This is a genomic window from Agromyces sp. CCNWLW203 (genome assembly GCF_036576125.1).
In the GTDB taxonomy this organism is placed as follows: domain Bacteria; phylum Actinomycetota; class Actinomycetes; order Actinomycetales; family Microbacteriaceae; genus Agromyces.
This window is the reverse complement of the sequence record NZ_JAZHYX010000003.1, coordinates 138,144-368,102: the sequence shown is the minus strand read 5'-3', so window position 1 is coordinate 368,102 and position 229,959 is coordinate 138,144. Positions and strand designations below refer to the sequence as shown.

Below are 229,959 nucleotides of genomic sequence, written 5' to 3'. Positions count from 1 at the left end.
GGGATGGAGAGACAACGTGGCCGAGTTCTACAAGCTGTGCGAGGAAGTCGGGCGGTTCTGCGGTGAGCACGTCAGCGACATCGAGTTCTACGACCTCGTGTCGTGGATCGCGAGGGAGCGCGGCATCCCGACGCCATGAGGCCAGCCCGGGAGTGGACCTAACACCCCCGGGCTGACAAGCCCCACGATAGTGCGACGAGGGTCCGGCGCGCGGGTGGAAGCGGCGCTCAAGACCGTGGGCGCCGCTACGGTTGGCGCATGATGATGGGCTGGTGGGATTTGGCAGGATGGCCGACGGCTGAACAGTGGTCCGCGCTCTGGGCTCTCGGGGCGATGCTGGCGACGTTCGGCACGGTGCTCGTGGGGCTCGGCACGCTGATCGTTGCCGGGGTCGCGGCGTGGGCCGCGCTACGCCAGTTGCGCGCATACATTGCCGAGCAAGAGGAACAGGCGCGACCCTATCTCGTAGTCGACTTTTGGTTCAAGTCGAACACGATGATCTTCGTCAGCGTCGAGAACATCTCGAGCACACCGGCCACCGACGTGACACTCAGGGCCGACCCAATGGTGCGGAGCACGAGGACAACAGATGGTCGGAACGAGGCACTCGCGGAGGTGTTCGGCGGCCGGTTTGTCATCCCACAGATAGCACCCGGGCGGGTGATGCGATGGTACGTCGACTCCAACTTGAACATGTTCAACATCACGTCGGTCCCGCACCGGTTCGAGGTCACAGCCTCGTACAACGACCCGAGAGGCCGCGTGACGCGCTCCGGTGAGCTGAGGCGCTACTCGGATGTGTTCGTGTTGGACCTTGATGCGTTCGGGGAAGCCTCGGCCGAGGAGAACTACGAGCACAAGATGTGGCAGCTCGCCGACGCGAACGAACGCCGACTCGAGGTCATGGCTGGCTCCCTCGCGTCCGTTGCATCGACACTCGACACGCTCTTAGGCATCGACGAGGCAGCAAAGGCCGCGCGACGCCGGGAGCCGATGCTTGCCCGGCGCCGCCGTCGGCAGGAGGGGCGCGCGTAGCACGGCCAGCCAAGGGCGGGAACGCCGAAAGGCCCCCGACTCGAGTGATGAACTCGGGCCGGGGGCCTTGTTGTTGGAAGCTACGCGGGAGGCGGGAGGTAGAGCGCGACGATGCTCGCGACGGTGCCAAGCGCCAAGCCCGCTGCCACCAGCCAAGCGCTGCGAGAGTTACCATCCGACACCAACTGAAATGCGCGCGCCACGATGTCGTCGGAGGTCTCCTTGCCGACGTTCTCGTAGTTCGGAGTGACGAGGCCCTCGGACTTGAACTTCGCGTCGTACTCGGCATTTACGCGGTTGGTCGCGTCGCTCAGCTCGGCGCCGTGGATGCCTGTAGTGCGAAGTTCAGCGGTGGCGGCGTGCCAGTCATCGCGCAACCGGTTGAAGATTGCCGACTTGCGCACTTGCGTCGCGATAGTCGCCTTGGCGTGTCGAAAGACCAACCACGCGCCGGAAAGCGGCAGCACGAGGCCGAGGGCGTAGAGCACGATGACGATGAGGCGGGGCCAGTCCATGGGGACATCGTGGCAGAACCCGTCGCCGCAACCACGAAAAGGCCCCCGACTCGAGCGTGAACTCGGGCAGGTTTAGTTGTGCGGTGCGATGTGCTCCAACACGTACCTGATGCCCTTGCCCGCGTCTTCCTCGGCGAATGGGATGACGGCGTTGATCGAGGCAGACACGAAACTCGTATCTCCGACCGTGAGCCCGTTTGCCTCCTCGGTGGCTGTGTCGGTCATGCTGCCTTTGTAGGTGTCGCCTGTGGCGAGGTCCACAAGTTCAAAGCGTTGAGTGCGCAAGACGAGGCCGGTGAGGATGCCGCGAGTGACGCTCACCGGGTGCTCCTCGGGTAGGACGGCCTCGATGGCGTCGACGGCCCCGCGGACGTGATCGGCGCTGGCTGACGCGCGAGTGGTCGAGCCCCGGAACGCCAAAGCGGTGGTGATCGTGAGACCGCTGTCGACCGCGGCGAGCGGCTTGAGCATGTCGAGGAAACGAGCGCGCGCCCTGCGGTCGTGCTTACGCATCGCGGCGAGGAACGTGGCCTCGTCGCCGCTGGCGACAGCCTCGACCATGTCGAGGAGCCGTTCGAACAGGACGTCGGTGACGTCAACAGGCTCTTGGATCCACGAATGGGTCTCGACGGCGAACACCATGACGAACGATGCCGCCTGCAAGTCGAGGACGGAGGCGAATAGTTCCTTGGCGACTGATCCGCTGGCGACCTCGCGCGCGAGCGCCTCGAACTCGCCAGCGAGCGCTACTTGGAACTGGCCGGATGTCTTGGCAGGGAGCGACGTGATGTTGGAGCGCGACGACGCGACCTCGACGGCGAACACAGTTCGGTCCTGAGCCGCCGACAGGTCGACAAGGTTCCGGTCGCTGTAAGGCGTGACAGTCTCGGTGGGCAGGTTGAGGCGGGCTTCGCGGGCGGGGAGCCAGTACGCCGGAATCTCACGCGCGTCGAGCACGGCGATATTGGTCAAGGTGGCGACGGCGGCGGGGCCGCTGTCCTCTGCCTCACCGATCCCTTCGTCGTAGGACCAATCAATCCGCAAGAGACTGCCCAACGGTGCGCCGGTGAAGGCATCGCGGAAGGAGATGGTGCCCGACCGGACCGCAAGGAACCGCTGCTCGGTCATGGCAACCGCGAGCGTGATGGTCTCACCGGTGTACTCATCCTCTTCGACGGTGTTGATGAGGTAGACGAGCGGATAGATGGACGAGCGTAGGGCGAGAGCCTTGGGCCCGTCGTAGTAGATGTACGTCTCGACGTGCTCAAGCGGGGCGCCGAACAGTTGGAGAGAGGTGAAATCGATCATTCGGGCTCCCTCCCTGGCTTGACGACTCTGGCTTGTGGGATGAGGTCATGGGGAGTAGTCCACCAGTCATGGTGAGTCTCGCCATGGGTTGTGACATTCGGGAGAGGCCTGTGGGCTAGCGTGCCATCGTTGAGCGTGATGACCACCTCGGCGATTGGCTTGGTACCGAGGCTCGGGACAAAGATGCGGGCGCGCTCGATGTCGTCCTCTGAGGCATAGATGGAGAGCCCGTGCGCATCGCACTCCTCCTGCCGCTTGTAGTAGCCGTTCCCGTGCGTGGCGTAGGGGCGCAGCCACGAGTCCTCCTCGGTGATGTCGCCGACGGCGTGGCGACGGGCGGCGAGCCGGTAGAACGTCCCTTCCATCGGGACGGCATCGGGCGGCGGGCAACCCTCTGGGACTGGTGCGGTCATCACGCGTAGTCAATCAGCGCCGCGACATGGGGCGCTACCCCCGCGCCGAGACGAGTCGCCGAGGACGCCGCTGACGTCGGCGCCGAGGGAGGCCGAACCGACTTGGGCGAGCGTCGAGAAGGCGACGTCGGTGGACATGGGGCCTCCTCGAGGCGCACGGAAGAAACCCCACGGCGCGTGCCGTGGGGTTCTGGGTAGGTAGGTGCCGCTACGGTTGCGGCATGTCGATGGGTGTGGATGTCGTGGGGGAGGCCGTCCCCAGTTGGATCGCCGCGGTAGCGACAGTGGGCGCGCTAATCGCCGCGGTCTACGCCGGGGTGTGGGCGAAGAGGGCAGCGACATGGACGGAGTCTCAAGCCCGCTCGGCGGCGCGTCAGGTGGCCGTCCAGAAGCAAGAACTTGCTCACGCGCAGGCTGAGGCAGTCTCCGCACGACAGGACGCCGAGCGCGAGCGAGCAGAGCGCACTCAGTCGATGGAAATCGAGCAGGCGGAGCGCGCTCGCGATGCCCGCCAACGAGAGGAGCGGCGACTCGACGCACTTGCGCCGAGCGTTTTCATGGATGCGCGACCCGCCGTCGGTGACGTATCCCATGGCTTCCCGCTCGAAATACGGGGCGACAACGACAGATGGGGGATTCTCGGCGCACCACGGGAGTTCAAGCGCGGGGATCACGCCGTGTTCCGCGAGTCGCTGAACATCATCGTGGAAAACGTGTCCGCCGTGCCCGCGCGAATAGACATGATCGACCCGGATGGGGGCGTTCTGGATGAACTCCCGGAGGGTCACGCGGGCCCTCTGTGGGTGATGCCGGGTGGGCGCCTAGTCATGACGTGGCGTCGCAAGTTCGTGTTGGCCGACGTACTGGACCAGGAAGGCATCCAGCGACCCGAGGTGTTGGTCTTTCGAGTCAAGTTGATGGTGCGCGATGTCGGCATGAACGTTGGTGACGTCTATGCGTTCAGCGGTGCCGTCGCTTACGCGGAGGTCGACGGTTCGCGAATCATCATGCAAGGAGTACCGCCAGAGGGATGGACGGACCGCGTCGCCGTGCCCATCGCGCCGCGACGCTACGAACGCCTCGAGGTCGCTGATGCAACCAGCGCGGCGGGTTCGTCCAACTAGAACGGCGGACGCTCGACGATGACGGTCTGACGCGACCGTCCGAGCCGGGCCGCGACGCGGTCCCCTGCGGCCTCCGCGGCGGGCGCATGACCGGAGACCGTGCCGTCCATCCGTGCGCGGAACCTCCCGTTGCCGCCGCGAGAGCCCTGAGCGGGTCGAGGTGGGGCCAGCTTGCCGAGTAGCGCGCCCGCAGCAGTGCGGTGGAGGCGCGCCTCCACGATGAGAGGCGATGCGATGAGTTGGCCCTTTGAACCAGTCGCGGTCATGCTCGTCGACCGCGCCTCACGCATGAGGTCGTCAGCGGCGGTGATGAGTTCCGCGACCTCGACGAGCATGGAGGACTCGGCGCCAGCGAGGTCGGGTCGTGCTTTGAGGACCGTGTCGACGGCGTCGCGTGCGGATTGCGTCCAGTGCTCCTCGTGGTTGATGCGCGGAGAGGCGGGAGTGTCGGTCATGTGAGTCCAATCGGGTCGAGGGGCGCGAAGGATGGTCGGCGAAAAACTGGGAGGCGCCACGGTACGGACAGAGAGGCGCTATGCCTCTTCGGGGGAGAAGCGACGGGGGTACTTGGGGCCCCTCCCCACCCCCTCGGCGGAAGATGGGCCTGCCGTCGGACGTACCGCACGTCATACGCGGGCCGTACAGTTGGCATCGTGCTCGAGGACCTCATGACATGGGAGTGGCAGAACATCGCGTCGGGTGTGGCGTTTGTCGTTTCGCTCGCCGCTCTACTCGTGAGTTGGCTCGCGTACAGGCAGCGCGTGCGCTACCACCCGCAACCCAAGCTCGTGCTCGAGTGGGGCAAGGAGATGAGGCCGCGCGACGGCCTGTTCACTCGAGACCTCGCGATCGTGAACCACGGCGACGCGGCAGCGCGGGACGTTCGCGTGGACTTCGAGGACACTGAGAGTGACGACAAGCCATGGGACGGCAAAGACGTCCTCGAGCCGGGGGCGAGGATGCTCATTGACGCACCACTCGTGGACCGGATGAGTTGGGGTGAGGGTGGCATGGGCATCACCTGGACACGTTCGGGCGACCCGAGCGACTACAAGTACGTCACGCCGAGAGCGACGGTGAAATGGCGACAGGCGCCGTTCGGCGGGCGACAACATCGCCTCGTTGAGCGCGGCCCCACGACGCCGGACCTGCGGGCCGGGACGACCAAGGGAGCACGCTGAGCGTCGATGCCTAGAAGCGAGCGGAGCCCGTTGAGCGGAATACTCCCGCGAATCCGTCCCGCTGCCGCCCGCTCAGTGCCCTCTAGAGGTCGCGGTGATGTTGGGTCACGAGGACCGCGAGGAGACACACGCGCCGAGCCGAGGGCGAGAGTGATTGCCACTCGCGAGCGGAGTACCCGGGCCGGAGCCCCTCGGGACACGTCCCGGCGTCCTCCTCGGTGAAGCGCCGCAGACTGGCAGCACGTCGGCGCAGTCGGTCTTTAGCGCGGCGCGGGAGGTTGCCAGCGCCGGGGATGTCGTTGAACGCGTCACGTGCAGACATAGGTGTGGGCCCGGTCATGTCGTTCCTTGGCTTGAAGTTGGTGGGACACGAGAGGCACCCGGCGCGGGGACGGGCGCCTCTCGGCGGTAGATCAGCGGAGGCCGATGTCCCGTAGCGAAAACATCGGGATGGGCTTGGCGTCGGCGCTTGGGCCGCTAACCGGGACATGGGCCGTCCCGTCGCCGTTGCGCTCCTCGATCGTGTACGGGCCCGGGTCTTGCGGGCCGAGGTCGACGGCGTCGAGGCGGTAGGTGACGACCGGCTCAGCCATTGGTCACCCCGTAGGCCGTGTAAACGCGGCCAGTCTCGACGCGGTGGGCGTAGCCCGGGCCCGCCTCAGCGGCAACGCGACCCGCCGTGTCCAGTGCGGTCACCTTGCCACCGAGGGCGAGGACGCGGAGGGAACCCGGTGCGGTGATGAGCGCGTAGGTTGCCGCCATGACGCGGTCGGCCTCCAGGGCGCGGCGCTGTGTGCCAGTGTGGGAGCCGTTCTCGAGGTCGGCGTCGATGGACTCGACGGTGGCCTCCGCGGCAGCGCGGCGAGCCTCCACCGCCTCGCCGTCGAGAGCGGCGCCGTAGAGGAGCCCCTCGAACCGCTCGACCGCGCGGTCGAGGACGCGCTCGGCGGCGCTGCGGTCGTGGTCGTAGGTCTCCCACGCGACGCGGACCGCGTCAAAGTCGGCGCTCGAGACCCGCGGGGCGGGCTTCCACTCGGTCGACGATGTGCGGATGCCGACCTCGTTGAGGGTCTTGCCCTCGGGACGCTTGACGGCGGCGAGCGCGGCGCGTGCGGCGTCGAGGGCGACGCGGGCGGCGCCGAGTCCGGGCGTGACCGCTGCGAGCCACTCAGGGACGGTCGGGGTCTCGATGGCGGTGGGCTTGATGCTGGCGGGGATGGTCATGAGTGTCCTATCGGTGGGTGGGGGCTAGTTGGCAGGGCGACGAACGACGGACGGCGCCGGAATCGTCGGCGACGCCGACGGGGTCGACGTGCGAGTGAGGGCGCCCGCGAGGCGCTCGGCGCTGGCGAGGACCGTTGCCTCGTCATCGCCGACGAGGAGGTCATCGAGGTCATCGAACAACGGGACGAGCACCGGGAACCGGCGAGCCGCGCGGTGGAAGGCGGCGCGGCGAAGGTACGGGATGAGGGCCTCAGCGTGCTCCGCCTCGGCCTTGACGCGCGCCTCCTGTAGTTCGGCGATGCTGGCCTTGGCAGCTTCGATGCTCGACTCGGCGTCGGCGGTCTCCGCCCTCAGCGCGACGATGCGCGCCTTGAGTTCGCGGGACTCGCCGCGGAGGGCGGTGATTTCCGCCCACGCGGCGGCGCCATCGAGGTCCTCAGGAAGGGGCGTCGCGTCGTCGGCGTCGCTCGTCGGCGGCGCGATGAACTCGAGAGGAGCGGCGGGCGGGGTGGGCTTGGGGATCGTCATGAGGTCTCCGTTAGGGGGTGGGGTCAGTGATGGGCGCCGAGGAGTGCCTCGAGTCGACGTGCGGCCTCGGCGACGTCCTCGAGGTCGTCGGGTGTCGGTTGCTGAGCGCGGCGGAGGGAGCCCGATGCATGCCGGAGAGCCGACATGTGGAGCACTCGCCACGCGTCCGCGGGAGGGACCGCGCGAGCATGCGCCCACACGGTGACGTTCGCGCGGGTTGGCTCGTCGACGAGGCGGAACTCGCGGGGGAGCACCTCGCGCGAGCGGAGGCGACAGACGAGCGGCGCGACGATGTCAGGCCCGGACGGGGCGAGGTCAGTCGAGAGCATGTTGGTGCCTTTCGGTTGGGTCAGATGCGGGCGCCGTGGTCCGTCGTCGAGCGAGGAACGCCGCGAGGTAGTCCCGTTGCTCGTCGAACGTCGGGACCTCGCCACGAGAGCGCCGAGAGAGGATGGCGGCGGCAGCGTCCGCGACGCGCTCGGCGATGGTTGCGGCGGCGACCTCAACGGCGTCGGCGATTCGTTCGGTCACGGTGCGGGGCTCCTCGTACGGGTCGCGGTTGGGCTCGGCGGGGATGACGTAGAACCGTGCGCGGGCGGTGCGCTGGCGGGCACCGAGGACGTGGTCGGCAACGGCGTAGAACGCGCGCCGTGATGGGACCCGCCATCCGATGCCGTCCTCGCTGGGGATGAGTTCGTCGGCGCCCCACCTGAGTTCGATGGCGTCGACCGCTTGAGCGTGGAGGCCCTCAGATGCGACGCGTCGACCGACGGCGGTGGAGCCGACCGCCTTGAGGCGCTCGAGGAGCCACGCGCGGGCGGAGGCGACCTCGGCGGCGTGCTCGCGGGCTCGCTGAGCGGCCTTGCGCTCGCTGGCGCTCATCGCGGGGCCTCGGTCGGCTCGAGGGGCGCGAGGGGTGCGGTACGTCGGGAGCGAGGCACGGAGGGCGTCGTGGACGAGCCGAACGTACTCGGCTCGGAACGCCGAGCCGGTCGCCATGAGGGTCCGGATGTCGCGGTAGGGCTCGCGGGCGTCGGCGACATGTGGGAGCGCGTCGAGCATCGCGTGGATGCGGTCGAGGAGTTCCCCGGTCGGCGCGACCGGGTCGCCTGTCTCGGTGAGGATGAGGGCGCCGCGACGGTAGAGAATGCGTCCGGTAGCGACCGCCGCGAGGGCCAGGTCGACGAGGAGGACAGGGGCCGGGCAGGCGACCGCGATGCCGAGGCCGTCGTCGTCCAGCTTGCGCTCGTAGGCGCGGGCGTAGCGGCCCGATGAGCGTGCATCGGCGCGAGGGTTGCGGGCGAGTGCCTCGAGGGGTGATGAGGTCGTCATGAGTGTCCTGGGTGGTGGGGGTGGATGCTGGCGCCTTGGCGGACGCAGCGGGTCGGTGGAACAGGAGTGGCCCCCGGTCTCGTACTCGCGCCGGGGCCAGCCGGTGCGATGGCTTGTGTACGAGCCCGAGGGCCGCGATGTGTCCCACCTATGGACGCCCCGGTCGAGCCGGGGACATCGGAGGAGTCCGCCACTACGGCGGCGGGTGCTCAGGGTCAGGCGCCGACGAGCGTTTCGAGTTCGGCGCCGATGGCGTCGAGTTCCGGGCGCACGGCATCCATGTTGAGCAGAGCCATGCCCTCGCGGATGGTCGCCGAGTGCAGCGCGAGGAGCGTGGCGGCGCGGGTGCGACGTGCGGCGGTCTCAGCCTCGAGGCGGTCGTGGCGGCGCCGCGTGTACCGGCGTTGTCGGCAGCGTCCGCTACAGGTCTCGGCGGGTCTCGTGGCGTCGAACGCATCGCCACACTCGGGGCAGACGTGATGGAGCACGGGCGCCTCCTCTCTGATGTCAGGTGACGCATAGAGCGCACGAAAAGGGCCCACCACGATTGGGCGGGCAAGAGGGTCTTTTCCCTCACAGGAGTAGTGCGCCAGTGTGCCCACGGTGTGGGCGCGCATGCGCGTGCGATGCGGGCCGTGCAGGCTGGTGACAGAACGTGTCACGGTGACGTTCTTGGCTCTATCTCCCTTTCCTGGCTATTACGACAACAACCTCGAGCAAGTAATAGAGATAGACGCGTGAAACACCACCGTGACGCGTTCGGTCATCGGTTGGCACCTCGCCCGGAGTTGGGGCGACGCCCTCACCCGGCGAGGGCGTGTAAACCGACGAGGCCCCCGTCGCTATGGACGAGGGCCTCGTGGAGGTGAGGCTAGGAGGAGGCGCGGAGCGCTCGCGGCACCTTGCGGAGCGCCGCGTCGGGTCGCGGCCCCGAGTTGCCCTCGCCGGGGTCGACGGCATCCGGGTTGAGGTGTGTGGCGATCTTGTGCCAGATGTGGATCCGTTGACCACGGTTCGCCTGTCGGCGTCCGTCGGCGTCCGTCGTGTAGAACGGGTCGACCTGCACCTCGAGAAGCGAGCGGACCGTGTCTCTTTGCTGCTCCATGGGGAGCGCCGTGAACCGCTCGATGAGGTCCTCCATCGCCGCGTGGGCATCCGCCATCGGGAGCGCCTCGGCGTCTGTCTCGAGGAGTTCGTTGACCACCGCCACGAGCGGCGTGAGAGCGCCAGAAGCGAGGCGCGCTCGCTCGAGGTCTGCCTCGATGGCGACGCGCTCAACCTTGAGTCGCGCGAGTTCCCCACGGGCCACGGTCGGCGTAATGAGTTGCTCGTTGCGGTCCGCGATGGTTGCCGCCACCGCCTGCTCGTTGCGCGAGTGGGCCTCGACGAGGTGGGCGATGGTGGCCCGTTCAGGCGCCGGGATGAGGTTGCGGCCCATCGTGAGGAAGGCCAGGGCTACTGCCTCGAGTACACGAGGCTCGACGACGTGCTTGGCGATCTGCGCGTGTGCGGTGTCGCGTGTGCAGACGTAGGACCGCATGTAGACCATGCGGGCCTCGCACCCCTCGGACCCGCACGCGGCGATGTTCGAGAGGAGGTGTCGGGGCGCGGTCCCCGGGGACGTGCGCCGGGTCGGGTCGGCGAGGATGGCCCGGACCTCCTCGGCGAGCTCGGAGTCCACGATTGGCTTGATGTGCGCTGACGGGATGACCTCGCCCTTGTAACGCATGGCCCCGGCGTAGTGCGGATTTGCGCCGATTTCTCGGATGCGCGCGGGGCGCCAGTTCTTGGCGGTGCCGGGGGCGACGCCCTCGCGCTCGAGGTCGAGTGCGATGCCCCGCACGGACCCACCCGAGGCGATGTGCTCGAAGATGCGTCGGACGACCGCGGCCTCGGGCTCGCGTGGCGTCATGCCGTCGCGCTCGTAGCCGTAGCGGCGTCGGCCCGGGTTCGGCTCGCCTCGGGCCGCTCGGTCGGCGTTCGCGGCACGCTGGCGGGATGCCTTGCGCCGGGACTCCATGCGGCCCATTGCGGCGCGCATGGTTGAGAAGAACTCTCCCGCCTCGGTCGCCGGGTCGACGAAACCGTCCCGATCGGTCTCCCAAACGACGCCCGCTTCCATGCACGCCGCCTGCAACTCGGCTTTCTCGGGCACGTTGCGGGCGAGTCGTTCCTCCTCGGTGGCGAGGATGATGTCGAACTCGCCGCGGAGCGCGGCATCGAGTAGCGCCTCGAAACGCGGGCGCGTCTTGTCGCCGAGTGCGCCGATACCGTCGTCGGCGAACTCGGCGATGACCATGTAGCCTCGACGGTCGGCGAGGCGGCGGCACTGCTCGAGTTGGTCGGCGACCTTGTCGCGGTGGGCAACGGTCTCGCTGATGCGAGCGTAGATGGCGGCGCGGCGCGAGCTCGTTTCGGTGGTCACGCATAGATCGTAGCTTTCGCCAGCGCAACCGTTTAATTGCGGCGGCGAGCGAGGGCACCGTCGTGCTCGAAGCAGGGTTCCGCTCGGGCTCGCTCAACACGGCAGGGCACGCCGCGGCCCTCGGCCGGCCGCTCGGGGCGGTGCCCGGCCCGGTCACGAGCCCGGCCTCCGCGGGATGCCATCGGCTCCTGCGCGAGTACGACGCCGTGTGCGTGACCGATGCCGAGCATATGGCGGAACTCGTCGGGGGAGCGCGGGGTGGCACGCCCGTCGACGGCAACGGGCCGGGCTCGGCTCCGGGCGCCGATCAGCGCCGACAGCACGGCACGGCGAGATCTCCTGAGGCGGTGCGCGTGCTCGACGCGCTCAGCACGCGCAGCCCTCGTGAGCTCGCCGAAGTGGCTCGGCGGTGCGGAATGACGCCGTCGGCGGTGATGGGTGCGCTCGGCGGGCTCGAGGCGGTCGGCGAGATCACGCGGCATCCGCTCGGCTGGCTGCGGGCCCGGAGGGCCTGACGAACGGCCGGGTCGGTGCCCGCTGCCGAGTGCCGTCTCGTCATGCCGCCATCCGCGTGTTCGGCCGTGCGCTCCCGCCCGTCGTCGGGGGCACGGCCTAGGCTGACGGCGGAAGGAGGGCCCCCGATGCAGCACCCGCAACTCGGCCAGTACCCCGCAGCCCGACACGTAATCGCCCAGGTGAGCGACACGCACCTCCTGCACGGCGGCGAACCGCTCGGCGGCGTCGCCGACACCGTCCAAGCGCTCGCGCAGGTCTCCGCACAGCTCGAACGACTCGGCGGGGGCATCGATGCGATCGTCGTCACCGGAGACGTGGCCGACCTCGGTGAGCCCGACGCCTACCGGCTCGCGCGCTTCGCACTCGAACCGCTCGCCGCGCGCATGGGCTCCCGGCTCGTCTGGGTGATGGGCAACCACGACGAGCGGGCCGCGTTCCGCAGCGGGTTGCTCGATGAGCCCGCGAGTGACGAACCGGTTCACGGCATCGTCGAGGTCGACGGCCTCCGCATCATCGCGCTCGACTCCACGGTGCCCGGATTCCACCACGGCGAACTCGACGACGCCTCGATCGAGTGGCTCGACGCCGCGCTCGAGCAGCCCGCCGTGCACGGCACGGTCATCGCGCTGCATCACGCGCCCATCGCCACGCCGATCGCCTTGATGGACGTGCTCGAGCTCCGCGACCAGGATCGCCTCGCCGAGGTCGTTCGCGGCCGAGATGTGCGGCTCATCCTCGGGGGGCACCTCCACTACGCGACGAACGGCAGCTTCGCCGGCATCCCCGTCTCCGTCGCGGGAGCCACCGCGTACACGATGGATCTCTCGGCGTCGCCGCGAGCGCTCGTCGGCGTCAACGGGGGCCGCAGCTTCTCCCTCGTGCATCTCTATCCCGACGGCATCGTGACGTCGGTCGTGCCGGTGGGCCCGTACCCGGCGGTCACGACGCTCGACGAGGCGTTCCTCGCCGAGGTCGAGTCGCTGTCGCCTGAGGCCCGTCTCGAGCGCTTCTCGCGCAAGCTCGGCACGGCGTGAGAACCGCCCTAGACCTCGTCCCGGGCGCCGGGCGCGCCGCGTGCCGCCTCGGCCTGACGGGGAGCAAGCTGGAGTGGTGAACCTCGACCAGCTGCTCGACGACTACCTGTCGCACGTGGCGATCGAGCGCGGGTACTCGCCGCACACCGTCGCCGCCTATCGGAGCGACCTCGTCGAACTCATCTCGTTCACCGAGGCGCGGGGCCCGGCGGTGGCCGCGGCGATCGACCTGCCGCTCCTGCGCGACTGGCTCTGGGCGGCCACCGAGCGAGGGCTCGCCCGAACGAGCATCGCGCGGCGCGCGGCATCCGCTCGGGGATTCACCGCCTGGCTCACCCGCCGCGGACTGCTCGAAGCCGATCCCGGAGCGAGGCTGAAGGCGCCGCGGGCGCAGCGCACGCTGCCGCGCGTCATCACCGAGCAGGCGGTCACCGACGCCCTCGCGGCGCTCTCGGACCGGGCTGCCGGCGGCTCGCCCGCCGAGGTGCGCGACCTCGCGATCATCGAGCTGCTCTACGCCTCGGCGCTCCGCGTCTCGGAGCTCGTCGGGCTCGACCTCGACGATGTCGATCGACGGCGGCGCATCGTGCGCGTGCTCGGCAAGGGCTCCAAGGAGCGGATGGTTCCCTACGGGGCCCCGGCGGCCCGCGCGATCGACCGGTATCTCGACGAGGCTCGGCCGGCGATCGTCGCGAGTGCGAGTGCGAGTGCGAGTGCGAGTGCGAGCGCTCCGACCACGCCTGTCACGAGAGCCGTGTTCCTCGGCGCACGCGGAGCCCGCCTCGGGGTGCGGAGCGTCTACCGGCTCGTCGCCGCCATCCTCGCCGAGATCCCTGGCACGGGGCCGAGCGGCCCGCACGCCTTCCGCCACACTGCGGCCACGCACCTGCTCGACGGCGGCGCCGACCTGCGTGCCGTGCAGGAGTTCCTCGGGCACGCGAGCCTCGGCACCACCCAGATCTACACGCACGTCTCGTCGGAGCGGCTCAAGCAGAGCTATCGCACGGCCCACCCGCGGGCCTGACTCAGGTCGAGGGCAGCAGCACCGATCGCGGCAGCCCGCCGAGGAACAGATACGGCGAGACGTACTTGCCATCGATCCGCACCCCGAAGTGCACGCACCCCGAGTCGCAGTGGCCGCCCGTCGAGACCGTGCCGATCGCGTCGCCCGCCGCTACCGGCGTGCCGGCCGTGACCGACCCCGAGACCGGCTCGATCGCGCTCACGACGCCGCCACCGTGGTCGATCGCGACGACCGGTCGCCCGGCGACCCTCCCGCTGAAGCTGACGACCCCGCCAGCGGGAGCGGTCACGGCGGCGGTGGACGACGCGGCGATGTCGATGCCGCGATGGCCGGCGGTGTAGGGCGTGGGCGGGGCGCGGAACGGGGCGACGACACGGATCGGTGCCGGCACCGGCCATCGCCACGGCTCCGACGGTTCGTCTTGTGCCGCTGTGCCGGCAGGGGAGACTGGCGCGACCGTCGCTGCCGGGAACGGAGGCGCCGCCGCCAACGCCGCAGACTCTGTCAGCGCCCATGCCAGCACGGCGATCGCCGAGATCGATGATGCGAGGGTCGCGGCCCGTCGGCGGCGTGTTCGAGCGTTCATCCTCCGATGCTCGGCTCGCCCGAGGCATCCGCTCGCGCCGAAGTCGGAGCGGTGGAGGCATCCGTGCCGACCGCGGTTGGGGAGGGGGAGTGCCGATGGTAGAGTATCGGGAGCACCCCGGTCTTCCGGGGTGACTACGCGCGCCATTTCGGCCGACGACTCCACTCAGTCCAGTTCCTGCCTCGCGGCAGATACCGGCGGAGCCGTGCCGGGCGCCAGGGCTCCAGCCGCCGGCCGGAGCGACAACTGAGAACAAAGGAGTACGGCTCATGGCCGTCGTCACCATTCGCCAGCTGCTCGACAGCGGCGTTCACTTCGGGCACCAGACCCGCCGTTGGAACCCGAAGATGAAGCGCTTCATCCTCACGGAGCGTTCGGGCAGCTACATCATCGACCTGCAGCAGTCGCTCGCCTACATCGACAAGACGTACGACTTCGTGCGCGAGACGGTCGCCCACGGCGGCACCATCCTCTTCGTCGGCACGAAGAAGCAGGCGCAGAACGCGATCGCCGAGCAGGCGACCCGCGTCGGCCAGCCCTACGTGAACCAGCGCTGGCTGGGCGGCCTCCTCACCAACTTCCAGACGGTCTCCAAGCGCCTCGCGCGCATGAAGGAGCTCGAGGAGCTCGACTTCGAAGGCACCACGAGTGGCTTCACCAAGAAGGAACTCCTCATCAAGAAGCGCGAGCTCGACAAGCTGCACAAGTCGCTTGGCGGTATCCGCAACCTGACGAAGACGCCGTCGGCGCTCTGGGTTGTCGACACCAAGAAGGAGCACCTCGCGATCGACGAGGCCAAGAAGCTCGGCATCCCCGTCATCGGCATCCTCGACACCAACTGCGACCCCGACGAGGTCCAGTACCCGATCCCGGGCAACGACGACGCCATCCGCTCGGTGAGCCTGCTCACCCGCATCGTCGCCGACGCTGCTGCCGAGGGCCTCATCGAGCGCCACCAGAAGCCCGAGGCCGAGGGCAACGTCTCCGCCGTCGAGCCGCTCGCCGAGTGGGAGCAGGAGCTCCTCCAGGCCGGCACGCCCGAGCAGTCCTCGCCCGAGACCGCCAAGGTCGACGGCGCAACGGCTGAGGCCGAAGAGGTCGCCGAGGTCGTCGAGGCGGTTTCCGCCGACGAGACCGCCGAGGCTGCGACCGAGTCCGCCGCCGACGCCGAGGCAGCAGCCGAGGCCGTCGTCGAGGTCGAGGTCGACGCCGCCGAGTCCAAGTAAGACCACGAGTTCAGGAGACTTCAGAGATATGGCCAACTTCACTCTCGAAGACGTCAAGAACCTGCGCGAGCGCCTCGGCACCGGCATGGTCGACACCAAGAACGCACTCGTCGAAGCCGACGGCGACATGGAGAAGGCGGTCGAGATCCTCCGCCTGAAGGGCGCGAAGGGCAATGCCAAGCGCGCCGACCGCTCCACCGCCGAGGGCCTCGTCGCCGCCGTCGACAACGGCGACGGCACCGCGACCATGATCGAGCTCGCCTGCGAGACGGACTTCGTGGCCAAGGGCGACAAGTTCGTCGGCCTCGCCGACCGCGTGCTCGCTGCTGTCGCAGCGGCCCGCGCCGACAACGTCGAAGCTGCACTCGCCGCTCCGGCCGACGGCAAGACCGTCGCGACCGTGATCGACGAAGAGGCTGCGATTCTCGGCGAGAAGGTCGAGCTCCGCCGCATCCGTCTCGTCAAGGGCGAGCAGTTCTCGATCTACCTGCACAAGACGTCGAAGGACCTCCCGCCGCAGGTCGGCGTCGTGCTCGGCTACGCCGGTACCGACGTTGAGACCGCCCGTTCGGTCGCCCAGCACATCTCGTTCGCCGCGCCCGAGTACCTCACTCGTGACGAAGTCCCCGCCGAGGCGGTCGACAAGGAGCGTGCGATCGTCGAGCAGATCACACGCGAGGAGGGCAAGCCCGAGGCCGCCCTCCCGAAGATCGTCGAGGGTCGCATCGGTGCCTACTTCAAGCAGGTCGCACTGCTCGAGCAGGATTACGCGAAGGACAACAAGCTGTCCGTCGCGAAGGTGCTCTCGGATGCAGGCCTCACGGTGAGCGACTTCGCTCGCTTCAAGGTCGGCGCGTAAGTGCCCCGAAGGAGTCCGGATCGCTCGCGATCCGGACTCCTTTGCTGTGTCCGGAGCGATTCCGGATGCCTGGCGGGTGGTGCCCGCCGAAAACACCCCGGTACCGGCACTGCGCCCGGCCCGGTGAACCAGTAGCTTTGACCCCAGACGGGAAGGATCGGTCGGGATGACGGAACGCAAGCGCAGGGTCCTGCTGAAACTGTCGGGGGAGGCGTTCGGCGCCGGTGCCCTCGGCGTGAACCCCGATGTGATCAGCGCACTCGCACGTGAGATCGCCGATGCCGCGCGCACGGTCGAGGTCGCGATCGTCGTCGGCGGCGGCAACTTCTTCCGTGGCGCCGAGCTCTCCCAGCGCGGCATGGACCGCGGCAGGGCCGACTACATGGGCATGCTCGGCACCGTGATGAACGCCCTCGCCCTCCAGGACTTCCTCGAGCAGGCCGGTGCTGAGACCCGCGTGCAGTCCGCGATCTCCATGACACAGGTCGCCGAGCCCTACATTCCGCGTCGTGCCGAGCGGCACCTCGAGAAGGGCCGGGTCGTCATCTTCGGTGCCGGAGCAGGCCTGCCCTATTTCTCCACCGACACCGTGGCCGCGCAGCGGGCCCTCGAGATCGATGCCGAGGTCGTGCTCGTCGCGAAGAACGGCGTCGACGGCGTCTACTCCGATGACCCGCGCACGAACCCCGACGCGCACAAGATCGATCGCATCAGCTACCAGGAGGCCCTGCAGCGCGGGCTCAAGGTCGTCGACTCGACGGCGTTCAGCCTCTGCATGGACAACGGGATGCCGATGCAGGTGTTCGGCATGGCCCCGCACGGCAACGTCACCGCTGCGATCCTCGGCGCCGAACTCGGCACGATCGTCAGCAACGGCGAGCCCGCCACCAGTCGATAGACTGACCCGAGTAGCGAACCCAGAAGGAGCCCCCGTGATCGCGGACGTACTTTCCGATGCCACCACTCGCATGCAGAAGGCCGTGGAGGTCGCCAAAGACGACTTCTCCAGCGTTCGCACAGGCCGGGCGAACCCCCAGCTCTTCCAGAAGATCATGGTGAGCTACTACGGCACGCCGACCCCGCTCGCGCAGCTCGCGTCGATGCAGAACCCCGAGGCGCGCACGCTCGTGGTCACGCCCTACGACAAGGGCGCCCTCAAAGACATCGAGCAGGCCATTCGCGACACCCCGAACCTCGGGGCGAACCCGTCGAACGACGGCAACATCATCCGCGTGACGCTCCCCGAGCTGACCGAGGAGCGCCGCCGCGAGTTCGTCAAGATCGTGCGCGGCAAGGCCGAAGACGCACGCGTCTCGGTGCGCAACATCCGCCGCAAGGCGAAGGACGACCTCGACGCCCTCAAGGGCGACGTCGGCGATGACGAGGTTTCGCGCGCGGAGAAGGAACTCGAGCAGATCACGAAGTCCAATGTGGACGCGATCGACGACGCCCTGAAGCGCAAGGAAGCCGAACTCCTCGAGGTCTGAGGCAGACGATGTCGGGCGTCCCAGAAGAGGATCAGTCGGACGCCGGGGGAGCAGAACGAACCTCGCGCGAGGAGTTCCGAGCGCAGGTGCACGCCCGAAAGGCCGACCTCGAGCGGCAGTTCGAGGTCGGCAGGGCGCAGTTCGATCAGGCGCAGGAGAAGATCAAGGCCCGCACCGGGCGCAACCTGATCCTCGCGACCCTCATCGGGCTCGGGTTCGGGGCGGTGCTCCTTCTCAGCCTCCTCGTGATCAAAGAGCTCTTCATGCTCTTCGCGGTCTTCATCGCCGCGTTCGCGAGCTATGAACTCGCGCAGGCCCTCCGGAAGGGCGGCCATCACGTGCCGCGCATCCCGACGGTCGTCGTCGCGGTGGCGGCCGTGCCGCTCGCGTATTACGGGGGCGCCGGCGGGCAGCTCATCGCGGTGCTCGGCGGCATCCTGATCGTCACCCTCTGGCGCGTGGGCGAACAGGCGGTGCCGTCGCTGCGACGATCGGGCCGCGACCTCGGCCGCGATGTCGCCGCCGGTGCGTTCGTGCAGGGGTACGTGACCTTCCTCGCGACGTTCGCGGTGGTGCTCACCGCTGCGGAGGGCGGCGAGCTGTGGACGCTCGCGTTCATCGCCGTGGCCGTCGCGGCCGACACGGGTGCTTACGCGTTCGGCCTCATGCTCGGCAAGCACAAGATGGCGCCGGTCATCAGCCCGAAGAAGACCTGGGAGGGCTTCGCAGGCGGCGGCGCGGTGAGCCTCGTCGCGGGTGTGCTGCTCTCGACCCTCATGCTCGGCAACACCTGGTGGTTCGGCCTCATCTTCGGCGCAGCGATCTTCCTGACCGCGACACTCGGCGACCTCGTCGAGTCCCTGATCAAGCGAGACATCGGCATCAAGGACATGAGTTCGTGGCTGCCCGGGCACGGCGGATTCCTCGACCGACTCGACTCGATCCTCCCCTCGGCCGCCGTCGCCTTCGTGGCATTCCGGATCTTCGGGTGAGCGCCTCGGTGCCGACCCTCCGCAATAATGGAGCGGTGGACTCCACCTTCCCTCGCGCTCGCAAGCCCAAGCTCGGTTACAACACGGCTCAGGTCGAGTCGTTCCTGCAGGTGGCGCGTCGCGCCTACGACGGTACGGCCCTTCCGGGCGATGAGCCGCTGACCTCGGATCGCATCCGGCTGACCGCGTTCGCGATGCAGAAGGGCGGCTACTCCACGACGCACGTCGACCAGGCCCTCGAGCGCCTCGAAGACGCCTTCGCCGCACAGGAGCGCCAGGTCGCCGCCCGGCTGCACGGCGGCGAGGCGTGGCTCAGCGAGGCGCGTGCGACGGCCCAGGTGGTCTCGAATCGCCTTGCACGGCCCGAGGGCCATCGGTTCGACCGGGTCGGCCCCCTCGTTCGCGGCTACAGCACGAAAGACGTCGATCGCTTCGCCGACAAGCTGACGAGGTACTTCAGCGACGGATGGCCGATCTCGATCGACGACGTGCGCGGAGTCGTGTTCAAGACCCAGCGCGGCGGCTATCGCGAGGCCCAGGTCGACCTCGTGCTCGACGCCGTCGTCGACGTCATGCTTGCGGTTCGCTGAGGTGCGCGTCGAGATGGAATCCGTCGCCGCTCTTTCGATACACTCGTCGAATCGTGGGTAGACATGCGGGAGGTGACGAGGCCGTGGGGCCTCGTCGTCAGACGACTTCGAATCCGCCCGCGGGCGAATCGACGCCGTTCGCTGCCGGGCCGGTCGCAGGCCGCACGGCAGCCGCCAAGGCCCCGCGCGTCGGCCGCGTCAAGCAGGCCGCGACCGTGGTCTTCGCCTTCGCGGCATCCGTCAGCTTCCTCCTCGTGAACATCGTCGACCCGTTCTCGGGCGCGACCGCATCGTCGAACCTCGCCGGCCAGACCGACCGTTTCGGCGGTGAGCGGGTGCAGGCGATCGACGTCGCCGGCGAGTACTCGATCGCGGTCGGCCAAGAGGCCTATGACGTCGAGAAGAAGCCCGAGGTCAAGCTCGCGCCCGCCTCGACGAGTGCGGGCAGCGGCTGGGCTCCTCCGGCCGTGACACCCGACCCGGGTTCGGCCCAGGCGTACGCCGCCGGTGCCGTCGCGGCTCGCGGATGGTCGTCGGCTGAGTTCGACTGCCTCGTCGCACTCTGGAGCAAGGAGTCCGGCTGGCGTGTCAACGCCTACAACGCCGGCAGCGGTGCGTACGGCATCCCGCAGGCGCTGCCCGGATCGAAGATGGCCACCGCGGGCGCCGACTGGGAGACCAACGCGGCCACGCAGATCGAATGGGGTCTCGGGTACGTCTCGGGTCGCTACGGCACGCCCTGCGGCGCGTGGGCGCACTCGCAAGACGTCGGCTGGTACTGACCCCTCCGCTGGGCTCGGCCGGCGGACCCGCCTCCATGCTCGGCCTAGACTGGATTCCATGGCGCGTTCGAACCGATCCCGGAGCCGGGCGGCTCGTGCCCGCGAGGAGCACCCCGAACTCGACGTCGAGCGTCTCACCTCCGGTTGGCGGCGCACCGAGGTGCGCGGCGGCCGAGAGTGGAACGTGCAGCCCGTCTCCGAGACGCAGGCTGCGAAGGCGTACCTCTGCCCGGGGTGCGGCCAAGACGTCGTGCCGGGCACTGCGCACCTCGTGGCGTGGCGCGCCGACGGCGTTCTCGGCGATGCGGCCGACCTGGCCTCTCGCCGACATTGGCACACCCACTGCTGGAGGATCGGCGCGGTATGAGTGACACGACCATCGAGATCCGCGCGAGCGTCGAGCTGCCGGCCCGCCGCGAAGAGATCGAACTGCACACCGCCGACGGGCTGACGCTCGTCGGCGAGCTCGCCACGCCGCTCGAGCGGCCGCCCGTCGCGACCCTCGTCACGCTGCATCCGCTGCCGACCGCCGGCGGCTTCATGGACTCGCACATCATCAGGAAGGCGGCCGCCCGCCTGCCGGCGCTCGCCGACCTCGCAGTACTGCGATTCAACACTCGCGGCACCGTCTCGCCGCGCGGCACGAGCGAGGGCTCCTTCGGTGAGGGCGTCGCAGAGCGAGCGGATGTCGCTGCGGCGATGTCGTTCGTGACGGAGCGCGGCCTGCCGCACCCGTGGCTCGTCGGCTGGTCGTTCGGCACGGAGCTCGCACTGAAGTACGGGCTCGACCACGGCATCGACGGCGCGATCCTGCTCTCACCTCCGCTGCATCGCACGAGCGCGGCCGAGCTCGCGCGCTGGCAGCACGCCGCTCCCGAACTGGTCGCCCTCATCCCCGAGTTCGACGACTACCTCCGGCCGGCTGAGGCTGCCGAGCGCTTCGCGAGCGTGCCGAAGATCACGCGCATCGACGTGACGGGCGGCAAGCACCTGTGGGTGGGGGAGTCGCAGACCCGGCGGGTGCTCGACGAGATCGTCGGCGTCGTCAATCCCGCTGCGCTGCCGCTGCCGACGATGTGGCCCGCCGACGCAAGCTGAACCATACCGAACGCGCGGGCTCAGCGCTCGTTCTGGTGGGGCACGACGACCTGCTTGATGATGAGCAGGATTGCTGCGGCCACCGGGATCGCGACGAGGGCGCCGAGCACGCCGCCGAGCGAACCGCCCGCGAGCGCGGCGATGACCACGAGTGCTCCGGGCACCTTCACGGCGCGATTCATGATGCGCGGGCTCAGCACGTATGCCTCGACCTGCATGTAGATCACGTAGTAGATGGCTGCGACGAGCGCGGTCAGCGGCGAACCGAGACCGGGGATGAGGCAGACGAGCACGATGATCACCGAGCCGCTCAGCGTGCCGACGAGGGGCACGAGGGAGAACAGGAACGCCAGGAAGGCGAGCACTGCCGGGAACGGCGCCTGGATGATCGACAGGAAGACGAAGCTCGCCACGCCGTTGACCGCCGCGAGCGAGACCTGGCCGAGCACGTAGCGACCGACCGATTGCGTGATCTGCTCGGTCAGGTCTGCGAACCGGTCTCGCTTCGAAGCCGGCACGAGCTGATAGGTCGCGCGCTTCATCGTGCCGAGCGATGACACGAAGTAGAGCGTCAGGATGAAGACGATGAACACGCCGAACACGCCGGCGCCGATTGCGACGGCGACCTGGAGCACGCCGCCGGCGAGTTCGCTGAGCTTGTCGGGATTCGTGAAGAAGTCGGTGAGCCCGGTCGTGACCTGATCGCTGATCTCGTCGACCGGAACCTGCGGGAACTGCTCCTGGAGGTATTCGATCCAGTCCTGTGCACTCGTCTGCTGGACGATCCGGGGGATCTCGTCGACGAGTTGGCTCACCTGCTCGACGATGATCGGCACGACCGCGATCACGAGGGCGGCCACGAGCAGGCCGACCCCGCTCATGACGATCACGATGGCCGCCCAACGCGGAAGCCCCCGGCGCTCGAGCCAGCTGGTTGCCGGGTCGAGGCCGAGGGCCAGGAACAGTGCGATGCCGACGTACGCGATGATCGTCGACAGCGTTGCGATCGAGCTGAGGATGAGGAGGCCGACACCCACGCCGAGGGTGCCGACCAACCCGATGCGGAACGCGTTCTGGATCTTCATCGAACGCCCCGCACCCCTCTTCTCGGCTCGACTACTTGGTCTTCGCCGCGATCTGCTCCGCCTGCGTCAGCACGCCGCGGAGGCTCTCGAAGTAGCCGGCGACGGCGTCGCGCTCGATCTTGATCTGCGAGAGGCGGTCTTCAGCGTCGGCGACGAGGGCGCGGGTGCGCTCCTCGGCGTCGGCGATGAGCTTGCGCGCCTGCTCGTGCGCGGCCGCGATGCGCTCGCGCGCCTCGTCGTCGGCCTTGTCGCGCACGACCGCGATCTCGGACCGCACCTCGGTCTCGAGGCGATCGGCCTCTGCCCGGCTCTCGGCCGTGCGTGCGACGGCCTCGGCGAGTTCGGCGTTGGCGTCCTCGAGGAACTTCTGCGTCTGCGCGACGGCCTCCTGGTGAGCGGCGAGCAGTTCCTGCTCGGCCTCGTCGCGCTTCGTCGACAGCTCGGATTCGAGGTCGAGGTGGGCCTTCTCGATCTCGCGGCGCATGCGGTTGACCTCGTGGGTCGTCTTCTTGCGCATCGCGGTGAGCTGGTTGTCGAGGTCGATGCGGCCCTGCTCGGACTCGGCGTCGAAGTCGGCGCGCGCCTGCTCCTGCTCGAGGGCGAGGTCGGCACGCATCTGCTCGAGGTCGGCGGCGTGCTTGGCGCGGATGCGCTCGAGCTCGTGCTGGAGCTTCAGGCGGGCCGCCTCGGCCTCGCGCTCGAGGTCGACCTTCGACTGCTCGCGCTGCTGGACCAGTTCGGCCCGGCTGCCTTCGAGTTCGCGGTCGAGGTCGCTGCGGGCCTGCTCGAGCTCGTGCACGAGGGCCGCGCGGCGCTCGGCGATCTCGGCGTCGATGGCTGCGCGTGCCTCGGCGGACTCGCGCTCGAGGTCGAGGCGGGACTGTTCGGTCTCAGCGGCGAGGTCGATGCGCGCCTGCTCGCTCTCGCGCGCGAGCTCGGCGCGGGCGCGGTCGAGTTCGATCGCGACCTCGGCGCGGGTCTGCTCGGTCTCCTGCGTGAGCCCGGCGGCGGTGGCCCGTGCCTCGGTGGCCTCGGCGTTCGCGGCCAGAAGGATCTCGGCGGACTTGCGCTCGGCCGCGGCGGTCATCGCGGCGGATTCGCGCTTGGCGCTCGTGCGGATCTCTGCGGTCTCGGTGGCGACTGCGCCGCGGATCGCCGCAGCGTCGCGCGCGGCATCCTGACGGAGCTGCTCGCTCGCCTCGTGGGAGCGCGAGACCATGTCGTCGGCTTCGGAGCGGGCGTTCTCGAGAATGCGGTTGGCCTGAGCTCGAGCCTCGGTGAGCGTGCGCTCCGCGAGTTCGTGCGCATCCGAGCGCATGAGGTGCGCTTCGTCTTCGGCGGCGCGGCGCAGCTTCTCCGCGTCGATGTCGGCCTGGGCGATGAGGCGGGTGGACTGCTCCTCTGCGACGCGCAGGGTGTTCTCGAGCTTCGTGCCGAGACCGGAGAACGTGGGGCTTCCGACCTCTTCGAGTTCGGCCGTCAGCTCCTCGATGCGCGCGAGGAGACGCTTGTTCTCCTTGACGCTGTCGGTGCTCTGGTTGTTCGCAGCGATGATGTCGCGACGCAGACCATTGATCGCCTTGTCGACCTCGTCCTTGTCATATCCGCGGAACACCTGCGTGAACTCGGTCTCTTCGACGGCCATTCTTCCTCCGGGCTCTGTCCCGCGTTCGTGGGGGCGCATGCGGGATGGTTCGTCCGATTGTACGGGGTCTCACGGGGACGGCGGAGACACCGGACTTCCAGCCATCGGTTAGGGATCTCCCAGAAATCGTCGGTAGTCTGGAATGTCTGTGTCAGAGGCCGCCGCTGGCGGCAATGGAGGTTCTGTTCGTGCGCTTCGTCTTCGCAATCGTGGCGTTCATCGCCGCGGCCGTGATGATCGGGCTCGGCATCGCCCAGCGCACGGTCTTCCTGGAGCCCGACCGCGTCTCGATGTCCGTCGAACTCGCAGGCGGTGAGGCCGACTTCATCGTGATCGAGCCCGAGGCGCTCGCGGCCCACCCCGGCAAGCAGACGATCACCGTGTCGGGATCCCCGAAGGTGTTCCTCTCCTACGGCCGCACCTCCGACGTCGAGGCATGGCTCGGCGAGACCCCGTACGTCTCGGTCGGCCACGAGGCCGGCTCCGAAGAGTTCACGAACGAGATCATCATCACGAAGCCGGTCGACGACTCGACTCCCGTCGTTCCCGAGACGACGCCGCCGACGGCCGGGGCAGAGACCGAGGCCGCGGCCGCACCCTCGCCGGCGGGCTCCGACCTCTGGCTCGACGAGATCACCGACGACCTCGTGCTCACCACCACGATCGACGTTCCAGAAGACATCGCGGTACTGGTCAGCGCGAACGGCGGCGACGAGCTGCCCGCCCGGGTGAAGATCGACTGGCCGCTCGACAACGCGACGCCGTGGGCCGGTCCGCTGATCGTCGGCGGCGCGCTCGTCTTCCTCGTCGGCATCGCGCTCGTGATCGCGGGCTTCATGAACCACCGACGCATGCGAGGCCCTCGCCGAAACCTGCCGAAGGGGCCCCGAGGCAAGCTGCCGAGTGCACCGAAGCCCGGTCGCACCCAGATCGGTGGCGGCCGCCGCTCGATCGGCCGTGCGAAGCGCGTCGCCGTCGTCCCGTTCCTCGTCATCCCGGCGCTCGCGCTCTCCGCGTGCTCGGCCGACTACTGGCCGAACTTCGATCAGCAGGCCGCCCCCGCGACCACGGCTCCCGCGACGCCGCTCGCGACGCCCATGCCGACCGAGGAGCCCGACGACGACGCCCCCGTCACCCAGCCCGCGGTGACCGTGCCCCAGATGGAGCGCATCATGCGCCGGGTCGCCGTCTTCGCCACCGACGTCGACGCCTCGCGCGACGCCACGGTCGCCGCCGAGCGGTTCACTGGCCCTGCGCTCGAGGCACGCACCGCCAACTACGCCATCCGCGGCTCCCTCGCCGAGCACCCGCTGCCGACCCCGATCCCCGCGTCGCCGCTCACGCTGACGCTGCCGCAGCAGGCGACGGGCTGGCCGCGCACGGTGCTCACGATCGCCAAGAACTCGGATGACCCGACGATCGCTCCGAGCGCCCTCACGCTGGTGCAGCAGTCGCCGCGCGAGAACTACAAGATCCTCTACGCCATCTCCCTCGCGCCCGACGCCGAGGTTCCCGAGGTCGCACCGGCCTCGATCGGTGCGGCCCCGATCTCGCCCGAGTTCAAGGGCCTCGTGATGCCGACCGGTCAGGTCGCCGCGGCCTACGCCGACGTGCTGCTGAAGGGCGAGGCCTCCGAGTTCTTCCCGATGTTCGACGCCGAGGGCGACACGCTCATGCAGCAGCTCGGCCCGACCGGGCAGCAGGCGATCAACGACGGGCTCCCGGCGACGGTCGACGCGAGCTACTCGAACGTCGTCGGCGACAGCCCCACGATCGCCCTGGCCACGAACGACGCGGGCGCACTCGTGTCCGTCTCGATCGAGCAGACCGAGAACGTCATCCCCAACGACGGCGGTACGATCGGATTCCAGCCGGGTCCTGCCGCAGCCCTCTCCGGCTTCACCGGGAAGAGCGCGAAGGGCGTGCAGCGCGTCATCGGCATCCAATTGCTGTTCTACGTTCCGGGCGTCGGCAACGAATCTGAAGATCAGATCCGTCTGCTCGGCTGGTCGGAGAGTCTCATCGGAGCTTCGGAGGTACCGTGACCAACCCGATTCCCCCTTCCGGCGCAGCGCTTCGCGGTGCGGTCGACCTCTCGGCGCTCGTGCAGCGCGAGTCGCAGGGTCAGTCAGGCGGCCAGGGTGCGCACGCGGCATCCGGCCCGAGCGACCAGATCGTCTTCGAGACGGATGACGCCGGCTTCGGCTCCACGCTCGAACTCTCGCGCACGGTGCCGGTCATCGTGGCGCTCTGGGCGACGTGGAGCGAGCCGTCCAAGGCGCTGCTCGCGACGCTCGAGCGACTCGTGCGTGCTCGTGCAGGCCGCCTCGTGCTCGCGGCCGCCGATGCCGACCGCAGCCCGCAGCTCGTGCAGGCGTTCCAGGCGCAGTCGATCCCCACGGTCGTCGCGGTCGTCGCGGGTCAGCCGGTGCCGCTCTTCGCGGGCGAGCAGCCCGACGAGGTCATCGACCAGGTGTTCGACCAGTTGCTCGAGCTCGCCGGTCAGCATGGCGTGACGGGCAGCATCGAGGCCGGCGAGCCCGGTGCCGCCGACGACAGCGCGCCTGCGGAGCCCGTCGAGCCGCCGTTGCCGCCGTTGCACCAGGAGGCGTACGACGCGATCGAACGGGGCGACTTCGCCGCCGCGTCATCCGCGTACCGCACGGCGATCGCGCAGGACCCTCGAGACTCGCTCGCCGTCGCGGGTCTCGCCCAGGCGAACCTGCTCGGCCGGCTGCACGGTAAGACGCTCGACGAGATCCGCAACACTGCCGCCGCCGCGCCGAAGGACCTCGATGCGCAGCTCGCCGTCGCCGACCTCGATCTCTCGGGCGGGCACGTCGATGACGCGTTCGACCGGCTGCTGACGCTGTTCCCCGAACTCGACGCCGACGGCAAGAAGCTCGTGCGCGAGCGGCTCGTCGAGCTCTTCGAGGTCGTCGGCACCGACGACCCGCGGGTCGCGGTTGCGCGGCGACGCCTCACGACCCTGCTCTACTGACGGGTACGCCGGGCGGGGTCTCGATACGGCGCCGGCGCGTCTGCTCGACCGGCAGCTGCGGCGCTGGCGCGCCTACTCGACAGGCTGAGTCTCGAGCGCGAACCACACGGCGCCGAGCGGGGGCAGCGTGAACGACGCCGACGCAGGCCGCCCTGGCCACGGCGCCTCGATCGCGTCGACCCCGCCGAGGTTGCCGACCCCTGAGCCGCCGAACTCCGCGGCATCCGAGTTCAAGACCTCGCGCCAGCGCCCGGCGCCCGGAAGCCCGAGCCGGAAGCCCTCGTGCGGCACGCCCGCGAAGTTCACGATGCAGAGGAGCGGGCGTCGTTCGCGGTCGTACCTGAGGAACGCGATGACGTTCTCGGCGGCCGCGCCGCCCTCGATCCACTCGAATCCGGCGGCGTCGTCGTCGAGCTGCCAGAGCGCGGGCGTCGCACGATAGCCGCGATTCAGCGCTCCGACGAACTCGGCGAGCTGCCGGTGGCTCGGCTGGTCGAGGATCCACCAGTCGAGGCCCCGCTCCTCGCTCCACTCGGAGAGCTGGCCGAACTCCTGCCCCATGAAGAGCAGCTGCTTGCCCGGGTGCGCCCACATGAAGGCGAGGTAGGCGCGAACGTTCGCGAGCTGCTGCCAGTGGTCGCCCGGCATCTTGCGCACGAGCGAGCCCTTGCCGTGCACGACCTCGTCGTGGCTGATGGGCAGCACGAAGTGCTCGCTGAACGCGTAGAGGAACGAGAACGTGAGGTCGTGATGGTGGTGCGAACGGTACATCGGGTCGTTCTGGATGTACTGCAGCGAGTCGTGCATCCACCCCATGTTCCACTTGTAGCCGAAGCCGAGGCCGCCGCTGCTTGTCGGGGCGGTGACGCCCGGCCAGCTCGTGGACTCCTCGGCGATCATGACGATGCCGGGGTTGCGCTTGTAGGCGGTCGCGGTCGTCTCCTGCAGGAACGAGATCGCCTCGAGGTGCTCGCGACCGCCGTGCACGTTCGGCAGCCATTCGCCCTCTTCGCGCGAGTAGTCGAGGTAGAGCATCGAGGCGACCGCGTCGACTCGCAGCCCGTCGACGTGCATCTCCTCGAACCAGAAGAGAGCGTTGGCGACGAGGAAGTTGCGCACCCGAGGGTTGCCGTAGTCGAAGACGTAGGTGCCCCAATCGAGCTGCTCGCCGCGGCGAGGGTCAGCGTGCTCGTAGAGCGGCTGCCCGTCGAACCGCGCGAGCGCCCACTCGTCTTTCGGGAAGTGCCCGGGCACCCAGTCCATGATCACGCCGATGCCGGCCTGGTGCAGTCGATCGATGAGGTACTTCAGGTCGTCGGGGGAGCCGAACCGCGAGGTGGCGGCATAGTAGCCCGTCACCTGGTAGCCCCATGAGCCGCCGAACGGATGCTCCGCGAGCGGCATGAACTCGACGTGCGTGTAGCCCAGCCACTCGAGGTACTCGATGAGCTCGTCGGCGACGTCGCGGTAGCCCTTGCCGGGTCGCCACGAGCCGAGGTGCAGCTCGTAGATGCTCATGGGGAGCGCGTGCAGGTCGGCGGCGGCGCGCCGCGACATCCATTCGCCGTCGGCCCACTGGTGGGAGCTCAGCGAGACGACCGAGCCCGTTGCGGGTGCGACCTCGGCCTGCCGGGCCATGGGGTCGGACTTCATGACCCAGGCGCCGGCTGCGGTGAGCAGCTCGAACTTGTAGACGGCGCCGGGCTCGACGTCGGGGATGAAGAGCTCCCAGATGCCGGTCGGGCCCATGCTGCGCATCGCGTGTCCGGTGCCGTCCCAGCGGTTGAATGCGCCCACGACGCGTGCCGCGGTCGCGCGCGGTGCCCACACGGTGAAGGCGGTGCCGCTCACGCTGCCGGCGATGCCCCAGTGCTCGCGGTAGTGCGCGCCGAGCACTCGCCAGAGTTCTTCGTGCCGGCCCTCGCCGATGAGGTGCAGGTCGAGTTCGCCGACGGTCGGGGCGAAGCGATACGGGTCGTCGCTCGTCCAGTCCGAGCCGTCGGCATAACGAGCCTTCACCCGGTAGTCCCTCGGTCCGAAAGCGCCCGCGCCCGCCCAGATGCCGTGACCGACGTGCTCGAGCGCGAGCTCCGCTCCGTCGGGGAAGACCGCCGCGACCGATTCGGCGAGCGGGCGTCGGGTGCGGATCGCTGTGAGCGGCCCCGCGAGGTGGGGCGCTTCGAAACCGTGCTGGCCGAGCACCGAGTGCGGGTCGTGGTGGCGTCCTTCTGCGACGGCGGCGAGCACCTCGTCGACGATGACAGGTGCGGCGAGCGGTTCAGGCATCCGTGGCCCTTCTCACGTGCAGGATGTGCGCAGGCCGCGCGAAGGCGTCGAGCCGCACGTAGTTGTCGGCGCCCCACTCCCACCGTTCACCGGTGACGAGTTCGTCGACCTCGAAGCGGGCGCCGGGCTCGAGGCCGAGCGCCTCGAGGTCGAGGTGAATGGTGGTCTCCCGCACCGAATGCGGGTCGACATTGGCCACGACGATGATCGTGTCGTCGGCGCCCGCGCCCGTGAAGCGGCCCTCGAGGTGCTTCGAGTAGACGAGCACCGAGTCGTCGTCGCTCGCATGGAAGCGGATGTTGCGGAGCTGGCCGAGCGCCGGGTGCTCGGCGCGGATGCGGTTGAGGATGCCGAGGTAGAGCGCGAGCGAACGCCCCTCGCGCTCGGCGGCCGCGAAGTCGCGCGGCTTGTACTCGTACTTCTCGTTGTCGATCGCCTCTTCGGCGCCGGGGCGGGCGACCGACTCGAAGTGCTCGAATCCCGCGTACACGCCCCAGAGCGGCGCGGCCGTCGCGGCGATGGTCGCGCGAACGGTGAACGCGGCAGGCCCGCCGAACTGCAGGTACTCGGTGAGGATGTCGGGGGTGTTGACGAAGAGGTTCGGCCGCATGAAGTCGGCGGTCTCCTGCGACACGCTCGTCAGGAACTCCTCGAGTTCAGCCTTGGTGTTCCGCCACGTGAAGTACGAGTACGACTGCTGGAAGCCGACCATGGCGAGGGCCTGCATCATCGCCGGGCGCGTGAAGGCCTCGGCGAGGAACACGACGCCCGGGTCATCCGCGTTCACCGCCGCGATCAGCCGCTCCCAGAACACGAGCGGCTTCGTGTGCGGGTTGTCGACGCGGAAGATGCGCACGCCCTGCTTCATCCAGTGCCGGACGACCCGCAGCACCTCGGCGAAGATGCCCTCGGGGTCGTCGTCGAAGTTCACCGGGTAGATGTCTTGATACTTCTTCGGCGGGTTTTCGGCGTAGCGGATCGTGCCGTCGGGCAGCTGCGTGAACCAGTCGGGATGCTCCGTCACCCACGGGTGATCGGGCGCGGCCTGCAGGGCGAGGTCGAGCGCGACCTCGATGCCGAGCGCGGCGGCACGCCGCACGAACGCGCGGAAGTCGGCGAGCGTGCCGAGGTCGGGGTGCACGGCGTCGTGGCCGCCGGGGGAGCCGTCGGCGAGCGGTCCGCCGATGGCCCAGGGGGAGCCGGGGTCGTGCGGGCCCGGGTCGAGCGTGTTGTTGCGTCCCTTGCGGTTCGTGACCCCGATCGGATGGATCGGCGGCAGGTAGACGACGTCGAAGCCCATTGCCGCAACCCCGTCGAGGCGCTTGGCCGCGGTGCGGAAGGTGCCCGACTTCCATGAGCCGTCCTTCAGCTGCTTCGCGCCTTCGGAGCGCGGGAAGAACTCGTACCAGGCGCCGACTCCGGCATGTCGGCGTTCGACGAGGATCGTGTGCTCGGGGGAGTCCGTCGAGAGCCGCGCGAGCGGTCGCACTTCGAATTCGGCGAGGGCCGGGTCGTCGATGAGCGGGCGGCGAAGGGCGACGGATGCCGCGTCGTCGCGCAGCCCGGAGGCGAGCGTCGTGAGCCGCTTGCGGGCGGCGACGGGCCGGGACTTCTCGGCGACCGCCCGGTCGATGAGCCGCGCGCCGATCTCGAACATGAGCTCGGCGTCGACCCCGGCGTCGACCTTGAGCGCGGCGTCGTGCCGCCAGGTCGCGACCTCGTCGTCGAATCCCGTGACGTGCCAGTGCCACTCGCCGATCTCGTCGAGGAGCACCTGGGCCTCCCAGCGGTCGGTGCCGGCCGCCAGCGGAGACATCCGCTCTCGACGAACCTCGCCCGATGGGTTCGTGATGACGAGCATCGCGCCCACCTGATCGTGGCCCTCGCGGAACACGGTCGCCCGGAACGGCACCACCTCGCCCTCGAATGCCTTGGGGCGCCAGCGCGCATCGGGCACAGCGGGGGTCAGCCGGGTCACTGGGATCCGGCCGGCGAGCACGGGGGCGGTCGTCACGTTTCGACCGTAGCGCGTCTGCGCCGCATGTCGTCGGTTGTCACACGGATGGATCCCAGGCCGCGAGCTGATCGAAGACGCGACGGTCGCCGTCGAAGGTGAGCGAATCCAAGTCTCTGCGGCCGTAGAAGAACAGGACCAGGTCACTGGCCGTGCCCCAGGCGGCGACGTCGGCCGTGTCGGGGTCCTGGCCGGCAGTGGTGGTGAGTCGGGTGACCAGTGCGCCGTCGTGGGACAGCCGGAGGCGCCAGGAGCGGCCTTCGGCGGCGTGGTAATCGACGACGGCGGGTTCGTGCGGCCAGGCGACTGTCGTCGCGCAGAGGGTGAACTGGCAGTCGTCGAAACCGTCGACGGCGATCTTCTCCGGTATCGGCTGCGGGGCACCTGCAGTGAGTTGGAGGTCGTAAGTGTGCACCGCGATCTCGTGGAGCTGGCGCCGCGCCCATGCGCCGGAGGTCTGCGGTGACGGGGAGTCTCCCCACCAGGTCCAGCAGGGGCGATCCGGGCCTGCCCCGCGCAGCACACTCGCCAGGTGCTCGACGGACTCGACCCACCAGGCCAGGAGGGCCTCGCGCTCCCGAGGCGCGCCGGTGCCGCCTCCCCAAGCGGACTCCGACGGCGGAGCGTCCGCGGGCCCCGCCGCGACGATGGCGGCTGCCTTGCGGCGACCCATGCCGACGTGCTGCACGTGATCGAACAGCGTTCGATCGGGATGGGTCTGCATCTGCACGTCGAGGCTGGGGGCCGCGGCGACTGCAGCGCGGAAGGCGGCCGACCGTTCGTCGATCAGGCGCAGCTGATCAGCGAACGTGAGAATCTGCTGCATCCCGCAGTTCTACCACCATTCGCAGCGGCAGCGGCAGCGGCAGCCGATCGCGGACGGCCACCTCGCGACTCACGTTCACGCAACCGACATCTGCGGCTCCTAGGGTGGAGCCGTGAAGCCGATTCGCAAGTTCACGGTCCGCGCGGTCATCCCTGCCGAGCTCGGTGCGCTCGAAGAGCTCGCCGCGAACCTCCGCTGGGCGTGGCACGAACCGACCCGTCGTCTGTTCCAGCACGTCGATCCCGGGCTCTGGCAGGCCTCCGATCACGACCCGGTCGCCTTCCTCGGCGAGGTCGCCCCGGCGAGGCTGGCCGAACTGGCGAGCGACGGCGGCTACGTCGAGTGGGCAGAGCGCGAGCGAGCCGCGCTGCGGGAATACCTCGCCGAGCCCCGCTGGTTCCAGTCGCTCGGCGCCGAGACGCCGCGCACGATCGCGTACTTCTCGCCCGAGTTCGGCATCACCGCCGCGCTGCCGCAGTACTCCGGCGGACTCGGCATCCTCGCGGGCGATCACCTGAAGGCGGCATCCGACCTCGGCGTGCCGATCGTGGGCGTCGGGCTCTTCTACAAGGCCGGGTACTTCGCGCAGTCGATCTCGCCAGACGGCTGGCAGCAGGAGCGCTACCCGGTGCTCGACCCCGACGGCCTGCCGCTCACGCTGCTGCGCGCACCCGACGGCGCCCCGGTGCAGGTGACCCTGGCGCTGCCCGATGACCGCGCGCTGCATGCGCGCGTGTGGAAGGCCGCGGTCGGGCGCATTCCGCTGCTGCTCCTCGACACCGACATCCCGACCAACTCCGATGAACTGCGCTCGGTGACTGATCGCCTCTACGGTGGCGGCGGCGAGCACCGCCTGCTGCAGGAGCTGCTGCTCGGCATCGGCGGCGCCCGTGCGATTCGCGCGTGGACGGAACTGAGCGGATGCCCCGCGCCCGACGTCTTCCACATGAACGAGGGTCACGCGGGCTTCCTCGGCCTCGAGCGCATCGCGACCTACATCGGCGAGGGCCTCACGTTCGCCGCTGCGCTGCAGCTCGTGCGGGCGGGCACCGTCTTCACGACGCATACACCCGTGCCCGCGGGCATCGACCGCTTCGACCGCGCCCTCGTCGAGCGGTACCTGTCGAGCTCGCTGCTGCCCGGCGTCGACCCGGCCGACGCACTCGCGCTCGGCGTCGAGCCCGGCGCCGACCCCGCGACGAGCGCGTTCAACATGGCCGTCATGGGGCTGCGGCTCGCCCAGCACGCGAACGGCGTCTCGAAGCTGCACGGCGAGGTGAGCCGGCGCATGTTCGGCGACCTCTGGCCGGGCTTCGACGCCGAGGAGGTGCCGATCACCTCGATCACGAACGGCGTGCACGCCCCCACGTGGACCGACCCCGCCCTGCTCGGCCTCGCCGAGACGCGGCTCGGCACCGGCGACACCGAGCATGCCGACTGGCGCAGCCCCGCGCTCGCCGACGGCGAGTTCTGGTCGGTCAAACGCGGCATGCGCCAGCAGCTCGTCGATGACGCACGGCGCCGGCTCGCGGCATCCTGGCGCGAACAGCATTCGGGCGCCGAACCGCCGAAGTGGGTGTCGCAGGTGCTCGACCCCGACACCCTCACCGTCGGGTTCGCGCGTCGAGTGCCGACCTACAAGCGCCTCACGCTCATGCTGCAAGACCCCGAGCGGTTGAAGGCGATCCTCACGAACCCCGAGCGCCCGGTGCAGTTCGTGATCGCGGGCAAGTCGCACCCTGCCGATGACGAGGGCAAGCGACTGATCCAGCAGCTCGTGCAGTTCGCGCAGCAGCCCGAGCTGCGGGGGCGCATCGTGTTCCTGCCCGACTACGACATGAGCATGGCCGAGAAGCTCTACCCCGGCTGCGACGTATGGCTGAACAACCCGCTGCGGCCGCTCGAGGCGTGCGGCACCTCGGGCATGAAGGCGGCGATGAACGGCGCCCTGAACCTCTCGATCCTCGACGGCTGGTGGGCGGAGTTCGCGGGCGACGATTATGGATGGGTCATTCCCTCCGCCGATGCGGCGGGCGACGCTGGGGAGCGCGATGCCCTTGAGGCGGCTGCCCTCTACGACCTGCTCGAGCACCGGGTCGCGCCGCGCTACTACGAGCGCGACGGCGACGGCGTGCCAGTCGAATGGGTGCGCCGCGTGAGAGAGACCCTCGCCGTGCTCGCGCCCGACCTCGGCGCCGATCGCATGGTGCGCGAGTACGTCGAGCGCCTGTACCGCCCGGCGGCCGAGCACTTCGCCAGCGTCGCGGCCGAGAGCGCGCGGGGAGCCCGCGAACTCTCGAGCTGGGGTGCTCGGGTGCGGTCAGCCTGGCCGGGGGTGCAGGTCGCGCACGTCGAGTCGGGCGGCATCGACGCGCCGCACGTCGGCGACGAGCTGCAGCTGCGCGCGGTCGTGCGGCTCGGCGAGCTCTCGCCCGACGACGTGCGGGTCGAAGTCGTCTACGGGAAGAGCCGCGCCGACGAGACGATCGACGCCGCGCAGCGCGCCGAACTCGAGGTCGCGGATGCCGCGGCGCCGCTGTCCCCGAGTGAGCACCTCTACACGGGGTCGCTCGTGCTCGACCGCGCAGGCGCGTTCGGCTACACGGTGCGCGTGGTGCCGCGGCATCCGCTGCTGCTGTCGACCGCGGAGCTGGGGCTCGTGGCCGTCGCCGACTGATCGCTCCGAAAACAGGAATCGGACACGCGAATACGTGTCTGGCGCCTGTATTCGTCGCCAAGGCGGCCGGCCGACCTGTTCTCGTGCAGGTGCAGGTGCAGGTGCAGGTGCAGGTGTCGGTGAGGGTGCGGCTCAGCGGGTGCGGGAGATCGGCGCATAGCGACCCTCGGTGACGGCGAGCAGGTCGTCGGGCGCGAGTTCGAGGTCGAGGCCGCGTCGACCGCCCGAGACGTAGATCGTCTCGTGCAGGATCGCCGACTCGTCGAGCACCGTCGGCAGCGCCGTCTTCTGGCCGATGGGGCTGATGCCGCCGACGACGTAGCCGGTCTTGCGCTCGGCGACGGCGGGGTCGGCCATCTCGGCGCGCTTGCCCCCGAGTGCGGCAGCGAGCGCCTTCAGGTCGAGCTGCAGCGCCACGGGCACGATGCCGACCGCGAGCGCGCCGTCGACGCTCGCGAGCAGGGTCTTGAAGACCCGATCGGGGTCGAGGCCGAGCTTCTCGGCGGCCTCGAGGCCGTAGGCCGCGGCGCGCGGGTCATGGTCGTAGCCGAGGGCGGTGAAGGCGATGCCGGTGCGGGTGAGGGCGACGGTCGCGGGCGTGCCCGCGGAGGCATCCGTTCGCTTGGCCATCAGGCTGCGCCCTCGGCACGGAACAGTCGCATCGACTGGGCGCCGACGGTGATCGTGCTGCCGGGGGCGAAGGCGGCGGCAGACGGCGCCGACGGCGCCTCGTCGGCGGAATCCCACAGCAGGGTGTACCCGCTGACGTCGTCATGCCGCGGGAGCACGACCTCGGCGTCGGACTCGTGGGCATGCACGACGAGGAGGATGCGGTTCGGCGCCTCGGTCTCGGGGGTCGACGCGGCGAGGAACTGCAGGGTGCGCTCGGCAGGGGAGTTCCAGTCGTCGATGCCCATGGTCTCGCCGTCGGCGTTGAACCAGTCCATCTGCGAGGCACTCGGCACGGTCTCGCCCAGGCGCCCGAAGCGGATGGGGCGCAGCGCGGGGTTCTCGGCGCGCAGCCGCATCAGGTGGCGGGCGGTCTCGAGCAGCTCGGGGGCGAACCGGGGGCGGTCGGCCGCATCCCATGCGAGCCAGGTGAGCGGCGAGTCATGGCAGTACGCGTTGTTGTTGCCGCGCTGACTGCGACCGAACTCGTCGCCCGCCGTGATCATCGGCACGCCCGCCGACAGCAGCAGCGTGCCGAGCAGGTTCCGGATGCTGCGCCGCCGCGCCGCCCGCACGACCGGGTCGGCCGCCTCGCCCTCGACGCCGTGGTTGTACGAGTTGTTGGAGTCCGTGCCGTCGCGGTTGCCCTCGCCGTTGCCCTGGTTGTGCTTGACGTCGTAGGCGGTGAGGTCGGCGAGTGTGAAGCCGTCGTGCGCGGTCACGAAGTTGAGGCTCGCGAGCGGCCCGCGCTCGCCGGAGAAGGTGTTCGACGAGCCCGCGAGCCGTGTGGCGAACCGGCCGATGCCGCTGCCGGCCGAGCCGGTCTCGCGCTCGCGGCGCAGGTCGCCGAGCCAGAAGTCGCGCATTCGGTCGCGGTAGCGGTCGTTCCACTCGGTGAATCCCGCCGGGAAGTTGCCGGTCTGCCAGCCGCCGGGCCCGACGTCCCACGGCTCGGCGATGAGCTTCGACGCGCCGATCACCGGGTCGTCGAGCATTGCGCGCAGCAGCGGATGCTCGGGCGTGAACGTCTCGCGCTCGTCGCGGCCGAGCGTGGCGGCGAGGTCGAGGCGGAACCCGTCGACCTGCAGCTCGTCGGCGAAGTAGCGCATCGAGTCGAGCACGAGTCGCTGCGGCGCCTCACCGGCGAAGTCGAGGCTGTTGCCGCAGCCCGTGGTGTCGACGTAGCGTCCGTGCGCGTCGTGCCGGTAGTACGCGGCGTTGTCGATGCCGCGGAACGAGGACGTCGGCCCCTCGCGCCCCTCTTCGGCGGTGTGGTTGTAGACGACGTCGAGCACGACCTCGAGACCGGCCTCGTGCAGGCGCCGCACCATGCCGGCGAACTCGCGTCGTACAGCAGCGGCACCTTCGGCTCGAGCCGTAGCGCTGGCGTACGGCGAGTGGGCGGCGAAGAACGCGAGCGTGTTGTAACCCCAGTAGTTGACCTTGCCCTGGCGCACGAGGCGATCCTCCGACACGAAGGCGTGCACCGGCAGCAGTTCGACGGTCGTGATGCCGAGGTTCACGAGATACTCGAGCGAGGCATCGTGCGCGAGACCGGCGTAGGTGCCGCGCAGGGGTTCGGGCACGGCGGGGTTCAGTTTCGAGACGCCGCGCACGTGCGCCTCGTAGACGACCGTGCGGTCGAGCGGCACACGGGGCTTGGCCGAGTCGCCCCACTCGAAGCCCGTCGCGGTGAGCGGTTCGAGCGCGACGCCCCGCCACGACCCGTCATCGGCGCGTGCGAGTCCGCGGGCGTAGGGGTCGAGCAGGGTGTGCACCGGGTTGAACGCGTGCGGGGCGCCGGTAGGCCCGTCGACCCGCAGGCCGTAGTGGGCGCCGGGGCGGAGCTCGGCCGACTCGCCCTGCCAGACGCCGTGCTCATCGCGCACGAGGGGGGTGCGGGCGATCGCCCAGTCGAGGTCGTCATCATCGAACACGACGAGGTCGACGGATGTCGCGTGCTGCGACCAGACCCGCGCGACCCCGCCGTCGGCGCCCGCACGAACACCGAGGTCGTGCAGGGGATCGTGCTCAGGCATGCGATCTACAGTAGTTCGTGGAGGCGAGACGCCTGCAAGCGCATGCACCCGCGTCGGGTGCTCCCGAACCCGTTCCAGATCGGAGGTCGGCCATGGTCTACCTCGACCACGCCGCGACCACGCCGATGCTGCCCGAGGCCATCGACGCGCTCACCGCCGCGCTCGCCGTGGTGGGCAATCCCTCGTCGATCCACAGCGCGGGCCAGCAGGCGAAGCGCCTGCTCGAGGAGTCCCGCGAGCGCATCGCCGCGACGCTCGGGGCCGACGGCATCGAGGTCGTGTTCACGGGCAACGGCACCGAGGCGGTGAACCTCGCGATCAAGGGCCTCTGGTGGCAGCGGCGCACGGATGCCCCCACCGGAGCGGCGCGTCGCCGCATCCTCATGCCTGCGGGGGAGCACCACGCCACGATCGACACCGTCGAGTGGCTCGTCGCGCACGAGGGCGCCGAGGTGGTCGAGCTGCCGCTCGACGAAGTCGGGCGCCTTCGCCTCGACGTGCTCGCCGACGAGCTCGAGCGGGGCGCTGCATCCGTCGCCCTCGTCACGATGCTCTGGGCCAATAACGAGGTCGGCACGATCGAGCCCGTCGACGCGGTCGCTCGCCTGACCGCGCGGGCCGGCGTGCCGCTGCACGTCGACGCGGTCGCCGCCTACGGGCAGCTGCCGATCGACTTCCACGGCATTCGCAGGGCAACGGATGCCCCGCGCGGCGCGGGTCTCGTCGCCCTCAGCGTCTCGGCGCACAAGATCGGCGGCCCCGCGGGCATCGGAGCGCTCGTGCTCGACCGCTCGGCGGCCGTCGAGCCGCTCATCCACGGCGGCGGGCAGCAGCGCAAGGTGCGGTCGGGCACGCAGGATGTCGCGGCCGCGGCGTCCTTCGCGGCGGCCGCCGAGATCGTGGCCGACCGGCTCGACGCCGACACGGCCCGCATGTCGGCGCTCCGCGATCGGCTCATCGCGGGCGTCGTGGAGGCCGTGCCCGAGGCGCGTCTCTCTGGCGACGCGGGCCCCGGGGCATCCGTTCGCCTGCCCGGCAACGCGCACTTCTCGTTCCCCGGCTGCGAGGGCGACTCGCTCCTCTTCCTGCTCGACGCGGCCGGCGTCGCGGTGTCGACGGGCTCGGCCTGCCAGGCCGGGGTGCCCGAGCCCTCGCACGTGCTGATGGCCATGGGGCGTTCGGAGGCCGACGCCCGCGGGGCGCTCCGCATCACGATCGGCCACGCGTCGACCGACGCCGATGTCGACGCGCTCCTCGCGGCGCTGCCCGCCGCTCACGCGCAGGCCGCCCGGGCCGGGCTCGCCGCCCGCGCCACCTCGTTCGACCGCTGACGCGACGCGCACCGCCCGCGGCAGAACGCGGCGCGGGCCCGGTTGCGGAGGCCCGCCGGAACACAACTCCGGAGATTCGCCGCGACACGCCGATGCCGCGACGGGAATCACGGCGTGTCGTCGAGAAGTTCCGAAGTTGTGCACGGGCGACGTCGGTCGGCGCGCAAGGCCGGGCGCGGGGCATCCGCTCAGGAGGCCTGCCTACACTGGAGGGGTGAAGGTTCTTGCAGCGATGAGCGGCGGCGTCGACAGCGCCGTTGCGGCCGCGCGCGCCGTCGAGGCGGGCCACGAGGTCGTCGGCGTGCACCTGGCGCTCAGCCGCAACGCCGGCACGCTGCGCACCGGCAGCCGCGGCTGCTGCACGATCGAAGACTCGATGGACGCGCAACGGGCGGCCAATATGCTCGGCATCCCGTACTACGTGTGGGACTTCTCCGAGCGGTTCAAGGCCGACGTCGTCGACGACTTCATCGCCGAGTACTCCGCCGGGCGCACGCCGAACCCCTGCATGCGCTGCAACGAGCGCATCAAGTTCGCCGCCCTGCTCGAGAAGGCGATCGCGCTCGGATTCGACGCCGTCGCCACCGGCCACTACGCCAAGATCGTGACGGATGCCGCGGGCAACCGCGAACTCCACCGCGCGAGCGCCGAGGCCAAAGACCAGAGCTACGTGCTCGGCGTGCTGACGGCCGAGCAGCTCGCACACGCGTACTTCCCACTCGGCGACACTCCGTCGAAGACGCTCGTGCGCGCGGAGGCCGCCGAGCGCGGGCTCTCCGTCGCGCAGAAGCCCGACTCCTACGACATCTGCTTCATTCCCGACGGCGACACCAGGGGCTGGCTCGCCGACAAGGTCGGCACCGAGACGGGCGACATCGTCGACCGCACGGGCGCGGTCGTCGGCTCGCACGAGGGAGCGCATTCGTTCACCGTGGGTCAGCGCCGCGGCATGCGGCTCGGCACGCCGGCCGCCGACGGCAAGCCCCGCTTCGTGCTCGAGGTTCGGCCCAAGGAGAACACCGTCGTCGTCGGGCCGAAGGAGGCGCTCGCGATCGGCGTCATCGCCGGGTCGCGCTTCTCGTGGGCAGGGCTCGCTCCCGAGCAGCCCGAGACGGCGTTCGACTGCGAGGTGCAGATCCGTGCGCACGCCGACCCCGTGCCGGCCGTCGCGCAACTCGTCGACGGCGAGCTCGTCGTCACGCCGGAGCATCCGCTCGATGGTGTCGCGCCCGGCCAGACCGCCGTGATCTACGTCGGCACGCGGGTGCTCGGACAGTTCACGATCGACCGCACGGTCAGCGCGGTTCCGGTCGACGCCTAGCCGCGCCGAGGCTCGCCTCGATGACTCGCATCGCGTAGATTCGCGCTGGCGCTACCCCCGGCGCCGCGTGAATGACGAGGAGTCGTTGTGTCCTACCCACAAATTCCCGCCGATCCGAACCGCGACCCGGCCGAGCCGTTCAGAAACCTCGACCCGGCACCCACGACGGGTCGCATCACGATCGTCGCGCCGCCCGCCGACGAGTGGGAACCGATCGTCGAGGTCGCTCCGATCACCGCCGACGAGGTCGTCGAGCGTCAGCGCCAGGCATTCGGCGGCATGAAGATCGGCTCGGCCCTCTTCGGGTGGATCATCGTCGCGGGCCTGACGTCCATCCTCACCGGGGTGCTCGTGGCCGCCGGTGTCGCTCTCGGCGTCGGGCCTGTGCAAGAGTCGGGCACGTCGAACACCGACGCACTGCTCGGTGCCGATGCCGTCGGCTGGATCGGCGTCAGCACGTTGCTCGTCATCGCACTGGTCTCGTTCTACAGCGGCGGCTACGTCGCCGGCCGGATGGCGCGATTCAGCGGCGTGCTGCAGGGTCTCGCGGTCTGGCTCTGGGCGGTCGTCATCGCGATCGCGGTCGCGGTGACCAGCATGCTGCTCGGCCTTCAGGGCGACCTGCTGGGCGCCCTGAACACCTTTCCGCGGATCTCTGTGCCCGAGAGCGCGCTCACGATCGCTGGCATCACCATCGCGGCCGTGGCGGCTCTCGTGACCGTCGGCGGCGCCCTCCTCGGCGGCGTCGTCGGCGTGCGCTACCACCGCCGCATCGATCTCGTCGGGTTCGATCGATAGCCCGAAAGGCGCGTCGGGCGCCGTGTGGGCGTCGGTGCCGCCTCGTACTATGGGCGTGTGAGCGACATCTCCGGTGACAGCGGCGGCCTTCCGACCGATTTCGACGCGGCACGTGCGGAGGCGACCGAGCTCGCCGATCGCATCGAGGGCGCGCGGCTCGCGTACTACGGCGACGGGGATTCGACGCTCTCCGACGCCGAGTACGACGAGGCCTTCCATCGTCTCGAGGCCCTCGAGCGCGCGTTCCCCGAGCTCGCGGGCCAAGACAGCCCGACGCAGCAGGTCGGCGCTGCCATCGTCTCGGCCGGTTTTCCCGAGCACGAGCACGCCGAGCGCATGCTCAGCCTCGACAACGTCTTCTCGATCGACGAGTTCCGCGACTGGGCGACGAAGACCGCCGCAGCCGCGGGGCGGCCGGTGCATTGGCTCTCCGAGTTGAAGATCGATGGCCTCGCGATCAGCCTCGCCTACCGCGACGGCGTGCTCGAGACCGCGACCACGCGCGGCGACGGCCGGGTCGGGGAGAACATCACCGAGAACGTCGACCTGATCCCGGTGATTCCGCAACGACTCGAGGGCGAGGGATATCCGGCCTTCTTCGAGGTGCGCGGCGAGGTGTTCCTGCGCACGAGCGACTTCGAGGCGCTCAATGAGCGCCAGCACGAGCTGCAGGCCGCGTTCGAGGCCGAGCAGCTCGCGAAGGGGCGCGCGCTGGAAGACATCCCGACGAAGTACCCCGAGTTCGCCAACGCCCGCAACACGGCCGCGGGCAGCCTCCGACAGCGCCGCGAGAAGAAGAGCGCGTTCGACCTCACGCTCATGCGCGAGCGGCTGGGTCGCCTCGACCTCTACCTGCACGGCATCGGCGCCTGGCGCAATTCCGCATCCTCCGGGCCTGCAGTTCGCAACCAGTCCGAGATCTACGCGCTGCTGGCGAGCTGGGGCCTTCCGGTCTCCCCGCACTCGCGCGTGTTCGACTCGGTCGACGACGTCGCCGGCTACATCGCCGAACGCGGTGAGCACCGGCACGATGTCGAACACGAGATCGACGGCATCGTCGTCAAGGTCGACGAACTCGAACTGCACGACGAGCTCGGCGCGACGAGCCGCGCTCCGCGCTGGGCCATCGCCTACAAGTACCCGCCCGAAGAAGTGCACACGAAGCTCCTCGACATCGTCGTCGGCGTCGGCCGCACGGGCCGTGCGACTCCCTACGCGGTCATGCAGCCCGTCAAGGTGGCCGGTTCGACCGTGCGCCAGGCGACGCTGCACAACCAGCAGGTCGTGAAGGCCAAGGGCGTGCGGGTCGGCGACACCGTCGTGCTCCGCAAGGCGGGGGATGTCATTCCCGAGATCCTCGGGGCGGTCGAGCAGCTTCGCGACGGCACCGAGGTCGAGTGGCACATGCCCGAGCTCTGCCCCGAGTGCGGCACCCCGCTCCGGGCCATGAAAGAGGGCGACATCGACCTGCGCTGCCCGAACGCGAAGTCGTGCCCGGCGCAGGTGCGCGGCCGCGTCGAGCACATCGGGTCGCGCGGGGGCCTCGACATCGAGGCGCTCGGCGAGGTCACCGCCGCAGCGCTCACCCAGCCCTCGGTGCCCGCCGAACCGCCGCTCGCGACCGAGGCGCGGCTCTTCGACCTCACCCTCGACGAGCTCGTGCCGATCGAGGTCGTGGTGCGCGATTCCGAGACGGGCGAGCCGAGGGTCGACGAAGCTACGGGCGAGCCGATCCGGCGCGCGCCGTTCCAGAAGCTCAGTGCTGCGAGCTACCCGCCCGGCACCGAGACGATGACTCCGGCAGAGCGGCGGGCAGCGGGGGTCAAGAAGGACTACCGGGTCGTCGGGCCGTCCGAGGCCGCGACGAAGCTGCTCTCCGAACTCGAGAAGGCGAAGACGAAGCCGCTGTGGCGACTGCTCGTCTCGCTCAACATCCGCCACGTCGGCCCGGTCGCCGCGCGGGCGCTGGCTGACTGGTTCGGATCCCTCGACGCGATTCGCGCGGCGACCCGCGAACAGCTCGCCGAGGTCGAGGGTGTGGGCGGCATCATCGCCGATTCGCTCATCGAGTGGTTCGGCGTCGACTGGCACCTCGACATCGTCGACCGGTGGACGGCGGCGGGCGTGCAGTTCGCCACTCCGGGGCATCCGGGGCCGGGTGCCGCCGCCGATGCCGGGGGAGTGCTCGCGGGCCTCACCATCGTCGCGACCGGTTCGCTCGACGGCTTCAGTCGCGAGGGCGCGCAAGAGGCGATCATCGCCGCGGGCGGCAAGGCGGCGTCGAGCGTCTCGAAGAAGACCGACTTCGTCGCCGCCGGCCCAGGTGCTGGCTCGAAGCTCGCGAAGGCCGAAGAACTCGGCATTCGGGTGCTCGACGCAGCGCAGTTCGCGCTGCTCGTGACCGAAGGGCCGGACGCGCTCGACTGAACGCAGTCGCGGCAGCGAGGCACTGAGCGATGTTGGAGGGGACATGGCAGGTGACGACACTGCGCACGAGCCCGTCGATCAGGCGGAGGCGAACGGAACCGGCGGCTCGAGCCGTCGCGACTTCCTGAAGCTCGGCGGGGTTGCGGCCGCCGGCGCCGTCGTGGGCGGGGGAGTCGGCGCCGCCGTCGGCGCGTGGGTCGGACACGCCCTCGGCTATGCGGCAGGAGCCGACGACTTCGCGGCTTTCAGCCCTCGCGAGAAGGCCGGATTCGACCACCTCGTCGTCGTCATGGGCGAGAACCGCTCCTTCGACAACCTGCTCGGCTGGCTCTACACACCCGACGACCTGCCCGATCGCCAGCAGTTCGACGGGCTCGCGTTCGGCGACTACTCGAACGCCGCGCCCGATGGCACGACGATCGCCGCTCACGTCTACGAGGGGCCGACCGATGTGATCATGGGGCGGCCGAACCCCGATCCGGGCGAGGAGTACCCGCACGTCAACACCCAGATCTTCAACACGATCGATCCGCCGACGAACGCCCAGCTCTTCGTGGAGCACATGACGGCGCCGTATAACGCGCCTGCAACGAACGTCGAGCCCGCCATGAGCGGCTTCGTGACCGACTACCTCGTCAACTACGAGCGCCTCAAGAAGGGCACTCCGCCCGGTGCGGCGGAGCTCGCCCAGATCATGGGCTCGTTCTCGACCGAGATGCTGCCGGTGCTCTCGACGCTGGCGAAGAACTTCGCGGTCTTCGACGCGTGGCATGCGGGCGTGCCGTCGCAGACCTTCTGCAACCGCTCGTTCTTCCACGCCTCGACCTCGCACGGCTTCGTGACGAACAAGCACGGCGGCGGGTACACGAAGTGGCTCGAGGCCCCTGCGGCGCCCACGATCTTCAATCGCCTCGAAGACGCCGGCATCTCGTGGCGCATCTACTTCGACGAACTCCAGCTCGTCTCGTTCACGGGCGTGCTCCATGCGCCGGTGCTCGAGCAGTACTGGCGCACCGACCATTTCGCGACGATGGAGCAGTTCCACGACGACGTGAAGAACGGCGAACTGCCGGCGTACGCGTTCATCGAGCCGCGCATGACCTACAACCACAACGACTTCCACCCGCCGTTCGGCAAACTTCGTGCGAGCGAGGTCGACGGCACCGAGGTCGTCGACAGCGCGATCTCCGATGTCAGGGCGGGCGAGGCGCTCATCCACGAGATCTACTCGTCCATCAAGGCGAGCGCCTCCGCCGACGGCTCGAACGCGCTGAACACGATGCTCCTGATCACCTTCGACGAGCACGGCGGATGCTACGACCACGTGCCCCCGCCGTCGGCCACGCCGCCGGAGGTCGACGAGCCCGCCGGCGAGATGGGCTTCCGCTTCGATCGACTCGGATGCCGCGTGCCCGCGATCGCCGTGTCGGCGTACACGCGAGCGGGCACCGTGATCAACGACGAGATGCATCATGGCGCCGTCATCGCGACGCTCTCGAAACTGCACGGGCTGAAGCCGTTGACTCGTCGTGACGCCGAGGCGAACGACATGTTCAACGCGGTGAACCTCGACGCCCCGCGGCATCCGCTGACCTGGCCGGCGACGACGCCGCAGTACATCCCGCCGAACCCGCAGTCGAAGTCGCCGCATCCGGGGCACGCGCACAAGGACAAGCCCTTGAGCCCGCCCGCCCGTGGGCTCCTCGGGCTGCTCCTCGCGAAGTACGGGCGCCCCGACGACGAAGAGCCCGAGACCTACGCCGACGCGTACGAGCTGCTGCACCAGTACGGCATCGGGCTGTTCGGCGCGCCCCGATAGAATCGATGCATCCCCATCCCGAGACGACGGAGCAGCATGTCCGAAATCACTGCGGAGCAGGTCGCGCATCTCGCGAACCTCGCCCGCATCGCGCTCACCGATGAAGAGATCGGCCACCTCACGACGGAGCTCGGCCAGATCATGCACGCGGTCGAGAAGGTGAGCGAGGTCGCCACGCCCGACGTGCCGCCGACGAGCCACCCGATCCCGATGCAGAACGTGTTCCGCGACGACGTCGTGGGCACGACGGTGCTGACCGCAGACGAGGCGCTCGCGGGCGCCCCCGAGTCCGACGACTCGCGGTTCAAGGTCTCGGCGATCCTGGGAGAAGAGCAGTGAGCGGCGAACTGATCCGGCTGTCCGCAGCAGAACTCGGCGCGAAGCTCGCCGCCGGCGAGGTCTCCTCGGTCGAGGCGACCCGTGCGCACCTCGACCGCATCGCGGCCGTCGACGGCGCCGTGCACGCCTTCCTGCACGTCGAGGGCGAGCGCGCCATCGAGACGGCCGCCGAGATCGACCGCCAGCGCGCCGCCGGCGCACCGCTCGGGCCGCTCGCGGGTGTGCCGATCGCGATCAAGGACGTGCTGGTCACGAAGGGCATGCCCTCGACCTCGGGTTCGCGCATCCTCGAGGGCTGGATCCCGCCGTACGACGCGACCCCGGTGACGAAGGTGCGCGAGGCGGGCATGATCCCCCTCGGCAAGACCAACATGGACGAGTTCGCCATGGGCTCCTCGACCGAGCACTCGGCCTACGGCCCGACCCACAACCCGTGGGACCTCGACCGCATCCCCGGTGGCTCCGGCGGCGGTTCCGCGGCATCCGTCGCAGCCTTCGAAGCCCCGCTCGCGCTCGGCTCCGACACCGGCGGCTCGATCCGCCAGCCGGCGCACGTCACCGGCACGGTCGGCGTGAAGCCGACCTACGGCGCGGTCAGCCGCTACGGCTCGATCGCCCTGGCCTCCTCGCTCGACCAGATCGGCCCGGTCACACGCAACGTGCTCGACGCCGCACTCCTCCACGACGTGATCGCCGGGCACGACCCGCTCGACTCCACGTCGATCCCCGAGCAGTGGCCGTCGATGGCCGAGGCGGTGCGCCGAGCGGATGTCTCCGGCCTCCGCATCGGCGTCATCAAGGAGCTCGACGGCGAGGGATTCCAGGCCGGCGTGCGTCAGCGCTTCCACGAGTCGCTCGAACTGCTCGAGAAGCAGGGCGCCGAGATCGTCGAGGTCTCCGCTCCCCACTTCGAGTACGCCATCGCCGCGTACTACCTGATCCTCCCGGCAGAGGCGTCGTCGAACCTCGCGAAGTTCGACTCGGTGCGCTTCGGCCTGCGCGTCACGCCCGAGGGCGGCGGCACGGTCGAGCAGGTCATGTCGGCCACGCGCGAGGCGGGTTTCGGCCCCGAGGTGAAGCGTCGCATCATCCTCGGCACCTATGCGCTCTCGGCGGGCTACTACGACGCGTACTACGGCTCGGCGCAGAAGGTGCGCACGCTCGTGCAGCGTGACTTCGACGCCGCGTTCGCGAACGTCGACGTGCTCGCCTCGCCGACCGCGCCGACGACCGCGTTCAAGTTCGGCGAGAAGATGGCCGACCCCGTGTCGATGTACCTGAACGACATCGCGACGATCCCGGCCAACCTCGCGGGCGTGCCCGGCATCTCGCTGCCCTCGGGTCTCGCTCCCGAAGACGGCCTGCCCGTCGGCATCCAGTTCCTGGCACCGGCTCGTGAAGACGCCCGTCTCTACAACGTCGGCGCCGCGCTCGAGCAGCTGCTCGAGGCGCAGTGGGGCGGCCCGCTGCTCGCTCAGGCACCCGACCTCTCCACCCATGAGCTCACCGCGACCGAGGAAGGCGCACTCTGATGGCCCGCGCTGAACTGATGGACTTCGACAAGGCCCTCGAGCTCTTCGAGCCGGTCATCGGCCTCGAGGTGCACGTCGAGCTGAACACCACGACGAAGATGTTCTCGTCGGCTCCGAACCCCGCGAACTCGCAGTTCCACGGTGCAGAGCCGAACACGCTCATCACGCCCGTGTGCCTCGGCCTGCCGGGCTCGCTGCCCGTCGTCAACGGCGACGCCGTGAAGTACTCGATCAGCCTCGGCCTCGCGCTCGGCTGCGAGATCGCGCCGTCGAGCCGCTTCGCGCGCAAGAACTACTTCTACCCCGACCTCGCGAAGAACTACCAGATCTCGCAGTACGACGAGCCGATCGCCTTCGACGGCGAGGTCGAGGTCGAGCTCGAGAACGGTCGCACCTTCACGGTGCCGATCGAGCGCGCGCACATGGAGGAGGACGCCGGCAAGCTCACGCACGTGGGCGGTTCGACGGGCCGCATCCAGGGCGCCGAGTACTCGCTCGTCGACTACAACCGCGCAGGCGTGCCGCTCGTCGAGATCGTCACGCGCCCGATCTTCGGCGGCGAGGCCGACACTCCGGCGCTCGCGAAGGCGTACGTCGCGACGATCCGCGACATCGTGCTCTCGCTCGGCATCTCCGAGGCGCGCATGGAGCGCGGCAACCTGCGCTGCGACGCGAACGTGTCGCTGCGCCCCCGTGGCCAGGAGAAGCTCGGCACGCGCACCGAGACGAAGAACGTCAACTCGATGCGCTCGGTCGAGCGGGCCGTGCGGTACGAGATCCAGCGCCAGGCGGCGATCCTCGCCGGCGGCGGCACAATCATTCAAGAGACGCGTCACTGGCACGAAGACACCGGTGCCACGAGCGCCGGTCGTCCGAAGTCCGACGCCGACGACTACCGGTACTTCCCCGAGCCCGACCTGCTGCCCGTCGTGCCCTCGGCCGAGCTGATCGAGGAATTGCGTGCCGCGCTGCCCGAGGCGCCCGCCGCTCGCCGCCGGCGCCTGAAGGCCGAGTGGGGCTTCAGCGACGACGAGTTCCAGATCGTGGCGAACTCCGGCATGCTCAACGAATTGGCCGCGACCGTCGCGGCCGGCGCCACTCCCACCGCCGCCCGCAAGTGGTGGACGGGTGAGATCGCGCGTCTCGCGAACGCCGCCGACCGGGATGCCACTGACCTCGTGTCGCCCGAGCACGTCGCCGAGCTCGCACAGCTCGTCGACTCCGGCACGCTCACCGACCGCCTGGCCCGCCAGGTGCTCGAGGGTGTCATCGCGGGCGAGGGTTCGCCGCAGCAGGTCGTCGAAGCTCGCGGTCTCGCGGTCGTCTCCGACGACGGTGCGCTGATCGCCGCCATCGACGAGGCCCTCGCGTCGCAGCCCGACGTGCTCGCGAAGATCCGCGACGGCAAGGTGCAGGCCGCAGGTGCCGTCATCGGTGCCGTCATGAAGGCGATGCAGGGCAAGGCCGACGCCGCCCGCGTGCGCGAGCTCGTGCTCGAGCGCGCAGCGCAGACCGTGTAGGCAGTTTCATCGGGCTGAGAGCCGGGCGGTGACATCCGCTCGGCTCTCAGCCGGTTCAATGCTCGCGACCGTACAGTGGTCGTCCCCTGAACGATTGACGAGGACAACATGGGATTCCTTGACCGACTCTTCGGAGCAGTTCCCGCCGAGCCGCAGCGCCCTCAGGCTCAGCCCAGTCGCAGGCTGAGCGACGACGAGCTCGCGGTCGAACGCTACCGGTACCTGTTGCGCACGGCCCCGCCCGAGTCCGTCGAGGCGGTGCACGCCGAGGCGTTCGCGAAGCTCACTCCCGAGCAGCGCCAGGCCGTCTTCGCCTCGCTGAGCGCAGATGCGCCCGCCGGTGAGCGGCTCGTCTCCGACGAGCCGAGCGCGCTGGCCCGCGCCGCGACCCGCGCAGAGCTCCGTTCACCCGGCAGTGTCGAGCGCGCCTTCAACCGAGCGGATGCCGCGGGCGGACGGCCTCAGCAGAACGGTCCGTCGTTCGGCGGAATGTTCGCGGGCTCGCTGCTCGGCTCCGTCGCCGGTGTGGTCGTCGGCTCGGCCATCGCGCAGGCGTTCCTGCCCGATCCCGCAGCGTTCGAGGCGGGCGGCGAGGGCGGCGACGGTGGCGATCCAGGTGCAGGAGACTCCGGCGGTGACGCTGCGGCGTCCGACGGCTACGATGCGTCCGGCGGCGACTCCGGTGGCGGCTTCGGCGACTTCGGCGGCGGCGACTTCGGTGGCGGCGGAGACTTCGGGTTCTGATCTCCTCACGCCGGCTCGCCGGCGGTCGCGGTCAGCAACTGCGATGACGGCGGCAGCGGATAGGGTCGCACCATGAGCAAGCAGGACGGCTCGTCGCGCCAAGTGACCACCGGTCCGGTCGACGACTCGGCGACGCCGATCCTGCACGTCGACATGGATGCGTTCTTCGTCTCCGTCGAGCTGCTGAAGCGGCCCGACCTGCGAGGCAAGCCCGTGCTGGTCGGCGGCACGGCGGGGCGCGGCGTGGTGTCGGCGGCCAGTTACGAGGCGCGTCGCTACGGCGTCAACTCGGCGATGCCCATGTCGCTCGCGCTGCAGCGCTGCCCGAACGCCGTCGTGCTGCGCGGCGACTACGCGAGCTACACCGAGTACTCGCGGCGGGTCATGCAGATCTTCGAAGAGGTCACGCCGCTCGTCGAGAAGCTCTCGATCGACGAGGCGTTCCTCGACGTCTCGGGCGCCCGCCGGCTCCACGGCAGCCCTGCCGAAATCGCCTGGGGCCTGCGTCGTCGCGTGCACGACGAGACCGGCCTCACCTGCTCGGTCGGCGTCGCGGCCACGAAGTTCGTCGCGAAGGTCGCGTCGAGCCGGGCGAAACCCGACGGCATGCTCGTCGTTCCGGCCGACCGCACGCTCGAGTTCCTGCATCCGCTGCCGGTCTCCGCGCTCTGGGGCGTCGGCAAGGTCACCGAGGAGTCGCTGACACGCATCGGGCTCCGCACGGTCGGCGATGTGGCGGCGATGCCCGCCGACGCGCTGGCACGAGCGCTCGGACCGGCCCTCGCCGCGAAGCTCGCTCATCTCTCCATGGGCGTCGACGCTCGAGACGTCGTCACGGGGCGCGAAGAGAAGAGCATCGGGCACGAGGTCACCTTCGGATACGACCTCACCGACCTCGAGCAGTTGCGACGCGAGCTGCTGCGCCTCTCCGACGACGTCGCGGTGCGACTCCGCCGCGCGGGTGTGGTCGGGCGCACGGTCGTGCTGAAGCTGAGATACGGCGACTTCCGCACCGTCACGCGGTCGCGCACCCTGGGCGAGCCGACGGATGTCGCGAGGCGCATCTACGACGAGGCGTCCGCTGCGCTCGGTGAACTCGCTGGCGACGGCGCCCGCATCCGCCTCATCGGCGTGCGGGCCGAGCAGCTGCGGCCCTCGGGCAGCGGCGCCATGCTGTGGGACCCCGACGAGGAGTGGCGCGAGGCCGAGCGCACGATCGACGAGGTGACGGCGCGGTTCGGGCGTGGTGCGGTGCGGCCCGCCTCACTCGTCAAGCGCGCAGCAGATCGGGTCGAGTCGACGCGTCGCAAAGATCCAGATGGCGGTGGCCTCCGCTGAATCCGCGTTCGGCGAATCCCGCAAGGGGTGGTTCACGGACGCACGCGCAGGTAGCGTTGGCACATGGCTGAACTCGTTCTGGAACTTGCCGAGACCGTCGCGGGCGTCGGCGTGAAGACCTCGTACGGCGATGCCGTCGACATCGACGGCACGACGGTCGTGCCTGTTGCGCTCGGGTACTACGGCTTCGGCGCGGGAAGTGGCTCGGATGGCGCCGGCGACCAGGCGGGCGGCGGTGGCGGCGGGGGTCTCTCCATTCCGCTCGGCGCATACGTCGGCCGCGCGGGCGATGTGCGCTTCGAACCGAACCTCATCGGGCTGCTGCTCGTCGCCACGCCGCTCGTCTGGGTCACCGGCAAGGCCCTTCGAATGGTGATCCGCGCACTCAAGCGCTGACGCCGTCCTTCGGTCGCGGCAGAGGCCGTCGCCGTCGTGGACCGCGCCATCGGCGTATACTCGTGCTCGAACACGGGAGTCCGGTGAGCCGGGCTGAGAGGAAGGTTCTCAACCTTCGACCGTCGAACCTGATCTGGGTCATGCCAGCGCAGGGAGGCTGAACACATCTCAATTTCCCGTGCCTCTTTCCACGAATCGAAAGGGCACGACAGTGCACACTGCAGCATCAGAAACCAGCAGCCCCTCCACACCCCGCAAGTCCCGCGACCTGCGCTGGCGGGTCGTCGACATCGTCGTCGCCAGCGTCATCGGCGTCGCGACCGGGCTCCTGTTCCTCTTCTGGAACAACGTCGGCTACGCCTGGTTCAGCGCGGCCGACGCGCTCACACCGGGACTCGGCGGCGTCGCCGTCGGCATCTGGCTCATCGGCGGTGTGCTCGGCGGGCTCATCATCCGCAAGCCGGGCGCCGCGCTCTTCGTCGAACTGCTCGCCGCGATCGTCTCGGCCCTCATCGGCAATCAGTGGGGCATCGAGACGATCTACTCGGGGCTCGCGCAGGGACTCGGCGCCGAACTGGTGTTCGCGATCTTCGCCTACCGTCGCTTCGGCCTGATGCCCGCGATGCTCGCTGGTGCCGCCGCAGGCGCCGCGGCGTGGACGCTCGAACTCTTCACCTCGGGCAACCTCGCGAAGTCGGCCGAGTTCCTCGGGCTCTACTTCACGACCGTCGTCATCTCGGGTGCGGTGCTCGCCGGACTCCTCGGCTGGCTCATCGTGCGCGGTCTCGCCGCTACGGGTGCGCTCAGCCGCTTCGCGGCAGGTCAAGACGTGGCACAGCGGGTCTGATCGTGGCAAACGATTCCGGTGCCATCTCACCCGCGCGCGTGGAGGCGCGCGGGTGGGGGTGGCGGCACGCCGGTCGTCTGCGATCGGCGCTCGACGGCATCGACCTCATCGTCTCACCGGGGGAGCGGGTGTTGCTGCTCGGCCCCTCGGGTTCGGGCAAGTCGACGCTCCTGCACGCACTCGCCGGTGTTCACGGTGGTGCCGAAGAGGGTGAAGAGACCGGCACGCTGCTGCTCGACGGCGAGTGGCCCGGCGCCGTGCGCGGTCGAGCGAGCCTCGTGCTGCAGGACCCCGACTCGCAGGTGATCCTCGCGAGGGTCGGCGACGACGTCGCGTTCGGGTGCGAGAACCTCGGCATCCCCCGCGACGAGATCTGGCCGCGCGTGCGCCGCGCGCTCGACGAGGTCGGTCTCGACGTGCCCCTCGACCACTCGACGAGTGCGCTGTCGGGCGGCCAGAAGCAGCGCCTCGCCCTCGCGGGTGCGCTCGCCATGCGCCCCGGGCTCTTGCTGCTCGACGAGCCGACGGCGAACCTCGACCCCGCGGGCGTCCACGAGGTGCGGCAGGCGGTCGCCCGCACGCTCGATCGCACCGGCGCGACGTTCGTCGTCGTCGAGCACCGCGTCGACGTCTGGATCGACCTCGTCACCCGCGTGGTCGTGCTCGGCCGCGACGGGCGACTGATCGCCGACGGCGAGCCGCATGCGGTCATCTCGGCGCAGCGCGACGAACTGCTGGCGGCCGGGGTGTGGGTGCCAGGGGCGCCACCGGCCGTTGCGGCCGCACGGCCCGCGCCCGCGGCATCCGTCGTCGATCTCGAAGCCTTCGATCTCGCGATCGGCCGTCGAAGCGACGCCGTCGTGCGCAGCGGGCTCTCGCTCGCCCTGCCGCGCGCCGCCTCGACGGTGCTCACGGGGCCGAACGGTGCGGGCAAATCGACGCTCGCGCTCACGATGGGCGGGCTCCTCTCGCCGCTCGGCGGCACGGTGCGCGCTTCGGCCGAGCTCGCCGACGGGCTCAGGGCGGAACCGATCCGCTGGCGGTCGCGCGAACTGCTCACCCGCATCGGCACGGTCTTCCAGGAGCCCGAGCACCAGTTCGTCGCGTCGACCGTGCAGCGCGAGCTCGAGGTGGCGCCGCGCGCCCTCGGCCTCGACGCCGTGACCACGGCTCGGCGTACCGGTGAGGTGCTCGAACGACTCGGGCTCGACCGACTCGCCCAGGCGAACCCGTTCACCCTCTCGGGCGGCGAGCAGCGACGACTCACCGTCGGGTGCGCCATTGTCGCGCAACCCGGCGTCGTGATCCTCGACGAACCGACGTTCGGGCAGGATCGACTGACCTGGATCGAGCTCGTGACGCTGTTGCGCGGCCTCGTCGACGGCGGCACGACGCTGCTCTCAGTCAGTCACGATGCCGCCTACCGCGACGCGCTCGGCGACCAGCACCTCGATCTCGGCAGCGACGCGCTGCGCATGGAGGCGGCGGCATGATCACGGTCGCGCATCCTCGACTGCACCTCGTCGATCGGGTGAACCCGGTGAGCAGGCTCGCTGCGGCGATGCTGCTGACGACGCCCCTGCTCCTCACCGTCGACTGGGTGAGCGCCGCCGTCGCCCTCTGCGTGCAGCTCGTGCTCTTCGCAATCGCGGGGGTCACGCCGAAGGTGCTCATCGCGCGCGGGTGGCCGATCCTCATCGCGGCACCCATCGCGGGCCTCAGCATGCTGCTCTACGGTCAACCCGAGGGCACCGAGTACTGGTCGTTCTGGCTCGCGCGCATCACCGACGGGTCGATCGAGCTCGCCGTCGCCGTCACCGTGCGCGTGCTCGCGATCGGCCTGCCGGCGGTGCTGCTCTTCATGAACGTCGACCCGACCGAGCTCGCCGACGGTCTCGCGCAGGTCGCGAAGCTCCCGAGCCGGTTCGTGCTCGGGGCGCTCGCGGGTGCGCGTCTCGTCGGCCTGTTCATGGAAGATTGGCGGGCGATGGCACTCTCGCGACGTGCCCGCGGCATCGGCGACCACGGCGTGATCCGCCGGTTCGCGACCATGGCGTTCGCGCTGCTCGTGCTCGCCATCCGTCGCGGCAGCAAGCTCGCCACGTCGATGGAGGCCCGCGGGTTCGGTTCCGAGCACCCGCGCACCTGGGCGCGTGAGTCACGAGTCGGCTGGCCGGATGCCGCCCTGCTCTGCATCGCCGCGGGCATCGCCGTGCTCGCGCTCGGCTGCGCGGTCTGGGCGGGCACGTACCACCCGGTGTGGGCGTGAGCGCGGGTGCTTCGGCGGATGCGGTCGTGACCGCCCCCGCGGCATCCGCGGTGCGACTCGTGTTCGAACGCTGCCGGGCCGCGGGTGCGCGGGTCGTGGCGATCGACGGCCCGAGCGGCTCCGGTAAGAGCACGCTCGCCGATGCGCTCGTGCGGTCCTGGCCAGGCCCTGCCCCCGAGCTCGTACGCCTCGACGACGCCTACCCGGGCTGGAACGGCCTGGAACCTGCCGGTGCGGCCCTCGCGCACGAGCTCGTCGCCCGCCACGCTCGCGGCGCAGTCGGGCACTGGCGGCGATGGGACTGGGCCGGCGACCGGGTCGGGGCGATCGAACGGATCCGACCCGGCGGGGCGCTCATCGTCGAGGGCTGCGGCGCCTTCGCGGCGACCGCGCCGGTCGATGCCGTCAGCGTGTGGGTCGAGGCGTCTCCGCGTGTGCGCAAGCGCCGGGCGCTCGAGCGCGATGCCGGTGCGTTCGACCCGTACTGGGATCTGTGGGAGCGCCAGTGGCGTCGCTACGTCGCGCGCGCTGCTCCCGCGATCCGCGCCGACGTGCGCGTGCGGGTCGCCGACGCCTGAGTCGCGGCGAGGAGCCGCCGTCATGCCCCGCCGATGCGGGACCTGCCGCATCGGCAGCCCGGGGTCTACGGTAGTGACATGAGCACAGACACCGCAGCCCAGTACGTCGCGGAGTTCCTCGACGGCCCGCTCGAGGGGGAGTTCGAGCATCGCGTCCTCGTGAACGGCAAGGCCGAGCAACGGGTCGGCATGATGGCCGCCGTCGACGGCCTCGAGTCCCTGTTCTGGTACGACGCGGTCGGTGAGCGCGAGGTCAACGGCCAGGTGCGCGTGCAGTTCCGGTTCGACGCCGACGACTCCGACCCGGTCGAGTCCGACGACGAGAACGACTGAAGCGCGGCTCGGCGACCGGTCAGTCCTGCTGGTCGGCGACGAACGCGCCGATCAGCGCGGCCGGGTTCGTGAGGCGCCAGATCGGGCCCGGATCACGGATCGCGCTCGTCAGTTCGAGCGGTGACGCGACGTCTCCACTCGCGGTCGCGTAGGTGATGCGCCCGACATCGCTGCCCGAGGCTGCGGTCGTGAAGTTCTCGACGGTGACGGATGCCTCTGCGCCGCCGCCGCCCCACGAGGCATCCGTTCTGCTGACCGAGGCGATCAGCTCGGCCCGGTCGCCCCACGCCGCCTCGACGCTCGCGTAGGGCGTGCCGGCGGTGATGACCTCGACCGGCACGGCCGATGCGGCGGCCGAGGCGACGGCCGTGCCCACCCCCGCGTCGAGCGTCTCGTAGTCGGGCATCAGCGAAGCGGCGCCGATGAGGCGGTACGGCGGCTGGTCGTCGAGCCCGGGCACTGTCGTCGTGTAGATGAAGCTCACGCCGGCCTGGTCGGTGTAGCTGCGTGCAAGTGCGCGGACGCCGGCGCCGGCCGGGTGGTCGACGACATCGGGGATGTCGCGTTCACCGGCCACTGCCGGTGCGTCGCCGATGCCGAACATGCCCGCAAGGCTCGGGTCTGCGAGCACGAGCGCGGCGAGGCGGGTGAGCTCTTCGGCGGTGCCGACGTTGTCGCCCGAGAGTCCGGTCGCGTCGGCGACCGTGGTCGCGGTGAAGCCGTTCTCGGCGAGCCAGGCGTTGGCCGCCTCGACGTAGGGGTCGACGCCGCCGAACGCCCACCGAGCGAGCGTGTCGGCGTGGTTGTTGCTCGAGGCGAGCAGCGTGGCCCGCACGACGTCGCGTTCGGTCCACTTCTGCCCCGGCAGCACGGGAAGGGTGCGCGTGTCTTCGGCGACGTAGCGGAGGTAGTCGGTGTAGTCGTCGGGCCCGATCGTGATCTCGGGGCCGGCGCCATCGGGCGGCAACGGCAGCGAGTCGAGGGTGGCCAGCACGGTGACGAGCTTCACCGCGCCGCCGATCGGCACGGGCTCCGCATCGCCGGCGACGGCCAGTGTCGTGGCGGCGCCGTCCTCGGCGAGCAGGGCCATCGCGCTGGCACCGTCGGCGGGCAGTGACACCGTCGCCGAGCCGTCGTCGGGCGCCGCGCCGGCGGAATCGGCGACCGTCACGCTGACCGCCGGAAGCGGACCGAGGAGCATCGCAGGACCGTAGACCCCGATGCCGAGGATCGCGATCGCGCCGACGGCGATGCCGACGATGCGGCCGGGGGACAGGCTCATGGAATCAGCGTAACCCGGCGCGGATCATGCCCAGCCCAGCTCGTGGAGCCGGTCGTCGTCGATGCCGTAGAAGTGCGCGATCTCATGCACGAGCGTGACGTGGATCTCTTCGCGGAGCTCGTCTTCGTCGGCGCAGATCGCGAGCAGCGGCTCGCGGTAGAGGATGATGCGATCGGGCATCTCGCCGAACCCGTAGCGATCGCGTTCGGTCAACGCATAGCCGTCATAGAGGCCGAGCAGGTCGAGCGATCCGTCTTCGGGGCGGTCTTCGACGACGAACACGACGTTCTCGAGACCGTCGACCATGTCATCGGGCAGCTGATCGAGCTCGTCGACGACGATCGCCTCGAAGGCTTCGGCGTCGAGTTCCACGAGCGGCTCCGATCGGAGGCGGTGAAGAAGTATTGGGGTGAGTAACGGGGCTTGAACCCGCGACCTCCTGGACCACAACCAGGCGCTCTACCAACTGAGCTATACCCACCATGTGTCGACCGCCGAAGCGATCTGGCAACTCGACGAGCTTACTACACCTTGGAGGCGAACTCGTTCACGACGGTCGCCGAGAGCGACTGAAGTTCTGCCGTCGAGGGGCCGGGCTCGACCACGAAGACCGCGCGGCGGTAGTAGTGCAGCTCGCGAATCGACTCGAGGATGTCGGCGAGGGCACGGTGCCCGCCGTTCTTCTGGGGTGAGTTGAAGTACGCGCGCGGGAACCAGCGCTTGGCGAGCTCCTTGATCGAGGAGACGTCGACGCTGCGGTAGTGCAGGTGCGCGTCGAGGCGCGGCATGTACTTCGCGAGGAACGCGCGGTCGGTGCCGATGGAGTTGCCCGCGAGCGGCGCCTTCTGCTCTTCGGGCACATGCTGCAGCACGTACTCGAGCACCTGGTACTCGGCGTCGGCGACGCTCACGCCGTTGGGGATCTCTTCGATCAGGCCCGATGTCGTGTGCATTCCGCGAACGAAGTCGCCCATGTTCTCGAGCGCGCTGGCGTCGGGCTTGATCACGATGCTGAGACCGGCGTCGACGGGGTTGAGGTCGTAGTCGGTGATGACGACGGCGATCTCGACGAGCTCGTCGACCGCGAGGTCGAGTCCGGTCATCTCGCAGTCGATCCAGACCAGGCGGTCGCTCGAAGAAGGCATGCCGAGAGTCTATCCGGGTGCTCCGACGTCGCTGGTCCGGTGCTAGCGACGGACTCTCGGGGGCGCCACCGAGCCCTCATCGGCGCAGCGACCTGGGCGGTCGAAACCAAGGGTGCCCCCGGCAGGAATTGAACCTGCGACCAAGAGATTAGAAGGCTCCTGCTCTATCCGCTGAGCTACGGGGGCGGCGATGCCAGCATACCGGGACGAGTCGAGTCAGCCCTCGATGGGCACGAAGGGATCGTCCGCTGCGGCGCGAGCCGGGTCATCCGATCGGCCCTTGCGGATCGCGAGGGCGATGACGGGGAACAGCAGCACCGAGAGCATGCCGGCACCGACCAGCGCGGCCGCCGTGCCGCTCGGGAGATCGCCGTTGTCGACGCCGATCGCGGTGACGGCGACGATGATCGGCAGCCCCGTCGCTCCGAACAGCGCCGTCGCCACGAGATCGCGGCGACTCGAGCCCTTGGGTGCCGAGAGAAGCGACGGCAGGCCGCGCACGACGAGGAGCAGCACGAGGAAGACGGGCAGGAGCACCGTCGTGCGCACATCCGAGAAGAGCGACTCGAGGTCGAAGGTGACTCCGGTGTTGATGAAGAAGACCGGCACCAGGAATCCGTAGCCGACCGCTTCGAGCTTCGTCTCGACCACCTCGACGTCGCGTTCCGGGGCGCCGGTGAGCAGCAGTCGGTACAGGACGCCGGCCGTGAACGCCCCGAGCAGCATGTCGAGGTCGAGCACGATGCTGAGCGCGACGAGTGCGAGCAGCACGAAGATCACGAGCCGAACTGCGAACTGCCCGCTCGTGTGCAGCGTCGCCGTGATCACCCGGTGCATGCGCTTGCCGACGCCCTTCGCGGCCATCCAGATGGCGATGCCGGCGATCACGGCGAACGAGAGCAGCACGACGGCGGCGATCAGGGGGCTGCGACCGCTCAGGAAGATGGAGATCGCGAGCAGCGGTCCGAACTCGCCGATGGCGCCGAGTGCGATCACCGCGACGCCGAACGGGGTGGCGAGGTCGCCGGAGTCCCGCAGCACGGGCATGATCGTGCCGAGCGCCGTCGACGTCAGCGCGATGCCGATGAACGCCGCGGCCGGCAGATCGGCCGCCAGCAGCGTCGCGAGTCCGATGCCGGCCGCGAGCGAGATGATCCAGCCGATCGCAGCACGGTTGAGCGGCCGACCGCGGATGGCGCGGAAGTTGATCTCGTTGCCCGCGAGGAAGAAGAGCATCGCCAGTCCGAAGTCGGCGAGCAGGGTCATGAAGTCGTCGGGCACGATCCAGCCGAGCATGGCGGGGCCGAGGGCGAGGCCCAGCACGATCTCGAAGACGACGAGCGGGATGGCCACCCATCTGCCGATCGCGCGCACGAGCAGGGGTGCTGCGACGGCGATCGCAGGCACGAGCACCATGGTGCCGATCGAGATGTCCATGGGCGCTCCGTTTCAGGCCGGCAGGTTCGTCTGTCGTGATGCTAGCGGAGCGAGTGCGCGGGGCCGTGGCGGCGGACCGGCTCATCCGGTCGCCTGCCCGAAACATGTCAGCGGTATCGTCGTGTCATGCGAGAGCTGCAGTCGCGAATCATCGCCGAACTCAACGTCACCCCGATCATCGACCCCGCCGAAGAGGTGCGAGCCCGCATCGACTTCCTGAAGGCCTATGTGCGCGCCACCGGGGCGAAGGGCCTCGTGCTCGGCATCAGCGGCGGTCAGGACTCCACGCTCGCGGGTCGAATGTGCCGGCTCGCGGTCGAGGAACTCGGCGCGGAGGGCGTCGCCGCGCGATTCATCGCCGTGCGCCTGCCCTACGGCGTGCAGCGTGATGAGGACGACGCTCAACTGGCCCTGAACTTCATCGAGCCGCAGGAGACCGTGGTGTTCAACGTCAAGGACGGTGTCGACGGGCTCACCGAGGATTTCGCCGAGGCGACCGGGGTACCGCTCAGCGACTTCGGCAAGGGCAACGTCAAGGCGCGCATGCGGATGGTGGCCCAGTACGCCCTGGCCGGAGAGGGCGGCATGCTCGTCGTCGGCACCGATCACGCCGCCGAGGCGATCACCGGATTCTTCACCAAGTTCGGTGATGGGGGAGCCGACGTGCTTCCCCTCACGGGGCTCACGAAGCGGCAGGGACGTTCACTGCTCGAACACCTCGGGGCGCCCGAGCGCTTGTATCTCAAGGTGCCGACGGCCGATCTGCTCGACACGAACCCCGGTCAGTCCGACGAGGCGAACCTCGGCCTGAGCTACGCCGACCTCGACGCCTATCTCGAGGGGCACGAGATCGACGAGGCCGTCGCCGAACGCATCGAGGCGCGCTTCCTGCAGACCAGGCACAAGCGCACGGTTCCGGTCTCGATGTTCGACGACTGGTGGCGCTGACCGCTCGCAGCCTGACTCAGCGCGCAGGTCGGCTCAGCGCTGCTGCTCGCCCTGCAGCGCGACCGGCGCGGTGGTGGCGGTCGTCGCGGCGTCCGTGCTCTCGTCGGCGATGGTGACGCTGCCCTGGTAGCGCTGCTGGTGCTGGTCGGCGACCCAGGTGTCCTGTTGCTCGACGGCGACCTGCTCGGGATCCTGACGCTGGGTGCGCCAACGCGCGAGGTCGTTCTGGAACTGGCGGCGCGTGCGCCCCGGATGGCGCTGCCACTCGAGCAGGCGATCGCGGAACTCCACCACGGCGGGGTCGAGCTGGTACCCGAACGTCGCCGATGCCCGCTTGAGCTCGTGCAACTGGTGGGCGGCCCAGTTCGCCGCGACATCCGATCCGCGGATCGGCAGGAGTCGCACGACGATGTCGGCTTGGCCGACGGCGCGATCGGCGAGCACCTGCTCTTGGGGCGTCAACGAGTTCCACACGGAGGCCTCGGTGGCGGCATCGACGAGTGCGGCGATCGCAGCGGCCTTCGACTCACGATCGCGCTGCGCGACGAGTCGCTTGATCGCGAGACCCGAGATCCACGCGGCGAGGAGCCCGGCGGCGAGCACCGCGATGAACAGCACCACGGCCGAGAAGACCGTGGGCTGCGAGGCGCTCGAGTCGAGCCATGAGATGAGATCGTTCCACCACTGCATGGCCGCAGATTACCCCCGGCTCGCGTCGCGGTCTTCGAGCGACGGCGGCGTGCCCGAATACACGTCGTGCGACCTCAGCGGAACAGCTCGGCGGCGGCACGCGACGACCAGAATTCGCCGAGCTCGATCGAGCGGATGCCGCCCGCGACGAGTCGTTTCGCTCGGAAGCGCACCTCGTCGCCGAAGCCGTGCTGCTCGATGTGCCCGAGCACGGCCCCCTGCGGGCGGGTGACCCGCCACAGGCCGGGCGCTGCGGGTGAGATCTGCAGGCCGGGCACGACGTCGGGGAAGGGTTCGCGAGTGCGCGTTGCGAACGAGGCGATGGCGGACATGTCGACTCCTCTCGTGTGCAGCCGGCCCTGCGGTGTGTCACGAGAGTACGGCGGGCCACCGACATCCGCTCGGGGTATCGAAGGAGGCCGGGGTGGCTGCGTCGGCCGCCGAGACGGAGAGTGCCCGGCCAACCCCGGCCGGGCACTCCAAAGCGACGCTGCTGAACGACTCAGCCGAGCACGGTGCCGTGCGCGGCGAAGGGCTCGATGCCTTCGATCTCCTCCTGGGTGAGCGGTGCCGCGTCGAGCGCGGCGATGTTCTGCTCGAGCTGAGCGACGCTCGAGGCCCCGATCAGCGCGCTCGCGACGAGCGGCTGGCGCAGCACCCAGGTGAGGGCGAGCTGGGCGAGCGACTGGCCGCGCTCCTTCGCGATGGCGTCGAGAGCACGGGCGCGCTCGAGGTACTCGCCGCTGATGCGGTCGGGGGAGAGGAACCGGCTGGTCGCCGCTCGCGACCCCGCGGGCACGTCGCCGCCGAGATAGCGATCGGTCAGGAGCCCCTGCGCGAGCGGCGAGAAGACGATGCTCGCGGCGCCGACCTCTTCGAGCGCCGGGAACAGGCCGTCTTCGATGTGACGGTCGAACATCGAGTAGCGCGGCTGGTGGATGAGGAGAGGAACGCCCTCGGCCTCGAGCGCGGCGGCCGCGGCTCGCGTCTGGTCGGGGTCGTAGTTCGAGATGCCGACGTAGAGCGCCTTGCCCTGGCGCACGGCGCTCGCGAGGGCGCCCATCGTCTCCTCGATCGGCGTCTCGGGGTCGGGCCGGTGCGAATAGAAGATGTCGACGTAGTCGAGGCCGAGGCGCCCGAGGCTCTGGTCGAGCGAGGAGAGCAGGTACTTGCGCGAGCCGAAGTCGCCGTACGGGCCGGGCCACATGTCGTACCCGGCCTTCGACGAGATGATGAGCTCGTCGCGGTAGGGGCGGAGGTCGTCGGCGAGGATGCGGCCGAAGTTGACCTCGGCGCTGCCGGGAGGCGGCCCGTAGTTGTTGGCGAGGTCGAAGTGCGTGACTCCGAGGTCGAAGGCACGGCGCACGATCGCGCGCTGGGTGTCGTAGGCGCGTTCGTGGCCGAAGTTGTGCCAGAGGCCGAGGGAGAGCGCTGGCAGCTTCAGGCCGCTGCGGCCGACTCGGTTGTAGCGCATGCTGTCGTAGCGTTCGGGAAGGGCGACATAGCTCATGGAGCAACTCTAGGGTCGCCGACTCGTCCTCCACATTCGCGTGACGGCGGGCTTCGTGCACGGCTTTCGCATGCGACATCCGGATGCCTCGGCGCGCCGTGATGCTGACGGAACGCGGCTCCGGGGTTTGATCCGGCACGAGCGCTCTCCGGAGCCGCGTGCCGTCGACTCGCGGCGGCATCCGATTGAGGAGTGCAGCACATGACCGACATCATCACCGTGACCGGCGTCGTGGGAACCGATCCCAAGCACCACGTCACCAGCGGCGGACTCGCCATCACCTCGTTCCGGCTCGCATCGACGCGCCGCGTCTTCGACCGGGAGAAGGGCGCGTGGGAAGACGGTGAGACCAACTGGTACACGGTCTCCACGTTCCGCCAGCTCGCCCTGAACGCGAGCCTCTCGATCCGCAAGGGCGAGCGTCTCATCATCCGCGGCCGACTCCGGCTGCGAGCGTGGGAGACGGGCGAGCGGTCGGGCACGGCCGTCGAGATCGAGGCCGACTCCATCGGGCACGACCTCGCCTGGTGCGTGAGCACCTACTCCAAGGTGCGAACGGCACGCCCAGCGGATGCCGCGGCAGCGGGCTCCTCGCAGGGCGACGGTGTCGAAGGATTCGGGGCATCGGTGGGCGGCTCCGAGTCGACGACCGACGGCGCGTCCCCCTGGCCCGGCACCTCGGCGTTGCCACCGCTCGGATTCGACTCCGAGGCCGGTGACGAGGCCGCCGACGGTGACGAGGCCGCCGACGGTGACGCCGATGCCGACGACCTCGTGCTTCCCGAGCTCGAATCGACGTTCGCTCGCTGACGGGGGGTGTCCGAGGCATCCGCCGGCCCGCCCGAGCCGCCCTCGCGGGCGTACCGCCTAGAATCGGCTCGGGCGGTCGCCACCGCCGGTGAGGGGAACGATGAGACGGCGGTTCGGCACCAGCGTGGCCCTTGCATTCGCGGGGGTCGCGATGCTCATCGGCCTGACGGCCTGCACGTTCGACGACCAGCAGCCGACCGCTCCGGCGACGGCGCGGCCCACGCCGTCGATGCCCGGCACCGCGTCGCCGACCGCGCCGGAGTTCCGGCCCGAACTCTCGGCGAGCGAGAACCTGCCCTACTTCGACTGGGTGAACGGCGGCGTCATCGCCGCGAACGCCTCGGCCGGCGGGCGCGACTTCATCGATGCGCTCGTGGCAGCGGGATTCGACAAAGCGCAGATGCAGGTCACCGCCGACCGCACGACCGTCGACCTCGCGGCCGACTCCGTGCAGTTCTCGGTGCTCTTCCAGGGCGAATGCCTCGTCGGGCAATACGGACCGGCATCGGGCGGATACCACGGCGCGGTCCGCCCGCCGCTGGGCACCGGCACCTGTCTCGTCGGTCAGACTCGCCCCATAGACTGGTAGGCGACATGGCTGATTACATTTACTCGATGGTTCGCGCCCGCAAGGCGGTCGGCGACAAGGTCATCCTCGATGACGTGACGATGGCGTTCCTGCCCGGAGCGAAGATCGGCGTGGTCGGCCCGAACGGTGCCGGCAAGTCGACGATCCTCAAGATCATGGCCGGCCTCGACCAGCCCTCCAATGGCGAGGCGCGCCTCAGCCCCGGGTTCTCCGTGGGCATCCTCATGCAGGAGCCCGTGCTCGACGAGACCAAGACGGTGCTCGAGAACGTGCAAGAGGGGGTCGGCCCCATCAAGGCGAAGCTCGACCGCTTCAACGAGATCTCGCTGGCCATGGCCGAGCCCGACGCCGACTTCGATGCGCTCCTCGCCGAGATGGGCGTGCTGCAGGAGGCCATCGACGCCGCCGACGCGTGGGACCTCGACTCCCAGCTCGAGCAGGCGATGGACGCCCTGCGCTGCCCGCCGGGCGACGAGCAGGTCTCCGTGCTCTCGGGCGGTGAGAAGCGCCGTGTCGCGCTCTGCAAGCTCCTGCTCCAGAAGCCCGACCTGCTGCTCCTCGACGAGCCCACCAACCACCTCGACGCCGAGAGCGTGCTCTGGCTCGAGCAGCACCTCGCCAAGTACCCCGGCGCAGTGCTCGCTGTCACGCACGACCGGTACTTCCTCGACCATGTCGCCGAATGGATCTGCGAGGTCGACCGCGGTCGCCTCTACCCCTACGAGGGCAACTACTCGACCTACCTCGAGAAGAAGCAGGAACGCCTGCAGGTGCAGGGCAAGAAAGACCAGAAGCTCGCGAAGCGCCTCGCCGAAGAGCTCGAGTGGGTGCGGTCCAACGCGAAGGGCCGCCAGGCGAAGTCGAAGGCGCGTCTGGCTCGCTATGAAGAGATGGCGACCGAGGCCGAGCGCACGCGCAAGCTCGACTTCGAAGAGATCGTGATCCCTGTGGGCCCGCGCCTCGGCGCGCAGGTGATCGAGGCCAAGAAGCTCCGCAAGGGCTTCGGCGAACGCATCCTCATCGAAGACCTGAGCTTCAGCCTGCCGCGCAACGGCATCGTCGGCATCATCGGCCCCAACGGCGTCGGCAAGACGACGCTGTTCAAGACCATCGTGGGGCTCGAACCCCTCGACGGCGGCGAGCTGAAGATCGGCGAGACGGTCGACATCTCCTACGTCGACCAGAGCCGCGGCGGCATCGACCCGAACAAGAACCTGTGGGAGGTCGTCTCCGACGGCCTCGACTACATCATCGTGGGCAAGACCGAGATCCCGTCGCGCGCCTACGTCTCGCAGTTCGGCTTCAAGGGGCCCGACCAGCAGAAGAAGGCCGGCGTGCTCTCGGGCGGTGAGCGCAACCGACTGAACCTCGCGCTCACGCTGAAGCAGGGCGGCAACCTGCTGCTGCTCGACGAACCGACCAACGACCTCGACGTCGAGACCCTGTCGAGCCTCGAGAACGCCCTGCTCGAGTTCCCCGGCTGCGCCGTGGTCATCACGCACGACCGGTGGTTCCTCGACCGCATCGCGACGCACATCCTCGCCTACGAGGGCACCGAAGAAGACCCGGCGAACTGGTACTGGTTCGAGGGCAACTTCGAGTCGTACGAGCAGAACAAGATCGAGCGGCTCGGCCCCGACGCGGCGAAGCCGCATCGTTCCGCTTACCGCAAGCTCACCAGGGACTGACATGCGCCTGCACGTGCCCACTCCACTGCGGTGGGGCGACCTCGACGCCTACGGGCACGTGAACAACGCCCGGATGCTGAGCCTCCTCGAAGAGGCTCGCATCCAGGCGTTCTGGGTGAGCGACGACACGTCCGAACATGCCGTGGGGGCATCGACCGCGGTGCTCGACGCGACCCCGGGCGCGACGACGATCACGCTGATCGCACGCCAGGAGGTCGAATACCTCGCGCCGATCCCGTACCAGCGGCAACCTGTTGACATCGAACTCTGGATCGGTCACATGGGCGGGGCCAGCCTCGACGTCTGCTACGAGGTCTATTCGCCGGTCGGCGTCGAGCCGCGAGTGCTCTACACGCGAGCGGTCACGACGATCGTGCTGGTCGATGCGCAGACCGAGCGGCCGAGGCGCATCAGCCAAGCCGAGCGTGCAGCGTGGGAGCCGTACCTCGGCGAACCGCTCGCCTTCCGCCGACGCTGAACCGTCGGCCGGCCGGCCGATCGAAGTCACGGCGGTGCAGCTGCCTGTCGGTTCAGTCCTCGAGCGGCTCGTCGCTGAACGAGCCCTCCCAGACGGCACGGCTGCCCGCCTCCGCAATCTGCACGAGCGTCCACGTCGAGCCTGCGGTGATCGCGAGCGCGGCGACGGTGAGCACGGCGCCGACGGCGAAGCGGATGCCGCGGCTCGGCGCAGGCCCGTTCAAAGCGTCGCCATCGGCCGCACCGTGACGACGACGTGCTGAGCGTTCGACGAGTGCCCACGCGGCGATGACGACGGCCAGCACGAGCAGCGCGACGATCCACGGCACGATGTCTTCACCCTGCGCTGTGTGCTCCTGGATGAGCGGCGCGGGTGGCACGCGCTCCTCGAGCCATTTGCCCGCCTCGATCGTGACGAGTCCGAGGGGGAGCAGCAGGGCTGCGCCGATCAGCGCAGGCAGCCACAGCACGCGGCGTGCGCCGGGCCACGCCGAGATGACGATGAGGACGAGCCCGAGGAGTGGTGTCAGCACGACGACGGCGTGCACGAGCAGCACGTGCAGCGGCAGCCCCGCGACGGTGTAGTCCATCGTCAGGAGGCGGCGACGATGCGGTCGCCCGAGACGGCGACCTGGATGGGCGCCAAGCCCTCGAGCGCAGGGCCCTGGATCACGTCGCCGGTCGCCGCGTCGAACATCGAACCGTGGCAGGGGCAGTGGAACTCGTCACCGGCGGCGGCCACGACGCACTGCTGATGGGTGCAGATCGCGCTGAACGCGACGACCTGGCCTGCGGTGGGCTGCGCGATGAGCGCCGGCTCCCCGTTGATCGTCGCGTCGATGCTGCCGCCGACGGGGACGTCGGCGACGGCGGCGATGTCTTCACCGACAGCCGGTGCGTCGGGGGCGGCCGTCGGCTCGGTCGGCGGATCCTCGACGACGCTCGGCGGAGCCGTCGTCGCCGAGCCGCTCGGGCTCGGGTCATCCGCTGCGCAACCGGCGAGAGCGAGCGCGCCGCCGATGGCGCCTGCGGAACCCAGGGTGAGGATGGTGCGTCGGGTGGGATCGGTCATCGCCAGAACTCCTTCGTCCGCGTCGCCCGCAAACGCGAGCGCCCATGGCACCATTCTGGGTCACCGTCAGCGAGGGGCGACGGATTCCACAGGATCTATTCAGTCGGCTCCGACGAGCGGGCGGCCTCGGGCACCCGGACCATGCCCTCTTGGGCGACGCTCGCGATCAGCAGGCCGTCGCGAGTGTAGATGCGCCCGAGCGAGAGGCCGCGGCCGCCGCTGGCCGACGGGGAATCCTGCGTGTAGAGCAGCCATTCGTCGACGCGGGCGTCGCGGTGCCACCACATCGCGTGGTCGAGGCTCGCGACCTTCAAGCCGGGTGTCGCCCACGCGACGCCGTGCGCACGCAGGATGGGTTCGAGGATCGAGTAGTCGCTCGCGTAGGCGAGCGCGGCCCGGTGCATGTTGAGGTCGTCGGGCAGGCGGCCGAAGGCCTTCATCCACACCGCCTGGCGCGGCACCCGCTCACCGTCGACCCTGAGGTAGACGGGTGAGGGCACGTGCCGCACGTCGAAGGCGCGTTCGTTCGACCAGTACCGGGCGATGTCGTGGTCGAAGGCGCCGAGCACGTCGGCGGTCGACGGCAGCGTCTCGGGATCGGGGAGGTCGGCCGGCATCTCCACCTGGTGCGAGACTCCCTCGTCTTCGGTCTGGAAGGAGGCGATGAGCGAGAGGATCGGCACGCCGTTCTGGTACGCGTGCGTGCGGCGGGTCGAGAACGAGCGGCCGTCGTGCAGTCGATCGACGCTGAACGTGATGGGGTGAGCCACGTCACCGGGTCGCAGGAAGTAGCCGTGCATCGAGTGGATCGTGCGGTCGTCGTCGACGGTACGCATCGCGGCGATGAGCGACTGGGCGAGCACCTGCCCGCCGAAGACACGCCCGAGCGGCATCCACTGCGACGGCCCGGTGAAGATGTCTTCAGTCGTGCGAGCGCCGGTGTCGGTGAGGTGCAGGGTGCTCAGCAGGCCGTCGATCGGACCGTTCATCGTTCCTCCGTGTCGGTGGTCGGTGACCGCTCGTGACCCTCTGAGCGTGTGACCGCCGGGGCGGCGGCGCTCTGTTGGTAGTTTAGACAGGAGATGGCTCAACAACTCACGCTCGCCGACAGCCTGTCGCTCGGAGACCTGCATACCTACCTGCAGCGCGCAGGACGCGTCGAAGACGGTTCCGTGCGCCTCATCGCGGGCTCCGGCATCCTCGCCGTGTACACCGCGATCCTGTACCCACGTGGCATCCTCGACGAGAGCCCCACCGTGCTCGGCCTCCGCACCTTCGCGCTCGCCGACGACGAGGAGTTCGACTCGGTCGTGCCGATGCGCTCGCTCGTCGAGCGCATCGTGCGGGCGCGGGGCGAACTGGGCGAAGACGACGACTCGCGCCCCGTCTCGATGTCGCGGCCACCCGAGGTCAACACCGTCACCTGGGCGGGCATCTCACCGCCTCGGGGCGGCTGGCGACCGCTCGGCACGACGGATGCCGCGACGCTCGAGGCTGCGGCCAGAGCGGGTATCGACGAGGTCGCCGAGGCGATCCCGGCCGGCACGGGGGAGCAGCTCGTACAGCGGGTGCGTTCAGAGGTGTGGGGGCGCGGCGTCGACGGTGCCGAGTACATCCCGACCGGCGCAGCATTCGCCGCCTACAGTCTCGGCTTCCTCGGCGACGACGAGGTGAAGCTCTTCGAGACGGGCCCGTGGACCCGCCTCTCGTCGCGTCGCGGGCACGTGCTCGTGCGCCGCAAGCCCTGGACCCTGAAGGCGTAGGGCTCGCGGCGCCGGGTCGCAGCGGCGTCAGAGCTTCGCGATCGCCCGCCCGGCGGCCCGCCCCGTGAAGAGGCATCCGCCGAGGAACGTGCCCTCGAGCGCGCGGTAGCCGTGTACGCCGCCGCCGCCGAAGCCGGAAGCCTCGCCGACCGCGTAGAGGCCCGGTACCGGCGACCCGTCGGCGCCGAGTGCGCGCGAGTCCAGATCGGTCTGGATGCCCCCGAGACTCTTGCGCGTGAGGATGTGCAGCTTCACCGCGATCAGCGGTCCGGCCTTGGGGTCGAGGATCCGGTGCGGGGTCGCCACGCGGATGAGCTTGTCGCCGAGGTAGTTGCGAGCACCGCGAACGGCCGTGAGCTGCAGGTCCTTCGTGAACTCGTTGTCGACCTCGCGGTCGCGGGCGACGATCTCGCGCTCAATGTTGGAAGTGTCGAGCTCGGCATCCGGTGAGAGCGCGCGCATGCCGTCGAACAGCTCGTCGAGGGTGTCGGCGACCACGAAGTCGACGCCGTTCTGCTTGAACGCCTCGACCGGGCCGGGCGCGCCGGAGCGGATCCGCTGAGCCAGGAGCTTCACGTCTTTGCCGGTGAGGTCGGGGTTCTGCTCGCTGCCCGAGAGCGCGAACTCCTTCTCGATGATCTTCTGCGTGAGCACGAACCACGAGTGGTCGTGACCGGTCGCGGCGATGTGCTCGAGCGTGCCGAGGGTGTCGAAGCCCGGGAAGAGCGGCACGGGCAGCCGCTTGCCGGTCGCATCGAACCACAGCGACGACGGGCCGGGCAGGATCCGGATGCCGTGCATCGGCCAGATCGGGTCCCAGTTGGTGATGCCCTCGGTGTAGTGCCACATGCGGTCGCCGTTGACGAGCCGCGCGCCGGCGCGCTCGGTGATCGGCAGCATCCGGCCGTCGACGTGGGCGGGCACGCCCGAGATCATCGACTTCGGCGGTGTGCCCATACGCTTCGGCCAGAACTGGCGCACGAGCTCGTGGTTGCCGCCGATGCCGCCGGAGGCGACGACGACGGCCGGCGCGCGCAATTCGAACTCCCCGATCTCGTCGCGATTCGAGGGCTCGCCGCGGCCCGCAGTGTCGGGTGCGAGCACGGCGCCGCGGATGCCGACGACGGCGCCGCCCTCGACGACGAGTTCGTCGACGCGGTGGCGGTGGCGGAACTCGACGAGCCCGGCGGCCTCGCCGGCCTTCACCTTCGCGATGAACGGCGCGAGCACCCCGGGCCCGGTGCCCCAGGTGATGTGGAACCGAGGCACGGAGTTGCCGTGGCCGATGGCGTTGTAGCCGCCGCGCTCGGCCCAGCCCACGATCGGGAAGAAGCGCACGCCCTTCTCGTGCAGCCACGCTCGCTTCTCGCCGGCAGCGAACTCGACGTAGGCGTCGGCCCAGCGCCGTCCCCATTCGTCTTCGTCGCGGTCGAATCCGGCGGTGCCGTCCCAGTCCTGCTTCGCGAGCTCGAGCGAGTCCTTCACGCCCATCCGGCGCTGCTCGGGCGAGTCGACGAGGAAGATCCCGCCGAACGACCAGTGCGCCTGGCCGCCGAGGCTCGCCTCGGGCTCCTGATCGACGATCATGACGTGCTTGCCGGCGTCGACGAGCTCGGCGGCGGCGACGAGACCGGAGAGTCCGGCGCCGACGACGATGGCGTCGGCCGGCTTCTGCGTGCGCTCGGTCGCGTCAGGGGTGGGGGAGGCGGCCACAAGGACTCCTTCGTCTCGGGTGGTGAGGGGCGGTGCAGGGGATCGTGCAGGGGTTCGGGCGGGGTCGTGCGGGTGCTGCTACTCGTCGAACGTGTTGACCATCGCGTAGGCGGCTCGCTGGAGATAGTCCCACAGGGTCTCCTCCGCGAGCGGCGGCAGGTCGAGCGAGTCGATCGCGTTCCGCATGTGCAGGAGCCAACGGTCGCGGGCATCGGGGTTCACCTTGAACGGCTGGTGCCGCAGGCGCAGACGTGGGTGGCCGCGCTGTTCGCTGTAGGTGCCCGGTCCGCCCCAGTACTGCTCGAGGAACATCGTGAGGCGTTCGGCGGCCGGGCCGAGATCCTCTTCGGGATACATCGGCTTCAGCACCGGGTCGTCGGCGACGCCGCGGTAGAACTCCGCCACGAGCCGCTCGAAGGTCGGGCGACCGCCGACGGTCTCGTAGAACGAGGGGCCGAGCGCCGAACCGTGCTCGGTGCCGCGCAGCGGCACGTTCGCAGGTTGCGGTGCGCCGGATGCCTCGGTCGGCAGTTGCTCGCTCATGATGCTCCTCCGGCCGGCGGTGCCGGCGGCTTCGGTGCCCGGGGGGCGCGCGGCTTCTTGACGGCCGCGCGGGCAGCGGCAGCTCCCGTGTCGCCCGCGGCGACGACGGCGTTGGGGGTGGTCTTCGGCGGCTTCGCGCCCTTGACCCGGGTCGCGCCCTCGAATCCGGCCAGCACGACGCTGTTCAGGCTCGGGAGCTTCACGCCCATCTCGTCGAGCGCGTGCTTCAGGCGCATGCGCAGCTCGCGCGCCACGTCGTCCTTCGCGGAGGAGCGCACCTTCATGACCACGCGGATGACCAGGGCCTCGGCCGTCACCGACTCCAGGCCCCAGACCTCGGGCTTCTCGAGCACGCGCGAGCGCCACTTGGGGGAGTGCGCCATCTCGGTGGCGGTGCGCAGCAGCGTCGCCTCGACCTCGTCGACATGGACGTCGTACGGAACCGCGAGATCGACGATGACTCGGGCCCAGCCCTGCGACATGTTGCCGACGCGCAGCACCTCGCCGTTGCGCACGAACCAGAGCGTGCCGTTCACGTCGCGGATCTTCGTGACGCGGATGCGCACCTCTTCGACGATGCCGGTCGCCGGGCCGAGGTCGACGACGTCTCCGACGCCGAGCTGGTCCTCCACGACCATGAAGATGCCGTTCAGCGCGTCCTTCACGATGTTCTGCGCCCCGAAGCCGAGTCCCGCCCCGAGGGCCGCGGTGAGCAGCGCGAAGGAACTCAGAATCGTGGGATTGATCGTGTTGACGATGAGCAAGACGACCACGATGAACAGCGTGACGTTGACGATGTTCGTGAGCACGGAGCCGAGCGTCCTCGTGCGCTGCACGAGACGCACGGCGGCGAGCGGCGACGCCTGCAGCGCCTGGGTGTCGGTGACGTCCTGCTTCTTCTTGACGCCCGTGACGACCTGCTTGACGATCCGCTCGATGACGAAGTGCAGTACCCACCGGATCAGCAGGGCGAAGACGACGATGAAGATGATCGAGATGAGGTTCCCGAGCACGACATCCCAGTTGCCGACCCAGTAGTCGACGATGCCCGCCCAGAAGTCGCCGCTGACCGGCGTGGGATCTGGATCTTGGAAACCGAACATGGTGTGAAAGTCTAGTGAGCCGCGCCCGAGAGCTCGCTGGCATCCCGCGCTTGTGCGGCGAGCGCCCGCTCGAGCTCGTCGAGCTGTTCAGAGACGAGCCGATGCAGCGGCGCAGGCGTCGGATTCGCCTCGAGCCACTCGCGGGTCATCACCGCGAGCTCCGGCGAGACGAGCGGTGCCGGGTACAGCCGCTTCACGATGAGGGAGGCCATCGTGAAGCTCCGGCTCGCCCAGACGCCCTGCAGCATGGCGAAGTACTCGGTCGCGGTCGTCGCGAGCAGTTCGGGCTGGGCGGTGCGCTGCCAGCCGTCGGCGATCGCGCGGGCGAGGTCGTTCGACAGCGAGGCGTCCGTCGCGACCCGGCGCCACGCGGCATCCTTGACCGCCTGGTCGGGGCGGGCGGCCTTGGCGGTCTCGGCCAGGAGCCGACCCTTCGCCGTGTCGTCGCGCGCGAGGGCTCCGTCGATCTCCTCGTCGGATGCAGCGCCCAGCGTGGCGCGCGCGACCACGAGCTCCCAGTGCAGGTCGAGGTCGATGTCGAGCCTCGGGAGCTTGATCGATCCGTCGAGGAGGCTCCCGAGCACGTCGGCGTGCGCCGCGGTGGAAGCGATGCGGGTGAACCCCTTGACGAACTGCAGCTGCGTGTCGGAGCCCGGCTCGGCGAGCTCGGCGAGCGCCCAGACGGCGTCACCGGCCTCGGCGGCGACCTGTGCGCGGTGCTCATCGGCGAGGTAGCGGCCGATCGCCAGTTCGAGCCGTGCGAGGGCGAGCCCGCGCGCCGCGGACTGGGTCTCGTGCCCGATGCTGCCGATGACGAGGCGCACGAAGTCGATCGTCGGCACCTCGGCATCGCGCAGCGCGTCCCATGCGGAGCCGAGCACGACGGCTCGCGAGACGGGGTCGGTGAGCTCGGGGAGGTGATCGATCGCGACACTGAACGAGCCGGGATCGAGCCGCACCTTCGCGTAGGTGAGGTCGTCGTCGTTCACGAGCAGCAGGTCGGGCCGCGAGAGCCCCACGAGCTCGGGCACCTCGGTCACGGCGCCGTCGATGTCGAGTTCGATGCGGTTCGTGCGCACCAGACCGCCGTCGCGGAGCTCGTAGCATCCGAGGGCGAGGCGATGCGGGCGCAGCGTCGGATGCCCCGGAGCCGCGCTCTGCTCGACACGCGCTGCGGTGACCGTGCCCGATGCATCAGTCTCGACCACAGCACGCAGCGTGTTGACGCCCGCGGTCTCGAGCCAGAGCGACGACCACCGCGTGAGGTCGCGGCCGCTCGCCGTCTCGAGCTCGTCGAGCAGGTCGCGGAGCGTGGCGTTGCCGCCCGCATGGGCGGTGAGGTAGGCGCCGACGCCCTGCTGGAAGGCGTCGAGGCCGACCCAGGCGACGAGTTGCTTCAGCACCGAGGCGCCCTTGTCGTAGGTGATCGCGTCGAAGTTGACCTCGACGTCGCCCAGATTCTCGATCGGCGCCACGATCGGGTGGGTCGAGGGCAGTTGGTCCTGCTCGGCGGCGTGCGTCTTCTCATCGCTCGCGAAGGTGGCCCAGACGCCCGTGAACTCGGTGACCGCCGCGGTCGCGAGGGTCGAGGCCCACGTCGCGAACGACTCGTTCAGCCAGAGGTCGTTCCACCACTTCATCGTGACGGAGTTGCCGAACCACATGTGCGAGAGCTCGTGCAGCACGACGATCGCGCGCTGCTCGCGCCGCGCGTCGGAGACCCGCGAACGGAACAGGTACGACTCGTTGAACGTGACCGCCCCGACGTTCTCCATGGCGCCCCAGTTGTACTCGGGCACGAAGATCTGGTCGTACTTGCCATAGGGGTAGGGCACGCCGAACGCCGTCTCGTAGAACGCAAGACCCGCCTGCACGAGTTCGAACATGACCTCGGGCTCGGCGTGCTGCGCGAGCGAGGCTCGCGTCAGCACACCCAGCGGGATATCGCGACCGTCGACGCTGCGTGCGCTGCCGTGCCACGCGGCGTAGGGGCCCGCGATGATCGCGACGATGTAGCTCGAGATGACGGGGCCGGGTTCGAACGACCACGTCGAGACGGCGTCGGCTGAGCTCCCGACGACCTGCGTGGCGGGAGCCGGCTCGGGCGTCGCAGCGTTGCTCAGCACCGTCCAGTCCGCGGGAGCGATGATCGTGAACGTGAACGAGGCCTTCAGGTCGGGCTGGTCGAAGACGGCGAAGACGCGGTTCGCCTCGGCGACCGCGAACTCGGTGTACAGGTAGGTCGCGCCGTCGACGGGGTCGACGAAGCGGTGCAGGCCCTCGCCGGTGTTCGTGTACGCCGCCGTCGAGACGACGCGCAGCTCGTTCCCGGCGGCAAGGCCGTCGAGGCTGATGCGCGTGCCGTCGCTGACGGCAGCCGGGTCGAGCGGCTTGCCGTTCAGGGAGATCTCGTGCACTTCGGTCGTGCATGCCTCGATGAAGGTCGAGGCGCCCGGCTCGGCGTCGAACGAGACGAGCGTCTCGCTGCGGAACGTGTCGCCCGCTCCCGACAGGTCGAGGCGGATCTCGTAGCGCGGTGAACGCACGACCTGTGCGCGCTGTTCGGCTTCGATTCGGGTCAGATCGGCAGCGGGCATGCAGGGGCCTCCGTGGGGTTCGTTGCCCCGTCAGCCTACTGACTCAGGGCGAACCGGGCATGGGAAGCAGCCCGTGCTCGTAGGCGTAGATCACGAGCTGCACGCGGTCGCGCGCGTCGAGCTTCTGCAGTACCCGGCCGACGTGGGTCTTCACGGTCGACTCCGAGAGGAAGAACTGCTCGGCGATCTCTGGGTTGCTGCGCCCCTCGGCGATGGCGACGAGGATCTCGTGTTCGCGGGGCGTGAGGGAGTCGAGCCCGGGTGCCTGGCTCGGAGCGGCCGTGCCGGGCAGTTCGCCCGCGAAGAGCTCGATCATGCGGCGGGTGACGCGCGGCGAGAGCGCGGCTTCTCCGGCGTGCACGGTTCGGATCGCGCCGACCAGCTCGGCGGGCCGGGTGTCCTTCAGCAGGAACCCGCTCGCCCCTGCACGGATCGCGGCGAAGGCGTACTCGTCGAGGTCGAAGGTCGTCAGCACGAGGATCCGGGTCGGTTTCCCGCTCGCCACGATCGCCTGGGTCGCGGCGATGCCGTCGACCTCGGGCATGCGAACATCCATCAGCATGACGTCGACTTCGAGCGAGTCGACGAGCGTGAGGGCACCGCGTCCGTCGCCGGCCTCGCCGACGACGACGAGGTCGGGCTCGGCCTCGAGCACCATGCGGAGCCCGATGCGCACGAGCGACTGGTCGTCGGCGATGGCGACGCGAATGGGCCGGTCGTTGCTCATGCGTGGTCCTCCGTGTCGTCGGAATTCAAGGTGGCGGCGTCGGCTGGTGGCGAGTTCTCGTCGGCACGGAGTTCGGCGCGCACGCGCCAGCCCCGCTGCTGGCCCGGCCCGGCCTCGAGGGTGCCGCCGTAGAGGGCGACCCGTTCGCGCATGCCGACGAGGCCCTTGCCGCCGCTCGTGAGCTCGGACGTCGAGGCGACGTCGGCGTCGTCGATCACGTCCACGCGCACCATGTCGTCGGCATGCTCGACGGTCACGTCGACGCGGTGCGCGGTCGCGGCATATCGCAGCGCATTGGTGAGCCCCTCCTGCACGATGCGGTAGACGGTCAGCTGCAGGTTCGAGTCGGCGATCGGCGGCCCCACCGTCGTCAGCTGCACCGGCAGCCCGGCGGCGCGGAATCGATCCACGAGCACGGGTAGTGCCGCCGTGCCCGGTTGCGGGGCGAGCTCTTCGGGGTGCTCCGACGTCGCGTCGGGCTCGGCGAGCACCCCGAGCATGCGTCGCATGTCGACGAGGGCGGCGCGGCCGGTGTCTGCCACGTGCTGCATCGCCTCGGCGGCGCGCTCGGGGTCGCGGCCGGCGGTCGCCGCCGACCCGTCGGCGAGCGTCACCATGACGGTGAGGCTGTGCGAGACGATGTCGTGCATCTCGCGGGCGATGCGCGAGCGCTCGACCGCGGTGGCGAGTTGCGCCTGCTGGTCGCGCTCCCGGGCGAGGTCGTGGGCCCTGGCGATGAGGGCGTTCAGGTAGCGGCGACGGTTGCCGACGGTCACTCCGATGAGGGTCGCGATCAGCAGGAGCACGGTGAACTGCGAAGCGGATGCCGGTGCGTTCGCGCCGAACGGAGCCACCGTGTCATCGGCGTGCGCCCAGACGGAGATGTACGAGGAGGCTGTCGTCACGACGACCGAGCCGGCGAACCCGATCCAGGCCGCGCGCGTCGAGCCGTACACCGCGAGTGCGTAGAGGGCGAGCAGCAACGGGAACACGTCGGTGGATCCGAACGGGTACACGACGAGGCAGACGAGCCAGGCGATGGCCACGAGCAGCCAGGGTTCCCTGCGACGGAAGAGCAAGATCGCAGCGGCCGCCACGACGATGGCGAGGAGTTGCGCGACCGTGACCCAGGGTGGCGGAGGCGTGGAGGCGAAGAGCGTCGCGATGGAGCCGAAGAAGGTCGGCACGAAGTACAGCGCCGTGATCAGCGAGTCGGTGAGCCACGGATGCCGCGCCCAGAATTGACGCACGACGCCGGGCGGCTTCGGCAGACGAAGTTCTCCCCCGACTACCGAAGCCGGGTAGCCGGGGGAGATGGGTGCTTCCGTCATGGACTGGACTCTACGCGTCCCGTCGCTTCAGAAGCACTGCGGCGCCGGCGATGGATGCCCCCACCCATGCCAGCACGATCAGGAGGTTCAGCCAGGCGCCGAACGCGTCGGCGGTGGGCTCCGCCGTCGTCGAGGTGAAGATGCCGAGGCCTGCACTCGGGAGGAGGTACGGGATGAGATCGTGAGCCCACTCGGCGGGGATCATCTGCAGCACCGTCGGAACGAGCAGGATGAGACCGAGGACCGCGGCGATACCACCCGCGCTGCTGCGGAGCATGGTGCCGACACCGAGCGCGAACACCGCGACGAGTGCGAGGTAGAGCGCCCCGCCGAGGATCGGCAGGTACACGGCCGGGTCGGTGAGGCTCGCCGAGACGTCGATGCCCGCGAACACGATCGAGGAGACGATGTACGCCCCGAGGTTGGCGAGGAGACCCACGACGAACGTCGCGACGAAGAGCACGACCGCCTTGGCCGCGAGGGCGGGCAGTCGCTTCGGCACGGCCGTGAGCGTCGAACGGATCATGCCCGTCGAGTACTCGCCGCTGATGACGAGCACGCCGAGCACGCCGGCGACGAGCTGACCGAAGAAGACGCCGAACACCGAGGACTGCACGATGAGGGAGTCCTGCTCGGCGGCGGGCACCCCCGAGGCGCCTGCACCGCCGTTCATGTCGCCCATGCTGAGCGACATGATGAGCGCCATGCCGAGCGAGATCGCGATGACGATGAGGTACGACCACGTGGTCGAGCGGAGGCTGCGGAGCTTGATCCACTCGGAGCGGAGCACACCGCCGAACGACAGCGAGGTGGAGTGTGCGCGCTGCGAGGGGTGCGCCAACTGCGGGGTGGTCGTGGTCATCGGACTGCCTCCGTGCGGTATTCGACGGCGTCGGCGGTCAGTGCCATGTAGGCATCCTCGAGCGACGCGCTGAGCGGGGTGAGTTCGTGGATCGCGAGTCCGTTCCGGGCGGCGAGGTCGCCGATGCCGGATGCCACGACTCCCGTCACCTCGAGCACGCCTGCCTCGGAGCGGATCACCGCGACTTCGGGGGCGGCGAGCAGGTCGGCCAGCTGCGACGCGTGCGGCGAACGCACGAGCACGCGGGGACGCGTGCCGCCGGCGATGATGTCGGCGACGGGTGCGTCGGCGATGATCTCGCCGCGACCGAGCACGATGAGGTGGTCGGCGGTGAGGGCCATCTCGCTCATCAGGTGCGAGGAGAGGAAGATCGTGCGGCCCTCGGACGCGAGGTGGCGCACGAACTGTCGCACCCACAGCACGCCCTCGGGGTCGAGGCCGTTGACCGGCTCGTCGAGGATGAGCGTCGACGGGTCGCCGAGCATCGCAGCGGCGATGCCGAGTCGCTGGCCCATGCCGAGCGAGAAGCCGCCGACACGCTTGCGGGCAACCGACTCGAGGCCGGTGAGCTCGATGACCTCGCGCACGCGGCTCGCGCCGATGCCGTGCGTGGCGGCCATCGCGAGCAGGTGGTTGTAGGCGGTGCGACCCGTGTGCACGGCCTTCGCGTCGAGCAGGGCGCCGACCTCGTGCAGCGGAGCGCGGTGGGCCGCGTACGCCTTGCCGTTGACCGTGACGCGACCGTCGCTCGGGCGGTCGAGCCCGACGATCATGCGCATCGTGGTCGACTTGCCCGCGCCGTTCGGTCCGAGGAACCCCGTGACCTGCCCGGGGCGGACGGTGAAGCTGATGTCGTTGACGGCGGTCTTCGCGCCGTAGCGCTTGACGAGCCCTTCTGCCGTGATCATGCTTCAACGCTACGGATCGGGCGTGCCCGGGACATCCGTCTGAAGAATGGTTCAGGGCGGGCCGACGTGGTACCGGGGTACCACGGCGACCCGCCCTGAGCGGTCGTGCCGGGTGCTACTGCGCGTCGCGCGCCTGCGCGGCGAGTGCGCGCTCGACGCCGGCGACGTTCTCGACGACGAGGCGGCGCAGTGCGGGTGCCGCGTCGGTGTTGGCTGCGAGCCAGGCGTGGCTGGCCTCGACGAGTGCACGGCTCGCGAGCGGCGCCGGGTAGAGCAGGTCGACGAGCTTCTCGGCGATCGCGTAGCTGCGGCTCTTCCAGATGCCGTCGAGCATGCCGAAGTACCGCTCGATGAACGGGGTCAGCAGCGCCTGGTCGTCGGCGCGCACGAAGCCGGTCGCGGTCGTGCGCACGACCGAGTTCGTCGCCGTGTCGACATCGATGACCGATGCCCACGCGCGCTGCTTGCCCTCGGCGGTCGGGGTCGCCGCACGTGCGTGCGCGGCCGACTCCTGGCCCGTGGCGGTCTTGTCCGACTCCAGGCGCGCGTCGATCTCGGCGTCGCCGGCGCGGCCCGCGGCGACGAGCGCGATGAGCAGCTCCCAGCCGAGGTCGGTGTCGACGTCGAGGCCGTCGAGCGTGATCGAGCCCTCGAACAGGCCGGCGAGGTCGTCGACGTGCGAGCCGGCCTCGGCGATCGAGGCGAAGGCCTTCACGAACTGGAACTGGGCGTCGCTGCCGGCCGCGGCCTCGCGCGCGAGCTTCCAGAAGCCGTCGGCGAGGGTGCGGCGGGCCTCGGCCCGGTGCTCGGGGGCGACGTACGAGCTCGCGGCGAGCTGCGCGTTCGCGAGGATGATGCGCAGCGTCGTCGACTCGGTCTCGCTCGCGATGTTGCCGAGCACGAGCTCGAGGTAGTCGCTCGCGCTCGTCTCGGCGTCGCGCACGGCGTCCCAGACGGAGCTCCAGACGAGGGCGCGGGCGAGCGGATCCTCGATCTTCGACAGGTTCGCGATCGCCACCTGCTGCGACGCCTCGTCGAGACGGATCTTCGCGTAGGCGAGGTCGTCGTCGTTCAGCAGCACGAGGTCGGGACGTGCGAGCCCGACGAGCTCCGCGACATCCGTGCGCTCGCCGTCGATGTCGAGCTCGACGCGGTGCTCGCGAACGAGCGCGCCGTCGACGAGGTTGTAGAAGCCGATCGCGGCGCGGTGCGGGCGGATCGTCGGGTAGTCGGGGTGCGCCGACTGCAGCACGGTGAAAGCGGTGATCGTGCCCGCGTCATCCGTGGCGATCTCGGGCCGCAGGGTGTTGACACCCGCGGTCTCGAGCCAGAGCTTCGACCAGGCCGACAGGTCGCGGCCGCTGGCGACCTCGAGTTCGCCGAGCAGGTCGGCGAGGGTCGTGTTGCCCCAGGCGTGCTTCTTGAAGTACGCCGAGACGCCCGTGAAGAACGCCTCGATGCCGACCCAGGCGGCGAGCTGCTTCAGCACCGATCCGCCCTTGGCGTACGTGATGCCGTCGAAGTTGACGAGCACGTCTTCGAGGTCGCGGATCTCGGCGACGATCGGGTGCGTCGAGGGAAGCTGATCTTGACGGTACGCCCAGCTCTTCTCCATCGAGTTGAAGGTCGTCCACGCGTGGTGCCACTCGGTGGCCTCCGCGGTGGCGATCGTCGACGCCCACTCGGCGAACGACTCGTTCAGCCACAGGTCGTTCCACCACTTCATGGTGACGAGGTCGCCGAACCACATGTGCGCGAGCTCGTGCAGGATCGTGACGACCCGGCGCTCCTTGATCGCGTCGGTGACCTTCGAGCGGAACACGTAGACCTCGGTGAAGGTCACCGCGCCCGCGTTCTCCATCGCGCCGGCGTTGTACTCGGGCACGAAGAGCTGGTCGTACTTCGTGAACGGGTAGGGCACGTCGAACTTCGCCTCGAAGTACTCGAAGCCCTGCTTCGTCTTCTCGAAGATGTAGTCGGCGTCGAGGTACTGCGACAGGCTCTTGCGGCTGAACACGCCGAGGGGGATGACCCGGCCGTCGGAGCTCGTGAGCTCGTCGCGCACGACGTCGTAGGGGCCCGCGATGAGTGCGGTGATGTAGCTCGACATGCGCGGGGTCGGCTCGAACGCCCACGTGGCCGTGGAGACGTCGTCGGCGCGGCGGCCCGAGGGGTGCAGCTCGGGCTCGGGCGTCGGCTGGTTCGAGATGACCTGCCAGTGCGACGGCGCGGTGACCGTGAACTTGAACTCGGCCTTCAGGTCGGGCTGCTCGAACACGGCGAACATGCGGCGCGAGTCGGGCACCTCGAACTGCGTGTAGAGGTAGACCTCGCCGTCGGCGGGGTCGACGAAGCGGTGCAGGCCCTCGCCCGTGTTCATGTAGCGGCCGTCGGCGACGACGACGAGCTCGTTCTCGGCAGCGAGGTTCGGCAGCTGGATGCGCACGCCGTCGCTCACCTCTGCGGGGTCGAGCTCGACGCCGTTCAGGGTGACCGAGTGCACGGCCGCCGTGATGGCGTCGATGAACGTCGACGCACCCGCGGTGGCCGTGAACCGCACGGTCGTCTGGCTGCGGAACACCTCCGGACCGGTGGTGACATCGAGCACGACGTCGTAGTCGCGCACCGAGACGAGCGCAGCACGCTCCTCGGCTTCGATTCGGGTGAGGTTCTCTCCGGGCACGTCTGCTCCTTCGGCAGTCATCGACGCGGCTCGTGGCCGCAGGCAACGTGCATCAGCCTAGCTCTCGGGCGGGTCGCGGTCACGGTCGTGCGGCGATGAGCAGGCGAGCGGATGCCGCGGGGCCGGCCGGTCTCACCAGTCGGCGCGCGAGTAGTCCTTCAGGAAGACCCCGGTGACGTCTTCGCCGGCCTCGCCGCGCACGATCGGGTCGTAGACGCGGGCGGCGCCGTCGACGAGGTCGAGCGGGGCGTGGAAGCCCTCCTCGGCGAGCCGGACCTTCGTGGGGTGCGGGCGCTCGTCGGTGATCCAGCCCGTGTCGACGCTCGTCATGAGGATGCCGTCGGAGAGCATCTCCTTCGCGCTCGTGCGCGTGAGCATGTTCATCGCGGCCTTCGCCATGTTGGTGTGCGGATGCCCCGGTCCCTTGTAGCCGCGACCGAACTGGCCCTCCATCGCCGAGACGTTCACGATGTACGTGCGGCGGGCGGTCGATGCGGCGAGCGACGTGCGCAGGCGGCTCACGAGGATGAACGGCGCCGTCGTGTTGCAGAGCTGCACCTCGAGCATCTCGAGCGGGTCGACGTCTTGCACGACGGCGCTCCAGCTGTTCTCGTGGTGCAGGTCGGGCACGAGCCCGCCGGCGTCGATCGCGGTGCGGTCGGCGAGCTTCGCGAGCGAGCTCGAGCCGGGTGCGAGGGCGAGCGCCGTGAGGTCGTCGGCGGTCATCGTGCCGGCGAAGAGGCCCGACGTGAGGACCGGGTGGCTCGACACCGAGTCGGCGAGCGCGAGAGGGTGCGCGTCGTTCGTGTGGCCGAAGCTCACGAGCTCGGGCATCGGGCCGTCGGGCAGCGGCGACGACTCGGCCTCGACGAGCGGCGAGTACGAGCCGGGAGAGCGTCGCACGGTCTGCGCCGCGTTGTTGATGAGGATGTCGAGCGAACCCTGCGCCGCGACGTCGTCGGCGAGCGCGATGACCTGGGCGGGGTCGCGCAGGTCGATGCCCACGATCTTCAGGCGGTGCAGCCAGTCGCCGGCGTCGGGCATCGCCGCGAACCGGCGTGCGGCGTCGCGCGGGAAGCGCGTCGTGATCGTGGTGTGCGCGCCATCGCGCAGCAGTCGCAGCGCGATGTACATGCCGATCTTCGCGCGGCCACCGGTGAGCAGGGCGCGCTTGCCGGTGAGGTCGGTGCGCGCATCGCGCTTGGCGTGGCTCATCGCCGCGCAGCTCGGGCAGAGCTGGTGGTAGAACGCGTCGACGAGGGTGTAGCGCTGCTTGCAGATGTAGCAGGGGCGGGCGACCTGCAGTTCACCCGCGGTACGTGCGTCGGTGCCGCTCACGAGGTCGGCGCCCCGGGTCTCGTCGTCGATGCGCGTCGGCGCACCGGTCGCGGTCGCCGCGATGACGGCGCGATCGGCGTCCTGGATGACGCGCCGCTTCGCGAGCCGGCGGGCGACCTTGACGGCCTTGAACATCTTCGCGGTCGCGTGGCGGACGGTCTCGAAGTCGGGGTCGTCCTGGTCGAGCTCGCTGAGCGTGGCGAGCACCCGCAGCGTCGTCTCGAGATCGCGCGCGTCGATCGTGGGCGCGCTGGAGGCGGGTGGGACTTCGGAGGGCATACTGGAACTCTACGGGTCGCCACCCGGTGAACACCTGTGCGGCCGCACGCGGGAGTAGCGTTTGCCATGAGCACCAGCACGGATGCGTCGGCGTCGACCGCCGACCGGTACCGCGCCTTCGCCGAGGTCGAGGCGCGCGGCATGTCCGCCACCTACGAGGCCTGGGCGGCGGGCGTGGCGACGGATGCCGCGGTGCTGGCACTCATCGACGAGCTGCCGCCGCAGAAGCGGCAGCCGAACCTCGTCTTCTCGGCAGCGCGCCTGCTCGGCGCCCCGACCGGTGCCTACCCGGCGTTCGCGGAGTGGCTCGCCGTACACTGGAAGGATGTGCGCGAGATCGCGCTCACCCATGCGACCCAGACCAACGAGGCCGCCCGGTGCGCCCTGCACCTGCCCGTGCTGGGCGGCATCGAGGGGCCGATCGCATTGCTCGAGGTCGGGGCATCCGCTGGGCTCTGCCTCTACCCCGACCGGTACAGCTACCGGTACTCGGGGCGCCTGCAGCTGGACCCGGTCGACGGGCCGAGCGCCGTCGTGCTCGACTGCACCCTCCGGGGTGACGTGCCGGCGCCCGTGCCGGACGTCATGCCCGAGGTGGTGTGGCGGGCGGGTATCGACCTGCACCCGCTCGACGTGCGGTCGCCGGCCGACGTCGACTGGCTCGACGCCCTGGTATGGCCCGAGCACGACGACCGCCGCGCCCGGTTGCGTGCCGCCGCCGAGATCGCCGCCCGCACGCCGCCGCTCCTCGTCAGCGGCGACCTCAACGAGGAGCTCGCCGCGCTCGCCGCATCCGCTCCCGCCGACGCCACCCTCGTCGTCTTCCACACCGCGGTGCTCATGTATCTCGACGGGGCCGGTCGTGATGCGTTCGTGCAGCAGGTGAACGGCCTTCCCGGGCACTGGCTCTCGGTCGAGGGCCGGAACGTGGTGCCCGGCATCCGTGTGCGCGACGACGTGCCGAACGAGAGCAGCGATCTCGTGCTCGCCGTCGACGGCGTGCAACGCGCCTGGGCGCAACCCCACGGGCGTGCGCTCACGTGGGCCCCGAATCCCTAGACTTGGCGCATGCGCATCCACATCGCGACCGACCACGCCGGCCTCGAATTCAGCCGCACGCTCGTCGATCACCTGACGAACGGCGGTCACGAGGTCGTCGACCACGGCCCGACGGAGTACGACGCCCTCGACGACTACCCGGCGTTCTGCATCAACGCGGCGCTCGGCGTCGCCCGCGACCAGGCCGCCGGCGTTCGCGCGCTCGGCGTGGTGTTCGGTGGCTCGGGCAACGGCGAGCAGATCGCGGCCAACAAGGTCCGGGGCATCCGTGCCGCCCTCGTCTGGAGCATGGACACCGCGATCCTGGCCCGCGAGCACAACGATGCCAACGTCATCTCGATCGGTGCGCGTCAGCACACCGTCGAAGAGGCGATCCGCTACATCGACGCCTTCATCGCCGAGCCGTTCTCAGGCGACGAGCGCCACGTGCGCCGCATCGCCCAGCTGGCCGAGTACGAGACGACGGGCGACATCGCGGGCAAGGGCGTCGATACCTCGACGGGCTCAGCACAGCGCGTCGAGGCACCGGCGGAGTAGTCGGGTGCCCGAGGGTCACTCCGTCCACCGCATCACCCGCCAGTTCGAGCGCAACTTCGTCGGGCACGTCGTGCGGGCCTCGAGCCCGCAGGGACGGTTCGCCGCAGGGGCCGCCGAGATCGACGGGCGGCGCATGACCGATGCCCGGGCCGTGGGCAAGCAGATGTTCCTCGGCTTCGAGGGCGACGTCTGGCTGCGCGTGCACCTCGGCATGTACGGCGCGTGGGATTTCGCCGGCGAGATCCTGATGGACGCGACGATCGCCTCGGCGAACGGGCGCATGGGGCATACGAACCAGCGCGGTACCTTCCTCGAAGCCCCGAACCCCGATGCCGTGGTCTTCGACGCGGCCGGTGAGAACTCGCTGCGCTCGATCGGTGCGCCGCGGAAGACCCGCCTGCGCATGTCGGAATCCGAGAAGGAGAAGGACCCCGACGGCCTCGAGACCTTCCCGCCCGAGCCGATCGGACAGGTGCGCGTGCGCCTCCTCACCGAGACGATCTGCGCCGACCTCCGCGGCCCGACCGCCTGCGAGGTACTCGACCCGGCACAGGTCGAAGCCGTCGTCAACCGGCTCGGTCCCGACCCGCTGCTCGACGACGGGCCCGAGGCCGAAGAACGCTTCACCCGGAGGATCCTGAAGACGGCCACCCCGATCGGCCTGCTGCTCATGGACCAGAACGTCGTCGCGGGCATCGGCAACGTGTACCGCGCAGAGCTCCTCTTCCGCGCCAGGCAGAATCCGCACACGCCGGGCAAGCTCGTGCCCGAGGAGCACGTGCGCCACCTGTGGCGCGACTGGGCGAAGCTGCTGCGCATCGGCGTCGAAACCGGCCAGATGATGACCATGGACGACCTCGACCCCGAGGCCTACCGCGCAGCCATGGCCAGCCGTGACGACCGCCACTGGGTGTACAAGCGCGAGGGCCTGCCCTGCCGGGTCTGCGGCACCAACATCGCGCTCGAAGAGATGGGCGCCCGCAAGCTCTATTGGTGCCCCTACTGCCAGGCATGAACCGTCCTTCGCCAGCCGAGTAGCGAAGCGTATCGAGACCGAGGAAGCGCATGCGCCAGAACCCCAGCTTCACCCTTGCGAGCGTGGAGGGCGTGAAGCGCCTCGTGCGCGAGAATCCGTGGGTGACGATCGTCAGCATGACGGATGCCTCTGGCCTCGTCGCCTCGCACTACCCCGTGCTGCTCGACGAGACCGCCGACGGCATCGCATTGCTCACCCATGTCGGTCGCCCCGACGAGATCGTGCACGAGCTCGGCCGTCATGAGGTCATGGTGATCGCGCAGGGACCCCATGGCTACATCTCGCCCGGCTGGTACGACGCGAAGCCGGCCGTGCCGACCTGGAACTTCGTCTCCGCCCACCTGTACGGCACACCCGAGCTGCTCTCCGACGCCGAGAACCTGCCAGTGCTCGAAGCGCTCGTCGACCATTTCGAAGACGCGATGCCCGAGCCCCGGCGCATGCGCGGTACCGCGGAGAACGCCGAGTACGCCGATCGAATCGCCGCGGGCACGGTCGGCCTCCGAATCCCGATCACGCGCTTCGTCGCGAAGAACAAGATGAGCCAGAACAAGCCGGTCGAAACGGTCGAGCGCATCATCGGCGAGCTCGAGGGCGAGGGGCCGTACGCCAGCCCCGCGCTCGCCGCGGAGATGCGCCGTACGCACGACGAGATGCGGGAGGCCGGGGCGTGAGTGGTGAGATCGTTCCCTCCGAGCCCGTTCACCGAGCGGATGCCGCAGAGCCCCTGATCCTCGCGGGTGCGCGACTGCCCGGCGCCGACGGGGTCGTCGACCTGCACCTCGCCGACGGCCGCGTCGTCGCGGTGACCCCGAACGGCGAGACGCCCGGGGCGACGCCGCCGAGCGCCATCCGTCGCCTCGAACTCGACGGCCGCTTCGTCGTGCCGGGGCTGCACGACCGGCATGTGCACTTCTCGCAGTGGGCCATGGTCTCGCGCCGGCTCGATCTCGCCGGTGCGGAGTCGGCGGCGGCCGTGGCGGCGCTCGTCGCGGCATCCGTCGACCGCGGCGACCGCGAGGTGATCGGCTTCGGCTACCGCGACGGCCTGTGGGCCGACGCTCCGACCCGCGCCGTGCTCGACGCCGTGTCGGGTGATGTGCCGGTCGTGCTCGTCGCGGCCGACCTGCATGCCTGCTGGCTGAACTCGGCGGCGCTACGTCGCCACGGCCTGAGCGATCTCGCCGGCTCGAGCGGCGTGCTCCGCGAAGACGACTGCTTCCGGCTCGTGCGCGAGATCGACGACATCGCCGACGAGGTGCTCGACGGCTGGGGCGCCGATGCCGCACGTCACGCGTCGCGCCGGGGCGTGGTGGGAGTCACCGAGTACGAGATGAAGTGGAACCGCGACGACTGGGCGCGCCGGGTCGCCGGGGGAGTCGACGCGCTGCGCGTGTCGTTCGGCATCTACACGCAGCACCTCGACCGTGCCATCGACGAGGGGCTCCGCACGGGTGATGCGGTGCCCGGCACCTCGGGCCTCGTCACCGTCGGCGGCTACAAGGTGATCACCGACGGCTCGCTCAACACGCGCACCGCGTGGTGCTTCGACCCGTACCCCGGGCTCACGGCCGACGAGCACCCGTGCGGGCTCGCGACCGTGCCCTACGACGAGCTCGTGCCGCTCATGCGCCGCGCCCACGAATCGGGCCTCACCCCGGCCGTGCACGCGATCGGCGACCAGGCGAACACCCGCGTGCTCGACGCCTTCGATGCGGTCGGCTGCAGCGGCTCGATCGAGCACGCGCAACTGCTGCGCCGAGACGACGTCGCCCGCTTCGCCCGGCTCGGCATCGTCGCGAGCGTGCAGCCCGAGCACGCCATGGACGACCGCGACGTCGCCGACCGCTATTGGGCAGGCCGCACCGACCGGGCGTTCATGCTCGCCGACCTCGCGGCAGCGGGCGTCGAACTCGCGCTGGGCTCCGACGCGCCCGTGGCGCCGCTCGACCCGTGGGTCGCGATCGCCGCAGCGGTGGGGCGCAGCCGTGATGGGCGTGAGCCGTGGCATCCCGAGCAGGCGATCGAGGTGCGCGCCGCGCTCGCCGCGTCGACCGGCGGGCACGGCGCAGAGGTGCGGGTCGGCGGCCGAGCCGACCTCACGGTGATCGAGTTCGACCCCTACGCGGCATCCGTCGACGAACTGCGTCGGATGCCGGTCGCGGCGACGCTGCTCGGCGGGCGCTTCACTCACCAGGACCTCTGACCCGACGGACCGGGGGAAAACCCCCGCCCCGATTCGGCTGTGCACCGGCTGTGCCCGGTTCGCGCCGATCGCGAGGCTTGAACCATGCCTGGAACACGCCTTCGACCTCCACCACTCCGTCGCCCGCGCGCCGTGCTCGGCACCGCGCTCAGCGCGGTCGCAGCGGGCGGACTCGTGGCGATCGCCTTCGCCGGCTGCGGCGTCGTCGGACCCGGACCGCTCTCGACGGTCGGAAAGGTCGACTTCGACACTCCGCTCGCGATCCCGCCGCTCGCTGAATCCACCGTCGACGCCGACGGCACCCGCGTGTTCTCGCTCGACGCCCAGGCAGGCACGACCGAGTTCACGCCGGGGGAGCCGAGCACCACGTGGGGCTTCAACGGCGCCTACCTCGGCCCCACCCTCGTCGCCGAGCGCGGCCAGCGCGTGCGCGTCGACATCGAGAACTCCCTCGAGGAGCCGACGACCGTGCACTGGCACGGCATGCACCTGCCGGCAGAGATGGACGGCGGCCCGCACCAGATGGTGGCACCGGAAGCCTCCTGGTCGCCCGAGTGGGACATCGACCAGCCGGCCGCGACCCTCTGGTACCACCCGCACCCGCACGGCGAGACCGAGGACCACGTCGCGAAGGGCCTCGCGGGCATGTTCATCCTGCACGACGAGCACGAGCGCTCCTTGGGCCTGCCGTCGGAGTACGGCGTCGACGACGTGCCCGTCATCGTGCAGGACTCGGGCTTCTCCGCCGACGGCGAGCAGGAGTCGAAGCAGCGCGGCTACGCGGGCGGCCTCGGCGACGAGCTCATCGTCAACGGCACCCGCGGCCCCTACCTCGACGTCTCCGACGAGCTCGTGCGACTGCGGCTGCTGAACGCCTCGACCGCGCGCACCTACGCCTTCACGTGGAGCGATGCGCGCCCCATGGAACTGATCGCGACCGACGGCGGGCTGCTCGAGGCATCCGTCTCGCTCGACCACGTGCGCCTGTCGCCCGGCGAACGCGCCGAGGTGCTGCTGCGCGTGACGCCCGGCGAGCGAGTCGTGCTGCAGTCCAAGATGACCGCTGAGATCGCGGGGCTCGTCGGACCGGTCGCCGACACCAACGGCGGCAGCGACGCGTTCGACGTGCTCGAGGTGCGCGCCGCGGCGGCCCTCGACCCGGCGCGGCCGGTACCCGCCGCACTCGGCACGATCGACGACTTCGACCCGGCGGAGGTCGCCACCACCCGGCAGTTCGAACTCGGCGACAGCTTCGAGATCAACGGCGAGGCGATGGACATGGGCCGCATCGACGAGACCGTCACCGTGGACACGCTCGAGCGGTGGATCGTCGAGAATCCGAACGCCGTGCCGCACAGCTTCCACGTGCACGACGTGCAGTTCCGCATCGCGTCGATCGACGGCGCGGCGCCGCCGCCCGAGCTCGCGGGCTGGAAGGACACGATCTTCACCGAGCCCGAGACGAAGTACGAACTGCTCATGCGCTTCGAGGACTACGCCGACACCGACACGCCGTACATGTACCACTGCCACCTGCTGTGGCACGAGGATCAGGGGATGATGGGCCAGTTCGCCGTCGTCGAGCCCGGTCAGCGTGCGACGATGACTGAAGGAACCCACCATGAGCACTGACACCGACATCGCCGCCACGCCGCCGACACCTGCGCCGGCCGCGACGACCACGGATGCCGCGCCGAAACGCCGCAGCTACTGGTCGCTGTGGGCGAAGGTGCCGCGCGAGTTCGCCTTCCTCATCCTCACGATGCCGATCGCGATCACGAGCCTCGTCGTGCTCGCAACGCTGTTCTTCACCGGCCTCGGCCTGATCGCACTGGTCTTCGGCATCTTCATCCTCGTCGCGTCGCTCTTCATCGCCCGCGGCTTCGGCACGCTCGAGCTCGTGCGCCTGCGCTGGGCAGGACGCAGCGAGATCACCCGACCGGTCTGGGACCGTGAGCAGCGTGAGCAGGGCTTCTGGCGCGCGACGTTCGCACCCTTCATCGACGGCCACTACTGGCTCTACCTGCTGCACGGCATGGTGATCAACCCCATCATCAGTGTCATCTCGTGGAGCCTGACCGTCGCGTGGACGTCGGCGGCACTCGGCGGCACCACCGGGTGGATCTGGCAGGGCTACATCCCCGACGGCCGCGGCGACCAGGACTTCTGGCTCTACGACATCGTCATCGACTGGCTGTTCCCGGGCAACACGCTGAATGTCGACCCGCGCGTCGGCGAAGCGGCTTTCGAGTTCGTCATCGGCCTGGTCTTCCTCGCCACGCTGCCGTTCGTGTTCCGCGGCCTCACTCTGCTGCACGACGTCATCGCGCGCGGCGTGCTCGGCTCCTGGCGTTCAGAGGCCCTCGAGCGCGAGGTCGCACAGCTCGACGCGTCACGCGGTGCTGCAGTGCAAGCCGAAGACGCGTCGCTCCGGCGACTCGAGCGCGACATCCACGACGGCCCGCAGCAGCGGCTCGTGCGCCTGCAGATGGATCTCGCCGCGATCGAACGCAAGCTCGAGCGCGACCCCGATTCGGCGCGCGAACTGCTCGGCGAGGCTCGCGAACAAGCGCGTGAAACGCTCGACGAGCTGCGTGCGCTCTCGCGCGGCTTCGCTCCGCCGATCCTGCAGGACCGCGGTCTCGCCGTCGCCCTGCAGTCGCTCGCGGCTCGAAGCCCGATTCCGGTCACGGTCGAGATCGAACTGCCGGCGGATGCCACGCTGCCCGCGTCGATCGAGCGCAACGTCTACTTCGTCGCCGCCGAACTGCTCACCAACGCCGTGAAGCACGCAGAGGCGAGCGGCATCCGCCTCGCGGTCTCGACGCGCGACACGGGCGCGACGGGGCATTGGATCGATCTCTGGGTGACCGACAACGGCAGCGGCGGAGCAGCGCTCACCGCCGGGCACGGCCTGGCCGGCCTCGAGGAGCGCGTGCAGGGCCTCCGCGGCATGTTCGTCGTCGACAGCCCCGTCGGCGGCCCGACGACCATCGGCGCGCACATCCCGTTCGCGCCGCTCGGTACCGCCGTGGGTTGAGGAGCGCCCGCCGATAGTGTGGAGGAATGACCGATCGCGCCCCGCTCCGCATCGTGCTCGCCGAAGATTCGGTGCTGCTCCGCGAGGGGCTCGTTCGGCTCTTCGACGAGGCCGGCTTCGAGACGGTGGCCGCGTACGGCGAGGCCGATTCGCTGCTCGCAGCGCTCGACGAGACGCGCCCCGACCTCGCGATCCTCGACGTGCGCATGCCGCCGACCTTCCGTGACGAGGGCGTGCGCGCGGCGATCGAGCTGCGGCGCCGCATGCCGAAGGTCGGGGTGCTCCTGCTCAGCCAGTACGTCGAGGGCACGTACGCCCACGAGCTGCTCTCGTCGGGCGAGGGCGGCATGGGCTACCTGCTGAAAGACCGCGTCGCCTCGCTCGACGAACTCGAAGACGCCGTCGAGCGGGTGAGCCAGGGCGGCACCGTGCTCGACCCGCAGGTCGTGCGCGAACTGCTCGCCCGCCGCAGCGACCCGCTCGAGACGCTGACACCTCGCGAGCGCGAAGTCATGACGCTCATGGCCGAGGGCCGCACGAACGCCGGCATCGCCAAGGAGCTCTTCATCGGCGTCGGCGCCGTGGAGAAGAACGTCACCTCGATCTTCCAGAAACTCGGCCTCGAGGATTCGGGCACCGACCACCGCCGCGTGCTCGCGGTGCTCACCTGGTTGCAGCGCTGACGTGGTGGGCCGGCCCGGTCAGGTGCCAGGCTTGCGCCGAAGCGGCACGTGGGTGCGCAGCACCTCGAGGTAACTGCGGTAGCCGTGGAACATCCAGAACAGGAACGAGACCACCGCGACGACCGCGCCGGTGGCGACCGACCATCCCACCGACGCGGTGAACGCGTAGACCAGCGCACCGGTGAGGAGGCCGACGAGTGCGGTGTTCACGACGAGCATCACCATCGCCGAACTCGCGAAGACCTGCGTGCGGTCGCGAGCGGCGAACGGGTAGTAGGTCTGGCCGATGCCCGCCTCATCGTCGGTCGTGCCCATGAGGAAGTACCGTTCGATGCCCGGGTCGAGATCGAGGTAGGCGCCGCGCAGCCGATTCATGGCGAGCACGTACGCGAGGTCTTCGGTCGCGGTGTTGAACACGCGGAACTGCGTGATGACCCCGAGCAGCACGAGCAGTACCAGTACGCCGAGCGCGGCGATGCCGAACCATCCGCGGAACTCGGTGGCGTTGCCGAGCACCCCGAGGGTCACGAGCCCCGCCGAGACGAGCGTGAGGAAGATCGCGATGCGGGTGAGCACCTCGCTCTGCGTCGTCGACCGTGAGGCGAGCAGGCTCCAGTGCTCGGTGGCCAGCATCTGCGCGCGCAGCGACTTCTGCGCGTCGGTCAGGGGCGGGTCGGATGTCGCGCTCGAACTCGCGCCCGCGCCCGAACTCGCGCCCGCGGCATCCGCCGAAGACGAAACGGGCCCGGGTGCATCCGCCGTCATACCGGCATTCTGCACCCGGGCCCGTCAGCCCGCCATTGCGCGTTACTTGACGGCGACGTGGGAGAAGAGGAACCAGCGGTCCTTGTCGAGGCCGCGGCGGATCTCGATCACGACGTCTTGGCTCACCGGGTCGAGCTCGTCGAGACCCTCGATCGCCTCGGCGAGCTTCTCGGCCGTGAGGTCGATCTGGGCCACGATGTCGGCGATGGCCTCGTCGTAGGGCTGGAAGCCGAGCTTCGGGTTCGCGGCGCCGGTCTTGTCGGCGACGGACTTCAGGCGACCGTCGACAGGGAGTCCGAGTGCAACGACCCGCTCAGCGGCGAGGTCCGCCCACTCCTGCGCGTGCGCCACGACGACATCGAGCAGCTCGTGCACGGCGATGAAGTTCACGCCGCGCACGTGCCAGTGCGCCTGCTTGCCGTTGACGGCGAGGGCGACGAGCTCCTGCACCACGGGAGTCAGGAACTGGGCGACGCCCGATGCCACGTCGGCGTTCGCGCCGGCCTTGGGGGTCTTGGGAGCAGTCTTCGTGTCGGTCATGTGGTCCACCTTCCCTGAACGTATGTCGAGTTCAACGCTACGCGGGTGCCCACATATTTCAAGGAAGGGAAGGCTCGGCTGATCCGAGCTCGGCGACCGGCTCGTCGTGTCGGTCTCCGCCGATGTCGATGATCGTCGAGTCTGTCGCGTCCTGCTGCCGGATGCAGTCCGGGCCGGCCCGGTGCGGAGCCAGTGTGCGGAGTGCACGGCGGAGGAGCGGTATGGCTCTGTGGAGGGGATGACGGGAATCGAACCCGCGTGATCAGTTTGGAAGATAAGTCTTCTGCCTCACATCGACGCCCGGAATGCCGCAGAACCGCGCGATTTGCGGGAGTCGTTCATCCGGTCGCGTGGGGTGCAGTTAGGGGCACGTGAGGCCCCTAATGGCACGCGCAGGGCACGGCTGGACTGCCGAGGGCAACGGCGAGACTCCCGCTAAGTCCTCGGCGCGGATATGGTCGCACGAGGGGGTGCGCGTGAACGGCAATGCTTGGAGAGACACGGGCTGGTACTTTGCGCCAACGAGCGCGTCCGAACTCATGACCGCAATTGCGCGCGTCGGTACCCACGGCACCAACCACCGCTTCGCATGGCGTGGGCACGCCGATGCCGACTATGTCTGGGCTTCCTCCCTCCATCGCAGGCTCACTTTCGAGGGCGTCACGGTTACGGAAGAGGCCCTGGTTGAGCGGGAAGTGCACATCCTCGATGAGGCACGTCGATGGGGCCTCGGTGTCGAGGGAGGGCAACTCGTTGACGATCTGCAACTGCTCGCAGACCTCCAACACTTCGGAGTTCCGACCCGGCTCGTCGATGTGACGAGCAATCCGATGACCGCGCTGTGGTTCGCGACAGCCTCGGCGTCATTTCAAGTGGGCGGGGGGACCACTATGCGGTCCAAACCTGGCCTGCTTATCGCGATGAACATGCCGTGGTACAACGAGGGCCGCGCGGTGGGAAAACCGCAGACCGTATTCAAGACCGTCGGAAGCCCTCCGAGAACTCTTCGCGACCTCGGGGGTCTCAGCGTCAAGCGCGAGCAGGGCCTCGAACTTAGTACGCCGTTCGTAGTCAGTTCGAGCATGCCGAACGATCGCCTTCGTGCGCAGGAGGGCTACTTCATCGCGAGCGCGCACCCCGAGAATTCGAAGCCGCCCCTAACGAGTCTCAGCATCGCCGTACCTCAGGGCGACGCGGCGGATGTGCGGCGCCTGCTTATGAAGTCACGGACGGTTGGCCTGCCGAAGCACATGCCGTTCGTCGCTATCCTCGTGCCCTCCGGGGTGAAGAAGCAGTTGCGTGACTATCTCCGTTTAACCTACAGCCGCACCGCGAAGGGGCTCTTTCCCGACTACACGGGCTTCCGCGACTTCGGCAAGTGGCGAACCGCGGATGAGTAGAGCGAGCGCGTTGGGCGACGTAGGCGGGGCGACCTTGCCCGCGCCGGGCTGTTGCAGCACGGGGCACCTTGGCCGCTTTCAGGGACTGACCGTCGGTCGTGCTCGATAGCCTTCCCACGTGGATGAGGCAGAGTGGGCGAACGCCATAGCGACTTGGTGGGGCGTGGGCGCGGCGGCGCTGTTCGGCGCGGGCGGTCTAGTCGTCGGGATGGTGGGGCTTGCCCAGGCGGGGAAAGCGCGTCAGGAGGCAAAGGCGGCGAATGACCTCGCAGCAGAGGCGAACCGGATAGCGGAGGACGCCAACCGGATCGCAAAGGGCCAGGTCGAGCGCGCTGCCGAACTCCACCGGATCGACTGGGAGGGCTGGTGGGAACGCCCAGGCTTCTACCGCGTCAAGAACCTTGGCCCTGATCTTGCGGAGGATGTGCGGGCCCAAGTCACCGTCGATGAAGAGACGATGGTCGGTACGGCTACGCAATTGGAGGGCGGAGAGTCGATCCTTCTTGAATTTCCTATCGCGCTCGCGACGTGGGAGCGCGAAGAGCGCGAGAGGGCGGCGGAACGGGCGCGAGCGCGTTCTCAAGGCCCGGGGATTCACATCGCGTTCCTGAGCGCCATGCATGGGCAGGATCACTCGATCAGGGACCTGATCACGTGGCGCACGCCGAAGGGCAATCCCCAGAAATATGAGGAGTCGAGCAACTTTTGCTCGCTCGCGTGACGCCGCGTGGAGCGCGTTGGCCGAGTTGGGTGTGCAGTGGAGTAGCGGGCGGCAGCGCCTCGAAGCAATCATCCGCCTGGAGATGCCCGGCACCTGAGACGCGACGGCTGGCCTACGCCGTGATCTTGAGTGTTCTCCGGACAGCCAGAACGAACGCCTCCTTGGCCTGCGCCGCGGCGTCGGCGTCCTCACCCGCCATAGTGTCGGTGAATCCATTGAGCGCATCGAGCAAGTCGTTCGGCCCGAGGATTTCGAGCGCCGCCACCACGTCAGTGAGTTCGTCCTGGATGGGCCGTACCTGTTCGAGGTTGCTCGCGATGCTCTCGCTGAGGTCATGGCGCTCCTCGGCGACGGACGCATCACCCGCGGCCACCGCCGCCTCAAGCTCCGCCACTCGCGCCATCATCACCACGCCAGCCGCTCGATGGCGAGCGAATCGATCGGCGAGGGCGACTACGCGCGTGAAACCGTCATAGCGACGCTCACGAAGCCAGCGCGCGTGATCGCGCTTCGATTGCCATCCGGCCAGTGCGATCGAAACGATCGCGCTTACGATGACTGCGCCGAAGATGGATACGAGAAACGTGGGGTCGATGGCGGCGGGCTGATCGGCGGCGTTGGCGAGGATCACGAGGCGAGCCTATCGATGGCTGAAGGATGCCACGGGAGGACTCTCAGAGTGCCAATCGAGAGCGATAAGGGCACGGGGAGGGCACGAACGGGCCTCGAAGTGGCCCTGAGGGTCGGAATACCAGGGGAGCGATTCCCCGTCTCATCTGGGGCTAACAGAGGGGATGACGGGAATCGAACCCGCGTGATCAGTTTGGAAGACTGAGGCTCTACCATTGAGCTACATCCCCGCGTACCCGCTCGCGGGCACTGGATCATCGTAGTACACGATGACCCCCGTCTTGTGACGCGAGCCGGGCTCGCCGCCTACCGCAGGGCCGCGATCGAGCGGATGGTGCCGCGCGCGAGCCGCAGCTGGCGCTCGTACGTCGCCGCGAGCACGACGAGCAGCACGCCCGCGATGCCCAGCCACAGCCACCACCACACGGCCTCGTAGAGGTCGGTGATCCACGGCCAGAGCTGCACGAGCGCATGCACGAGCAACACCGCACCGCCGAGCAGCAGAGGCGCCTGCAGGCGGCGCACGGCGCCGATGACGAGCACGACGACCGCGACGACGCCCAGCGTCACGATGCGCCAGAGCTGGGGATCGGTGAAGTCGGCGAAGAGGGGCGGCACGAGGAGCACCGCGAGCCCCGGGCCGAGCGCCGGCCAGCTGCCGACCTCGGGGGAGCGGCGCATGCGGAACCATCCGGCACCGATGAGCGCTACGCCGAGCGATGCAGTGACGAGATCGAACGGGTTGAGCTCACCGGAGAGGAGCACGATCGTGCCTCCGAGGGTCAACGAGCCGAGCATCGTCCAGACGGGCACCGACCCGGCGAGGGGTCTGATGCTCGTCGCGGCCGATGCGATGCAGACGAGCGCGAGCACTGGGAACAGCACGGCCGAACGCACGAGCGCCGAGTCGCCGCCGACGATCTCCAGCACGGTCGGCACTGCTGCCAGGACGACGGATGCTGCGAGCAGCACCTCTGCCAGCCAGAGCGGCCGAGATGCGGTGCGCGCCCACATGACCGCGATGGTGACACCGGCCGCCAGCGCGATGAGCGGCCAGAACTCGGCGATGAGCACGCTGTCGGCGCCATCCGTGGCGACGGTGGCCCCGCGCACGAGACCGGCACCGGTGAAGGCGACCCAGCCCGTGAGCACGCCGAGGAGCCGGACCGGCACGCCGCGTGCGAGCTCGGGGAGGAACATCGCGGCGATCGCCACGACGAGGCCGATCGAGACGAGCAGGAGCGCCCGCAATTCAGCCTCGCCGGCCGTGCCGATGCTCGGCAGCACCGCGATCGCCGCGGCGGTCGCGAACAGTGCCGTGCGCCCCTGCGAGGGGGCGCTGCCGCTGGTGCGTCGCCAGGTGATCAACCCGCCCGCTAGGGCGAGGGCGGCCGCGAGCGGGAGCGTGTAGGCCTCGACACCGATCGGGTCGCGGGCAGGGTCACCCGAGAGCCACGCCCACACCGTCGCGACGCCGAGTGCGAGGCTCAGCCAGCTGAGATGACGGCTCGGCGCTTCACCGCCGATCGGATCGCCCTCGAGCGCGGCGAGCAGGATCGGGACCGGGGTCAGCAGCAGGAGCACGACCCAGAGTTCGCCGACGCCGAACGAGGCGGTGGCGCCCGCCATAAGCGCGAACGCGCCGACGGCGCCGGTCGCGACCGCCCAGACGAGGCGCGTGCGGCCCGTGCGCGGTGGCACGACGTGGGCGAGCCCGGCGGCGAGCACGGCGGAACCCGCGACGCCGACCCCGATGAACTCCGCGCCGAACGTCTCGTCGACGACGACCGCGGAGACGAAGCCGAGTGCGAGCGGGGTTACCGCAGCGAACGCGACCCGCAGCGCCTCGGGTGCCCCGAGGCGCACCCACAGCACTCCGGCGATCACGAGGGCGGCGGCGGGCACCCAGCGCCACGAGGCATCCGTCTCGAATGCCAGGGCCCAGACCGAGATGACGGATGCCGCGAACAGCGGTGTCACCATGCACACGCGATCGATCGTGCTGCCGAAGCGCACGAGCGCCGCGAAGCCGAGGAGCACCGAGGAGACGATGGCGAGCCACATCCACGGCTCGGCCGCCTGCAGGTCGCCGGCCGCCAGCCAGAACGGGATCGAGAACACGGCGAAGACGAAGAGCGTCGAGGCGGTCGCGAGATGCGCCGCGCCGACTACGGGCGCAGCCGTGACGGGCCAGACCCGAGGCGCGAGCACGCGGCCCGTGATGACGAGCACGATCACGAGCGCCGTGACCCAGGGCCAGATCGCGGCACTCGAGTACCCCACCCACCAGGCGAACCCGGCGCTGGCCACGCCGCCGACGGCGAGGGTCGCGAGCAGGGCGGGAACGTCGAGCCGGCGCCGGAATGCAGCGAGCGCGAGCGCACCGCCGGCGAGCACGAGGAGCAGCGCAGCAGCGATCGCGGGGCCGGGAACGACGCAGGCGACGGCGATGCCGCTCGCGAACACCGCCGCGGTCGGGATCGCGGCCAGCTCGCGACCGCGGCGCAGCAGCACGGAGATGACGAGTGCGCCGACGCCGACGACCACGGGCACGAGCACCGTGGTGAGGTCGTGGCCGGGAGTGGCGGGCGGCAGTGGCTCCGCGACCTCGAGATTCCACGGAGGCAGGCTTCCGGCGAGCCGCGTCCAGACGGCGCCGAGCGCGAGGAACACGCCTGGCAGCACGGAGCATGCGGCGACGGCGAGCGCCGTGACGCACGCCGCGAACGAATCCCGGGCGATCGCGCCAGTGAGGCGCGTGCCGGCGGCGAACACGGCGGCGACGAGACCGGCTGCCGCCGGTCCGAGCCAGAGCCCGACCTCGCTCGGCAGCTCGCCGAGGATCGCCAAGGTCGGGGCGAGGGCGAGGCTGAGGCCGAAGGCGGGTGCCCCGACGCGGCCCCAGACCGCCGAGACCCCGGGTCGCAGCCGTACCGCGACGAGTGCGACGAGCCACGCGGCCGCCACCGCGAGGTACCACCACAGACGGCTCCACGGCACCTCGGGCAGCGCCCAGTAGGCGGGAAGCAGGGCGAGCGCCCCGGCGATGAAGCCCGCCGTCATCACGATCGTGCGCTCGATCATGGCAGGCAGCAGCACCGCGAGCGAGCCAAGGAGCGAGACGGCGAGGAACCCGACCCAGAACGGGGTGCTGAGCTGGTCGTCGGGTGCCGCTTCGATGGCGAGGAGGAACACGCCGACCGGAGAGAACGCCGCCGCCGCGAACCCGGCGACGCGGATGCCGCTCGCGGCGCGCACGCCCGCGAGCACTGCGGCGACGACGAGCAGGGCACCGCCGAGGTACGCCGACGTGCCGGTGGTCTCGGTGCCGAACAGCATGTTGGCCCGAACGATCCACACGTCGAGCAGCAGCAGCACGATGGCGACGGATGCCACGCCCTCGGCGGTGCCCGGCAGACGCCGGGCCCGGAGCAGCCAAGCGACGCCGAGCACCGCGACGCTCGCGACGGCGATGATGATCGACCGCACTTCGAGTGACGCGACGAGGTATGCGACGAAGAGGAACACGATCGCCGTGATCGAGATGAGCACGACGCCGAGCGTGAGGAGCAGCACCTGCACGCCTGAGCGGCCGGATCGGGCGGGGGCAGGAGCTAGGGGAGTCGCAGCGGCCGCCGTGGTCGCCGGTGCGGCCGGAGCGGCGGTGATCGGAGCGTTCACGGGCGTCTGCGGGGCGACCGGCGTCGACGCCGGATCGGGCACGGCGACCGAGAGAGCTGACGCCGCAGGGATCGCCGCTGGCGCGACCGCCGCCGGAGCGGCGTGCGCCGCGGCATCCGTCACGCTCGACGCCGCCGCCGCCTGACGGACGCGAGCCGCCTGCGACGCGCGCATCGTCGTGATGAGCTTCTGCCGGTCGACCTCCCGATCGTGCACCGCGCGACCTGCGTTCAGCAGTTCGGCCGCGGCGGGCACCGAGAGGTCGAGCCCGCAGGTGCCGCACACCGCGCCCTGCAGCGTCGTGAAGCACGAGGGGCAGAGCGTGGTGTCGATCAGTTGCAGTGGGCCGGACGGCCAGCGTCGGACGTCGCGGGCATCGGCGGGGTGCTCGGGCATGGCCACACTCTGCCACGGTCGGGGCGGCTCGCGGCGGATCATCCACAACTCCGTTTCGCGTGCCGGAAACGGGCATGCACCACGGGTGCCTCATGCTGTGCAGTAGACTTTCCGGGGTCCATCCGTCTGACGCATGCTTTCGCATGCCCGCGCGGCTGAATCGACGAGTTGAGTCGCGACTCGGGGCGTAGCTCAGCTTGGTAGAGCGCCCGCTTTGGGAGCGGGAGGTCGCAGGTTCGAATCCTGTCGCCCCGACGAGTTCCCCGACTCGACACGAACTTCCACACAACAGGAGAACTTCCACATGCCGACCACTTCGGTTGAGAAGCTGAGCCCCACTCGCGCCAAGCTCACCATCTCGGTGACGCCCGAGGAGCTGAAGCCCAGCATCGCCCACGCGTACGAGCACATCGCCGAGCAGATCAACGTGCCCGGTTTCCGCAAGGGCAAGGTGCCGCCGCCCATCGTCGACCAGCGCGTCGGCAAGGGCGCCGTGCTCGAGCACGCCGTCAACGAGGGCCTCGACGGGTTCTACCGTGCCGCCGTCGCCGAGCACGAGCTGCGCCCCCTCGGCCGGCCCGAGGCCGACATCGTCGAGTGGCCCAGCGACAAGGACTTCACGGGCGATCTGCTGCTCGCGATCGAGGTCGACGTGCGCCCCGAGATCGAGCTGCCCGCCTACGACGGCATCGAGCTCACGGTCGACTCCGTCGAGGTCGCCGATGACGAGGTCGCCGAAGAGCTCGACCGTCTGCGCAGCCGTTTCGGCACGCTCATCACGGTCGACCGCCCCGCCAAGACCGGCGACTTCGTGACCCTCGACCTCGTCGCCAAGATCGAAGAGGCCGAGGTCGACACGGCCAGCGGCATCTCGTACGAGCTCGGCTCCGGCGACCTCATCGAGGGCATCGACGAGGCCCTCGACACGCTCTCCGCCGGCGAGACCACCACCTTCGCGTCGAAGCTCCTGGGCGGCGACCACGAGGGCGAGACCGCGGAGATCACCGTCACCGTCTCCGCCGTGAAGGAGCGCGAGCTCCCCGCAGCCGACGACGACTTCGCGCAGATCGCGAGCGAGTTCGACACGCTCGCCGAGCTGACCGACAGCCTCAAGGAGCAGGTCGCCCGCAACAAGTCGTTCGGTCAGGGCAGCCAGGCCCGCGACCTCCTCGTCGACAAGCTCCTCGAGCTCGTCGAGGTTCCCGTCGCGCAGGCCGTCATCGACGACGAGGTGCACCGTCACCTCGAGAACGAGAACCGCCTCGAAGACGACGAGCACCGCGCAGAGGTCGCCGTGTCGAGCGAGAAGGCGTTCAAGACGCAGATCCTGCTCGACACGATCGCCGAGGCCGAGAAGGTCCAGGTCAGCCAGGACGAGCTGACCCAGTACCTCGTGCAGGGCGCAGCCCAGTACGGCATGGACCCGAACGAGTTCGTGCAGATCCTCAGCCAGAACAACCAGATCCCCGCCATGGTCGGCGAGGTCGCGCGCAACAAGGCGCTCGCGATCGCGCTCGGCAAGGCGAAGGTGTCGGATGCCGCGGGCAAGCCCGTCGACCTCTCCGAGTTCACCGCCGTCGCCGGCGCCGAGGCTGAAGCCGAGGCAGAGATCGTCGACGAGGCAGAAGAGATCGTCGAAGAGGCCGAGGCCGCCGAGAAGCCCGCGCCGAAGAAGCGCGCGCCGAAGAAGGCAGCAGCGACCGACGAGGCCGCAGCCGACGCAGCCGAGAAGCCCGCGCCGAAGAAGCGTGCGGCCAAGAAGGCCGACGCCGAGTAATCGAGCATCGTTTCGACAGGAGGGGCCGGGCGTTTCGCCCGGCCCCTCCTGCATTCACGAGAGATACGCGCATGAGCGACTGGCAGGACCGCGTCGACGCCGTCTGGGCGTCGGCTGACGAACTCGGTGACGCCGAGGTGATCCGCCGCATCGACGCCCTCGCGGTCGAGCGGCCGGCGGGCGATCCGCTCGCGCTGTTCGAGCGAGCGGGCGCCCGAGACTCGGCCGGTCTCGAGGCCGAAGCGGAGCCGCTGTACCGGCAGGCCATCGCGGGCGGGCTCACCGGCTCCGAACGCGTGCAGGCTCACGTGCAGCTCGCCTCGACGATCCGCAACCTCGGGCGGCCGCTCGAGTCCATCGCGCTGCTCGACGCGATCGAGCCAGAGGCCGGTGAGCTGCACGACGCCGTCGTCGCCTTCCGCGCGCTCGCGAGGGTCGATGCGGGCGACGCGCGGCTCGCGGCATCCGAGGCCCTCGCCGCCCTCGCACCGCACCTGCCGCGGTACCGGGTGTCGCTCGCCGCATACGCTGCGGAGCTCGCGGCATCCGCCTAGGGCGAACAGCCCCGTTCACGCGCGTTGCACCGGATAGATTCGAGTGAACGCGACAACGGAAACGGAGCGACACATGGCCGAACCGACACCAGGCACCGGTGTTTTCGATCGACTGCTGAAGGACCGCATCATCTGGCTTGGCTCCGAGGTGCGCGACGACAACGCGAACGAGATCGCAGCGAAGCTGCTGCTGCTCGCCGCTGAAGATGCCAAGAAAGACATCTACCTCTACGTGAACTCGCCCGGCGGGTCGATCACGGCGGGCATGGCGATCTACGACACCATGCAGTTCGTGCCCAACGACATCGTCACCGTCGGCATCGGCATGGCCGCCTCCATGGGCCAGCTGCTCCTGACGGCCGGCACGAAGGGCAAGCGGTACATCACCCCGAACGCCCGCGTGCTGCTGCACCAGCCGCACGGCGGCTTCGGCGGCACCGCGAGCGACATCCAGACGCAGGCGCAGCTCATCCTCGACATGAAGAAGCGACTCGCCGAGATCACCGCGGCGCAGACGGGCAAGACCGTCGAGCAGATCAACGCCGACGGCGACCGCGACCGCTGGTTCAACGCGCAGGAGGCCCTCGAGTACGGCTTCGTCGACCACATCCGCGAATCGGCACTCGACGTCGCCGGCGGCGGCGGAACCCAGGCGTAGGCACTCGAGAGAAGAGAGAACGAGCGAATGAACATCCCCGCTTTCGGTGGCACCGCCTTCAACGGCGTGCAGGCACCGGGCTCGCGCTACATCCTGCCGAGCTTCGAAGAGCGCACGGCCTACGGCTACAAGCGTCAAGACCCCTACGCCAAGCTCTTCGAGGACCGCATCATCTTCCTCGGCGTGCAGGTCGACGACGCGTCGGCCGACGACATCATGGCGCAGCTGCTCGTGCTGGAGTCGATGGACCCCGACCGCGACATCATCCTCTACATCAACTCGCCCGGCGGCTCCTTCACGGCCATGACGGCGATCTACGACACGATGCAGTACATCCGTCCGCAGATCCAGACGGTCGTGCTCGGCCAGGCGGCCTCGGCCGCTGCGGTCATCGCCGCGGCCGGCACGCCCGGCAAGCGCCTCGCGCTGCCGAACGCCCGCGTGCTGATCCACCAGCCCGCCATGGGCGAAGCGGGTCACGGCCAGGCGTCCGACATCGAGATCCAGGCCGCCGAGATCATGCGCATGCGCTCGTGGCTCGAAGAGACGCTCTCGCGTCACTCGAACCGCACGCCCGAACAGGTGCACACCGACATCGACCGCGACAAGATCCTGTCGGCGGCCGAGGCGCTCGAGTACGGTCTCATCGACCAGGTGCTCAGCTCCCGCAAGAGCCTCCCGGCGATCGCGCGATAGCTCGCTGCACCGTGAACGCGGCGGATGACCGGCTGAACGACAGCCGCGCCATCCGCCGCGTTTCGCTGTCTCCGGCTGCCGCGATCGATCGTGTCGCCTGGCCGGCGAGCATTCCGGCGATCGACCAGCTGATCGGCGACGGCGGCCTCGAGTTCGCTCCCGGGCTGACGTTCCTCGTGGGCGAGAACGGCAGCGGCAAGTCGACGCTGCTCGAGGGCATCGCGACGGCCTACGGGCTGCCGCCCGAGGGCGGCAGCAGCAACGGGGGCACGACGACCCGGCCGAGCGAGTCGCCGCTCGCCGAGTGGTTGCGCATCGAGCGCAGCCCATCGGCGCCGCGGTGGGGGTTCTTCCTCCGTTCCGAGACGATGCACGGCTACTACAGCTACCTCGAGGCCCTGCCCGACAGCCCCGATCGGCACCTGCACTCGCTCAGTCACGGCGAATCGTTCAACGACCTCCTCGACAACAAGCTGAACCACCCGCGCTACCGTGCCGGCCTCGTGTGCCTCGACGAGCCCGAGGCCGCGCTCTCGTTCTCGTCGATCCTCGGATGGATCTCCGGCCTCGACCGCATGGTCGCCCGTGGCACGCAGATCATCTGCGCGACGCACTCGCCGGTGCTCGCGTCCGTGCCAGGTGCGACGATCCTCGAACTGGGGGAGTGGGGCATCCGCGAGACCGCCTGGGACGACCTCGAGCTCGTCTCGCACTGGCGCGGGTACCTCGACGATCCGCGGCGCTACCTCCGCCACCTCCTCGACTGAGGTCCCGGTTCGCGGCCCGCGAACGGCCGAGCGTGTCGAATCCCGCGCGCTACCCTCGATCGGCCCGATCTCGGGCTAGGCTCGGAACAGACTCGTCGACAGGGAGGGTTTCGATGGCACGCATCGGAGAGAGCGCCGACCTGCTCAAGTGCTCGTTCTGCGGAAAGAGCCAGAAGCAGGTGCAGCAGCTCATCGCCGGACCCGGCGTCTACATCTGCGACGAGTGCGTGGAGCTCTGCAACGAGATCATCGAGGAGCGTCTCGCCGAGGCCGGCGAGACCGAGGCCGGCGAGTTCGAGCTGCCCAAGCCGAAGGAGATCTTCGGCTACCTCGAGGAGTACGTGATCGGCCAGGAGGCCGCGAAGAAGGCGCTCGCCGTCGCGGTCTACAACCACTACAAGCGCGTGCGCGCCCGCACCGCCCTGACCTCGGCCGACGCCCGCGACGATGTCGAGCTCTCGAAGTCCAACATCCTGCTGATCGGCCCCACCGGCTGCGGCAAGACCTACCTCGCACAGACGCTCGCGAAGCAGCTGAACGTGCCGTTCGCCGTCGCCGACGCCACCGCGTTGACCGAGGCCGGCTACGTCGGCGAAGACGTCGAGAACATCCTGCTGAAGCTCATCCAGGCGGCCGACTTCGACGTGAAGCGCGCCGAGACGGGCATCATCTACATCGACGAGATCGATAAGATCGCGCGCAAGGCCGAGAACCCGTCGATCACGAGGGATGTCTCCGGCGAAGGCGTGCAGCAGGCGCTGCTGAAGATCCTCGAGGGCACGGTCGCGTCGGTGCCGCCGCAGGGCGGCCGCAAGCACCCGCATCAGGAATTCATCCAGATCGACACGACGAACGTGCTGTTCATCGTCGCCGGCGCCTTCGCCGGCCTCGAGGACATCATCTCCTCGCGAGCAGGCAAGCGTGGAATCGGCTTCGGTGCGCCGCTGCACAACAAGGAAGAGGAAGCCGACATCTTCAGCGAGGTCCTCCCTGAAGACCTCCACAAGTTCGGTCTCATCCCCGAGTTCATCGGTCGGCTCCCGGTCGTCGCGACGGTCATGCCGCTCGACCGGGATGCGCTCATGGAGATCCTCACCGTGCCGCGCAACGCGCTCGTCCGTCAGTACCAGCGAATGTTCGAGCTCGACGGGGTGGAGCTCGACTTCGAGGAGGAGGCGCTGCAGGCGATCGCCGACCTCGCGGTGCTGCGCCAGACGGGTGCCCGTGGGCTCCGCGCCATCATGGAGGAGGTGCTCGGACCGATCATGTTCGAGGTGCCCTCCTCGACGGGCGTCGCGCGTGTGGTCGTCACGAAGGCAGCGGTGCTCGACAACGCCGCGCCGACGATCGTGCCGCACACGAAGCAGCGTCGCACCGAGAAGTCGGCGTAACCGGGCCCCGAGAGCGAGCGCCGCCCATCTTCCACACCGTTGTCGCGGGCGTCATCGCGGCCATCACCGGGTTCGCGAGCTCGTTCGCGCTCGTGATCGCGGGCCTCGTCGCCGTCGGCGCGACCGAGACGCAGGCGGCTTCCGGGCTCTTCGCGCTCTGCATCGCCACCGGCCTCCTCTGCATCGTGCTCCCGCTCGCGACGCGCATGCCGGTCTCGTTCGCCTGGTCGACGCCGGGCGCGGCGCTGCTCGTGGCGGCGGCTGCAACGACGCAGCAGTTCGCTGCTGCAATCGGCGCGTTCATCGTGTGCGGCGTGCTCATCGTGCTCGCGGGCCTCTGGCCGGCCCTCGGCCGGGCGATCACGAGCATCCCGAAGCCGATCGCGAGTGCGATGCTCGCCGGCATCCTGTTCCCGATCTGCGTGGCGCCGGTGTTCGCCGCGGTCGAGCAGCCGGCGATCGCCGTGCCCATGGTGCTCGTCTGGCTGCTGCTCGCGCGTCTCGCGCCGCGCTGGGCCGTGCCCGCGGCGATGCTCGTCGCAGTGATCGGCATCGCCGTGCTGGCGGGGCCCGCGGTGCTTGCGAGCGAGGCGGTCCGGCCGCAGCTCCAGTTCGTCGCTCCGGTCTTCGACCCGTTCGTGATCGTGAGCCTCGGCCTCCCGCTCTTCATCGTGACGATGGCGGGGCAGAACGTGCCCGGCTTCGCCGTGATGTCGACGTTCGGCTACCGCCTCGCGCCGCGGCCCGTGCTGGTCGCCTCGGGCGTGGCCTCGGTGGGCGCGGCGTTCGCCGGTGGGCATGCGTTGAACCTCGCGGCGATCACGGCGGCGATCATGGCAAGCCCCGAGTCGAACGCCGATCCGCGACGACGCTGGGTGGCGACCTTCACCTCGGGCATCGTCTACCTCGTGCTGGGCGCCGGCGCAGGTCTCGCGGCCGCCGTCGTGCAGGCGTCGCCGCCGATCATCATCACCGCGGTCGCCGGGCTGGCATTGCTCGGAGCCATGGTCACCTCGCTGACGGGCGCGCTCGAAGACCCTCGTCAGCGCATCACGGCGATCGGCACGTTCCTCGTCACCGCGTCGGGGGTCGCCGTGATCGGCATCGGCTCCGCATTCTGGGGCCTCGTCGTCGGCGGGGTGCTCATGCTCTGGCTCGGCCGAAGCACACCGGCACCTGGCGGGCAGGCGCCCTCCCAAGCGCCCTCTCCCGAGCCCTCAGCACCCCACGTGGGCGACGACGAGCATGATCGCGACCCCGAGCCCGCCTGATCAGTCGTAGACCCGCAGGAGCTGCCAGCGGTCGTCGCGTCGTTGCACGTCGAACACGTGGGTCTCGCCGTCGTCGGCACTCGCCTGGAACCGCCATCCACTGATCTGCAGGGGCGGGCGCCCGGGCGACACGTCGTAGTGCGCGACCGGCGCCCACCAGTCGCACGGGCCGACGAGGGTGGTGGGCGTATCGCTCACACGGAAACGGCGGGCCCGCCACACGAGTCGCTCGGGGCGGCCGTCGTCGCTCGTCCACAGCTCGACGTACTCCTGCACGAGCGACATGGGCACCTCACCGATTCGAATGTATGTTCGAATCGTAGCATCGAGTTCCCGCATGCGAAACGCCGCCGTGCATGGAGCACGGCGGCGTTCGACGGTTGCGTTCGGCTCAGGCCAGATCGTCGTCGGTGCGGGCGCCGAAGACGATCTCGTCCCAGCTCGGCATCGACGCGCGGCCCTTCTTCGAGCTGCCACGGGCATTGGTGGTGCTCGAGACGCCCTTGCCACCCCAGATACTGCGCGCGGCGGTGCCGGGCTTCTCGTCGGGCTGCTCGAGCTCCGGGGTCTCTTGCACGGGCGCCGGAGTGGGAGTCGCCGGCTGGCGCTCGGGCTCGCCGACCGCGGCCTCGCGTTCGCCGCGCCGGCGGCGCAGGGCCTCGAGCAGGTCGGCGGTCTCTCCGAGCGTCTGCTTCGGCTCATCCGCTCGCTTGATCGCCGCGCGTGCCACCGCCGGGCTCGATGCCTGGGGGGTGCGTGCGTACGGAAGCGGCTCCAGGTGAGGCGCCGTGTCGAAGTCGCCGTGCTCGGGCTCTTCGAAGGTGAAGGCACCGCTGTCGAAACGGGACTCCTCGGACTCGGGACCGACGGCGCGGAGGCGGGGGATGAGCCCGCCCTTCATCTCGCCCTGCTGCGAGAGCGTGATCGCCTCGGAGTTCAGCGGCTGCAGCGCCTGCTTGCGGGGCTCGAAGCTCCAGCGGGCATCGTGGTCGATGGTCTCGGCGGTGAACTCGAGCTTGATGATCCAGCCGCGCTCCTCGTCCTTCCAGCTCGCCCAGCGTTCGCCGTGGGCGCTGAGCTGTGCGAGCCGCTCGCGGATGACGCCGCCGAACGAGGGCTGCTCGTCGGCGGCCTCGGACTCGGGTGTCACGTGCACGGGAACGGCGAGGGCTGATGTCACCATGTGTTCGCGCTCGGCGAGCACCGGTCCCTCGAATCGGCGGATGTAGTCGATGGAGGCGCCGGTGACCTGTGCGACCTCTTCGGCCGACATGCCGGCGCGGATGTGGGCCTGCACCTCGCGCGGCGAGGGTTTCGGCCCGGTGTGCTGCTCGGGTTGCGCCTGACGGATGCGAGATTGCAGCACCTCGTCGATCTCGATCCGGAAGCGTGCTCCGTCGTCGGAAGCGGCGAGCAACGCGCCGTTCTCGACTCCGATTACCTTGAGTTCTTGCATCGCGACAAGCCCTTCCGTGCTTTCGTCTCCGCCCAAGGATGCCATGCCGGGGCGGGTGCTCGTGGGAATAGGACGGGCGCGCCGGAAGTTGAGCAGGGAGCAGCTGTGGAAACGCTGCGAAAGTGGTTTGCTAACGCCACCGATTTGATGCAGACTATGGCCGCCGAATCATCGGCGATGAAGAAATGGATGGGAATGGCAACGGATTACGACGCACCGAGGAAGACCGAAGACGACTCCGAGTCGATCGAGGCCCTCAAGGAGCGCGTCCCCGACAAGATGTCGGGCGTAGTGGATGTCGATGACGCCGATAACCCCGGCGGGTTCGACCTCGCTGGTGCCGATCTCTCCGACGTCGAACTCGACGTCGTGGTGCTTCCGCCTCAGGCGGACGAGTTCACCTGCGTGAACTGCTTCCTCGTGAAGCACCGTTCGCAGATGGACCACGAGACGAAGCTCGGACCGATCTGCTTGGAGTGCGCCTCCTAGGCGCCAGGCTCGGTACCTTCAGGCCGTCGCGATCCATTGATCGCGGCGGCCAGTTCTTTCGGATGACGCGTCGAGACGAGCCAGTACGGCGTCGGATCCGACGGGTCGGTGATCGGCACCCGCACGACGGGCGCCACCCAGCCGCGGATCACGAGGAACGCCCGTGCGTCGAGACCCGTGCCGCGTTCGACGCGAGCCGCGGCATCCGTCGCCCCGGTCGCGACGCCCGTGTCGGCCAGGGAGATCGAGGCGCGACCCGCGCGGAGGCGACCGTCCGCCACCTCGACGACCGGCGCGGTGATGCTGAGCGCTGCGACCGTCGCGCCGTAGAGGATCACGCCGGTCGCGATGCCGGCGGGCATCGAGACGGGCGCGAGGACCAGGATGCTGGAGGGGATCAGCAGCAGGCTGACGACGTAGATCCAGGGCGTCGGCCAGAGTTTCTCGCGGTAGTCGGGCATGGCTCTATTCGACCAGACTTCTGCACTACCCTCGAACAGTGACCGATTCCGTCGATGTGCTGATCACTGCTGAACGCGTGCCGAACTACGCCCATCCGGGCGACGCGGGCGCCGATCTCCACGCTTCCGAGTCCGTCGTGCTCGGCCCCGGCGAACGCGCCACGGTCGGCACCGGCGTCGCGATCGCCCTGCCCGACGGCTACGTCGCCTTCGTGGTGCCGCGCTCGGGCCTGGCCTTCAAGCACGGCATCACGATCGTCAATGCGCCCGGCACCGTCGATGCCGGCTACCGCGGCGAGATCAAGGTCGCACTGTTGAATACCGACGCCCGCGAGGCGCACACGATCGAGGTCGGCGACCGCATCGCCCAGATCGTCGTGATGCCGGTGAGCCGCGCTCGATTCGTCGAGGTCGAGCGGCTGCCCGGGAGCCTGCGCGGCGAGGCAGGATTCGGCTCCACCGGTCTCGGGGAGCACAAGTCAGGAGTGAACGCATGAGCGACATCGAAACCGGCGGCGACATCCCCGCCGAACAGCCAAAGTCCGCCCCCGAAGACCGCGCAGAGGCGGGTCCCTTCGACGAGGCCGAGGCGAACCCCGTTCGCCCGTACGTCGACCTCGGCGGGGTCAAGGTGCTGCCGCGCGACGGACTCCACCTCCGCCTCGAGGTCGAGGAGGGCACGAAGCGCGTCGTCGCGATCGGCCTCGACTACGCGAACTCGACGCTGCAGGTGCAGCCCTTCGCCGCGCCGCGGTCGAGTGGCCTGTGGCACGAGATCCGCGCCCAGATCGCCGACCAGATCGCGCGTCAGGGCGGCTCGACCACCGTTCGCGAGGGCACCTTCGGGCCCGAGCTGCTGGCGCAGATCCCCGTCGCAGCAGGCGAGGGGCAGCCGGGGCAGATGCGCCTCGCTCGCTTCATCGGCGTCGACGGGCCCCGCTGGTTCCTCCGCGGCGTCATCGCCGGCGAGGCCGCGGTCGACCCCGCCGCAGCAGTCAAGGTCGAAGACCTCTTCCGTTCGATCGTCGTGGTGCGCGGCAGCACGCCGATGCCGCCGCGCGACCTCATTCCGCTGCGCATGCCCGCGTCCTCCGCGGGCGCGCCCACGGTGTGACCGCGATGACGAACGCCGACGGTTCGCCGCGCCCCGACGAGGGCGAGCGAGCGGATGCCGCGGCGCAGCGTCCGGTCGATGGCGACGCCGAGACCGGCAGCACGGCCGGTGAGTTCGGTCGCCAGTTCGCCGCCGCCGCCGAGAAGAGCGGCCTCGGCGCGCTCGCGCGCGACGAGAAGCTGAGCGGACGCGATCTCCTCGTCGCCGTCGGCGGCGTGCGCGGCATCCTCGAGGCGCTGCTGCCGGGCCTCGTCTTCCTCGTCGTCTACAGCGGGCTCACGAGCTTCGCCGGCCAAGACCCGCAGGCGGCGCTCGTGCCCGCGCTCGTGGCATCCGTCGGCCTCGCCGTGGTCTTCACGATCGTCCGCCTCGTGACGAAGGGACAGCCGACCCAGGCCATTGCCGGCCTCATCGGCGTGCTCGCCTCGGCAGCCCTCGCGCTCTGGTCGGGCGACGCCCGCGACAACTACGTGATCGGCTTCTACACGAACGCCGCGTACGCCCTCGCCCTCACCGTCTCGCTGTTCGTGCGCTGGCCCGCGATCGGCCTGATCGTCGGATTCCTCATGGGCGACGGTGTCGCGTGGAAGCAGGACAAGCGCAAGTACCGCGCCGCCCAGTTCCTCACGCTCGTCTGGATCGGCCTGTTCGTCGCGCGCCTCGCGGTGCAGCTGCCCTTCTACCTCGTCGACAACGTCGAGGCGCTCGGCGCCATGCGCCTGCTCATGGGCGTGCCGCTGTACGCCCTCGTGCTGGTCTTCTCCTGGCTCGTCGTCCGGGCGGTCTATCCGTCGTCCGCTCGCTCCGGCGAGTGATAGAGTTATCTCGACGTCAAGATAAATCCGCACACCGTGCGAGGCCTGTCGGCGGGCGAGTGGCTTAGGTTACCCTTGCTGGAACAGCCCCATGTCTGACGGAGAAGATGGAGTGCCGCCTGCATGTCCGGCGGCATCCGCGAAGGAGAGGACATCGTGTCTGCAGTGAACAGTTTCGGGGCGAAGGACACGCTCCGCGTCGGTGATGAGTCCTACGAGATCTTCCGACTCGACACCGTGCCGGGGCACGAGAAGCTTCCGTTCAGCCTCAAGGTGCTGCTCGAGAATCTCCTGCGCACCGAAGACGGCAAGAACGTCACGAAGGAGCAGATCGAGGCGCTCGGCTCGTGGGTTCCCACCGCCGAGCCCGACACCGAGATCCAGTTCACGCCGGCGCGCGTGGTCATGCAGGACTTCACCGGTGTTCCCTGCATCGTCGACCTCGCCACGATGCGCGAGGCGGTCGTCGCCCTCGGCGGCGACCCCAACAAGATCAACCCGCTCGCACCCGCCGAGATGGTCATCGACCACTCCGTGATCGCCGACCTCTTCGGCACCGAGAACGCGCTCGAGCGCAACGTCGAGATCGAGTACGAGCGCAACGGCGAGCGCTACCAGTTCCTCCGCTGGGGCCAGACCGCCTTCGACGACTTCAAGGTCGTGCCGCCGGGCACCGGCATCGTGCACCAGGTGAACATCGAGCACCTCGCGAAGGTCACCTTCACGCGCACGGTCGACGGCGTGCTCCGCGCCTACCCCGACACCTGCGTCGGCACCGACTCGCACACCACGATGGTCAACGGCCTCGGCGTGCTCGGCTGGGGCGTCGGCGGCATCGAGGCAGAGGCGGCCATGCTCGGCCAGCCCGTGTCGATGCTCATCCCCAAGGTCGTCGGCTTCAAGCTCTCGGGCGCGATCCCCACGGGCGTCACCGCGACCGACGTCGTCCTCACGATCACCGACATGCTGCGCAAGCACGGCGTGGTCGGCAAGTTCGTCGAGTTCTACGGCTCCGGTGTGGCCTCCGTGCCGCTCGCCAACCGCGCCACCATCGGCAACATGAGCCCCGAGTTCGGCTCGACCGCCGCGATGTTCCCCATCGACGACGTGACCCTCGACTACCTGCGCCTCACCGGCCGCAGCGACGAGCAGATCGCCCTGGTCGAGGCGTACTCCAAGGTGCAGAAGCTCTGGCACGACGCCGACAGCGAGCCCGAGTTCAGCGAGTACATCGAGCTCGACCTCTCGACCGTCGTTCCCTCGATCGCCGGCCCGAAGCGTCCCCAAGACCGCATCGAGCTCTCCGAGTCCAAGAGCGCCTTCGAGAAGGACCTCCTGAACTACGCGACCGTCGACCACGACCTGGTCGACCTCGAGGGCGCCGAGTCCTTCCCGGCCTCCGACCCGCCCGGCAACTCGCCCGAAGACGAGTACAGCCAGCACGAGCACCACCACAAGAGCCACGCTCCGGCGACGGCCACGAAGCCGACGGATGTCACGCTCGGCACCGGTGAGCGGTTCGTGCTCGACCACGGCGCCGTCGCGATCGCGGCGATCACCTCGTGCACCAACACCTCGAACCCGTCGGTCATGCTCGCCGCCGGCCTCCTCGCCCGCAACGCGGCGAAGAAGGGCCTGAAGGCCAAGCCGTGGGTCAAGACCACGCTGGCCCCCGGGTCGAAGGTCGTCACCGACTACTACGAGAAGGCCGGCCTTACCGACGACCTCGAAGCCCTCGGCTTCTACACGGTGGGCTACGGGTGCACCACCTGCATCGGCAACTCGGGTCCGCTGCTCGACGAGATCTCGGCCGCGGTCAACGACTCCGACCTCGCCGTCACCGCGGTGCTCTCGGGCAACCGCAACTTCGAGGGTCGCATCAACCCCGACGTGAAGATGAACTACCTCGCGAGCCCGCCGCTCGTGATCGCGTACGCCCTCGCCGGCTCGATGAACTTCGACTTCGAGGTCGACTCGCTCGGCAAGGACACCGACGGCAACGACGTCTTCCTGAAGGACATCTGGCCCGACGCCGCCGAGGTGCAGCACACGATCGACACCTCGATCAACACCGACATGTTCACGCACCAGTACGCGAGCGTGTTCGAGGGCGACGAGCGCTGGCGTTCGCTGCAGACCCCTGAAGGCTCGGTCTTCGAGTGGGACGAGGCGTCGACCTACGTGCGGAAGCCCCCGTACTTCGATGGCATGACCATGGAGACCACCCCGGTCTCCGACATCGCCGGAGCCCGCGTGCTCGCCAAGCTCGGCGACTCGGTCACGACCGACCACATCAGCCCCGCCGGCAACATCAAGGCCGACAGCCCCGCCGGCCGCTACCTGACCGAGCACGGCGTCGACCGCAAGGACTTCAACTCCTACGGGTCGCGTCGCGGCAACCACGAGATCATGATCCGTGGCACGTTCGCGAACATCCGCCTGAAGAACCAGCTCCTCGACGGTGTCGAGGGCGGCTACACGCGCGACTTCACGCAGGCCGATGCGCCGCAGTCGTTCATCTACGACGCGAGCCAGAACTACCAGGCCCAGGGCACCCCGCTCGTCATCTTCGGCGGCAAGGAGTACGGCTCGGGCTCGTCGCGCGACTGGGCGGCCAAGGGCACGAGCCTCCTCGGCGTCAAGGCCGTCATCACCGAGAGCTTCGAGCGCATCCACCGCTCGAACCTCATCGGCATGGGCGTCGTGCCGCTGCAGTTCCCTGCGGGCGAGAGCTGGGCGTCGCTCGGTCTCGACGGCACCGAGGTCGTCTCGATCTCGGGGCTCGAGCAGCTGAACGAGGGCGTCACCCCGAACACGGTTCACGTCGTCGCAGCGCCGAGCGAGCACTCGCCGGCCGGCAAGCAGACGGTCGAGTTCGATGCGGTCGTTCGCATCGACACGCCGGGTGAAGCCGACTACTACCGCAACGGCGGCATTCTGCAGTACGTGCTGCGTTCGCTCGTCTAGTACGCGCACAGAGATTCGGGGCGGTCGGCATCTTGCCGATCGCCCCCTTCTCTGCCCGGCTTCGCAGCAAGCCCGGCGTAGACTCGTCCCGTTCAGCGGCATCGCCCGCAACCCTTCGGAGGCAATTGCATGACCCTGCTCGAGACCATTTCGGGACCTCGTGATCTCGACGCGCTGAGTCCCGAACAGGTCGACCAGTTGGCGCGCGAGATCCGCGAGTACCTCGTCGAGTCCGTCTCGAAGACGGGTGGCCATCTCGGGCCGAACCTCGGCGTCGTCGAACTCACGATCGCGATCCACCGGGTGTTCGAGTCGCCGCGCGATGCCGTCGTCTTCGACACCGGGCACCAGTCGTACGTGCACAAGCTCCTCACCGGGCGACGCGACCTCTCCACGATCCGCAAGACGGGCGGCCTCGCGGGCTACCCGCAGCGGTCCGAGTCCGAGCATGACATCGTCGAGAGCTCCCACGCCTCGAGCTCGCTGTCGTGGGCCGACGGCATCTCCAAGGCCTTCGAGATGACCGGCCAGCACGACCGGCATGTCATCGCCGTCGTCGGCGATGGGGCGCTCACGGGCGGCATGACGTGGGAGGCGCTGAACAACATCTCCGACGACAACACGCGCAAGCTCATCGTCGTCGTCAACGACAACGGTCGCTCGTACGCCCCGACGATCGGTGGCATGGCACGGTTCCTGAACACCGTTCGCACGAAGCAGACCTATCGCAACCTGCACCTCTCGAGCCGTCGCGCGTTCGATCGCATGGGCGCGCCGGCCAGGGCGCTCTATCGCGGTGTCCGCGGCGGTCTGCATGGGTTCCTCGCCCGCTTCACCAACAACGAGGCCCTGTATTCGAACCTCGACATCAAGTACATCGGGCCGATCGACGGGCATGACGAGCACGCCATGGAGGAGGCCCTCCGACAGGCGAGAGACTACGGCGCGCCGGTCATCGTGCACGCGATCACCGACAAGGGGCGAGGGTACGAGCCCGCCCTGCGCGACGCGGCCGACCAGTTCCACGCCGTCGGCCAGATCGACCCCGAGACCGGGGAGTCGCTCGAGACAGCGTCGGCGCCGTCGTGGACGAGCGTCTTCGCCGACGAGCTCGTGCACCTCGCCGAGGGCAACGATCGTCTCGTGGGCATCACCGCGGCGATGCTCCGCCCGACCGGCCTGCACCGAATGGCCGAGCGGTTCCCGAGCCGCGTGTTCGACGTCGGCATCGCCGAACAGCACGCCGCGACATCCGCTGCCGGTCTCGCCTTCGGTGGCCTGCACCCGGTCGTCGCCGTCTACGCGACGTTCATCAATCGGGCCTTCGACCAGGTGCTCATGGATGTCGCGCTGCACAAGGCCGGCGTCACCTTCGTGCTCGACCGCGCCGGGGTCACGGGCCCCGACGGCCCGAGCCACCACGGCGTCTGGGATCTCTCTATCCTGCAGGTCGTGCCCGGCATCCGCATCGCAGCGCCGCGTGACTCGGTGCGTCTCGTCGAAGAGCTCGGCGAGGCCGTCGCCGTCGACGACGCGCCCACCGTCATCCGCTTCCCGAAGGGCACGGTCGGCGTCGACTTCGACGCCGTGCGCCGCACCCACGACGGCGTCGACGTGCTCGCAGAATCCGAGCGCAAGGACGTGCTGATCGTCACGGTCGGCCCGATGGCCGAGACCGGTCTCCAGGTCGCCGAGCGCCTCGAGGCGCAGGGCATCAGCGCCACCGTGGTCGACCCCCGCTGGGTCGTTCCCGTGCCGCGCAGCATCATGGATCTCGCTGCGGAGCACCGCCTCGTCGTCAGCATCGAAGACGGCATCCGCGTCGGCGGCATCGGCACGCGCATCCGGCAAGACCTGCGCGAGGCCGGCGTCGACACGGCGGTGACCGAGCTCGGCCTGCCCGACGAGTTCCTCGACCACGGCTCGCGCGGCGACATCCTCGAGCGCGTCGGCCTCACGCCGCAGCACATCGCACGCGACGTCACCGCCATGGTGCTCGGCTCGAAGCTGCCGCACGCGCGCGGCGCCGGCGCCGATGCGGGCGTCTCGACCGACACGCGCCCGCAGCCGCGCGTCTGACGTCGCGTCGCACGGCGCGCGGCACCCGCCTGACCTCGGGCGAGGTCAGGAAACGCCGTGGACGAAGCGCCGGATGTCGCCAGCGAGCAGTTCCGGCTCCTCCATCGCCGGGAAGTGGCCGCCTTCGGTGAACTCGTTCCAGTGGCCGATCGCATTCCACGGGTCCATGGTGCGGCGAACGAGCGGATGGGCGTCGAACACGGCCCATCCCGACGGCACCGCGCCAGCCATGACGATGTCGAGCCCGGAGTGCTCGGCCTCGTAGTAGAACTGCACGCTCGACGCGCCGCTGCGGGTGAACCAGTACAGGCTGATGCCCGTGAGGAGTTCGTCGCGATCGACGGCCGGCACCCGGTGACCGCTGTCGGTCCTCGTCTTGAACTTCTCGGCGATCCACGCGAGCAGGCCGATCGGGGAGTCGGTGAGCGCCGCGCCGATCGTGTCGGGTCGGTGGTTGTGCATCTCGAGATATCCGCGCTCGGCCGCACTCGCGGCATGCATCGCCTCGAGCTGGTCGATCTCGTCGCCCGAGAGGTCGTCGGGCGCGGGAAACTTCACGCCGACGAGTCCGAGCACCAGGCGGTCGACGCCGAGGTGCATGCCGATGACGCGCTCGGGGTGGACGGCCGCGAGGCGGCCGGCGATCCCCGACCCGATGTCGGTGCCGTGGACGGCGAATCGCTCGTAGCCGAGGCGCGTCATGATCTCGGCATAGGCCTCCGTCGTGCGTGCCAGTTCCCAACCGGTCGCCGACAGCGGGGTTGAGAATCCGAACCCGGGCATCGACGGGATGACCACGTGGAACTCGTCGGTCAGGAGCGGGATGAGTCGCCGGTACTCGGCGAACGAGCCAGGCCAGCCGTGGTGGAGCATCAGCGCGGTGGCTTCCGGGTTATCCGATCGCGCGTGCACGAAGTGGAACGTCTGGCCGTCGACGACCGTCGTGAACTGCTCGAAGCGGCTGAGCCCCGCCTCCTGGGTACGCCAGTCGAACTCGTCGCGCCAGTACTCGGCGAGCTCTTTCAGGTAGGGCAGCGGGATGCCGCGGCTGAAGTCATCGCGATCATCGCGGCCCGGCACGGGCAGCGGCCAGCGTGCGTGCGCCAGCCGGCTCCGCAGGTCGTCGACGTCGGCCTGCGGGATGTCGATGCGGAAGGGGGTGAGTGCGGTGTTCTCGTTCATGACACCCACCCTGGCAAGTAATGCGGCAGGTTCCCTTCCGCGATTACTGAGATGATCGAGAGATGCTGGAGACCTCGGCGCGTCTGCTCGAACTGCTCTCGTTGCTGCAGGTGAAGCGCGACTGGACGAGCTCCGAGCTCTCCGACCGGCTCGACGTGAGCACGAGGACGGTGCGCACCGACATCGGCAAGCTGCGGTCGCTCGGGTACCCCGTCGACGCACGCCCCGGCGTCATGGGCGGGTACAGGCTGGGCGCCGGCACGACGATGCCGCCGCTCCTGCTGGACGGCGATGAGGCAGTGGCCGTCGCGGTCGGATTGGGCGCGGTCGCGACTCGCCGGCTCGGCGTCGAAGAGACGTCACTCACGGCGCTTGCGAAGCTCGAGCAGGTGCTGCCCTCGCACCTGCGACGGCGCGTGGAGGCCGTACGAGAGGCGACGAGCGCCGTTCCCAGTGCCGATCCGCCGCTCGATCTCGCAGCGCTCGGGGCGGTGGCCACCGCGATCCGCGGTCACGAACGGTTCCGTTTCGGATACACGAAGCGTGACGGCGGTGAAGGCGCGCGCCATGTCGAGCCGCAGCGGCTGGTGAGTTGGGGCCCGCTCTGGTACCTGCTCGCGTGGGATCTCGATCGCGACGACTGGAGGGTCTTCCGTGTCGACCGCATGACTCCCCATGCGCCGACGGGTGCGCGGTTCCGGCCACGGATGATCCCCGAGGATCTCGTCGTGGAGCACGTCGTCGAACGGGTCAGCACGGCGGCCTGGAAGTACCGGGCGCGCCTGCTCGTGCATGCCTCAGCAGCCGAGTTCGCCGCGAAGGTCGTCCCCATCCCCGTCGACATCGAGGTGGTCGACGAATCCACCTGCCTTGTCGAGATGGGCTCCGACGATCCGCATCTGCTCGCGCTGTGGCTGACGCAGTTCGATGTCGACATCGAGGTGATCGAGGGAGACGAGCTCGCAGTGGCGTTCGGCCGTCTCGCGACGCGGTTCCGTCGCGCGGCGGGCAACGCGTCCGCGACATGAGGAACGGCCCCCGGCGTTCGCCGGGGGCCGTTCTCGTCGAGCTGGTGGCTACGCGCCCACGCCCGTGATCGTCGGGTGGTGGAACGTGTCGCCGAAGACGCGCTCGGACGCGCCGACCCGGTCGAGGTACGGCGTCAGGCCGCCCATCTGGAACGGGAAGCCGGCGCCGAGCACCATGCAGAGGTCGATGTCCTCTGCAGCTGCGACGACACCGCCGTCGAGCATGAGGCGCACCTCGCGAGCCAGGCCGTCTTGCAGAGCGACGAGGATGTCGCCTGCCGAACGCGGATTCTTGCCGCCGGCGACGAGTTTCAGGGCGCCCTTGTCGAAGCCCTTGACCTTGCCCTTGTCGTCCTTGTCGAGCAACTTGCCGTAGTCGGCGAGCTTGTGCAGGTTCTCGCTGCGGTAGAACCGATCGGGGAACGCCGCGTGGTGCGTGTCGAGCACGTGCGCCCCGACCTTCAGGCCCACGAGGTCGAGCAGCGCCGACGGCGCCATCGGCAGTCCGAGCGGCGCGATCGCCTCGTCGACGGTCTGGAAGGAGGTGCCCTCGTCGACCGCGCGCATCGCCTCGCCGAGCAGCACGGCGAGGAGCCGGTTGACGACGAAGCCGGGGGTGTCGGCCGTGATGACGGCGTTCTTCCGCAGGTTCTTCGCGGTCACCATGGCGGTCGACAGCGTCGCCTCGTCGGTGTGCGGCGTCTTCACGACCTCGATCAGCGGCATGACCGCGACCGGGGTGAAGAAGTGGAAGCCAACCAGGCGCTCGGGGTGCGCGAGCTTCGCGCCGATCTGCTCGACCGACAGCGACGAGGTGTTCGTGGCGAGCACGGCCTCGGGCGAGATGAACTGCTCAACCTCGGCGAAGACGTTCTGCTTGATCTCGAGTTCTTCGAAGACCGCTTCGATGACCCAGTCGCAGTCGGCGAAGTCGGCCTTGTCGGTCGTGCCCGTGACGAGCGCCTTCAGGCGGTTGGCCTCGTCGGGGGAGATGCGCCCCTTCTCGAGGAGCTTGTCGATCTCTTCGGCGATGTAGGCCACGCCCTTGTCGACACGTGCCTGGTCGATGTCGGTGATGACCACCGGCACCCGCAGGCGACGCACGAAGAGCAGGGCGAGCTGGCTCGCCATGTAGCCGGCACCGAGCACGCCGACCTTCGTGACCTTCTTGGCGATCGCCTTGTCGGGTGCGCCCGCCGGGCGCTTGGCCCGCTTCTGCACGAGGTTGAAGGCGTAGATCGAGGCCTGGAGCTGGTCGCCGACGATGAGCTCGGAGAGCACCTCGTCTTCACGCTCGAAGGCCTCGGCCTTCGTGCCGCTCTTGGCGGCCTTCATGAGCTCGAGCGCCGCGTACGGCGACTTCGGAATCGAGCCGATGCGGCTCTTCAGCATCTTCGTGGCGATCGCGATCGCGGCATCCCACTTCACGAGGCGCTCGACCTTGCCGGGCTCGTTCGGGCGCTTCACCTTGATTCGACCCGAGACGACGCCGTCGGCCCACTTGATCGAGTCCTCGAGGAAGGCGACCGAGTCGAACTTCGCGTCGGCGATGCCGAGCTCCATCACGTCGTCGGCCTTCATCGTGCGGTTCTGCTTCAGCGGGTTCTCGATGACGACCTTGAGGGCGTTCTCGATGCCGATGAGGTTCGGCAGCAGGTACGCGCCGCCCCAACCGGGAATGAGCCCGAGGAAGACCTCGGGAAGGGCGACGGCGGGCACCGAGGCATCCACCGTGCGGTAGTCGGCGTTGAGCGCGATCTCGAGGCCGCCGCCGAGGGCGAGGCCGTTGATGAACACGAACGACGGCACGCCGAGCTCAGAGGCCTTGCCGAGCGCGAAGTGGCCGAGCTGGCCCATCTTGCGCGCGGTTTCGCGGTCGGGGATCTCGGCGACCTTCGACAGGTCGGCGCCCGCGGCGAGGATGAACGGCTTGCCCGTGATCGCCACGGCGTGGATCTCGCCGGCTGCGGCGCGCGCCTTCAGCTCGTCGAGGGTCTTCGCGTACTCGAGCAGCGAGACGGGGCCGAGGGTGTTCGGACGCGTGTGGTCGCGGCCGTTGTCGAGCGTGACGAGGGCGAGCGTCTTGCCGCCCGAGATCGGTACGTCGCGCACGAACGAGTGCGTGACGACCTCGTCGTCGGAGAGGGCGGCGAGCGAGTCGAAGTCGATCTTCGTGTAGTCGGTCATCAGGCCTTCTTCGCCTTCTTGTCGTAGTTCGGGTTCTCCCAGACCATCGTGCCGCCCTGGCCGAGGCCGACGCACATGCTCGTGATGCCGTAGCGCACGTCGGGGCGCTCGGTGAACTGGCTCGCGAGCTGGTTCATGAGGCGCACGCCCGAGGAGGCGAGGGGGTGACCGACCGCGATCGCGCCGCCCCATGGGTTGACGCGGGCGTCGTCGTCGGCGATGCCGTAGTGATCCATGAACGAGAGCACCTGCACGGCGAACGCCTCGTTCATCTCGAAGATGCCGATGTCCTCGATCGAGAGGCCCGCCTTGCGGAGTGCCTTCTCGGTCGCGGGGATCGGGCCGATGCCCATGATCTCGGGGTCGACGCCGGCGAAGGCGTAGCTGAGGAGCTTCATCTTCGGCGCGAGGCCGAGCTCCTTCGCCGCAGCGCCCGAGGCGAGGATCGCAGCGGTCGCGCCGTCGTTCAGGCCCGAGGCGTTGCCGGCCGTGATGCGGCCGTGCGGGCGGAACGGCGTCTTCAGGGCCGCGAGGCCCTCGAGCGTCGTCTCGGGGCGCATGACCTCGTCGCGCGTGGCGAGGCCCCAGCCCTCCTCGGTGCGGATCGCGACCGGAACGAGGTCCTGCTGGATCTTGCCCGCGGCGTAGGCCGCCGCCGTCTTCTGCTGGCTCGCGAGGGCGAAGCGGTCGCTGCGCTCCTTCGTGAGCTGCGGGAACCGGTCGTGGATGCGCTCCGCGGTGGCACCCATCACGAGGGCGTCTTCACCGACGAGGCGCTCGCTGAGGAACCGCGGGTTGGGGTCGACGCCCGAGCCCATGGGGTGGTGGCCCATGTGCTCGACGCCGCCGGCGATGGCGATGTCGTACATGCCGAAGCCGATCGATCCCGACATCATCGCAGCGGCTGTCATGGCGCCGGCGCACATGCGATCGATCGAGAAGCCCGGCACCGTCTTCGGGAGGCCTGCGAGGATCGCGGCCGTGCGGCCGAGGGTGAGGCCCTGGTCGCCGGTCTGGGTCGTCGCGGCGATCGCGACGTCGTCGATGCGGTCCTTCGGGACGTTCGGGTTGCGCTCGAGGAGTCCGACGATCGCCTTCACGACGAGGTCATCGGCCCGGGTGTTCCAGTACATGCCCTTGTCGCCGGCCTTGCCGAACGGGGTGCGGACCCCGTCGACGAATACGACTTCAGCTTGATCAGCCACGCTGCAGCTCACTTTCGGTCAGGATGCTTCGATCCTACGAACGCCGCTGAGGGGGCGCTGAATCGCTTGACGGAATCTACGAAGCGTCCGACGTGGCGTCCTCGACGGATTGTGCCGCCTCGACAAACGCAGCGGCGATTCTCTGTGAGGTTGCGGCAACCTGCCACTGGCGGGCGCCGAGCGCGAGCAGGGCGTCGCCGATCGCTTCGTCGGTGGGCGCCTCAGGCGGGGTCCACGCCACCCGGCGCAGGTGATCGGGGGTGAGCAGGTTCTCGACGGGCATGTTCATCTGCTCGGCGACCTCGGTCACTGCGGCCTTCGCGAGTCTGAGGCGCGCGTCGGCGTCAGGATGTCTCGCCGCCCACGCACGCGGCGGGGGAGGAGCGTCGCTCGGCACCCGCACCTGCGGCAGCTCGGCGGTCGTGAGCCCGCGCTCCACCGCAGCCCACCAACGGTCGAGCTCGGTGCGGCTCGCGCGACCGTTGAACTCGCGGAGATCGGCGAGGGCGCGCCGGGTCGACGGCAGCGTTCGGGCGACGGCGAGGAGCGAGGCATCCGGAACCAGGCGGCCCGGCGCGACGTCGAGCTCGGTCGCGAGCGCGTCGCGTGAGAGCCAGAGCTCGCGAGCCACCGCGAGGTTGCGGGGGCTGCGCATGGCGTGGATGCCCGACAGGCGCCGCCACGGCTCTGCAGCTGGCGGCTTCGCGGCGCGGTGCAGCACGGCATCGAACTCCTCGGCCGCGAGTTCGGCCTTGTCGTCTTCGTCGAGGCGCGTGCCCAGCCGCTCGCGCACGTCGACGAGCAGCTCGACGTCGAGCGCCGCGTACTTGAGCCACGACTGGGGAAGGGGGCGCGTCGACCAGTCGGACGCCGAGTGCTCCTTCGCGAGCTTGATGTCGAGCAGCTCCTCGACGACCGACGCCAGGCCGACGCGCGGCATGCCGAGCAGGCGCGCGGCGAGCTCGGTGTCGAAGATGCGCTCGGGGTCGAGGCCGACTTCGCGGAGGCACGCCAGGTCTTGACTGGCGGCGTGCAGCACCCACTCCTCCGAGCGGGTGGCGTTCTGCAGGGCCGAGAAGTCTGGGATCTGCGGCGGGTCGAACAGGAAGGTGCCCGAACCGCGCCGGAACATCTGGATCAGGTATGCCCGCTGCGAATAGCGGAATCCGCTCGCACGCTCGGCGTCGACCGCGATCGGACCCTCGCCGTCGAGGAGCCGCCTCACCGCCTCGTCGTAGGCGGCAGGGGTCTCGATGACCTGGAATTCATCCACGGTTCGTCCTCCGACGGGGCAGGGGCGTCACCCCTTCTGATCGGGGCGGCAGTCCTGCGAGCATGCACAACAACTCAGCCCAGCCTTCCACATGCGGGCCGATGGCCGAGTCGAGGGGAGTCCACGAGGCGCGCAGTTCGATCTGAGCACCGTCGCCCTGACGGGCGAGTTCGCCGAAACCGGTGGAGAGGATTTTCGTCGCCGTACCCGAGGCGGCGATGTAGCGCGCGCCCCTGGCATCGAGGGCGTCGACGAGCCACGACCATGCCACGTCGGCGAGGAACGGGTCGAGGCCGATGTCGGTCTCGAGGGGCGCTTGTGCGAAGCAGACGATGCGGAACCTGCCGCCCCATGCCTCGGGCTCGCTCTCGTCGTGCAGCAGCACGAATCGGCCGGTGCCGAGCTCGGAGTCGTCATGACGGCTCGGGTTGACGTCGGCCGAGAGCGCGACCGCGTTCGGTGCGAGGGAACCCGGCGCGGGGATCTCGGAGATGCGCAGCTCGCTTCTGGGAGAGGCGGCCCTGAGCGACGCGAGGGCGGCCTCGAACTCGGGTGGAAGCGGAGGCGCTGAGTCGGGCACGAGTGCAGACTAGAGTCTCCGATACGGGGGACGTCGGCGGCACGCCGCGCCACCGGCACACGGTGACTGCTTCGGGAGGAAACGAATGCCACGACGGCGCGGTGCAGTGGCAACGATCGGCATCGCGGCTGGCGCCGTCGGCCTCATCGCCGTGACGATCGGGGCGGCGACCGCCGCCACCGCCGTCTTCTTCGCCCGGAAGGTGGTGACCCCGCCCGAGACCAGGGAAGAAGACGTTCGCATCACGCGCGTCGACCTCGCGGCCGGCGAGATCACCCTGCTCGCCTCCGAGGAGACGCGCATGCGCGGCCGATACGGGCTCTGGTTCGACCGCGATGCCGGCCACGCGCGCCTCGGTGATGTCATCGACGACGGCGAGCGCGAGGTGCGTCGACCGATCGAGTCCGTCGACTTCGGCAGGCTCGATCGCGCGACCCGCGGCCGTATGGACGGGTACTTCCACCTCGGCCCATGGGAGCTCGAGCTGCCCTACGAGAACGTCGTCGTCGAGACCGGGCTCGGCCCCGCACCGGCATGGGTCGTCATGGCAGCGGATGCCTCGGCGCGCTGGGTCATCCAGGTGCATGGTCGTGGTGCGAAACGACCCGAGGCCCTGCGCGCGGTGCCGCCTGCGTATGAAGCGGGCTGGAACTCGCTCCTGATCTCGTACCGCAACGACGGGGAGGCGCCAGAGAGCGAAGACCGCAAGTACGGGCTCGGTGGCACCGAGTGGGCAGATGTGGTCGCCGCGACGCGTTTCGCCGTCGACCACGGCGCCGAGCAGATCGTGCTCATGGGCTGGTCGATGGGCGGCGCGATCTCGCTGCAGGGGGTGCTGCGCTCGGCGGAGGTGCGCGAGCGGCTCGTGGGCGTGATCCTCGATTCGCCGGCGATCGACTGGGCCGACATCCTGCGATTCCAGGGCACGCTGAACCGCATGCCGCCGGAGCTCGGCGATCTCGTCGTCCGCGTGCTCGGTGGACCGCTCGGCGCCGGCCTCACCGGCATCGCGGCCCCGATCGATGTCGTAGAGCTCGACCCCGTTGCGCGAGCGGACGAATTCGACGTGCCGATGCTGCTCATGCACAGCGTCGACGACGGGTTCGTCCCGATCGACGGGTCGCGCAGGTTCGCCGCCGCCCGGCCAGACCTGATCGATTTCGAGGTGTTCGAGGGCGCCCGGCACACGAAGCTCTGGAACGCCGAGCCCGAGCGGTGGACGAGGCTCGTGCGCTCGTGGCTCGAACGCCGCGATTTGCGCGCCTCGGCGCAGTTCGGCGACGAAGCGGAGATCGTCGGCTGACGTCGGCGAGACCTCGCGACCGCTACGCAGCGATGCGCTCGCGCACCTGCCGCTTGATGCGACCGAGCATGCCCGTCATACCGCGCACGCGGAGCGGGGAGACCGCCTGGCCGAGGCCGAGCGACTGCGGGTAGTCGGCCGGCACGTCGAGCACCTCGTCGGTTGTCAGCCCGTCGAGTCCCTGCACGAGGATCGACGCGAAGCCGCGCGTCGTCGGCGATTCGGCCGGCGCGGTGGCGAAGAGGTGCACGCGCCCATCGAGTACCTCGACGAAGATGAACACCGGCGACTGGCACTCCTCGACCCGCTCGAACAGGTCGGGGTGGCCGGCGTAGCGCTCGGGCAGCTCTGGCAGCTCGTTCGAGAATTCGAGCAGCAACTGCAGGCGGTCGCGCACGCCGAGCGCCAGGAAGTCGTCACGGGTCTCGGCGAGTCGTGCGGGCAGGGTCGTCGCGTTCATCGCTTCCATTCTCCCATGGCGTGCCGGGAGCCCGGCCGCCCGCGCCTCAGCGAGCGGGCGCCTCCCCGCGGGCCTCGCCGGTGACGATCGGCACGCGTACGGCGCTGCCCCACTCGGTCCACGAGCCGTCGTAGTTGCGCACCTTCTCGAAGCCGAGCAGGTGGTTCAGCACGAACCACGTGTGGCTCGAGCGTTCGCCGATGCGGCAGTAGGCGATGATGTCGTCGCCGTCGGCGAGGCCCACCTCGTCGCGGTAGATCGCGTCGAGTTCGGCTCGCGACTTGAAGGTGCCGTCGGATGCCGCGGCGCGCGCCCAGGGCACGGATGCCGCGGTCGGGATGTGGCCGGCGCGAAGGGCGCCCTCTTCGGGGTAGGCGGGCGCGGTCGTGCGCTCACCGCTGTACTCCTCGGGGGAGCGCACGTCGACGAGCGGGTTGCCGAAGTGTGCGAGCACGTCCTCCTTGTAGGCGCGCACGACGCTGTCGTCGCGTTCGACCACGGGGTATTCGACCGGCGTCACATCGGGAGCGGCCGTCGTGAGCTCGCGGCCCTCGGCGATCCAGAGGTCGCGGCCGCCGTCGAGCAGGCGCACGTCTTCATGGCCGAAGAGCGTGAAGACCCAGAGCGCGTAGGCGGCCCACCAGTTGTTCTTGTCGCCGTAGATCACGACGGTCGTGTCACGGGCGATGCCCTTCGAGCCGGCCAAGGCGGCGAACTGCTCGCCATCGACGTAGTCGCGTACGACCGGGTCGTTGAGGTCGAGGTGCCAGTCGATCTTCACCGCGCCGGGGATGTGCCCGGTCTCGTAGAGCAGCACGTCCTCATCGGATTCGACGACGACCAATCCGGGTTCGCCGAGGTGTTCTGCGAGCCATTCGGTGGTGACGAGACGCTCGGGGTGCGCGTACTCGGCGAGCTTGCCTGCGGCATCGAACTCGGCGGACATGGGGTACCTCCTGGGATCGCCTGGTCGGCGGGGTGTTCGAGGGGAGCGGACTAGGCTGATCACCTGTCCACCACGAATCTACGCGGCGCACGGGGTGAAGTCACAGGCCCTGTCATCCGATGCAACAGATGCACACCGGGAGCTCCTCCAGTATGACCACGGCATCGAGCCAGCCCCTCATCCGTCTCGTCGAGAGGAACCCGTCGATCTCGGGCGCCGAGATCGCCGCCGAGCTCTCGCCGCCGCCGCAGTTCGAGCACGCATCGTTCGAGTCGTACCGGCCCGACCCCGACTTCCCGTCGCAGCAGGCTGCGCTCGACCGGCTGAAGGAGTTCGCCGGTGCGTGGCGCGCCGCGCAGCGACCCGGCGGGTTCTTCTCCCGCAAGCGCCCCGCGCGCATCGAACTGCCGGGCGTCTACCTCGACGGCGGGTTCGGCGTCGGCAAGACCCACCTGCTCGCCGCGCTCTGGCACGTCGCGCACGGCCCGAAGTACTTCGGCACCTTCATCGAGTACACCGCCCTCGTCGGCGCACTCGGATACCAGCCGGCCGTCGATCTGCTGCGCGGGGCGAAGCTCGTCTGCATCGACGAGTTCGAGCTCGACGACCCGGGCGACACGATGCTCATGACCCGGTTCCTCGGTGAGCTCATGGCCGGCGGCACGCGCGTCGCCGCGACATCCAACACACCGCCGAACGCGCTCGGCGAGGGACGGTTCGCGGCCTCCGACTTCCTCCGCGAGATCCACGCCCTCTCCTCGAACTTCGAGACCCTCCGCATCGACGGCCTCGACTACCGGCGCCGCGACACCGAGGGCCACGCCGAGTCGCTCGCGGGCGACGCCGACGTGGCGCGCACGGCGGCGGCCCTCTCGGCGCGCGGGCACCGTATCTCGCTCGACGGCTTCGACGACCTCATCGCCCACCTTGCGACGGTGCACCCCTCGAAGTACGTCAAGCTCGTCACGGGGCTCGAGTTCATCGCCCTCGAAGGCGTGCACGAGCTCACCGACCAGAACGCGGCGCTACGACTCGTGGCCTTCATCGACCGCGTCTACGACGCCGAGGTGCCGATCATCGCGAGCGGGCTGCCGCTCGACGAGGTTTTCGCCGCCGACATGATGTCGGGCGGCTACAGAAAGAAGTACCTCCGCGCGATGTCGCGCATGATCGCGCTCACCACTGGCGAGCTGCCGCCGCACGACTGAAGTCGGCGCATGTTCCCGCTCGCGCGCGATTCACATCGCTTGAGCGGCGCTGCGAAACGTGCTGTTTACCTGCGGGGCCCGCACGTAACAGACGCGAAACAGTAGACGGTCCCGCTCGAAACGTCCTCTCGTGAAACTTGGCGACACAGGTTCCCCCGCCTGTATTCCTGAGAGAGGTTCGAGATGGATCAAGGCAACACCGCGTTCCTGTTGATCATGGCGGCCCTGGTGCTGCTCATGACCCCCGGACTCGCATTCTTCTACGGCGGACTCGTCAAGGCGAAGAGCGTCATCAGCATGATGATGATGAGCTTCGGCGCGATCGGGCTCATCGGCGTCCTGTGGGTGCTCTACGGCTACGCGATCGCCTTCCCGGGCGCTGAGGGTCTCGTCGCCCCCTGGTCCATCGACTGGTCGGCCATCGGCCTGACGAGCCTGCTCGAGACCCCCGAGGGTGCCGCCTACCCGCCGCTCGCCTTCGTGGCCTTCCAGGCGACGTTCGCGATCCTCACCGTCGCACTCATCTCGGGTGCCATCGCCGACCGAGCGAAGTTCGGCGCGTGGATGGTCTTCGCTGCGATCTGGGCGACGATCGTCTACTTCCCGGTCGCGAGCTGGGTGTTCAACTTCGGCCTCGCCGACGACGGCTCGTTCGCCTACGGCGGCTGGACCACGTTCGGCATGCAGGAGGCGTTCGGCGTCGGCGTGATCGACTTCGCCGGCGGCACCGCGGTGCACATCAACGCCGGTGCGGCCGCCCTCGCCCTGGCGCTCGTGCTCGGCAAGCGCGTGGGCTTCTCGAAGGGCGCGCACGTTCCCCACAACCCGCCGTTCGTGCTGCTCGGTGCGGGCCTGCTCTGGTTCGGCTGGTTCGGCTTCAACTCCGGTTCCGAACTCGCCGCCGACGGCACCGCCGCGCTGGCATGGGTGAACACGCTCGCCGCCCCCGCAGCGGCCCTGCTCGCCTGGCTCCTCGTCGAGAAGATCAAGGACGGCAAGCCCACGTCGGTAGGCGCGGCATCCGGTGCCGTGGCTGGTCTCGTGGCGATCACTCCCGCGTGTGCAGCGCTCACGCCGGGCTGGGCGATCGTGCTGGGCCTCGTCGCCGGCGCCGTCTGCGCCCTCGCGATCGACCTGAAGTTCAAGCTGGGCTTCGACGACTCGCTCGATGTCGTGGGCATCCACCTCGTCGGCGGCCTCATCGGAACGCTCTACCTCGGGTTCTTCGCTAACGGCACCGGCCTGTTCATGGGCGGCGACGGAACGCAGCTGCTCGTGCAGGCGATCGCGGCCTTCACCGTGCTCATCTACTCGTTCGTGCTCGCCTTCGTCATCGGCTTCATCGTCGACCGGACGATGGGCTTCCGGGTGACGAACGAAGACGAGATCGCGGGCATCGACACCGTCGTCCACGGCGAGGACGCGTACAAGCTCGAGACCGTCTGAACCTGACGGAACCACCGCGAGGGCGGTGGGGTAGTGTGCCGGTGTGTCAGACACCAGCCGCTTCCTCACCGCCCTCGTCCGCGTCGTCGGCGCGATCTTCGGAAGCGGATCGTCGCGATCGTCGGTCGGTCAGACCCGACCGCAGGCATGGCCGCAGGCGGGCGGCACGACACGAAGAGCGGATGCCGCCGCGCCGATGTCGAGCTCGACCGACACGCTGTCTCCTGGCCAGACCGGGGACTCCGCCACCATCGAAGTGGACCCGCGGCGGTTGCGCAGCGTCGAGCTGAGCTACGCGCCGTCGCGTGACGGCGAGCCCGATCCGGGCGAGGTCGTGTGGACCTGGGTGCCGTACGAGGAGAACGACGGGCGCGGCAAGGATCGGCCGGTCGTGGTCGTCGCGGCATCCGGCGCAGGTGACTATCTGGCGGTGCAGCTGACCAGCAAGGCGCACGATGGCGATCGCGACTTCGTCTCGCTCGGCACCGGTGCGTGGGACGGCGAGGGGCGCCCGAGCTGGGCGCGCATCGACCGGGTCTTCCGCGTGCGCGCCGGCGGTATGCGCCGTGAGGCGGCGTCGCTCGACGCCGAACGCTACGGCCGAGTCGCGGCGGCGCTCGACGCGCGGTACGGCTGGCGCTGACGCACGAGCCGCCGGCCCGCGCGGCGGGTGCGGCGGATCAGGCCCGTGGTGGTCGATGCAGACCGAACGGCGACCCCTGATCGTCGCGGCAGAGCCGGAATTCACCGAACAGCGCGGTCGCTTCTTCGTCGTCGCCGCCCGGGAGCGCCTCGACCGTGCCGCCGAGCCGTTCGACCATTGCCGCGGCGCCTTCGAGGTCGTCGACCCTGAAGAAGACGTACGGTGCTGCGCCCGGGTCGCCCCCATGGACTCCTGCGGGCACGCCCGCGCCGGCCACCGCGTAGCCGTTGCCACCCGGTCCCGACTCGAAGTCCCAGCCGAAGAGCTTGCCGTAGAAGGTGCGTGCCGTCATGGCGTCCGCTGTCCCGAACTCGATGAATGAGATTTCGCCCGACATGATTCCCTCGCTTCCCGCGTGGACACGGCACACGGTAGTCGGCGGCGGCATCGGCCACAACGGGTGGTGATCGGCGGGGGACAGGATTCGCGGATCTGGGATCGACGCTTCCCGGAAATGAAGAAAGCCCCCTGTGGAGAGGGGGCTTTCGTGGGCGATGCCGGGCTCGAACCGACGACCTCTTCCGTGTGAAGGAAGCGCGCTACCAGCTGCGCCAATCGCCCATGTGCGATTCGCGAGTCACGCGAGTGACCGCGGACTCGATACTAGCCGACCGTGCGGGGTGATTGCACATCGAGCGATCGGCGCATGATCGGAGGGTGCTCGAGCGAGTGCCGAACCGCCTCGACACGCCCGGGGTGCGGGGTCGGATTCGGCCTGTGATCAGCGCGAACCCGCCGCCCGACCCCGTCAGTTTGTGAATCGTTCAGGGAATCAGTTAGAGTCTTCCTGCACGCAGAAATGCGAGCAACGCGGATGTGGCGCAGTGGTAGCGCATCACCTTGCCAAGGTGAGGGTCGCGAGTTCGAATCTCGTCATCCGCTCTGATCAGGATGGGGCGAAAGCCCCATTCCTGTTCTTTTGGTGGTGAACCCAGACACGGTGGATTGGCCGAGAGGCGAGGCAGCGGCCTGCAAAGCCGTATACACGGGTTCGAATCCCGTATCCACCTCCAAGCTGAGAACTTCCATTCTCGACTTGGGCGATTGGCGCAGCGGTAGCGCGCTTCCCTGACACGGAAGAGGTCACTGGTTCGATCCCAGTATCGCCCACCACAAGAAAGCCCCGGCAAGCCGGGGCTTTCGTCGTTTCCGGATTCTGTCGTCGTCGACCGTCACCCCATCTGCTCGAAGACGAGCGGGGGATAGCTGACGCGGCTCGTGTACCAGGCCCACGACGCGCCTGCGGTCTGCTCGATGGCGGCCCAGCCGCCGTATGCGGGCAGGTTCTTCAGGGTGATGCTCACGGTCTGCTTGCCGTTCACGCTCTTCGTCCCGGCGCCGACGACGGTCCCGGATGCCGCGTACCCGCTCGCGTTCAGCGTGATCGGCGCTCCGGACTCCACCGAGAAGCTGCAGACGTAGGTGCCGACTCCCGTGATGCCGTAGGCGGCGGGTTCGAAGTGGATGGAGACCGCCGGATTGCGGGTCGGTGACTCGCGGCGGTCGAAGCCGGCGTAGGGCGTCACGGCATCGGTCTGCATGATCGTCGGGCGGATGAGGGTGAGGTTCGTGCGTCCCTTGCCGATGGTGTGCACGGGGGAGAGGAAGTCGATCGGCGCCCAGAAGATCGGGCCGAGCACGAGCTCGCCGATCCGGTACTTCTCGGCCCATTCCTCAAGACGGATGTCCGGCTCGAAGTCGGCGAATTCGACGACGCGCTCGTCGAACTCGCTGCGGGAGCCCAGTTCTTTCGATGTGTCATACATGAGGGAAACTCTAAAACCGTGATGCGCGCACCGGGTCAGGGGCAGCACCGAGGTGCCGGGCGGCCACCCCCATGGCGACTACAGTTGAAGGGTTCTGTAGACCGATTTCAAGGAGTGGATCCAGGTGGCCGACGGCTTCGAGCTCTTCACCGACCGTTCCGTTGTCGCAATGCGCGTCAACGGCGAGCTCAAGGACCTCGCCGCGTTGGTCACGGACTCCGACGTGGTCGAACCCGTCACGATCGACTCGCCCGAGGGACTGAACATCCTCCGCCACTCGGCCGCGCACGTGCTCGCGCAGGCGGTGCAGTCGATCAACCCCGAGGCGAAGCTCGGCATCGGCCCGCCCGTCACCGACGGCTTCTACTACGACTTCGACGTCGCCGAGCCGTTCACCCCCGAAGACCTCAAGGCGCTCGACAAGGAGATGTCTCGAATCATCCGTGCCGGCCAGCGCTTCATGCGCCGCGTCGTCACCGACGACGAGGCGCGCGCAGAACTCGCGAACGAGCCGTACAAGCTCGAGTTGATCGACCTCAAGGGTTCGGCCTCGACGGGCGGCGACAACGAGAACGTCGAGGTGGGAGCCGGCGAACTCACGATCTACGACAACGTCGACCCGAAGACCGGCGAGACCGTCTGGAAGGACCTCTGCCGCGGTCCGCACCTGCCGAACACCCGCATGATCGGCAACGGCTGGGCGCTCACCCGCATCGCCGCGGCGTATTGGCGCGGTTCCGAGAAGAACCCCCAGCTCCAGCGCATCTACGGCACCGCGTGGCCCACGAAGGATGAGCTGCGCGCCCACCAGCACCGGCTCGAAGAGGCCGCTCGCCGCGACCACCGCAAGCTCGGGCGCGACCTCGACCTCTTCAGCTTCCCCGAGGAGATCGGCTCGGGGCTCTCGGTCTGGCACCCGCGCGGCGGAGTGGTGCGCATGGAGATGGAGCAGCACGCGCGTCGCCGGCACATCGAGGGCGGCTACACCTACGTGTACACGCCGCACATCTCGAAGGAGGATCTCTTCCTCACCTCGAACCACCTCGTCACCTACAAAGACGGCATGTTCCCGCCGATCGTCATGGACGAGGAGCGCGACGCCGAGGGCAACATCACCAAGCAGGGCCAGGACTACTACCTGAAGCCCATGAACTGCCCGATGCACATCCTCATCTACAAGGAGCGCGGGCGCAGCTACCGCGACCTGCCGATGCGGCTCGCCGAGAACGGCACCGTCTACCGCAACGAGCTCTCGGGCGCGCTGCACGGCCTGACCCGCGTGCGCGGCTTCACGCAAGACGACTCGCACCTCTTCGTCACCCCCGACCAGCTCGAAGAGGAGGCGACCAAGGTCATCGAGTTCGTCATCTCGATGCTGCGCGACTTCGGCCTCGACGACTTCGAGCTCGAGCTGTCGATGCGTGACGACGAGAAAGAGAAGTGGATCGGCTCCGACGAGTTCTGGGAGTACTCGACGAACGCGCTCCGCAACGTCGCCCGGTCGAGCGGTCTGAAGCTCACCGAGATGCCCGGCGAGGCCGCGTTCTACGGCCCGAAGATCGACCTGAAGACCCGTGACGCGATCGGCCGCACCTGGCAGCTCTCGACCGTGCAGGTCGACCCGAACCTGCCCGAGCGCTTCGGCCTCGAGTTCACCGACAGCGATGGCCAGAAGAAGCGCCCCATCATGATCCACCGGGCGCTGTTCGGTTCGATCGAGCGCTTCTTCGCGATCCTGCTCGAGCACTACGCGGGTGCGTTCCCGGTGTGGCTGGCTCCGGTGCAGGTCGTCGGCATCCCCGTCGCCGAAGACTTCGCGCCCTATCTGGGTGCGATCATCGAGCAGCTGAAGGGGGCCGGCGTCCGCGCCGAGCTCGACGTGAGCGACGACCGCATGCAGAAGAAGATCCGCACGCACACCACTCAGAAGGTGCCGATCCAGCTCATCGCCGGCGACAACGACCGCTCGGGCGAGACGGTCAGCTTCCGCTTCCGCGACGGCACGCAAGAGAACGGCGTCGCGATCGCCGAGGCGGTCGAGCGCATCAAGCAGGTCATCGAGGAACGTCGCCAGGTCGTCACTCGCGACGACCTGTTCTCATGAGCGCGTACCAGCCCGACGAGTTCGAGGGCGTGCCGACGGATGCCGCGGCCGACCTCGCGGGCGTACCCGACGCGTTCCAACGCCTCTGGACGCCGCACCGACTGGTGTACATCCAGCACGGCCAGCAGCCCGACGAGCACACCTGCCCGTTCTGCCGCGCGCCCGAGATGAGCGACGAGCAGTCGCTCATCGTCGCACGTGGCGAGCACGCCTTCGTGCTGCTGAACCTCTACCCCTACAACAGCGGGCACCTGCTCGTCTGCCCGTACCGGCACGTCGCGACCTACGACGAGGCGACGCCCGAGGAGGTCGCCGAGATCGGCGAGCTCACGCAGATCGCGATGCGGGTCGTGAAGCAGGTCTCGCGGTGCGACGGATTCAACATCGGCATGAACCAGGGCCGCATCGCGGGCGCCGGCATCGCCGAGCACCTGCACCAGCACATCGTGCCGCGCTGGGCGCTCGACTCGAACTTCTTCCCGATCATCGCGGGCACGAAGGCCCTGCCGCGCCTGCTCGGCGAGGTGCGCCAGGAGATCGCCGAGGCGTGGCCCGCCTGAGGCTCAGGGCCCCGAGGCGGGCCCGGCTGGGCAGTCGGCCTCAGCGCACCTGGCGCACGGTGAACTGCAGGCCCGGGTTCGCGTAGAACTCCTGCGCCTCGACGAGCTGCAGCTCGCGCTCACCCGAGCTGTGCGTGAGCGAGAGCAGGTCGAAGACGCTCGACGTGGCTCGCGCGAGCGCGTCGGCGGCATCGCCCGTGCGACGGTAGTGCGCGGTGAAGAGCGCAGCGGTGACGTCACCCGATCCGTTCGCCTTCATCGGCAGCAGCGGGGTCTGCACGATCCACGCGCCCGAGTCGTCGACGGCGAGCATCTCGATCGTGCCCGCCTCACGGTCGGGGCGCTCGACGCTCGTCACGAGCACGGTGCGGGGGCCGGTGGCGCGCACGAGGTCGACCGAGGCGAGCGTCGACTCGAGCGTGTCGGGCTCCGTCTCGGTGAGGAAGCCGAGCTCGAACTGGTTGGGCGTGATGATGTCGGCCGCCGGCACCACGCGGTCGCGCAGCAGGATCGGGATGGCAGGGGCCACGAAGCATCCGGATTTCGCATTGCCCATGACCGGGTCGCAGGCGTACACGGCGTCGGGGTTCGCGGCCTTGACCCGCGCGACCGCATCGAGGATGACGTCGGCGATGCCCTCGCCGCCCTGGTAGCCCGAGAGCACGACGTCGATCTGCGGGAACACGCCGCGATCCTCGATGCCCGTGATCACGTCGCGCACGTCGTCGGGGCTGATCATCGGCCCGCGCCACGCGCCGTAGCCCGTGTGGTTCGAGAAGTTGACCGTGTAGACCGGCAGCACCTCGACGCCGATGCGCTGCAGCGGGAAGACGGCGGCCGAATTGCCGACGTGACCGTAGGCGACGGCGGACTGGATCGAGAGAATCTTCACCGCTCGATCATCGCATCTCCGGCGCCGGCGCTCCGTCAGGGCTCCTTCCGCGATCCTCCGTGGTTCGGGCTCAGCGGCGAACGGCTCGCACGGAGGCCGCGAGATCGGCGGCGAGCTTGCGCAGGTCGGCGTCGTCGAGGTCGTGCACCGTGAGGCGCAGGTGATCGGATGCCGCGGCGCCGCCGAGTGCGAACTCGTCGCCGGGCCTCGCGAGCCAGCCGCGCCGCATGAGCTGCTCCGAGACCGCTCTGGCGGGCGCGCCGAGCGGCACCCAGACGTTCAACCCGTCGCCGACGCGGGTCGGAATGCCCTCGTCGGTGAGCATCTCGGCGAACGCGGCGTTGCGAGCGGCGTAGTGCTCGCCGGCCGCGCGGATCGCGGCCGTGATCTCGGGATCGGTCGCGAGTGCGCGAACGAGTCGCTGCAGCAGGTGGCTCACCCAGGTGGTGCCCGGCGTCAGCCGCATCGCGAGCCGGTCGGCGGTCTCGGGGTCGGAGGCCGTGACGGCGAGGCACATGTCGGGGCCGAGGAACTTCGACACCGAGCGCACGAGCGCCCAGCGCCGGTGCTCGGGGCCGATGAGGGAGTGGTACGGCAGCTGGGAGAGCAGCGAATAGTGGTCGTCTTCGATGACGAGCACGTAGGGATGGTCGCGGAGCACCGCCCGCAGCTCGGCGGCGCGGCGTTCGGAGAGGCTCGCACCCGTCGGATTCTGCGCGCGCGGCGTGCAGATGACCGCGCGCACGCCCTGCTCGAGGGCGGCACGGAGACCGTCGACGGTCATGCCCTCGTCGTCGACGGGCACCGGTACGGGGCGGTAGCCCGCGACGCGCACCGTGTGGATGCTCGTGAGGAAGCACGGGTCCTCGAGGGCGACGGCGTCGTCGCGGGTGAGGGCCTGGGCGAGCAACCGCTCGACGGCGTCGCCCGCGCCGCTCGTCACCGTGAGGTGCATCGGGATCTCGGGCGGCAGGTCAGCGCTCATCCACTCCTGCGCCCAGCCGGCGAGGTCGGGGTCGATGACGGGTTCGCCGTAGAGAACAGGGCGCCGGGCGATGCTCGCGAGCGCATGGGACGGGTCGGGGATGCGGGACGGATCGGGGTTGCCGGTGCCGATGTCGCGGAGTGCCGTGTCGGCGGCGAAGCCCTCCTGTGCGACGGCGGCACCACCGGCGACGCGCGTGCCGCCCCGGCCCAGCGTGATGACCACGCCGGCGTTCATCAGCTGCCGGTAGGCCGAGACGGCGGTGTTGCGATTCACGCCCAGTTGCTCGGCCAGGGTGCGCACCGGGGGGAGTGCGTCGCCGGGGCGGAGGGTGCCGCGCTCGATGAGCGTGCGCAGGCTTTCGGCGATCTCGGCCGCTGAGCGACCCTCGATGTCGATGATCTGCATCGCCCCCTTCGTCGTGTCTGCGACCATGATATCTTTTTGGCCTAGGACAATAGTTCTGTTCGTCTGAACGTTGCGTGACGGAGCGTCGCGCACCTCCGAGAGGATCCCCTGTGACCGTATCCGAAACGGGCTCGAGCCGCGTGAAGCGCGGCCTCGCCGAGATGCTGAAGGGCGGCGTCATCATGGACGTCGTCACCCCCGAGCAGGCGCGCATCGCCGAGGATGCCGGCGCGGTCGCCGTCATGGCCCTCGAGCGCGTGCCCGCCGACATCCGCTCGCAGGGCGGCGTCGCCCGCATGAGCGACCCCGACCTCATCGACGCGATCATCGCCGAGGTGTCGATCCCCGTCATGGCGAAGGCCCGCATCGGCCACTTCGTCGAGGCGCAGGTGCTGCAGGCCCTCGACGTCGACTACATCGACGAGTCCGAGGTGCTCTCGCCCGCCGACTACGTGAACCACATCGACAAGTGGGCGTTCAACACGCCGTTCGTCTGCGGTGCCACGAACCTCGGTGAGGCGCTCCGCCGCATCAACGAGGGTGCGGCGATGATCCGCTCGAAGGGCGAGGCCGGCACCGGCGACGTCTCGGAGGCGACGAAGCACATCCGCAAGATATCCTCCGAGATCAACGTGCTCCGCTCGATGACGAAGGACGAGCTCTACGTCGCGGCGAAGGAGCTGCAGGCTCCCTACGAGCTCGTGCTCGAGGTCGCCGAGACCGGCAAGCTCCCGGTCGTGCTCTTCGTCGCCGGCGGCGTCGCCACCCCGGCGGATGCCGCGATGATGATGCAGCTCGGCGCCGACGGCGTGTTCGTGGGCTCGGGCATCTTCAAGTCGGGCAACCCCGAGGCGCGCGCAGCGGCAGTCGTCAAGGCGACCACGTTCTACGACGACCCCTCGGTCGTCGCGCAGGTCTCGCGCGGTCTCGGCGAGGCCATGGTCGGCATCAACGTCGCCGACCTCGCCGCGCCGCACCGCCTCGCCGAGCGCGGCTGGTGACCTCGACCCTCAGGCGCGAGTCGCTCGACGCGGGGCGACCGGCTTCGGCCGGCCCCCGCGTCGGGGTGCTCGCACTCCAGGGGGACTTCCGCGAGCACGCGCACGTGCTCGCGACGCTCGGCGCCGAGGTCTCGCTCGTCCGTCGCCCCGAGGAGCTCGAGGCGATCGACGGTCTCGTGATCCCCGGCGGCGAGTCGAGCGTCATGGACAAGCTCGCGCGCATGTTCGGGCTGCAGGCGCCACTGAAGGCCGCGATCGCCGGCGGCATGCCCGTCTACGGCACCTGCGCCGGGCTCATCATGCTCGCCGACACCGTGCTGGACGCCATCGCGGGCCAGGAGTCGCTCGGCGGCCTCGACGTCGTGGTGCGGCGCAACGCCTTCGGCTCGCAGAACCAGTCGTTCGAGACCGACCTCGACATCCCCGCCCTCGGCGAAGTGCCGGTGCACGCGGTGTTCATCCGCGGGCCGGTCGTCGAGTCGGTCGGGCCGGATGCCACGGTGCTGGCCTCGCTCGCCGACGGTCGGGTCGTGGCCGTGGAGCAGGGGAACCTGCTCGGCACGAGCTTCCACCCCGAGATCACGGGGGAGCACCGCTTCCACGAGTACTTCCTCGCGAAGGTGCGCGCCCGGGCGTAGGCGCGTGTCCGGGAAGGACGCGCTGCAGGCAGTGCGCTCGATCGGTGGCGCTCGCTAGGGTCGCAGCATGGCCGACTTCATCGCACTGCTCCGCGGCGTCAACGTCGGGGGCATCACCGTGAGATCCGCAGAGCTGCGCGAACTGTTCGAGGGTCTCGGCTTCACGGGAGTGCGCACCGTGCTCGCGAGCGGCAACGTCGTGTTCGAGAGCTCCGCGAAGGAGTCGCGTGCTGCGCTCAAGGCCCGCATCGAGCAGGCGCTCCGCGACCGGTTCGACTACGACGCGTGGATCGTGCTCGTCACGCGCGCCGAGCTGCGGCGCGCGATCGACGGCTTTCCCTTCGATGCCGACGACGCGCATCGCCAGCCCTGGGTGATCTTCGCGTCGAACGCAGACGTCCTCGACGAGCTTGCCGCGTTCGCAGGCGACACCGACGCCGAGGTCGATCCGATCGCGCGCGGCGAGGGCGTCGTCTACTGGAACCCTGTCAAGGGCACGACGGTCGACACTCCGTTCGCGAAGCTCCTCGCGAAGACCAGGTTCAAGCCGACGACGACGAACCGCAACCTCCGAACCCTTCGCAAGATGCTCGGCTGAGTCCGTGCCTGATCGCAGCTGAGGTCCTTCGGCGGCTGCTTACCCTGCTTCTGGCCGACGCTGAGGCCGCGCATCTGTTCTCTTCTCGAAGAACGACGCCCCTCATTCCCGAAAACATGCGGAGCAGTCCCGGAAGATCCGTCGGCTGGCCGGCCTCGCTGATTAGGGGGCCTCATCGCATTGCGTTCCGTCGGATAGGCACGGACGCTCACGAGCTCGAATTGCGGGCAGCTGCGGACGTGCTTAGGGCACACCCCGACCGTTCATACGAAAGGTGACGATCTGCCACCGACTCGTTGTTCGTCGAGCTCGCTCATGGGGGCGATCAACGCGCTAGAGTCCTCCCAACCGCTTTATTTAGGTGGTCAACAAACTTCTCGCAACGGAGATGAAGATGAGCAATGACGCCCACCTCAGAGACCGCCACCGGCGCCCGCCCGAGCTTCGTCGTGGCATCGCCGTGCTGATCGCTTTGGCTGCAATCTTGAGCGGGCTGACATTCACCGCTGGTCCTGCTTCTGCAGTGGAAAGTCGGGATGTCGCTCGCGAGGGCACGGCGGCGGCCCGTTCGACGTATGCCTTGAGCGGCGACTTCGAGCCTGCACGCATGAATGACGGCGACTCGACGACGCGCTGGGGTTCGCGTTACACCCGGACTAGCCCCAACGACACCTATGACGTGACGGGGGAGTGGGCTCAGATCCAGCTCGCTGAGCCGACCTACATTTTGAAGGTCGTCCTCGATTGGGAATCTGCATATTCGACCGACTACGACATTCAGGTCTCCAACGACGGTGAGACATGGACGAGTCTCCGCCGGGTGACCACTCCGACCGGACAGGCAGTCGGCGGCCGCCTCGTGCAGGAGGAGGTTGTCGATACCTCGGACGCATGGTCGTTCGTACGCCTCGTATCCCAGTCTGCGGCGACGAGGTACGGTCTCTCGCTGTACTCGTTCCAGGTCTGGAACCAGCCTTCGGACACGCCACCGGGGGAGGCGCGCGACTTGGCGCGCGACGGCACTGCGACGGCGAAGTCGTTCTACGACGAACGCTTCGTCGCCGCGAACGCGATCGATGGCGACCCGGCCACTCGTTGGGGATCGAATTACACGCGCACGGCGCCGATCTATCCCAATAAGGCCGACTGGATCCAAGTAGAACTCGCGGAGGCGTCACGCATCCACACGGTGGTTCTCAACTGGGAGGCCGCCTATGGCAAGGAGTATCTTCTGCAGGTTTCGAACGACGGCGCCTCGTGGACCACGGTGCACGCTGGCGCAACATCAGCGGCGGGCGTGCAGAGCATCATCGTCGACACCTCAGAGGAGTGGAGGTTCGTGCGTATGCAGGGAGTCGAAACGGCGGGCATCTACGGCTACTCGTTGTTTGACTTCGAGGTGTGGGGAGCCGAGAAGCCAGCCCCGGAGCTGCCACCCACCGGTGACATCACCCCGCAGCCCGTGTCAAGAGCAGACGCCGATGGCGTGCCGTACGAGATCACCGAGGGCAGCCGGATCGTGAGCCCGGCCGCCTTCGCTGAGGCGGCGGGGCTCCTCGCCGACACGCTGCGGGCGAGCACCGGCTTCGAGTTGCCGATCGTGGAGGTGGGCGCCGTGGACGGCGATATCGTGCTGATCCAGGGCGACCCCGCGTCCGGCGCGGAGCAGGACTTTCAGAAGGCCGAGGCGTACCGTCTCCTGTCGGCGCCGACGGGCGTGCAGATCACCGCGAGCGAGCTGCGCGGGGCGTGGAACGGAACCCGCACACTGCTGCAACTGCTGCCGGTCTGGGCGCTCGGCGACGACAGTGAAATCGTTCAGTCGTGGAGCGTCCCCGCCACTGAGATCGTGGACTATCCCCGGTTCTCTCAGCGTGGCCTGATGATCGATCCGGCCCGCAATTTCCTCACCGTCGACGCGGTGAAAGCCGTGGTCGACCAGATGTCGCTGGTGAAGATGAACCGCCTGCACATCCATCTGACCGACGACCAGGGCTGGCGCATCCAGATCGACTCCTGGCCGAACCTCACCGAGCACGGCGCGTCGTCATCGATGGCGGGCGGCCAGTCCGGGTTCTATACGAAGGAAGATTTCCGGGACATCGTTGCGTACGCGTCCGCTCGTCAGATTGACATCGTTCCCGAGATTGACGTACCCGGCCACTCCGATGCCGCACTTTCGTCGTATCCCGTGCTCGACTGCCAGGAGCGAATCATCCCGATCCGCACGACCGGCGGCATCTCGACCAACTCGCTCTGCATCGGCAAGCCCGAGGTGACTCAGTTCATCTCCGACGTCATCCGTGAGGTCGCCGAGCTCACGCCCGGTGAGTACATTCACATCGGCGCCGACGAAGTCGAGGGGATCACGACGACTCAGTACGGCGAATTCATCAGAATGGTGGAGCAGCTCGCTGCTGGCCACGGCAAGAAGATCATCGGCTGGACGCCGATGCCCCAGGCCGGTACGTCGAAGGACGCCGTGCATCAGTACTGGGCGGACCGCAAGAACCATCTCGTAGAGGGCTGGTTCGAGGGGCGTCCGGTCGTCCTCTCTCCTGTCAACCACGCGTACATGGACTACAAGTTCCCCGGCGCGCCGCTCGGGTTCCGTGAACCGATCTACTCGACCAAATACCAGTACGCGTGGGACCCGACGGCCGTGATCGATGCAACTACGCGTAAGAACCTGAACACCTCGTTCGGGCTGACCGAGGTCGACGTGCAGGGTGTGGAGGCTGCCGCATGGGGCGAGACGTTCCGTCGAGGCGGTGAGGATCTCGAGTACATGGTGTGGCCCCGCACGCTGGGTGTCGCCGACAAGGGGTGGGCGACACAGTTCGACAGTTCCTCGTTCGAAACGTTCGCGCAGCGGGCCAGTTCGCATGGCGCTCGGCTGCAGTTGCTTGGGGGCAACTTCTGGGCTGATCCCGAGATCCCATGGACGACTGCGGTCGTCGGGCGCGAGGTCCGGCAGGGAGAGAGCGGCGAGGTCGCTGGTGTGGTCGCGCGGATCGCGAGCCCGAGAGTTCCGCTGGCGCAGCTCCACGCGGCGATCACATGGCCCGACGGTGCTGTCACCGACGGTGTGATCAGCGGGGACGATGCGGCAGGCGCAGACGCGGCGACGGTCTTCGACGTGACCGGCACGCACGATCTCAGTGCTGATACGGGTGCCTCGGCAACCGTGACCGTATCCGGTCCCACCGGGTACTCGCGGACTGTGCCGTTCCGCGTCGACGTCTACGAGCCCTCCGTCAGGTTCGAGGTGACCGCAGAGAGCCGCTGCATCGGGTCGAAAGCGTACGTGGCCGTGCGTGCGACCAACGGCGAAGCGGCTCCGATCGCGCTGACGATGCAGTCAGCCTTCGGCGAGAAGTCGTTCTCGGCCGTTGCGGCAGGCAAGAACGCCACGCACTCGTTCGCGGTGCGCTCGGCGAGGGTGCCCGCCGGTGACGTCATCGTCACGGCGACACGCATGGTCGACGGCGCAGCGGTGTCGGCGAGAAAGACGGTCGGGTACGACGCGCGCAACTGCGACTAGACGGTATGCAGTGACCCCTGATGGAGAGGGTTTCGGGCCGGGGCCTCGCTCACGAGTCTTCGTGGGTTGCTGGGTAGGGGTGGATGACGCCGGGCATCCACTCCTCACCGGTTCGAGCGGGCTGTACCTCCTGCCGTAACCCCATCTCGGGCGCCCGCGCCTCGCCGGTGCAGGCCGCGCACGTACGGCAGCGAGCCCGAACCCTGGCCGTCGCCGGCCACGGAGTTCAGGGGAGGCACCGAGCCGAGAGGCGGGTCGGCACCGGGGCGGGACGCCGAGGCATCCGCTTCGCTGTCTTCCCATGACCACTCGACTTCCCAGTTCCGGCGCGTCCGCCATGAGCGGCGCGCCTGCGACCACCTGCCGCAGCGACGAGATCGTGCTGATCCACCGCATGTTCCGCCGCCTCTTCGGCGAGGCGCCCGCACTCGTGCGGGAAGTCGTGCCCGGCGATGCACAGCGGGCCGCCTTCCTCTCGAAGCACCTGCACGGCCTCACGAAGCTCCTCCACGTGCACCACCACGCCGAAGACGACTTCTTCTGGGACCGGATGACCGAGCGCGCGCCGGCGTGCGGACTCCACGTCGCCCTCATGCGGAAGCAGCACGAATCCGTCTCCGAGCAACTCGACGAGATCGACACCCGGATCGACGAATGGACGGCGAGCGGTGCGGATGCAGCGACTGCCGAACACCTCGCGACGGCGCTCGACGAGGTCGACAGCAGCCTCGCCGAGCACCTGGCCGATGAGGAGCGCGAGGCGTTCCCCGTGCTCGACGCAGTGCTCTCCGAGGTCGAATGGGACGAGATCGCCGCGCACGCGCAGCGCGAGAAGCCGCCACTGCCCCTGTTCCTCCTCCTCGGACTCATGATGGAAGCCGTGCCCGAGGCCGAGCGTGACGCGTGGATGGACCGCGAACTGCCCGCGCCGATGCGGCTCGCCTACCGCCTGTTCGGCCGCCGCAGCTACGAGCGCGCCCTGCGCCGGCTGCGTCCCATGCCGGGCAAGAGCGCGGCGGGCGGGCGCCGCTGACCTAGAATGGTGGCGCGCGAGCCGCGACCCGGCCGCGCGAGGATTCGATTCAGGAGACGCATGTCCGGGCATTCCAAGTGGGCGACGACCAAGCACAAGAAGGCGATCATCGATTCGCGCCGTGCGAAGTCGTTCGCCAAGCTCATCAAGAACATCGAGGTCGCCGCGAAGATGGGCGGCGCCGACCTCTCCGGCAACCCGACCCTGGTCGACGCCGTGCAGAAGGCGAAGAAAACCTCCGTCCCGAACGACAACATCGATCGCGCGATCAAGCGCGGCGCCGGCCTGACCGGTGAGTCGATCGAGTACACGACGATCATGTACGAGGGCTACGGCCCCAACGGCGTCGCGCTGCTCATCGAGTGCCTCACCGACAACAAGAACCGCGCGGCCGCAGAGGTGCGCACGCTCATGAGCCGCAACGGCGGCACCATGGCCGACCCGGGCTCGGTCGCCTACAACTTCGCGCGCAAGGGCGTCATCGTGGTCGCCAAGACCGACGGTCTCAGCGAAGACGACGTGCTCGGCGCGGTGCTCGACGCCGGCGCCGAAGAGGTCACCGACGAGGGTGAGACCTTCGAGGTCATCACCGAGGCGTCCGACATGGTCGCCGCGCGCACCGCGCTGCAGGAGGCCGGCATCGACTACGACTCGGCGGATGCCGCGTTCGTTCCGTCGCTCAAGATCGAGATCGATGCCGACACCGCCCGCAAGGTGTTCCGGCTCATCGATGCGCTCGAAGACAGCGACGACGTGCAGAACATCTACAGCAACTTCGACCTCACCCCCGAGGTGCAGGCCGAGCTCGAAGCGGACTAGCAGATCGCCGTGCGAGTGCTCGGCATCGACCCCGGCCTCACGCGATGCGGCGTGGGCGTCGTCGATGTCGAGCCGAACCGCACGGCACGACTCGTCGACGTCGTCGTGCTGCGGTCGCCCGCCGAGCTCGACACGCCGCGCCGACTCGTGCGCATCGCCGAGGGCCTCGAGGCGATCATCGAGGAGCACCGGCCCCAGGCCGTCGCCCTCGAACGCGTGTTCGCGCGCAGCGACGTGTCGACGATCATGGGCACCGCCCAGATCTCGGGCGTCGCCATGCTGATCGCCGCCCGCCGCGCGCTGCCCGTCGCCTTGCACACGCCGAGCGAGGTCAAGGCCGCGATCACCGGGTACGGCCGCGCCGACAAGAAGCAGGTCGGCGCGATGGTGGCCCGCATCCTCGGCCTCGACGACGTGCCGAAGCCGGCGGATGCCGCCGACGCACTCGCCCTCGCGATCTGCCATGCCTGGCGTACCGGGGGAGTCGCCGGCGCCGCCATGCGCGACGGCGACGGCTCGGCCGAGGACTCGGCGCTCACCCCGGCGCAGCGGGCGTGGCTCGCCGCGGAGCGCTCCGCCTCGGTGTCGGGGGCGGCCCGTAGGCTGAAGCGGTGATCTCCTCTCTTCGTGGCCGTGTGCTCGCAGCAGCCGGTGGCTCGGTCGTGATCGAGGTCGGCGGGGTGGGGTTCCACGTCAATACGACGCCGGCGTTCGCCCTCTCGACGCGCGAGGGGCATGAGGCATCCGTGCACACGACGCTCGTCGTGCGCGAAGACTCCCTGACGCTCTTCGGCTTCGCCACGCGTGACGAACTCGACGTGTTCGACCTGCTCATCGGCGTCACCGGCGTGGGGCCGAAATCGGCGCTCGGCGTGCTCTCGGTACTCTCACCCGGCCAGATCGCCGACGCCGTGCAGCGCGACGACGATGCGGTCTTCCGCAAGGTGAGCGGCATCGGCCCGAAGACCGCCAAGCTCATCACGGTCTCGCTCGCCGGCAAGCTCGTCGCACCCCCGACGTCGGCGCCGCAGGCTCCGGTCGTCACGGGCGGTGCTGCCGACAGCGTGCTCGCCGCGCTCACGGGCCTCGGCTGGTCGGAGCGGGTCGCGGCAGAGGCCGTCGACGAGACGATCGCCGCGGCATCCGACATCGAGGCGGCCTCGGTGCCGACGCTGCTGCGCCTCACGCTCGCCAGGCTCGGGCCGGCGCAGCAGACCGGGCGGGCGCGATGAGCGACGACCTCGACCTGACCGATCCCGTGCTGGCCTCAGAGGCCGAGCTCGCGTTCGAGGGCGCCCTGCGGCCGAAGAGCCTCGGCGAGTTCGTCGGCCAGACCCGCGTGAGGGGGCAGCTGCAACTGCTGCTCACCGCCGCCACGCTGCAGCAGCGCACCCCCGACCACATCCTGCTCGCAGGCCCGCCCGGTCTCGGCAAGACGACCCTCGCGATGATCGTCGCCCACGAGGGCGGGCGCCCGCTCCGCATGTCGAGCGGGCCGGCCATCCAGCACGCCGGCGACCTCGCGGCCATCCTGAGCTCGCTCGTGCCCGGTGAGGTGCTCTTCATCGACGAGATTCACCGCATGGCGCGCTCGGCCGAAGAGATGCTCTACCTCGCCATGGAGGACTTCCGCATCGACATCATGGTCGGCAAGGGAGCGGGGGCCACCTCGGTGCCGCTCGACCTGTCGCCGTTCACCCTCGTCGGTGCCACCACGCGCGCCGGGCTCCTGCCGAACCCTCTGCGCGACCGGTTCGGCTTCACCGCGCACCTCGAGTTCTACGATGAGGCCGAGCTCGAGCAGGTGCTCAAGCGAGCCGCCACGATGCTCGGTCTCGATGCCGACAAGGAGGCGCTCGCCGAGATCGCCGGGCGCTGCCGCGGCACCCCGCGCATCGCGAACCGGTTGCTCCGTCGAGTGCGCGACTACGCGCTCGTCCACGGCGAACGCGCCGACCTCGCGGCGGTGCGCGCCGCGCTCGAGCTCTACGACGTCGACCCGCTCGGACTCGACCGGCTCGACCGCGCGGTCATGGAGATGATCCTCACCCGCTTCGGCGGCGGGCCAGTGGGACTGAACACCCTCGCCGTCTCGGTCGGCGAAGAGGCCGAGACCATCGAGGCCGTCGTCGAGCCGTTCCTCGTGCGCATCGGGCTCATCACCCGCACGCCGAGGGGCCGCGTTGCGACTCCAGCGGCCTGGCGTCACTTCGGTCTCGCGGCACATGCACCCGATGCGGCAGCGGCGCTTCCGATCGATGACCTATAATCCTTGAAGCTGACCCCTCAGCACCGACGACTTCGTGCGCGCGTCGCACTCCGGAAGGTACTTCTCCTCTCATGACGTTCGATCCGTTCACCATCATCATGCTCGCCGTCCTGGCGGTGCTCATCTTCTTCATGTTCCGCAACTCGCGCAAGCGTCAGGCCGACGCCCGCGAACTGCAGTCGAAGGTGGCGCCGGGTGCGAAGGTGATGACCAACTTCGGCGTCTTCGGCACCATCCTCTCGATCGACGAAGACGAGAACCAGGTGCTGCTCGAGACCTCGCCCGGCACCATCCTCACCGTGCACCGCCAGACGGTCGCGCGCGTCGTCGAGCCCAAGGCCGAGGTCGTCGAAGAGACCGCGGCCGTCGACGGCGAGCCCGAGTTCGGCGAGCGCCTCGACGCCGAGGCCGACGTGACGCCGACCGACGCGACCGACGAGAAGCCCGACACCAAGAAGTCGGACGACTAAGACTCAATCCCAGGCTGGGCCCGCGCGCTGACGCGCGGGCTCTCTGCAGAGAAAGCGGAACACGTGGCTGCACCAACCAAGCGGTCATCCCGGCCGACCCCCGTGCGCAAGGCATGGAGATCACTCACCTGGCTGGGTGTCATCATCGCGCTGCTGTTCGGCATCAATGCCGCCGGCGTCATCTGGGGCGACGGGTCGTGGACCCCGAAGCTCGCGCTCGACCTCGAGGGCGGCACGCAGATCATCCTCGAGCCGAAGGTCGAGACCGGCGCGAGCGTCTCGCAGGAGCAGCTCGACCAGGCCGTCTCGATCATCCGCCAGCGCGTCGACGCCTCGGGTGTCTCCGAGGCCGAGATCAACACCGAGGGCCAGAACGTCGTCGTCCGCATCCCGGGTGAGCTCGACGACCAGACGCGTGCGCGCATCCAGCAGTCGGCGAAGCTCGAACTCCGCGCCGTGCTGCTCGCCGATGCTGCGACCAACACGGCGATCGATCCGAGTGCGAGCCCCGAGCCGACCGAGGCGCCCGCCGAAGAGCTCGAGTCGACGCCGACCGCCGAGCCGACCGACGGCAGCGACCCGGCCTGGGTCACGCCCGCCCTGCAGAAGGAGTTCGACGACTTCGACTGCTCGACGATCGACGAGAACGCGGCGAACGTCGCACCGGCCGACGAGCCCCTCGTCACCTGCGACGTGACGCGCACCGCGAAGTACCTCCTCGGCCCGGTCGAGGCGAGCGGCGAGAACATCGTCGACGCCACCAACGGCATGGTGCAGACCCAGACCGGTGCCTCGACGGGCCAGTGGGCCGTCAACATCGTCTTCGACGCCGAGGGCACCGAAGACTTCGCCGAGGTCAGCACGCGGCTGTTCGGCCTGCAGGGCCAGACGCCGCGCGACCAGTTCGCGTTCGTGCTCGACGGCCAGGTGCTCACCGCCCCGTCGATGAACGGCGCGATCACCGACGGCAAGCCGCAGATCACCGGCAGCTTCGACCAGGCCTCGTCGAAGGCGCTCGCCGACCAGCTGAAGTTCGGCGCACTGCCGATCAGCTTCACGGTGCAGTCCTCCGACACGATCTCGCCGACGCTCGGCACCTCGCAGCTCCAGTCGGGCCTCATCGCCGGCCTCATCGGCCTGATCCTCGTCGTGATCTACACGATCTTCCAGTACCGAGCGCTCGCGTCGGTCACGATCGCCTCGCTCGTGATCGTGGGCATCATCACCTACCTGATGATCACGATCCTGTCGTGGCGCGAGGGCTACCGACTGTCGCTCGCCGGCATCGCGGGCCTCATCGTCTCGATCGGCTTCACCGCCGACTCGTTCATCATCTACTTCGAACGTGTTCGAGACGAGCTCCGAGACGGCAGGGCGCTCGTCGGCGCCGTCGAAGCCGGATGGAAGCGCGCCTTCCGCACGGTGCTGGCGTCGAAGGCCACGAACCTGCTCGCCGCAATCGTGCTCTTCGTGCTCGCCGTCGGCAGCGTCAAGGGCTTCGCGTACACGCTCGGACTCACGACCATCATCGACGTCCTCGTGGTCATCCTGTTCACGCACCCGATGCTGCAACTGCTCGCGCAGACCCGCTTCTTCTCCAGCGGCAACCCGTGGTCGGGCCTCGACCCCAACGCTCTCGGCGCCGTGTACCGCGGCCGTGCCGAGTTCCGGAAGCCCGTCGGTCAGCCGACGAAGAAGACCGCGGCAAGCGCGAAGGAAGCGCAGCGCCGCCAGACGATCGCCGAACGGAAGGCCGCTGCAGCAGTGGGCGCCTCCGATTCGTCCGACGAAGGGAAGGAGTCCTGATGGCGAACCGTCTCACGACCTTCGGTAACGACCTCTACACCGGCAAGCGCTCCTTCAACTTCGTCGGGGGCCGCAAGAAGTGGTACACAATCGCCGGGATCCTGATCCTGCTGTCGATCGTCGTGCCGCTCCTGACCGGCGTCAACTTCAGCATCGAGTTCCGCGGCGGATCCCAGTTCCAGATCGCCGAGGTCGAGGACGCGACACCCGAACCCGCGATCGAGGCGGTGCACTCCGTCGTTCCCGACGCCGAGGTGCGCGTCGCGATCGTCGGCGGTACCGGCGTGCGCGTGCAGACCGACCAGCTCGAGCAGGCGGACTCCGAAGACGTGACCGGCGCCCTCGCAGAGGCGTACGACGTTCCCGAGTCCGAGGTCACGTCCTCGTTCATCGGCCCGAGCTGGGGTGCCGACGTCACTCGGCAGGCCCTCGTCGGCCTCGTCGCGTTCCTCCTGCTCGCGGGCATCATCATGGCGCTGTACTTCCGCACCTGGAAGATGTCGCTCGCGGCGATCCTCGCGCTCATCGGAGACCTCGTCGTGACCGTGGGCATCTACGCCGCGGTCGGCTTCGAGATCAGCCCGGCGGCGACCATCGGTATCCTCACGATTCTCAGCTACTCGCTGTACGACACCGTCGTGGTGTTCGACAAGATCCGTGAGAACACCGCCGAAGACGGTCAGGAGTCGCGGCGCACCTTCGCCGAATCCGTGAACCTGGCGGTGAACCAGACCCTCGTGCGCTCGATCAACACGAGCGTGGTGGCCGCGCTGCCCGTCGCGGCGATCCTCTTCATCGGCGCCGGCGTGCTCGGAGCCGACACGCTCCGCGACATCTCGCTCGCCCTCCTGATCGGCATCCTCGTCGGCACGTGGTCGACGGTGTTCGTCGCGGCTCCGCTGTACTCGCAGCTGCGCGAGGGGGAGCCGACGATCCACCGCCACGACCAGAAGGTGTTGAAGGAGCGTGAGCGCGCGGCATCCGTTTCGGCGGGAGCCGAGGCGCTGCCCACCGCATGATGTTCGCGGCCGGCATGTGCCGTGTGGCACGTCGGAGCCTCCGGAGCGGCGATAATTGAGTTCCGGAGGTGAGCGATGACGGAGACGGGTGTCAACTCGACGGCATCGCTGCGCCGTCTGGTGCCTCGAATCTTCTCGAAGGCGCAACCCTCCGGCGCGGTCGACACGCTCATGCGCACGGTGCGGATGCACCATCCGAAAGCCGATCTCTCGCTCATCGAGCGGGCGTACACGGTCGCCGAGCGCGCGCACGAGGGGCAGAAGCGCAAGAGCGGTGAGCCGTACATCACCCACCCGATCGCGGTCGCACAGATCCTCGCCGATCTCGGCATCGGGTCGAAGACCGTTGCGGCAGCGCTGCTGCACGACACGGTCGAAGACACGGCGTACACGCTCGACCAGGTGCGCGCCGACTTCGGCGACGAGATCGCGATGCTCGTCGACGGCGTCACCAAGCTCGACAAGGTCAAGTACGGCGACTCGACGCAGGCCGAGACGGTTCGCAAGATGATCGTCGCGATGTCGAAAGACATCCGCGTGCTCATCATCAAGCTCGCCGACCGGCTGCACAACGCGCGTACGTGGGGCTTCGTGCCCGCGGCATCCGCTGCTCGCAAGGCGACCGAGACGCTCGAGATCTATGCGCCGCTGGCGCACCGACTCGGCATCCAGGCGATCAAGTGGGAACTCGAAGACCTCTCGTTCGCCGTGCTCTACCCGAAGCTCTACGCCGAGATCGAGAGTCTCGTCAAGCAGCGCACCCCGCAGCGCGAAGAGTTCGTGCAGAACGTCATCGACCTCATCACCGACGACCTGAAGGCGGCGAAGATCCGCGGCAAGGTCGTCGGCCGCCCGAAGCAGTACTACTCGATCTATCAGAAGATGATCGTGCGGGGTCGCGATTTCGACGAGATCTACGACCTCGTCGGCATCCGCGTGCTCGTGAACTCCGTGCGCGACTGCTACGCGGTGCTCGGCGCGATCCACGCCAGGTGGACCCCGTTGCCCGGGCGGTTCAAGGACTACATCGCGACCCCGAAGTTCAACTTGTACCAGTCGCTGCACACGACCGTCATCGGCCCGAAGGGCCGTGCGGTCGAGATTCAGATCCGCACCCACGACATGCACCAGCGCGCCGAGTACGGCGTCGCCGCGCACTGGAAGTACAAGGAGCGGATGGCGGGCAGCCGCACCGCCGACAAGTCCGGTCAGAACGAGACCGACATGGCCTGGCTCGCCCACATCTCCGACTGGCAGGCCGAGACGGCCGACCCGGGGGAGTTCCTCGACTCGCTGCGATTCGAGATCGGTGCGAAGGAGGTCTACGTCTTCACGCCGAAGGGCCGCGTGATCGGGCTGCCCGCGGGCGCGACGCCGGTCGACTTCGCCTATGCCGTGCACACCGAGGTCGGCCACCGCACCATGGGCGCGAAGGTCAACGGCCGTCTCGTTCCGCTCGAGAGTGAGCTGTCGAGCGGCGACGTCGTCGAGGTGTTCACCTCGAAGAATCCCGACTCGGGGCCCAGCAAGGACTGGCTCGGTTTCGTCAAGAGCCCCCGCGCCCGCAACAAGATCCGCCAGTGGTTCACCAAGGAGCGACGCGACGAGGCGATCGAGCAGGGTCGCGACGCGATCGCCCGCGCGATGCGCAAGCAGAACCTGCCGCTGCAGAAGCTCATGAACCAGGAGTCGTTCGCCGAGGTCGCCGCTCAGCTGCGATACGACGACGTCTCCTCGCTGTACGCCGCAGTCGGCGAAGGCCATGTGTCGACGCAATCGGTGCTCGAGAAAGTTGTCGCGCTCGTGCGCGACGTCGACGAGGGCGACGAGCCCGACCTGCCGATCCCGGTGCGCTCACGACCACTGCCTCGGCACTCCGATTCCGGCGTGCTCGTGCGCGGTGCCCCCGACATCCTGGTCAAGCTCGCGCGCTGCTGCACGCCTGTGCCGGGGGACGAGATCGTCGGGTTCGTCACGCGCGGCGCCGGCGTCTCGGTGCACCAGGCGAGCTGTCACAACGTGCAAAGCCTCATGCAGGAGCCCGAGCGCATGATCGACGTCGAGTGGGCGCCGAGCTCGAAGAGCGTCTTCCTCGTGCAGATCCAGATCGAGGCGCTCGACCGTGCGGGGCTCCTCTCCGACGTCACGCGGGTGCTCTCGGAGCACCACGTGAACATCCTCTCGGCGAACGTCTCGACCTCGACCGACCGCCTCGCCCTCAGCCGCTTCGTGTTCGAGATGGGCGACACGACGCATCTCGACCGCGTGCTCAACGCCGTGCGGCGCATCGACGCCGTCTACGACGTCTACCGCGTCAGCGACGGCTGACGCGGGAGCGATCGGGCCTGCAGCCACTCGCGGGTGAGGCGCCCCTCGACGCGGTCGAGACGGCGAAGCGCGAGCGCACGATGCGGCATGCGTGCGGCCCCGTCGAGCCGCCCACGCACCAATGCGGCAAGCGCAGGGTCATTCGCGCAGAGCGTGGCGACGATGCCTTCGACCTCGAGGTCGTGCTCGGTGTGCTCGCGGAGCAGATCGAAGGCCGTGCGCACCGTCGTCGTGCACCGCGCGAAGGCGAACTCGGTGATCTCGTCGGCCTCGATCGCGACCTCGCGCACGACGAGGCGTGGTCCTGACACCGCCGCCACGCGAGCGGTGCGGGGCACGCAGAACTGGGCGAGCGCCGGGGGAGACGCGAGCCCGCCGTGCACCCAGGCAGCGGATCGTCGTTCGATCACGAGGGCGCGCGGTGCACGGAGCGCGACGGCGGCCGCACGCAGCGACGGCAGGTCGGGTTCGTCGACCGGCGCCCACCCGTCGCCGATGGGCATCAGTTCACCGTCGATGCGAGCTGCGCAGAGCTCGGCGAGCGAGAGGTCGTCGATGCTGAGCACGTTCGGGAGCTTGGCCATACGAACATGCTCCGGCACGCGCGGCGCTCAGCACGCGGCCGAGCATCATCTGTGGAGAACAACGCGCATCGACATGGCGCCGCGGCCGAGACCGCGTGCCCATGACGAGGAATCAGCCGCCGATCAGCCGCCGACGGCCTTCAGCCAGGCGCGGCGAGCGTCGAGCGCTTCGCGAGCGGATGCCGCGGCCTTCGCGTCACCGGATGCCTCTGCAGCCGCGAGTTCGGCCTCGAGCTTGTCGATCGCGTCGTGCAGCTGGCCGAGCATGCCCTCGGAGCGTGCCTTCTTCTCGGGGTCCTCGCGCTGCCAGCGCTCCTCCTCGAGCGACTTCACGTGGTTCTCGATCTTGCGCAGCCGGTCTTCGACCACGCGCACCTGATCGCGGGGGACTTTGCCGATCTCGTCCCACTTGCGCTGGATCTTGTTGAGTCCGGCGCGGGCCTGCTTCGGGTCCTGCTCGGTGAGCAGCGGCTCGGCCTCGGTGAGGAGCGCGAGCTTCTCCTCGAGGTTGGCGCGGTAGCTCTCGTCCTCCTGCGCGTCGATCTCGGCCTTGGCACCGAAGAGCACGTCGCCGGCGGCCTTGAACTTCGCCCAGAGCGCGTCGTCGAGCTTCTTGCCGGCGCGACCCGCGAGCTTCCACTCGTCGAGTAGGTGCCGGTAGTCGCCGACCGCGTCGGCGCCGCGGGGGGCGAGGGCCTCTGCACGCTCGATGAGCGCCTGCTTGCGCGTGCGCACGTCGCGGTGCGCGGCGTCGAGTTCGGCGAAGAACGCCTTGCGATGCGTCTCGATCGTCGAACGGGCGGCGCGGAAGCGCTTCCAGAGTTCGTTGGCCTCGTTCTTGGGCAGGCGGGGACCGTCTTGCTGGTGGCGCTGCCAACGAGCGAAGAGGTCGTCGAGCTCGGCGGTCGCCTGCTTCCACTGCGTCTTCGCGGGGTCGCCGGCTGCGAGTGCCTCGGCGGCCTCGACGATGGCGGTGCGCTCGGCGACGGCCTCGGCGACGGCGGCCTTCGACTCGGCCTGCTGCTGCTCCGTCAGCTCCTTGGTGGTGCCGGAGAGCGCTTCGAGACGGCGTGCGAGCGACTCGAGGTCGCCGACGGCGTTGGCCGTCGAGACGGTGGACTGCAGGGCGGCGACGGCTTTCGCGACATCCGCTGCCGGTGCACCGCGGCGTACGCGCTGCTCGAGGAGGCCCACCTGGCCGGCGAGATCGGCGTACTTGCGCTCGAAGTAGGCGAGCGCCTCTTCAGCCGAGCCGTCGGGGTACTGCCCGACCGCTCGTTCGCCGTCGCTCGTGCGCACGAAGACGGTGCCCGTCTCGTCGACGCGGCCCCACGGTTGCTGATCTGAATCGGTCACGGCCTCACCCTGTCGTATGTCGGATGCCGCCCGGGGGGCGACGTTGACGGCATCAAGCCTATTGCACCGCCGAGGGGCGGCGCGGGCGCTCACTCGATCGTGAACGCCGTGATCGTGGTCGGCACGACGGGCGCCCCGTCTCCGGCACCGTCGCTGGTGCCCGCATCGATCACGCCGGCACGGAGGGCGTCGAGTCCGCTCGTCACCTTTCCGATGACGGTGTACCCGCCGGTGTCGCCCGGCAGTGTCGTGTCTTCGTAGACGATGAAGAACTGGCTGCCGTGGCTGTACTGGTCGGCGCCGCGAGCCATCGCGATCGTGCCTGCCGGGTAGAGGCCGTCGGCCGGGGCGTTCTCGACCGGGCCGTAGCTGTAGCCGGGGCCGCCGGTGCCGTCGCCGCTCGGGTCGCCGCACTGCAGCACGAAGATGCCCTCGGTCGTGAGGCGGTGGCAGCTCGTGCCGGTGTAGAAGCCCGACTGGATGAGGCTGATCTCGCTCGAGACGGCCTGCGGAGCCGCTGCGCCGTCGAGCTCGACGCCGAGGGGGATGTCGTTGAGCGTGAGGGTGCCGGTCCAGGTGCGGTCCTCGGCGAGGTCGGCCGAGGGCACGTCGCCCTGGTTCTCGCCCTCCGCGGGAGTCGGCGTCGGCGTCGCCGTCTCGGTGGCGACGGGCTCGGCGCCCGGTCCGCCGCTGAAGTAGAAGATTTGCGCGGCCGTGGCCAGGGCGAGCACGACTACGAGCGCGAGCACTGCGATGACGTTGTCGCGGGTGCGCCGGCGCTGCTTCCGGGTGTGGACTTCCTGGCGTGCCTGGTAGGTGCGAAGGCGCGCTCGTTCTTCACGCGCCTGTCGGTCGTTCGATGCCACGCATGCTCCTTCTCGGGACTCCTGCGAGCCGACTCTACGCAAGGCGGGGTGCCCAGACCAATCGCCGCACCGAAGTCGGCGCCGAGATCCGGTGTCGGATGCCGCGACTACGCTGGAAGGCATGGTGGATTCCGGCCCGGGGCTGCGTTCCGGCGCGACCCCGCTCGCGGTGCGCATGCGCCCGACGAGCCTCGACGAGGTGGCAGGTCAACGGCATCTGCTGACGCCCGGTTCGCCGCTCGTCGCCCTCGCCGGCGATCGCTCGGGGGAGTCGGGTTCCGTCTCCGTGATCCTCTGGGGGCCACCGGGCACGGGCAAGACGACGCTCGCCCAGGCGATCGCCCGTTCGTCGGGGCGCAAGTTCGTCGAGTTGTCCGCCGTGAGCGCCGGCGTGCGCGACGTGCGCCAGGTCATGGAGGAGGCGCGCGCGAGCCGTGACCTCTACGGGCTCTCGACCGTGCTGTTCCTCGACGAGATCCATCGCTTCACGAAGGCCCAGCAAGACGCCTTGCTTCCGGGCGTCGAGAACGGCTGGGTCATCCTTGTCGCGGCGACCACCGAGAACCCCTCGTTCTCGGTGATCTCGCCGCTGCTCTCGCGTTCGCTCCTGCTCACCCTCGAACTCCTCACCGACGATGATCTCGGCGTGCTCGTCGATCGCGCCGTCGCAGATGCGCGTGGTCTCGCCGGCAAGGTGGCCCTCGACCCCGAGGCGCGGGCGGCCATCATCCGCCTGGCATCGGGCGACGCGCGACGAGCGCTCACGGCGCTCGAGGCCGCAGCGGTGGCCGCCGCGCAGACGGTGCCCGTGGTGGAGCCGGCCGACGCCGATCACGAGGCCGAGAGCGATGGCGAGGCCGCAGGTGGAGCCGACGGCGAGACCGTGGTCGACGGCGAGACGGCGGCGGTCGACGAGACGGATGCCGCGGCATCCGCTCGGCCGGTGATCACGACCGAGATCGTGGCTCGTGCAGTCGACCGGGCACTGCTGCGCTACGACCGCAACGGCGACGAGCACTACGACGTCATCAGCGCGTTCATCAAGTCGGTGCGCGGCAGCGACGTCGACGCGTCGCTGCACTACCTCGCGCGCATGATCGAGGCCGGCGAAGACCCGCGGTTCATCGCCCGGCGCATCATCGTGCTCGCCTCCGAAGACATCGGCCTCGCCGACCCGACCGCGCTCGGGGTGGCCGTGGCCGCAGCCGACGCCGTGCAGTACATCGGCATGCCCGAGGGGCGCATCCCGCTCGCGCAGGCGGTGGTGCACCTGGCCACCGCCCCCAAGTCGAACGCCGCCTACCTCGGCATCAACCAGGCGATCGCCGACGTGCGTGAAGGCAAGGCGGGCCGGGTGCCGAAGCACCTGCGCGATGCGCACTATCCCGGAGCGAAGCGGCTCGGGCACGGCAAGGGCTACAAGTACCCGCACAACGACGAGATCGGCGTGGTCCCGCAGCAGTACCTGCCCGACTCGTTGCGCGGGGCCGTGTATTACGAGCCCACCGAGCACGGCAATGAGCGCGAGGTCTCGGCGCGCCTCGCGAAGCTGCGGCGCATCGTGCGGGGCGAACGGTGACCCTCGAGCTGAACGGCCGCGGCGGGCGGCGCAGCGACGTCGTGATATCATTTCCGTTGGCCTGAAGCCTGATTCTCGAGCGCGGCTGCGAGAGAGTCACCGGCGAACGGGTGCGATCTGTAGCCGATCCACCCTTGGCGAATCCCTCTGACACAGATTCCGGCGCACGTTCGCGCCGTGAATTCACTTGAGATTCTTCCGAAAGGACATTCGTGTCGAACCAGTCACGTAGCAAGACCCGCCTCTCCCGTGCGCTCGGCGTCGCCCTCACCCCGAAGGCCGCCCGCTACATGGAGAAGCGTCCGTACGCTCCCGGCGAGCACGGCCGCACCAAGCGCAAGCAGGACAGCGACTACGCCGTTCGTCTGCGCGAGAAGCAGCGCCTGCGCGCCCAGTACGGCATCCGCGAGAAGCAGCTGAAGATCGCCTACGTCGAGGCCAAGCGCACCGACGGCCTGACCGGTGAGAACCTGGTCGAGCTGCTCGAGATGCGTCTCGACGCCATCGTGCTGCGCGCCGGCTTCGCCCGCACCATCTCGCAGGCGCGCCAGTTCGTGGTGCACCGCCACATCCTCGTCGACGGCCAGCTCGTCGACCGCCCGTCGTTCCGCGTGAAGCCGGGCCAGCTCGTGCACGTCAAGGCGCGCAGCGAGGGCACCGAGCCGTTCCAGGTCGCCGCTGCCGGCGGTCACGTCGACGTGCTGCCCAAGCTCCCCGCGTACCTCGAGGTCGAGCTCGACAAGCTCCAGGTGAAGCTCGTCCGTCGACCGAAGCGCGCCGAGGTCCCCGTGACCTGTGACGTGCAGCTGGTCGTCGAGTACTACGCAGGTCGCTGACGCAGAGCAGTGCAGGCAGGGGTCGCGGGGTTTCCCGCGGCCCCTGTGTCGTACCCGGCGAGTGCCTGCGGCACGGCCACTAGACTGATGCGAGGCGTGCCGAGCGCACTGCCGGGCGACACATCGATCAGGGAGCAGGAGCACCTCGTGAAGAGTATTCTGTGGTTCACCGTCGGCGTCGCGGCCGGATTCGCGGTCGCGCACCAGGTCAACCAGACCAAGCAGGGGCGAGACTTCTTCTCCGCGGTGGACGCGAAGGCCCGTGCCTTCGGCCATGCGATCGCCGAGGGCTACCACGCCCGCGATGCCGAGCTCCGCGCCGAGCAGGGCGAGACGCACACGGCCCTCTGAGTCGACGCGCACGACGCCGACACCAACGGCACCAACGCGAACGACATCGACGCCGCTGCGGGCGACGTCGCCCACGAATGTTTGGCCCGGAAGCCCCGGGCACGACCGAGAACGGAACCATGCAGACTGCCGACATCCGCCAGCGTTGGCTGGACTTCTTCGCCGAACGCGGCCACACCGTCGTGCCTTCGGCGTCACTCGTCTCCGACGACCCCACGCTGCTCTTCACGGTCGCCGGCATGGTGCCCTTCGTGCCGTACCTGACGGGTCTCGTGCCCGCGCCGTACCCGCGCGCGACGAGTGTGCAGAAGTGCATCCGCACGAACGACATCGAGGAGGTCGGCAAGACCCCTCGTCACGGAACGTTCTTCCAGATGAGCGGCAACTTCTCGTTCGGCGATTACTTCAAAGAGGGCGCCATCTCGATGGCGTGGGAGCTGCTGACGACGCCCGAGGCCGACGGCGGCTACGGCTTCGATCGGAACGACCTCTGGGTCACGGTCTACGAAGACGACGACGAGGCGATCGAGCTCTGGAAGAAGGTCGCCGACCTCCCAGACGAGCGCATCCAGCGACTCGGCAAGGACACGAACTACTGGCACACCGGCCAGCCGGGCCCTGCGGGTCCCTGCTCCGAGATCTTCTTCGATCGCGGCCCCGAGTACGGCATCGACGGCGGCCCGGCCACCGACGACGACCGCTACGTCGAGATCTGGAACCTCGTGTTCATGCAGTACCTGATCGATGACGTGACGTCGAAGACGGACTTCCGCATCGTCAAGGAACTGCCGAAGAAGAACATCGACACCGGCATGGGGCTCGAGCGCGTCGCCTTCATCAAGCAGGGCGTCGACAACATGTACGAGATCGACCAGGTGCGCCCGGTGCTCGACCGCGCCGCCGAGCTCTCGGGTCGACGCTACGGCGCGAACCACGATGACGACGTGCGCATGCGCGTCATCGCCGATCACGTGCGCTCGGCCCTCATGCTCATGAGCGACGGCGTGAGCCCGTCCAACGAGGGGCGCGGGTACATCCTGCGCCGGCTCCTGCGCCGCAGCATCCGTGCCATGCGCCTGCTCGGCGTCGAGGGCCCCACCTTCCGCGAGCTCTTCGCCGCGTCGCGCGACGCGATGAAGAGCGCCTACCCCGAGGTCGCGAAGGACTACGCGCACATCGAGCAGCTCGCCCTCGGCGAGGAGGAGACCTTCCTCCGCACGCTCACCGCGGGAACGTCGATCCTCGACCTGGCGGTCGGAAAGACCAAGCAGTCTGGTCGCGGCGAGCTCGCCGGCGACACGGCCTTCCTCCTGCACGACACCTACGGCTTCCCGATCGAGCTCACGCTCGAGATGGCCGACGAGGCGGGCCTCGCCGTCGACCGTGCCGCGTTCGACACGCTCATGACCGAGCAGCGCTCGCGTGCCAAGGCCGACGCCAAGTCGAAGAAGAAGGTACTCGCCGACCTCTCGGTGTACGCCGAGTTCCGCGCCAAGGGCGAGACGATCTTCACCGGCTACTCCGAGCTGTCGACGGCATCGAGCGTGCTCGGCGTGCTCGTCGACGGCCGGCCCGTGCCGTTCGCGACCGCGGGCCAGACCGCCGAGGTCATCCTCGCGGAGACCTCGTTGTACGCCGAGTCCGGCGGCCAGGCCCCCGATCAAGGGCGCATCGTCGGCGACGGCTTCGAACTCGAGGTGCTCGACGTGCAGAAGCCCATCAAGGGCCTCATCAGCCACACCGTCAAGGTGACCAAGGGCGAGGTCGGCGTCGGCGTGCCGGCCACGACTCTCGTCGACGAGCAGTACCGGCGCGGCGCGACGCAGGCCCACTCGGGTACGCACCTCGTGCACGCTGCGCTGCGTCAGGTGCTCGGCCCCAACGCCCACCAGTCGGGCTCGTTCAACAAGGCCGGCTACCTGCGTCTCGACTACGGCTGGAACTCGGCGCTCTCGCCCGAGACCCGCAGCGAGATCGAGGAGATCTCCAACGCCGCGATCCGCGACAACCTCGAGGTCGTCACGCGCGAGATGCCGCTCGACGAGGCGAAGTCGCTCGGTGCGATGGCGCTCTTCGGCGAGAAGTACGGCGACGTCGTTCGCGTCGTCGACATCGGCGGACCCTGGTCGCGCGAACTCTGCGCCGGCACGCACGTGTCGACGAGCGCCGAGGTCGGCATGATCAACATCGTGGGGGAGTCCTCGGTCGGCGCGTCGAACCGCCGCGTGGAGTCGCTCGTCGGCCTCGACGCCTTCCGGCGCTTCGCGTCGGAGCGTGCGCTCGTCTCCGAGCTGACGTCGTCGCTGAAGACCCGGCCCGAGCAGCTCGTCGACCGTGTCGGCGAGCTCGTCTCGAGCCTGAAGGCCGCCGAGAAGCGCATCCAGCAGTTCGAGGCACGCGCGCTGAACGACCGCGTGCCCGCCCTCGCGGCGAAGGCGGGTCGCACGGGCGAGGTACTGCTCGTCGCCGAGACGGTCGGCTCGCTCGGCACGAGTGATGAGCTGCGGGCACTCGCGACGTCCGTACGATCGCAGCTCGGCGACGCGGCATCCGTCGTGGCCTTGACCGCCGAGGTCGGCGGCAAGCCGGTCGCGATCGTCGCCACCTCGCCGGCCGCCCGCGACGCAGGTGCGAACGCCGGCGCCCTCGCGAAGACGATGGCCGGAGTGCTCGGCGGCGGCGGCGGCGGCAAGCCCGACCTCGCGCAGGGCGGCGGCAGCGACCTCGCGGCCATCCCGGCCGCGCTCGACGCGGTGCGCTCGGCGCTCCGCGGGTAGTCGGCGTGCGAACCGGGGCGAGGCTCGGGGTCGATGTCGGGCGCGCCCGCATCGGCGTCGCCCGATGCGATGCCGGCGGTCTGATCGCGACCCCGATCGAGACGGTGGCGCGTGCGACCGACGGCGACGCCGACGTCGCGCGCATCCTCGACCTGGCGAGGGAGCACGAGGTGATCGAGATCGTCGTGGGCAATCCGCTGTCGCTTTCAGGCGCCTCGACGCCGTCGACCGACGATGCGGTGGCGTTCGCCGAGCGACTCGCGAGCAGCGGGATCCCGGTGCGGCTCGTCGACGAACGCCTCTCGACCGTGAGCGCCCAACAGGCGCTCCGCGCGACCGGGAAGTCGACGCGCAAGCAACGTCCCATCGTGGATCAGGTTGCAGCCGTTATCATTTTGCAACACGCCATCGACGCCGAGCGGGATTTCGACCGCCCGCCCGGACGGACGATCGATACCCCCGAAGGGCCATCCCCCCTGTGACCCAGCCTCCCTCCGACCGCGACTCCGATCGCGCGACCGCCGAGTGGCACGCGATGCTCGCGGGCGACGCTCCGGTTCGAGCACCCAGAGCAGCGGATGCCGCGGCTCCCGGCCCGTCGCCCACTGCGGCGCCGTCCGGGGCGTCGACCGGGCCGACCGCGGCGCAGCCGCCGTCGGAGGGCCGACCGATGACTCGGCGAGAGGCCCGGGAGGCGGAGCAGCGCCAGGCGGCGGAGGCCGAAGCGGCAGCCGTGCTCGCGGAGGCCGGCCCGCCCGCCGCGGCGGCTCCCGGCCTGCCGTTGTTCGAGTCGATCGTCGCGGAACCTGCGGCACCTGAACCCGCCCGGCCCTCACGAGCCGAACGACGCGCCGTCAACTCCGACCCGCACGAGCCCGAGAAGCCGAGGCGACGCGGGGCGTGGGGTTGCCTCATCGGCCTCCTCATCGTCGCGGGGCTCGGCGCCGGAGCGTACTTCTTCCTGCAGGGGCCGATCGCCGCAGTCGTCGAGCGGTTCACCCCGGCGGCCGACTTCGAGGGCACCGGCACCGGCGAGGTCGTGTTCATGATCCACGACGGCGAGACCGGCTCCGACATCGCGACGAACCTCGTCGACGAGGGCGTCACGGCCTCGTACGACGCCTTCTACGACCTGCTGCTCGAGCAGAGCCCCGAGCCCGAGTTCCACCCCGGCGCCTATCAGCTCGCCGAGGAGATGAGCGCGCAGGCCGCCCTCGACGCGCTGCAGGATCCCGCGAACAAGCTCGAGAACACCTTTGTGATCCCCGAGGGCACCTCGCTGCCCGACGCGCTCGTCTCCATCTCCGAGGGCACGGACGTGCCGCTCGAGAACCTGCAGGCCGCGGCGGCGGAACCGCCCGCGAGTTACGGCCTGCCCGCTGAGGCGACGACGCTCGAGGGATTCCTCTTCCCGGCGACGTACACGCTCGAGCCCGGTCTCGACGCGCATGCCGTGCTGCAGACCCTCGTGAACCGTCAGTTCGAGGCGCTCGACGCCGCCGGCGTGCCGGCCGACCAGCGGTGGCGCACGATCGTGCTCGCCTCGATCGTGCAGCGCGAGGCCGGGTCGAACCTCGACGACTTCCCGAAGGTCGCGCGGGTCTTCCAGAATCGCCTCGACCAGGGCATCAACCTCGAGTCCGACGCGACCGTCGCGTACGGCACGGGCAACACGCACACCGTGTGGACGACCGACGCGGAGCGCGCCGACGCGTCGAACCTGTACAACACCTACGCGAACCCGGGCCTCCCGATCGGCCCGATCGGCAACCCCGGCGATGTGGCGATCAACGCCGCGATTCACCCCGCCGACGGCACCTGGCTGTTCTTCGTACCGGTGAACCTCGCGACGGGGGAGACGGTCTTCTCCACCACGGTCGAGGAGCACGACGCGGCGGTCGCCCGCCTGCAGGAATGGTGCGCGCTCGACGAGAACGCCGCGTACTGTGAGTGAGCTCCGCCGGCTCGCGGTGCTCGGCTCTCCGATCTCGCACTCCAAGAGCCCGCTGCTGCATCGCGCGGCGTATGAGCGACTCGGGCTCGACTGGCGGTACTCGGCAGTCGAGATGGACGGCGACCGGCTCGGCGAGTTCCTGGGCGGACTGGATGCCTCGTGGCGCGGGCTCTCGCTCACGATGCCCCTGAAGCGCGACGTGCTGCCACTGCTCGACTCGATCGACGAGGTCGCCGCCATCACCGGGGCCGCGAACACCGTGCTGTTCGGCGATGGCGCTCGGCGCGGCTTCAACACCGACGTCGGCGGCATCGTGCGCACGCTGCATGAAGCTGGCGTGTTCGAAGCGAGTCGTTGCGTGCTGCTCGGCGGCGGCGCGACGGCGGCGTCGGCGCTCGTCGCGATGTCCGATCTCGGGGCGCGCGAGGTTCGCGTGCTCGTGCGCCGACCGGGGGCTGCAGCTCCGCTCGTCGAACTCGGTTCGCGTCTCGGCGTGCAGGTCGGCGAGGGCGGACTGGCCGAGTTCGCGACGATCGATCGTGCCGATCTCGTCGTGAGCACCGTGCCCGGTGGCACTGACCTCGGCGTCGCGGCATCCGCTGGTCTGACCTCGTCGGCGGCGCTGCTCGACGTCGCTTACGACCCCTGGCCCTCTCCGCTGGCGGCCGGCTGGATCGCCGGCGGCGGCACGGTCGTGCACGGTCTCGGGATGCTGCTGCACCAGGCGCTGCTCCAGGTGCGGATCTTCGTGAACGGCGACCCGAACGCGCCGCTCGACGATGAGGACGCCGTGCTCGGCGTCATGCGCGCGGCGGTCTCCTGAGCCTGTGGAAGGATAGGGGCATGCTCCGTTGGCTCACTGCCGGAGAGTCGCACGGCCCTGAGCTCGTCGCGATCCTCGAGGGTCTTCCCGCCGGTATCCCCGTTTCGCTCGACGATATTCGTGCTGACCTCGCACGCCGCAAGCTCGGCTACGGCCGAGGTGCGCGCATGAAGTTCGAGCAAGACGAGTTGGCGATCTCGGGCGGCGTACGCCACGGCCTGAGCCTCGGCAGCCCCGTCGCGCTGCGTATCGGCAACACCGAGTGGCCGAAGTGGCAGGAGGTGATGAGCCCCGAGCCCATCGACCCCGCCAGGCTCGGCCGCGGTCGCGGCGCCGCGCTCACGCGCCCGCGCCCCGGGCACGCCGACCTCGTCGGCATGCAGAAGTACGGCTTCGACGAGGCCCGCCCGGTGCTCGAGCGCGCGAGCGCCCGTGAGACCGCGGCTCGTGTCGCGCTCGGCGCCGTCGCTCGATCCTTCCTCGCCGAGCTCGGCATCCGGCTCGTCGCGCACACGCTCGCGATCGGCCCGGTGCGGGTGCCCGAGGGCCGCCCACTGCCGACGCCCGACGACGTCGACCTGCTCGACGCCGATCCGCTGCGCTGCTTCGACCCCGAGACCTCCGCGGCGATGGTCGCAGAGGTCGACCTCGCACACAAGGAGGGCGACACCCTCGGCGGCGTCGTCGAGGTGCTCGCCTACGGCGTTCCGCCCGGTCTCGGCTCGCACGTGCACTGGGACCGGCGTCTCGACGCGCAGCTCGCCGCCGCCCTCATGGGCATCCAGGCGATCAAGGGCGTCGAGGTCGGCGACGGCTTCGAGACCACGCGTCGCCGCGGCTCGGCCGCGCACGACGAACTGCACGTCGAGGGCGGCCGCATCGCACGCTCGAGCGATCGTGCCGGCGGCACCGAGGGCGGCATGTCCACCGGCACCGTGCTGCGCGTGCGCGCCGGCATGAAGCCCATCGCGACCGTGCCGCACGCACTGCCGACCGTCGACGTGGCCACCGGCGAGGCCGCGGCGGCCCACCACCAGCGCTCCGACGTCGTCGCCGTGCCGGCAGCCGGCGTCGTGGCGGAGGCGATGGTCGCCCTCACCCTCGCGAACGCCGTGCTCGAGAAGTTCGGCGGCGACTCGGTCGACGAGACCCGGCGCAACCTCGAGTCCTACCTCGCGGCGATCCCCGACACGCTCCGCACGGCCGTCGCTGCTGCGGGCACCGCGGCAGATCGTGTCTGACACGCCGCGTCTCGCACTGCCGATCGTGCTCGTCGGCCCGATGGGCGCCGGCAAGTCCCGGGTCGGGCAGCGGCTCGCGGCATCCGTCGGCGCACCGTTCGTCGACACCGACCTGCGCATCGCCGAGCGCTACGGACCGATCGAGGAGATCTTCGACCGCGAGGGCGAGGAGTACTTCCGCATCGTCGAACGCGAGGTGGTCGACGAGGCGCTCCGCGAAGAGGCCGTGATCTCGCTCGGCGGCGGTGCCGTGCTGCACGACGACACCCGCGACGACCTCGCGGGCCTCCCTGTCGTGTGGCTGCAGGTCTCAGCGTCCGCGGTCGCACCGCGGCTCACCGGTGGCAACCGACCGCTGCTCGCCGATGGCGGCATCGAGCGGTGGAGTGCCATCCTCGAGGCCCGCCGCCCCATCTACGAGTCGGTCGCCGACTTCAGCATCGACACCTCGCGCCGCTCGGTCGCGCGGATCGTCGACGACATCACCGCGCACTTCGGAGGAACACGATGACCGCAGACGAGACCCGCACGAGCATCCGCGTCGGCGGCGAATCGGGCTACGACGTGATCATCGGCCGCGGGGTGCTCGCCGAGCTCGGCGACGCGATCGGCGCAGAGGCCACCAAGGTGCTCATCGTGCACCCCGCGACGCTCGGTGCACGAGCCGCAGAGTTGCGCGAGGCGCTCTCCGATCGGTATCAGGTGCTGCTCGCGGAGGTGCCCGACGCCGAGGCCGGCAAGCGCGTCGAGGTCGCCGCCTTCTGCTGGCAGGTGCTCGGACAGGCCGACTTCACCCGTACCGACGCGGTCGTCGGGTTCGGCGGGGGAGCGATCACCGACCTCGCGGGCTTCGTCGCCGCGACCTGGCTCCGGGGCGTGAAGGTCGTGCAGGTGCCGACCACGGTGCTCGGCATGGTCGACGCCGCCGTCGGCGGCAAGACCGGCATCAACACCAACGAGGGCAAGAACCTCGTGGGCGCCTTCCATGCGCCGGCGGCCGTGATCTGCGACCTCGACACGCTCGACACACTGCCGAAGAACGAGATCCTCGCAGGCTTCGCCGAGATCGCGAAGGCGGGATTCATCCGCTACCCCGAGATCCTCGACATCATCGAGGCCGACCCCGAGGTCGCGACCGACCCGGCGACCCCGCAGTTCCGCCGCGTGATCGAGCTCGCGATCCAGATGAAGGCCGACGTCGTCTCCGAGGACTTCACCGAGCAGGGGCTCCGCGAGATCCTGAACTACGGCCACACGCTCGGTCACGCCGTCGAGCACGCCGAGCGGTACCAGTGGCGCCACGGCGCCGCGGTCGCCGTGGGCATGGCGTTCGCGGCCGAACTCGGCCGTCTCTCGGGCCGGCTCCCCGACGAGGTCGCCGACCGGCACAAGCGCGTGCTCGACCTGCTGAGCCTGCCGACGTCCTACCCGGCCGGCCGCTGGAACACGCTCCTCGCGACGATGCAGCGCGACAAGAAGGCGCGCGCGGGTCAGTTGCGCTTCATCGTGCTCGACGACCTGGCCAAGCCCACGGTCATGCTCGCTCCCGACCCGTCGCTGCTCTTCGCGGCGTACCAGGAGATCGCGTCCTGAGCACAGCGAACAGGGGCGAGCGAATGCCTCGGGCATCCACTCACCCCTGATCGGGATGAGCCCGATCAGCCCGCGATCACGGCGCCGAGGCCGGGGTTGTCGCTGAAGAAGCCGTCGAGTCCCTCGTCGAGGAACACCCGGAGCTCGCCGGCGAAGTCGCCGATGCCTGCGGGGTCTGCGCTCGACCGGAACTCGGCCGGGAGGAACGCGTTCTCGCGGCGGAACGTCCATCCGTGCACCTCGAGGCCGGCCGCATGCGCGTCGGCGATGAGCGTCGTCGGCGCGCCGAGCGTGCCGATCGCCGTTCGGGGGATGACGAGGCTCTTCTCCACGCCGACGCCATCGGCGTACCTCGCGATCTCGGCGAGTCCCACGGGCGTCACGAGGTCGGCGTACGTGCGCGTATCACCGGCGAGCGTGAAGTCGAACGGACGACCGCTCGAGTTGACGAGCTGGGCGAGTGCGACGTCGGTGGCGCCGGCGAGCTCACGGAGGTTGGCCGTCTCGAAGCTCTGCACGACGACCGGCGAATCGGCCTCGTCGAGCCCGTTGCGGGCGAGCTCGGCGACGAGCAGCTCCTCGAGCGAGAGGCCGATCGCGTCGAAGTAGCTCGGGTGCTTCGTCTCGGGGTAGACGCCGACCGGCAGGCCGTCGCAACTCACCGAGTGACGGGCGAGGTCGAGCACCTCGTCGAGGGTGGGCACCTGGTAGAGGCCGTCGAACGCGGTGTTCTCGGGGCGGATCTGCGGGAGCCGCTCGACGGCGCGCAGCGTTTTCAACTCGGCGAGCGTGAAGTCCTCGGTGAACCAGCCTGTGACCGAGACGCCGTCGATGACCTTCGTCGCTTTGCGGTCGGCGAAGGCCGGACGGCTCCCGACGTCCGTCGTGCCGCTGATCTCGTTCTCGTGACGGGCGACGAGCACGCCGTCCTTCGTCGAGACCACGTCGGGTTCGATGAAGTCGGCGCACTCGTTGATCGCCGTCTCGTAGGCGGCGAGGGTGTGCTCAGGGCGGGACCCGCTCGCGCCGCGATGCGCCACGACGGTGACGTCGGAGGGCTGGACTCGCGTGCGATCGAGGTCGATGACGTCGATCTCGGTGTCGTCGGGGACGCCGGCGATGCGCGCGTCGTTGCCGGGGTAGTTGTTGTCGTTGGCGATCAAGAGGTCGCCGTTCTTCAACTGCACGACGGTCTCGAACGACTGCACCGGCAGCGAGAACGGGTCGCCCGTGCCGTAGCCGTCGCCCGCGCCGAGCAGGTCGGGGTTCGCGATGCGCAGCGCATCGAGCACGAGGGTCTTCTCCAGCTTGCCCTCGGCATCGGAGCGGGTGAGGTCGACCTCGTAGATGCGCTTCGTCACCGACTGGTCGCCCTCGAAGTCGTCGCGTTCGACGAGCAGCAGCACGCCGTTGCGCACGGCGAAGGCGTCGCCGATCACGTTGGCGTCCTGATCGGTCTCGTAGTTCCAGGTCCGACCCGTGTACGCGCCCGCTTTGGTGTCGAACTCGAGGATCTCGCGGCGACGGAGGTCCGCGTCGTCCGCGTAGGACCCTTCGACGATCGGGTAGAGATAGCGTCCGTTCACCGACGATGCGAGCGCCTCGAACCCGCGGCTCGCCCGTACGCGCGGCGTCTCGCCGGCCTCGAGGTAAGGATTCTGCGGCGACTTCGCGCCGTCGGGCATCGGGTGCGGCTTCTCGAGCAGGGTGCCGTCGGCAGCGAAGTGGAGGAGGAATGGGCCGAACTCCTCTCCAACCCAGAAGGTGCCGTCCTTCGCACGGACGACGGACTCGACGTCGAAGTCGGCGCCGGTCAGCAGGCGATCGGGTGTCGTCTCATTCACGATCGGGAAGTCGAGCACGTCGTTCGCGTCGTTGTACGAGACGAACCGCTCGACCTGGATCTCGCCGGTGCCGCCCTCCGCCGTCTGCCACACCGGACGGACGAGGTAGTTGCGGAGCAGGAAGTCGGCGGAGTTGCCCTTCGCGCCGAAGCCGTTGTCTGGCTGGGCCCAGAAGGTGCCGTCGCCATTGTCGATCATCGCCGAGAAGCCCGGGATGACCTGGCCGGCGAAGGGTCCGGTGCGGCCGTTCACCGGAGTGGTGAGCGCCGCTCCACTGGCGGGGCCCGCCTCGAGGTGGTCGGCCGAGAGCGTCGCCCGGGCGACGAGGGTGGGCTCCGTCTTCTTGACGGACGGTCCGTTCGGCCCGTCGTTGCCGGCGGCGTTCGCGGGCGAGGAGGTGAGGATGGCGGCCGCGGTGGCGGCCACCGCGGCGAGGGCGAGGAAGCGCGTCTGCGCGCGTGGGATGCGATGTGCCATGCTCGCAACCCAATCGGGCCGAGGGCACGGGCACGTGTCCGGCCGCGATCACGATGCCGACCAACCGGTGAACACGAGGTGCGCTCGCAGCGCGAGGCGCCGCCCGAGTCACCGCGCCGCCCGCCGGTGGATAGGCTTCTGGCATGACGACGATCCTCGTGCTCAACGGCCCGAACCTCGGCCGGCTCGGTACCCGTGAACCCGAGGTCTACGGCAGCGAGAGCCTCGCCGACATCCGGGACTCGATCGCAGCCTCGGTGCCGGGCGATGTCGACATCGACCTGCGCCAGAGCGACGACGAGGCCGAGCTCATCGGCTGGATCCACGAGGCGGTCGACCGGAGGCTGCCGGTCGTGCTGAACCCGGCGGCCTTCACTCACTACAGCTACGCCCTTCGCGACGCCGCCGCACAGCTGAAGCAGGCCGGCGTGCCGCTCGTCGAGGTGCACCTCTCGAACCCGCACACGCGCGAGACGTTCCGCCACACGAGCGTGATCTCCGGTGTCGCCACCGGGGTGATCGCGGGCTTCGGCAGCGATTCGTACCGCATGGCGGTCGAGTGGGTGCTGCGTCAGTCCTGAGTCCGCGCCCGCAGCGCTGCGCCGTCGTCGAGGCGCCGGGGTGCGAGGCGTGCATTGGCGCAGTCCCGACCGAGCGACTAAACTCGACCGACTGAACTTCTGCGGCCGATCTCCCGGCCGAGCCTCTTCGCAACTGAACGGAACACACACGCATGGCAAGCACCGCTGACATCAAGAACGGCGTCGTCCTCTCCATCGACGGTCAGCTCTGGAGCGTCATCGAGTTCCAGCACGTCAAGCCCGGCAAGGGCGGTGCGTTCGTGCGCACCAAGCTGAAGAACGTCGTGTCGGGCAAGGTCGTCGACCGCACGTACAACGCGGGCGCGAAGATCGAGATCGAGAACGTCGACCGCCGCGACTTCACCTACCTGTACGCCGATGGCGACGGGTTCGTCTTCATGGACCAGAGCGACTACGACCAGATCACCGTGCCCGGCACGGTCGTCGGCGACGCCGCGAACTTCATGCTCGAGAACCAGTCGGTGACCGTCGCGCTGAACAACGGCAACCCGCTCTACGTCGAGCTTCCGGCCTCCGTCGTGCTCGAGATCACCTACACGGAGCCGGGCCTGCAGGGCGACCGCTCCACCGGTGGCACGAAGTCCGCGACCGTCGAGACCGGCTACGAGATCCAGGTGCCGCTCTTCCTCGAGACCGGTACCAAGGTCAAGGTCGACACCCGCACGGGCGACTACCTCGGCCGCGTGAACGACTAGTGAGCGCCCGTACCAAGGCGCGCAAGCGCGCGCTCGACCTGCTGTACTCGGCCGACATGCGTCAGGTGCCGGTCGAGCAGATGCTCGTCGTCGAGGCCGAGAAGGCTGCGAGCGAGCCCGAGCGTGCCGCCTCGTGGCTGTATGCGCGCGAGATCGTCGACGGCATCGTCGACAACCGCGCTGAGATCGACGAGCTCATCGAGACGCACTCGCACGGCTGGACCCTCGAGCGCATGCCCGCGGTCGACCGCGCGATCCTGCGCATCGGCGTGTGGGAGATCATCCACAACGACGCCGTGCCCGACCCGGTGGCGATCTCCGAGGCCGTCGAAGCGGCCACGGTGCTGTCGACCGACGACTCGGCCGGCTTCGTCAACGGCCTGCTCGCGGCGATCTCGCACTCGAAGGCCTGAGCCGGGGTCACTCGCTCAACCGGAGCGGGCCTCGAGCAGGTCCAGTGTGTGCTCGACGACCTCGCGTGGTCCATCGTGCGCCGACAGCGACGCCGAGAGGCGAGCGGCATTCGCCCGGTACGAGCCGTCGGCCGCGACTCGCCGCCACGCCCTGAGGATCGCGCGTGCGCTCGGGGTGCCAGTGCGCAGATTCACGCCGGCGCCTGCCCAGGCGACTCGGGCGGCGATCTCCGGCTTGTCGAGGTCGCCGCCGGCGACGATGAGCGGGATGCCGCGCGCCAGTGCCGCCAGCACGCCGCCCCAGCCGCCGTTCGTGACCATGACGTCGACGTGCGGCAGCAGGGCGTCGTATGGGACGAACCTCGCGACGCGCGCGTTCGGCGGCGCGCGGAACGGCAGCCCCGCGGCATCCGCCTGCCCGGTCGCCGCGACGAGCAGCAGTCGCTGCCGGCCCAGCGCGGTGAACGACGGCTCGATGAGGTCGTGCGGGTCGACGTTCAGCGTGCCCTGGGTGACGTGCACGACCGGATCCGCGGATGACTCGACGTCGGGCCACCACGGCGGGAGGCCGGCGTCGTTCGTGTGCGGCCGGGTGAGTTCGCCCACGAACACGACCTGCGTGCCGAGATCCGAGCGCGGGTACTCGAGTTCGGGGACGCCCGACGCGCAGACGAGGTGCGGAGAGATGAAGGCCTGTTCCAATGAGAGCGCGTCGGGTGGCAGGCCGGCTCGGGCTCGATCCTCGGCGTACGCACGCTGGATTCCGCGCGACACCACGCGCGTCAGGCTGCGCAGTGCGCGATCGCGCAGCCGCCCGGCGATCCCCCTCGCCGGCGGGAGCCCGAGGATCGGCGGGGGCAGGTCGCGGCTCGGGATGGTCAGCGGCACGATGCTGACCGTGACCCACGGCGTCGCGGTCAGCTCGGACGCGAAATGCGCGCCGATGCTGAGCCCGTCGGCGACGATGACGTCCCAGGCCTGCTCGGCGAAGGCACGCGTGAGATCGGCGGCCTGATCGGCGCCGGTTCGCACGAACAACTGCTCGACGTTCGTGAGCATCTGCCGAGGGCCCTTCCTGCCTTGCAATTCGGGAAAGGTGGCCGGCAGGTCGTGCTCGTCGAAGTCGGGCGCGGACGACCAAGTCACGACCCGGGCGCCGACGGCGGCGAACCGGTCGGCGTGCGCCGCTCCCGTGTAGACGCGGACCCCGTGTCCGTCCGCCACGAACGCCTCGGCGACCGCCGCCAGGGGTGCGACATGGCCGTGGAACGGCATCACGGCGATCATCACCTCGACCATGCCCGATTCCAGCACGTTCGGGCGGTGCGCCGTGACCCGCGCTCGGGGGGTTCTGCGCACGTGTCCCTGAGATCGCGGTCGGTGGAACCCCCGACCGCGATTCAGCGGCACTCCCGACGACGGGAGACCGCTGCGGCGATGTGATGAGTGTGCCGCCGATTCCGGCCGGCATCTCCCACCTTGCTCTCGGAAGGAGCACCATGTCCAGCACCACCATCGGCACCGGCCGCGTCGCGACCGGTGCCGGTCTCGACTCGATCCTCGATCGCGCGAACGCCGCCCAGGCAGTCGTCCAGCGCTTCCTCGCCCGCGCAGGAGTCCCCGCGCTCCGCGTCTCGCTCGGCCTCGTGTTCCTCGTCTTCGGCGCCCTGAAGTTCTTCCCCGGCATGAGCCCGGTCGAGTCGCTCGTGACCCGAACCTGGAACGCGCTGTCGTTCGGCGTGGTCGACGGCTACGCAGCGCTCGCCCTGACGGGTGCGCTCGAGGTGTTCGTCGGCCTCACCCTCGTGACGGGCATGTTGCTCCGCATCGGCCTGCTCGCTCTCGCGGCGACCTTCGTGGGCGTGTTCTCGCCACTCGTGTTCTTCGGCGGCGAGCTGTTCACCGCGACGGGGCCGACGCTGACCGCGCAGTACATCCTCAAGGACATCGTGCTCGTGGCCGCGGCGATGGTGATCGCGGCGAAGGCATTCACGCGTCCGATCCGGTGATCCCATGCGTTCGGCGCGCCTCGCCCACGGCCCCCTCCGCCTGCGGAAGGGGGCCGTTCGCGGCATCCGATAGGATCGAAGCACGTTGACAACCTTTAAGGCCGTCCTGTGAGGCGGAGAAGGGAGTCGTTTGATGGCACGTGCCGTGCTCAGTCAAGCTGACATCTCGCGGGCGCTGACCCGCATCTCGCACGAGATCCTCGAGTCCAACCGCGGAAGCTCCGATCTCGTCATCCTCGGTATCCCGACCAGGGGCGTGATCCTCGCCCGTCGCATCGCCGAGACCATCGCCCGCATCGAGCCCGACGCCGCGCCGCCGCAGGCTGGGGCGCTCGACGTCACGATGTACCGCGACGACCTCACCCGCACTCGCACGCGCACGCCGCAGCCGACCGAGCTGCCGGCCGGCGGCATCGACGGCAAGACGGTCGTGCTCGTCGACGACGTGCTGTACTCGGGCCGCACGATCCGAGCCGCGTTCGACGCCCTCAGCGACCTCGGCCGCGCCCGCGCGGTGCGGCTCGCGGTGCTCGTCGACCGCGGTCACCGCGAGTTCCCGATCCGCGCCGACTTCGTGGGAAAGAACCTGCCGAGCTCGACCCGCGAGCGCATCAACGTGCGCCTCGCCGAGATCGACGGCGACGACGGCGTCGCGATCGACGACGGCCTCGCGGCCGAGGACGGCCTCGCGGCCGAGGGCGGCGAGGAGTGATGCGGCACCTGCTCAGCACCCGCGAGCTCTCCCGCGAGCAGGCCATCGAGATCCTCGACATCGCCGAGGACATGGCCGCCGTACAGGAGCGCGAGGTCAAGAAGCTGCCGACGCTGCGCGGAAAGACGGTCGTGAACCTCTTCTTCGAGGACTCGACCCGTACCCGAATCTCGTTCGAGGCGGCCGCCAAGCGCCTCTCGGCCGACGTCATCAACTTCAGCGCGAAGGGCTCGAGCGTCTCCAAGGGCGAGAGCCTGAAGGACACGGCGCAGACCCTGCAGGCGATGGGCGCCGACGGCGTGGTGATCCGTCACCACGCCTCGGGGGCGCCGTACACGCTCGCGACGAGCGGATGGATCGACGCCGGCGTCGTCAACGCCGGCGACGGCACGCACGAGCACCCCACGCAGGCGCTGCTCGACGCCTTCACGATGCGCCGGCGCCTGCACGGCGCAGCATCCCGGGGGCGCGACCTCGACGGCGTGCACGTCGTCATCGTCGGTGACGTGCTGCACTCACGGGTCGCCCGATCGAACGTCTGGCTGCTCGCGACCCTCGGCGCCGAGGTCGAGCTCGTCGCCCCGCCGACCCTCGTGCCGGTCGACACGAGCTCCTGGCCGGCCCGCGTCGGCTACGACCTCGACGCCGCCCTCGCCGGCACCCCCGACGTCGTCATGATGCTGCGCATCCAGGCGGAGCGCATGCACGCGGCGTTCTTCCCGAACAGCCGCGAATACGCGCGCACCTGGGGTCTGGACGATGCCAGGTTCGACGCGCTGCCCCCCAGTACGATGGTGATGCACCCCGGCCCGATGAATCGCGGGCTCGAGATCGCCGCCCGCGCAGCCGACTCCCAGCAGTCGACGGTGCGCGAGCAGGTTGCGAACGGAGTTTCAGTGAGAATGGCCGCCCTCTATCTGTTGATGTCCGGCGATCGGGGCGACGCCTGATGAGCGAACGTTTCCTGATCACCGGTGCCACCCTCCCTGGTGGCGAGCGCGCCGACATCCTGCTCGAGGGCGGCGTCATCGCCGGCGTCGGCAGCATTGCGGATGCCGCGGGCGCGACGGTCGTCGACGCCGACGGGCTCATCGCCCTGCCCGGCCTCGTCGACCTGCACACGCACCTCCGCGAGCCCGGATACGAGCAGAGCGAGACCGTGCTGACCGGCACGCAGGCAGCAGCCGCCGGCGGCTTCACCGCGGTGTTCGCGATGGCCAACACCTTCCCCGTGGCCGACACGGCGGGCGTTGTCGAGCAGGAGGCGAGCCTCGGCCGCGCCGCCGGCTACGCGACCGTGCAGCCGATCGGCGCCGTGACCGTCGGGCTCAAGGGCGAGCAGCTCGCCGAGCTCGGCGCGATGGCGCGGTCACGTGCGAACGTGCGGGTCTTCTCCGACGACGGCTTCTGCGTCTCCGACCCGTTGCTCATGCGCCGGGCCCTCGAATACGTCAAGGCCTTCGACGGGGTGATCGCGCAGCACGCCCAGGAGCCCCGACTCACCGAGGGTGCGCAGATGAACGAGGGTGCGCTGTCGGGCGAGCTCGGCCTGACCGGCTGGCCGGCAGTGGCTGAAGAGTCGATCATCGCCCGCGACGTGCTCCTCGCCGAGCACGTGGGCTCCCGCCTGCACGTGTGCCACGTCTCCACCGCCGGATCCATCGAGGTGATCCGCTGGGCGAAGGCCCGCGGCATCGACGTGACCGCCGAGGTGACGCCCCACCACCTGCTGCTCACCGAAGACCTCATCGCGGGCTACGACCCCCGGTTCAAGGTCAACCCGCCGCTGCGCCGCGCCGAAGACGTCGAGGCGCTGCGCGCCGCCCTCGCCGACGGCACGATCGACATCGTCGCGACCGACCACGCGCCGCACCCGGTCGAGGCGAAGGAGAGCGAGTGGCAGGCCGCCGCCAACGGCATGGTCGGCCTCGAGTCGGCCCTCTCCGTCGTGCACGCCGCCGTCGTCGAGACGGGCCTCATGAACTGGGCGGATGTCGCGCGCGTGCTGTCGTCGGCCCCGGCCCGCATCGGCCGTCTGCACGGCCACGGCGAGTCGATCGCCGTGGGTGCTGCTCCCGAGCTGACGCTCTACGACCCCTCCGCGGCAGCAGAGTTCGACCTCGACCGGCTCGCCGGCCGCAGCACGAACTCGCCCTACCTCGGACGTCGCCTGCCGGGGCGCGTCGTCGCCACGTTCCACGGCGGCTACCCGACCTTCCTCGACGGCGCGGTGCGTCCGATCGACGAGGTCGCCCGCAACGCGGCATCCGCTCAGGGGGTCGCACATGGATAAGGTGATCGGCGCCGTCGTCGCGATCGCCGTCGTGGCACTCGTCGGCTGGCTCATGTACCGCTCGTGGAAGCGGCGCACCAAGCGCGACGAGTCGCTCGGCTCGTACCCCGTGCCCGCCGAGCACGGCGCCCCGACGGTCGACGCCGAGGTGCTCTACGTCGCGACGACCCCGCTCGGCGAACCGCTCGAACGGCTCGCGGTGCACGGACTCGCGTTCCGCGGCTCCGGTCACGTCGAGGTGCTCCCCGAAGGCGTGATCCTCCGCATCGCGGGGGAGTCGCTGACCTTCATCCCGGCCGACCGCCTCGTCGGAGCGCAGCTCGCGAGCTACGCCATCGACCGCGGCGTCGAGCCCGAGGGCCTCGTCGCCCTCACCTGGATCGCCCAGGAGCGGGGAACGACCGAACCGGTCGAACCCCGAGTCGACAGCTATGTACGCGCCCGGTACCCGGGCGACCCCGCCAGGATCGTCCAGGCGGTCAACGACATCGCCGCCGCGCCAGCAGCGCCGCGGTCGGAACACGACATCGCCGCAGCGCCCACCGCGCTTCGGCCAGAGCAGGAGAGTGAGGCCTCGCATGACTGAGACCCCCGCCGGCACGAGCGAATCCGCCGTGCTCGTCCTCGAAGACGGACGCCGCTACGAGGGACGCGCCTACGGCGCCCGCGGCCGCACCCTCGGCGAAGCCGTCTTCGCCACCGGCATGACCGGCTACCAGGAGACCCTGACCGACCCGTCGTACGCCGGGCAGATCGTCATGATGACCGCGCCGCACATCGGCAACACGGGCATGAACGATGAAGACATGGAGTCGGCCCGCATCTGGGTGGCCGGCTTCATCGTGCGCGACCCCTCCCGCGTCGTCTCGAACTTCCGCTCGCAGCGGAGCCTCGACGACGACCTCGACTCGTCGGGCGTCGTCGGCATCAGCGGCATCGACACGCGAGCGCTCACCCGCCACCTGCGTTCGGCCGGCGCCATGCGGGCCGGCATCTTCTCAGGCGATGACGCGCTGCTCACCCCCGGCGAGCAGCTCGACCTCGTGCAGAGCGGCGCGGCGATGACCGGTGCGAACCTGTCGGGCGCCGTCTCGACCAGCGAGCCGTACACGCTCGCGGCCGAAGGCGAGCGCGTCGGATCCGTCGCGGTCCTCGACCTCGGCGTGAAGACGTCGACCCTCAAATACCTCGCCGAGCGCGGCTTCGACGTGCACGTCGTTCCGCAGTCGATCACGGCTGAAGAGGTGCTGGCCCTCGCGCCCGACGCACTGTTCTTCTCGAACGGGCCCGGCGACCCCGCGGCATCCGACCGCCATGTCGACCTGCTGCGCACCACGCTCCGCGAGGGGCTGCCGTACTTCGGCATCTGCTTCGGCAACCAGCTGCTCGGCCGCGCACTCGGCTTCGGCACCTACAAGCTGCCCTTCGGCCACCGTGGCATCAACCAGCCGGTGCTCGACAAGGCCACCGGCCGCGTCGAGATCACCGCGCACAACCACGGCTTCGCCGTCGACGCCCCCATCGACCGCGTGAGCGAGTCGAGCGAGGGCTTCGGCCGCGTCGAGGTCAGCCACTACGGGCTCAACGACAACGTGGTCGAGGGGCTCAACTGCCTCGACATCCCCGCGTTCAGCGTGCAGTACCACCCAGAGTCGGCGGCCGGCCCGCACGATGCGAACTATCTCTTCGACCGATTCCGCGACATGGTGATCGCGAACACGACGACGAGCACCGCGACCGAAGGAAGCAACGAGTAATGCCCAAGCGCGACGACATCAACAGCGTCCTCGTCATCGGATCCGGTCCGATCGTCATCGGACAGGCCGCCGAGTTCGACTACTCGGGCACCCAGGCGTGCCGCGTGCTCCGCGAGGAGGGCGTGCGGGTCATCCTCGTGAACCCGAACCCCGCGACGATCATGACCGACCCCGACTTCGCCGACGCGACGTACATCGAGCCGATCACGCCCGAGATCATCGAGTCGATCATCATCAAGGAGAAGCCCGACGCGGTGCTGCCGACCCTCGGCGGCCAGACGGCGCTGAACGCGGCCATCGCGCTGCACGACGCCGGCATCCTCGAGAAGCACGGCGTCGAGCTGATCGGCGCGAAGGTCGACGCCATCCGCAAGGGTGAAGACCGCCAGCTCTTCAAGGACCTCGTGATCGAGGCCGGCGCCGGTGTCGCCCGGTCGCACGTCGCGAAGACGCTCGAGCAGGCGAAGGAGTTCGCCCTCGACCTCGGCTACCCGCTCGTGGTGCGCCCGTCGTTCACGATGGGCGGCCTCGGCTCGGGCTTCGCCTACACCGAGCAAGACCTCGTTCGCATCGTCACCCAGGGCCTGCACGACTCGCCCACGACCGAGGTGCTCCTCGAGGAGTCGATCCTCGGCTGGAAGGAGTACGAGCTCGAGCTCATGCGCGATACGGCCGACAACACGGTCGTCGTCTGCTCGATCGAGAACGTCGACCCGGTCGGCGTGCACACCGGCGATTCGATCACCGTGGCACCCGCCCTCACGCTGACCGATCGCGAGTTCCAGCACCTGCGCGACATCGGCATCGACATCATCCGCGCCGTCGGCGTCGACACCGGCGGCTGCAACATCCAGTTCGCGATCGACCCGGCCGACGGCCGCGTCATCGTGATCGAGATGAACCCGCGCGTCTCCCGCTCGAGCGCGCTCGCCTCGAAGGCCACCGGCTTCCCGATCGCGAAGATCGCCGCGAAGCTCGCCATCGGCTACCGCCTCGACGAGATCCCGAACGACATCACGCGGGTGACCCCGGCGTCGTTCGAGCCGACGCTCGACTACGTCGTCGTCAAGGTACCCCGCTTCGCGTTCGAGAAGTTCCCGGCCGCCGACCCCACCCTGACGACGACCATGAAGTCCGTCGGCGAGGCCATGGCGATCGGCCGCAACTACGCGACCGCGCTGCAGAAGGCGCTCCGCTCGCTCGAGAAGCGCGGCTCCTCCTTCCACTGGGGCGAAGAGGAGCGCGGGATCGAGGAGCTCCTCGAGGTGGCCTCGGTGCCGACCGACGGCCGCATCGTGGTCGTGCAGCAGGCGCTCCGCAAGGGCGCCACGATCGAGCAGCTCTTCGAGGCGACGAAGATCGACCCGTGGTTCCTCGACCAGATCGTGCTCATCAACGAGGTCGCCGAGACCATCGCCGCAGCCGACAACCTCGACACCGAACTCCTCCTGCTCGCGAAGGACCACGGCTTCTCCGACGCCCAGATCGGCCAGCTCCGCGGCTTCGGCGAGGCCGACGCCCGCGAAGTGCGCCACATCCTCGGCATCCGCCCGGTCTACAAGACGGTCGACACGTGCGCGGGGGAGTTCCCTGCGCTCACGCCGTACCACTACTCGAGCTACGACCAGGAGACCGAGGTGGAGCCGAGCGACCGCCGCAAGGTCGTCATCCTCGGCTCGGGGCCGAACCGCATCGGCCAGGGCGTCGAGTTCGACTACTCGTGCGTGCACGCCTCGTTCGCCCTCTCGGCCGCGGGCTTCGAGACGATCATGATCAACTGCAACCCCGAGACGGTCTCGACCGACTACGACACGAGCGACCGGCTGTACTTCGAGCCGCTCACGCTCGAAGACGTGCTCGAGGTCATCCACGCCGAGTCGCAGTCGGGCGAGCTCGTCGGAGTCGTCGTGCAGCTCGGCGGCCAGACGGCGCTCGGGCTCGCCAAGGGCCTCGAGGCCGCAGGCATCCCGATCCTCGGCACGACCCCCGATGCGATCGACCTCGCCGAAGAGCGCGGGCTCTTCTCCGGCATCCTCGACGCGGCGGGCCTCCTCGCCCCGAAGAACGGCACCGCGACCGACCTCGCGGGAGCCGTGCACGTCGCCGAGGGCATCGGCTACCCGGTGCTCGTGCGCCCGAGCTACGTGCTCGGCGGTCGCGGCATGGAGATCGTGTACGACTCGGCGTCGCTCGCCGATTACTTCGCACGCATCGAGGGTCAGGGCATCGTCGGACCGACGCATCCGCTGCTCGTCGACCGGTTCCTCGACGACGCGATCGAGATCGACGTCGACGCACTCTACGACGGCACCGACCTCTACATCGGCGGCGTCATGGAGCACATCGAGGAGGCCGGCATCCACTCCGGCGACTCGAGCTGCACCCTGCCGCCCGTGACCCTCGGCCGCGCCGAGGTCGATCGGGTCCGCGAGGCGACCCGCGCGATCGCCGAGGGCATCGGCGTTCGCGGCCTGCTCAACGTGCAGTTCGCGATCGGCGCCGGGGTGCTCTACGTGCTCGAGGCGAACCCGCGTGCCAGCCGCACGGTGCCCTTCGTCTCGAAGGCGCTCGGCATCCCGCTCGCGAAGGCCGCATCGCGCATCATGGTCGGCGCGACCGTCGCCGAGCTCATCGCCGAGGGCATGCTCCCGGCGAACGACGGCTCGCGAGTGCCGCTCGACGCGCCGGTCGCCGTGAAGGAGGCGGTGCTGCCGTTCAGCCGTTTCCGCACCCGCGAGGGCCTCATCGTCGACTCCGTGCTGGGCCCCGAGATGCGCTCGACCGGCGAGGTCATGGGCATCGACAAGGACTTCCCGACGGCGTTCGCGAAGAGCCAGCTCGCGGCCTACGGCGGCATGCCCACATCGGGCACCGTGTTCGTCTCGGTCTCCGACCGCGACAAGCGCTCGATCATCCTGCCGGTGCTGCGCCTGCAGCAGCTCGGCTACGACGTCGCGGCGACCGAGGGCACCGCCGAGGTGCTGCGTCGCAACGGCATCCGTGCGAAGGAAGTGCTGAAGTTCAGCGAGAAGACGAGCGAAGACTCGGCCTCCGTGGTCGAGCTCATCCACCGCGGTGAGGTCGACGTCGTCGTGAACACGCCGAGCGGGCGTTCGTCGCGCGCCGACGGCTACGAGATCCGTGCCGCGGCCGTCGCGTCCGACATCCCGCTCTTCACGACCATCGCGGAGCTCTCGGCGGCGGTCGCATCGCTCGACGTGCAGCGCGACGGCTTCGAGGTCACGAGCCTGCAGGAGTACGGCCTTCGTCGGGAGGCGAACGCATGACCGACGTGACCCCGTTCGGCGACCGGCTCGCGGCCGCCTTCGCGGCCTCAGGCAAGCTGTGCGTCGGCATCGACCCACACGCGTCGCTCCTCGACGGGTGGGGGCTTCCCGACTCGGCAGAGGGCGTGCGCGAGTTCGGGCTGCGCACGGTCGATGCCGTCGCGGGTCGCGCCGGCATCGTGAAGCCGCAGGTGGCCTTCTTCGAGCGCCACGGCGCCGCCGGCTATGCAGCCCTCGAGCGGGTGCTGGCCGAGGCCCGCGACGCCGGCCTGCTCGTGATCGCCGATGTGAAGCGCGGCGACATCGGCTCGAGCGTCGAGGCGTACGGGCAGGCCTGGCTCACGCCGGGCTCGAGCCTCGAGGCCGACGCCATGACGATCAGCGCCTACCAGGGACTCGGCTCGATCACGGGCGTGCTCGAGGCGGCCGAGGCGGTCGGCAAGGGCGCCTTCGTGCTGGCTGCGACGTCCAATCCCGAGGCGGCGGCCATCCAGCGCGCCGTGCTGCAGCAGTCGAGCCGTGCCGGCTCGACGGTGGCGGAGGCCGTCACGGCGGGCGTCATCGGCTGGAACGAGGGGCGAGCGGATGCCGCGAAGCGGGCGCTCGGCTCGGTCGGCGTCGTGCTCGGCGCGACGGCCGACCTGCGCAGTTCGGGCATCGACCTCGACGTCGATCCGCCGCGACCAGGGCTGCCGGTGCTGGCGCCGGGGTTCGGCCACCAGGGCGCCGAGCTCCGCGATCTGCGGGCGATCTTCGGGTCGCTCGCCGGCGGCGTCATCGTGAGCGAGTCGCGATCGCTCCTCGGCGCGGGGCCCGACGGCCTCGCCGAGGCGATCAGGCGACGCGTCGACGAGGTCGGAGCCGCGAGTGTCTGAGCCGACGACCGTCACCGGGGCCACGCGTCCCTCGCCGCCCGACGTCGACCGCGTCGCGGCCTCTCGCGCCGCCGTCGCCGCACGTCGCGCCCGCGCGACCGTCAAGTCCGCGATCGCGGCGGGCTCACGGAGCCCCCTCGACGTGCTGCGCGAGGCGTTCGAGTCGCCCGAGGGCGTCGAGGGGCGCCTCCGGGTCACCGAGTTCCTCACCTCGATCCCCGCGATCGGGCAGACGAAGTCGGCACGCATCATGGAGGACCTCGAGATCTCGCCGTCCAAGCGACTCGGCGGCCTCGGCCGGCTGCAGCGCCGGCGTCTTCGCGAGTTCCTTGCCGACTGGGTCTCGTCGCACGGCGGCACCGGCGACCGCCTCGTCGTGCTCGCCGGCCCGACCGCGGTCGGCAAGGGCACCGTCGCCGAGTACATCCGGCGCCATCACCCCGACGTGCGTCTCTCGGTGTCGGCGACGACGCGTCGGCCGCGACCCGGCGAGGTCGAGGGCGAGAGCTACTTCTTCGTCGACGACGCCGAGTTCGATCGCATGGTCGAGGCCGGCGAACTGCTCGAGTGGGCGACCGTGCACAACGCGTCGCGCTACGGCACGCCCCGCAAGGCCGTCGAAGAGGCGATCGCCGCCGGCAACAGCGTGCTGCTCGAGATCGACATCCAGGGCGCCCGCTCGGTTCGCCGCGCCGCGCCCGAGGCGACGCTCGTCTTCCTGCTGCCGCCGAGCTGGGACGAACTCGTGCGCCGGCTCGTCGGCCGCGGCACCGAGAGCCCGGCTGAACAGCAGCGCCGGCTCGAGACCGCGAAGGTCGAATTGGCGGCCGTCGAGGAGTTCGACCACCAGGTCGTGAACCACGACGTCGCCGAAGCGGCGCAGGAGGTCGTAGACTTGATGAGATCTCGCAAGGGTCGGCGTTGAGCTGCCCTCGTCACGACTTTCCGCGCACCGAGGGTGCGCACCCCACGATCTAAGGAGTCATTCCATGGCTGAGAAGCTGTCCGGCATCATCGATCCGCCCATCGACGACCTGCTCTCGAAGGTCGACTCGAAGTACCAACTGGTCATCTTCGCGTCCAAGCGCGCGCGCCAGATCAACGACTACTACGCCGACCTGCACGAAGGCAGCCTCTTCGACAACGTCGGCCCGCTCGTGGACTCCTCGATCGACGACAAGCCGCTGTCGGTCGCGATGCACGAGATCAACGAAGACAAGCTCCGGCTCCGCCCGATCGCCGAGTGATCCGGAGGGCCGGATGACTCGGCTCAACATCGTCGTCGGCATCACCGGCGGCATCGCCGCGTACAAGGCCGTCGGCGTCGTGCGCGCGCTCGTGCTCGCCGGCCATGACGTGCACGTCGTGCCGACCGAGGGCGCGCTGCGCTTCGTCGGTCGGCCGACGCTCGAGGCGATCTCCCGCAACCCGGTGCACACCGAGTTGTACGAGGGCGTCGCCGAGGTGCGGCACGTCGCGATCGGGCAGGCGGCCGACCTCATCGTCATCGCCCCAGCGACGGCGAACTCCATCGCGAAGCTCGCGACGGGTCTCGCCGACGACCTGCTCGGCAACACGCTACTGGCGAGCGAGGCGCCCGTCGTCATCGCACCGGCCATGCATACCGAGATGTGGCGGCACCCCGCCACGCAGGCGAACGTCGAGACGCTCCGTTCGCGCGGCGTCACGATCGTGGGCCCCGCGGTCGGCCAGCTCACGGGCGCCGACAGCGGCCCCGGCCGCATGGAGGAGCCCGACGAGATCGTTCGCGCCGCGCTCGAACGGGTGTTGGGCGACAGCGCGAGCGCCGAGGCATCCGCTCATCGAGCCGATCTCGCAGGCCGCCACGTCGTCGTGAGCGCCGGCGGTACCCGCGAACCCCTCGATCCCGTGCGCTTTCTCGGCAACCGCTCGAGTGGCAAGCAGGGCATCGCGATCGCCGAGGCCGCTCGAGAGCGCGGCGCCCGTGTCACGCTCATCGCCGCGAACCTCGAGGTCGCCGAGCCCGACGGCTGCGATGTCCGCCGTGTCTCGACCGCGCTCGAACTGCAGGCCGCGGTGACCGAGGCGGCTCAGGGGGCCGACGTCGTCGTGATGGCCGCCGCCGTCGCCGACTATCGCCCGTCGAGCGTCAGCGAGGGCAAGATCAAGAAAGACCAGAGCGACGACGGGTTGACGCTCGAGCTCGTGCGCAATCCCGACATCCTCGCGGGACTCGGCCAAGCGCCGCACCCGGGCACACTGCTCGTGGGCTTCGCCGCCGAGACGGAGCCCGATGACGAGCGACTCATCGCGCTCGGCCGCGGAAAGCGCGAGGCGAAGGGTGCCGACCTGCTCGTCGTCAACCGCGTCGGCTGGAACGAGGGCTTCGCGAGCGACGAGAACCGCGTCGTCGTGATCGGTCGTGACGGCGGCGTCGTCACGCGAGCACACGGAACGAAACAGTCGGTGGCGCATGACATCCTCGATGTGGTGGTCACCGAAGTGACCGCTGCGACTGCCGCGACGACCTCGAAGGAACACGAGCCCACTCCATGACCGCACTCCGCCGCTTCACGTCCGAGTCCGTCACCGAGGGTCACCCCGACAAGCTGTGCGACCAGATCTCCGACTCGATCCTCGATGCGCTGCTCCGCGAAGACCCCCACAGCCGAGTCGCCGTCGAGACGCTCGTGACGACCGGGCTCGTGCACGTCGCGGGCGAGGTCACGACGAGCGGGTACGTCGAGATTCCGGCGATCGTGCGCGAGCGGGTCACCTCGATCGGCTACGACTCCTCCGACGCGTGGTTCGACGGGCGCTCATGCGGTGTCTCGGTGTCGATCGGCGGCCAGTCGCCCGACATCGCCCAGGGCGTCGATCACGCGTTCGAATCCCGCGAGGGCTCGAGCGAAGACGCCCTCGACATGCAGGGCGCCGGCGACCAGGGCATCATGTTCGGCTACGCCACGCGCGAGACCCCCGAGCTCATGCCCGTGCCGATCTGGCTCGCGCACCGTCTCGCCGAACGGCTCTCCGCCGTGCGCAAGAGCGGCGAGCTCGACTACCTCCGCCCCGACGGCAAGACCCAGGTCACGATCGGCTACGACGGCCAGGTGCCGAAGACGGTCGAGACGGTCGTGCTCTCGACGCAGCACACGCTCGCCGTGTCGACCGCGCAGCTTCGCGCAGAGGTCGAGGAGCTCGTGATCCGCCCGGTGCTCGACACGGTCGAACTGACCCGGCCCGAGCTCGACGTGCTCATCAATCCCACCGGCCGCTTCGAGATCGGCGGCCCGCAGGGCGACGCCGGCCTCACCGGCCGCAAGATCATCATCGACACCTACGGCGGGGCGAGCCGGCACGGCGGCGGCGCGTTCAGCGGCAAGGACCCGTCGAAGGTCGACCGTTCGGCGGCGTACGCGATGCGCTGGGTCGCCAAGAACGCGGTTGCTGCCGGTCTCGCCGACCGTCTCGAGCTGCAGGTGGCGTACGCCATCGGCAAGGCGGCGCCCGTCGGGCTCTACGTCGAGACCTTCGGCACCGGCGCGCTGCCCGACGAGCAGATCACCGCCGCGATCCGCGAGGTGTTCGACCTGCGACCGGCGGCGATCATCCGCGACCTCGACCTGCTGCGGCCGATCTACGCCCAGACCGCGAGCTACGGCCACTTCGGCCGTGAGCTGCCCGACTTCACGTGGGAGCGTCTCGACCGCGTCGACGATCTCCGCTCCGCTGCCGGACTCTGACGTGGCAGGCGGCTCCGTCGCCCGCGTGCTCGTCGATTCGCCGCTGCCGCAACTCGACCAGCTGTTCGACTACGCGGTACCCGATCGGCTCCGCGAGGCCGCCGTCGCCGGGGTGCGCGTGCGCGTGCCGTTGCGTTCGGGCGGCAGGATCGCCAACGGATGGCTCGTCGAGATCGCCTTGTCGAGCGAGTTCGAGGGCCGTCTCAGCGAGCTCGAAGACGTCGTCTCCGAGGTGCCGTTGCTGACTCCCGAGGTGTGGGCGCTCGCCCGCGCGGCGGCCGATCGGGCGGCCGGCAACGCCGGCGACGTCCTGCGGGTGGCGATTCCGAGCCGCTATGTGCGGGCCGAACGGGCATGGCGTGCCGCCGAGCCCGACGCCGGCGAACTGCCCGGCCCGGCCGTACCGATTCCCGGATACGAGCCGGGCCGCATCGAGACGGGCATCGACGCGGGCGAGCGGATGGCGCTGGCCGCCGACCCCCGTCCGGTGCTGCTCTCGTCGGGCGAGTGGGTCGGCGCCTGGGCGGCGACGCTCGCCGCAGCTGCCGCGCACACCCTCGCGGCCGATCGTTCGAGCCTCATCATCGTGCCCGACTACCGCGACCAGGAGCAGCTGCAGGCCGCTCTCGCCGATCGCGTCGACTCGCGCCGGGTGCTCCGCACCGATGCACGGCAGACGGGCGGCGAACGGTTCCGTTCCTTCCTCGAGGCGACGGGCGACGCCGCCCGCGTCGTCATCGGCAACCGCTCGACCGTCTATGCGCCGGCGTCGCGACTCGGCCTCATCGCGATGTGGGACGACGGCGATTCGCTCCAGAACGAGCAGCTCGCGCCGGGCGTGCACCCCCGCGATGCCGCCCTCATCCGGCAGGAGCAGTCGGGCGCCGCGCTGCTCTTCATGGGGCACAGCCGCAGCGTCGAGGTCGAGCGTCTCGTCGAGATCGGCTGGGTGCACGAGGTGCCGGCCGTGCGGCATGTACGGCCCAAGGTCATCCCGACCGAGCAGCAGGCGTCGCCCGAGCCCGGTTCGGCGCGCATCCCGTCGAGCGCCTGGCGGGCGGCGCAACAGGCGATCGTCGACGGTCCGGTGCTCGTGCAGGTGGCGCGGCCGGGTCACGCGCCGATGCTCGCGTGCGACCGCTGCCGTGAGCCCGCGCGATGCGCAGCGTGCGGCGGTGCACTCGTCGTGCCGCGCACCGGCGGCGACCCGCGATGCGTCCTGTGCGGCACGAGCGCGAGCGCCTGGCGGTGCCCGGTCTGCGAGGCCACCAAGCTCCGTGCGGTCACGGTCGGGGCGAGCCGCACCGCCGAAGAACTCGGTCGGGCGTTCCCGAAGGCCCGCGTGATCCTCTCCGACGGCGAACGGCCGGTGCTGAAGGTCGGCGCCGAGCCGGCGCTCGTCGTCGCGACCCGCGGCGCCGAACCCATCGCCGACGGCGGCTACCGTGCCGTGCTCCTCCTCGACGGCGAGCGGATGCTGCTGCGCGAGTCCCTTCGCGTCGCTGAAGACTGCCTGCGCTGGTGGGCCAACGCCGCGGCGCTCGCGGCTCCGGGCTCGCCGGTCTACCTCGTCGGGGTGGCGGGCGCGCTCGCGCAGTCGCTGACGTCGTGGCGGCTCGCCGAGTGGGCGAGCCGGGAGCTCGAGAGCCGGCGGGCGCTGCGGTTCCCGCCCGCCGTGCGCGTGGCGAGTGTGACGGCGGCACCCGCCCTGGTCGCCAGGGCGCTCGACGCCGCTCGCGACGCCGCTCCGGGCGTCGATTCGCTCGGTCCGGTGGCGGCCGACGAGGGACTCGAGCGCGGCATCGTGCGCTTCGACTACGCCGCCGGCGCGGCGGTCGCGAAGGCGCTCCGCGCCGAGATGATCCGGGTCGCTACCGAGCGGCGACGCCCGGTCGCGGGCCAGCCGCCGAAACGTCCGGCGGTGCTCAGGGTGCGCTTCGACGACCCCGAGGTGCCGTAGCCGCGCCTCCGTCGGCGACAATGGAGTGTGCAGAAGCTCCGCCTCGTCTTCGCCGGCACTCCTGCCGTCGCCGTTCCGTCACTCGACCGTCTCGCGGCGAGCGGCCATGATCTCGTCGGCGTGGTCACCCGGCAGCCGGCGCCGCTCGGACGCAAGCGCGTGCTGACCCCGTCACCCGTCGCGCAGGCGGCGGCTGGGCTCGACGTGCCGATCATCGAAGCGAACCGGCTCGATGCGGAGGCCTCGGCCCGCATCTCAGCGCTCGAGCCCGACCTCGGCGTCATCGTGGCCTACGGCGGCCTCGTGCGAGAGCCCCTGCTGTCGACCCCCGTGCACGGCTGGATCAACCTGCACTTCTCGCTGCTTCCCGCCTGGCGCGGCGCGGCGCCCGTGCAGCACTCGCTCATCGCGGGCGACACGGTTGCCGGGGCCTCCGTGTTCCAGCTCGTGCCCGAGCTCGACGCGGGCGATGTGTTCGCGGAGCTGCGGCATCCGCTGCAGGGCGACGAGACGGCCGGAGCGCTGCTCGACGCCCTCGCAGGCTCCGGAGCCGCGCTGCTCGCCGACGTGGTCGACGCCATCGCCGACGGTTCGGCGCGCTCAGTGCCGCAGGTCGGTGAGCCGAGCCTCGCTCCCAAGCTGTCGATCGACGATGCGCGCCTCGACTGGACGCTGCCCGCGAACGAGGTGCACGCCCGATTCCGCGGCGTCACGCCCGAGCCGGGTGCCTGGACGACGATCGACGAACAGCGGGTGAAGGTGCTCGAGCTCGGCGCACCCGCCCTCGACGAGATCCCTGCACTCGCACCCGGAGAGCTCGTGCTCTCGGCGCGCCGCGTGCTCATCGGCACCGGCACCACGCCGCTCGAACTGCGCCGGATGCAACCGGCGGGCAAGCCCGCGATGGACGCCGGCGACTGGTGGCGCGGCTCCGGCCGCAGCACGGCGGTGGCACGATGAGCGCGGGCAACAGCCGCAACGGCCGCGGTTCGGCGCGCGGCGGCAGCTCCGGAGGCGCCGCCGCCGGCGGCCAGCAACGGCGCAACGGCGGGGGAGCATCCGCTCGCTCGACGCCTGCGCGGATCGCTCCGGCGCGCATCGTCGCCGTCGAGGTGCTCGAGGCGGTGCGCGCCGACGAGGCCTATGCGAATCTTCTCCTGCCGACTCGCATCCGCCGTGCCGGTCTCGACCGGGCCGATGCCGCGTTCGCGACCGAGCTGACGTACGGCACGCTGCGCATGCAGGGCTTCTACGACCGGGTGATCGAACTCGCCGCGAACCGGCCGGCCTCCGCGATCGACCCCGCGGTGCTCGACGTGCTCCGCCTCGGAGCGCACCAGCTCCTGGCCACCAGGGTCGCCACGCACGCGGCCGTCAACGAGCAGGTCGAACTCGCGCGCCGCGTCGCTCCGAAGGCCGCCGGGTTCGCCAACGCCGTGCTTCGCACGATCTCACGCACTTCGCCCGAGGAGTGGCGCGAACTCGTCGCCGAGGGTGCGAGCACCGAGGATGCGCGTCTCGCCGCGGTCACGAGCCACCCCGAGTGGATCGTGCGGGCGCTCCGCACCGCGCTCGACCACGAGGGCCGGGCCGACGAGCTCGAGCAGCTCCTCGACGCCGACAATGCCTCGCCCCGGGTGAACCTCGCCGTGCTGCCGGGGCTCGACGTCGACACCGACGGCATCGAGGGCTTCGAACCCGACCGCTTCTCGCCGATCGGCGCGGTCGCCTCCGACCCGATCGCGGCCGCCGAACGCTCGGGCGGTCGTATCCGCGTGCAGGACGAGGGATCCCAGCTCGCAGCCCTCGCGCTCAGTCGTGCCGAGCCCGTGCGCCCGGGGGAGCGCTGGCTCGACCTGTGCGCGGGCCCTGGCGGCAAGACGGCGGTGCTCGCGGCCGAGGCGCTCGCAAACGGTGTGGTGCTCGCGGCGAACGAGACCGTTCCCGTTCGGGCCGAGCTCGTTCGCAACGCCATCGTCGGGGTTCCGCTCGACGTCGAGGTGCACGTCGGCGACGGTCGGCAGCTCGACCTCGAGGCGCTCGGCGCACCTGGCGGGTTCGACCGCATCCTGCTCGACGCACCGTGCACGGGGCTCGGCGCGCTTCGGCGCCGGCCCGAGGCGCGCTGGCGCAAGGCGCCATCGGATGTCGCCGAGCTCACGAAGCTCCAGGGGCAGCTGTTCGACAGCGCCTTCGCCGCGCTCGCTCCCGGCGGCATCCTCGCCTATGTCACGTGCTCGCCGCACACGGGCGAGACGCACGGCACGCTCGCCGCGGCGCTCCGTCGAGCGGGCGATTCGGCCGAGCAGCTCGACACGCGGTCCGTGATCGAGGGGGTGTCGCGGCATCCGCTCGACCTCGCCGGCGCGCCCGAGACGGTGCAGCTGTGGCCGCACCGGCACGGCACCGACGCGATGTTCATCGCGCTCGTGCGCAAGCGTGCGTGAGCGAACAGTGTCCACCGCAGACGCTCGATAGGGTGGCTGCATGACGACGCGGATCAACCCGAGCATCCTCGCTGCCGACTTCGCGAACCTCGAGCACGAGCTCGGGCGCATCGCGAGCGCCGACCTCGTGCACGTCGACGTCATGGACAACCACTTCGTGCCGAACCTGACGTTCGGCCCGCAGATGGTGGGGCGCCTGCAGCAGGTCAGCCCGATCCCGCTCGACGTGCACCTCATGATCTCCGACGTCGATCGGTGGGCTCCCGGCTACGCCGAACTCGGGGTGGTCTCGGTCACCTTCCACGCCGAAGCCACCGAGGAACCGGTGGCGCTCGCCCGCCGGCTCCGCGAGATCGGAGCCCGCGCCGGCATCGCGCTGAAGCCCGGCACCGACGTCGAGCCGTACCTCGAGCTGCTGCCCGAGTTCGACCAGGTGCTCGTGATGACCGTCGAGCCCGGCTTCGGCGGACAGTCGTTCATGGCCGAGACGATGCCGAAGCTCGAGCGGCTCTCGCGCGTCGTGCGCGAGACCGGCCTCGATGTCTGGCTCCAGGTCGACGGCGGCATCTCGCTCGACACGATCGGCATCGCGGCAGAGGCCGGGGCCGACACCTTCGTCGCCGGCTCGGCGGTCTTCGGTGCCGAGGTGCCCGCCGAGCGCATCGCCGCGCTTCGTGACGCCGCAATCGCGCACCGGCATTGAGCCGCTCCGGGCACCGGTAGGCTTGACGGGTGAAGACCTTCGACGAGCTGTTCATCGAGCTCGCTGACAGAGCCGCCACCCGCCCCGAGGGCTCAGGCACCGTACGCGAGCTCGACGCCGGCGTGCACGCAATCGGCAAGAAGATCGTCGAAGAGGCGGCCGAGGTGTGGATGGCCGCCGAATACCAGAGCGACGACGAGACGGCCGAAGAGATCTCCCAACTGCTGTACCACCTGCAGGTGCTGATGCTCGCGAAGGGGCTCTCGCCCGCCGACGTGTACCGACATCTCTGATCCCGCCCATGGCCGATCAGACCCGTCGACACGAAAGTACTGAAATGCTCCGAATCGCCGTGCCCAACAAGGGCTCGCTCGCTGAGACCGCCGCGCAGATGCTGTGGGAGGCCGGGTACACCGGTCGCCGCGACCCGCGCGACCTGCACACCGCCGACCCGCGCAACGGGGTCGAGTTCTTCTACCTGCGTCCGCGTGACATCGCGACCTACGTCGGCTCGGGCGCGCTCGACGTCGGCATCACGGGTCGCGACCTCCTGCTCGATTCCGGCTCGGATGCCTCTGAGATCGCGCCGCTCGGATTCGGCGACTCGACCTTCCGCTTCGCCGGGCCGGCGGGCGCCTTCACCGACCTCACGGGCCTCGAGGGCGTTCGGGTGGCGACGAGCTACCCGGGCCTCGTCGGTGACTTCCTCGCCGGCCACGGCGTCACCCCGGCGAAGCTCGTGAAGCTCGACGGCGCCGTCGAATCGGCCGTGCGCCTCGGCGTCGCCGACGCGGTCGCCGACGTCGTCTCGACGGGCTCGACCCTCCGTCAGGCGGGCCTCGAGATCTTCGGCCCCGTCATCCTCGACTCGACGGCCGTGCTCATCGGCTCCGGCGTCGACAAGCCGGGCGCCGCGACGCTGCTCCGTCGCCTCCAGGGCGTGCTCGTCGCGCGCCAGTACGTGCTGCTCGACTACGACGTGCCGGTCGAGCACCTCGAACGCGCGACCGCTGCGGCACCTGGATTCGAGTCGCCGACGGTCTCGCCGCTGCACGATCCCGAGTGGGTCGCCGTGCGCGTCATGATCCCGCGGGTCGACATGAACCACGTCATGGACGAACTGTACGAGCTCGGCGCGAGGGCGATCCTCGTCAGCGCGATCCACGCAGCTCGGTTGTGAGGCGCACATGTCTCTCGCCGTCCGTGTGATCCCGTGTCTCGACGTGGCTGCCGGCCGCGTCGTGAAGGGCGTGAACTTCCAGAACCTGCGCGACGCCGGCGACCCCGTCGAGCTCGCGGCCCGTTACGCCGAGCAGGGCGCCGATGAACTGACGTTCCTCGACGTCACCGCCACCGTCGACGACCGCTCCACGACGTACGACATGGTGCAGCGGGTCGCCGAACAGGTCTTCATCCCGCTGACGGTGGGCGGCGGCATCCGCTCGGCCGACGACGTCGCGCGGCTGCAGGGCCACGGCGCCGACAAGATCGGCGTCAACAGCGCCGCGATCGCCCGCCCCGCGCTCATCGGCGAGATCGCCGACCGGTTCGGCGCGCAGGTGCTCGTGCTCTCGCTCGACGTCAAGCGCTCCGACCGCATGCCGTCGGGCTTCGTCGTGACGACTCACGGCGGTCGCACCGAGACCGAGCTCGACGCGCTCGACTGGGCCCGTCGCGGCATCGAACTCGGCGCAGGTGAACTGCTCGTCAACTCGATCGACGCCGACGGCACGAAGGCCGGATTCGACCTCGAGCTCACCGCGCTCATGCACGAGCTCTCGACCGTGCCCGTCATCGCCTCGGGCGGCGCCGGCGCGGTGGCCGACTTCCCGCCGGCGATCGCAGCGGGTGCCGATGCCGTGCTCGCTGCCTCGGTCTTCCACAACGGCGAGCTGACCATCGGCCAGGTGAAGGCCGCGCTGGCGGCTGACGGAAGGATCGTGCGATGACCACCGAATCCACGTCCGCCGAGTCCACGGCCCCCGAGTCGACCGTCGACGCGGCGCTCGAGCGAGCGGTCTTCAACGCCGACGGACTGCTGCCGGCCGTCATCCAGCAGTGGGACACCGGCGAGATGCTGATGCTCGGCTGGATGGACCGCGAGGCGCTGCGGCGCACCCTGACCGAGGGCCGGGTCACGTTCTGGTCGCGATCGCGCCAGGAGTACTGGCGGAAGGGCGACACCTCGGGGCACGCGCAGTACGTGCGGTCGGCGGCGCTCGACTGCGACGCCGACACCCTGCTCGTGCGCGTCGAGCAGATCGGGGCCGCCTGCCACACCGGCACCCGCACCTGCTTCGACGGCGACCCGATCGCCGTGACCCCCGGATTCCCGCCCGCCGACTGACGACGAGGAGCACACGTTGGCCGACGCCACGACCACCTTCGAGGAGTTCTCCGCCCTGCTCGCGGGGCGCCGGGTCGTGCCCGTCGTGCGCGAGCTCTTCGCCGACGGCGAGACGCCGGTGGGCATCTACCGCAAGCTCGCCGGTGGCCGCCCGGGCACCTTCCTGCTGGAATCGGCCGAGCAGGGCGGCATCTGGTCGCGCTACTCGTTCGTCGGCGTCTCGTCGTACGGCGTGCTCACCGAAGCATCCGATCGCGTGGAATGGCAGGACTACGGGCTGAGCGCCGAGCGCGCCCTCGGCGACGCAGCCGGGCTCGCGCCGCTCGCCGCCCTCGAGGCGCTCTTCGAGCGCTGGCGCACGGAAGACGTGCCGGGGGCGCCGCCGCTCACGGGCGGACTCGTCGGGTTCATCGGGTGGGAGGCGATCCGTCAGATCGAGCGCCTGCCGAACCGGCCGCCGTCGGAGTTCCCGATGCCGGGCCAGGCGTTCGCGTTCGTCTCCGAACTCGTCGTGATCGACCATCGCACGGGCACCGTGCAGCTCATCGCCTCGGTCTTGAACGACCGGGGCGAGGCGCCCGAGCAGCTCTGGCAGGGCGCGCAGGCGCGTCTCGACCGCATGCAGCGCGGGCTCGCGCAGCCGACCGAGGCGTGGCTCGCCGAGATCGACCTCGCGCGCGCCGCCGATCCGCGACACCGCACTGAGAAAGCCGACTTCCTCGCGGCGGTCGACCGGTCGAAGGAGTACATCCGCGAGGGCGACATCTTCCAGGTCGTCATCTCGCAGCGTTTCGAGCAGGAGGCGACGGCGCATCCGATCGACGTCTACCGCGTGCTCCGGAGCCTCAACCCGAGCCCGTACATGTACCTCCTGCACCTCGAGGACACGGCGGGGGAGCCGTACTGGATCGTCGGCTCGTCGCCCGAGGCGCTCGTGAAGGTGCAGCACGGCCGTGTGTTCACGCATCCGATCGCCGGCTCGAAGCCGCGCGGCGCGACTCCCGAGGCCGACGCCGATCTCGAGGCCGAGCTCATCGCCGACCCGAAGGAGCAGGCCGAGCACCTCATGCTCGTCGACCTCGCGCGCAACGACCTCGCGAAGGTCTGCACAGCGGGCACCGTCGAGGTGACCGAGTTCATGCGGGTCGAGCGGTTCAGCCACATCATGCACCTCGTCTCGTCGGTCGAGGGCGACCTCGTCGGCGACGCGAACGCGATCGACGTCTTCCGAGCCACCTTCCCGGCGGGCACGCTGTCGGGCGCCCCGAAGCCCCGGGCGCTCGAGATCATCGACGAGCTCGAGCCGGCGCAGCGCGGCCTCTACGGCGGCGTCGTCGGCTACTTCGGGTTCGGCGGCGACGCCGACCTCGCGATCGCGATCCGCACCGCGACGATCTCGGGCGGCGTCGCGCGAGTGCAGGCCGGCGGCGGGCTCGTCGCCGACTCCGACCCCGAGTCCGAGTACCAGGAGTCCCGCAACAAGGCAGCGGCGCCCCTCCGCGCAGTCGCGGTCGCGAACGCGATGCGCCGGGTGGAATCGTGAACCCGGCCCGCATGAAGCTGCCCGCGATCGTCGCCACGGTCGCGGGAGCCGGCCTCGTGCTGCTCTCGTGGAGCCAGACCTGGTTCGACCTCCTGATCGAGGCGAGCACGACCGGCGGCACCGGCGAACCGGTCGCCGTCACCGGCAGCGTCGCGTCGCCGGCGCTCGCAGCGCTCGGCCTCGCGGGCCTCGCGCTCGTGGCCGCGCTCGCGATCGCCGGCCCAGGCATCCGCTTCGTGCTCGGCGTGCTCGAGGTGCTCCTCGGCGGCTGCGTCCTGCTCGCGGCCGGCCTGTCGCTCGCAGATCCGGTGGCCTCGGTCTCGCCCGCCGTGACGGATGCCACGGGCGTCGCCGGCGCCGCACCGACCGCCGACCTCGTGGCATCCGTCACCGCGACGGTCTGGCCCGTGCTCGCGCTCGTCGGCGGTGCGCTCCTCGTGCTCGCCGGCATCGCCGTGCTCGTGACCGGTACTCGCTGGCCCGCCTCCTCGCGGCGATACAGCGATTCCCGCATGGCGGCCGACGGCACGGCGCCTGCTGTCGATGAGCGCCCCGCCTCCGATCGCGCCATCGACGACTGGGACGGCCTCAGCCGCGGCGACGACCCGACCGACCCCGACGACGACCCGCACGACGGCGAGAGCCCCAGTGGCTCGAACCGCTAGACTGGCCCACGAAAACCCCAGCACGAAGGAGCATCATGAGCATTGAGACCGCAGATCCCGGCCACGGACACTCGCCCGCGGCATGGACCGCCGTCACGATCATGCTCATCGCATTCACGATCGGCACGGTCGCCTTCTTCTTCGACGCGCAGTGGCTCGTCTGGGCATCGGCAGGTCTCCTCGTCGTCGGCATCATCGTCGGCTGGGTGCTCGCGCGCGCCGGCTACGGCGTCGGCGGCTCGAAGGTCGCCGAAAAGGCGCACTAGTGCTCGCCGAGCTGACGGCGAACGCGGTCGCCGACGCTCTGGCGCGCCGCGAGGGCGCCCCGTTGGCGGCGGTCGAGGCCGCGGCGCTCGCGCGCCCGGCGGCCCTCGACGCGCTCGAGGCGCTGCGCCCGGCCGCCCACGTCAAGGTCATCGCCGAGATCAAGCGCTCGAGCCCTTCGCGGGGTTCGCTCGCGACGATCAGCGACCCGGCCGCGCTCGCCCGCCAGTACGAACTCGGTGGTGCGAGCGCGATCAGCGTGCTCACCGAGGGCCGGAAGTTCGGCGGCTCGCTCGCCGACCTGGAGACCGTGCGCGCTGCGGTCTCGCTGCCGGTGCTGCGCAAAGACTTCATCGCGACGCCGTACCAGGTGTTCGAAGCCCGTGCAGCGGGCGCCGACCTCGTGCTGCTCATCGTGGCCGCGCTCGACGACCCGACGCTCCGCGAGCTCCACGACCTCATCGTCGAGCTCGGCATGACGCCGCTCATCGAGACGCACTCGGCCGACGAGCTCGAGCGGGCTGCCGCCCTCGGTGCGCGCCTCATCGGCGTGAACGCCCGCGATCTCTCGACCTTCGAGCTCGACCGCGACCTCTTCGGCCGTCTCGCGCCGCGATTCCCCGAGGGCGCGATCCGCGTCGCGGAGTCCGCAGTGCTGTCGGCGGCGGATGTCGCGCACTACCGTTCCTCGGGCGCCGACGTCGTCCTCGTCGGCGAGGCGCTCGTCACGGGCGGCGACCCGATTGCCAACCTCTCAGCTTTCCTGGCGGTGTGACATGGCGCTCAGAGCGCAGACCGGTCCCTACTTCGGCGACTTCGGCGGGCGCTTCGTGCCCGAGTCCCTCGTCGCCGCCCTCGACGAGCTCGGCGAGGCCTACGACCTCGCGAAGCTGGATCCCGCGTTCGGCGACGAGCTCGCCGAGCTCGGCCGCAGCTACACGGGCCGCCCGTCGATCATCACCGAGGTGCCGCGTTTCGCGGCGCACGCCGGCGGCGCCCGCGTCATCCTGAAACGCGAAGACCTGAACCACACGGGCTCGCACAAGATCAACAACGTGCTCGGCCAGGCGCTCCTCACGAAGCGCATCGGCAAGACCCGCGTGATCGCCGAGACGGGCGCGGGTCAGCACGGCGTCGCGACCGCCACGGCAGCGGCGCTGTTCGGCCTCGACTGCGTCATCTACATGGGCGAGGTCGACACCGAACGCCAGGCGTTGAACGTCGCGCGCATGCGGTTGCTCGGCGCCGAGGTCATCGCCGTGACGGCGGGCTCACGCACCCTGAAGGACGCGATCAACGAGGCCATGCGCGACTGGGTCACGAACGTCGAGACCACCAACTACATCTTCGGCACGGTCGCGGGCCCGCACCCGTTCCCCGAGATGGTGCGCGACTTCCAGAAGATCATCGGCGAAGAGGCCCGCCAGCAGGTCATCGACCTCACGGGCTCGCTGCCGACGGCGGTCGCGGCCTGCGTCGGCGGCGGGTCGAACGCGATCGGCCTCTTCCACGCCTTCCTCGACGACGAGGGCGTCGCGCTCTACGGCTTCGAGGCCGGCGGCGAGGGCGCCGAGACCGAACGGCACGCCGCGACGATCACGAAGGGCCGCCCGGGCGTGCTCCATGGGGCTCGCAGCTACCTGCTGCAAGACGAAGACGGTCAGACCATCGAGTCGCATTCGATTTCGGCGGGCCTCGACTATCCGGGCGTCGGGCCCGAGCACTCGTGGCTCTCGGCGATCGGCCGCGCGAACTACCGCCCGGTGACCGACGACGCGGCCATGCAGGCCCTGCGCCTCCTCACGCGCACCGAGGGCATCATTCCCGCGATCGAGTCGGCGCACGCGCTCGCGGGTGCACTCGAACTCGGTCGCGAACTCGGCCCAGAGGCCACGATCCTCGTGAACCTCTCGGGTCGCGGCGATAAAGACATGGACACGGCCGCTCGCTACTTCGAGCTCTACGACCAGGAGAACGGCGAATGAACACGGTCGGTTCCGTCATCCGCCGCCGGAACGACGAGGCGTCGGGCGCCCTCATCGGGTACCTGCCCGTCGGCTTCCCCACCTTCGACGAGAGCGTCGAGGCGGCGGTCGCGATGGTCGAGAACGGCGTCGACATCCTCGAGCTCGGCCTGCCCTACTCCGACCCCGTGATGGACGGCCCCGTCATCCAGGCGGCCACCCAGCAGGCCCTCGCGAACGGCTTCCGCCTCGCCGACGGATTCGAGGCCGTGCGCCGCATCACCGAGCGGGTGGATGCCCCGGTGCTGATCATGACCTACTGGAACCCGGTGGTGCAGTACGGCGTCGACCGTTTCGCCGACGACCTCGTCGCGGCCGGAGGAGCGGGACTCATCACCCCCGACCTCATTCCCGACGAGGGAGCGGCCTGGATCGCGGCATCCGATCGCACCGGTCTCGACCGGGTCTTCCTCGCGGCGCCGACGTCGACCGACGCCCGCATCCGGCAGGTCATCGATGCGAGCCGCGGCTTCGTCTACGCCGTGTCGACGATGGGCATCACGGGTGCCCGCAGTGATGTCGACCGGGCCGCTCGCACGCTCGTCGAGCGGTTGACCGCTGCAGGGGCTCCGGCGAGCTGCGTCGGCGTCGGCATCTCGACGGCCGCTCAGGTCGCCGAGGTGCTCGAGTACGCGCAGGGCGCGATCGTCGGCTCGGCGCTCGTGAACGCACTCGCCACGGGCGGCGTGCCCGCGGTCGGCGAGCTCGCGGCAGAACTCGCGCGCGGCACCCGCGCCTGAGTGAAGTACGCTCATTGAGGCCGTCAGCGGCCGCAGAAACTGAGGAAAGGCAGCAGCCGGCGTGATCGCACCGTTCAGCATTCCGAGCCCCGACCCCGCATGGCGCGCCCTCGAGATCCCGGTCCCGTGGGGCACGCTGACGATCCAGACGTACGCGCTCTGCATCCTCGTCGGCATCGTCCTCGCCGTCATCATCACCTCGCGCCGCCTCACGAAGCGCGGCGCCGAGCCCGGCATCGTGCTCGACATCGCCCTCTGGGCCGTGCCGCTCGGCATCATCGGCGCCCGCATCTACCACGTGCTCACGCACCCCGGCGACTACTTCTACGACGGTGCGAACATCTGGAATCCCTTCCAGCCGGGTTCGGTCTGGGCCATCTGGGAGGGCGGCAACGCGATCTACGGCGCGCTCATCGGCGGCGCCGTCGGCGTGATCATCGGCTGCCGGTTCACGGGCATCCGCTTCTGGTCGTTCGCCGACGCCCTCGCACCCGGCCTCCTCGTCGCCCAGGCCATCGGCCGTCTCGGCAACTGGTTCAACCACGAACTCTTCGGTTCGCCCACGGACCTGCCGTGGGGCCTCGAGATCGCCTCCGACAACGCCGCCTTCCCCGCCGGGCTCGCCGACGGCACCCTGTTCCACCCGACGTTCCTCTACGAGCTCGTCTGGAACCTCCTCGGCGCGGCCGCCATCATCATGCTCGAGCGCCGCTTCAACCTCCGCTGGGGCAAGGCGTTCGGCGTGTACCTCATCTGGTACGGCGCGGGCCGCGCGTTCTTCGAGTCGATCCGCCTCGATCCCAGCGAGATGTTCTTCGGCATCCGCGTCAACGTCTGGGCATCGCTCGCGGCCGTCGTGCTCGGCATCGTGCTCATCCTCGTGCAGCGTCGCCGGCACACCGGCGACGAGGCGAGTCCCTACGTTCCGGGGCGTGAATGGAGTGCGCCCGATGCTGAGGTAGACTCCGAAGACATCGAGTCCGACTCCGACTCTCTCGACGATGGCGTCGAGGGTGAGAGCGAAACGGGCGTGACGGCGGCCACAAGCCCAAGCCGATCCACCTCAGCGTAAAGCGCCCCACGTAGAACGCTTCTCCGAAGCGACGCCGCACCATGCGTCGCGACAACTCCCTTGATGGGCCGACGACGTCCCCCGCTGCACACTTAGTTGATGAGGACGGTTCACGTGTCGCTCACCCCACCCTTCTCGAGGTTCGGTACCGTTCCGGCCGCCCAGGGCATGTACGACCCTGCTGCCGAGAAAGACGCCTGCGGCCTCGCGATGGTCGCCACGCTCCGTGGCACCGCCGGACACGACATCATCACCGCGGCGCTCGACGCGCTCCGCAACCTCGAGCACCGCGGCGCGGTCGGCTCCGACGCCGGCACCGGTGACGGCGCGGGCATCGTCACGCAGGTGCCCGACGCCTTCCTCCGCGCGGTGACCACGTTCGGGCTCCCCGCTGCCGGCGCCTACGCGGTCGGCAATGCGTTCCTGCCCGTCGACCCCACCGCGCGCAGCAGGGTCAAGCAGTCGCTCGTCGGGCTCGCGGCATCCGAAGGCCTCTCGGTCATCGGATGGCGCGAGGTGCCGGTTCGTCCCGAAGAGCTCGGCTCGCTCGCCCGTGCGGCGATGCCGGTCGTGCAGCAGCTCTTCGTGCAGGCCGTCGCCACCTCGTCGACTGATGCGACCGTGTCGGGCATCGACCTCGACCGGTTGACGTTCCGGCTGCGCAAGCGCGCTGAGCGCGAGTTGGAGCTCTACTTCGCGTCGCTCTCGAGCCGCACGCTCGTCTACAAGGGCATGGTCACGACACTGCAACTCGAGCCGTTCTACCCCGACCTCTCCGACGAGCGGTTCGCGTCGAAGCTCGCCCTCGTGCACTCGCGGTACTCGACCAACACGTTCCCGTCGTGGCCGCTCGCCCAGCCGTTCCGCATGATCGCGCACAACGGTGAGATCAACACGATCCAGGGCAACCGCAACTGGATGCGGGCGCGCCAGTCGCAGCTCGAGTCCGAGGTGCTCGGCGATCTCGCGCCGCTCCGGCCGATCGTCACCCCCGGTGCGAGCGACTCCGCCTCGTTCGACGAGGTCGTCGAGCTGCTGACGCTCGCGGGCCGCAGTCTGCCGCACGCCGTCATGATGATGGTGCCCGAGGCGTGGGAGAACCAGACCGAGATCGCACCCGAACGCCGCGCGTTCTACGAGTACCACTCGATGCTCATGGAGCCGTGGGACGGCCCCGCGGCCATCGTCTTCACCGACGGCACGCTCGTCGGCGCCACGCTCGACCGCAACGGGCTCCGCCCCGGCCGGTACGTCGTCACCGACGACGGCCTCGTCGTGCTCGCGAGCGAGATCGGCGTGCTCGACATCGAGCAGAGCCGCATCGTTCGCAAGGGCCGGCTGCAGCCCGGCCGCATGTTCCTCGTCGACACCGAGGCCGGTCGCCTCATCGAGGACGACGAGATCAAGGCCGAGCTCGCCGCGGCCGAGCCGTGGGGCGACTGGCTCGAGCAGGGGCGCATCCAGCTCGCTGACCTGCCCGAGCGCGAGCACATCGTGCACCCGCCGGCATCCGTGAACCGTCGTCAGCGCACCTTCGGCTACACCGAGGAAGAGGTGAAGATCCTGCTCGCGCCGATGGCGCGCACCGGGCAGGAGCCGCTCGGCGCCATGGGCTCCGACACGCCGATCGCGGTGCTGTCGAAGCGCCCGCGCCTGCTCTTCGACTACTTCACGCAGCAGTTCGCGCAGGTGACGAACCCGCCGCTCGACTCGATCCGCGAGGCGGTCGTGACCTCGCTCGGCACCTCGCTCGGCCCCGAGCGAAACCTCCTCGATGCCGGGCCCGAGCACGCGCGCCAGGTCGCGCTCACCTTCCCGGTGATCGACAACGACGAACTCGCGAAGATCGTGCACATCGACCCGGCGCCCGGTGCGCGCACGACGGTCACGATCCGCGGCCTCTACCGCTTCGACGAAGGACCCGAGGCGCTGCGCAATCGACTCACCGCCATCTGCGGAGAGGTCGACGAGGCGATCGCCGCCGGTGCGGCGTTCGTCGTGCTGAGCGACCGCGACTCCAACAAGGACCTGGCGCCGATCCCGTCGCTCCTCATGCTCTCGGCTGTGCACCACCACCTCATCCGCTCCGAGAACCGCATGAAGGTCGGACTCGTGGTCGAGGCCGGCGACGTGCGCGAGGTGCACCAGGTCGCGCTGCTCATCGGCTACGGGGCATCCGCTGTGAACCCCTACCTCGCCATGGAGACGTGCGAGGACCTCGTGCGCTCCGGCGTCATCACGGGCATCACGCCCGAAGACGCGGTGCACAACGTCATCAAGGCGCTCGGCAAGGGCGTGCTGAAGATCATGTCGAAGATGGGCATCTCGACGATCTCGTCGTATGCGGGGGCCCAGGCGTTCGAGGCGATCGGGCTCGACCAGGGCTTCATCGACGAGTTCTTCACCGGCACGACCTCGAAGCTCGGCGGCGTCGGCATCGACACGATCGCGTCCGAGAACCTCGACCGGCACACAGAGGCGTACCCGCAGGATGTCGCGGTGCGCGCCCACGAGCGCCTCTCGACCGGCGGCGAGTACCAGTGGCGCCGCGACGGCTCGCCCCACCTCTTCAACCCCGAGACGGTGTTCCGCCTGCAGCACGCGACGCGCAATCGCCGCTACGACGTGTTCCGCGAGTACACCTCGCTCGTCGACTCCCAGGCCGAAGACCTGATGACCCTGCGCGGCATGTTCGCCCTGCGCACGGGCACGCGGCCCGCGGTGCCGATCGACGAGGTCGAGTCCGTCGAGTCGATCGTCAAGCGCTTCTCGACCGGCGCGATGAGCTACGGCTCCATCTCGAAGGAGGCGCACGAGTCGCTCGCGATCGCGATGAACCGGCTCGGCGGAAAATCCAACACGGGTGAGGGCGGCGAAGACCTCGACCGCCTGCTCGACCCCGAGCGTCGCAGTGCGATCAAGCAGGTCGCTTCCGGGCGTTTCGGCGTCACGAGCATGTACCTGACGCACGCCGAAGACATCCAGATCAAGCTCGCCCAGGGTGCCAAGCCCGGCGAGGGCGGCCAGCTGCCGCCGACGAAGGTGTACCCGTGGGTCGCGCGCACGCGTCACGCCACGGCGGGCGTCGGCCTCATCTCGCCCCCGCCGCACCACGACATCTACTCGATCGAAGACCTCAAGCAGCTGATCTTCGATCTGAAGCGCGCGAACCCCAAGGCGCGCGTGCACGTGAAGCTCGTGAGCCAGTCGGGCATCGGCGCGGTCGCGGCGGGCACCGCCAAGGCCCTCGCGGACGTCATCCTGGTCTCCGGCCACGACGGCGGCACCGGTGCGAGCCCGCTCAACTCGCTGAAACACGCAGGCACGCCCTGGGAGCTCGGTCTCGCTGAGACGCAGCAGACGCTCATGCTGAACGGCATGCGCGACCGCGTCGTCGTGCAGGTCGACGGGCAGCTGAAGACCGGCCGCGACGTCGTCATCGGCGCGCTGCTCGGTGCAGAGGAGTTCGGCTTCGCCACGGCACCGCTCGTCGTGCAGGGCTGCGTCATGATGCGCGTCTGCCACCTCGACACGTGCCCCGTGGGCGTCGCGACGCAGAACCCCGAGCTGCGCAAGCGCTTCACGGGCAAGCCCGAGTTCGTCGTCAACTTCTTCGAGTTCATCGCTCAAGAGGTGAGGGAGTACCTCGCCGCCCTCGGCTACCGCTCGATCGACGAGATCGTCGGCCGGCGCGAACTGCTCGACGTCGACCGCGCAGTCGACCACTGGAAGGCCTCGGGCCTCGACCTCACGCCCATGCTCGTCGGCCCCGACTTCTCGGAGTCCGAGGCACGGCGGAACGTGCGCGGGCAGGACCACGAGCTCGACGAGCACTTCGACAACGAGCTCATCCGGCGCAGCCGTCTCGTGCTCGAACAGGGCGGCAACATCGAGATCGCGCTGCCGATCCGCAACACCGAGCGCGCCGTCGGCACGATGCTCGGCCACGAGGTCACGGTGCGGCGCGGCGAGCACGGGTTGCCGAGCGGCTCGATCGACATCACGCTCACCGGTTCGGCTGGCCAGTCCCTCGGCGCGTTCCTGCCGGCGGGCATCACGCTCCGCCTCGAGGGCGATTCGAACGACTACGTCGGCAAGGGGCTCTCGGGCGGGCAGATCGTGGTCCGTCCGTCGCGCGACAGCGGCTTCGTCGCCGAGCGCAACGTGATCGCCGGCAACGTCATCGGCTACGGCGCGACACAGGGCAGCATGTTCATCCGCGGCATCGTCGGCGAACGCTTCCTGGTGCGCAACTCGGGCGCCACGGCCGTCGTCGAGGGCGTCGGTGACCACGCGCTCGAGTACATGACCGGCGGCCTCGCGCTCATCCTCGGCGAGACCGGCCGCAACCTCGGCGCCGGCATGTCGGGCGGCACCGCCTATGTGCTCGGCCTTCGGGAAGAACGCGTGAACCGCGAATCGCTGACGACCGGCGAGCTCGAGCTGCATCCGCTCGGCAGCGCCGATCGCGAGATCGTCCGCGACCTGCTCGAACAGCACGTCGCGAACACCGACTCCGCGGTCGCCGCGTCGCTCCTCGCCGCCGGCGACGACGCGTTCGACCGCTTCACCAAGGTGCTGCCGCGCGACTACGCCGCAGTGCTGCGAACCCGCCAGAGCGCGGTCGACGAGGGGCTCGACCCCGACGGCGACGTGGTCTGGACCCGAATCCTGGAAGTGACCAATGGCTGACCCGATCCAGACGATGGACCCGGCTGCGCCCATGAACACCTTGGAAGTGACCAATGGCTGACCCGAAGGGCTTTCTGAAGGTCACCGAGCGCGAGCTGCCGAAGCGGCGGCCCGTTCCGGTGCGCATCATGGACTTCAAGGAGGTCTACGAGCAGGGCGACCCCGCGCAGCTCCGCCGTCAGGCCGGCCGCTGCATGGACTGCGGCGTTCCGTTCTGCCACCAGGGCTGCCCGCTCGGCAACCTGATCCCCGAGTGGAACGACCTGATGTACCGGGGCGAGGGCCGTGCTGCCTCCGAGCGCCTCCACGCGACGAACAACTTCCCCGAGTTCACGGGCCGGCTCTGCCCGGCCCCGTGCGAGTCGGCCTGCGTGCTCGGCATCAACCAGCCGGCCGTGACGATCAAGCAGGTCGAGGTCTCGATCATCGACGAGGCGTTCGGCAACGGCTGGGTCCAGCCGCAGCCGCCGGGTCGCCTGACCGGCAAGACGGTCGCGGTCGTCGGCTCGGGCCCTGCCGGGCTCGCCGCTGCGCAGCAACTCACGCGCGCCGGTCACACGGTCGCCGTCTTCGAGCGCGACGACCGCATCGGAGGGCTGCTGCGCTACGGCATCCCCGACTTCAAGATGGAGAAGAAGCACCTCGACCTGCGACTCGCGCAGATGACCGCCGAGGGCACCCGGTTCCGTGCCGGCGTGAACATCGGCGTCGACATCACGTGGGCGCAGCTGCGCGAGCGCTACGACGCCGTCGTCGTCGCCACCGGCGCGATCGTGCCCCGCGACCTGCCCATCCCGGGCCGCGACCTCCCGGGCGTGCACTTCGCCATGGACTACCTCGTGCAGTCGAACCGCCACCTCGCCGGCGACCAGGTCTTCGACCAGATCACGGCCGAGGGCAAGCATGTCGTCGTCCTCGGCGGCGGCGACACCGGTGCCGACTGCATCGGCACCGCGCACCGGCAGGGGGCGCTGTCGGTCACGAACCTGGCGATCGGCAAGGAGCCGAGCGCCAGTCGGCCCGAGCACCAGCCGTGGCCGATGCACCCGACGCTGTTCGAGGTGCAGAGCGCACACGAAGAGGGCGGCAACCGCCAGTTCCTCGCCTCGACGGTTGAGTTCCTCTCGAACGACGCCGGCGAGGTGCGCGCGATCCGCGTCGCCGAGACCGAGTACCTCGACGGACGCCGCGTGCCGAAGGCGGGCACCGAGCGGGAGATCCCGGCCGACCTCGTGCTGCTCGCACTCGGATTCACCGGGCCCGAGACCGCCGCGCTCGACGAGCAGCTGGCGCTGCCGGTCACCGATCGCGGCAACCTCGCCCGTGAAGCCGACTACGCGACCGCCCAGCCGGGCGTCTTCGTGGCCGGCGATGCCGGCCGCGGGCAGTCGCTCATCGTCTGGGCGATCGCCGAGGGTCGAGCTGCGGCATCCGCCGTCGACCGCTACCTTGAAGGCGAGACACTGCTGCCGTCGCCGATCGCCTCGACGGCGCGCGCCTTCTCCATCTGACCACCTGCGCGCCGCACGGCGCGCTTCGACCAACACCCGGCGCTTTTGCGCGGAACATGGGAGCACATAGAAATGAGACGAGCGAAGATCGTCGCCACCCTCGGGCCGGCGACATCGAGCTATGAGCAGATCCGGGCGATTCTCGATGCGGGCGTCGACGTCGCGCGGATGAATCTCAGCCACGGCAGCTACGACGTGCACGAGGGCGTCTACCAGAACGTGCGCAAGGCGGCGAACGACTCGGGTCGTGCCGTCGCAGTGCTCGTCGACCTCCAGGGGCCGAAGATCCGCCTCGGCAAGTTCGCCGACGGGCCGCACGAGCTCGCCGAGGGCGACATCTTCAAGATCACGACCGAAGACGTGGTCGGCACGAAGGAGCTGGTCGGCACGACGTTCAAGGGCCTGCCCCACGACGTCAAGCCCGGCGACTTCCTGCTGATCGACGACGGCAAGGTGCGCGTCGAGGTCGTCGAGACCGACGGCGTCGTCGTCACCACCAAGGTCATCGTGGCCGGCCCGGTGTCGAACAACAAGGGCATCAACCTGCCCGGTGTCGCTGTCAACGTGCCGGCGCTCTCCGACAAGGACGAGGCCGACCTCCGCTGGGGCCTCGAGCTCGGCGCCGACCTCATCGCGCTCTCGTTCGTGCGCAACGCCTCCGACATCACGCGCGTGCACGAGATCATGGACGAGGTGGGCCGGCGCGTCCCCGTCGTCGCGAAGATCGAGAAGCCGCAGGCCGTCGACGCTCTCGAGGAGATCACCGAGGCGTTCGACGCCATCATGGTCGCCCGCGGCGACCTCGGCGTCGAACTGCCCCTCGAGGCGGTTCCGATCGTGCAGAAGCGCGCGGTCGAGATCGCCCGCCGCCTCGCGAAGCCCGTCATCGTGGCGACGCAGATGCTCGAGTCGATGATCCACAGCCCCGTGCCGACGCGCGCCGAGACCTCCGACGTCGCGAACGCGGTGCTCGACGGCGCCGACGCGGTCATGCTCTCGGGCGAGACGAGCGTGGGGGAGTACCCCGTCATCACGGTGCAGACCATGGCCCGCATCGTCGAGTCGACCGAGAAGCACGGGCTCGACCGAATCCTGCCGCTCGGCACGAAGCCGCGCACCCAGTCGGGTGCGATCACGGCCGCCGCGGTCGAGGTGGCCGACTTCGTCGAGGCCAAGTACCTCTGCGTCTTCACCGAGTCGGGCGAGACGGTGCGTCGCATGACGCGCCTGCGCTCGAAGATCCCCATCCTCGCCTTCACGCCCGACCCGGCGATCCGTCGCCGCCTCGCCCTCAACTGGGGCGTCGAGGCGTTCGTCGTCGCCCGTGTGACCCACACCGACCAGATGGTCGGCCAGGTCGACGAGGCACTCGCCAAGACCGGCAAGGCCGTCAATGGCGAGAAGGTCGTCATCATCTCGGGTTCCCCTCCCGGAATCCCCGGCACCACCAACGACGTGCGCGTGCATGTCGTCGGAGAGGTGCTCTAAGCAGCGGCAGTCGAGAGGAGCCGGTCCATGCGGGCCGGCTCCTTTCGCGTGCCGTCGGCGACGAGCAGCGGATGTCGCAGCAGCCCTCGCGCGACCGGCAGGCGTCGTGCTGCTCGAGCTGCCAGACTCGGAGCATGGTCGAGTTCGAGTGCCGCACCCACCTGCCGATGACGGTGCAGCAGGCGTTCGACCTCTCGCGGAACATCGACGTGCACGTCGTATCGATGGCGGATTCGCAGGAACGTGCCGTCGCCGGCGTCACGGCCGGCGTGATCGGGCCGCACGAAGAGGTGACATGGCGGGCGCGGCACTTCGGCGTGCCCATGCGGATGACGGTCCGGATCACCGAGTTCCACCCGCCGTCGTCCTTCGTCGACGAGCAGTCCCGCGGGCCGTTCCGCTCCTTCCGCCACGAGCACGAGTTCACCGCCGACGCGGTGGGCGGCACCACCATGATCGACCGAGTGCGGTTCGTCGCGCCGCTCGGCCTGCTCGGCCGCGCTGCGGAAGGCGTGCTCGGGCCCTACCTGCGGCGTCTCATCGAGCACCGCAACGCGCACCTCGCCGCATCATCCGGTCACTGATCGCACCTGCTCGCCGAGCTGGTGCCGGTGGTGGGGGTCGAACCCACACGCCCTTTCGGGCAAAGCATTTTGAGTGCTCCGCGTCTGCCATTCCGCCACACCGGCCAAAGGCCTCGCTCAGAATACCGTAGGCTTTCCTCCGTGACAGACACCGAACCAACTCAGTCGGCACCGCGCCGCGTGGTCGTGGCGGAAGATGAGTCGCTCATCCGCCTCGATATCGTCGAGATCCTGCGCGACAACGGCTTCGAGGTCGTCGGCGAGGCCGGTGACGGCGAAACGGCAGTGGCGCTCGCCACCGAGCTGCGGCCCGATCTCGTCATCATGGACGTCAAGATGCCCCAGCTCGACGGCATCTCCGCGGCGGAGCGCCTCTCGAAGGGCCACATCGCCCCGGTCGTGCTCCTCACGGCGTTCAGCCAGAAGGAGCTCGTGGAGCGCGCCAGCGAAGCCGGAGCCCTCGCCTACGTCGTGAAGCCGTTCACGCCCAACGACCTGCTTCCCGCGATCGAGATCGCTCTGGCCCGCTACGCGCAGATCATCGCGCTCGAGGCCGAGGTCGGCGACCTCGTCGAGCGATTCGAGACCCGCAAGCTCGTCGATCGGGCCAAGGGCCTGCTCAACGAGAAGATGGGCCTCTCGGAGCCCGAGGCGTTCCGCTGGATCCAGAAGGCCTCGATGGACCGCCGCCTGACGATGAAAGACGTCTCGCAGGCGATCATCGAGCAGCTCGCGGCCAAGAAGTAACCACTCAGCTTTCACGACGGCGGATGCCGCGGCGACACGTGTCGCCGCGGCATCCGCCGTTCTCGTTGCGGTGCGGCCGGCCAGGCCTGCTCGGGCCGTCGGGCGGTGTCGTCGGCCGCTTGTAGTCTTGGGGGGTGTCGGACCCAGATAAGCCCACCCTCCTCGTCGTCGACGGTCATTCGCTGGCCTTCCGGGCCTTCTACGCCCTCCCAGTCGACAGTTTCACGACCCGTGACGGCCAGCACACGAACGCCATCCACGGCTTCCTGTCGATGCTGCTCCTGCTGCTCGCGAACGAGAAGCCGACGCACATCGCCGTCGCCTTCGACATCTCGCGCGCCTCGTTCCGCACGCGCGAATACCCCGAGTACAAGGGCACGCGCGGCGAGACGCCGGTCGAGTTCAAGGGGCAGGTCCCGCTGCTGCAAGACGCCCTGAAGGCGATGGGCGTGCGCACCCTCGAGAAAGAGGACTACGAGGCCGACGACATCCTCGCGACGCTCGCGGCCCGCGGTCGCGACGAGGGGTACCGTGTGCTCCTCGTCTCGGGCGACCGCGACACCATCCAACTCGTCAACGACGACGTCACGCTGCTCTACCCGAACACGCAGGGCGTCTCGCAGCTGAAGCGCTACGACACCGACGCGGTCGTCGAGCGCTACGGCATCCGTCCCGAGCAGTACCCCGACATCGCGGCGCTCGTCGGCGAGACGAGCGACAACCTCATCGGCATCACCAAGGTCGGCGAGAAGACCGCCGTCAAGTGGCTCGGGCTCTACGGCTCGCTCGACGGCATCCTCGAGCACGCCGACGAGATCAAGGGCGTCGTCGGCCAGAACCTGCGCGACGAGAAAGAGAACGCGATCCGCAACCGCCGCCTCAACCGACTCGTCACCGACGTCGATCTCGACGTCACGATCGACGAGCTCGCGGCGAAGCCGATCGACATCGACGCGGTGCAGCCGCTCTTCGAGCGACTCGAGTTCCGCACGCTGTTCGAGCGCATGAAGAAGATCGTGGCAGGCAACGGCAACGGCAACGGCGCGGCCGCGGCATCCGCTGCACCTGCGGCCCCGGCTGCAGATGCGCCCGCGGCTCCCGCTGCGCCGACCCCGCGGCGACTCCTCGACGAAGAGCTCGCCGCCTGGATCGAGCGCGCCGTCGCCGCGGAGCCCGCGGGTCTCGGCCTCAGCATCGAGGTGCTCGACGGCGTCGTCATCGGCGCCGGCATCGCGACGGCGACCGAGTCCGTGCACCTGCCGTGGCAGGCGGGCCGCAGCGACTACGCGCCGTTCGAGGCGTGGCTCGCGAGCGATGCACCGAAGATCATGACCGACGCGAAGCCCCAGCTCAAGGCGCTCATGCGCTCGGGTCTTGCGATCGACGGGCTCGTCGTCGACACGCTCGTCGCCGGATGGCTCGTGCGGCCGATCCTCGCCGAGAAGACGCTCGCCGACCTCGTCGAGCGCTACCTCGGCGAGACCGTGCCGCAGGGCGATCCTGCGCAGCTCGTGCCCGAAGAGGGCAGTGACGCGGGCGCCCCCGAGTACGCGTGGTACTCGCTCCGCGTCGCGCCCGTCGTGCTCCGCGCCCTGCCCGAGAGCTCGCGGCAGCTGCTCGCCGACGTCGAGATGCCGCTCGTGCCGGTGCTCGCGGCCATGGAGGTGCGCGGCGTCACCGTCGACCACGCCGAGCTCGCCGCGCTCTCGACCGAGCTCGGCGCGCGCGCGGCCGGCCTCGCCGAGGCGGCCTTCGCCGAGATCGGCCGCGAGGTGAACCTCGGTTCGCCGAAGCAGCTGCAAGAGGTGCTCTTCGACCAGCTCGGCATGCCGAAGACCAGGGCGACGAAGACCGGGTACACGACCGACGCGAGCGCGCTGGCCGACCTGCAGGAGTCGAACCCGCACCCGTTCCTCGGCTATCTGCTCGAGCACCGCGACGCCACGAAGCTGCGGCAGATCGTCGAGTCGCTCGACAAGTCGATCGCCGCCGACGGCCGCATCCACACGAGCTACGGGCAGATCGGCGCGGCCACGGGCCGCATGTCGTCGAACGACCCGAACCTGCAGAACATCCCGATCCGCACCGAAGACGGCCGGCGCATCCGCAAGGCCTTCCGGCACGGCCCCGAGTACACCGAGCTGCTCACCGCCGACTACTCGCAGATCGAGATGCGCATCATGGCGCACCTGTCGGGCGACCCCGGGCTCATCGAGGCGTTCAACGCCGGTGAAGACCTGCACCGCTTCGTCGGCGCGCGCGTGTTCTCGGTCGATCCCGCCGACGTCACGCCCGTCATGCGCACGAAGGTGAAGGCCATGTCGTACGGCCTCGCCTACGGGCTCAGTGCCTTCGGCCTGTCGAAGCAGCTCCGCATCGATCGCGCCGAGGCGACGCAGCTCATGAAGGAGTACTTCGAGCGCTTCGGTGCGGTGCGCGACTACCTGCGCATGGTCGTCGAGCAGGCGAAGATCGACGGTTACACCGAGACGATCTTCGGCCGACGGCGCCCCTTCCCCGATCTCAACAGCCCGAACCGGGTGCTGCGCGAGAACGCCGAGCGCGCGGCGCTCAACTCGCCGATCCAGGGTTCGGCGGCCGACATCATCAAGATCGCGATGTCGCGCATCGAACACGACCTCGCGGCGCAGGGCCTGGCGAGCCGCATGCTCCTTACCGTGCACGACGAACTCATCTTCGAGGTCGCGGCGGGGGAGTCCGAGACGCTCGAGACGCTCGTGCGCGAGCGCATGGCGAGTGCGGCCGAGCTGCTCGTGCCGCTCGACGTGCAGATCGGTCGCGGCGCCAACTGGGAGGACGCGGCGCACTGACGGCGACCGGTGAGCGAAGTGCGCGACGTCGGCGGGCTGCCATAGGCTCGCTCTCATGGCATCGAGTGAACGCACCCCGACCGACGTCGATCGCATCGCAGAGGGCTGGGTCGACACGCTCGTCGAGTTGAACCCCGGCGTCGGCACCTACATCGGCCGCACGACGTTCGACGATCGGCTCGCCGATTACTCGCCCGAGGGCCACGAGCGCTCGATCGCCGCCACCCGCGAGGCGCTCACGGCGCTCCGTGCCGCGACGCCGGTCGACGACGTCGATCGCATCACCGTCGCCGACCTCGGCAGCGAACTCGAACTCGAGCTCGAGCGGCACGATGCCGGGCTCCACCTGCGCGACCTCAACGTGATCGCGAGCCCTGCTCAAGACATCCGCGAGGTGTTCGACCTCATGCCGACCGACGCCCCTGAGGAGTGGGAGCGCATCGCGACCCGCCTCGAGGCGGTTCCCGCGGCGCTCGACGGGTACATCGCGACCCTGCGGGAGGGCATCGCCCAGGGCACGGTGCCCGCCGCTCGGCAGGTGCGCGAGGTCGCGGCGCAGGCACGACGCATCGCGAAGCCCGACGGGTTCTTCGGCACGTTCGCCGGCTCGGCGAAGGCCACCGGCGGCGCCGACCTCCCCGCCTCGCTCACGAATCACCTCGGCTCCGGCGCAGCGGCTGCGGCAGCCTCGTACGGCCGACTCGCCGAGTTCCTCGAGACCGAGCTGCACCCGGTCGCCGGCGAACGAGACGGCGTCGGGCGCGAGATCTACGCGCTCCAGTCGCGTCACTTCCTCGGTGCGACGATCGACCTCGACGAGACCTACGAGTGGGGCATCGAAGAACTCGCCCGCATGGTCGCCGAGCAGGAGTCGATCGCGAACGAGATCGTGCCCGGGGCATCCGTTCACGACGCGATCGCCTTCCTCGACGGCGATCCGTCGCGCAAGCTCCACGGCACCGACGCGCTGCAGCGCTGGATGCAGGAGACGAGCGACCGCGCCGTCGCCGAGCTCGCCGGCACGCAGTTCGACATCCCCGCCGAGATCCGCACGCTCGAGTGCATGATCGCCCCGACGCAAGAGGGCGGCATCTACTACACGGGGCCGAGCGACGACTTCTCACGCCCCGGTCGCATGTGGTGGTCGGTGCCCGAGGGCGTCACCGAGTTCGACACCTGGCGCGAGCTCACGACCGTGTACCACGAGGGTGTACCCGGCCATCACCTGCAGATCGGCCAGGCCGTCGTGAACCGCGGCCAGCTGAACACCTGGCGGCGCCAACTCGCCGGCACGTCCGGCCATGCAGAGGGCTGGGCGCTCTACGCGGAGCGGCTCATGCAGGGCCTCGGCTACCTCGACGACCCGGCCGACCGGCTCGGCATGCTCGACGGCCAGCGCATGCGCGCCGCCCGCGTCGTGCTCGACATCGGCGTGCACCTCGGCAAGCAGCGACCCGACGGGCAGGGTGCCTGGACCGGCGAGTACGCCTTCGAGTTCCTCGGGCGCAACGTCAACATGAACGAGGGCTTCGTGCGCTTCGAGGTCAACCGCTACCTCGGCTGGCCGGGACAGGCGCCGTCGTACAAGGTCGGCCAGCGCATCTGGGAGCAGTTGCGCGACGAGGTGGCGCGCCGCGAGGGCGCCTCGTTCGACATCCGCGAGTTCCACCGCAACGCACTCTCGCTCGGCGGCGTCGGGCTCGACACCCTGCGCACCGCGCTGCTCGGCTGATCGCGCGGTCCGTGTCGACATCGCAGCTGCCGAGCGAACCCCCGGTTTCGTCGGCGGATGCCGCGACGGCGCCCTCGCCGTACGCGCAGGCGCTCGGCGCGGCTGTCGTCGAGCTCGATCCCGGTCTGCAGCGCTACTTCTCCCAGGTGCCCGACGGTGCGGTCGGTCGCGGCATCGGCATGTTCGAGATCGTCGGTACGCCCCGCCGCTGGCTGTGGCCGATGCTCGCCGTGCTCGGTCGCTGGGGCGTCCTCTTCCCGGTGCACGAGGTCGAGGTGCCGTTCACCATCGAGAATCGCTGCACAGCGACCGGCGCGCTCCATGCCGTTCGCCGCTTCGAGTTCCGATCCGGTTCGCGCGAGATGATCGACGAGGTGAGTACCCGGAACGGTCGTGTGGTCGATTCGCTCGGCACTGGAGGGCGCTTGCGCGTGGCGTTCGAGGCGGACGCGATCGACGGTGCGCTCGTGCTGCGGTCGACGGCGGTCGGCATTCGACTGGGCCGGCTGCGACTGCGGATCCCGCCCGCCGCGGCGCCGCTCGCGCGACTCATCGAACGGTACGACGCGTCATCGGCTCGACAGCACGTGCGATTCACCCTCGATGCGCCGCTCCTCGGCCGCATCTACGAGTACGCGGGTTCGTTCGCCTACGCGATCGAGCCGGAGAATCCCGCATGACGCGCATGGTCATCGCCGGGGCGTCCGGCTTCATCGGCGGGTACCTCGTCGAGCGGTATCGCACAGCGGGCATCGAGGTGCGCACGATCGGGCGCGGCCCGTCGGCGGATGCCGCGTGGGGTGACTCAGCGGCCATCGCCCGGGTCGTCGACGGCAGCGACGTGCTCGTGAACCTCGCCGGCAAGAGTGTCAACTGCAGGTACACGCCGCGCAATCGCGCCGAGATCATCCGCTCGCGGGTCGAGACCACGTCGGCCCTGCGCGCGGCCGTGGCGTCGGTCGAGTCGCCGCCCCCGGTGTGGTTCAACTCCTCGACGGCGACGATCTACCGGCACGCCGAAGATCACCCCATGACCGAGCGCGACGGGGAGATCGGCAGCGGCTTCTCGGTCGAGGTGGCGAAGGCGTGGGAGTCGGAGTTCTTCGCCGGAGACCTGCCGTCGACGAGGCGGATCGCGCTTCGCATCGCGATCGTGCTCGGCGACGGCAGCGTCATGCGCCCGCTGGCGAGGCTCGCACGAATCGGCCTCGGCGGACCGCAACTCGACGGGAGGTGGCCCGCGACGCGCGCTCGGCGGGCTGCGGGAACGCACCACGAATTCCGCGCGCGCGGCGGACGGCAGCGCTTCAGCTGGGTGCACATCGACGACGTCGCCGGCATCATCGACTTCCTCACGGCGCGGCCCGGTCTCGATGGCGTCGTCAACGTCAGCGCCCCGAACCCCAGCGACAACCGCACCCTGATGCGAACGATCCGCCGATTGCTCGGGGTGCCGTTCGGCATTCCGGCGTTTCGCTGGATGCTCGAGCCCGGGTCCGCGGCGATCCGCACCGAGACCGAGCTCGTGCTGAAGAGCCGATGGGTCGTTCCCGAGCGGCTGCTCGACGCCGGCTACGAGTTCGAGCACCCCGACCTCGAGCCGGCGCTCCGCGGCATCCTGAAGCCCGATTCGGTGCACGGCGGGGCCGTCGCAGCTCGCGCGACGGGGGAGTGAAGCGGCCGTTTGCCAATGACCGAGCGGTTCCGTTAGGATTGAGCGTCACTCGTGTGACATCCCTGTCCGCATGCCCATCGCGGAATCAACATATCGCTCTCCCACGCGATGGGCTCGATTTTGTCCTTTACGGAGCATTCACTACATGACAACCGCAACGACCAAGGCGCCCAAGCAGGTCGCGATCAACGACATCGGATCTGCTGACGATTTCCTCGCCGCGGTCGAAAAGACTTTGAAGTTCTTCAACGACGGCGACCTCATCGAGGGCACCGTCGTGAAGATCGACCGCGACGAGGTCCTCCTCGACGTCGGCTACAAGACCGAGGGTGTCATCCCCTCGCGTGAGCTTTCGATCAAGCACGACGTCGACCCCAGCGAGGTCGTCGGCGTCGGCGACACCGTCGAGGCCCTCGTTCTCCAGAAGGAGGACAAGGAAGGCCGCCTCATCCTGTCGAAGAAGCGCGCTCAGTACGAGCGTGCGTGGGGCGACGTCGAGAAGATCAAGGAAGCCGACGGCGTCGTGACCGGTTCGGTCATCGAGGTCGTCAAGGGCGGCCTCATCGTCGACATCGGCCTCCGGGGCTTCCTCCCGGCATCGCTCATCGAGCTTCGCCGTGTTCGCGACCTCACGCCGTACCTCGGCCAGGAGATCGAGGCGAAGATCCTCGAGCTCGACAAGAACCGCAACAACGTCGTGCTCTCGCGCCGCGCGCTCCTCGAGCAGACGCAGTCCGAGTCGCGTTCGACGTTCCTCGCGAACCTCCACCCGGGACAGATCCGCAAGGGTGTCATCTCGTCGATCGTCAACTTCGGTGCGTTCGTCGACCTGGGCGGCGTCGACGGTCTCGTCCACGTCTCCGAGCTCTCGTGGAAGCACATCGAGCACGCCTCCGAGGTCGTCGAGGTCGGTCAGGAAGTCACCGTCGAGGTGCTCTCCGTCGAGCTCGACCGCGAGCGCGTCTCGCTGTCGCTCAAGGCGACGCAGGAGGACCCGTGGCAGGTCTTCGCCCGTACCCACGCGATCGGTCAGGTCGCCCCGGGTAAGGTCACGAAGCTCGTTCCGTTCGGCGCGTTCGTTCGTGTCGCAGACGGCATCGAGGGCCTCGTCCACATCTCCGAGCTGTCGGGCAAGCACGTCGAGCTCGCAGAGCAGGTCGTGTCGGTCGGCGAAGAGGTCTTCGTCAAGGTCATCGACATCGACCTCGAGCGTCGCCGCATCTCGCTCTCGCTGAAGCAGGCGAACGAGGGCGTCGACCCCGAGGGCACCGAGTTCGACCCGGCGCTCTACGGCATGCTCACCGAGTACGACGAGGCGGGCAACTACAAGTACCCCGAGGGCTTCGACCCCGAGACCAACGAGTGGCGCGAGGGCTTCGAGGCCCAGCGCGAGAAGTGGGAGCAGGACTACGCTGCAGCCCAGGCTCGCTGGGAGGCTCACAAGAAGCAGGTCGCCGCGGCGAACGCTGCTGCTGTGGCCGACGACTCGTTCACCTCGAGCGCTGCATCGTTCTCGAGCGACTCGGCCGGCGCGGGCACCCTCGCCGACGACGCGTCGCTCGCGGCGCTGCGCGAGAAGCTCTCGAGCAACAACTAGTCGTTACCCGCGATCCGTCGCGGTTCGACACGGAAGGCCGGTCCCCTCGGGGGCCGGCCTTCCGGCGTTTCATGGGGCGGTCGACGGATGTCGCGCGGCTCGCGTTCGTCGACGACGGCGCACGGCGATGACGACGAGCGCGGCGATCGCCGCGATGCCGAGCACGACCAGCACGGGCGCGAGGATCGCGGCGAAGGCGAGTGCGAACGCGCCGGCGTCCTCGGCGGCACTCGCGACGGGCGCGCCGACTCCCGCGGTGGCGGCGTTGACCATCGGGCGCGTGATCGCCTTGGCGAGGTGCACGAGGAGCGCGAGTCCGACGCCGATCGCGATCGGCACCCACTGCTGAGAGGCGAAGAACGCCTCGGGGTCGGTGACCGCGGTCGTCGTTGCGCTCACCCCCGAGCCGAAGGCGAGGCCGCCGGCAGTGGGCCGCACGATCGTCTGCACGATGTCGTTCATCGAGTCGAGGCCGGGCACCTTGTCGGCGACGAACTCGATGACGAGCAGCACGACGAGGATGAGCAGGACCCACTCGTTCGAGAGCCAGGCCCACTGCGGCGGCAGCTCGATGAGGCCGGTGAACCGGTCGAGGGCGCCGATCACCACGAGGGGGATCCAGGCGTTCAGGCCGGCCGCGAGCGCGAGCCCGGTTCCCGTCAGCAGTTCGAGCATCTTCGCCTCCTGAGCCGTCGCACGAGTGTCGCACGATTAGAGTGGGAGCGTGTATCTGATCGGTCTCACGGGCGGCATCGCCTCAGGCAAGTCCACGGTCGCGCGTCGACTCTACGAACACGGCGCCGTGCACATCGACGCCGACCAGCTCGCGCGCCGGGTCGTCGAACCGGGAAAGCCCGCGCTTGCCGCGATCGTCGAGGAGTTCGGCTCCGACGTGCTGCAGCGCGACGGCTCGCTCGACCGCGCCAAGCTCGGCGAGCGCGTGTTCGGCGACGCTGAGCAGCTGGCGAAGCTCAATGCGATCGTGCACCCCGCGGTGCGCGAGCTGTCGGCCCGCCTGATCGAGAAGGCCGAGCAGGAGGACCCGGATGCCGTCGTGGTCTACGACGTGCCGCTGCTCGTCGAGGCGGCTGTCGATCACCCCTTCGACCTCATCGTCGTGACCAATGCACCCCGGCGCGCCCAGGTCGATCGTCTCGTCGAGAACCGGGGTCTCGACCGCGGTCTCGCCGAGGCGCGCGTCGATGCCCAGGTCGACAACACGGCTCGCCTCGCCATCGCCGACGTCGTCATCGACACCGACGGCACGCTGGCGCACACGATGAGCCAGACCGACGACCTCTGGCAGCGCATCGTCGAAGCGCGTCGCGCGCGGGCCTGAACCGGCGCCTTCGTGCGCTGACAGGCGGCTCACAGGGGGAGTGTCGGCGGGCGCTCCTAGACTGGAGAGCATGCAGGCCACACGTTCAGTTCGGCCGTTCGAGGTCATCAGCGAATACACGCCGAGCGGCGATCAGCCGGCGGCGATCGCCGAGCTCGCGGCACGCATCAACGCCGGTGAGACCGACGTCGTGCTGCTCGGCGCGACCGGCACCGGCAAGTCGGCGACGACCGCCTGGCTCATCGAGCAGGTGCAGCGGCCGACCCTCGTGCTGGCGCACAACAAGACCCTGGCGGCGCAGCTCGCCAACGAGTTCCGCGAACTCCTGCCGAACAACGCCGTCGAGTACTTCGTCTCGTACTACGACTACTACCAGCCCGAGGCGTACGTACCGCAGACCGACACCTTCATCGAGAAAGACAGCTCGATCAACGCCGAGGTCGAGCGGCTCCGGCACTCCACCACCAACTCGCTCCTGAGCCGTCGCGATGTCGTGGTCGTGTCATCCGTCTCGTGCATCTACGGACTCGGCACGCCCGAAGAGTACCTCGGCGCGATGATGCCGCTGCAGGTCGGCCAGAGGGTCGATCGCGACTGGCTCATCCGCAAGTTCGTCTCGATGCAGTACCAGCGCAACGATGTCGACTTCTCACGCGGCAACTTCCGCGTGCGCGGCGACACGATCGAGATCATCCCGATCTACGAAGAGCTCGCGATCCGCATCGAGATGTTCGGCGACGAGATCGAGGCGCTCTACAGCCTGCATCCGCTGACCGGTCAGGTCGTCGCGAAGCTCGATTCGGTGCCCGTCTTCCCGGGTTCCCACTACGTCGCGAGCACCGAGGTCATGCAGCGCGCGATCGGCACCATCCGCATCGAGCTCGAGGAGCGGCTTGCCGAGCTCGAGCGCGAAGGCAAGCTGCTCGAGGCGCAGCGCCTCCGCATGCGCACGACGTTCGACCTCGAGATGATGGAGCAGATCGGGTTCTGCTCCGGCATCGAGAACTACTCGCGGCACATCGACGGCAGGCAGGCCGGCGAGGCTCCGCACTGCCTGCTCGACTACTTCGCCGACGACTTCCTCGTGGTCATCGACGAGTCCCACGTCACGGTGCCGCAGATCGGCGCGATGTACGAGGGCGACTCCTCGCGCAAGCGCACGCTCGTCGAGCACGGGTTCCGTCTGCCGAGCGCGCTCGACAACCGGCCCCTCAAGTGGGACGAGTTCAAGGCGCGCGTCGGCCAGACCGTCTACCTCTCGGCGACGCCCGGGCGCTACGAGATGGGCATCGCCGACGGCGTGGTGCAGCAGATCATCCGCCCGACGGGGCTCGTCGACCCGCAGATCGTGGTGAAGCCCTCGAAGGGCCAGATCGACGACCTGCTCGACGAGATCCGCACTCGTGCCGGCCGCGACGAGCGTGTGCTCGTCACGACCCTCACGAAGAAGATGGCCGAAGAGCTCACCGACTTCCTCACCGAGGCGGGGGTGCGCGTTCGCTACCTGCACTCCGACGTGGATACGCTGCGCCGCGTCGAGCTGCTCACCGAACTGCGCGCCGGCGTCTACGACGTGCTCGTGGGCATCAACCTCCTGCGTGAGGGGCTCGACCTGCCCGAGGTCTCGCTCGTCGCGATCCTCGACGCCGACAAAGAGGGATTCCTGCGTTCCTCGACCTCCCTCATCCAGACCATCGGCCGCGCCGCGCGAAACGTCTCCGGCGAGGTGCACATGTACGCCGACGTACTGACCGACTCGATGAAGTCGGCGATCGACGAGACGACGCGTCGACGTGACATGCAGCTCGAGTACAACCGCGTCAACGGCATCGACCCCCAGCCGCTCCGCAAGCGCATCGCCGACATCACCGACGTGCTCGCTCGAGAAGAGGCCGACACGGCGGCGCTCCTCGCCGGCCGCGACGCGAAGAAGAAGACCTCGGTGCCGAACCTCCGCCGTGAGGGCATCGCGGCCGCCGGCGCGAACGATCTCGAAGACATCATCCGCGACCTCAACGACCAGATGCTGGTCGCGGCCGGCGAGCTGAAGTTCGAGCTGGCAGCGCGTCTCCGCGACGAGGTCTCCGACCTCAAGCGCGAGCTCCGCCAGATGGAAAAGGCCGGCCACCTGGGCTGATCGCGCACCGATTCGAACGTATGTTCGCTCAGAGCGCGTGTGCTCGAGGCATCCGTGTCGGTGGGTCTCTTTAGACTCGTAGGGTGCCAGTTTCACGTCTCGATGCCCATTCGCACCTGAGTGTCCGCGGTGCCCGCGTGCACAACCTGCAGAACGTCGACGTCGAGATCCCGCGCGATGCGATGGTGGTCTTCACGGGGCTCTCGGGCTCCGGCAAGTCGTCGCTCGCGTTCGACACGATCTTCGCCGAGGGGCAGCGCCGCTACGTCGAGTCGCTCTCGGCCTACGCTCGGCAGTTCCTCGGGCAGGTCGACCGGCCCGACGTCGACTTCATCGAGGGGCTCAGCCCTGCCGTGTCGATCGACCAGAAGTCGACGAACCGCAACCCGCGTTCGACCGTCGGCACGATCACCGAGATCTACGACTACATGCGACTGCTGTGGGCGCGCATCGGCGTGCCGCACTGCCCGGTGTGCGGTGAGCGCATCCAGCGCCAGACGGTGCAGCAGATCGCCGATCAGCTCATGGAGCTGCCCGAGGGCACGCGCTACCAGGTCGTCAGCCCGGTCGTCTCGAAGAAGAAGGGCGAGTTCGTCGACCTCTTCCGCGACCTCGCCGCACAGGGGTACTCCCGCGCCGTCGTCGACGGCGACGTGATCCGTCTCGACGACCCGCCGAAACTCAAGAAGCAGATCAAGCACGACATCTCCGTCGTCATCGACCGACTCATGGCCGCCCCCGAGCTGCTCGGCCGACTCACCGACTCGCTCGAGACCGCATTGCGCCTGACCGACGGCCTCGTGCAGATCAACTACGTCGACGAGACCGGCCCCGCAGCGTGGGCCACGTTCTCCGAGAAGCTCTCGTGTCCGAACCAGCACCCCATTCAGCTGACCGAGATCGAGCCGCGAACCTTCTCGTTCAACGCGCCGTTCGGCGCCTGCCCCGAGTGCTCGGGGCTCGGCACCCGCATGTCGGTCGATGATGCGCTGCTCCTCGGCGACCAGAGCCTCAGCATCGCCGACGGCGTCATCCTGCCGTGGACCTCGCAGGGCAAGAGCCTCTACAACTACTACGAGAAGCTGCTCGGCGGTCTCGCCCGAGACCTCGACTTCTCGCTCGACACCCCGTGGGAGGAGCTCGACGAGGTCGCACGTCAGGCGGTGCTGCGCGGCGACAACTTCGAGGTCAAGGTCAAGTGGCGCAACCGCTACGGCCGTGAGATGAGCTACACCTCGGGCTTCGAGGGCGTCGTGCCCTACATCGAGCGCCAGTACCTGCAGGCCGAGACCGACGTGCAGCGTGCGCGGTGGTCCGAGTACCTCCGCGAGGTGCCCTGCCCCGTCTGCGACGGCAAGCGGCTGAAGCCCGAGGTGCTCTCGGTGCTGATCCACGACCACAGCATCGCCGACGTCGGGCTGCTCAGCCTGACCGACGCTCGTTCGTTCATGGACCGTCTCGAACTCACCGATCGCGAGCAGGCGATCGCCGCGCAGGTGCTGCGGGAGATCAAGCTGCGCCTCGACTTCCTCATCCGCGTCGGGCTCAGCTATCTCGACCTCTCGCGTGCCGCGGCCACCCTCTCGGGCGGTGAGGCGCAGCGCATCCGGCTCGCGACCCAGATCGGTTCCGGCCTGACCGGCGTGCTCTACGTGCTCGACGAACCGAGCATCGGGCTGCATCAGCGCGACAACCGTCGCCTCATCGATACGCTCATCGCGCTCCGCGACCTCGGCAACACGCTGATCGTCGTCGAGCACGATGAAGACACGATCCGCACGGCCGACTGGATCGTCGACATCGGGCCGGGCGCCGGTGTCAACGGCGGCACGGTCGTGCACTCGGGCAGCTACGCCGATCTCGTGAAGAACACGCGTTCGTTGACCGGCGACTACCTGTCAGGTCGCCGAGAGATCGCGATCCCCGAGCAGCGTCGTGCGATCGACACCGAGCGCATGATCATGGTGCAGGGCGCCGAGGCCAACAACCTGCGCGGCGTCGACGTCGAGTTCCCGCTCGGCGTGCTGACCGCCGTCACCGGAGTGAGCGGTTCTGGCAAGTCGTCGCTCGTCAACGACATCCTCTACCGGGTGCTCGCCAACCGCCTGAACGGTGCGCGCAAGGTGCCCGGCAAGCACCGGCGGGTCACCGGCCTCGACCAGCTCGACAAGGTCGTGCACGTCGACCAGGCGCCGATCGGCCGCACGCCACGATCGAACCCGGCGACCTACACGGGTGTCTTCGACCGTATCCGCACGCTCTTCTCCGAGACCACCGAGGCGAAGGCGCGCGGCTATCTGCCTGGCCGCTTCAGCTTCAACGTCAAGGGCGGGCGCTGCGAGGCGTGCTCGGGCGACGGCACGATCAAGATCGAGATGAACTTCCTGCCCGACGTCTACGTCGCGTGCGAGGTGTGCGGCGGTCAGCGCTACAACCGTGAGACGCTGCAGGTGCACTACAAGGGCAAGAACATCGCCGAGGTGCTCGAGATGCCGATCAGCGAGGCGGCCGAGTTCTTCGAGCCGATCTCCGCGATCCACCGCTATCTGAAGACCCTCGTCGACGTCGGCCTCGGCTACGTGCAGCTCGGCCAGAGCGCCACGACGCTCTCCGGTGGCGAGGCGCAGCGCGTGAAGCTCGCGACCGAACTGCAGCGACGGTCGAACGGCCGCAGCGTCTACGTGCTCGACGAACCCACCACGGGGCTTCACTTCGAAGACGTGCAGAAGCTCCTCAAGGTGCTCGGCAAGCTCGTTGACAAGGGCAACACGGTCATCGTGATCGAGCACAGCCTCGATGTGATCAAGTCGGCCGACTGGATCATCGACCTCGGCCCCGAGGGCGGGTCGGGCGGCGGGCAGATCGTGGCGACCGGCACTCCCGAGCAGGTCGCCGCCGTGCCCGACAGCCACACCGGGTACTTCCTGCGCGAGATCCTCGACTCGGCCTCGGTGCGAGCCGCGGTCGCCAGCTGAGGCGATGAGCACCGCGCTGTCGAGCAGGGACGACACCGTCCCGTACCGCCCGAAGAAGGGCGAGATCCCGACCAGTCCGGGGGTCTACCGATTCCGCGATGCCGACCGGCGGGTGCTCTACGTCGGCAAGGCCAAGAACCTCCGGGCTCGCCTCTCGAACTACTTCGCGCCGCTCCGCACGCTGCACGAGCGAACGCGTCGCATGGTCACGACGGCCACGTCGGTGGAGTGGACGGTCGTCGCCAACGAGGTCGAGGCGCTGCAGCTCGAGTTCACGTGGATCAACGAGTTCGATCCGCCGTTCAACGTGCAGTTCAAGGACGACAAGTCGTACCCCTACCTCGCGGTCACGCTGGCCGACGAGGCACCGCGCGCGGTCGTCACCCGCAATCGCAACATCCGCGGGGCCAGGTACTTCGGGCCGTACCCCAAGGTGTGGGCGGTCAACGAGACGCTCGAGATCCTGCTCAAGCTCTTCCCGATCCGCACGTGCAAAGACTCCGACTACCGAAGGGCGATGGCCAGCGGCAAGCCGTGCTTCGCCGGGCAGATCGGCCGCTGCTTCGGGCCGTGTTCCGGCCTCGTGACGCTCGAGGAGCATCGCGAGAGCGTCGACCGCTTCGTCTCGTTCATGCAGAACCAAGACCGCCGCATCCTCGGTGAACTCACGCAGCGCATGCGTTCGGCCGCAGCCGTGCAGGACTACGAGTCCGCCGCGCGGCTCCGCGACCGCCTGCAGGCGGCGACCTCGTTCTTCGAGAAGAGCGCCGTGGTGCTCGGCGAGAAGGTCGACATCGACGTGTTCGGCATCGACCACGACGAGCTCGCCGCAGCGGTGCAGCTGTTCATCGTGCGCGGTGGACGCATCCGAGGCGTGCGCTCGTGGACCGTCGACAAGGAGCTCGACGTGCCGCTCGGCGAACTCGTCGACTCGGTCGTGCAGAACGCATACGGCGACGGGGGAGTGCCGGCCGCCGAGGTCGTCATTCCAGAACTCCCCGACGACGCCGAGGCACTCGAGACGTGGCTCGGCACGATCGCTGGCCGCAAGGTGCGCCTCCGCGCCGCGCAGCGCGGCGACAAGGCGGCACTGCTCGCGACCGCGACGCAGAACGCCAAGCAGACCCTGATGCTCTACAAGACGCGCCGCAGCGCCGACTTCACGACGCGCTCGCGCGCCCTCGAAGACATCCAAGAGGCACTCGGCATGGCCGATGCGCCGCTTCGCATCGAGTGCTACGACGTCTCGCACCTCAGCGGCACGAACATCGTCGCCTCGATGGTCGTCTTCGAAGACGGGCTGCCCCGCAAAGACGAGTACCGCCGGTTCACCATCCCGAACTCGACCGACGACACCGACTCGCTGCATCAGGTGCTCACGCGCCGCCTCGCCTATCTGAAGGCGCCAGATTCGATCGGCTCGCCGATCGAACCGATCGAAGCGAACGTCACCGGCGACGGAGCAGATGTGCCCGACGGCGAGACGGATGCCGCGGCATCCGAACGCCGCAAGAAGTTCGCCTACCGACCGAACCTGCTCATCGTCGACGGCGGGCAGCCGCAGGTGGCAGCGGCGGCTCGCGCGCTCGAGGAGTCCGGCGTCGAGGGCATCTACCTCTGCGGCATCGCGAAGCGCCTCGAAGAGATCTGGACTCCCGACGGCGACTATCCCGTGATCCTGCCCCGAAACAGCGATGCACTCTTCCTCTTCCAGCGCGTGCGCGACGAAGCGCACCGCTTCGCAATCACCCATCAGCGACAGCGGCGCAAGCGCGACATGGGGAGCGTGCTCTCCGAGATCCCCGGGCTCGGGCCGTCGCGCGTGAAGCAGTTGCTGCGCCATTTCGGATCGGTCAAGCAGCTGCGCGCGGCATCCGAAACCGACATCGCCGAGGTGAAGGGAATCGGCCCGACGCTCGCGGCGACCGTGCACCGCGCCCTGCACGCCGATGGCGCCCCCGCACCCAGATAGGCTGGGGTGTCGACACGCGGAAGGGGGCCTCGACACGATGACCGCAGATTCCGAGCAGCAGGAGATGCTGATCGTCACCGGCATGTCCGGTGCAGGACGCTCGACCGTCGGCAATGCGCTCGAAGATCTCGGCTGGTACGTCGTCGACAACCTCCCGCCCCAGATGCTGCGCCCCCTCGTCGAACTCGTCGAACGAGCCGGCACCTCGCTGCCGCGCATCGCGGCGATCGTCGACATCCGCGGCCGCGACTTCTTCTCCGAGCTCCGCGAGATCATCCAGGCCCTCCGCACCGGTGTCAGCGTGCGCGTCGTCTTCCTCGACGCGACCGATGCCGTGCTCGTGCGCCGGTTCGAGTCGGTTCGCCGGCCGCACCCGCTGCAGGGCAATGGCACCCTCCTCGACGGCATCGGCGCAGAGCGCGCGCGCCTCGCCGAGCTCCGCGAGGCGAGCGACATCGTCGTCGACACCTCCGACCTGAACATCCACCAGCTCGCGACCCTCATCACCGAGACCTTCGCCGAGGCGGGTCACGCGGGACTCCGCGTCACCATGCAGAGCTTCGGCTTCAAGTACGGCGTGCCCTCCGACGCCGACCTCGTCGCTGACGCGCGCTTCCTGCCGAATCCGTTCTGGATCCCCGAGCTTCGCCATCTCACGGGCGACGACGCCGTCGTCTCGGAGTACGTGCTGAGCCAGCCAGGCGCCATGGAGTTCGTCGAGGCGTACGTGAAGGCGCTCGACCCCGTGCTCGCCGGCTATCAGCGCGAGAACAAGCGGCACGCGACGATCGCGATCGGATGCACCGGCGGCAAGCACCGCTCGGTCGCCCTGGTTCGCGAGCTGGCGAAGCGCATCGCCGCGCTTCCCGGCGTCGCCGTGAGCGTGAAGGATCGGGACCTCGGCCGCGAGTGATCGCCGGCCCTGCAACACATGAGAGATGGGACGACAAGTGGCACTGACCGCTGACGTGAAAGAAGAACTGGCGCGCGTCGAGGTGTCGAAGACCGGGGTCAGGGTCGCCGAACTGGCCTCGATCCTCCGGTTCGCCGGGGGACTGCACATCATCTCCAACCGCATCGCGATCGAGGCGGAGCTCGACTCCCCGACGCTCGTGCGCCGAGTGACGCGCGACCTGGGTGAGATCTACGGGGTGCGCCCCGACGTCTCGGTGATCTCGCCGACCGGCATGCGACGCACGAACCAGTACCTCGTGCGCGTGCTCGAAGGCGGCGAGACGCTCGCCCGTCAGACGGGGTTGCTCGATGCACGGCGTCGTCCGGTTCGCGGCCTGCCGAACAAGCTCACGACGGGGTCGCGCGACGAGGTCGCCGCCATCTGGCGCGGCGCGTTCCTCGCGAAGGGCAGCCTGACCGACCCCGGTCGTTCAGCCGCGCTCGAGGTCACCTGCCCGGGCAATGAGACCGCCATGGCGCTCGTCGGCGCTGCTGGCCGGCTCGGCATCTCGGCGAAGGCGCGCGAGGTGCGCGGCGTGCACCGCGTCGTCATCCGCGACGGCGAGGCGATCAGCGCGATGCTCGCGGTCATGGGCGCCACCGAGACGGTGCGCAACTGGGAGGAGCTGCGGCAGCGCCGCGAGGTGCGTGCAACCGCGAACCGTCTCGTGAACTTCGACGATGCGAATCTCCGTCGTTCCGCGCAGGCGGCCGTCGCGGCCTGCGCTCGCGTCGAGCGCGCGATGGAACTCCTCGGCGAGGGCATCCCCGACCATCTGAAGTACGCTGGCGAGCTGCGCCTGGCCCACCGCGAGGCGAGCCTCGACGAGCTGGGCCATTACGCCGACCCGCCCATGACGAAGGACGCGGTCGCGGGTCGCATCAGGCGTCTCCTCGCGATGGCCGACAAGAAGGCCGCCGATCTCGGCGTGCCGGGCACCGACGCGAACCTTCCCGCCGATCTCGACGAGGTCTGAGCGGATGCTCCGGCGGCGCTGCCGCTCGGAGCGTGCACATTCGGTCATGCAGCTCTCCGCGGCATCCGTCATACGGTGTCAAGCCCGCTGCGCATCACGGGTGCCGAAGCTGCCTCGGGCATAGACTCGAGAGGCAGCCGCGGAATCCCGGGGATACGCCCGGGGACCCGGCGCATCTGACAAGGAGAAGCAATGGCCGACTACACCCTCCCCGATCTTCCCTACGACTACTCGGCGCTCGAGCCGGCGATCAGCGGAACGATCATGGAGCTGCACCATTCGAAGCACCACCAGGCGTACGTGACGGGCGCCAACACCGCGCTCGCGCAGCTCGCCGAGGCTCGTGACTCGGGCAACCTCGCGAACGTCAACAAGCTCGAGAAGGACCTCGCGTTCAACCTCGGTGGCCACGTCAACCACTCCATCTTCTGGACCAACCTCTCGCCCGAGGGCGGCGACAAGCCGACCGGTGATCTCGCCGCGGCGATCGACGACCAGTTCGGTTCGTTCGACAAGTTCCAGGCTCACTTCACGGCGACGGCTCTCGGCGTGCAGGGCTCCGGCTGGGCCGTGCTGGCATGGGATTCGCTCGGAGAACGCCTGATCATCGTTCAGTTCTTCGATCAGCAGGGCAACCTCCCCGCGGGCATCGTGCCGCTCCTGATGCTCGACGTCTGGGAGCACGCCTACTACCTCGACTACAAGAACGTGCGAGCCGATTACGTCAAGGCGTTCTGGAACATCGCGAACTGGGAGAACGTCCAGAAGCGCTTCACGACCGCTGGTGAGAAGACCTCAGGGCTGCTGCTACTGTCGTAAACGGATGGTGTCCCCGGGCCCGTCCGGGGACACCGCCGTCCGACCAGTTCACCCCGTGAAAGTGCGCGTTCGCGCCATCGTCAATCAGGAGACATCTGTGTCTGTAAAGATCGGCATCAACGGCTTCGGCCGTATCGGCCGCAACTACCTCCGTGCCGCCCTCGCTCAGGGCGCCGACCTCGAGATCGTCGCCGTGAACGACCTCACCGACAACAAGACGCTCGCCCACCTCCTGAAGTACGACTCCATCACGGGTCGCCTGGACGCGACGGTCGACTACGACGAGAACAACATCATCGTCGACGGCAAGCCCATCAAGGCCTTCTCGGAGCGCGACCCCTCGAACCTGCCCTGGGGCGAGCTCGGCGTCGACATCGTCATCGAGTCGACGGGCTTCTTCACCAAGGCCGCCGACGCGCGCAAGCACATCGAGGCCGGCGCGAAGAAGGTCCTCATCTCGGCTCCCGCCACCGAAGAGGACGCGACGTTCGTCATGGGTGTCAACGAGCACGAGTACGACCCCGCGTCGCACCACATCATCTCCAACGCGTCGTGCACGACCAACTGCCTGGCCCCCCTCGCGAAGGTCTTCAACGACGCATTCGGCATCGAGCGCGGCCTCATGACCACGGTGCACGCCTACACCGCCGACCAGAACTTGCAGGACGGCCCTCACAAGGACCTGCGCCGCGCCCGCGCCGCCGCCGTCAACATCGTGCCGACCTCGACCGGTGCAGCCAAGGCCATCGGCCTCGTGCTGCCCGAGCTCGTCGGCAAGCTCGACGGCTTCGCGCTGCGCGTGCCCGTGCCCACCGGGTCGATCACCGACCTCACCGTCACCTCGTCGCGCCCCGTGACGGTCGACGAGGTCAAGGCCGCCTACAAGGCTGCCGCAGAGGGCCCCATGAAGGGCATCCTGAAGTACACCGAAGACGAGATCGTCTCGAGCGACATCGTCTCCGACCCGCACTCGTCGATCTTCGACGCCGGCCTGCTCCGAGTCCTCGGCGACCAGGTCAAGCTCTCGAGCTGGTACGACAACGAGTGGGGCTACTCCAACCGTCTCGTCGACCTCACCGAGTACGTCGCCGACCGACTCTGAATCGAGCCCCAGTGACCCTGCGAACGATCGATTCCCTCGGTCCGCTCGCCGGCAAGCGCGTCGTCGTCCGTTGTGACCTGAACGTCCCCCTCCGGGACGGGGTCATCACGGACGACGGCCGCGTGCGGGCATCGGTCCCCACCCTGGCGGCGCTCGTCGCCCAGGGCGCCCGCGTGATCGTGGTCTCCCACCTCGGTCGACCCGACGGTGCACCCGACCCCCAGTACAGCCTCGGGCCCGTCGCCACGCGCCTCGGTGAACTCCTCGACGCGCCGGTCGCCTTCGCGACCGACACGGTCGGTACGGATGCCGCGGAGAAGGTCGCCGCCCTCGGCGACGGCGAGGTGCTCGTGCTCGAGAACCTCCGTTTCAACCCGGGGGAGACCTCGAAGAACGAGGCCGAGCGCACGGCGTTCGCCGGTGAGCTCGCCGAGTTCGCCGACGCGGTCGTCTCCGACGGCTTCGGCGTCGTGCACCGCAAGCAGGCGAGCGTCTACGAGCTCGAGCAGCTCCGTCCGAGCGCAGCGGGCCTGCTCATCGCGGCCGAGCTCGACGTGCTCGACCGGCTCACCGAGAACCCCGAGCGCCCGTACACCGTCGTGCTCGGTGGTTCGAAGGTCTCCGACAAGCTCGGGGTCATCGCACACCTGCTGCCGCGCGTCGACGCACTCCTCATCGGGGGCGGCATGCTGTTCACCTTCCTCGCCGCCCAGGGGCACAAGGTCGGGTCGAGCCTGCTCGAGGCCGACCAGATCGGCACCGTGAAGGGCTACCTCGCCGAGGCGGCCGAGCGCGGCGTCGACATCGTGCTGCCGACGGATGTGGTCGTGGCCGCCTCGTTCTCGGGCGAAGCCGAGCACGTCGTCGCTCCCGCCGAAGCGATCGAGCAGACGCCGTTCGGGGCATCCGGTCTCGGGCTCGACATCGGGCCCGACACGGCCTCGGAGTTCGCGAACCGCATCCGCGGCTCGAAGACGGTGTTCTGGAACGGCCCGATGGGCGTGTTCGAGCTCGCGCCGTTCGCGGCCGGCACGCGCGTGGTCGCGGCGGCCCTGACCCAGGTCGACGGCCTCAGCGTCGTCGGCGGCGGCGACTCTGCTGCCGCAGTTCGTCAACTCGGCTTCGAAGACGCTCAGTTCGGTCACATCTCGACCGGCGGAGGCGCGAGCCTCGAGTTCCTCGAAGGTAAGAAACTTCCCGGACTGGAGGTCCTCGGATGGCAGTGAAGCGCACCCCGTTCATCGCAGGCAACTGGAAGATGAACCTCGATCACCTGCAGTCGATCGCGTTCGTTCAGAAGCTCGCGTGGGCTCTCGCCGACGCGAAGCACGACTTCGCCGACGCTGAGGTCGCGGTCTTCCCGCCGTTCACCGACCTTCGTTCGGTGCAGACGCTCGTGGCCGCCGACTCCCTGCCCATCGGCTACGGGGCGCAGGATGTCTCGGCGCACGACTCCGGTGCCTACACCGGTGAGATCTCCGGGGCGTTCCTCAAGCAGCTCGACTGCCGGTACGTGATCATCGGTCACTCCGAACGACGCACGCTGCACGCGGAGTCCGACGCCGAGGTCAACGCCAAGGTCAAGGCCGCGCATCGTCACGGCCTCGTGCCGGTCGTCTGCGTCGGCGAGACCGCGGAAGACCTCGAGGCCCACGGGCCGAGCGCCGTGCCCATCGCGCAGCTGCGCGCCGCCCTCGACGGCGTCGACGGCTCGAAGGGGCTCGTCGTCGCGTACGAGCCAGTCTGGGCGATCGGATCCGGGCAGGCGGCGACGCCCGCCCAGGCCGAGCAGGTCGCGGCTGCGCTGCGTGCGCTCCTCGTCGAGCTCGTCGGCGAAGAGGTCGCGCAGTCGACCCGCGTGCTGTACGGCGGTTCGGTGAAGGCGGCGAACATCGCCTCGTTCCTGCGCGAACCGAATGTCGACGGGGCCCTCGTCGGCGGCGCAAGCCTCGACATCCCCGAGTTCGCGAGCATCGTGCGGTTCAAGAAGCACGTCGGAGCCTGATTTCCCGTGCCCGGGAGCGCGTGCGCTCCCGGGCACGGCCATGCTTCCGGCTATACTCGAATGTCGGCATCGACCCCATCTGTCGTGCCCGGAAAGGTTCACCCGTGGAGATTCTCCAGGTCGTCCTGCAGGTGCTGCTCGGTCTCACGAGCCTGCTGCTGACGTTGCTCATCCTGCTGCACAAGGGGCGTGGCGGTGGCCTGTCCGACATGTTCGGCGGCGGTGTCACCTCGAGCCTCGGTGCCTCCGGTGTCGCCGAGCGCAACCTGAACCGCATCACGGTCATCCTCGCGCTCGTGTGGATCACCTGCATCGTCGTGCTCGGCCTCATCACCAAGTTCGACTCCGGAATCTGACGGGAAGCACCATGGCATCAGGAAACAGCGCCATCCGCGGCTCGCGCGTCGGCGCGGGCCCCATGGGCGAGCAGGATCGTGGCTTCCACGCCGATCGTGTCGCCATCAGCTACTGGGACGCCCACGGCAACGAGACCGTGCGCTACTTCTCGGCGACCCTCCCCGAAGAGGAGATCCCCGAGACCATCGACAGCCCGTCGACCGGGCTCCCGGCCGGCCGCGACCGCGAGAACCCGCCGTCGGTGTCGAAGCTCGAGCCCTACAAGACGCACCTCGCATACGTGAAGGAGCGCCGCACCGACGAAGAGGCCGCTGCACTGCTCGACGATGCACTCACGCAGCTCCGCACGCGTCGCGGTCAGGCCCCCAAGGCCTGATCAGAGTCGCGAACGCGAGAAGGGGGGGGGGGGGGGGGGGGCGCGGGGGGGGGGGGGGGGGGGGGTGGGGGGGGGGGGGTGGGGGGGGGGCGGGGGGGGGGGGTGGGGTGGTGG

Annotated in this window: 210 protein-coding genes, 9 tRNA genes and 1 riboswitch; of the genes, 151 read left to right on the top strand and 68 right to left on the bottom strand. The window is 69.5% G+C overall.

Annotation, left to right across the window (positions count from 1 at the left end; all coding sequences use genetic code 11):
• Window positions 1-16 precede the first annotated feature (16 nt).
• Together VPH61_RS09895 and VPH61_RS09890 are read left to right on the top strand one after the other, a co-directional pair.
• The gene (locus VPH61_RS09895; protein WP_332063325.1) at window positions 17-139 is read left to right on the top strand and encodes a hypothetical protein; all 123 of its coding nucleotides are present in this window, start codon (window positions 17-19) and stop codon (window positions 137-139) included.
• 119 nt (window positions 140-258) lie between these two features.
• Window positions 259-1,035 carry a hypothetical protein gene (locus tag VPH61_RS09890; RefSeq protein WP_332063324.1) on the top strand — a complete coding sequence of 259 codons (777 nt, stop codon included), beginning with the start codon at window positions 259-261 and terminating at the stop codon, window positions 1,033-1,035.
• Window positions 1,036-1,115: 80 nt separating this feature from the next.
• On the opposite strand, the gene VPH61_RS09885 is transcribed toward VPH61_RS09890, so the two are convergent.
• The 3 genes from VPH61_RS09885 to VPH61_RS09875 form a co-directional block, all read right to left on the bottom strand.
• Window positions 1,116-1,550, bottom strand: a complete 435-nt coding sequence (locus VPH61_RS09885) for a hypothetical protein (protein WP_332063323.1) — start codon at window positions 1,548-1,550, stop codon at window positions 1,116-1,118.
• 72 nt (window positions 1,551-1,622) lie between these two features.
• A complete protein-coding gene (locus tag VPH61_RS09880) occupies window positions 1,623-2,858 on the bottom strand; it encodes a hypothetical protein (RefSeq protein ID WP_332063322.1) in 1,236 nt (411 codons plus the stop codon).
• Complete coding sequence (locus VPH61_RS09875) at window positions 2,855-3,271, bottom strand: hypothetical protein (protein ID WP_332063321.1); 417 nt, start codon at window positions 3,269-3,271, stop codon at window positions 2,855-2,857. The genes VPH61_RS09880 and VPH61_RS09875 overlap by 4 nt, the downstream gene beginning before the upstream one ends.
• A 221-nt stretch (window positions 3,272-3,492) precedes the next feature.
• On the opposite strand from VPH61_RS09875, the gene VPH61_RS09870 reads away from it, so the two are divergent.
• A complete protein-coding gene (locus VPH61_RS09870; protein ID WP_332063320.1) occupies window positions 3,493-4,395 on the top strand; it encodes a hypothetical protein in 903 nt (300 codons plus the stop codon).
• On the opposite strand, the gene VPH61_RS09865 is transcribed toward VPH61_RS09870, so the two are convergent.
• On the bottom strand, window positions 4,392-4,850 hold the full coding sequence (locus tag VPH61_RS09865; RefSeq protein ID WP_332063319.1) for a hypothetical protein: 459 nt from the start codon (window positions 4,848-4,850) through the stop codon (window positions 4,392-4,394). The two genes, VPH61_RS09870 and VPH61_RS09865, sit on opposite strands and share 4 nt — an antisense overlap.
• 198 nt (window positions 4,851-5,048) lie before the next feature.
• On the opposite strand from VPH61_RS09865, the gene VPH61_RS09860 reads away from it, so the two are divergent.
• Window positions 5,049-5,576, top strand: a complete 528-nt coding sequence (locus tag VPH61_RS09860; RefSeq protein WP_332063318.1) for a hypothetical protein — start codon at window positions 5,049-5,051, stop codon at window positions 5,574-5,576.
• Between the two features lie 413 nt (window positions 5,577-5,989).
• Here VPH61_RS09860 and VPH61_RS09855 read toward each other — a convergent pair whose 3' ends face one another.
• From VPH61_RS09855 to VPH61_RS09835, 5 genes are read right to left on the bottom strand one after another with little or no spacing between them, the layout of a single operon-like run.
• The gene (locus VPH61_RS09855; RefSeq protein ID WP_332063317.1) at window positions 5,990-6,169 is read right to left on the bottom strand and encodes a hypothetical protein; all 180 of its coding nucleotides are present in this window, start codon (window positions 6,167-6,169) and stop codon (window positions 5,990-5,992) included.
• Window positions 6,162-6,800 (bottom strand): hypothetical protein, encoded by a 639-nt coding sequence (locus VPH61_RS09850; RefSeq protein WP_332063316.1) that lies wholly within the window; start codon window positions 6,798-6,800, stop codon window positions 6,162-6,164. Before VPH61_RS09850 ends, VPH61_RS09855 begins: the two co-directional genes overlap by 8 nt.
• A gap of 24 nt (window positions 6,801-6,824) precedes the next feature.
• Window positions 6,825-7,328, bottom strand: a complete 504-nt coding sequence (locus VPH61_RS09845) for a hypothetical protein (protein ID WP_332063315.1) — start codon at window positions 7,326-7,328, stop codon at window positions 6,825-6,827.
• A 23-nt stretch (window positions 7,329-7,351) separates the two neighbouring features.
• Window positions 7,352-7,657, bottom strand: coding sequence for a hypothetical protein (locus VPH61_RS09840; RefSeq protein WP_332063314.1), 306 nt, complete (start codon window positions 7,655-7,657; stop codon window positions 7,352-7,354).
• Window positions 7,644-8,210, bottom strand: coding sequence for a hypothetical protein (locus VPH61_RS09835; RefSeq protein WP_332063313.1), 567 nt, complete (start codon window positions 8,208-8,210; stop codon window positions 7,644-7,646). The genes VPH61_RS09840 and VPH61_RS09835 overlap by 14 nt, the downstream gene beginning before the upstream one ends.
• 69 nt (window positions 8,211-8,279) lie before the next feature.
• Here VPH61_RS09835 and VPH61_RS09830 point away from each other — a divergent pair, with 69 nt between their 5' ends.
• Window positions 8,280-8,603: a hypothetical protein gene (locus VPH61_RS09830; RefSeq protein WP_332063312.1), complete on the top strand. Its 324-nt coding sequence runs from the start codon at window positions 8,280-8,282 to the stop codon at window positions 8,601-8,603.
• 272 nt (window positions 8,604-8,875) lie between these two features.
• Here the strand turns inward: VPH61_RS09830 and VPH61_RS09825 are convergent, their stop codons facing one another.
• Together VPH61_RS09825 and VPH61_RS09820 are read right to left on the bottom strand one after the other, a co-directional pair.
• Entirely contained in the window at window positions 8,876-9,148 is a 273-nt protein-coding gene (locus VPH61_RS09825) for a hypothetical protein (RefSeq protein ID WP_332063311.1), read from the bottom strand.
• Window positions 9,149-9,531: 383 nt separating this feature from the next.
• Window positions 9,532-11,085: a recombinase family protein gene (locus VPH61_RS09820; protein WP_332063310.1), complete on the bottom strand. Its 1,554-nt coding sequence runs from the start codon at window positions 11,083-11,085 to the stop codon at window positions 9,532-9,534.
• Between the two features lie 2 nt (window positions 11,086-11,087).
• Here VPH61_RS09820 and VPH61_RS09815 point away from each other — a divergent pair, with 2 nt between their 5' ends.
• From VPH61_RS09815 to VPH61_RS09805, 3 genes are all read left to right on the top strand, one after another.
• Entirely contained in the window at window positions 11,088-11,600 is a 513-nt protein-coding gene (locus VPH61_RS09815; RefSeq protein WP_332063410.1) for a DNA-processing protein DprA, read from the top strand.
• Window positions 11,601-11,726: 126 nt separating this feature from the next.
• A complete protein-coding gene (locus tag VPH61_RS09810) occupies window positions 11,727-12,635 on the top strand; it encodes a phosphodiesterase (RefSeq protein WP_332063309.1) in 909 nt (302 codons plus the stop codon).
• Between the two features lie 76 nt (window positions 12,636-12,711).
• Window positions 12,712-13,659 (top strand): tyrosine recombinase XerC, encoded by a 948-nt coding sequence (locus tag VPH61_RS09805; protein WP_332063308.1) that lies wholly within the window; start codon window positions 12,712-12,714, stop codon window positions 13,657-13,659.
• A gap of 1 nt (window position 13,660) precedes the next feature.
• Here VPH61_RS09805 and VPH61_RS09800 read toward each other — a convergent pair whose 3' ends face one another.
• The gene (locus tag VPH61_RS09800; protein ID WP_332063307.1) at window positions 13,661-14,245 is read right to left on the bottom strand and encodes a M23 family metallopeptidase; all 585 of its coding nucleotides are present in this window, start codon (window positions 14,243-14,245) and stop codon (window positions 13,661-13,663) included.
• A 269-nt stretch (window positions 14,246-14,514) separates the two neighbouring features.
• Between VPH61_RS09800 and rpsB the strand changes: the two genes are divergently transcribed.
• From rpsB to VPH61_RS09755, 9 genes are all read left to right on the top strand, one after another.
• Window positions 14,515-15,471 (top strand): 30S ribosomal protein S2, encoded by a 957-nt coding sequence (gene rpsB / locus VPH61_RS09795; RefSeq protein ID WP_332063306.1) that lies wholly within the window; start codon window positions 14,515-14,517, stop codon window positions 15,469-15,471.
• A gap of 28 nt (window positions 15,472-15,499) precedes the next feature.
• Window positions 15,500-16,330, top strand: coding sequence for a translation elongation factor Ts (tsf, locus tag VPH61_RS09790; protein WP_332063305.1), 831 nt, complete (start codon window positions 15,500-15,502; stop codon window positions 16,328-16,330).
• Between the two features lie 166 nt (window positions 16,331-16,496).
• The gene (gene pyrH, locus VPH61_RS09785; protein WP_332063304.1) at window positions 16,497-17,228 is read left to right on the top strand and encodes a UMP kinase; all 732 of its coding nucleotides are present in this window, start codon (window positions 16,497-16,499) and stop codon (window positions 17,226-17,228) included.
• Window positions 17,229-17,262: 34 nt separating this feature from the next.
• Entirely contained in the window at window positions 17,263-17,817 is a 555-nt protein-coding gene (gene frr / locus VPH61_RS09780; RefSeq protein ID WP_056009535.1) for a ribosome recycling factor, read from the top strand.
• An 8-nt stretch (window positions 17,818-17,825) separates the two neighbouring features.
• Window positions 17,826-18,809 (top strand): phosphatidate cytidylyltransferase, encoded by a 984-nt coding sequence (locus VPH61_RS09775; protein ID WP_332063303.1) that lies wholly within the window; start codon window positions 17,826-17,828, stop codon window positions 18,807-18,809.
• Between the two features lie 35 nt (window positions 18,810-18,844).
• Complete coding sequence (locus VPH61_RS09770; protein WP_332063302.1) at window positions 18,845-19,399, top strand: DivIVA domain-containing protein; 555 nt, start codon at window positions 18,845-18,847, stop codon at window positions 19,397-19,399.
• 53 nt (window positions 19,400-19,452) lie between these two features.
• Window positions 19,453-20,181 carry a lytic transglycosylase domain-containing protein gene (locus VPH61_RS09765; protein ID WP_332063301.1) on the top strand — a complete coding sequence of 243 codons (729 nt, stop codon included), beginning with the start codon at window positions 19,453-19,455 and terminating at the stop codon, window positions 20,179-20,181.
• A 58-nt stretch (window positions 20,182-20,239) separates the two neighbouring features.
• Window positions 20,240-20,548 (top strand): hypothetical protein, encoded by a 309-nt coding sequence (locus VPH61_RS09760; protein WP_332063300.1) that lies wholly within the window; start codon window positions 20,240-20,242, stop codon window positions 20,546-20,548.
• Complete coding sequence (locus VPH61_RS09755) at window positions 20,545-21,279, top strand: alpha/beta hydrolase (RefSeq protein ID WP_332063299.1); 735 nt, start codon at window positions 20,545-20,547, stop codon at window positions 21,277-21,279. Before VPH61_RS09760 ends, VPH61_RS09755 begins: the two co-directional genes overlap by 4 nt.
• A 20-nt stretch (window positions 21,280-21,299) precedes the next feature.
• On the opposite strand, the gene VPH61_RS09750 is transcribed toward VPH61_RS09755, so the two are convergent.
• Together VPH61_RS09750 and VPH61_RS09745 are read right to left on the bottom strand one after the other, a co-directional pair.
• Window positions 21,300-22,364: an AI-2E family transporter gene (locus VPH61_RS09750; RefSeq protein ID WP_332063298.1), complete on the bottom strand. Its 1,065-nt coding sequence runs from the start codon at window positions 22,362-22,364 to the stop codon at window positions 21,300-21,302.
• A gap of 31 nt (window positions 22,365-22,395) precedes the next feature.
• On the bottom strand, window positions 22,396-24,009 hold the full coding sequence (locus VPH61_RS09745) for a DivIVA domain-containing protein (RefSeq protein WP_332063297.1): 1,614 nt from the start codon (window positions 24,007-24,009) through the stop codon (window positions 22,396-22,398).
• Between the two features lie 173 nt (window positions 24,010-24,182).
• Between VPH61_RS09745 and VPH61_RS09740 the strand changes: the two genes are divergently transcribed.
• Window positions 24,183-26,054: a hypothetical protein gene (locus tag VPH61_RS09740; RefSeq protein WP_332063296.1), complete on the top strand. Its 1,872-nt coding sequence runs from the start codon at window positions 24,183-24,185 to the stop codon at window positions 26,052-26,054.
• Window positions 26,051-27,010 carry a tetratricopeptide repeat protein gene (locus VPH61_RS09735; RefSeq protein WP_332063295.1) on the top strand — a complete coding sequence of 320 codons (960 nt, stop codon included), beginning with the start codon at window positions 26,051-26,053 and terminating at the stop codon, window positions 27,008-27,010. Before VPH61_RS09740 ends, VPH61_RS09735 begins: the two co-directional genes overlap by 4 nt.
• 72 nt (window positions 27,011-27,082) lie before the next feature.
• On the opposite strand, the gene glgB is transcribed toward VPH61_RS09735, so the two are convergent.
• The 3 genes from glgB to VPH61_RS09720 are packed head-to-tail and all read right to left on the bottom strand — an operon-like array spanning window position 27,083 to window position 32,136.
• A complete protein-coding gene (gene glgB, locus VPH61_RS09730) occupies window positions 27,083-29,296 on the bottom strand; it encodes a 1,4-alpha-glucan branching protein GlgB (protein WP_332063294.1) in 2,214 nt (737 codons plus the stop codon).
• Entirely contained in the window at window positions 29,289-31,310 is a 2,022-nt protein-coding gene (locus VPH61_RS09725; protein ID WP_332063293.1) for an alpha-1,4-glucan--maltose-1-phosphate maltosyltransferase, read from the bottom strand. Before VPH61_RS09725 ends, glgB begins: the two co-directional genes overlap by 8 nt.
• A 40-nt stretch (window positions 31,311-31,350) precedes the next feature.
• Window positions 31,351-32,136, bottom strand: coding sequence for a maleylpyruvate isomerase N-terminal domain-containing protein (locus VPH61_RS09720; RefSeq protein ID WP_332063292.1), 786 nt, complete (start codon window positions 32,134-32,136; stop codon window positions 31,351-31,353).
• A gap of 112 nt (window positions 32,137-32,248) precedes the next feature.
• Between VPH61_RS09720 and glgP the strand changes: the two genes are divergently transcribed.
• The gene (gene glgP, locus VPH61_RS09715) at window positions 32,249-34,813 is read left to right on the top strand and encodes an alpha-glucan family phosphorylase (RefSeq protein ID WP_332063291.1); all 2,565 of its coding nucleotides are present in this window, start codon (window positions 32,249-32,251) and stop codon (window positions 34,811-34,813) included.
• A gap of 132 nt (window positions 34,814-34,945) precedes the next feature.
• On the opposite strand, the gene ybaK is transcribed toward glgP, so the two are convergent.
• The gene (gene ybaK, locus VPH61_RS09710; protein WP_332063290.1) at window positions 34,946-35,443 is read right to left on the bottom strand and encodes a Cys-tRNA(Pro) deacylase; all 498 of its coding nucleotides are present in this window, start codon (window positions 35,441-35,443) and stop codon (window positions 34,946-34,948) included.
• The gene (gene glgX, locus VPH61_RS09705) at window positions 35,443-37,521 is read right to left on the bottom strand and encodes a glycogen debranching protein GlgX (RefSeq protein ID WP_332063289.1); all 2,079 of its coding nucleotides are present in this window, start codon (window positions 37,519-37,521) and stop codon (window positions 35,443-35,445) included. Before glgX ends, ybaK begins: the two co-directional genes overlap by 1 nt.
• A gap of 92 nt (window positions 37,522-37,613) precedes the next feature.
• Here glgX and VPH61_RS09700 point away from each other — a divergent pair, with 92 nt between their 5' ends.
• The 16 genes from VPH61_RS09700 (at window position 37,614) to VPH61_RS09625 (ending at window position 55,113) form a co-directional block, all read left to right on the top strand.
• Window positions 37,614-38,852 (top strand): cysteine desulfurase family protein, encoded by a 1,239-nt coding sequence (locus tag VPH61_RS09700; protein WP_332063288.1) that lies wholly within the window; start codon window positions 37,614-37,616, stop codon window positions 38,850-38,852.
• Window positions 38,853-39,066: 214 nt separating this feature from the next.
• Window positions 39,067-40,173: a tRNA 2-thiouridine(34) synthase MnmA gene (gene mnmA, locus VPH61_RS09695; protein ID WP_332063287.1), complete on the top strand. Its 1,107-nt coding sequence runs from the start codon at window positions 39,067-39,069 to the stop codon at window positions 40,171-40,173.
• An 87-nt stretch (window positions 40,174-40,260) separates the two neighbouring features.
• Window positions 40,261-40,971, top strand: a complete 711-nt coding sequence (locus VPH61_RS09690) for a hypothetical protein (RefSeq protein ID WP_332063286.1) — start codon at window positions 40,261-40,263, stop codon at window positions 40,969-40,971.
• Between the two features lie 66 nt (window positions 40,972-41,037).
• Window positions 41,038-43,398 carry an NAD-dependent DNA ligase LigA gene (gene ligA / locus VPH61_RS09685; RefSeq protein WP_332063409.1) on the top strand — a complete coding sequence of 787 codons (2,361 nt, stop codon included), beginning with the start codon at window positions 41,038-41,040 and terminating at the stop codon, window positions 43,396-43,398.
• A 43-nt stretch (window positions 43,399-43,441) separates the two neighbouring features.
• Window positions 43,442-45,217, top strand: a complete 1,776-nt coding sequence (locus tag VPH61_RS09680; protein ID WP_332063285.1) for an alkaline phosphatase family protein — start codon at window positions 43,442-43,444, stop codon at window positions 45,215-45,217.
• A gap of 36 nt (window positions 45,218-45,253) precedes the next feature.
• Window positions 45,254-45,556 (top strand): Asp-tRNA(Asn)/Glu-tRNA(Gln) amidotransferase subunit GatC, encoded by a 303-nt coding sequence (gene gatC, locus VPH61_RS09675; protein WP_056651063.1) that lies wholly within the window; start codon window positions 45,254-45,256, stop codon window positions 45,554-45,556.
• Window positions 45,553-47,088, top strand: a complete 1,536-nt coding sequence (gene gatA / locus VPH61_RS09670) for an Asp-tRNA(Asn)/Glu-tRNA(Gln) amidotransferase subunit GatA (RefSeq protein WP_332063284.1) — start codon at window positions 45,553-45,555, stop codon at window positions 47,086-47,088. Before gatC ends, gatA begins: the two co-directional genes overlap by 4 nt.
• Window positions 47,088-48,608 carry an Asp-tRNA(Asn)/Glu-tRNA(Gln) amidotransferase subunit GatB gene (gene gatB / locus VPH61_RS09665; protein ID WP_332063283.1) on the top strand — a complete coding sequence of 507 codons (1,521 nt, stop codon included), beginning with the start codon at window positions 47,088-47,090 and terminating at the stop codon, window positions 48,606-48,608. The genes gatA and gatB overlap by 1 nt, the downstream gene beginning before the upstream one ends.
• Window positions 48,609-48,716: 108 nt before the next feature.
• Window positions 48,717-49,352, top strand: coding sequence for a hypothetical protein (locus VPH61_RS09660; protein ID WP_332063282.1), 636 nt, complete (start codon window positions 48,717-48,719; stop codon window positions 49,350-49,352).
• Between the two features lie 72 nt (window positions 49,353-49,424).
• Window positions 49,425-50,690: a DNA polymerase IV gene (locus tag VPH61_RS09655; protein WP_332063281.1), complete on the top strand. Its 1,266-nt coding sequence runs from the start codon at window positions 49,425-49,427 to the stop codon at window positions 50,688-50,690.
• A gap of 63 nt (window positions 50,691-50,753) precedes the next feature.
• The gene (locus VPH61_RS09650) at window positions 50,754-51,086 is read left to right on the top strand and encodes a hypothetical protein (protein ID WP_332063280.1); all 333 of its coding nucleotides are present in this window, start codon (window positions 50,754-50,756) and stop codon (window positions 51,084-51,086) included.
• A gap of 62 nt (window positions 51,087-51,148) precedes the next feature.
• Window positions 51,149-51,258, top strand: a riboswitch (TPP riboswitch).
• Window positions 51,259-51,297: 39 nt separating this feature from the next.
• Window positions 51,298-51,933, top strand: a complete 636-nt coding sequence (locus tag VPH61_RS09645; RefSeq protein WP_332063279.1) for an ECF transporter S component — start codon at window positions 51,298-51,300, stop codon at window positions 51,931-51,933.
• A 2-nt stretch (window positions 51,934-51,935) separates the two neighbouring features.
• Window positions 51,936-53,426, top strand: coding sequence for an ABC transporter ATP-binding protein (locus VPH61_RS09640; RefSeq protein ID WP_332063278.1), 1,491 nt, complete (start codon window positions 51,936-51,938; stop codon window positions 53,424-53,426).
• On the top strand, window positions 53,423-54,202 hold the full coding sequence (locus VPH61_RS09635; protein WP_332063277.1) for an energy-coupling factor transporter transmembrane component T family protein: 780 nt from the start codon (window positions 53,423-53,425) through the stop codon (window positions 54,200-54,202). The genes VPH61_RS09640 and VPH61_RS09635 overlap by 4 nt, the downstream gene beginning before the upstream one ends.
• Window positions 54,203-54,228: 26 nt before the next feature.
• Window positions 54,229-54,780, top strand: a complete 552-nt coding sequence (locus VPH61_RS09630; RefSeq protein WP_332063276.1) for an AAA family ATPase — start codon at window positions 54,229-54,231, stop codon at window positions 54,778-54,780.
• 78 nt (window positions 54,781-54,858) lie between these two features.
• Window positions 54,859-55,113, top strand: coding sequence for a hypothetical protein (locus tag VPH61_RS09625; RefSeq protein WP_332063275.1), 255 nt, complete (start codon window positions 54,859-54,861; stop codon window positions 55,111-55,113).
• A 19-nt stretch (window positions 55,114-55,132) separates the two neighbouring features.
• Here VPH61_RS09625 and VPH61_RS09620 read toward each other — a convergent pair whose 3' ends face one another.
• The 6 genes from VPH61_RS09620 to VPH61_RS09595 all read right to left on the bottom strand — a co-directional run bounded on the left by VPH61_RS09620 (window position 55,133) and on the right by VPH61_RS09595 (window position 58,977).
• Entirely contained in the window at window positions 55,133-56,395 is a 1,263-nt protein-coding gene (locus tag VPH61_RS09620; RefSeq protein WP_332063274.1) for a hypothetical protein, read from the bottom strand.
• Between the two features lie 24 nt (window positions 56,396-56,419).
• Entirely contained in the window at window positions 56,420-56,767 is a 348-nt protein-coding gene (locus tag VPH61_RS09615) for a metallopeptidase family protein (protein WP_332063273.1), read from the bottom strand.
• Window positions 56,768-56,800: 33 nt separating this feature from the next.
• Window positions 56,801-56,876 (bottom strand) — tRNA-His (locus VPH61_RS09610).
• A gap of 43 nt (window positions 56,877-56,919) precedes the next feature.
• Window positions 56,920-57,540, bottom strand: a complete 621-nt coding sequence (orn, locus tag VPH61_RS09605; RefSeq protein ID WP_332063272.1) for an oligoribonuclease — start codon at window positions 57,538-57,540, stop codon at window positions 56,920-56,922.
• Between the two features lie 113 nt (window positions 57,541-57,653).
• Window positions 57,654-57,726 (bottom strand) — tRNA-Arg (locus VPH61_RS09600).
• A 30-nt stretch (window positions 57,727-57,756) separates the two neighbouring features.
• A complete protein-coding gene (locus VPH61_RS09595; RefSeq protein WP_332063271.1) occupies window positions 57,757-58,977 on the bottom strand; it encodes a cation:proton antiporter in 1,221 nt (406 codons plus the stop codon).
• A 126-nt stretch (window positions 58,978-59,103) separates the two neighbouring features.
• Here VPH61_RS09595 and nadE point away from each other — a divergent pair, with 126 nt between their 5' ends.
• Window positions 59,104-59,925: an ammonia-dependent NAD(+) synthetase gene (nadE, locus tag VPH61_RS09590; protein WP_332063270.1), complete on the top strand. Its 822-nt coding sequence runs from the start codon at window positions 59,104-59,106 to the stop codon at window positions 59,923-59,925.
• Between the two features lie 33 nt (window positions 59,926-59,958).
• Here nadE and VPH61_RS09585 read toward each other — a convergent pair whose 3' ends face one another.
• The 3 genes from VPH61_RS09585 to VPH61_RS09575 form a co-directional block, all read right to left on the bottom strand.
• Window positions 59,959-60,615: a hypothetical protein gene (locus tag VPH61_RS09585; protein ID WP_332063269.1), complete on the bottom strand. Its 657-nt coding sequence runs from the start codon at window positions 60,613-60,615 to the stop codon at window positions 59,959-59,961.
• 74 nt (window positions 60,616-60,689) lie between these two features.
• Window positions 60,690-60,947 (bottom strand): hypothetical protein, encoded by a 258-nt coding sequence (locus tag VPH61_RS09580; protein ID WP_332063268.1) that lies wholly within the window; start codon window positions 60,945-60,947, stop codon window positions 60,690-60,692.
• A 170-nt stretch (window positions 60,948-61,117) separates the two neighbouring features.
• Window positions 61,118-62,125: an aldo/keto reductase gene (locus tag VPH61_RS09575; RefSeq protein WP_332063267.1), complete on the bottom strand. Its 1,008-nt coding sequence runs from the start codon at window positions 62,123-62,125 to the stop codon at window positions 61,118-61,120.
• A gap of 201 nt (window positions 62,126-62,326) precedes the next feature.
• On the opposite strand from VPH61_RS09575, the gene ssb reads away from it, so the two are divergent.
• The 4 genes from ssb to VPH61_RS09555 all read left to right on the top strand — a co-directional run bounded on the left by ssb (window position 62,327) and on the right by VPH61_RS09555 (window position 65,690).
• Window positions 62,327-62,935: a single-stranded DNA-binding protein gene (ssb, locus tag VPH61_RS09570; RefSeq protein ID WP_332063266.1), complete on the top strand. Its 609-nt coding sequence runs from the start codon at window positions 62,327-62,329 to the stop codon at window positions 62,933-62,935.
• A gap of 124 nt (window positions 62,936-63,059) precedes the next feature.
• On the top strand, window positions 63,060-63,524 hold the full coding sequence (locus tag VPH61_RS09565; RefSeq protein ID WP_332063265.1) for a DUF6993 domain-containing protein: 465 nt from the start codon (window positions 63,060-63,062) through the stop codon (window positions 63,522-63,524).
• Between the two features lie 5 nt (window positions 63,525-63,529).
• Window positions 63,530-65,212, top strand: coding sequence for an energy-dependent translational throttle protein EttA (ettA, locus tag VPH61_RS09560; protein ID WP_332063264.1), 1,683 nt, complete (start codon window positions 63,530-63,532; stop codon window positions 65,210-65,212).
• 1 nt (window position 65,213) lies between these two features.
• Window positions 65,214-65,690 carry an acyl-CoA thioesterase gene (locus VPH61_RS09555; protein WP_332063263.1) on the top strand — a complete coding sequence of 159 codons (477 nt, stop codon included), beginning with the start codon at window positions 65,214-65,216 and terminating at the stop codon, window positions 65,688-65,690.
• 52 nt (window positions 65,691-65,742) lie between these two features.
• On the opposite strand, the gene VPH61_RS09550 is transcribed toward VPH61_RS09555, so the two are convergent.
• The 3 genes from VPH61_RS09550 to VPH61_RS09540 form a co-directional block, all read right to left on the bottom strand.
• Window positions 65,743-66,279 (bottom strand): hypothetical protein, encoded by a 537-nt coding sequence (locus VPH61_RS09550; protein ID WP_332063262.1) that lies wholly within the window; start codon window positions 66,277-66,279, stop codon window positions 65,743-65,745.
• Between the two features lie 2 nt (window positions 66,280-66,281).
• Window positions 66,282-66,761 carry a QcrA and Rieske domain-containing protein gene (locus VPH61_RS09545; RefSeq protein ID WP_332063261.1) on the bottom strand — a complete coding sequence of 160 codons (480 nt, stop codon included), beginning with the start codon at window positions 66,759-66,761 and terminating at the stop codon, window positions 66,282-66,284.
• A 95-nt stretch (window positions 66,762-66,856) separates the two neighbouring features.
• Entirely contained in the window at window positions 66,857-67,750 is an 894-nt protein-coding gene (locus VPH61_RS09540) for an acyl-CoA thioesterase (RefSeq protein WP_332063260.1), read from the bottom strand.
• 93 nt (window positions 67,751-67,843) lie between these two features.
• On the opposite strand from VPH61_RS09540, the gene VPH61_RS09535 reads away from it, so the two are divergent.
• Window positions 67,844-68,524 (top strand): hypothetical protein, encoded by a 681-nt coding sequence (locus tag VPH61_RS09535; protein WP_332063259.1) that lies wholly within the window; start codon window positions 67,844-67,846, stop codon window positions 68,522-68,524.
• A gap of 27 nt (window positions 68,525-68,551) precedes the next feature.
• Here VPH61_RS09535 and VPH61_RS09530 read toward each other — a convergent pair whose 3' ends face one another.
• The 10 genes from VPH61_RS09530 to VPH61_RS09485 form a co-directional block, all read right to left on the bottom strand.
• The gene (locus VPH61_RS09530; RefSeq protein ID WP_332063258.1) at window positions 68,552-70,237 is read right to left on the bottom strand and encodes an FAD-binding dehydrogenase; all 1,686 of its coding nucleotides are present in this window, start codon (window positions 70,235-70,237) and stop codon (window positions 68,552-68,554) included.
• Between the two features lie 78 nt (window positions 70,238-70,315).
• Window positions 70,316-70,780, bottom strand: a complete 465-nt coding sequence (locus VPH61_RS09525; RefSeq protein WP_332063257.1) for a globin — start codon at window positions 70,778-70,780, stop codon at window positions 70,316-70,318.
• Window positions 70,777-71,883: a mechanosensitive ion channel family protein gene (locus tag VPH61_RS09520; protein WP_332063256.1), complete on the bottom strand. Its 1,107-nt coding sequence runs from the start codon at window positions 71,881-71,883 to the stop codon at window positions 70,777-70,779. The genes VPH61_RS09525 and VPH61_RS09520 overlap by 4 nt, the downstream gene beginning before the upstream one ends.
• An 11-nt stretch (window positions 71,884-71,894) precedes the next feature.
• Window positions 71,895-74,480 carry an aminopeptidase N gene (gene pepN, locus VPH61_RS09515; RefSeq protein ID WP_332063255.1) on the bottom strand — a complete coding sequence of 862 codons (2,586 nt, stop codon included), beginning with the start codon at window positions 74,478-74,480 and terminating at the stop codon, window positions 71,895-71,897.
• A gap of 43 nt (window positions 74,481-74,523) precedes the next feature.
• A complete protein-coding gene (locus VPH61_RS09510) occupies window positions 74,524-75,207 on the bottom strand; it encodes a response regulator transcription factor (protein WP_332063254.1) in 684 nt (227 codons plus the stop codon).
• A complete protein-coding gene (locus tag VPH61_RS09505) occupies window positions 75,204-76,538 on the bottom strand; it encodes a sensor histidine kinase (protein WP_332063253.1) in 1,335 nt (444 codons plus the stop codon). The genes VPH61_RS09510 and VPH61_RS09505 overlap by 4 nt, the downstream gene beginning before the upstream one ends.
• Window positions 76,539-76,548: 10 nt before the next feature.
• Window positions 76,549-77,400: an ABC transporter permease gene (locus tag VPH61_RS09500; protein ID WP_332063252.1), complete on the bottom strand. Its 852-nt coding sequence runs from the start codon at window positions 77,398-77,400 to the stop codon at window positions 76,549-76,551.
• Entirely contained in the window at window positions 77,397-78,308 is a 912-nt protein-coding gene (locus VPH61_RS09495; RefSeq protein WP_332063251.1) for an ABC transporter ATP-binding protein, read from the bottom strand. The genes VPH61_RS09500 and VPH61_RS09495 overlap by 4 nt, the downstream gene beginning before the upstream one ends.
• A gap of 115 nt (window positions 78,309-78,423) precedes the next feature.
• Window positions 78,424-80,991 carry an aminopeptidase N gene (gene pepN / locus VPH61_RS09490; protein WP_332063250.1) on the bottom strand — a complete coding sequence of 856 codons (2,568 nt, stop codon included), beginning with the start codon at window positions 80,989-80,991 and terminating at the stop codon, window positions 78,424-78,426.
• Between the two features lie 132 nt (window positions 80,992-81,123).
• Window positions 81,124-82,608, bottom strand: coding sequence for an SDR family NAD(P)-dependent oxidoreductase (locus VPH61_RS09485; protein WP_332063249.1), 1,485 nt, complete (start codon window positions 82,606-82,608; stop codon window positions 81,124-81,126).
• Between the two features lie 66 nt (window positions 82,609-82,674).
• Here VPH61_RS09485 and VPH61_RS09480 point away from each other — a divergent pair, with 66 nt between their 5' ends.
• The 8 genes from VPH61_RS09480 to VPH61_RS09445 all read left to right on the top strand — a co-directional run bounded on the left by VPH61_RS09480 (window position 82,675) and on the right by VPH61_RS09445 (window position 91,169).
• Entirely contained in the window at window positions 82,675-83,667 is a 993-nt protein-coding gene (locus VPH61_RS09480) for a DUF2332 domain-containing protein (RefSeq protein ID WP_332063248.1), read from the top strand.
• Between the two features lie 9 nt (window positions 83,668-83,676).
• Window positions 83,677-84,204 carry a ribose-5-phosphate isomerase gene (locus VPH61_RS09475; RefSeq protein WP_332063247.1) on the top strand — a complete coding sequence of 176 codons (528 nt, stop codon included), beginning with the start codon at window positions 83,677-83,679 and terminating at the stop codon, window positions 84,202-84,204.
• A gap of 4 nt (window positions 84,205-84,208) precedes the next feature.
• Complete coding sequence (locus VPH61_RS09470) at window positions 84,209-85,219, top strand: Fpg/Nei family DNA glycosylase (protein WP_332063246.1); 1,011 nt, start codon at window positions 84,209-84,211, stop codon at window positions 85,217-85,219.
• A 50-nt stretch (window positions 85,220-85,269) separates the two neighbouring features.
• Window positions 85,270-85,914, top strand: coding sequence for an FMN-binding negative transcriptional regulator (locus VPH61_RS09465; protein ID WP_332063245.1), 645 nt, complete (start codon window positions 85,270-85,272; stop codon window positions 85,912-85,914).
• Entirely contained in the window at window positions 85,911-87,446 is a 1,536-nt protein-coding gene (locus VPH61_RS09460) for an amidohydrolase (protein ID WP_332063244.1), read from the top strand. Before VPH61_RS09465 ends, VPH61_RS09460 begins: the two co-directional genes overlap by 4 nt.
• An 84-nt stretch (window positions 87,447-87,530) precedes the next feature.
• Complete coding sequence (locus VPH61_RS09455; RefSeq protein WP_332063243.1) at window positions 87,531-89,078, top strand: multicopper oxidase family protein; 1,548 nt, start codon at window positions 87,531-87,533, stop codon at window positions 89,076-89,078.
• Complete coding sequence (locus VPH61_RS09450) at window positions 89,068-90,486, top strand: sensor histidine kinase (protein WP_332063242.1); 1,419 nt, start codon at window positions 89,068-89,070, stop codon at window positions 90,484-90,486. Before VPH61_RS09455 ends, VPH61_RS09450 begins: the two co-directional genes overlap by 11 nt.
• Window positions 90,487-90,512: 26 nt before the next feature.
• Window positions 90,513-91,169, top strand: coding sequence for a response regulator transcription factor (locus VPH61_RS09445; RefSeq protein WP_332063241.1), 657 nt, complete (start codon window positions 90,513-90,515; stop codon window positions 91,167-91,169).
• Between the two features lie 18 nt (window positions 91,170-91,187).
• Here the strand turns inward: VPH61_RS09445 and VPH61_RS09440 are convergent, their stop codons facing one another.
• On the bottom strand, window positions 91,188-91,934 hold the full coding sequence (locus VPH61_RS09440; protein WP_332063240.1) for a hypothetical protein: 747 nt from the start codon (window positions 91,932-91,934) through the stop codon (window positions 91,188-91,190).
• A 42-nt stretch (window positions 91,935-91,976) separates the two neighbouring features.
• Window positions 91,977-92,474 carry a Dps family protein gene (locus tag VPH61_RS09435; RefSeq protein WP_332063239.1) on the bottom strand — a complete coding sequence of 166 codons (498 nt, stop codon included), beginning with the start codon at window positions 92,472-92,474 and terminating at the stop codon, window positions 91,977-91,979.
• A 476-nt stretch (window positions 92,475-92,950) separates the two neighbouring features.
• Between VPH61_RS09435 and VPH61_RS09430 the strand changes: the two genes are divergently transcribed.
• Entirely contained in the window at window positions 92,951-93,874 is a 924-nt protein-coding gene (locus VPH61_RS09430; RefSeq protein WP_332063238.1) for an FRG domain-containing protein, read from the top strand.
• A 118-nt stretch (window positions 93,875-93,992) separates the two neighbouring features.
• Window positions 93,993-94,595, top strand: a complete 603-nt coding sequence (locus tag VPH61_RS09425) for a hypothetical protein (RefSeq protein WP_332063237.1) — start codon at window positions 93,993-93,995, stop codon at window positions 94,593-94,595.
• A 112-nt stretch (window positions 94,596-94,707) separates the two neighbouring features.
• Here VPH61_RS09425 and VPH61_RS09420 read toward each other — a convergent pair whose 3' ends face one another.
• The 3 genes from VPH61_RS09420 to VPH61_RS09410 all read right to left on the bottom strand — a co-directional run bounded on the left by VPH61_RS09420 (window position 94,708) and on the right by VPH61_RS09410 (window position 99,302).
• The gene (locus VPH61_RS09420) at window positions 94,708-95,226 is read right to left on the bottom strand and encodes a hypothetical protein (protein WP_332063236.1); all 519 of its coding nucleotides are present in this window, start codon (window positions 95,224-95,226) and stop codon (window positions 94,708-94,710) included.
• A 158-nt stretch (window positions 95,227-95,384) separates the two neighbouring features.
• A tRNA-Gly gene (locus VPH61_RS09415) sits at window positions 95,385-95,455 on the bottom strand.
• 76 nt (window positions 95,456-95,531) lie between these two features.
• Window positions 95,532-99,302, bottom strand: coding sequence for an SCO7613 C-terminal domain-containing membrane protein (locus VPH61_RS09410; RefSeq protein WP_332063235.1), 3,771 nt, complete (start codon window positions 99,300-99,302; stop codon window positions 95,532-95,534).
• A gap of 181 nt (window positions 99,303-99,483) precedes the next feature.
• Between VPH61_RS09410 and VPH61_RS09405 the strand changes: the two genes are divergently transcribed.
• The 8 genes from VPH61_RS09405 to VPH61_RS09370 all read left to right on the top strand — a co-directional run bounded on the left by VPH61_RS09405 (window position 99,484) and on the right by VPH61_RS09370 (window position 106,416).
• Window positions 99,484-99,557, top strand: a tRNA-Pro gene (locus tag VPH61_RS09405).
• Window positions 99,558-99,606: 49 nt separating this feature from the next.
• Window positions 99,607-101,079, top strand: coding sequence for a trigger factor (tig, locus tag VPH61_RS09400; protein WP_332063234.1), 1,473 nt, complete (start codon window positions 99,607-99,609; stop codon window positions 101,077-101,079).
• Window positions 101,080-101,150: 71 nt separating this feature from the next.
• Entirely contained in the window at window positions 101,151-101,633 is a 483-nt protein-coding gene (locus VPH61_RS09395; RefSeq protein WP_332063233.1) for a tetratricopeptide repeat protein, read from the top strand.
• Between the two features lie 73 nt (window positions 101,634-101,706).
• Window positions 101,707-102,291, top strand: coding sequence for an ATP-dependent Clp protease proteolytic subunit (locus tag VPH61_RS09390; RefSeq protein ID WP_056650900.1), 585 nt, complete (start codon window positions 101,707-101,709; stop codon window positions 102,289-102,291).
• 27 nt (window positions 102,292-102,318) lie between these two features.
• A complete protein-coding gene (locus VPH61_RS09385; RefSeq protein WP_332063232.1) occupies window positions 102,319-102,987 on the top strand; it encodes an ATP-dependent Clp protease proteolytic subunit in 669 nt (222 codons plus the stop codon).
• Window positions 102,988-102,998: 11 nt separating this feature from the next.
• Window positions 102,999-103,754, top strand: a complete 756-nt coding sequence (locus tag VPH61_RS09380) for an AAA family ATPase (RefSeq protein ID WP_332063231.1) — start codon at window positions 102,999-103,001, stop codon at window positions 103,752-103,754.
• Window positions 103,755-103,867: 113 nt separating this feature from the next.
• Entirely contained in the window at window positions 103,868-105,145 is a 1,278-nt protein-coding gene (gene clpX, locus VPH61_RS09375) for an ATP-dependent Clp protease ATP-binding subunit ClpX (RefSeq protein WP_332063230.1), read from the top strand.
• Window positions 105,146-105,171: 26 nt separating this feature from the next.
• Window positions 105,172-106,416 carry a benzoate/H(+) symporter BenE family transporter gene (locus tag VPH61_RS09370; protein ID WP_332063408.1) on the top strand — a complete coding sequence of 415 codons (1,245 nt, stop codon included), beginning with the start codon at window positions 105,172-105,174 and terminating at the stop codon, window positions 106,414-106,416.
• On the opposite strand, the gene VPH61_RS09365 is transcribed toward VPH61_RS09370, so the two are convergent.
• Window positions 106,417-106,707, bottom strand: a complete 291-nt coding sequence (locus VPH61_RS09365; protein ID WP_442879082.1) for a DUF6504 family protein — start codon at window positions 106,705-106,707, stop codon at window positions 106,417-106,419.
• Between the two features lie 100 nt (window positions 106,708-106,807).
• Window positions 106,808-107,872, bottom strand: a complete 1,065-nt coding sequence (gene sepH / locus VPH61_RS09360; protein WP_332063229.1) for a septation protein SepH — start codon at window positions 107,870-107,872, stop codon at window positions 106,808-106,810.
• A 195-nt stretch (window positions 107,873-108,067) separates the two neighbouring features.
• On the opposite strand from sepH, the gene VPH61_RS09355 reads away from it, so the two are divergent.
• On the top strand, window positions 108,068-108,361 hold the full coding sequence (locus tag VPH61_RS09355) for a DUF4193 domain-containing protein (RefSeq protein WP_056009399.1): 294 nt from the start codon (window positions 108,068-108,070) through the stop codon (window positions 108,359-108,361).
• Here the strand turns inward: VPH61_RS09355 and VPH61_RS09350 are convergent.
• Entirely contained in the window at window positions 108,358-108,822 is a 465-nt protein-coding gene (locus VPH61_RS09350) for a DUF3093 domain-containing protein (protein ID WP_332063228.1), read from the bottom strand. The genes VPH61_RS09355 and VPH61_RS09350 overlap by 4 nt on opposite strands.
• Window positions 108,823-108,860: 38 nt before the next feature.
• On the opposite strand from VPH61_RS09350, the gene dut reads away from it, so the two are divergent.
• The 5 genes from dut (at window position 108,861) to dxs (ending at window position 115,797) form a co-directional block, all read left to right on the top strand.
• Window positions 108,861-109,319: a dUTP diphosphatase gene (dut, locus tag VPH61_RS09345; RefSeq protein WP_332063227.1), complete on the top strand. Its 459-nt coding sequence runs from the start codon at window positions 108,861-108,863 to the stop codon at window positions 109,317-109,319.
• Window positions 109,316-109,936 carry a DUF3710 domain-containing protein gene (locus tag VPH61_RS09340; RefSeq protein WP_332063226.1) on the top strand — a complete coding sequence of 207 codons (621 nt, stop codon included), beginning with the start codon at window positions 109,316-109,318 and terminating at the stop codon, window positions 109,934-109,936. Before dut ends, VPH61_RS09340 begins: the two co-directional genes overlap by 4 nt.
• Window positions 109,937-109,941: 5 nt before the next feature.
• Window positions 109,942-110,751 carry a DUF3159 domain-containing protein gene (locus VPH61_RS09335; protein WP_332063225.1) on the top strand — a complete coding sequence of 270 codons (810 nt, stop codon included), beginning with the start codon at window positions 109,942-109,944 and terminating at the stop codon, window positions 110,749-110,751.
• 156 nt (window positions 110,752-110,907) lie between these two features.
• Window positions 110,908-113,718 (top strand): aconitate hydratase AcnA, encoded by a 2,811-nt coding sequence (acnA, locus tag VPH61_RS09330; protein ID WP_332063224.1) that lies wholly within the window; start codon window positions 110,908-110,910, stop codon window positions 113,716-113,718.
• A 129-nt stretch (window positions 113,719-113,847) separates the two neighbouring features.
• Entirely contained in the window at window positions 113,848-115,797 is a 1,950-nt protein-coding gene (gene dxs, locus VPH61_RS09325) for a 1-deoxy-D-xylulose-5-phosphate synthase (protein ID WP_332063223.1), read from the top strand.
• Between the two features lie 45 nt (window positions 115,798-115,842).
• Here the strand turns inward: dxs and VPH61_RS09320 are convergent, their stop codons facing one another.
• Complete coding sequence (locus VPH61_RS09320) at window positions 115,843-116,979, bottom strand: epoxide hydrolase family protein (RefSeq protein ID WP_332063222.1); 1,137 nt, start codon at window positions 116,977-116,979, stop codon at window positions 115,843-115,845.
• A 62-nt stretch (window positions 116,980-117,041) separates the two neighbouring features.
• On the opposite strand from VPH61_RS09320, the gene VPH61_RS09315 reads away from it, so the two are divergent.
• Entirely contained in the window at window positions 117,042-118,007 is a 966-nt protein-coding gene (locus VPH61_RS09315) for a helix-turn-helix transcriptional regulator (RefSeq protein WP_332063221.1), read from the top strand.
• A 48-nt stretch (window positions 118,008-118,055) separates the two neighbouring features.
• Here VPH61_RS09315 and VPH61_RS09310 read toward each other — a convergent pair whose 3' ends face one another.
• The 4 genes from VPH61_RS09310 to VPH61_RS09295 form a co-directional block, all read right to left on the bottom strand.
• Window positions 118,056-120,194 carry a 3-hydroxyacyl-CoA dehydrogenase NAD-binding domain-containing protein gene (locus tag VPH61_RS09310; protein WP_332063220.1) on the bottom strand — a complete coding sequence of 713 codons (2,139 nt, stop codon included), beginning with the start codon at window positions 120,192-120,194 and terminating at the stop codon, window positions 118,056-118,058.
• Window positions 120,194-121,399 (bottom strand): thiolase family protein, encoded by a 1,206-nt coding sequence (locus VPH61_RS09305; RefSeq protein ID WP_332063219.1) that lies wholly within the window; start codon window positions 121,397-121,399, stop codon window positions 120,194-120,196. Before VPH61_RS09305 ends, VPH61_RS09310 begins: the two co-directional genes overlap by 1 nt.
• Window positions 121,400-121,475: 76 nt before the next feature.
• Entirely contained in the window at window positions 121,476-122,672 is a 1,197-nt protein-coding gene (locus tag VPH61_RS09300; RefSeq protein ID WP_332063218.1) for a ribonuclease D, read from the bottom strand.
• Window positions 122,665-123,252 carry a DUF3000 domain-containing protein gene (locus VPH61_RS09295; protein ID WP_332063217.1) on the bottom strand — a complete coding sequence of 196 codons (588 nt, stop codon included), beginning with the start codon at window positions 123,250-123,252 and terminating at the stop codon, window positions 122,665-122,667. Before VPH61_RS09295 ends, VPH61_RS09300 begins: the two co-directional genes overlap by 8 nt.
• A gap of 85 nt (window positions 123,253-123,337) precedes the next feature.
• On the opposite strand from VPH61_RS09295, the gene VPH61_RS09290 reads away from it, so the two are divergent.
• A complete protein-coding gene (locus tag VPH61_RS09290; RefSeq protein ID WP_332063216.1) occupies window positions 123,338-124,555 on the top strand; it encodes an alpha/beta hydrolase family protein in 1,218 nt (405 codons plus the stop codon).
• Window positions 124,556-124,577: 22 nt separating this feature from the next.
• Here VPH61_RS09290 and VPH61_RS09285 read toward each other — a convergent pair whose 3' ends face one another.
• Window positions 124,578-125,015, bottom strand: coding sequence for a SufE family protein (locus VPH61_RS09285; RefSeq protein WP_332063215.1), 438 nt, complete (start codon window positions 125,013-125,015; stop codon window positions 124,578-124,580).
• 46 nt (window positions 125,016-125,061) lie between these two features.
• Complete coding sequence (locus VPH61_RS09280; protein WP_332063214.1) at window positions 125,062-125,961, bottom strand: sulfurtransferase; 900 nt, start codon at window positions 125,959-125,961, stop codon at window positions 125,062-125,064.
• Between the two features lie 152 nt (window positions 125,962-126,113).
• Here VPH61_RS09280 and zapE point away from each other — a divergent pair, with 152 nt between their 5' ends.
• The 3 genes from zapE to VPH61_RS09265 all read left to right on the top strand — a co-directional run bounded on the left by zapE (window position 126,114) and on the right by VPH61_RS09265 (window position 129,258).
• Window positions 126,114-127,169, top strand: a complete 1,056-nt coding sequence (gene zapE / locus VPH61_RS09275) for a cell division protein ZapE (protein ID WP_332063213.1) — start codon at window positions 126,114-126,116, stop codon at window positions 127,167-127,169.
• Window positions 127,170-127,352: 183 nt separating this feature from the next.
• Window positions 127,353-128,615 (top strand): ammonium transporter, encoded by a 1,263-nt coding sequence (locus tag VPH61_RS09270; protein WP_332063212.1) that lies wholly within the window; start codon window positions 127,353-127,355, stop codon window positions 128,613-128,615.
• A gap of 43 nt (window positions 128,616-128,658) precedes the next feature.
• Window positions 128,659-129,258: a type II toxin-antitoxin system PemK/MazF family toxin gene (locus VPH61_RS09265; RefSeq protein ID WP_332063211.1), complete on the top strand. Its 600-nt coding sequence runs from the start codon at window positions 128,659-128,661 to the stop codon at window positions 129,256-129,258.
• Between the two features lie 37 nt (window positions 129,259-129,295).
• Here the strand turns inward: VPH61_RS09265 and VPH61_RS09260 are convergent, their stop codons facing one another.
• Together VPH61_RS09260 and VPH61_RS09255 are read right to left on the bottom strand one after the other, a co-directional pair.
• The gene (locus VPH61_RS09260) at window positions 129,296-129,610 is read right to left on the bottom strand and encodes a VOC family protein (RefSeq protein WP_332063210.1); all 315 of its coding nucleotides are present in this window, start codon (window positions 129,608-129,610) and stop codon (window positions 129,296-129,298) included.
• A gap of 196 nt (window positions 129,611-129,806) precedes the next feature.
• Window positions 129,807-129,879, bottom strand: a tRNA-Val gene (locus VPH61_RS09255).
• A gap of 249 nt (window positions 129,880-130,128) precedes the next feature.
• On the opposite strand from VPH61_RS09255, the gene VPH61_RS09250 reads away from it, so the two are divergent.
• The 3 genes from VPH61_RS09250 to VPH61_RS09240 all read left to right on the top strand — a co-directional run bounded on the left by VPH61_RS09250 (window position 130,129) and on the right by VPH61_RS09240 (window position 130,431).
• Window positions 130,129-130,200 (top strand) — tRNA-Gly (locus VPH61_RS09250).
• Between the two features lie 57 nt (window positions 130,201-130,257).
• A tRNA-Cys gene (locus tag VPH61_RS09245) sits at window positions 130,258-130,331 on the top strand.
• 25 nt (window positions 130,332-130,356) lie between these two features.
• Window positions 130,357-130,431: transfer RNA gene (locus VPH61_RS09240), tRNA-Val, on the top strand.
• Between the two features lie 59 nt (window positions 130,432-130,490).
• On the opposite strand, the gene VPH61_RS09235 is transcribed toward VPH61_RS09240, so the two are convergent.
• On the bottom strand, window positions 130,491-131,084 hold the full coding sequence (locus VPH61_RS09235; protein ID WP_332063209.1) for a hypothetical protein: 594 nt from the start codon (window positions 131,082-131,084) through the stop codon (window positions 130,491-130,493).
• Between the two features lie 169 nt (window positions 131,085-131,253).
• On the opposite strand from VPH61_RS09235, the gene thrS reads away from it, so the two are divergent.
• A complete protein-coding gene (gene thrS / locus VPH61_RS09230; protein ID WP_332063406.1) occupies window positions 131,254-133,188 on the top strand; it encodes a threonine--tRNA ligase in 1,935 nt (644 codons plus the stop codon).
• Complete coding sequence (locus tag VPH61_RS09225) at window positions 133,185-133,748, top strand: HIT family protein (protein WP_332063208.1); 564 nt, start codon at window positions 133,185-133,187, stop codon at window positions 133,746-133,748. The genes thrS and VPH61_RS09225 overlap by 4 nt, the downstream gene beginning before the upstream one ends.
• 40 nt (window positions 133,749-133,788) lie before the next feature.
• On the opposite strand, the gene pdxY is transcribed toward VPH61_RS09225, so the two are convergent.
• Complete coding sequence (gene pdxY / locus VPH61_RS09220) at window positions 133,789-134,640, bottom strand: pyridoxal kinase PdxY (protein WP_332063207.1); 852 nt, start codon at window positions 134,638-134,640, stop codon at window positions 133,789-133,791.
• Window positions 134,641-134,710: 70 nt separating this feature from the next.
• A complete protein-coding gene (locus tag VPH61_RS09215) occupies window positions 134,711-136,060 on the bottom strand; it encodes an aminotransferase class I/II-fold pyridoxal phosphate-dependent enzyme (protein ID WP_332063206.1) in 1,350 nt (449 codons plus the stop codon).
• A gap of 83 nt (window positions 136,061-136,143) precedes the next feature.
• Here VPH61_RS09215 and pdxS point away from each other — a divergent pair, with 83 nt between their 5' ends.
• The 13 genes from pdxS (at window position 136,144) to VPH61_RS09150 (ending at window position 151,558) form a co-directional block, all read left to right on the top strand.
• The gene (pdxS, locus tag VPH61_RS09210) at window positions 136,144-137,034 is read left to right on the top strand and encodes a pyridoxal 5'-phosphate synthase lyase subunit PdxS (protein ID WP_332063205.1); all 891 of its coding nucleotides are present in this window, start codon (window positions 136,144-136,146) and stop codon (window positions 137,032-137,034) included.
• Window positions 137,031-137,672 carry a pyridoxal 5'-phosphate synthase glutaminase subunit PdxT gene (gene pdxT, locus VPH61_RS09205; protein WP_332063204.1) on the top strand — a complete coding sequence of 214 codons (642 nt, stop codon included), beginning with the start codon at window positions 137,031-137,033 and terminating at the stop codon, window positions 137,670-137,672. The genes pdxS and pdxT overlap by 4 nt, the downstream gene beginning before the upstream one ends.
• 67 nt (window positions 137,673-137,739) lie before the next feature.
• Window positions 137,740-138,270: a DUF1697 domain-containing protein gene (locus VPH61_RS09200; RefSeq protein ID WP_332063203.1), complete on the top strand. Its 531-nt coding sequence runs from the start codon at window positions 137,740-137,742 to the stop codon at window positions 138,268-138,270.
• Window positions 138,271-138,664: 394 nt separating this feature from the next.
• Entirely contained in the window at window positions 138,665-141,814 is a 3,150-nt protein-coding gene (locus VPH61_RS09195; RefSeq protein ID WP_332063202.1) for a family 20 glycosylhydrolase, read from the top strand.
• Window positions 141,815-142,151: 337 nt separating this feature from the next.
• Window positions 142,152-142,847 carry a hemerythrin domain-containing protein gene (locus VPH61_RS09190; protein WP_332063201.1) on the top strand — a complete coding sequence of 232 codons (696 nt, stop codon included), beginning with the start codon at window positions 142,152-142,154 and terminating at the stop codon, window positions 142,845-142,847.
• 60 nt (window positions 142,848-142,907) lie between these two features.
• Entirely contained in the window at window positions 142,908-143,666 is a 759-nt protein-coding gene (locus tag VPH61_RS09185; RefSeq protein WP_332063200.1) for a YebC/PmpR family DNA-binding transcriptional regulator, read from the top strand.
• A gap of 9 nt (window positions 143,667-143,675) precedes the next feature.
• Window positions 143,676-144,281: a crossover junction endodeoxyribonuclease RuvC gene (gene ruvC / locus VPH61_RS09180; protein WP_332063199.1), complete on the top strand. Its 606-nt coding sequence runs from the start codon at window positions 143,676-143,678 to the stop codon at window positions 144,279-144,281.
• Window positions 144,278-144,898 (top strand): Holliday junction branch migration protein RuvA, encoded by a 621-nt coding sequence (gene ruvA / locus VPH61_RS09175; RefSeq protein WP_332063198.1) that lies wholly within the window; start codon window positions 144,278-144,280, stop codon window positions 144,896-144,898. Before ruvC ends, ruvA begins: the two co-directional genes overlap by 4 nt.
• Window positions 144,895-145,935, top strand: coding sequence for a Holliday junction branch migration DNA helicase RuvB (gene ruvB / locus VPH61_RS09170; RefSeq protein ID WP_332063197.1), 1,041 nt, complete (start codon window positions 144,895-144,897; stop codon window positions 145,933-145,935). The genes ruvA and ruvB overlap by 4 nt, the downstream gene beginning before the upstream one ends.
• A 71-nt stretch (window positions 145,936-146,006) precedes the next feature.
• The gene (yajC, locus tag VPH61_RS09165) at window positions 146,007-146,405 is read left to right on the top strand and encodes a preprotein translocase subunit YajC (protein WP_332063196.1); all 399 of its coding nucleotides are present in this window, start codon (window positions 146,007-146,009) and stop codon (window positions 146,403-146,405) included.
• 63 nt (window positions 146,406-146,468) lie between these two features.
• On the top strand, window positions 146,469-148,211 hold the full coding sequence (gene secD / locus VPH61_RS09160; RefSeq protein ID WP_332063195.1) for a protein translocase subunit SecD: 1,743 nt from the start codon (window positions 146,469-146,471) through the stop codon (window positions 148,209-148,211).
• Window positions 148,211-149,230, top strand: coding sequence for a protein translocase subunit SecF (gene secF, locus VPH61_RS09155; RefSeq protein ID WP_332063194.1), 1,020 nt, complete (start codon window positions 148,211-148,213; stop codon window positions 149,228-149,230). Before secD ends, secF begins: the two co-directional genes overlap by 1 nt.
• A gap of 75 nt (window positions 149,231-149,305) precedes the next feature.
• Window positions 149,306-151,558: a RelA/SpoT family protein gene (locus VPH61_RS09150; protein WP_332063193.1), complete on the top strand. Its 2,253-nt coding sequence runs from the start codon at window positions 149,306-149,308 to the stop codon at window positions 151,556-151,558.
• On the opposite strand, the gene VPH61_RS09145 is transcribed toward VPH61_RS09150, so the two are convergent.
• The 3 genes from VPH61_RS09145 to VPH61_RS09135 all read right to left on the bottom strand — a co-directional run bounded on the left by VPH61_RS09145 (window position 151,537) and on the right by VPH61_RS09135 (window position 154,364).
• Entirely contained in the window at window positions 151,537-152,142 is a 606-nt protein-coding gene (locus VPH61_RS09145) for a hypothetical protein (protein WP_332063192.1), read from the bottom strand. The two genes, VPH61_RS09150 and VPH61_RS09145, sit on opposite strands and share 22 nt — an antisense overlap.
• Before the next feature lie 123 nt (window positions 152,143-152,265).
• Window positions 152,266-153,498: a DUF349 domain-containing protein gene (locus VPH61_RS09140; RefSeq protein WP_332063191.1), complete on the bottom strand. Its 1,233-nt coding sequence runs from the start codon at window positions 153,496-153,498 to the stop codon at window positions 152,266-152,268.
• A gap of 89 nt (window positions 153,499-153,587) precedes the next feature.
• Entirely contained in the window at window positions 153,588-154,364 is a 777-nt protein-coding gene (locus tag VPH61_RS09135; protein WP_332063190.1) for a peptidylprolyl isomerase, read from the bottom strand.
• Window positions 154,365-154,485: 121 nt separating this feature from the next.
• Between VPH61_RS09135 and VPH61_RS09130 the strand changes: the two genes are divergently transcribed.
• The 10 genes from VPH61_RS09130 (at window position 154,486) to aroB (ending at window position 165,518) form a co-directional block, all read left to right on the top strand.
• Entirely contained in the window at window positions 154,486-155,943 is a 1,458-nt protein-coding gene (locus VPH61_RS09130; protein WP_332063189.1) for a replication-associated recombination protein A, read from the top strand.
• Window positions 155,944-156,155: 212 nt separating this feature from the next.
• On the top strand, window positions 156,156-156,779 hold the full coding sequence (rpsD, locus tag VPH61_RS09125; RefSeq protein WP_056009326.1) for a 30S ribosomal protein S4: 624 nt from the start codon (window positions 156,156-156,158) through the stop codon (window positions 156,777-156,779).
• Window positions 156,780-156,926: 147 nt separating this feature from the next.
• A complete protein-coding gene (locus VPH61_RS09120) occupies window positions 156,927-157,130 on the top strand; it encodes a hypothetical protein (RefSeq protein WP_332063188.1) in 204 nt (67 codons plus the stop codon).
• Window positions 157,131-157,249: 119 nt separating this feature from the next.
• Window positions 157,250-159,907: an alanine--tRNA ligase gene (gene alaS, locus VPH61_RS09115; RefSeq protein WP_332063187.1), complete on the top strand. Its 2,658-nt coding sequence runs from the start codon at window positions 157,250-157,252 to the stop codon at window positions 159,905-159,907.
• A gap of 5 nt (window positions 159,908-159,912) precedes the next feature.
• Window positions 159,913-160,389 carry a Holliday junction resolvase RuvX gene (gene ruvX / locus VPH61_RS09110; protein ID WP_332063186.1) on the top strand — a complete coding sequence of 159 codons (477 nt, stop codon included), beginning with the start codon at window positions 159,913-159,915 and terminating at the stop codon, window positions 160,387-160,389.
• A complete protein-coding gene (mltG, locus tag VPH61_RS09105) occupies window positions 160,386-161,861 on the top strand; it encodes an endolytic transglycosylase MltG (RefSeq protein ID WP_332063185.1) in 1,476 nt (491 codons plus the stop codon). The genes ruvX and mltG overlap by 4 nt, the downstream gene beginning before the upstream one ends.
• Window positions 161,854-162,684, top strand: coding sequence for a shikimate dehydrogenase (locus tag VPH61_RS09100; protein ID WP_332063184.1), 831 nt, complete (start codon window positions 161,854-161,856; stop codon window positions 162,682-162,684). Before mltG ends, VPH61_RS09100 begins: the two co-directional genes overlap by 8 nt.
• Window positions 162,685-162,704: 20 nt before the next feature.
• Window positions 162,705-163,925 carry a chorismate synthase gene (gene aroC, locus VPH61_RS09095; protein WP_332063183.1) on the top strand — a complete coding sequence of 407 codons (1,221 nt, stop codon included), beginning with the start codon at window positions 162,705-162,707 and terminating at the stop codon, window positions 163,923-163,925.
• Complete coding sequence (locus VPH61_RS09090; protein WP_332063182.1) at window positions 163,918-164,436, top strand: shikimate kinase; 519 nt, start codon at window positions 163,918-163,920, stop codon at window positions 164,434-164,436. The genes aroC and VPH61_RS09090 overlap by 8 nt, the downstream gene beginning before the upstream one ends.
• Window positions 164,433-165,518: a 3-dehydroquinate synthase gene (aroB, locus tag VPH61_RS09085; protein WP_332063181.1), complete on the top strand. Its 1,086-nt coding sequence runs from the start codon at window positions 164,433-164,435 to the stop codon at window positions 165,516-165,518. The genes VPH61_RS09090 and aroB overlap by 4 nt, the downstream gene beginning before the upstream one ends.
• A gap of 65 nt (window positions 165,519-165,583) precedes the next feature.
• Here aroB and VPH61_RS09080 read toward each other — a convergent pair whose 3' ends face one another.
• On the bottom strand, window positions 165,584-167,839 hold the full coding sequence (locus tag VPH61_RS09080) for an esterase-like activity of phytase family protein (RefSeq protein ID WP_332063180.1): 2,256 nt from the start codon (window positions 167,837-167,839) through the stop codon (window positions 165,584-165,586).
• Window positions 167,840-167,982: 143 nt separating this feature from the next.
• Between VPH61_RS09080 and VPH61_RS09075 the strand changes: the two genes are divergently transcribed.
• The 3 genes from VPH61_RS09075 to nusB all read left to right on the top strand — a co-directional run bounded on the left by VPH61_RS09075 (window position 167,983) and on the right by nusB (window position 169,549).
• A complete protein-coding gene (locus VPH61_RS09075; RefSeq protein ID WP_332063179.1) occupies window positions 167,983-168,420 on the top strand; it encodes a type II 3-dehydroquinate dehydratase in 438 nt (145 codons plus the stop codon).
• 152 nt (window positions 168,421-168,572) lie between these two features.
• Window positions 168,573-169,136, top strand: a complete 564-nt coding sequence (gene efp / locus VPH61_RS09070; RefSeq protein ID WP_332063178.1) for an elongation factor P — start codon at window positions 168,573-168,575, stop codon at window positions 169,134-169,136.
• Window positions 169,136-169,549 (top strand): transcription antitermination factor NusB, encoded by a 414-nt coding sequence (gene nusB / locus VPH61_RS09065; protein WP_074258922.1) that lies wholly within the window; start codon window positions 169,136-169,138, stop codon window positions 169,547-169,549. Before efp ends, nusB begins: the two co-directional genes overlap by 1 nt.
• Window positions 169,550-169,564: 15 nt before the next feature.
• On the opposite strand, the gene VPH61_RS09060 is transcribed toward nusB, so the two are convergent.
• Entirely contained in the window at window positions 169,565-170,908 is a 1,344-nt protein-coding gene (locus tag VPH61_RS09060; RefSeq protein WP_332063177.1) for a glycosyltransferase, read from the bottom strand.
• A 140-nt stretch (window positions 170,909-171,048) separates the two neighbouring features.
• On the opposite strand from VPH61_RS09060, the gene VPH61_RS09055 reads away from it, so the two are divergent.
• The 31 genes from VPH61_RS09055 (at window position 171,049) to VPH61_RS08905 (ending at window position 206,250) form a co-directional block, all read left to right on the top strand.
• Window positions 171,049-171,558: a DoxX family membrane protein gene (locus VPH61_RS09055; protein WP_332063176.1), complete on the top strand. Its 510-nt coding sequence runs from the start codon at window positions 171,049-171,051 to the stop codon at window positions 171,556-171,558.
• 130 nt (window positions 171,559-171,688) lie between these two features.
• Window positions 171,689-172,270 (top strand): bifunctional pyr operon transcriptional regulator/uracil phosphoribosyltransferase PyrR, encoded by a 582-nt coding sequence (pyrR, locus tag VPH61_RS09050; RefSeq protein ID WP_332063175.1) that lies wholly within the window; start codon window positions 171,689-171,691, stop codon window positions 172,268-172,270.
• A complete protein-coding gene (locus tag VPH61_RS09045; RefSeq protein ID WP_332063174.1) occupies window positions 172,270-173,220 on the top strand; it encodes an aspartate carbamoyltransferase catalytic subunit in 951 nt (316 codons plus the stop codon). Before pyrR ends, VPH61_RS09045 begins: the two co-directional genes overlap by 1 nt.
• Window positions 173,220-174,563 carry a dihydroorotase gene (locus VPH61_RS09040; RefSeq protein ID WP_332063173.1) on the top strand — a complete coding sequence of 448 codons (1,344 nt, stop codon included), beginning with the start codon at window positions 173,220-173,222 and terminating at the stop codon, window positions 174,561-174,563. Before VPH61_RS09045 ends, VPH61_RS09040 begins: the two co-directional genes overlap by 1 nt.
• Complete coding sequence (locus tag VPH61_RS09035; RefSeq protein ID WP_332063172.1) at window positions 174,556-175,149, top strand: PH-like domain-containing protein; 594 nt, start codon at window positions 174,556-174,558, stop codon at window positions 175,147-175,149. The genes VPH61_RS09040 and VPH61_RS09035 overlap by 8 nt, the downstream gene beginning before the upstream one ends.
• A complete protein-coding gene (gene carA / locus VPH61_RS09030) occupies window positions 175,142-176,320 on the top strand; it encodes a glutamine-hydrolyzing carbamoyl-phosphate synthase small subunit (RefSeq protein ID WP_332063171.1) in 1,179 nt (392 codons plus the stop codon). The genes VPH61_RS09035 and carA overlap by 8 nt, the downstream gene beginning before the upstream one ends.
• Window positions 176,320-179,607: a carbamoyl-phosphate synthase large subunit gene (gene carB, locus VPH61_RS09025; protein ID WP_332063170.1), complete on the top strand. Its 3,288-nt coding sequence runs from the start codon at window positions 176,320-176,322 to the stop codon at window positions 179,605-179,607. Before carA ends, carB begins: the two co-directional genes overlap by 1 nt.
• Complete coding sequence (gene pyrF, locus VPH61_RS09020; RefSeq protein ID WP_332063169.1) at window positions 179,604-180,482, top strand: orotidine-5'-phosphate decarboxylase; 879 nt, start codon at window positions 179,604-179,606, stop codon at window positions 180,480-180,482. Before carB ends, pyrF begins: the two co-directional genes overlap by 4 nt.
• Complete coding sequence (gene gmk / locus VPH61_RS09015; RefSeq protein WP_332063168.1) at window positions 180,475-181,407, top strand: guanylate kinase; 933 nt, start codon at window positions 180,475-180,477, stop codon at window positions 181,405-181,407. The genes pyrF and gmk overlap by 8 nt, the downstream gene beginning before the upstream one ends.
• 64 nt (window positions 181,408-181,471) lie before the next feature.
• Window positions 181,472-181,729 (top strand): DNA-directed RNA polymerase subunit omega, encoded by a 258-nt coding sequence (rpoZ, locus tag VPH61_RS09010; protein WP_056009287.1) that lies wholly within the window; start codon window positions 181,472-181,474, stop codon window positions 181,727-181,729.
• 13 nt (window positions 181,730-181,742) lie between these two features.
• Window positions 181,743-183,020: a bifunctional phosphopantothenoylcysteine decarboxylase/phosphopantothenate--cysteine ligase CoaBC gene (gene coaBC, locus VPH61_RS09005; protein ID WP_332063167.1), complete on the top strand. Its 1,278-nt coding sequence runs from the start codon at window positions 181,743-181,745 to the stop codon at window positions 183,018-183,020.
• Window positions 183,017-184,210 carry a methionine adenosyltransferase gene (metK, locus tag VPH61_RS09000; RefSeq protein ID WP_332063166.1) on the top strand — a complete coding sequence of 398 codons (1,194 nt, stop codon included), beginning with the start codon at window positions 183,017-183,019 and terminating at the stop codon, window positions 184,208-184,210. Before coaBC ends, metK begins: the two co-directional genes overlap by 4 nt.
• A gap of 1 nt (window position 184,211) precedes the next feature.
• A complete protein-coding gene (locus tag VPH61_RS08995) occupies window positions 184,212-186,170 on the top strand; it encodes a primosomal protein N' (protein WP_332063165.1) in 1,959 nt (652 codons plus the stop codon).
• A gap of 27 nt (window positions 186,171-186,197) precedes the next feature.
• The gene (gene fmt, locus VPH61_RS08990) at window positions 186,198-187,130 is read left to right on the top strand and encodes a methionyl-tRNA formyltransferase (protein WP_332063164.1); all 933 of its coding nucleotides are present in this window, start codon (window positions 186,198-186,200) and stop codon (window positions 187,128-187,130) included.
• Window positions 187,127-188,617 carry an RsmB/NOP family class I SAM-dependent RNA methyltransferase gene (locus VPH61_RS08985; RefSeq protein WP_332063163.1) on the top strand — a complete coding sequence of 497 codons (1,491 nt, stop codon included), beginning with the start codon at window positions 187,127-187,129 and terminating at the stop codon, window positions 188,615-188,617. Before fmt ends, VPH61_RS08985 begins: the two co-directional genes overlap by 4 nt.
• Window positions 188,618-188,657: 40 nt before the next feature.
• Window positions 188,658-189,320, top strand: a complete 663-nt coding sequence (rpe, locus tag VPH61_RS08980) for a ribulose-phosphate 3-epimerase (protein WP_332063162.1) — start codon at window positions 188,658-188,660, stop codon at window positions 189,318-189,320.
• A gap of 29 nt (window positions 189,321-189,349) precedes the next feature.
• Window positions 189,350-189,613 carry a phosphoribosyl-ATP diphosphatase gene (locus tag VPH61_RS08975; protein WP_056650691.1) on the top strand — a complete coding sequence of 88 codons (264 nt, stop codon included), beginning with the start codon at window positions 189,350-189,352 and terminating at the stop codon, window positions 189,611-189,613.
• 44 nt (window positions 189,614-189,657) lie between these two features.
• The gene (gene hisG, locus VPH61_RS08970; protein WP_332063161.1) at window positions 189,658-190,500 is read left to right on the top strand and encodes an ATP phosphoribosyltransferase; all 843 of its coding nucleotides are present in this window, start codon (window positions 189,658-189,660) and stop codon (window positions 190,498-190,500) included.
• A 7-nt stretch (window positions 190,501-190,507) separates the two neighbouring features.
• Window positions 190,508-191,269 carry an imidazole glycerol phosphate synthase subunit HisF gene (hisF, locus tag VPH61_RS08965; RefSeq protein ID WP_332063160.1) on the top strand — a complete coding sequence of 254 codons (762 nt, stop codon included), beginning with the start codon at window positions 190,508-190,510 and terminating at the stop codon, window positions 191,267-191,269.
• On the top strand, window positions 191,266-191,667 hold the full coding sequence (gene hisI, locus VPH61_RS08960) for a phosphoribosyl-AMP cyclohydrolase (RefSeq protein WP_332063159.1): 402 nt from the start codon (window positions 191,266-191,268) through the stop codon (window positions 191,665-191,667). Before hisF ends, hisI begins: the two co-directional genes overlap by 4 nt.
• Before the next feature lie 16 nt (window positions 191,668-191,683).
• On the top strand, window positions 191,684-193,210 hold the full coding sequence (locus VPH61_RS08955; RefSeq protein ID WP_332063158.1) for an anthranilate synthase component I: 1,527 nt from the start codon (window positions 191,684-191,686) through the stop codon (window positions 193,208-193,210).
• Window positions 193,207-193,875, top strand: coding sequence for a Trp biosynthesis-associated membrane protein (locus tag VPH61_RS08950; protein WP_332063157.1), 669 nt, complete (start codon window positions 193,207-193,209; stop codon window positions 193,873-193,875). The genes VPH61_RS08955 and VPH61_RS08950 overlap by 4 nt, the downstream gene beginning before the upstream one ends.
• Window positions 193,876-193,910: 35 nt before the next feature.
• Window positions 193,911-194,141 (top strand): DUF6704 family protein, encoded by a 231-nt coding sequence (locus tag VPH61_RS08945; RefSeq protein WP_332063156.1) that lies wholly within the window; start codon window positions 193,911-193,913, stop codon window positions 194,139-194,141.
• Complete coding sequence (gene trpC / locus VPH61_RS08940; RefSeq protein WP_332063155.1) at window positions 194,141-194,914, top strand: indole-3-glycerol phosphate synthase TrpC; 774 nt, start codon at window positions 194,141-194,143, stop codon at window positions 194,912-194,914. The genes VPH61_RS08945 and trpC overlap by 1 nt, the downstream gene beginning before the upstream one ends.
• Window position 194,915: 1 nt before the next feature.
• On the top strand, window positions 194,916-196,124 hold the full coding sequence (gene trpB, locus VPH61_RS08935; RefSeq protein WP_332063154.1) for a tryptophan synthase subunit beta: 1,209 nt from the start codon (window positions 194,916-194,918) through the stop codon (window positions 196,122-196,124).
• Entirely contained in the window at window positions 196,121-196,903 is a 783-nt protein-coding gene (trpA, locus tag VPH61_RS08930; protein WP_332063153.1) for a tryptophan synthase subunit alpha, read from the top strand. The genes trpB and trpA overlap by 4 nt, the downstream gene beginning before the upstream one ends.
• Before the next feature lie 61 nt (window positions 196,904-196,964).
• Window positions 196,965-197,975 carry a prolipoprotein diacylglyceryl transferase gene (gene lgt, locus VPH61_RS08925; protein WP_442879078.1) on the top strand — a complete coding sequence of 337 codons (1,011 nt, stop codon included), beginning with the start codon at window positions 196,965-196,967 and terminating at the stop codon, window positions 197,973-197,975.
• Window positions 197,976-198,074: 99 nt separating this feature from the next.
• Window positions 198,075-202,667: a glutamate synthase large subunit gene (gltB, locus tag VPH61_RS08920; protein WP_332063152.1), complete on the top strand. Its 4,593-nt coding sequence runs from the start codon at window positions 198,075-198,077 to the stop codon at window positions 202,665-202,667.
• A gap of 53 nt (window positions 202,668-202,720) precedes the next feature.
• A complete protein-coding gene (locus tag VPH61_RS08915; protein WP_332063151.1) occupies window positions 202,721-204,178 on the top strand; it encodes a glutamate synthase subunit beta in 1,458 nt (485 codons plus the stop codon).
• Window positions 204,179-204,250: 72 nt separating this feature from the next.
• A complete protein-coding gene (gene pyk, locus VPH61_RS08910; protein ID WP_332063150.1) occupies window positions 204,251-205,666 on the top strand; it encodes a pyruvate kinase in 1,416 nt (471 codons plus the stop codon).
• A gap of 134 nt (window positions 205,667-205,800) precedes the next feature.
• Window positions 205,801-206,250 (top strand): SRPBCC family protein, encoded by a 450-nt coding sequence (locus VPH61_RS08905; protein WP_332063149.1) that lies wholly within the window; start codon window positions 205,801-205,803, stop codon window positions 206,248-206,250.
• 19 nt (window positions 206,251-206,269) lie between these two features.
• Here the strand turns inward: VPH61_RS08905 and VPH61_RS08900 are convergent.
• Window positions 206,270-206,355, bottom strand: a tRNA-Leu gene (locus VPH61_RS08900).
• A gap of 36 nt (window positions 206,356-206,391) precedes the next feature.
• Here VPH61_RS08900 and VPH61_RS08895 point away from each other — a divergent pair.
• The 6 genes from VPH61_RS08895 to rpsA all read left to right on the top strand — a co-directional run bounded on the left by VPH61_RS08895 (window position 206,392) and on the right by rpsA (window position 214,832).
• Window positions 206,392-206,997, top strand: coding sequence for an ANTAR domain-containing response regulator (locus tag VPH61_RS08895; RefSeq protein WP_056009246.1), 606 nt, complete (start codon window positions 206,392-206,394; stop codon window positions 206,995-206,997).
• 134 nt (window positions 206,998-207,131) lie between these two features.
• A complete protein-coding gene (polA, locus tag VPH61_RS08890) occupies window positions 207,132-209,828 on the top strand; it encodes a DNA polymerase I (protein ID WP_332063148.1) in 2,697 nt (898 codons plus the stop codon).
• A 55-nt stretch (window positions 209,829-209,883) separates the two neighbouring features.
• On the top strand, window positions 209,884-211,560 hold the full coding sequence (locus VPH61_RS08885) for a DUF885 domain-containing protein (RefSeq protein WP_332063147.1): 1,677 nt from the start codon (window positions 209,884-209,886) through the stop codon (window positions 211,558-211,560).
• Between the two features lie 11 nt (window positions 211,561-211,571).
• Window positions 211,572-212,240 (top strand): DUF4166 domain-containing protein, encoded by a 669-nt coding sequence (locus VPH61_RS08880; RefSeq protein WP_332063146.1) that lies wholly within the window; start codon window positions 211,572-211,574, stop codon window positions 212,238-212,240.
• Window positions 212,237-213,235: an epimerase gene (locus VPH61_RS08875; RefSeq protein ID WP_332063145.1), complete on the top strand. Its 999-nt coding sequence runs from the start codon at window positions 212,237-212,239 to the stop codon at window positions 213,233-213,235. Before VPH61_RS08880 ends, VPH61_RS08875 begins: the two co-directional genes overlap by 4 nt.
• Window positions 213,236-213,380: 145 nt before the next feature.
• The gene (gene rpsA, locus VPH61_RS08870) at window positions 213,381-214,832 is read left to right on the top strand and encodes a 30S ribosomal protein S1 (protein ID WP_332063144.1); all 1,452 of its coding nucleotides are present in this window, start codon (window positions 213,381-213,383) and stop codon (window positions 214,830-214,832) included.
• Window positions 214,833-214,901: 69 nt separating this feature from the next.
• Here the strand turns inward: rpsA and VPH61_RS08865 are convergent, their stop codons facing one another.
• Window positions 214,902-215,507 carry a DUF4126 domain-containing protein gene (locus tag VPH61_RS08865; protein WP_332063143.1) on the bottom strand — a complete coding sequence of 202 codons (606 nt, stop codon included), beginning with the start codon at window positions 215,505-215,507 and terminating at the stop codon, window positions 214,902-214,904.
• A gap of 49 nt (window positions 215,508-215,556) precedes the next feature.
• Here VPH61_RS08865 and coaE point away from each other — a divergent pair, with 49 nt between their 5' ends.
• The 12 genes from coaE to VPH61_RS08805 all read left to right on the top strand — a co-directional run bounded on the left by coaE (window position 215,557) and on the right by VPH61_RS08805 (window position 229,845).
• Window positions 215,557-216,171 (top strand): dephospho-CoA kinase, encoded by a 615-nt coding sequence (gene coaE / locus VPH61_RS08860; protein WP_332063142.1) that lies wholly within the window; start codon window positions 215,557-215,559, stop codon window positions 216,169-216,171.
• Between the two features lie 70 nt (window positions 216,172-216,241).
• Window positions 216,242-218,308, top strand: coding sequence for an excinuclease ABC subunit UvrB (gene uvrB / locus VPH61_RS08855; RefSeq protein WP_332063141.1), 2,067 nt, complete (start codon window positions 216,242-216,244; stop codon window positions 218,306-218,308).
• 83 nt (window positions 218,309-218,391) lie between these two features.
• Entirely contained in the window at window positions 218,392-221,283 is a 2,892-nt protein-coding gene (gene uvrA / locus VPH61_RS08850; RefSeq protein WP_332063140.1) for an excinuclease ABC subunit UvrA, read from the top strand.
• A gap of 4 nt (window positions 221,284-221,287) precedes the next feature.
• Complete coding sequence (gene uvrC, locus VPH61_RS08845) at window positions 221,288-223,255, top strand: excinuclease ABC subunit UvrC (protein ID WP_332063139.1); 1,968 nt, start codon at window positions 221,288-221,290, stop codon at window positions 223,253-223,255.
• A gap of 37 nt (window positions 223,256-223,292) precedes the next feature.
• The gene (gene rapZ, locus VPH61_RS08840) at window positions 223,293-224,168 is read left to right on the top strand and encodes an RNase adapter RapZ (protein ID WP_332063138.1); all 876 of its coding nucleotides are present in this window, start codon (window positions 223,293-223,295) and stop codon (window positions 224,166-224,168) included.
• A 37-nt stretch (window positions 224,169-224,205) separates the two neighbouring features.
• Entirely contained in the window at window positions 224,206-225,186 is a 981-nt protein-coding gene (whiA, locus tag VPH61_RS08835) for a DNA-binding protein WhiA (RefSeq protein ID WP_332063137.1), read from the top strand.
• Window positions 225,187-225,378: 192 nt separating this feature from the next.
• Window positions 225,379-226,005: a superoxide dismutase gene (locus tag VPH61_RS08830; protein WP_056009223.1), complete on the top strand. Its 627-nt coding sequence runs from the start codon at window positions 225,379-225,381 to the stop codon at window positions 226,003-226,005.
• A gap of 97 nt (window positions 226,006-226,102) precedes the next feature.
• Complete coding sequence (gene gap / locus VPH61_RS08825) at window positions 226,103-227,107, top strand: type I glyceraldehyde-3-phosphate dehydrogenase (protein WP_332063136.1); 1,005 nt, start codon at window positions 226,103-226,105, stop codon at window positions 227,105-227,107.
• 11 nt (window positions 227,108-227,118) lie between these two features.
• The gene (locus tag VPH61_RS08820; RefSeq protein WP_332063135.1) at window positions 227,119-228,333 is read left to right on the top strand and encodes a phosphoglycerate kinase; all 1,215 of its coding nucleotides are present in this window, start codon (window positions 227,119-227,121) and stop codon (window positions 228,331-228,333) included.
• Entirely contained in the window at window positions 228,324-229,112 is a 789-nt protein-coding gene (gene tpiA / locus VPH61_RS08815) for a triose-phosphate isomerase (protein ID WP_332063134.1), read from the top strand. Before VPH61_RS08820 ends, tpiA begins: the two co-directional genes overlap by 10 nt.
• Before the next feature lie 104 nt (window positions 229,113-229,216).
• Window positions 229,217-229,468 (top strand): preprotein translocase subunit SecG, encoded by a 252-nt coding sequence (gene secG / locus VPH61_RS08810; RefSeq protein WP_056650599.1) that lies wholly within the window; start codon window positions 229,217-229,219, stop codon window positions 229,466-229,468.
• A gap of 11 nt (window positions 229,469-229,479) precedes the next feature.
• Window positions 229,480-229,845 carry an RNA polymerase-binding protein RbpA gene (locus VPH61_RS08805; RefSeq protein WP_056009211.1) on the top strand — a complete coding sequence of 122 codons (366 nt, stop codon included), beginning with the start codon at window positions 229,480-229,482 and terminating at the stop codon, window positions 229,843-229,845.
• The last annotated feature ends 114 nt before the right edge of the window (window positions 229,846-229,959 follow it).

Excerpts from the sequence above, each read along its gene's own strand:
- VPH61_RS09890 (WP_332063324.1), top strand. The coding sequence starts at position 259 with ATGATGATGGGCTGGTGGGATTTGGCAGGATGGCCGACGGCTGAACAG.
- VPH61_RS09885 (WP_332063323.1), bottom strand. The coding sequence starts at position 1,550 with ATGGACTGGCCCCGCCTCATCGTCATCGTGCTCTACGCCCTCGGCCTC.
- VPH61_RS09880 (WP_332063322.1), bottom strand. The coding sequence starts at position 2,858 with ATGATCGATTTCACCTCTCTCCAACTGTTCGGCGCCCCGCTTGAGCAC.
- VPH61_RS09875 (WP_332063321.1), bottom strand. The coding sequence starts at position 3,271 with ATGACCGCACCAGTCCCAGAGGGTTGCCCGCCGCCCGATGCCGTCCCG.
- VPH61_RS09870 (WP_332063320.1), top strand. The coding sequence starts at position 3,493 with ATGTCGATGGGTGTGGATGTCGTGGGGGAGGCCGTCCCCAGTTGGATC.
- VPH61_RS09865 (WP_332063319.1), bottom strand. The coding sequence starts at position 4,850 with ATGACCGACACTCCCGCCTCTCCGCGCATCAACCACGAGGAGCACTGG.
- VPH61_RS09855 (WP_332063317.1), bottom strand. The coding sequence starts at position 6,169 with ATGGCTGAGCCGGTCGTCACCTACCGCCTCGACGCCGTCGACCTCGGC.
- VPH61_RS09850 (WP_332063316.1), bottom strand. The coding sequence starts at position 6,800 with ATGACCATCCCCGCCAGCATCAAGCCCACCGCCATCGAGACCCCGACC.
- VPH61_RS09845 (WP_332063315.1), bottom strand. The coding sequence starts at position 7,328 with ATGACGATCCCCAAGCCCACCCCGCCCGCCGCTCCTCTCGAGTTCATC.
- VPH61_RS09840 (WP_332063314.1), bottom strand. The coding sequence starts at position 7,657 with ATGCTCTCGACTGACCTCGCCCCGTCCGGGCCTGACATCGTCGCGCCG.
- VPH61_RS09835 (WP_332063313.1), bottom strand. The coding sequence starts at position 8,210 with ATGAGCGCCAGCGAGCGCAAGGCCGCTCAGCGAGCCCGCGAGCACGCC.
- VPH61_RS09810 (WP_332063309.1), top strand. The coding sequence starts at position 11,727 with ATGCAGCACCCGCAACTCGGCCAGTACCCCGCAGCCCGACACGTAATC.
- VPH61_RS09800 (WP_332063307.1), bottom strand. The coding sequence starts at position 14,245 with ATGAACGCTCGAACACGCCGCCGACGGGCCGCGACCCTCGCATCATCG.
- rpsB (WP_332063306.1), top strand. The coding sequence starts at position 14,515 with ATGGCCGTCGTCACCATTCGCCAGCTGCTCGACAGCGGCGTTCACTTC.
- tsf (WP_332063305.1), top strand. The coding sequence starts at position 15,500 with ATGGCCAACTTCACTCTCGAAGACGTCAAGAACCTGCGCGAGCGCCTC.
- pyrH (WP_332063304.1), top strand. The coding sequence starts at position 16,497 with ATGACGGAACGCAAGCGCAGGGTCCTGCTGAAACTGTCGGGGGAGGCG.
- VPH61_RS09775 (WP_332063303.1), top strand. The coding sequence starts at position 17,826 with ATGTCGGGCGTCCCAGAAGAGGATCAGTCGGACGCCGGGGGAGCAGAA.
- VPH61_RS09760 (WP_332063300.1), top strand. The coding sequence starts at position 20,240 with ATGGCGCGTTCGAACCGATCCCGGAGCCGGGCGGCTCGTGCCCGCGAG.
- VPH61_RS09755 (WP_332063299.1), top strand. The coding sequence starts at position 20,545 with ATGAGTGACACGACCATCGAGATCCGCGCGAGCGTCGAGCTGCCGGCC.
- VPH61_RS09750 (WP_332063298.1), bottom strand. The coding sequence starts at position 22,364 with ATGAAGATCCAGAACGCGTTCCGCATCGGGTTGGTCGGCACCCTCGGC.
- VPH61_RS09745 (WP_332063297.1), bottom strand. The coding sequence starts at position 24,009 with ATGGCCGTCGAAGAGACCGAGTTCACGCAGGTGTTCCGCGGATATGAC.
- VPH61_RS09740 (WP_332063296.1), top strand. The coding sequence starts at position 24,183 with ATGGAGGTTCTGTTCGTGCGCTTCGTCTTCGCAATCGTGGCGTTCATC.
- glgB (WP_332063294.1), bottom strand. The coding sequence starts at position 29,296 with ATGCCTGAACCGCTCGCCGCACCTGTCATCGTCGACGAGGTGCTCGCC.
- VPH61_RS09720 (WP_332063292.1), bottom strand. The coding sequence starts at position 32,136 with ATGCAGCAGATTCTCACGTTCGCTGATCAGCTGCGCCTGATCGACGAA.
- ybaK (WP_332063290.1), bottom strand. The coding sequence starts at position 35,443 with ATGGCCAAGCGAACGGATGCCTCCGCGGGCACGCCCGCGACCGTCGCC.
- glgX (WP_332063289.1), bottom strand. The coding sequence starts at position 37,521 with ATGCCTGAGCACGATCCCCTGCACGACCTCGGTGTTCGTGCGGGCGCC.
- VPH61_RS09700 (WP_332063288.1), top strand. The coding sequence starts at position 37,614 with ATGGTCTACCTCGACCACGCCGCGACCACGCCGATGCTGCCCGAGGCC.
- VPH61_RS09680 (WP_332063285.1), top strand. The coding sequence starts at position 43,442 with ATGGCAGGTGACGACACTGCGCACGAGCCCGTCGATCAGGCGGAGGCG.
- gatC (WP_056651063.1), top strand. The coding sequence starts at position 45,254 with ATGTCCGAAATCACTGCGGAGCAGGTCGCGCATCTCGCGAACCTCGCC.
- gatB (WP_332063283.1), top strand. The coding sequence starts at position 47,088 with ATGGCCCGCGCTGAACTGATGGACTTCGACAAGGCCCTCGAGCTCTTC.
- VPH61_RS09660 (WP_332063282.1), top strand. The coding sequence starts at position 48,717 with ATGGGATTCCTTGACCGACTCTTCGGAGCAGTTCCCGCCGAGCCGCAG.
- VPH61_RS09655 (WP_332063281.1), top strand. The coding sequence starts at position 49,425 with ATGAGCAAGCAGGACGGCTCGTCGCGCCAAGTGACCACCGGTCCGGTC.
- VPH61_RS09650 (WP_332063280.1), top strand. The coding sequence starts at position 50,754 with ATGGCTGAACTCGTTCTGGAACTTGCCGAGACCGTCGCGGGCGTCGGC.
- VPH61_RS09635 (WP_332063277.1), top strand. The coding sequence starts at position 53,423 with ATGATCACGGTCGCGCATCCTCGACTGCACCTCGTCGATCGGGTGAAC.
- VPH61_RS09625 (WP_332063275.1), top strand. The coding sequence starts at position 54,859 with ATGAGCACAGACACCGCAGCCCAGTACGTCGCGGAGTTCCTCGACGGC.
- VPH61_RS09620 (WP_332063274.1), bottom strand. The coding sequence starts at position 56,395 with ATGAGCCTGTCCCCCGGCCGCATCGTCGGCATCGCCGTCGGCGCGATC.
- orn (WP_332063272.1), bottom strand. The coding sequence starts at position 57,540 with ATGCCTTCTTCGAGCGACCGCCTGGTCTGGATCGACTGCGAGATGACC.
- VPH61_RS09595 (WP_332063271.1), bottom strand. The coding sequence starts at position 58,977 with ATGGACATCTCGATCGGCACCATGGTGCTCGTGCCTGCGATCGCCGTC.
- nadE (WP_332063270.1), top strand. The coding sequence starts at position 59,104 with ATGCGAGAGCTGCAGTCGCGAATCATCGCCGAACTCAACGTCACCCCG.
- VPH61_RS09585 (WP_332063269.1), bottom strand. The coding sequence starts at position 60,615 with ATGCAGTGGTGGAACGATCTCATCTCATGGCTCGACTCGAGCGCCTCG.
- VPH61_RS09580 (WP_332063268.1), bottom strand. The coding sequence starts at position 60,947 with ATGTCCGCCATCGCCTCGTTCGCAACGCGCACTCGCGAACCCTTCCCC.
- VPH61_RS09575 (WP_332063267.1), bottom strand. The coding sequence starts at position 62,125 with ATGAGCTATGTCGCCCTTCCCGAACGCTACGACAGCATGCGCTACAAC.
- ssb (WP_332063266.1), top strand. The coding sequence starts at position 62,327 with ATGACCGACATCATCACCGTGACCGGCGTCGTGGGAACCGATCCCAAG.
- ettA (WP_332063264.1), top strand. The coding sequence starts at position 63,530 with ATGGCTGATTACATTTACTCGATGGTTCGCGCCCGCAAGGCGGTCGGC.
- VPH61_RS09555 (WP_332063263.1), top strand. The coding sequence starts at position 65,214 with ATGCGCCTGCACGTGCCCACTCCACTGCGGTGGGGCGACCTCGACGCC.
- VPH61_RS09550 (WP_332063262.1), bottom strand. The coding sequence starts at position 66,279 with ATGGACTACACCGTCGCGGGGCTGCCGCTGCACGTGCTGCTCGTGCAC.
- VPH61_RS09545 (WP_332063261.1), bottom strand. The coding sequence starts at position 66,761 with ATGACCGATCCCACCCGACGCACCATCCTCACCCTGGGTTCCGCAGGC.
- VPH61_RS09540 (WP_332063260.1), bottom strand. The coding sequence starts at position 67,750 with ATGAACGGTCCGATCGACGGCCTGCTGAGCACCCTGCACCTCACCGAC.
- VPH61_RS09535 (WP_332063259.1), top strand. The coding sequence starts at position 67,844 with ATGGCTCAACAACTCACGCTCGCCGACAGCCTGTCGCTCGGAGACCTG.
- VPH61_RS09525 (WP_332063257.1), bottom strand. The coding sequence starts at position 70,780 with ATGAGCGAGCAACTGCCGACCGAGGCATCCGGCGCACCGCAACCTGCG.
- VPH61_RS09520 (WP_332063256.1), bottom strand. The coding sequence starts at position 71,883 with ATGTTCGGTTTCCAAGATCCAGATCCCACGCCGGTCAGCGGCGACTTC.
- pepN (WP_332063255.1), bottom strand. The coding sequence starts at position 74,480 with ATGCCCGCTGCCGATCTGACCCGAATCGAAGCCGAACAGCGCGCACAG.
- VPH61_RS09510 (WP_332063254.1), bottom strand. The coding sequence starts at position 75,207 with ATGAGCAACGACCGGCCCATTCGCGTCGCCATCGCCGACGACCAGTCG.
- VPH61_RS09505 (WP_332063253.1), bottom strand. The coding sequence starts at position 76,538 with ATGACGGAAGCACCCATCTCCCCCGGCTACCCGGCTTCGGTAGTCGGG.
- VPH61_RS09500 (WP_332063252.1), bottom strand. The coding sequence starts at position 77,400 with ATGACCACGACCACCCCGCAGTTGGCGCACCCCTCGCAGCGCGCACAC.
- VPH61_RS09495 (WP_332063251.1), bottom strand. The coding sequence starts at position 78,308 with ATGATCACGGCAGAAGGGCTCGTCAAGCGCTACGGCGCGAAGACCGCC.
- VPH61_RS09485 (WP_332063249.1), bottom strand. The coding sequence starts at position 82,608 with ATGCCCTCCGAAGTCCCACCCGCCTCCAGCGCGCCCACGATCGACGCG.
- VPH61_RS09480 (WP_332063248.1), top strand. The coding sequence starts at position 82,675 with ATGAGCACCAGCACGGATGCGTCGGCGTCGACCGCCGACCGGTACCGC.
- VPH61_RS09475 (WP_332063247.1), top strand. The coding sequence starts at position 83,677 with ATGCGCATCCACATCGCGACCGACCACGCCGGCCTCGAATTCAGCCGC.
- VPH61_RS09465 (WP_332063245.1), top strand. The coding sequence starts at position 85,270 with ATGCGCCAGAACCCCAGCTTCACCCTTGCGAGCGTGGAGGGCGTGAAG.
- VPH61_RS09455 (WP_332063243.1), top strand. The coding sequence starts at position 87,531 with ATGCCTGGAACACGCCTTCGACCTCCACCACTCCGTCGCCCGCGCGCC.
- VPH61_RS09450 (WP_332063242.1), top strand. The coding sequence starts at position 89,068 with ATGAGCACTGACACCGACATCGCCGCCACGCCGCCGACACCTGCGCCG.
- VPH61_RS09445 (WP_332063241.1), top strand. The coding sequence starts at position 90,513 with ATGACCGATCGCGCCCCGCTCCGCATCGTGCTCGCCGAAGATTCGGTG.
- VPH61_RS09440 (WP_332063240.1), bottom strand. The coding sequence starts at position 91,934 with ATGACGGCGGATGCACCCGGGCCCGTTTCGTCTTCGGCGGATGCCGCG.
- VPH61_RS09435 (WP_332063239.1), bottom strand. The coding sequence starts at position 92,474 with ATGACCGACACGAAGACTGCTCCCAAGACCCCCAAGGCCGGCGCGAAC.
- VPH61_RS09410 (WP_332063235.1), bottom strand. The coding sequence starts at position 99,302 with ATGCCCGAGCACCCCGCCGATGCCCGCGACGTCCGACGCTGGCCGTCC.
- tig (WP_332063234.1), top strand. The coding sequence starts at position 99,607 with ATGCCGACCACTTCGGTTGAGAAGCTGAGCCCCACTCGCGCCAAGCTC.
- VPH61_RS09395 (WP_332063233.1), top strand. The coding sequence starts at position 101,151 with ATGAGCGACTGGCAGGACCGCGTCGACGCCGTCTGGGCGTCGGCTGAC.
- VPH61_RS09390 (WP_056650900.1), top strand. The coding sequence starts at position 101,707 with ATGGCCGAACCGACACCAGGCACCGGTGTTTTCGATCGACTGCTGAAG.
- VPH61_RS09385 (WP_332063232.1), top strand. The coding sequence starts at position 102,319 with ATGAACATCCCCGCTTTCGGTGGCACCGCCTTCAACGGCGTGCAGGCA.
- clpX (WP_332063230.1), top strand. The coding sequence starts at position 103,868 with ATGGCACGCATCGGAGAGAGCGCCGACCTGCTCAAGTGCTCGTTCTGC.
- sepH (WP_332063229.1), bottom strand. The coding sequence starts at position 107,872 with ATGCAAGAACTCAAGGTAATCGGAGTCGAGAACGGCGCGTTGCTCGCC.
- VPH61_RS09355 (WP_056009399.1), top strand. The coding sequence starts at position 108,068 with ATGGCAACGGATTACGACGCACCGAGGAAGACCGAAGACGACTCCGAG.
- VPH61_RS09350 (WP_332063228.1), bottom strand. The coding sequence starts at position 108,822 with ATGCCCGACTACCGCGAGAAACTCTGGCCGACGCCCTGGATCTACGTC.
- VPH61_RS09340 (WP_332063226.1), top strand. The coding sequence starts at position 109,316 with ATGAGCGACATCGAAACCGGCGGCGACATCCCCGCCGAACAGCCAAAG.
- VPH61_RS09335 (WP_332063225.1), top strand. The coding sequence starts at position 109,942 with ATGACGAACGCCGACGGTTCGCCGCGCCCCGACGAGGGCGAGCGAGCG.
- dxs (WP_332063223.1), top strand. The coding sequence starts at position 113,848 with ATGACCCTGCTCGAGACCATTTCGGGACCTCGTGATCTCGACGCGCTG.
- VPH61_RS09320 (WP_332063222.1), bottom strand. The coding sequence starts at position 116,979 with ATGAACGAGAACACCGCACTCACCCCCTTCCGCATCGACATCCCGCAG.
- VPH61_RS09315 (WP_332063221.1), top strand. The coding sequence starts at position 117,042 with ATGCTGGAGACCTCGGCGCGTCTGCTCGAACTGCTCTCGTTGCTGCAG.
- VPH61_RS09310 (WP_332063220.1), bottom strand. The coding sequence starts at position 120,194 with ATGACCGACTACACGAAGATCGACTTCGACTCGCTCGCCGCCCTCTCC.
- VPH61_RS09290 (WP_332063216.1), top strand. The coding sequence starts at position 123,338 with ATGCCACGACGGCGCGGTGCAGTGGCAACGATCGGCATCGCGGCTGGC.
- VPH61_RS09285 (WP_332063215.1), bottom strand. The coding sequence starts at position 125,015 with ATGAACGCGACGACCCTGCCCGCACGACTCGCCGAGACCCGTGACGAC.
- VPH61_RS09280 (WP_332063214.1), bottom strand. The coding sequence starts at position 125,961 with ATGTCCGCCGAGTTCGATGCCGCAGGCAAGCTCGCCGAGTACGCGCAC.
- zapE (WP_332063213.1), top strand. The coding sequence starts at position 126,114 with ATGACCACGGCATCGAGCCAGCCCCTCATCCGTCTCGTCGAGAGGAAC.
- VPH61_RS09270 (WP_332063212.1), top strand. The coding sequence starts at position 127,353 with ATGGATCAAGGCAACACCGCGTTCCTGTTGATCATGGCGGCCCTGGTG.
- VPH61_RS09260 (WP_332063210.1), bottom strand. The coding sequence starts at position 129,610 with ATGACGGCACGCACCTTCTACGGCAAGCTCTTCGGCTGGGACTTCGAG.
- VPH61_RS09235 (WP_332063209.1), bottom strand. The coding sequence starts at position 131,084 with ATGTATGACACATCGAAAGAACTGGGCTCCCGCAGCGAGTTCGACGAG.
- thrS (WP_332063406.1), top strand. The coding sequence starts at position 131,254 with ATGCGCGTCAACGGCGAGCTCAAGGACCTCGCCGCGTTGGTCACGGAC.
- VPH61_RS09225 (WP_332063208.1), top strand. The coding sequence starts at position 133,185 with ATGAGCGCGTACCAGCCCGACGAGTTCGAGGGCGTGCCGACGGATGCC.
- VPH61_RS09215 (WP_332063206.1), bottom strand. The coding sequence starts at position 136,060 with ATGGTCGCAGACACGACGAAGGGGGCGATGCAGATCATCGACATCGAG.
- VPH61_RS09200 (WP_332063203.1), top strand. The coding sequence starts at position 137,740 with ATGGCCGACTTCATCGCACTGCTCCGCGGCGTCAACGTCGGGGGCATC.
- VPH61_RS09195 (WP_332063202.1), top strand. The coding sequence starts at position 138,665 with ATGAGCAATGACGCCCACCTCAGAGACCGCCACCGGCGCCCGCCCGAG.
- VPH61_RS09190 (WP_332063201.1), top strand. The coding sequence starts at position 142,152 with ATGAGCGGCGCGCCTGCGACCACCTGCCGCAGCGACGAGATCGTGCTG.
- VPH61_RS09185 (WP_332063200.1), top strand. The coding sequence starts at position 142,908 with ATGTCCGGGCATTCCAAGTGGGCGACGACCAAGCACAAGAAGGCGATC.
- ruvB (WP_332063197.1), top strand. The coding sequence starts at position 144,895 with ATGAGCGACGACCTCGACCTGACCGATCCCGTGCTGGCCTCAGAGGCC.
- yajC (WP_332063196.1), top strand. The coding sequence starts at position 146,007 with ATGACGTTCGATCCGTTCACCATCATCATGCTCGCCGTCCTGGCGGTG.
- secF (WP_332063194.1), top strand. The coding sequence starts at position 148,211 with ATGGCGAACCGTCTCACGACCTTCGGTAACGACCTCTACACCGGCAAG.
- VPH61_RS09150 (WP_332063193.1), top strand. The coding sequence starts at position 149,306 with ATGACGGAGACGGGTGTCAACTCGACGGCATCGCTGCGCCGTCTGGTG.
- VPH61_RS09145 (WP_332063192.1), bottom strand. The coding sequence starts at position 152,142 with ATGGCCAAGCTCCCGAACGTGCTCAGCATCGACGACCTCTCGCTCGCC.
- VPH61_RS09130 (WP_332063189.1), top strand. The coding sequence starts at position 154,486 with ATGGTGGATTCCGGCCCGGGGCTGCGTTCCGGCGCGACCCCGCTCGCG.
- alaS (WP_332063187.1), top strand. The coding sequence starts at position 157,250 with ATGCAGACTGCCGACATCCGCCAGCGTTGGCTGGACTTCTTCGCCGAA.
- aroC (WP_332063183.1), top strand. The coding sequence starts at position 162,705 with ATGCTCCGTTGGCTCACTGCCGGAGAGTCGCACGGCCCTGAGCTCGTC.
- aroB (WP_332063181.1), top strand. The coding sequence starts at position 164,433 with ATGACCGCAGACGAGACCCGCACGAGCATCCGCGTCGGCGGCGAATCG.
- VPH61_RS09080 (WP_332063180.1), bottom strand. The coding sequence starts at position 167,839 with ATGGCACATCGCATCCCACGCGCGCAGACGCGCTTCCTCGCCCTCGCC.
- VPH61_RS09075 (WP_332063179.1), top strand. The coding sequence starts at position 167,983 with ATGACGACGATCCTCGTGCTCAACGGCCCGAACCTCGGCCGGCTCGGT.
- efp (WP_332063178.1), top strand. The coding sequence starts at position 168,573 with ATGGCAAGCACCGCTGACATCAAGAACGGCGTCGTCCTCTCCATCGAC.
- VPH61_RS09055 (WP_332063176.1), top strand. The coding sequence starts at position 171,049 with ATGTCCAGCACCACCATCGGCACCGGCCGCGTCGCGACCGGTGCCGGT.
- VPH61_RS09045 (WP_332063174.1), top strand. The coding sequence starts at position 172,270 with ATGCGGCACCTGCTCAGCACCCGCGAGCTCTCCCGCGAGCAGGCCATC.
- VPH61_RS09040 (WP_332063173.1), top strand. The coding sequence starts at position 173,220 with ATGAGCGAACGTTTCCTGATCACCGGTGCCACCCTCCCTGGTGGCGAG.
- VPH61_RS09035 (WP_332063172.1), top strand. The coding sequence starts at position 174,556 with ATGGATAAGGTGATCGGCGCCGTCGTCGCGATCGCCGTCGTGGCACTC.
- carA (WP_332063171.1), top strand. The coding sequence starts at position 175,142 with ATGACTGAGACCCCCGCCGGCACGAGCGAATCCGCCGTGCTCGTCCTC.
- carB (WP_332063170.1), top strand. The coding sequence starts at position 176,320 with ATGCCCAAGCGCGACGACATCAACAGCGTCCTCGTCATCGGATCCGGT.
- pyrF (WP_332063169.1), top strand. The coding sequence starts at position 179,604 with ATGACCGACGTGACCCCGTTCGGCGACCGGCTCGCGGCCGCCTTCGCG.
- rpoZ (WP_056009287.1), top strand. The coding sequence starts at position 181,472 with ATGGCTGAGAAGCTGTCCGGCATCATCGATCCGCCCATCGACGACCTG.
- coaBC (WP_332063167.1), top strand. The coding sequence starts at position 181,743 with ATGACTCGGCTCAACATCGTCGTCGGCATCACCGGCGGCATCGCCGCG.
- metK (WP_332063166.1), top strand. The coding sequence starts at position 183,017 with ATGACCGCACTCCGCCGCTTCACGTCCGAGTCCGTCACCGAGGGTCAC.
- VPH61_RS08985 (WP_332063163.1), top strand. The coding sequence starts at position 187,127 with ATGAGCGCGGGCAACAGCCGCAACGGCCGCGGTTCGGCGCGCGGCGGC.
- rpe (WP_332063162.1), top strand. The coding sequence starts at position 188,658 with ATGACGACGCGGATCAACCCGAGCATCCTCGCTGCCGACTTCGCGAAC.
- hisG (WP_332063161.1), top strand. The coding sequence starts at position 189,658 with ATGCTCCGAATCGCCGTGCCCAACAAGGGCTCGCTCGCTGAGACCGCC.
- hisF (WP_332063160.1), top strand. The coding sequence starts at position 190,508 with ATGTCTCTCGCCGTCCGTGTGATCCCGTGTCTCGACGTGGCTGCCGGC.
- hisI (WP_332063159.1), top strand. The coding sequence starts at position 191,266 with ATGACCACCGAATCCACGTCCGCCGAGTCCACGGCCCCCGAGTCGACC.
- VPH61_RS08945 (WP_332063156.1), top strand. The coding sequence starts at position 193,911 with ATGAGCATTGAGACCGCAGATCCCGGCCACGGACACTCGCCCGCGGCA.
- trpB (WP_332063154.1), top strand. The coding sequence starts at position 194,916 with ATGGCGCTCAGAGCGCAGACCGGTCCCTACTTCGGCGACTTCGGCGGG.
- trpA (WP_332063153.1), top strand. The coding sequence starts at position 196,121 with ATGAACACGGTCGGTTCCGTCATCCGCCGCCGGAACGACGAGGCGTCG.
- gltB (WP_332063152.1), top strand. The coding sequence starts at position 198,075 with ATGAGGACGGTTCACGTGTCGCTCACCCCACCCTTCTCGAGGTTCGGT.
- VPH61_RS08915 (WP_332063151.1), top strand. The coding sequence starts at position 202,721 with ATGGCTGACCCGAAGGGCTTTCTGAAGGTCACCGAGCGCGAGCTGCCG.
- pyk (WP_332063150.1), top strand. The coding sequence starts at position 204,251 with ATGAGACGAGCGAAGATCGTCGCCACCCTCGGGCCGGCGACATCGAGC.
- VPH61_RS08905 (WP_332063149.1), top strand. The coding sequence starts at position 205,801 with ATGGTCGAGTTCGAGTGCCGCACCCACCTGCCGATGACGGTGCAGCAG.
- VPH61_RS08885 (WP_332063147.1), top strand. The coding sequence starts at position 209,884 with ATGGCATCGAGTGAACGCACCCCGACCGACGTCGATCGCATCGCAGAG.
- VPH61_RS08875 (WP_332063145.1), top strand. The coding sequence starts at position 212,237 with ATGACGCGCATGGTCATCGCCGGGGCGTCCGGCTTCATCGGCGGGTAC.
- rpsA (WP_332063144.1), top strand. The coding sequence starts at position 213,381 with ATGACAACCGCAACGACCAAGGCGCCCAAGCAGGTCGCGATCAACGAC.
- VPH61_RS08865 (WP_332063143.1), bottom strand. The coding sequence starts at position 215,507 with ATGCTCGAACTGCTGACGGGAACCGGGCTCGCGCTCGCGGCCGGCCTG.
- uvrB (WP_332063141.1), top strand. The coding sequence starts at position 216,242 with ATGCAGGCCACACGTTCAGTTCGGCCGTTCGAGGTCATCAGCGAATAC.
- uvrC (WP_332063139.1), top strand. The coding sequence starts at position 221,288 with ATGAGCACCGCGCTGTCGAGCAGGGACGACACCGTCCCGTACCGCCCG.
- rapZ (WP_332063138.1), top strand. The coding sequence starts at position 223,293 with ATGACCGCAGATTCCGAGCAGCAGGAGATGCTGATCGTCACCGGCATG.
- VPH61_RS08830 (WP_056009223.1), top strand. The coding sequence starts at position 225,379 with ATGGCCGACTACACCCTCCCCGATCTTCCCTACGACTACTCGGCGCTC.
- tpiA (WP_332063134.1), top strand. The coding sequence starts at position 228,324 with ATGGCAGTGAAGCGCACCCCGTTCATCGCAGGCAACTGGAAGATGAAC.
- VPH61_RS08805 (WP_056009211.1), top strand. The coding sequence starts at position 229,480 with ATGGCATCAGGAAACAGCGCCATCCGCGGCTCGCGCGTCGGCGCGGGC.